Genomic DNA, 175,422 nt, shown 5'->3' on the forward strand with positions numbered 1-175,422 from the left:
GTTGAAAATGTATTTGGAGACTTATGGGATTGTGGCTTTTGGAGCGGAGTGAAACAGAAATAAAAAAGGAGGCTGGAGGCATGAACCCATGATGGGATCATTCCTCTAGCCTCTTCTTACAAATATATATTAAGCATTTAATTTATATTGCGCTGCCTTACCATACATGCCGTTTTCAGCTGTTACATCATTCAATTCAGCAATAATGACCTTAGGTCTGGAAGGACCGACTATTGTAGAAATATAGCTAACTTTAAATGTGTAAGTAGCTTTTTTGCGGAAGTTTCGATATTCAAGCGAATCTTCTGTAGTTGTCCAATAAAAAACATGGCCATCTCTATCTATTAAAGCGATTACTCGATATTCGTCGTTTTCAAAGCAAGAAACAAACTCAAGTTCCTTCGTATATTTCTTTCCTTTTTCAAATCCGTTCACTTCTTTGATTGCAAGCACCATCGAAATACACCTCATTCCATAGTGGTATGCATTTAATATAACAGAACTAACGTTCGATTTCTAGTCAAAAGATTAAAAATATTAGAATATTTAGTTCATTTAATAAATTTTGTTGGGACTTCGTTCTATACGCGATGAGTTTGAAGGTATGAAAGAATTAGGTATAGTTAATCCACGATTGAATAATGTCTATCTTGTTTATATGAGTCGGCGGAAACCTGATCTATGGTCCCAGATATACTGCTTATGGAAGTCTGAACAGCATTAAGTGCTTCATCGAAGTCAATTACTTCTTTGATCAACATACGAAAGCCGTATCTGTTAACCTTTGAGGCTGCGAGATACGGCTTATTCTTCATGCAGTTGTAGTTAAGTAACTCAATCCTTTTTGACACAGGGGCGCGTTTTTATTCACCTGCTGCCGTAATCTTATAAATCGCACCGCCATCAGTGCTTGCAATAAGCGCGCCATCCTCAGTTACAAGAATATCACGGAAACGTTCGCCTTTATCAGTTAATAGACGTTCTTCTCCAACGATGGTGTCACCTTCAATAACGACACGTGCAATATAGCTCGACACTAAACCACCGATGAACAAGTTGTTCTCCCATTCAGGAATGGCGTCGTTATCATAGAATGAACTACCACTTGGCGCACTTGTTGGATCCCAATAATATCTTGGTTCAATAAAGCCTTGCGCTTCGTGTTCTGAAATTCCATCATTGATTAATTCGCCCGTGTACTCGATACCATAAGAAACAATCGGCCATCCATAATTATTGCCTGGTTCAACAATATTCAGTTCATCCCCAGCTTGTGGACCGAATTCAACAATCCATAAGTCTCCTGTTTCAGGGTGGAAGTCTATACCTTGAATATTACGGTGACCGTAGCTGTAAATACCATCCAGTGCGTCTTCATCTTCGATAAATGGATTCGACTCTACTGGTTCTCCATCTTGTGTAATGTGAATGACTTTACCCAAGTAAGCATCTAAGTCTTGTGCACGTTCGCGAATTGGATCATCTGAACGTTCACCAGTTGTTAAGAACAGGTTGCCATCTTCATCAAAGATAATACGTCCACCATAGTGTAAGTCACCTTCATATGCTGGTGTTGCTTGGAAGATTACTTCAAAATCTTCAAGTGAGGCTTCATCTTCTGATAACACACCTTTACCGACAGCAGTTACAGTACCACCTTCAACATCTTGAGAAAACGTCAAAAATACTAATCTTGAATCGTCAAAATCAGGTGCAACGGCTACATCAAGTAAGCCACCCTGACCTGAGTTATTTACTTCTGGTGTCCCTTCGATTGGTTCTGAAACAGCAAACTCATTGAGGTTTACAATAAGAAGTTCTGCTGTATCTCTTTGCGTAACAAGTAAGCGGTTTGGTTCAAACTCTGCCATCCCCCATAACACGCCAAGACCGTCAACAACAATTTCTTCATTAAGTTCTGTTTCAGTCTCTACTGCAGGTGCTCTTGTTTGTTCTGGAAATGCTGGTTCAAACTCAGTAACTTTTGGTTCAGTTTCTGCAGGTTCTCCATCTGTACTTTCCCCAGCGCCCTCGTCAGCAGGTTCTTCTGTTTCAGCATCCTCTTCCACAGGTTCTTCTGTTGTAACATCCGGCTCATCCGTTACTTCTTCGTCTGAAGCTTCATCATTGCCACATGCTGCCAAAGCCAATACAAAGATCAGCATTATAAAGAACAGTAATCTTGACCACGAAACTTTTGTCATCGTTTTCTCTCCCCTTTCTAAAATAGTAATCTGAATGTATATTGAAGTTCATTTCCCCTGAAATCCAGTAAAAAAATGGTTAAGACTTTCACGTCCTAACTAAAAATATGAAACTCCTAAAATAATGCTATCACAATTTTCTGAAAAACAATAATAATATTACTTTTATATGACATTTACTAAATTCTTGTAATAATATCTTAATAAAAGGCAACAATCGGAGTTGCCGCCTTTTGTGAGGTATTCAGCCTGTCTTTGTCTCGCATCCCCTGCACGGCGTAATGCTTCACCGATGTTACGTACACATAGATCCTTAATGCTGCTGGCAGCCATCCCCACCATCTATGTTGCAGTGCCTGAGTCTGGGTCGCATAAGAAAGCAATGTTCCAAGAGACAGGTAGTCTTCAGGGAAACCGAAGCCGAGGAAAGATACCCCTGACTCTATGCCAATATTTGCAGCGAATGATCATGTTCCGTTTACGATGATGATATCCACCAGGTTCGGCATCATCTGTGAAAATATGATTTTGATTGGGTTACTCCCCAGGGTTCTTGAAGCATTGATATACTCAAGCTCTTTCTCCTGCAGCGCCAGCGAACGGATCAGCCTTGTCGTACCTAACCACAGGAATAAAGGCACAATTGCACTGAACTTCCAACTATCATTATTTCTAGCAGTCCTTAGATCATCCCTGTGTAAGACAAATTATGAATATTTACCTTTTGAGATAAAAATAAGAAAGCCGCATCCGTTAACCCTTAAGGTTTCTGGATACGGCTTATTCTTCATGTAATCGTAGTTAATAAACTGAATTGGATTTGACATAGAGGCGCAATTTTCATGTGTAGAGTATAAATTGTAGTGTATTGTTAAAATCGTTTGAAATTGTTTCTTTCGCAGGGTCTCTCTCTCAATTATATTTCAATAAAAATAGTTTCTAGGAATAAATCAAGTTTTAAAAATCATGTTACTATTAATTTACCGGAATTTCCAAGCACTTTCCAATAACAATATCTCCTAAGAAGCGAGTGAAGTTAATGCTACAAACTATTGAAATATATAATGTTAAATCATTAAAATCTGTAAGAATCGACTTTAACAAAGTCACCAACTTACTCGGAAGTAATGGGACTGGAAAGTCTAACATTATAAATGTACTAAAATATGTATACGATGCTCTTGACACTAATGAAACAGTAAATTTGCAAGATTCTCTAAACCCTTATATTCAGAACTCTGAAATCATTCTGAAATATGACATGAAACTAATAAAAACTATAGCCAGAAATGCCTTAAGTGACAAAGTAATAGATAGTAATGTACACCATTATTTTCGGAAACTATTAGAAATTTGTAAGGAATATGCCAATAATGAAAATATATTAGAACTTAAATTAAATCAAAGTAAAACTGGTGAAAAGAAGTTCAACATAGAGTCTTATGAAGTCCGAAAAATAATTAAAAATCTTTTTCCTTTGTATATAATTAAAACTAGAGAAATAAATTTAATTGATTGGGAAACTATTTGGGATGTAGTAGCCGACATTGGAAGATTCCCCCAAAAAAAGGATAAAGATATAAAAGAGGCGATTGAAAAATCATTTCCTCAAATTAATAAGAAAACTAATAAAACATATTTAGATGTTATAAGGGAAACAATAGCTGGTAACGGTATTGAAATTAAAACTAGTAATATAAACTCAGGACTATATCAATTTTTAATTGGTGGGAATAGTTTTACCTACGATAAAAAAGATTTAGAACATTATTCCGATGGTTTGAATTCATTTAATTACATTAAAATTTTTTTAAAATTAATTAATTTAATACCTGGTTTTAAAATTAAATATCCTATAATACTAATTGATGAACCAGAGATCGGTCTTCATCCCAAGTATATTGACCAACTAGCAGAACTCTTTATTGAAAGTAACTCTAAAATCAGAATAATATTAGCGACACACTCTTCAAGACTTTTAAAAACATTAATGTCAGAAAATAAAGATGTAAATTTATACCACTTGAAATTAGTTGACAATTATACTATTTGTAACAAAATGAATTATTTGTTAAATCTTAAAGGTAAAAATTTAATCACTGAGGAAGAAGCAAGTTATTTTTTTTCAGAAGCTATTGCCTTTGTAGAAGGTATTTCTGAGTTGGAACTATATCATCATAAAAGATTAAATGAATTATTTCCAACCTTAAAAAGAATTAGCTTCTATAGTTTTGATAGTAACAATCAGAAACTTAAAGTCATACATCCTAAAGAGAAAGACTTATCTATCCCATATTTAACAATAGTTGATTCTGATAAAATTTTTACATATGATTATTCAACGTCAAAAATCAATTTTTTGACAAAATCTAGTATTTACAATCCATTTGCAGATACTAATATGCAAAAAAAGGAGATTTTTCATTACGGACAAAAGCGTACTGATACTCTCCATGTTAGAAATCAAATACTGAGAGTTACTAAAAATGTTAATTTTTATTTTGATGACTATTGGGGAATTCTAAAAGGTAAGAATATTTATCATGAGGAGTTATTAAATTTAATTAATAGATATTGTTTAGAGTACAGTGTTTTTCCTGTAAAAACTACTCTTGAAGGATGCCTAATTAATCGACAAACTATTAAGATATATATTAGTTGGCTCGAATCTGAAAATCCTAAAAAATTGCTAGTTATTAGGGCCCTTTTTTCGACATATAAAAACAGAAATATAAACATAACTATTGCAAGACTTATACAAAAAGGAAAATTCGATAATATTTTAACTAGAAAACAAATGAATGAGCATTACAAAAAAAAGAACCTTTCAAATAGCATTATTAATCAATTATTTGCAGATATTGATAGTTTGAGCACAGATAAAACGCAGTGGATAACTTCTTTTTTAGACTACTGGTTTGAAGAACACGAAGATTTGACAATAACTCAAAGAAGAGATAAGTTTAATAATGATTTCCCTGAGTTATCAAGCATATTAAATAACCTCTTAAATTTAATTAAGTAGAAATTTTTCCATCATGAATTTTTAGGTGGAGACCTAAGTGATTTAAAAACCTTAGGAAATAAAATAACACCTTGTAACAACAATCTGGTTAGCATGTATAGTCGCCTTTAATCTGTCGCACAGCGAGGCGTTGAGAGGTACTAAAGGAGGGTTTATATTGTTTATATATCAGGGAGATTTCTTTTATAAATATATTCTAAGTACAACTAAAAATAATACTAAATTACTTAAACAAGAAGAAGTTTCGAATGCGTATTCTTTAATGCACAAACCGAAAAGAAACGGTGTTCGAAAAATCCAATGTCTAAAAAAAGATACTGAACTATACGTACTACAAAAAAAGCTTTTACACCGATTCTTAGAAAGCATTCCTTTATCTGAGAGTTGCTATGGCTTTGTAAAGGGTAGATCCTATTTTGATTTTTTAAACAAGCACACCTATCCTAAAGATGAAGTAAGACACTTTTTAAAAGTAGATATAAAAGATTTTTTTCATTCAATTTCTTCCGATAAAGTGGCTCAATCATTAAGCCATTATATTAAAACTGATTCTATCGAGGAGAATAGAGAAATACTTCGTACTATCAACCGTATAGTTACGCTTGATAGTTCTTTGCCTCAAGGGGCAGTTACTTCTCCCTGTCTATCAAATATCGTTTTTAGAAGGATTGATATTCGGCTATTAAAATATTGCGAAAGGTTTAATGTTAAGTACACCCGATATGCTGACGATTTATTATTTTCATCAGAATCAAATGTTGTACTTAAAGCCTTTTTTCTAAACACTTTAAAGAAAATATTAAAGGAAAATCATTTTGATATTAACTTTATGAAAGTAAGAAAAAGCTCACAAGAAATAAGGTTTAACGGATATGTAGTGGGAGATCAAATTAGACTAAGTAGAAAAAAAACTGCGTCATTGAATAGAGTATTATATATTTGTGATAATGAAACCACTGCGCCCAAAATATTAAGTAGTTTAAAAACCTCTGAAGGAAACAATGACCGTCATTTTTATACTATAGAAAGTTTAATTAGATATTTAAATGGACATAGGTCATTTTTAATCGGATTTAAAAGATTTCAGAAAGATAAAATTAGAAATTCTAAAGTTAATAATCAAATAAAAAATATTGAAAAGTCCGTTCTTCAATTAAGTCAACTCTAGTATTTGAAATTTTTTCAATAGCCCACTTATCTTAGATGACTTCAGTATTAAGCGGACCACTGAAAAAACCTCCCTTGAAAAATGAACTGACCAAGTAATATAAGACACAAGAAAAAAACCTAGACTGCCATTGTCCGATACTCAATCGGGGAATGGCAGTTTAATTTTTGGAACGGTGTAAACGTTAAACTAGATTGGTTCTTACGCTCTTTTGGTGAATGAAATTGCTCTCTCTAGTTTAGCGGTTACAAAGAGCCGATTTATTCTAGTGGTTACAAGCCCCTTGCAATCCATGCCGTATCTTCTGGTTACTTTTTTTCGACTGATGACCGGCTAGTATTCTTGGAGAGGTCTTACCTCAGTTTCAACAGTAAATTTCACCATAGAAAAACTGCACCTCCATTGTTAGTTGTATCTAACAATGGAGGTGCAGTTCAAACCGTTTATACGAGTGACTAAAATGAAAAATCCACATCCGAAATTTTGATAGTACAGATGTGGAGTGTATAGAATATTTGTAGTGTATTGTCAAAATCATTTAGAATAGTTTTTACAAAGCAGCGCGATACTGAGTTGAGTCAGTTGATTTTTTACAACATTTTTTTGAAGCTCCTGAATCAAAGTGCAATGGCATTTAATTCGCTGTAATTTTTTCTAATATTTACGTTTGAAATAATCCGTATTACCCTTAAGCCAACGAACATCTACTTCACGACCATTGATACCCATAACGTATTCTTTCTCTATCTCCATCAAATCCCCTATATAGACAACAACTTTTCCTTCTAATATTTCGAAATATTCGTGTTCATACATAATATCGCATCCAAACAAGCAAAGTGGCATAACTATATATGGATCAGTTCTCTCATCTTCTATGCAATTGGCTCTCTTCTTTTTATGAGCACAAACCATGTTACAAATACTATACAATTTCCCGCAAATTGCACAGTATTCTGAGGTCTTCCCGAAGAACAGCCATTCTCTTAGAATGGATTGTTCTCTACGAAGTTGGACTTCTGCCAAGATACTTGTTCCCCCTAATCTTTCAAGTCGTTTCTTAGTTTTCTCATACAAGTTCATTGATGCTAAAGCATCAATGATTATAAATTGATAATTACCTCTTCCATCACTTCGATCAATATAAAGTATAGGGGATTGAAATAAAGCTTTATCATAATTAGGCTTTAGATAACCAAGTGATTCAAGATAATTACTTAGTTCGCTATAAGGTAAATTTATCTCATCTCTCTCCCGATAAAATCGCAAGATATTTTGCTCAATGTTATTAAGAGCTTTTTCATCTACTAAAAGAGTTATCTCATCATTTTCGTAGATTGTTTTTGTGCTTTCTTCGAGGTAAATAGTGATTATTTTTTGACTTGGAGTTCCAAACTGCAAAGTGCGTCGATTAATATAGCGATGTACCACATCGGATAGGATTTCGATTGGAATTTTTTTTGTAACAAATGCAACTTTCTCAAGCACGTTTAATAAGACACTATCCCTAGCCTCCCAGAGGTACCATAAGCCCTCTTGATTTGCATGTGTCCAGTATTCTTTTGAATGAGTAAGAAGGCTTCTAAAAAAAGGAATGTTTCGTTTGTCGAGGTTCTCCTGATCGAACACCTTTTCCAAACATGCAATACCGTGCATCCCTAATACATCTCGTATAATCTGAAGCTCTTTATGAAGTATGTCCTTTTCATTTCTTCGCACCATAAATATAGAAACATTATCTTTAAAATCAGATCGGGTAGGTAAATCAAAGTCTGCTGTACATACTTCATACTCTGGGCACATTCCAAACACATCCACAAGATTATATAATCCATTATCATGAAGCCCCTTATCTGCAAACCCTCGTTGCTCCAATATGCCTTTCAAATCTTTAAACCATATTTTTGCAAACTCGCTTATTATACTTTCAATTTCATAGATAGCATCTTTGTCCTCTTCCTGCACCTTTTGGATAAACTTACCTTCAATGATTTGTCGAATCCTTTCCCGAGTCATTCCTCCATATTCATCAGCAAGAGACTGATAAGTAGTAGCTGGTTGAATCCCGAGTCCAAAATAACTTTGAACGATTTGAATATCTCGTAGAAGGTTATTGCCTCTTCGATTTCTTTTTCTTATAACTCTTTCAATACTATCTTTTGTTAACATAAGGTTTCTCCTTTAAAAAGCTAGTAGATGTTCATTTTTCATTTGTTGCCAGCACGGGAACGCTTTTGTAGTTTTAATACTTGCTAGAGGAATTAGTAAGGGATTCTGATTGTAGGCAACAGCCTATCACTAATGTCATCTATTCATTCTAGCTCTAATCTTTAAACGATAGGAGTACAGCCAATTTGATGAGTCAATTTATTTCACCTAGGTGTTAGATTATTCCAAGCTTAGCAAATTTACTGACCTCGATAATTTCATTTTTAGAAGTTCTCTATTTATTCTTTTAGTGTTACTCTCCGACTCATAATCTGCCCTAGCTGCACACTTTTTCTCTAATCAATAATCAATTTTCATAAATTTCTTTGTGAAAAGCTCAATTTAATAGTTGAAATCGCTGCCCTAATTGTTCCCTTCTAGTCAGTTGTACAAGATACTTTACTTTGCTGTTATAACTCTAAAAGCCGCTCCCTCAACTTCTCATCACTAGCATAAACATAAAGCCCCTTTATCCCCCTCTTCATCAACACATTAATCGAATTCAATATGATCTGCTCCTTCGCTCTTTCAACATCCTCAATGCCATCTTTTCCTCTGAAAGCTTCAGTGTCGCTATATCTTTCAGTAAGGATCTTCAAACAATTATTATGCTCATCATAAATAACTGATGGGCCCAATATCACGCCTACATAATTCAGATCGAAGCCTTGAATCGTGTAGATGGATCCCGCTTCTTTGATGGTCTCCGGCTTTTCTGCCCAGGTGTTTTTGGTATCGGTTGAATTCCAGGGGATTTCGAGACTGTCTTCTCTAATGTAGTACTGCTCGCCATCTTTCTTATGCTCATAATCGAATGTCGAAACCACTCTGGAGAGGCCGTGTTCTTTATTCTTTTCCACTATGGCATCATGCATTTCCTTAGCGGAATTGAATATTTTAAAGTCATACAGCTCGTCTTTAGGAAGTTTACCAATTCGCTTCTCTACAAAATTATCGATCCAGCCGATTACATCGTCTCCAGCATTCATGCGAAACTGTTCTTTTAAAATATAAGGTTCTTCCGTCTGATGGTCCGGCACTAAATTCTTCAGTCGCTCCTCGTCCCAAAAGCTTTTGAGTTTTAAGATCTGTTTTTCGTCGTAGACAACGATGACGACTTTACTGTGTTTAATGATTTCTTCCAATTGATTGTCTTCATTGAATCCATTGAAAGCATCAGCTCTGCTCAGCAATAAATGCGCTTCGTCGACCAAGACAATATCTGCTTTTTCTGCAGTTTTCTTTTGTTTGTTAATGAAGCTTGTGGGCTTATCGAAGTTATTCTTTTTAAGGAACTTCACATTGGCAGCGATGTTTTTATACGTTTTCAGCATCTCTGAATGATTGACGAGCAGATAATTCTTTGTTTGATGAAGATTGGAATTTTTGTCAGCCGTCAGCTCTTGGATGCTATTGAACACGGAACTTAGGACCACACTCTTCCCAACACCCGCTTCGCCCTTCACCATGAATACAAACGTTTCATCATCATGCATGTGCTCTTCGCATACTTCCAGAATTTTTGTTTTAAGCTCGAGCTGCGTCATTGTCAGCTCTTTAAAAGGTGAAAGTTTGAAGATGTCCCTGTTTTCAATTACATGAGCAGGGTTATTAACCATCTTCCTTTTCAATAATTCTTTCCATATATAATTGAAAATCACTTTGTCGTAGAATTCCTTGTTATGGTAGTTGTGCGTGACGCTCTGCGCAGTCTGGCTCTTGTTCTGCAGCTTGTAGCGATCATCGCCTAAGAAATAATTGATGAGTTTGGTTTCGATATTATATGTAGCCGAGCGGTGAAATTCTGCATGAATAATGAGAGTCATTTTTTCTAATTTCTTACGCTCGATATTATTCAAGTGAGCCTTCATCCGATTTTTAAAAGCTACCGTTTCTCCGATATATACGGTCGTATTGTTATTAAGAAAATAAACTACTGGATAGTCGAAGTAAGTATCCTTCTTGATACTTTCTAAGGTGGATTTATTAAAATCCCAGGTTTTCAGTTCGGTTATCCCCATAGATATTCAGCCTCTCTGGATGCAGCAGATTCAATGATTGTTATTAACTATGTATTTCAAGTGCTTATAGCTTTGTTTAAAATGTTGATTCAAAAATAACATGATAATACTAATGTCTTAATATTAGCATTATTTAACTATTAATTGTCTACTTTTGGAAAATTTATTAGCAGTTATTAAAGACTAATTTCAAACGAAACTTCCCAACTGTCGCAACGTTTCATTAGTAAGTGATCCAACGTCGGCAACACCTAAGGAGAGGACCACAAATGCTCAAAATTATAATTCTTTTGTTTTTCATCGCACTGCTTTTATTCGGCTGTCAGCCAGACGATCCTTATGGCGAGTCTGAAATTATTGGCGGCTTTTCCATTCAAGCAAATGCTTCTCCAAACCAGATGAATATTATCGAGCTCCAGGAAATGTATAAGGAAGACAATGTCGGATTGCATGCCACTGGAGAACCCATGTTTCACTCCTTACGACTTTACTATGGCGAATATGGAAATCTCTTGGAGGACTATGTGGTAATTGAAGAAATCCGGATGCCCTATATCGATTATTTCGAAGTAGTTTGGACAGATGATGACCATGTCACCATCAATGTCATGCCTCGAGATGATGTGGTGGAAAATGATGTGGTGCAAATTTTCGAGGTTGAATCGTATGAGTTTGATTTTGTTAGTGAGACATTGACCCGGTAGAATAATGGAGTGGGGTTTCTTATTGCTACTGATTTTGTCGACTTTCTTATTCAGTATTTTTCTGTCCTTGAATTGCGTTCGACGCAGGGAAGCAGTTTATTTAATGAGTATGGATATAACTGAATGAGAGAAAAAGCGGAAGTTTAGAGTCAGTTTTCAATCTGCTTTATTAAGTAACTTTATCTATTGTATGCCCGTCTACCTAACAAGAGGTGAACCATATGAAAAAAGTTAGTATTGGCATATTCCTTACATTCCTTCTCATCTTCAGCGGCTGCTCCAACGCTGATCCGGAGATTACAGAAGCAGAGGCAGAAGCGATTGTCGAGCAGCGACATACGAATTCGTTTGGGACAGTAGAAATCATTTCGATCAGCTATGAGCGCGGCCGGTATGTGGTTGAGTGGGAAAACGAAGGGAATTGCGAATGGGGCGTTGATTACTTGGATGGGCAGAGTGGTGAAATTGAGATGGGTGAGAGGACGATTTGCTGAGGTTGAATCATAGATTTTTGCCTTCAAGCTAAAGAAACCTCCAAGCATGAATACTGCTTGGAGGTTTCTTTAGCGTAAGACCTTATCCAGATTTAGAATAGCTTAGAGTGGGAATGTTTTTGATTTTTTTATAGCAGCGGCTGGATTTCAAAATCACTAATTCAAAGTATCGAAAAGACCGCTGACAACAATGTTAGCGGTCCCTTAAACTTATTTAAAATTAATTTTTAGCTGCTGATTAAACGGAGTAGCTGAAAAACAGCAGCTCCTTACTCCAAAGTCTTGCTCCTTTTTATCAAAGCCCTATCGTATCCACTGCATGAGTAGCATCCGCATTACTGTATCCTTCAAACTCCAATTGTTCAATCAATCCAGATCTTGAAAAGGAAGTATACTCGATATAATCTTCGGCTGCCAATACGGCTTGTTCGCTCCAGTCCACAGTTATTTCTCCTACCGCGTTAGTTGCATCCGCGTTACTATGACCTTCAAATTCCAATTGTTCGACTAATCCACTTTGTGAAAACGGCGTATACGAGATATAATCTTCAGCCGATTTCACTGCCTGTGCGCTCCAGTTTACATCGATTTGTTCTACAGCGTAAGATGCATCCGCGTTACTAAAACCTTCGAATTCCAATTGCTCGACGAGTCCGCTTTTCGAAAACGCAGTATACGCGATATAATCTTGGGCCATTCCGACCGCTTGTTGCTGTGAAGCTGACCCAGCATTTTCCGCTGCTTGACGCTCTGCTTCTTCAGCTTCGGCTTTCGCTTGTTCTTCTGCTTTTGCCTCTGCTTCTGCAAGTGCCTTCGCTTCTGCTTCCGCTTTTTCTACTGCTTCCGCTTCAGCCTTTGCGTCAGCTTCAGCTTTTGCTTGTGCTTCTTTCTCAGCTTTTGCTTCTGCCTCAGCTTTTTCTTTCTCTTCTACTTCAGCCTCTGCCTTTTCTTCTGTTGCAGCTTTTTCTGTCTCTGCAGCGTCGACTTCTGCCACTTCAAGCACAGGTTCGTCTGCCTCAAGCGTCTCCTGACTGCAACCGCTTAAAAGAATCATTAGTCCAGCAACCGATAAAATCTTTTTGTTTTTCCACATAAGTACCCGCTCCTTTCAGATAGTGAAGATATGATAATGATGATTTTATGAACCGTAAGTTAAACAAACCACTTACAGATGCAGATAGGTCTTTTTATTCACCTTAAGTAATCAATTAGAACTACTTAATTGATAATATACCACAATACTCGGGAGGTTTATATAGCACGTGGGTAGTTAATTTCCACCAAATTTGGTCGCCTTTATTTCTTCTCGTTCTCTCTACACAGATTTATGTTATTTCCAGAACACAAAAACGCCCTTGCCCCAAAACAGGTAAAGCCGAAATCATCGGTTTCATTTACAAGAACAGCAATCCAAGCCCTATCACAACCCCACTGACAAACAGCACAATAAGGCAAAAGCCCATGATGTCTTTGGATTTGAGGCCAGCAATTGCCAGTGCCGGCAATGCCCAGAAAGGCTAGATCATGTTCGTCCAAACGTCTCCCTAAGCAATAGCCATGGTTACTTTCGTGGTATCGGTGCCGAGCATAGTTAGAGCTTGATTTTTTCTTTATTCGTTCCGTAAGGATTCAGATGCCTGGTCACCTACCATATAATTTTCTCCATGACAAAAAAGCTTTTGAAGAGCCAGCCTGCTCTTCAAAAGCTTCCCGCTATTCATATGTAGGATAGGACTCAATCAGCTCGCATCTTGCTGCTTCCTGCGCTTTCTCCAGACGGTGCTGATGACTTTGAGAAGAAACACGGCCAGAAAGGCGAATGGAACAATCCGTACGATGTATTCCCAATAAGACATATCGCTATTTTGATAGATGGCCGTCCCGATGGTCGCACCCAAAAAAGCCAAGAAAAAAATTCAAGATTGGATCGGCTTTCTTTGAAATTATCGGCTCTTTCAGCCAGGATGCCAACTTACTTTTCCTCTTTTCCATATAAACCTCCTTTGTTGTGCTTATTTCTTTTTTCCATGGCGGGCAATATTAAGGCGTACAGCAGGAATCCAGCAATGGCTTGGCCGATAATGTGAGTCCATACCGGTGAACCATTTAATATAAAGGTCGCGACAAATCCAATGATTCCAAAGACCAAAGTTCCTAAAATCGTGTTTTTAACGCGCTTATTCATCAAATCCCACTTTCATCTGGTTGTCTGAAAAAAGCTCTCTTTACTGATACCCTTCTATAATTACTGGAAACCAATGGGTAATAAAAGCTGAATTCTCTTTGTTTTACTGATTGATTTCTTTGCGGAATTACTTCTAAAAGTAATGCCTACCTTTCCTCTACTTCCAATTTACGCCTATTAAAAACAGATTAGAGAAGAAGGCATTTTTTATGGCAGAGTTAAATGCAATGTTGGCATGGACGTTTACACAAGAAATCGATGTGCCGACGTCGGTTAATGAGTTGTTAGTTCCAGGTGAAGTGGCGCAAATCGCCTATAAGATGGTCCGCGATACAGCAGTCGTGACGGACAAGCGCTTCATCATTTCCGACAAGCAGGGATTGACGGGCAAGAAAGTCGAGGTCTACAGCATTCCTTTCAAATCGATCATCATGTACTCATCAGAAAACGCTGGCACGTTTGATTTTAATACGGAGCTGGAACTATGGACGAGTATCGGCAAGTTTAAATTGAATTTGGCGAAGAAAGTGGATATCCGTAAACTTGATAAGGTGATTGCGGAAGCGATTTTGTAAGAATGGACAAATGGCCATTTCCTTGAGGGAAATGGCTTTTTTAAATACCTTTTTAACTTCGACAGAAATTTTACCTTCCGGCGAAAGACACGTTTCCTTTAAGACTTATTAAAATGAATAAAATGGAAAAACACACCCGACATGCTGAAACATCGGGTGCTTCAACCTATGGAAAATAAATTGTCACATACTATCCAGAAATTTCTATAACCGTTTTTTACTTAAGGATGCGCTTTTTCACTTTCTGCACTTCATACTGTTCATTTACTAGTTGCAGAAGAACGCTTGAGCCAAGCACTAATCATTTGACGGTAATAGGGAGTCGAAACAGCTAAAGCCGGCAGCACCTCAAGTTCCAGAGCCGGAATAAACGATGGATTAATTTCCGAGATGTCATCTTTTTTTTCTGCAACCCACTGCTTGATCAATTGTTCGTTGACTTCGGGATGAAATTGAATGGCGTATATATTGTCTTTGATTCGGAACGCCTGATTCGGATAGAGCGCACTGGATGCCAACAATGTGGCCGAATCTGGTAAATCGAAGCGGTCTTCATGCCATTCCATGAAACGGAAATGCAGAGGCAACACATTGAAAACCGGATCATTCTCCGCTTCAGCGGTTTGGGTTAGTTCTGTGATTCCAAATTCAGTAGTCCCCATTTTTTCTACTTTTCCACCGAAGGCGGAGGCGATCAATTGAGCACCGAGACAGATTCCAAAAATCGGTTTATTTTGCTCATGAAATAGTCGAATTGTCTCTTTGATAGCTTTCAAAAAAGGAAATGCATCCTCATCATTTGCTCCCATTACCCCGCCCAGGATCACCATGGCCTCGAATTGTAGCGCCCTTTGCAAAAGGTCTGTCTCACTCTCCATTTCCATAAGCTCATAATCAATCCCTTGTTGTTCTAATGCTGCTATGGTTTCTCCCGGAGAAGCAACTTGGTCGGGCTGAACGATAAGTATTTTCATCAGCTTTCACTCTTTCTATCATTTAAATGCCTATTCTCTTTTTAATAAATAGTAGAATACAATTTGCGTTCCCATTCTTCTACTCGGTAAAAATGCAAATTCCATTCTTCTTGTTTAACTTTAATGAATTCCTGCCAGATATCACGTCCAATGGTTTCGGCCAAAATTGTATCTTCCTTCAAATGATCTAATGCCTCTTTAAGGTCACGGGGCACCCATTCGATGCCGAGCGCTTCCAGTTCTTGACCGGATAAGCTTCCCGCATCTTTTTCAAGCGGCATTCCCGGATTCATTTTTTGACGGACACCATGAAGGCCCGCAGCGATTAGGGAAGCAGACAGTAAATACGGGTTGCATGTTCCATCTGCGCCGCGATATTCAAAACGTCTTTCACGCCGAGGCTCGAGTACACGCACCAGGCTCGACCGGTTACCGGCACCGTAACAGATATGTGCAGGTGCCCATGAACCAGGCACCATCCGTTTATAGGAATTGACCGTCGGAGCTCCGATGGCCGACAAAGCTTTTCCGTGATGAAGAATACCGCCGATAAAGTGATAGGCGGTTTCAGACAGGTCCAACCCCCGGCTGTCATTGCTGTCTTTAAACAAGTTTTTTCCCTCATCAAACAAGCTGATATGAACATGCAGACCGCTGCCCGCCAAATCGTTGAACGGCTTCGGTGCCAAGGTCCCCACCATTCCCATTTCTCTCGCCAAATGTTTGAACAATTGCTTGAACGTCACCTGATCGTCGGTGGCCTTCAGGCAGTTATCGTATTTCAAATTGATTTCTACTTGTCCCGGGCCATATTCACTGGAGACCTGTTCGGTTTCCACGCCCATTTCCGACATGGTTTCGATGAATCTTTGGATGAATTCATCCTGGATATCCAGTCCGTCAGTCGAAAAACAAGGACTACTGTCCGCCGGCACCAATCGACCTTCTTCTTCTTTCAATAAATACGCTTCCTGTTCATAGACCATCTTGATTTGTCCGCCTAAAACGTCTTCTGCCTCTTTCAATAACTTTTTCAAGGCGCTGCGGGGACACCCTGCCCATGGATTGCCATTTTCATCAACCAGGTCACAAAACATCCGGGCAGTCTTCCGTCGATGTGGTAAGACGACGAATGTCCAAGGGTCCGGCATAGCGAAAAAGTCTCCAGCATCTGAGCCGTATAAGGGGTTTGGAATATACGTATCGAACATTGTGAAATCCATGATTGCTGCACTGAAGTTGACTCCTTTTTCCATGGCGTCTACAATCTGCTCACGTCGGATCGTCCGAGCCCGCGTGGATCCAGTGTAATCTAGGAATTCGATCCGGATGTAATCAATGTCCTCTTTTTCGATTCTACCGAGGACGTTGTTGATTTCCATCTGCTTTTCTGAAGTTTGTTGAGTCATTTTCAGGACCTCGCCTTCTGCAATAATTTCATTGCGTAATTTACGTACAAACTGACTCCTGTCAAAAGGACCGAGTCATCAAAATTGAATTTCGAATGATGCAAGTCATAAGTAATCGGGTCTTCTTTTTTAATCCCCAGCCGGAAATAGATGCTGGGTACCCGTTCAGAAAAATAACCGAAATCGTCCGCACCAAGAGAAGGCTCTGCCAATTCGTATACATGGCTAGACCCCAGCAAATCGCGAGCTGTTTCAATGAACAGCTCCGTCATGGCCGAATCGTTATCGATAGGAGGAGCGCCGAGCGTAAATTCCGCTTCCACTTTCGCGTTCCATTGAATTTCTGCAGCTTGGCAAACGCGTTCTATCTCTTTTTGTATTTGTTGCCGGATTCCTGCGTTCATAGAACGGTAAGTTCCCTCCATCACTAAGCTGGAAGCGATGATATTGCTCGCTTCTCCCCCATTGATCTTTCCGACATGAATGACCTTCGGATGAACGGGATCGATTTTTTTAGCGGCTACAAGCTGCAGGGAATGAAGAATTTGTGAAGACACGGTAATGGCGTCGACTGCTTGATGCGGTCTGGCGCTATGGCCGCCTTTTCCCATAACAGTTATTTTGAAGTCATCACAAGAAGCTGTCATGCTTCCTTTTTTGATGCCCACGGTTCCGTGCGGCAAGTATGGCCAGACATGCAAAGCGGTCACCGATTCAATTTTCGGGTTTTCCAGAATCCCTTGGTCGATCAATGCCAGTGCAGCGCCGTCGGCTTCTTCGCCAGGTTGAAAAATACAGCGGACAGTTCCTGTTAGTGTATCTTTGTTGCGATTTAATTCGTAAACAGCGCCCAGTAAAATTGCGGTATGGCCATCATGGCCGCATGCATGCATGACGTTCTCTTTTTTTGAACGGAAATCGACTTCCGCTTCTTCTTGGATTGGCAGCGCATCGATATCCGCCCGCAGGCCGATTGCTGGACCTTCGATGTCACCCGTGATGTCCACATAGACACCCGTCTCTCCGATGGTTTGATAAGGAATTTCCCATTCATTCAATACGGAGCAGATATAGTTGACCGTTTCGTATTCCTGAAAGGATAACTCCGGATATTGATGCAAATGCCTTCTAATTCCAATGACACGGTCAGCCATCTCTGAAGAGATTCTGTAAAGGGTATCAGTCATTTGTCATTTTCTCCACTTCCACTGGTCCTTCAGTCTGTCGGGAACCGGGTTTATTGAAAATCATAAATAAAATAAGTAGTACGGCAAGCCAAATTCCCCCGCGAACCAATGTCATGATGGAACTGACGAATGACCCGTATAAAATCACGGCGATGCCGATAAAGCTCAAAATTGGAAATAGCGGAAACAACGGCTGTCTCCAAGACAATTGCGCCACTTCTTCTTTATGCTTAATACGGAACAAAACACCAGCGATTAATGCAAGGCTCCAGGAGAACAACCACGCAATTACCAATTGGTTTGATAGTTCAACATAAAGGAAGTCAGGGTTTATCTGACCCACAAGGATCAATACAATGGTGATTGCCCAAATGACGATAATAGCGTTGACAGGTGTATACGTCTTCGTATGAATCGATCCTAAAAATTTTGGCAGCATGCCATCACGTGCCTGTTGATAAAAAATACGGGAAGCGGCGTACATAGTACCCATCAAAATACATGTAGCTGCAGCAATCCAAGCGGCGATGTTCATAATGAATGCACCTGCCACTCCAAACACTTGACCGGCAGCCACTGTGAACGGTGAACTGTCCATCGTTACTTCGTTCCATGGAATAATACCTTGCAGCACAAAATGTGCGAATGAATACAACACAATGAATGTCACACTTGCCCAGATTAACGCCCGGGGCATATCACGCTGTGGATTGATGGCTTCCGCTCCAGCTGTTACCAATGTCAATGCACCAAGATATGCGTAAGTTCCAAGCGGGATGGCACCGAAAAATCCTTCAAGACCATAAGGCATCATCGGTGAGAAGTTTGCTAAATCGACATCCTTCAACCCAATCACTGCAAACACCACCATCACTCCAACAAGCGCCACTACCATATACAATTGGAAGCGGGCGGTGAAAACCGTCCCTAGAATATTGACCAGTGCAAAAAGCGTAATGAAGAATATCGCGAAAAACGCTGGCCACCAGCTGCCTGTCAAGCCAGGGAAGAACCACATTGTAATGGTTCCGAGTGCTAAACCGACACTTCCTCCTGCAATGATCCAACCGATCGCAAAGGTGAAACCTGCTAAAAAGCCCCAGGATTTCCCCATCATTCTTTCCACCCATAGCGACATCCCACCGGCATTCGGCATGGCAATCGCCAATTCGATCAAAGCCATAATCAAAAACAATTGGGACAATCCAGCAACCAGATAGGAGATGATTGAGCTCGGGCCGGCTGTAGCAATTCCTTGCCCCATTAAAAGGAAAATACCATCTCCGACCACCGCACCTACTCCCAATGCCCAGATATGCCAAAACTTTAACGTTCTTTTTGGCTCTAAATCAAGACTTAAATGATGACTCATATCGCTTCCCCATTTCGTTTAAATTTTTGTCTGATAGATTTCTTCAAAATTGCGATATAAAATCATTTCCCCTATATAACGTGCTTTTTCCGCATTCATATAATCTTTTTCCACCCAGTCATTCAAGACCCGTTCAAAACAGTCAATGAAAATCTTCACCCCCATCCAATTCATTTCAGGTATAGTAAAAGCATCTGAGCCATACATCACTTTATTGAAAGGCGCTAATTCGAGTACTTGTGAAATGATGCGCTCGACGCCGTGGCCAGCAAATGGATTCTGCAAGGAGATATCCATGTAGACATTCGGCAAGATGCTGACAATGAACGCCGCCTCTTCCATCCATGGATAACCGCCGTGCACTAAATGGACTTTGGTGTCCTGGTACTTTTCTTTCCTCAAGGTATCTAGAAGAAAACTTGGACTTGCTTTGGTCATGACTACATCTCCGTCACCGATGCCGGTATGGATATGCATGAATTTGCCGCTCGCTGTGCATGCCTCCATCGCCAAATGGAAGCAATAATCACGGAATGCTTTCGCGGGCAGCCGGTCATTCCGGGTAAATTCGGCGTAAGCTTGGACCGCTGCATCCTCATCCATTTCCAAGACTTCCAAACCGCTTCGGTAAGCGATGATGGTCTTCAGTCCTACGATTCCTTCCTTAGACAAATCTTCTTCGAGCTGTTTTTTATAACGGGACACGAATTCATCGAAATTCAGTCCCTGTTTGCCCAGTTCAACCATAATCGGTTCGATGCGGCTGATTTCCCAGACGCGGGCTCCGCTCAACTCTTCAAATTCGCTTCGGTCAAGCGGCGGCTGCGGATAGCCAAAATCCATTATCAACCCTTTCAGTTGTACATCTTGGAACAATTCCTTTGTATATTCCCCATAATCTGCCGCTTTTTTATTGCGGGCTTTCACGATCTCTTCCAAGCTTTCCTCACATGAATAATATTGCGCCATGTTTCTCAGCAAAATCTGGATCCACATATTTGAATTGGGCACTGGCCGGTGTTTTTCAGTACTTTCTTCTTTGCTGAACATATTCGGATTGACGGACAACGATAACTTTTTCAAAAAACTGATAGCGTCTTCTTCCCCTTTTCCTGCTACAAAAGGATGTGCGTGGACATCCACGACCTTCACACCGTTTAAATTCACTTTTTGCATCTTCTGACATCCCCTTTAACATTTTTCATACGCAAAAATTCTTTCTTCCACTTAAAACCGATTAAAAAGATAAAAAATCCATCATAAAAATTCTAATCACTGTGTTAATATGTATTATATGTTTTTTAAAAATATTCTTACAATTAACCGAAAAATATTTTTACGGGGGTGATGTATTTTGAAACATAAACAAGAAGTGTCTTTGTTGGGAGAGATAGCGGATTATTTATTTGAGGGTCTTGTGTTAACTGATGAAGAAGGATATATCCGGTCGTTGAACCAGTCATTCAGCAACTTTTTTCCAAAACTTTTACGAAGCGATCTCCTCAACAAACGAATAGGTGACACGATTCTTTCGAAAGATTTGAATCATTTTTACCGACACAAACAAGACATGCGCAACATCCACTTGTCCATTGGTCTTTTTCAGTTATTGGCCAATTTCCATGTATTAAACAATGGATTATTTCTGTTGAATTTCAAGAACATCACTAAAATCCAGCAGTTGGGCGATGAGTTAAAGAGTACCCAACAACATATCCGTTCTTTTCAATACATACTCGATACGTTGGATGAAGGAATTTGTGCTATCGACAATAACCAGAAAATTATCTTCTATAATCGAAAGATGGGCGAATTGGATTCAAGAGAGCCTGCCGGCGTCATTGGGAAACTATATTCTTCCATTTTTGAAGACAGCAGTTACGCGGAAACACCGATACTGCATTCCTTGAGCGCCGAAAGGAAACTGACTCAGAACGAAGCTTTTTTCTCCAACACGGGAAAACGATATATTGTAAAGAGAAGCAGCGAGCCCCTTTATTTGGGAAGCTTGAAGACAGGTGCCCTGTCAACTGTCAAAGACTTTTCCGATACCGCCGCCATGGCGGAAACCATCTTCCAGTTTAAAAACAAGAAGCATACAACCGGCGCTCCAATCAAAAAAGCCGACATTCCACCACCAATCGTGCACGTGAGTAAAACCATGCAAAAAGTGCTGCAGCAAGCTCGGCTTGCAGCTGATTCTACTTCCAACCTGCTGATTTGCGGAGCTCATGGAGTCGGTAAACGGTTGATTTACAAACATATCGTTAATCAGTCCCAGCAACGCTTAGATGATGTACACGAAATTAATTGTGCGGCGGTTTCTGAGCTATTGTTGGAAGAAATATTATTTGGCAGTAACGGATCTGCCGGTTTGTTGGAGCAGCACAGTAAAGGCATTATTCTGCTCGGCAATATCGACCACATGTCCATTTCTTTGCAGAAAAAAGTCTTGGAGGTCATCAAGGAACAGAAACTCCGTGTTACAGCGAAGGGCAAAGAAGTCCCGGTGACTGTGCAATTTATCACCTTATTGTCTGACAAGCCACATCTGGCGCTGCAAAAAGGGGCACTCCTGGAAGACCTTTTTTATGCACTGAGTTCCATCACGCTGAATATACCGGCGCTCCATGAGAGAAAAGAAGATATTGCGCCTTTAATCGAACATTTGCTGAAGAATGAGGACGAATCCCAAAAGATGAAGAATTATACTGTTTCATCTGAAGCCATGAAAATTTTAACGAACTACCACTATCCAGGGAATGTGTTGCAATTGAAATACATTATCGAAGGAGCCCGAGCGTTGGTTAAAGAGGACAATGGCCTTATCACGCCTGATCATTTACCTACTTATCTTGTCCAGCACATCGAGCTCGAAAGTAATTTGCCATTTCTGAGTAGTTGCAACTCCCTAACTGAACAAGTAGAAACGTTTGAGAAAGAATTGATTTTAAGAATGTTGAATAAAACCAATATGCATATTACCCATACTGCTGAAAATCTGAGCATCTCCAGACAAAGCCTAAACTACAAAATTCGCAAATACGCCATTAAAATTACTAGAGAAGTTGATTGAATACGAAGTAAACACAGAGCCGGAGCTATGGACGAGTATCGGCAAGTTTAAATTGAATTTGGTGAAGAAAGTGGATATCCGTAAACTTGATAAGGTGATTGCGGAAGCGATTTTATAAGTACCAGTTAACAGCCCTATTACTACGAATAAGCCATTCAGGTTTGATTTATAAAATCGCAGTCAAAACAATAGATAGACCCCTAATCAGCAATACAATTAGAGGTCTATTTTTATTGATATATAAGTGTTGGAACTCCCATACTTTTACCATATGGTAAGGTATAGTAAGAAGTAAATTCAATACGGAGACAGTACAAGTTGAGGAGTGGAGACAATGAGAAAAGGGTGGATTTCAATCATCGGCGGATTCGTTTTAGGGATAGTCATTTCCTTCTTTACACTTGAATACAACGGTTGGCAAATTATAAGACACGGTAGAGATGGGATGGCTTACCAAAAAATTAACGACCTTGATATTGATCTTCTGCATAATTCTTTCTTAATTATCGTTGTATCTTGTATTGGAATTTATTTCGTTTTAACTTTGCTTGAAAAACGAAGAAATAGAGTCGATTAGAAAAACAAGGTGATACGACCCTATAAGAACCAGTCACCTTTTCTATCAATTTAAAAATCCTAAGATTTTTACAAAAAGAAATCTCCTCCACCTTAGTAGTTTAATATTGTCGTTATAGAATTCCTCGCCCTTCTGTCTCTTCCAGCATTCCTAATTTCATTGTCCCCTCCCGTAAAATTGATATAATGGCAAAAGAGAGTTTGAAATGAGGAGGCTGCCGGAATGAGGAAGATTCACATCGGGGTGATTTCACCATATGAGGCGATGTTACCGCTTATCGATGAATTAAAGAAAGAGCAGTCTGATTTACTGATTGTTGCGGAAGTTGGCGATTTGGAACGAGGCGTAGAGCTGGCACGCAGGATGGAACAGAATGGAGCCGATATTCTGATCAGCCGCGGCGGAACTTCCAAGATGATCAGAGAAGCCGTAGCATTGCCGGTTGTCGATATCCATATCTCCGGTTATGACCTGCTGCGCTCCATCATGTTGGCGACTGGTCATTCGGACGAGAAGAAAGCATTGGTCGGTTTTCCGAATATCACGTTAGGAGCCGCTTCCATTATCAGTCTGCTGGAAATTGACATGAAAGTCGTAACGATTCCTGGTGCATCTGAAGTGGAATCGATTTTACTTGAATTGAAGAACGAGGGATATTCCACAGTCCTGGGGGACGTTGTCACAAGCAACTCCGCAGCACAGCTCGGGATGAACGGCTTGCTGATCCAGTCCGGACAGGAGTCCATATTGGAGTCTTTAGAAGAGGCACGCCAATCGTTCAAATCCCAGCAAAAGAGCCAGCAAGTTCTCCGGGTTCTGCGGGAATTGCTGAATGACTCAAAACAGGATTTGCTTCTGTTAACTGACGATGGACAGATCCTATTTGAGAATTGGACTGCCTTTAAAAAGCTGCCTGTTACGGAAGAAGAGCTGGCAACCATAAAACAGCAGGTACTCGAAACAAACGAACAGACCATTAAGATCATCGAAGACGCGAAAATTCCGTTCCGGATCAACGCAAAAATCATAGAGGACAGGGATGGCAAGATTGTTTCATTCAATTTCAAGCGCCTTTCAAAGGCATCGGCCAAATCAACTGCCGTTAAGATTGAACAACTCAATCAGCTTCCTTCTCTTGTGGCAGCAAGCGCGGAAATGACAGGGATTAAGAATTTGATCGAAAAACCCGCCGTTGCCGGTGACACGCTTGTGTTAATCGGGCAACCTGGGACAGGCAAAACTTCGGTGGCACGCTATCTGCATACCTTCCACCAAAAGAATGGATTGTTTGTCCACGTGAAAATGGATGCTTCCCCTCTGTCTTTGGAAGACATCGAATTTTTACCGAACTCCACTTTGCTGCTGGAGTTCAGTAAATCACCGAACTTAACTCATACCCATAAAATCCAGGACTTGATGGAGCATCTTGGGAAAAATACGGTACAGCTTATTTATTCGCTGCCGGCTTTGCCGAGTTCCTTTGAAGAAGAACTGGAGTTGCAGGAGGCACTTAAAATCCAGCTCCCTTCTTTGGTTAACCGGCAGGAAGATATCGAATACCTGGTGCGCCAATTCCTGACTGAGTTTCACCAGACGCTTGGGACACGTCCGATCAAAGTCCGGGATGATGCGATGCAGGAATTGAAACGTTATAACTGGCCAGGAAATCTTAACGAATTGAAAGCGTATGTTAAGAAGTTGGCGATTTTGGAAAAAGACTACGTGATTGAAAAAGAGACCTTGGATCAAGTGCCGTTTACAGCTGATTTCCAACAAGGAAATCCGTTATCTCTGGACAAAAATGATACATTAAAAGAAATTGAGAAAAAGATTATCGAACAGGTGCTGAGAGAAGAAGATTTCAACCAAACAAAAGCAGCAAACCGATTAGGGATCAATAGAGCTACTCTTTGGCGCAAACTCAAAAACTGAGTTTGCGTTTTTATTTAGCTAAAATCGTTGCATTTTTAAACTACTTTTCATTTTTCAGATAAAAAAACTCTTATAAGTGTTGCATTTTATTCAATAAGTTTTATAGTGGGTAATGAAAGCGTTTACTGATGTCAGATTCTTGCAACTACAAAAAATAGAAAAGAGGGTTCAAAATGAAAATTAAAGCTACATTAGATCGTATTCCTGGAGGTATGATGGTTGTTCCGTTGTTATTGGCAGCTGTCATCAACACGGTGGCACCAGACTTATTGCGGATTGGCGGATTTACAGAAGCACTTTTCGTAGACAGTGCCAGTGCATTGATCGCTTTGTTCCTCCTCTGTACCGGAGCTCAGATTAACGTTCGAAATGTCGGTGTGTCTCTTGCCAAAGGCGCTACCTTACTGACGACCAAATGGATTGTCGGTGCTTTGTTCGGCTTGATTGCTTATATGTTTGCTGGTGACAACGGATTGTGGCTGGGGCTTGCACCGATTGCCATTATCGCTGCGATGACGAACAGCAACGGCGGACTTTTTGTCGCACTTGTTGGACAATACGGCAATAAAGAAGACCGCGCTGCCTATTCATTATTGGCATTGAATGACGGACCCTTTTTAACAATGGTGGCACTGGCAATTTTCGGAGCCATGGGCTTTGTTGATGGTCTCTTCTCTCCTATTTCGTTTATCGCCGTCTTGTTGCCGATCGTCATCGGGATGATTCTTGGGAATTTGGATGAAGATATGCGTTCATTCCTGGATAACGGCAGTTCGATGCTGATTCCATTCTTCGCCTTCGCACTTGGGATGGGGATTGACTTCAATGCCATCATCCAAGGTGGACTTGGCGGAATCATACTTGGCCTCATGACCGTATTCATCACAGGTACTGCTGGATACTTCATCTTTAAAGCATTGAAATGGAACCCGATTGTCGGAGCTGCCGAAGGTTCAACGGCCGGTAATGCCGTCGCTACCCCAGCTGCCATCGCAGCGGCCAGTGCCAGCTTTGCTTCCGTCGTTGATATTGCCACGGTGCAGGTGGCTGCTTCCACTGTGACAACGGCGATTTTGCTGCCATTGTATATCGGCTTCCTGGTGAAGCGTCTTGAACGTAAAGGATTTATATTCGAAAATGGAGAAATGCTGAAAAAACAAGCTTAGAGGAGTGACAGATAGTGGGAACTCGAATTGGCATCATTGCCGATGATTTTACAGGAGCAAATGATTCCGGAGTCAGGCTAGCTCAAAAAGGCTTGAAATCCCGAGTGATTTTAACCGATTCATATAAACAGACCGACCAGGACGACACAGCTATTGATGTTTGGATCGTCGATACCAACAGCCGTTCCATGAATGGCGAAGATGCTTACCGGGCCGTTTTCAAGGAAATTGAAGCCCTGAAAAAAAGAGGCGTCGATGCCTTCTATAAAAAAATCGACTCCACTTTGCGCGGCAGTGTTGCCGCCGAATTGAAAGCGATGCAGGATGCAACGGCTTTAGACGCTATTCTTGTGGCACCTGCCTTTCCAAGCATGGGCCGAACCGTTGAAGGCGGAAAACTTTACATCAACGGACTGCCTGTTACGGAAACGGAATTTTCACGTGATCCCAAGACACCGGTTTTGCACGATTTCCTTCCTGATTTATTGGCAATGGAAGGTGTTAAGATTACGGTTCTGGACCGCACTATTCTATACGGCGAGACGCCCGAAAAATGGGTAGCGGAACAAATCCAGGCCGGCGTCAACTGGATCGTCTGTGATGTCACGGAAGAAGCTGATTTTCCATTGCTTGCCGCTCTTGAAGCAAAATTGGACTTCAGCATCGGCTGGGCTGGATCTGCTGGCATGATCAATCATTTGTACGCGCCGAAGCAAAACACAGACCCGAAAAGATCTTTTGATGGCCCGATCGGGAAAATCCTGATTGTCTCCGGCAGTTTGTCCGGAAAAACACAGGATCAATTAGCCGCTTTGGAGAAGCGCTCTGCAACCCGGATGATTGAAATCGATCCACTGGAGTTATTGACGGCCCCAGCACGTACCTTGAGCAAAGTCGAAGAACTCGAGCAGCCGGCTGACTGGGACAGCGCAGCCCTTTATGTAGGCGGTTCACAGGAAAACCGTGATAAAGTTAGTGAATGGGCCGCTGCCAATGAGTTGACGGCTCATCAGACCAGCAAAGGCATATCGGAAGGATTGGGGCACCTTGTAGAGAAGGCTCTCGCGGTCTCAGACTTCGATGCCATTATCATGACTGGCGGAGATACGGCTAAAGACATTTGCGCTGTGCTCGGCATCCACGACATGGAGCTGTTATTTGAAGTCGAAGCTGGCCTTCCGCTCGGTATCGCCAAATGGAATAAAAAAGACATTGTTGTCATCACGAAAGCTGGCGGATTTGGAACACCCGAATCCATCAGCCATTCAGTAGATTATTTGAAGGGAGCAGGATTACATGCAAACGACTAGACCAATTATCGGAATCACCATGGGTGATGCAGCTGGAGTTGGACCGGAAATCATCTTAAAAAGCTTTGAACATGACGTGGTTCATGAAACCAGCCGCTCGTTTGTTATTGGAGATGCTTCGATTTTAGAACGCGCCAAGAAATTTACAAACAGCACAAAAACGATTCACCGCATTGAAAATCCTTCCCAGGCAAAGTTTGAGAAAGACACCATTGACATCTTGGATTTGGGCTTGTTGACGGATGACTTGCCAATCGGTGAAGTATCGCCGGAAGCCGGAAACGCGGCGTTTCAATATTTAGCGAAAGCCATCGAATTAGCGAACGAAAGCGAAATCGATGCCATCTGTACCGCTCCTTTGAACAAAGAAGCCCTGCAAAAAGGCGGTCATATGTATCCAGGCCATACAGAAATCCTGGCCGAACTGACAGGCACCAAGGACTATTCCATGATGCTGTCAGCGCCGAACCTGAAAGTCATTCATGTAACGACGCATGTAGGGATCATTGATGCCATTAACATGATTACGCCGGAACGTGTTTTGCACGTCATCCAGCTGGCTCACAATACGCTGACAAAAGCAGGCATTCAAAATCCAAAGATTGCTGTTTGCGGAATCAACCCGCATGCCGGCGAAAACGGCTTGTTCGGGTATGGCGAAGAAGAGGAAAAAGTGATACCTGCTATTGAAAAAGCCGTGGCAGAAGGAATCGATGTCCAAGGGCCACTCCCTGCTGATACGCTGTTCTTCAGAACCGTTCGAGGAGACTTTGATATTGTCGTTGCGATGTACCATGACCAGGGCCACGCACCGGTCAAAGTGCTCGGTCTAGAAGCAGGCGTCAACATTACCGTCGGTTTGCCGATCATCCGCACGAGCGTAGACCACGGAACGGCTTTCGACATTGCCGGCACAGGTATTGCGGATGAAAACAGTTTAATCGAAGCCTTGCGGCAAGCGGTGGAACTGGCACCTAAAAGAGAAGTGTCATAAGTTTTCAATTAAAGAGCTGATTCCTACCTACGTAAATTCAAAAAGATTTCTACTAAAAGAGTCAGGACCGATTTATACGGTTCTGACTCTTTTGGTTTGGTTTTTATTACGAGGCTAACAGGTTTATCCTATTCACCGTACCTCAACAATCTGCATTTTTTCATTTGTTAGAGGGCTTAATACAATTCCACCTACTCACATTACACTGCCCTTCCTCGTTTCGACCTGTTGCTGATATGGTTCCATCTGCTTTCAATCCAATTGTATGAGCACAGCCTGCCGCTATAGCTATAATATTGGACCAACCGCTCACTTCGCATTGCCCTTCCGTATTGCGACCGGTTGCGACTACATTACCGTCTTTTTTAAGGGAGACGGTGTGGTTGCTGCCAGCTGCTATCGCGACAATGTCCCTCCAATTTTCTACATCGCATTGGCCATATTTATTTAACCCAGTAGCCACTACAGTTCCGTTGGATTGAAGTCCAACACTGTGAAGATACCCCGCTCCTGCCTCAACGATGTCATGCCAGTCATTCACTTTGCACTGTCCATAACGGTTGTTTCCAGTAGCGACCACTGTACCATCGCTTTGGAGACCAAGCGTATGCCAGTCACCTGCTGAAACTGAGACAATATCGCGCCAATTGCTGACATTGCACTGACCTTCATTATTCCGACCAACTGCAATTGCGTTGCCGTCTGCCTTTAAACCAACCGTTCGACGCCATCCAGCCGTTATTGCCCCAATGCCTTTCCAGTCGTTTACCTCGCATTGATTGTACTTATTCCAGCCAACCGCGACTGCCTTACCGTCTCTTTGCAGTCCGACCGTATGAGAGCTTCCGGTATGAGAACTTCCCGCTGCCACTGCTACGATGTCCCGCCAATCGCTGACATCACATTGGCCATGTTTATTGTCCCCCACAGCTAAAACTTGGCCAGTTGATTGGAGTCCGACGGTATGGCGATATCCAGCTGCAATGGTCTTCTTCGGCCATCGTCTTATCTCTAAAGCCATATTGGCCCTCCTTAAAACAAGCTTACTTAGGAAAGATTTTTCACGGCTGATCTTCAATCAGCTCAATCAGCCGAATCACTTCTTCATCCTCCCCTGGCTCTATCTCGACCACCTCAGTATTTTCAATCATGTCGTTATAAAACTCTTCACCCGCAGGATACTCGCCATCCCAACGCAGCGGCACATTGTACACATTGATCGTCCCATCTCCATTGCTGCTGTAGGTCACGGAACCGTCCACCAAACGCGATCCGGCGAGCTGGATGACAGGTTCCGGATAAGCGGCGCTTGTGTCATCGTCCGGATTCAGCGGCGTGCCTTCCGGGATTTGCTGGACGTACAAGCCGTCTATCTCCTGGTTCGGCCCGAGCTGCCGCCACACTCTGGCGTACTCGATCTGCTCGCTGGAATACTCCGATAAGGCATCTTCGCCTGAACCGGAAGCAGCTTCATCTGTAATCGCTTCATCTGTTGCGTCTTCTTTTCCTCCCTCTTCCAATGGCATTTCCTCCGGTTCGCCCCGCGCTTTTGAAGCATCCATGATCGGTGCATCTTCTTCACCACAGCCAGCCAACAGCAATAAAGCAGCACTCACGTAAATGAGCTTCCCTACCTTCTTCATCTGTCCGCCTCTCCTTTCTTTTATTCCAAATAGATAAGTTAGCACTCTATTCGATAATTATGGTTGGTTTTCCTGCTCCAAACTTATGAATTCCTCGAAATCTATTCGTTAAAAAACCCATATGGACCGCTCCTCCACCGTCAGATTAGTCTCCAACAATTTCAGTACAGTCCACATGGGCTCTTCATCTATTCACTTATCTTACTTACACCTTCGCCAAAATCAAGACGCCTTTTTCTTTCAGGACCAGGTTGCCGCTCACTTGTTCATCCGTCAGCACTTCCTTATACGCGCTGTCCTGCAGCTCGATCGTGACTTCTTCGTTGGTGTGGTTCAACACGAATAGGTAACTCTGGCCGTCTTTCACACGTTCGGTTGTTTCGACGCCGTCCGGTACAGCAAGCAATGGCTCGACGCCTGCTTCTTCGCAGACTGTCTGCAGGAAGTCGACGAGGAATTCCGCGTCCGGACTTGACGCGACATACCACGCTTTCCCTTTTCCGAATTTATTGACGGTCAGTACCGGCATGCCTTTATAGAAGTCGGAGCCGTATTCCGCGACCGCTTCTGCGCCTTCTGTGTGGATCAAATCAAACAGCAGGTTGCATGAATACTTGCCGCTCATTTTCCCGCGGACTTCATTCATGACGATTTGGTTGGTTTCGTCCGGGTGAAGCGCATCGATTTCTTCCGCCCAAATGCCAAGGACGTTGCGCAGTTCACCAGGGTAGCCGCCAAGGGTGACGATATCGGTTTCGTTGACGATGCCGCTGAAGAAGGTCGTCAGGAAGGTTCCGCCGTTTTCGACGAACTTCTCGACTTTCGCGGCGTAGCCTTCTTTGACCATATACAGAACCGGTGCGATGACGACATCGTATTTGGTCAAATCTTCTTCAACGCCGATCATGTCGACTTGGACATTCAATTTATAGAGCGCGTCGTAGTATTTATGGACTTCATTGACATAATCGAGCGACACGGAAGGCCCGCTCGACAGTTCGGTCGCCCAGCGGTTTTCCCAGTCGAAGACGATCGCGACCTTGGCGTTGACCCGTGCATCGAGCAAGGTATCGGATAGTTGATTTAGTTCTTTCCCGAGTTGCGCAACTTCGTTGAAGACGCGCGTGTTCTCGTGCCCAACGTGTTCAATGACCGCTCCGTGGTATTTCTCGCAGGCACCGACAGATCGGCGCAGCTGGAAGTACAGGATCGTATCCGCTCCGCGGCCGATTGCCTGGTAGCTCCATAAACGCATGACGCCTGGACGCTTCAAGGAGTTGTACGGCTGCCAGTTTTGCTGGCTCGGCGTCTGCTCCATCAGCATGAACGGCTGACCGCCTTTCAAGCCGCGCATCAAATCATGCGTCATGGCCGTGTAGCTGTATGGCGTATCGATCGCCGGGTAGTTGTCCCACGACACGACGTCCATTTCTTTCGCCCATTTGAAATAATCCAGCATCGGATAGGTGCCCATTAAGTTGGTGGTGATCGGAACATTGGTCGACACGTGTTTGCGGATGGCGTTGTATTCCAGCTTGTAGCAATCCAACAGGCTGTCGGACTGGAACCGGCGGTAATCGAGTGAGATGCCTTGGAAATCGGAGACATTGTCTTCGCGTTCTTCGCTCAGCATATTCGGTGCGACGATTTCGTCCCACTCGTAGAACGTATGCCCCCAAAATCCGGTATTCCAGGCTTTGTTGAGCTTTTCGATTGTGCCGTATTTGTCGCTCAGCCAGCCGCGGAAAGCATCCTGGCAGTTGTCACAATAGCAGTAGCCGCCGTATTCGTTGGATACGTGCCAAATCAAAACGGCCGGATGGTCTTTGTAGCGCTCCGCTAATTTCTCAGCAATTTTCTCTGAATACTCGCGGTAAGTCGGGCTGTTCGGGCATGAGTTATGCCGGCTGCCGAATTTGCGTTTCCGGCCGTAGAAATCCACACGCAAAACGTCGGGATATTTTTTCGCCATCCATGCCGGATGGGCTGCCGTGCTTGTTGCGAGGCATGTGTAGATGCCGTTTTCGTATAGGCGATTGATTTTATCATCGAGCCAGTCAAAATTGTACGTGTCTTCATTCGGCTGATTCAATGCCCATGAAAAGACATTTAACGTGGCCACATCAATCCCTGCCAGTTTGAACATCCGGACATCTTCGTCCCAGATTTCTTTCGAATCCCATTGTTCAGGGTTATAATCCCCACCGTGCCAAATCTTCGGCAATTTATCGTTAATCATTCCATTCCATCCCTTCTCTTTTAAGCTCGGTCAGCTCAGTTTCGGCTGATCCAATAATTGGATTTGGTCGGTCGTGGAGTTCTCCAGTTCCAGCACGACGATTTCATTGTTTTCCTTTTTCAGCAACGGGCCTGGCAAGTAAAGCCGTTGTTGCGGTCCCGCTGCGTTCCAGTAGCGACCCAGATTAAAGCCGTTGATGAAGACATTGCCTTTCGTAAAACCGTGCGTATCGATATAAGTATCCAGTCCTTCCGCCGCATCGAAGAAACCACGGAAGAATTTCGGGAATCGCTCTTCCCCGCTCAGTTCGTAGGATTCGGGCAAGCGGTCCATCTCGATTTTGAACATTTCCCAGTGGAAGAAATACTGTTCGCCGAGCCACAGGTTTTTGATCAAGCCTTTCGCGTCGGTCAAATGTTCCCCGTAATTGGCCCGTCCCATGTTCTCCACCAGAATCTCCAGCGTATTTACGGTGTCCGGGAAATCCACTGTTACCATTTTTTCAGTATCATTGATATACGTCGTGGTGATGTAACGGCCGTTGACGTAAATAAACCCACGATCCCGGATATTGCGTGAATCGAACTTCATTTCGCCTTGGCGATTGACGGTTGTGCGATAAAGGGTGTAGCCGTATGCCTGGTCAATGTCTTCCATCGCCAGCGGCACAATGTGCTCGACTTTTCCGCTGATATCATCCAGGACATCGAACAAACTGACCACCTCTGAAAGTTCGACGTTTCCGTAAGTTTTCGACGATGGGCTCTCTTCAAAATCCGCAGGCACTTCTCTAAACTCGCTCAAGACTTTCTTGACCGCCTTGTATTTCCCGGTGATTGCGCCGCCTTCCGTCAGCAAGCTGTCGTAATCATAGCTGGTGATCGTCGGGTAGTAGATGTCGTAATGGTTGGCGCCGTTCATGAAGCCGAAGTTCGTGCCGCCGTGGAACATGTAGAAATTCACGGAAATGTTCTTGTCCATGATCTCCTTAAAGACCGCAGCCACATCGTCCCCGCTCCGCACCGTATGTTCTCCGGTCCAATAATCAAACCAGCCAATCCAGAACTCCGCCACCATTTTCGGTGAGCCCGGCTTGAAGGCTTCCAACGCAGCAAACGACTCGTCCACACGCGAACCGAAGTTCAGCGTCGTCGTAACGTCCGGCAACGAGCCTTGCTTGATGAAGTCCGGTCCGTCTGAAGTGAACAGGAAAGTATCGAGTTCGTGCATTTTGTATTGTTCTCGATAGAAGTCAAGGTAAGCCAAGTCGTTGCCGTACGCACCGTATTCATTTTCGATCTGCATGGCGATGACCGGACCGCCGTTTTGATACAGGTGCTTTTTGAACTTCGGCAGCAACTCCGCAAAATAATCTTCCACGTGCTTCAGGAAAGACCGGTGGCTGCTTCGCATGACCAGGCTTTTGTGTTTCAACAGCCAGGACGGCAAGCCGCCCATTTCCCATTCCGCACATATATACGGCGATGGACGCAGGATCACATAGAGTCCCACAGCATGCGCCAGCTCGATAAAGCGTTCGATATCCGCCATTCCGGAAAAGTGGAACTGGCCTTTTTTCGGCTCATGGAAATTCCATGGGATGTAGGTTTCGACCGTATTCAGCCCCAAAGCCTTCAACTTCAGCAAGCGGTCTTCCCAATGCTCCGGCACTGTACGGAAGTAATGCATCCCACCCGACAAAATCTGGAAAGGCTCGCCCTCAAAATAAAACGAATCGTTTTTAACAGTCAGCACGTCGACGCCTCCTATGTAAGTTGAGATGATGGATTTTCGCTACTGATATTCCGTAAACAGTTCCGCTTTCCTGCGGGCTTGCGCCGAACTAACTCGTGCTTGCGCCCGAGTGGATTTCGGCACTTCGCTATCCCGCTGGAGTCTCCACTGTTTACTCCATATCTTTAGGTAGAATCAACAGAAACAAAGTTGCTACTTATTTTTTACAGTTATCCAGCGCCGGCGCGTCCACGGGCTAAGCGAAGCAAGAAGACAGGTGGTTTTCCTGGCTTCTTGCGGAAGCTATGCCCAAAGCGTCCGGCGCGGCATTAGAACTCAACACCACTACACTCGCTTTAATTTATAAACAACAGAAGAAAAGTCAGCCGGATGTTCAGTTGTGCGATAACGGTTCAGCTGCAGGCCTGCCTCCATCAGTTCGTCGCCGTAGAAGGTGGCGTCGATTTCATCGATTCCGTATTCGAATTCCGGATTCAAGCCTTTGAAGAATATCCGGGTAAACCCTGGATTTGGCTTCGCCAGCACTTGGTAATGACCAAGTATCGCCTCGTTCTGGTCTTCTGAAACCACCATCCAACTGGTTTGATTGCCATCTTCCGCGAACGGGCTTTCGATTCGGTAAAATTGCCCTTGCTGAATCAGTGAGCGGTTTTCTTTGTAAAAAGCGATTTGCTCCTTCACGTCTTCTTTTTCTTCATTCGTCATCATCGTCACATCGAGTTCGTAGCCAAAAGCGCCAAAGTACGCGACGTTTGCCCGTGTTTCGAGGCTCGTGATCCGTCCCACTTGGTGGTTTGGTACGGCGGATACGTGCGCGCCCATCGAGCTGATGGGATACACCAGCGAAGTGCCGTATTGGATCTTCAGGCGTTCAACCGCATCGGTGTCATCGCTCGTCCACCCTTGCGGCGCATAATGCAGCAAGCCCGGATCGAACCGGCTGCCGCCTCCCGCACAGGACTCGAACAAGACATGCGGAAATTCCGTCGTCAGCCGTTCATATAAGGAATAAACACCCAGGATGTAACGGTGCGCCACTTCCCGCTGGCGGTTTGCCGGCAATTCCAAAGAGCCGATTTCCGTCATGTAGCGGTTCATGTCCCATTTCACATAGGAAATCGGTGCATCCCGCAACACGTCTGCCATTAAGCCGTGAATAAAATCCACAACCTCCTGTCTCGAGAAATCGAGAACAAACTGGTTTCGGCCGTGCGACATCTTGCGGTTTGGAACGTGGATCACCCAATCGGGATGGGTTTTGTACAGCTCACTTGCTTTTGAAACCATCTCCGGTTCAAACCATAAACCGAACTCCATCCCCAAACCGGTAATATCTTTTGCCAATTGGGTGATGCCGTTCGGAAGTTTGCGCTTGTCTTCAAACCAATCGCCTAAGGATGTGGTGTCATCATCGCGTTTGCCGAACCAGCCATCGTCCAGAACAAAAAGCTCTACACCGAGCTCTTTGGATGATTTGGCGAGCTCAAAAATTTTCGTCTCATCAAAATCGAAATACGTCGCTTCCCAGTTGTTGATCAGCACCGGACGTTCCTGATCGCGCCATTTTCCACGCGCCAAGCGGGTCCGATACAATTTGTGGAAAGTCTGGCTCATGTCATTCAGGCCATCCGCTGAATACACCATGACCACTTCCGGCGTTTGGAACGCCTCGCCGCTTTCCAATAGCCAATTAAAATCAAACGGGTTGATGCCGATCATCATGCGCGTTACGTCAAAATGATCCACTTCCACCTGCGCCAGGAAATTGCCGCTGTAGACCAAACTTACGCCGTACACTTCGCCTTGGTGTTCTGTCGTCGCTGGACGTTTCAGCGCAAGAAACGGATTGTGCTGGGCACTGCTCGTTCCTCTTGTACTGGCGATACTTTGGATGCCAGGAACCAGTTTGCGGTTTTTAACATGCCGCTCCCTTGCCCACGATCCCGACAGCTGCACCATCTCAAAATCCGAATCCGGCAAATCGATGCTGACGCTCATCACCCGCGTCAAATTCACATCCGCCTGCCCGTGATTGATAAACTGGACAGATCGGGCAATCGCATTCAATTCTTCAAAAATCGTATATGAAAGCCGGACTTCCACATCAATTTCTCGATCGTATAAAAAAATCTCCAAAGTGGTTGCCTCATTTTCATCCTCCACATAAGTGGCCGGCAACCCTTTCAGCTTCTTTTTCCCTTTAAAGATCTGGTGGTCCTGGTACACAAAATTGGTGATGCGGCTGCCGCCTTGCTGCAGCACCTGATACGCCGGCTCCCGGAAATCCGACGTACCATACGCCGGGTATTCCTGTTTGATCACATCCAGCGAAAAAACCAGATCGCCTTCATTGACGCAAGCGGTATTCGGAGTGGCCTCGACATGGAACAAGCGCTGGAACGACTCCCGGTAGCGCAGCTTCTTGCCATAATAAAGCTGGCCCAGTTGCCTGTTTTCCAAAACGCTGAAGATATAACTCGTTTTCTCAGTTTGCAGATGAAACTCACGTGTGGACTCGTTATATAAAATGGGCACAATTTACCTCCTACTTAAAATCAAATAGAGTGAACTTCTAAATCGCTTCGGCCGCTTTGGGCACAGCTCCCGCAAGAAGCCAGGAAGAGCACCTGTCTTCTTGCTTCGCTCAGCCCTGGGACGCGCCGGCGCTAAGTATCTCATTAACTGAAAGCAACTATATTTTTCCAGTAATTCAAATCTAGATATGCAGCAAACCAGCGGCAGCTGGTACCGCGACTTCCTGTCGCACCAACTGCATGACCCACATCCTGTGGGCCCGAAAGCGAAACGGTTTTGCGGAATATCGCTTATCAACCTTTAACCCTTAACCGACCCCATCATTCCCGCAACAAAATGCTTCTGCATGAGGAAGAATACAAGTGCAGTCGGCAATGTTGCGATGACGATCGCTGACATGATCACGCCGTAATCTGGTGAATAGCTCGACCCTAAATTTGAAATCAGCAACGGAATCGTTCTTTTTTCAGGTGATTGCAGAATGACCAACGGCCACAAATAGTTGTTCCAGCTGTTCATGAACGAAATGATCGCCGCTGCTGCATACGTCGTTTTCATCGTCGGCATATAAATGCGGAAGAAAACGCCGATCTCACTCAAGCCGTCAATCCGGCCCGCTTCCACTAAATCTTTCGGGAACATCTTCGTGTTCTGCCGGAAGAAAAAGATAAAGAACGCGGTGGTCGCGGTCGGCAAAATGACGGCACCGAGTGAGTCAATTCCAATGAACGGTGCGGTGTCGCTGATGCTGCCGAACATACGGTACAAGGGAACCATGATTGCCGCAAACGGAATCATCATCGACAACAGCAAGATGGTGAAGACGATGTCTTTTCCTCTGCTGCGGTGAATCTCAAAACCGTAGCCCGCAAGCGATGCCAACAACAGCGTCAAAATTGTCGTGATGATCGCAATGATGGCTGAGTTGATTAAAGCCGGAACAATATCCACGGTCGCAAATAAAGTCTTCATGTTTTCGATCAAATGCGTCCCCGGCAACAAGCGTCCTTGCGTCACATCGACCGATTTATTGGTGATGCTGACAAGCATCCAAAGGAAAGGGAAAATGGAAACAATGGCTGCGAGGCTTAGAAACGTGTAAATGAAGATTCGTTGTAGTTTTTTCATTTTTTCTCACCCGCCACTCTGAATTGAATAATCGAAAGAATTACCACTAAAATTACGATGACGTAGGAAACGGTTGACGCATAACCGAAGTCAGGCGTGTATTCGAAGGAAAGGTTGTAAATGTATTGCGAAATCGAAATTGTCGCATTTCCGGGTCCGCCGTTGGTGATATTGACGATTTCATCAAAGATCTGCAAGGTACCGATCGTGGATGTGATCGACGTGAACAAAATAATCGGCTTCAGCATCGGAACGGTGATTTGGAAAAACTGCTGGATGGAGTTGGCTCCGTCAATTCTAGCCGCTTCGTAAATCGACTTATCGACGTTCTGCAAAGCCGCCAGATAGAAAATCATGTTATACCCCGTCCATCTCCACGTAATCGCAAGGATGATGACGACTTTTGCCCAAAACGGATCAGCTAAAAAGTTGATCGTCTGCGAGATGAAACCGAAATTGAGCAGGAATTGGTTGATGATGCCATCGATGCCGAACAAGTACTTAAAGACGACCGAATAGGCGACCAATGAAGTGACACAGGGCAAGAAAATCGCGATTCTGAAAAACCCTTTGAATTTCAATTTCGGATCATTCAGCAATACGGAAAAAAACAACGCCAATACAATCATCAATGGCACTTGTATGAGCAGGTAAATGGATGTATTGGTCAGTGCTGCGATAAATGTCGGATCGCCGAACAACCGCTGCCAGTTATCAAAGCCCACATATTCCAGGTTCGCGCCCATCCCCGATTGAAAAGATAGGAGAAAGGCTTGAACCATCGGATAGAAGTTAAAAATGCTGATGGCGATGATTGAGATAATGACAAACAGCCAACCAACTTTCCTTCTGAAAAAGACACCGGTTTTCTGGCGTTTGGTCTCTTTATAGCGCAAGCTCACTGGAAGATCCAATTCACCTTTTTTCGTTGATTGCTCCCTCATGTTTCTCATTCCTCCTATAAAAAAACCTTGAGTTGTGCCGGGCTGGTGAGCGATAAAGCACTTCTACCAGTTATTCGGCGGCAACTCAAGGCTTCATTAATTTCCACTCAATTATTTGAGTTGTGCTTCAGCTTGTCCCTGGACATTTTCAAGTACTGTCGTAAGCTCTGCGCCGTTCAAATAATCTTGCATTCCCGTTACCAGGATGTCTTCAATTGCATAGGTGTGCAGGCCATAGTTAACGCCTGGAATTTCGTCTGTCCATGTAGAAAGGTCGGTGATGAGCTGCTGTCCGCCGAAGAATTCATCTTCTACTGCATAGGCATCCCCTTCAGCTGCTGGTGAGTATGTCCCAAGAGCACCGATGTCTTTTACAAGTGTTTGGTACAGGTCAGGATTTGAACCGAATGTGTTAAGCAAGAAGTCTGCCGCTTGTTCTTTGCCGTCCACGTTCAAGACGTACCATGAGCTGCCGCCCAAGTTGGAAGCATTGACTGCTCCGTCCATATCCAATCGTGGCATTGGCACTACTGCCCAGTTGCCGGATTGGTCTGCTGCCTGCTTGACGCTTGGCGTGATCCAGTTTCCTGTTGGGACACTGGCAACGTCTCCGCTGTTGAATGCGCCAACAAACTGGCTCCAGTCAGAAACGATTTTTGCGATGTCCGCATCCATCATCTCTTTGTACGTTTCAAATGCTTTCTCCAGTGTTTCGTTGCCTGCCAGGTTCGGTGTTGAACCGTCTTCATCCACATACCACGAACCGTTTGTTTGGATCATCATGCGGACCTGCGCCAAATCGTTCGGGTCCAATGTCAGCATGTTCTTACCTGTTGCTTCTTTTACGTCTTTACCGATTTCAATATATTCCTGCCATGTGATGTTCGTTACGTCTTCTACTGTGTAGCCCGCTTCTTCAAGGTAATCCGTACGCACATACAATGCCGCTACACCTGAATCGAACGGCAATCCGTATTGTTCACCGTCATAGCTTGTCGTCGCAATTTTGTAATCTGCAAAGTCATCTGAACTGATGACATCCGTCAGTGGATGGAATGCATCCGGGTAAGCTTGCAGGAAGCTTTGTGCACGGTAATCCTCGATCAGCACAATATTCGGCATTCCGTTTGTCGTACCAGAGCTAAGCCCCGTGTTCAGTTTTTGAATGATATCATCCTGTGCATTTTCAATGACATTCACTTCGTACTCGCCGTCACCGTCGTAAGCTTCTTTTGCTTTTTCAAGAGCTGCAATGTTGAATGCCGGGTCCCAAGCCCAAGCCGTTATCGTGTCCACGTCTGATGAACCTTCTGAACCGCTGCCTCCACTTGCTTCTTCATCCCCAGAAGAACAAGCTGCTAAAACGACCATGCCGACTACCAGCAATAACATAAGATAAAACTTCTTCATCAAAAATCCCCCTTTTTGTAAGCGCTTAACTTTTCGCCTTACATACAGTATAGCGACACAAAAAAAAAGATTGTTAGCACAATCTTTAGGTATTTTATTTGAAAATTATTAGATATTTCAAATTTCTCCGTCATTCAATTGGACTATTCTTAGATGCTGGTAATTTTATTGGAATTTACCGGAATATCCGTCTTTTGAAAAGGCAATTCCACTTTTACTTTGGTGCCTTTGCCTATTTCGCTGGTGATTTCCACACCGTATTGTTCCCCGTACAGCAATTGGATGCGTTCATGGACATTGCGGATGCCGATTCCGCTGAACAGATGGCGTTTCTCTTTGATATCTTCTTTCGTATGGTCGCCTTTCATCTCCATGCCGTCGCCCGTATCCACGATTTCACACAAGAGGTTATCGCCTTTTTGGGACAGCAGGATTTGGACAAAGCCTTCTTTTTTCTCATTGAACGCATGGAAAAAGGCGTTTTCGATAAACGGCTGAAGAATCAGCTTCGGCAGCTGGCAGTCCAGACAGTCCGGTGAAATGAAGAAATTCACTTTGATTCCATCGCCATACCGTGATTGGTTGATGAGGACATAGTTTTTCAAATCCGTAATTTCCTGTTCCACGGTGATGGTTTGCTCGACATTGCTGAGAGCATTTTGCAAAAGCGAAATGAGCGCGTGGATCATATCGGTCGCTTTTTCTTTCTTGCCTTGCTGGATCATGAACTTGATTGAAGCCAGTGTATTATAGATGAAATGCGGATTGATTTGATGCTGCAGCGCCATCAGTTCCGCACTGCGCTGCTTTTGCTGGGCCAGCACGACAAGGTCGACGTATTCCTGCAATTCGCTGAGCATGGAATTGAAGGCGTTGGCGATTTTCTTGGCTTCGTAGCCTCCGGTTTCGGCCACGGGCATGTTGAAATCGTGTTTAGCCATTGTTGAGATCTGCTTGACCAAGCGGCTGATGGAGTTGGTCATGCGGCGGGAAATGATGAACACCACGATGACGGCGAGCAAGACAATGCCGAGACTGATCAGCAGAATTTCTTTCGTATTGATCAAGTTATCCAGAACCGCGTCTTTATCCACCAAATTCACCAAATACATATTATAGGTCGGAAGGTATTGCGACATCAGCAAATAATCGGTATCAAAGACGTGCGCATCTTTGAATTCCAATTGCTCTTCGTCCACTTCTTTTGCCATTGCCAGGATCTCGTTCGCTTCCTCGCCGATCAGTTCCTGTTTATTGCTGGAAACGATTTTTCCTGTTGCATCGACCAGCAGCACTTCGTTTTCTACGCTCGTGTAGCCTTCGTAAAATTGTTTCAACTGCGCTTCCCGGATTGGGAAATACAGGACACCGTAGATTTCGCCGGTCGACCTTTCCATAAGTGCTTTCGTTGCGACAATCATCGGTTCATCTGTAAACGAAGTGGATGGCAAATATTGATAAAGCAGCGTGTTCGGGCGATTGACCGTGTATTCGGTAATCGGGTGGTTCCGCAGCACTTCCCACGAGACGGGCCAATTCGAATAATTCACATTGTACAGCCGTTCGTTGTTCCCGAGCACGATCATATTGGCATCATACGACTCGACTGTCCGGTAGATGCGTTCAATCTGCTGGCTGATGTCGTGATAGGATCTATACGTTTCCAGGGTGCTGGCATTGGTTTGGGTCAACACCCGTTTAACGGTGCCGTTGTTTTGCACCTCATGTGTTGCACCGACGATGGCATAGCTATAGTCTTCGAATTGGGTTTCGATCTGTTCCAAAGCTTTCGTGTTCGAAATGCTGAAGGTATCCATAAACAAGTTCGAGGACATCCGGATCGAGCTGAAGGTGATCAATAAAGAGACCGCCACGATGCTGATCACCATGATCAGGAACATTTTGATGAACAGACTGTTATTTCTTAAGATGAGAAACGCCTTTTTCTTCATTTTCATGGCGGGCTTGGAGCTCCTTTCGGTAATTGCCTGGAGACATCCCGGTTATGCGTTTGAACACTTTGCAGAAATAGCTGTGCTCCGAATAGCCGACCATTCCGCTGATGTTCGAAATGGAGACGTTGCTGCTTTCCAGCAGGTCCATCGACTTTTTGATCCGCACACGGTTCAAATATTCACTGAACCCTTCTTTATGGTGCGTACTGAAATAAGAAGACAGGTAGGAAGCATTGAAATGGAAATGGTCGGCGATTTCAGACAAGCGCAGCGGTTCCGTGTAATGCTGCTCGATATACGCCAGGATCTTTTCGAGATTATTGTCGGAGTCGCTGCCTTTGTCGCCCGAAAGAATGATCGCCTCCACTTCTGCGAGGAATCCGTTGAATAGATCCCGCGCTTCGTTGATATGGACAGCCTCATTGATACTCGAGAAATAGCTGTATTTTTTTTGCTCAAGTTCTTCGGTTTCATACTTCATGGCATCCACCAACACGATGATATTGAAGACGATATTGCCTAAAAACGATTTGAATTCGAAGCTGTCGTTATTGTATCGCCCCGCCAAATAATCGATGTGGTTTTCCAGATAGTCAAACGCCTTCTTAAACAGGCGGTCTTTGAATAACTCAATAAACCGGTTCAAATCGAAACTGTCTTGCTTTTCATTTTCCTCCGGCAGCTTGTCGTAGATGAACGAGCTCGTTTCCGGCAAATAAAACATATATTTTTTCATCTGGAGGCGGCCTTCATCGTGAACCTTTTTCAAGTCATCGATGGCATCAAACGGTTTAGACATCATCCAGCTTGTGTCCGGAGTGTCGCCTGCCAGGTGTTCGACGGTCTTTTTGATCGCTTCCAGATGAGACGGATTGAAATTGAGCAAAAGCATGGCTTCAGCTTCCCCGGAACCCAAGGAAAAAACCGGCAGCTCTTCAAGAATGGACTGTTTCAGCTTTGCTTTCAGTTGAACAGGCTCCAGCTGGTTTCCGTTTATATCCACCAACGCAAAATGACTGTTGGGAAACGCATCGGCTGAGACCGCTTGATCCATCGAAAGGTCAAAACCCGAAATCATATTTTCCAGCAGTTCTTCCGTGGAGCGTTCCGGTTTGACGGCCGAGGCACAATGCTGCAAATCCGGGATTCGGCTGACGACCCGGTTTAAGATTTTCAACAATTCGGGCCCATTCAACTTGGGCTTCAGTATATAATCGGCCACGCCGTTCTGGAACGTCGAGCGCACATAGTCGAAGTTTTCAAAACTGCTGAGTACGATGAATTCAATATCCGGGAATGCGTTCTTCCCTTCTCTGACCAGATCGATGCCGTCCATGATCGGCATGACGATATCCGTAATGACGATATGCGGAGAAAATTCCGCAATCATCCCCATCGCTTCTTTGCCGTTTGCAGCTTCCCCGACGATTTGAAATCCTTGCTGCTCCCAATCAATATAATTAATGATCCCTTGCCGAATCAACATTTCATCATCGACAATAAGGACTCTGCACACTTCTCCCATGAACTTCCCCCCTTAAAATACAACTCATAAGAAAAATTCCATTGCTTTCAGAAACTGGATTTCCATCGGAACCTTTTGTTCCGACTGTAGAGTTGGCAGCTCTCTAAAGTCTCTATCGTGCCATTCTACAGATATAGTACCATCTTTTTATTGGACCATGTCGATTAATCGGAACAATTGGACTTTCAGCTTTCTTAATTAATCCAGGATTTATGGCGATCAATTGCTGATTGGAAAGGGTGCAGACAAAAGAAAAACCCATCACCCACTCGCTGGTTGCAGCAAGGAGATGACGGGTTTTCTTTCGCTTTAGCGGTCTTCTTCGGTTTCAGTTGCATTAGTGAATTCTTCTTCTGTTGAAGAATCCTGCTCTTTTAGAACGGCTGGCAAGGTCGCGACAGCTGCTTGCTCGGCTGGCCGATTGTTGCGGTCCACATAGGATTTCAGCAATTCGCCGATGTCGATGCCGGTCATTTCCTTGAGCGGCTCCTGCATGTCGACCATCGTTTTGGTGACGCTTTTGCCGAAGGACGGAATGCCTTGGCCGTTGCCGGAATCAATGATTTTCACAGATTCGATATTGCTGAGCGGCAAGGCGACTTTCTCTGCGAAGACAGGCAGCATCTCGATCAATTTCTCAGTGATGATGACGTCGCCATGTTCTTCCATCGCTTCCGCCAACAGTTTGCGGGATTCAGCTTCCGCTTTTCCTCGCTCGCGGATGACTTCGGCTTCTGCAGCCCCTTCGTCCCGTTTGATCTTGGCTTTCGCTTCCCCGTCGATTACGGCACGGCGGGCATCGGCTTCAGCTGAACGGGTGGTTTCGTAATAGGTTGCATCGGCTTTGGTCTTACGCACTTTGCTTTCCTCTTCCTCGAGCTTCACGGCGCGTTCCCGCGCTGCAAACTGCATGCTTAACTCTTCTTCCTGGATTTCCATCGCCAGCTTGGCTTTTTCCAGTTCATAGGATTGCTCGGACTTGGCACGCGCACGCTCTGTTTCTTCTTTGAAGGCGGCGTCTTTCAAGTCTTTTTGTTTTTTTGATTCCGCTGTCGAAATTTGGCGCAGGTATTCTTCTTCTTTCGCTTCCTGGTCAGTCTGCGCGCGGTGAATCCGTGTTTCGCGCTCGGTGTTGGCTTCCGCGATTTCAGCCAGCTTGCGGACTTCCGCAATCCGCGGCCGCCCGAGGTTTTCCAGATAGCCATTGTCTTCGTCGGCATCGCGCAAATCGGTCAAGCCCAGTGACGTGATCTTGAAGCCCATCAAATCGAGCTGCTTCTGGGCCACTTCCTGGACGTCCGTGTTGAATTTTTCGCGGTCGCTGTTGATGTCTTCGACCGTCATTTTCGACAAAATGGCGCGCAGGTTACTGCCCAGCACCTCGATGATTTCCGTCTCGATTTCTTCCTGTTCCTTGCCCAGAAACTGCTCGGCGTAATTGGCGATGCCGTTCAGCGTGTCGGCGACTTTGACCATCGCTACGGCGTCGGCGACAATCGGCACACCGGCGTTCGTGTAGACGCGCGGCGTCGCCAGTTTCAATTGGAATGACGTCAGGCTGACAGGCGTCGAAGTCTGAAAGCGTCTCAACAAATACCCGCCGCCCCGGATGATTTTCATCGAACGCCCTTCGTCGTCCGTGAAGATGTTTGTATCTTTTGCCGGGTCCCCGAGTTTCGGTCCGGTGATGATCAGCGCCTCATTGGATTTGGCGGTGCGGTAACGGATCTTCATCCAGAAAAAATACGCGACCCCTGCGATTGCGGCGATGATCAGCAACGCAATAATAACTGTAATGATGCCTAATGATTCCATTTTGCTTCCACTCCTTCTGTTTAGATGATGGCCTATAGTAATAATACGGACGATTAATCAAAATGTTTCAAATAAAGGAAATTTATTTACAGACAAATAAAAATTGGCATCCCTTTCACGGCCGGTAGCCATAGCCGAAGTTGAAGATGAAATAAAAGAAAAACACCAGCAGCGCTGCAGGCAGCATGCTCAACGTGATCAGGATTCTTGCGGTTATGGTGGGGGCATTCAGAAGCCAATTGATATAGATATATACCAGAATGCCGATGAACGGCAGGAGCATCAGGTTCGATGCGGTCAATGCCCATTGCGAATTTTCATCCCAGTAGGCATCCGGAACCGGAATGACGCCGCTGTATTTTTCATTGATGCGGCGGGTCATACCGATAAACACAAACGACATGGCCCCGTAATAGAGGACGACCAGGCTTTTCCCCCACCAGTTGAAATAGGAGTTGGCCATGACGATAATGATGATGATTCCCACGACAATGAAAAACCAGGTGAAGGTATCCATGAAAGCCCTCCTTTATTGGTAAGTACGTTCTTCCCTATCCATACGTTTCGGCAGGTAATAAGTTCCAAGTCGGATGAAGGATTTAGGGTGCTTTTGAGGGAGGAATTCATCGATTTGCTGGCTGCTGCATCTTTTTGAAACATTTCCCAACTTGTGCCGTATTACAGGTACGAGGAGGTGTTCGTATGATGGGTGACTTTTTCTTCTTTATTCCCTTACTGACGATTCTGTTTTACTTGGTGGTGCTTGGCTTTGCAATTTATGCCGTTGTCACTGGCTTGAAGCTGGCGAAGGAACGCAATGCCCAGCTCAAGGCGATTGCCGAAGAGCTGCGCCGCAGACCGTAAGTTCAGAGAGGGGTTCGATGGTATGGGACTGATCCGTTGGCTATTTTTTGAAAAGAAGCATTTGGCTTACACCGCTTTTGGCGACGACATGTATTACAACGCGGCCGGCAAGTTCAGCGCGCATGGCGTCGCCTATGACGCGGTGCTGAAAATGAACGCCAATGTACACGGCACCGAGGGGCATACCGGCGCTCCTCAAATGCGCAACGCGATGGCGAACACGGCGCAATATGATTTCTATGTGGCGAAAAAAGATGCGCACCGCGCGCAGCAGGCGCTTCATGGGTAGGTGTATTGGGGAGTGAGTTCCCTTTTTTGCGTCCGACGGAAATATATTCTATTTTTATTTTATAAGGAGGGATATCTTTGGAGATTGGATTCTTCTTATTGATGGGCATTCTCGGCACCGGCTTCCTCCTGCTGATTGCTTTTGAAATGTACCGAAAATCACAGATCAAATTGGCTGAAATTCAATTGCAACGCGACAAAATTGCGTTGGAACAAAAACAATTGGAGCTGCGCGGAAAAAGTCTGTAGCAGCTCCCCTTCATTGAAAGGACCGACAAAAAAGCTTCAGGCATGGTGTTTGCCTGAAGCTTTTTTTATCCATTCATATGGGCTTTCGAACTTACCGCAAACAAATAGCTGTATACTGCAAACAAATCTGGCTATTCCGCAAATAAAGCCATTTATTCTGCAAACAACGTGCGGGATTGCGCAAACAAACCCCCGTATTCCGCAAACAACCCGATTATGCCGGCAGTTTTCTCGCTTTTATTAACCAAAAGATGCTGAAAATCACGAGAAGGATGCCGGTTCCGAAGAAAATCATCGAAAACAGCGCGAGTCCGGCGGTTGGTGAGGCCATTAATGCCGTGGCGAGGGCGAACAACGCGATTGCGCCTAGTAGGAGAACCACGCTTAATGCGATTTTCTTCCTTCTGAGTATCCAGAAAGACAGCTGGAGAAACAGGACCATTCCGGATATGAACATGATGAGCGGGAATAAGGGCTCAAATTTTGCTGCGTAAACGAGATAGTCGATGGTCAGGATATCATCCGCTGAAGTCACTTCTCCGCTCAGCCAATTGGTGAAGACGGCGGAATAGGGCCATTCCCAGGAGATGTCGTCGAGTCGGCTGCCTTCGTACAGACTGAAGAATGTGGCGATGGCGAAAAAGGTCAAGGCACCTAAGAAGAGGATGGGTTGCTTTGATTTACTCGCTGTTTCATGATGCATTTTACCGCTCCTACCTATAGATTCTTTTTTACCTACTATATCAATAATTTTCCAAATAACGCAAAAAAAGAGACCCCTAAGGTCTCTCTGATTCCAATCAGCTTGGTTTCACTTCATATGAATCGTCGCTGATTTCCCCGACGATTTCCTCGAGGATGTCTTCCATCGTCACTAGTCCGGAAACGGTGCCGTCTTTTGTTGTGACAACCGCCATATGCGTCCGGCTTTGCTGCATTTTTGTCAGGACTTTTTGTATCGGTGTGGTTTCAGTGAAGCTGGTCATTTCATGGATAAAGGATTCGGGCTCTGGAGTCCGGCCCGCCGCCATGCTCGTCAATAATTCTTTCGTATTGATGAAGCCGATCAATTTGTCTTTATTGCCGGCCTCGGTGACTGGGTAGCGAGTGTATTCGTGCGCCTCAATGACTTTGAACAGTTCATCACGGTTCAGGTTGTTATCGACGGTGACTATTTTTTCCCGTGGAATCATGATGTTCCGGACAATGCGATCGTCGAAAGCGAAAATATTTTTCAAGTAAGTCAATTCGGTTTGATTGATCTCACCGCTCTGGTAGCTTTCCGCCATGATCAGTTTTAGTTCTTCCTCCGAATGGGCTTCTTCGTGGCCAGATGGCTCTACTTTGAATAAACGCAGCAACAGGCGCGCCGAACCATTCATCAGCCAAATGAACGGGTTCATCAGTTTGCCGAACCAGTAAAGCGGCGGTGCCAGCAGCAGGGTCATTTTTTCTGCATATTGGATCGCCAATGTTTTCGGCGCCAATTCTCCAATGACCACGTGCAGGAACGTTACGATGCTCAAGGCAATCGCATAGGAAAGAACTGTCGATAAGGCTGCCGGAACTTCAAAGGCTACGAACAACGGGTGCAGCATACGTTCCACTGTCGGCTCTCCTAACGCACCAAGGGCCAAAGCGGTTACCGTAATTCCCAGCTGGCAGGCGGACAGGTAGTAGTCCAAATGATTGGCTACTTCTTTTGCCCGTGCAGCTTTCTTATTGCCTTCTGCTATCAATTGGTCGATCCGCGACATCCGCACTTTCAAAATGGCGAATTCGGCACCGACGAAAAATGCGGTTGCGATAATCAGCAACGCTACAAGTATTAAGTTAATCACTATTTGTCCATCCAAGTTGTATCCCTCAACTGAGGGATTCACCTCCATATATTTTTAGGGTGCACTGGATATTTTCCAATCCAGCTTATTGCATTAATTTTTTGGCTGTTTATGGAACATGACTTGCTTAACCTGCTGATTATCCATTTCTATTACGGTCCACAAAGTCTGGCCTTCCATGACTGTTTCGCCTGGCTTAACTTCCCCCACGCTCTTGAAATGAATCCAACCGCCGATGGTATCGATTTCTTCACTGTCATCAAATGACAAGCCAAAGCGATCCTCGAGATCCTTCAGCAGGACACGGCCATTGATCATGTATTGGTCTTCATTGATTTTGCTGATTTCCGGGACTTCATCGGCGTCAAATTCGTCTCGGATTTCGCCGACGATTTCTTCCAAAATATCTTCCATCGTAATCATCCCGGCGGTACCGCCGTATTCGTCCGCCACCAAAGCGATGTGGACGCGGGCATTCTGCATATGGAGCAGTGCATTTTGCAGCCCGGTCGCTTCAAAGACGGTCGGCAGTTCGATGATGAATTCTTCCAGTTGCCAGTCCCGCCCTGCGACGATATGCGGCAGCATTTTCTTCGCACTGACAAAACCGAGAACGCGGTCTTTGTCGCCGTCTTCCGTTACCGGATAGCGTGTATAATTGTTCTCATCCAAAATCTCGATGATTTCTTTCAACGGCATGTCTTTATCCAGCGTCACCAATTCGGTACGCGGCACCATGATGTCTTTGGCCACGCGTTCATCGAATGAAAAGACGTTTTCCATGTAGGAAAGCTCGGTTTCATTGATAGCTCCGCCTTGATAGCTTTGAGCCATGACGATTTTCAGCTCTTCTTCCGAATAAGCCTGTTCATGTCCTGCCGGCTGAACGCCGAAAAGCCTCAACAGAACGCGGGCCGCTCCGTTCAATGCCCAGATAAATGGCTTCATGATTTGTCCGAACCAATAAAGCGGCGGTGCCAAAAGCAAGGACATCTTTTCAGCGAATTGAATTGCCAAGGTCTTGGGCGCCATTTCGCCGATCACTACGTGAAGGTAGGTCACAAGCAGAAACGCAATCGCGTAGGAAGCAGCAGATGCTACAGCATCGGAAACTGCAAAAAATTCAAAGATCGGGTACATCAACCGTTCGACAGTCGGTTTCCCAAGTGCCCCGAGCCCGAGTGCCGTTACGGTGATGCCAAGCTGGCAGGCGGACAGGTAATAGTCCAAATCGCTGGCCACTTTTTTTGCCATCACTGCTTTTTTATTGCCTTCTGCAATCAATTGATCGAGCCGCGACATGCGAATTTTAACGACCGCAAATTCCGATCCGACGAAAAAGGCCGTCAAGGCAATCAATATCACTAATAACGCTAAATTCAATAAGGTAACTATATCCACGTGTTCTCCCTGTAAAAGGGATTCACCTCCAAAGTTGGTTAAAGCAAAGCGACCAAGGCGGCAATGGCTGCCACTTGATGCTCAAGCGCTTTGCTGATGTGCAGCTTCACGGAGCTTGGCGCATCTTTCAATTGCTCTTCCAAGCGCGTGATTTTTTGTTGCAGGTATTCGAATTCTTCGGTGACTTCATCCACCAGCTCACTTGTTTCCGGACTTTCCGGCGCGTCGAGGATTTCTTTGATTTCCAAAATCGACAACCGCTGTTTCTTCAGGAGCTGGATCCGTTCCAGCGTCTGCAGGACAGAAGCCGGATAAAGCCGGTAGTTGGCGTCAGACCGTTCACTCTGAAGCAATCCTGAGACCGTGTAGTAATCGATGGTTCTTGTTGAGACCCCACTCATTTTTGCAACTTCCCCAATTTTCATTAAGTCCTTCCCAATGCAGACGCCTCCTTTTTTTAATCCTTTCAGCCCCATCAACACCTTGGTGGCTGAAACCCGGTTTGATCCACTGCGGTAAAACAGTTTCTCTATGTAATAAAAAATAATAGCATAAGTCATCAAAAAGCATACAGTATCACGTGCTGCTTCTCGGTAAAAATAATGAGTCGCCCAACCTAATTGACAATATTTAGACATTTATTGTTTGGAAATGGTTTAAGCGAAAGAGTGTTGCAGGCACTCTTTCTTCTTTTTCCAATCAGGGTTTTGGATAGCGCCTTCCTGCAAACAAAGTGTGGGATTCCGCAAATAAACCCGGTTATTGCGCAAACAACGCGAGTTATTCCGCAAACAAACCTCCTGTCCCTCCGTTTTGATTGGCCCGACCCGCTATTCCCTGATCAAACTTCAAGCTGTTTTTTTGATTTCCCAGGACTGTCGGCCGGACAATCGGGTATAAGCCTAATACAGCAATTTTTCTGCTGGTTGACTGCTTTTAGCCACGGGGTTTATTTGCAAAATCGATTTTCATGTTCGGCAACTAGCTTGGAAAAGGAGATGGCGTTTTTGGAATATCAACTGACTTTGCGCTTAGCTAATGAAAATGAGGGATATGCCTGGCTGTTTGAAAGCCCGGAGGACACGATGCCGCTGTTTGATGAGGTAGTGGACACGTTTCAGCATTATGAGGCGGATGATATGGAGACGTTCATCCAGGAGAAGAAAAAGGAAATCGAGGAGACAGGATCCAGCCACACGGCACAAATCGACGTGACGAAAGTGGACAAGAAAGCGATTATCCGCTCGGCATCGTATAAAGAAATGTGGTACGAAGGAAAGTATTTTGATGACATTTTGGAGGTGCTGACCGATAAATTGGGGCCGCCGGAGAATCAGCGGTTTGAATAACGGGTGTTATATAGAAGCGAGTTGTCTTTGAGGCAGCTTGCTTTTTTTATGGGAGATTGTTGGAATACTCGGGTATAGATTGCGAACACCCGGGTTGCGCCGCTGAACACCCGGGTAGACTCCCCAAACGCCCGGGTTAAAACAACAAACACCCGAGTAGAGACACACCCCACTACACAAAAAAGCCAGGCGCTCCCATCCGCCTGGCTGCTTGTCTATTCACGCGCCTTGATCACCTGCTCCACCAACTCACCCACCTCTTCTTCCCCTTCGACCATCATCGCGACAATCATCTTGGGATTCACGAGGCTGTAGCCGACGAACCAGCCGTTCTGCTCACTTCTTTCGCGCGCGTTTCCGCTTTTGCCGGCAATTTCTACTCCGAGCTCTTTGCCGGCATTGGCCAATCCCGCCTGCAGCACCTCCGCATTCGGAGCGTCCAGCAGGTTTTCATTCCATAATTGCTCGTCCTGGTCATCCAGGAACAGGGTCGGCTTGTAAAGCTTGCCGCCGGTCAAAATGGGGCTGTACAGAGTCGCCATGTGCAGGATGTTGACCTGCATCTGCCCCTGCCCGGAAGCTGTGCCGGCAAGTTGGCCTTCGGAACCGAATGTGCCATTTTGTGAAATCCGGGACGGCGTCAACTCAATCGGAAAGGCGATTTCTTCGCCGAAACCGAAGTTTTCGAGGCCTGTCCGGAAATCATCGTTTTGTATGTTGAGTGCCTGCTGGGCAAAGTAGATATTGTCGGAATGGGCAAGCGCTTTGTCCAAATCGATCGGGTTCGGCACGTCATCGCGCGGCCGCGTAACCCGGTAATCGCCCCACGAACGGTAGCGCTGCCACGACTTGCCGGAAATTTCGAGGCCTTCCTCGGGATCTAACGTACCGCTTTCCAATCCGATGGCCGCAGTGACCGGCTGCATCACCGGACCTGGTGTATAAATGGCCGCAAAGCGGTTGAAGAACGGCTGCAGCGGATCATTGGCAAGCTCCTGGAAGCGGCTATTGGTGATGTTTGGAATAAATTCATTCGGGTCAAAACCCGGTGAACTGACCAGCGCCAGCGTTTCTCCCGTATACGGATCGATGGCGGCACTGGTTCCCGCCCGTTCTCTCATTGCACCATAAATTGCCTGCTGCAGCTCAGCGTCAATGGTCAGCGACACGGTTTCCCCTGGCACCGGTTCATTTTCAACTGACGTGATGACGGCGTTTTCCCGCTGTTTCTCCAGAATGATGCGGCCGCCCGCTTCCCCGCGTAGCCGCTCCTGCAGAATTTCCTCCAAGCCCTGCCGGCCGACCAAAGCTTCGGTCGAATAGCCCTGGCCGCTCCAGGCGTCCAGCTGCTCGGCAGTGATCGGCCCCATATAACCGCTGATATGCGACAGCGCCCGGCCATACGGGTAATTGCGCATCGCCACTTCGACGCGGGTCGTACCCGGAATCGTGAACAGCTCATCCAGCGTAGATTGGTCCGCCTTGATCTGCGCAATCGGCACGACGTAATGCGGCCGCACCCACGGCTGGTTGAGCTTGTCGTCGACTGCCTGCTCGCTCATCCCCAACAACTGCGCGAGCTGCGGCTTTTTGGAAGTGTCGAAGTTTTCCGGAATGACACTGACTTCATAGCCGCTGCTGTTGGAAGCGATCGCTTCGCCGTTGCGGTCGACGATTTCCCCGCGCGGCCCTTCGGTAATTTGCGTTGACACCTGATCGCCAGCTTCAAGATTCGGCAGAATAAAAGACGGATCCCATTCAACAAACCAGTCTTCCGCTTCCCCATGCGTCTCATACAGCAGCGTCAGCGTTTTTTCGAATTCCACCGGCCCGATGACCGTATCGAACGCAATTTGAATCGGGAAATCCACCGGTTGTTCTTTCGTCCATACGGCGCCTTCTACCGGCGTATAGGACACCTCCAAATTGTCGATGCCCAGCTGCTCATGAAGCTCCTGTTGCCAAGTTACAAAATTCGCCTCACCGTAAACCGTCTGCGTACCTTGGTTCAAATAATTTGTATGCATGCTTGGAAAGTCTCCGCTTTTCCATAGCTCAATAAACTCTGCGACCCGCGCTTCGGGCGAATCAACCGTTTCGACCGGCTCTTCCGGCGGCGGTTCGGGTGCCGGCTGCGCCTCTTCCTCCTGGCACGCCGTCAATAGTAGTATGAATAAAAAGAAGATGGCTGGTAAGATGGTCTTTCTCATCACATGACCTCCGCTCTTTTCCTTTCTTCTATTATCGCTTGAATCATGGAGAATATAAAGACTGAATTTTCTGTTTTAACAGGGTGTCGTGTAGGGAGTGCGGAATGTCATGTAGAAAGTCGAAGCGTTCAGGTAGGAATGCACCTAATGCGTGTAGAAGCATCGATTCTTCATGTAGCCTCGCACTATTCCGGTTGAATCGCTAAAACTTCATGTAGAAACCTCAAAACTTCATGTAGAGATCCACCTAATACGTGTAGAAGCATCGATTCTTCATGTAGCCCCTTACTATTCCGGTAGCACCGCGAAAACTTCATGTAGAAACCTCAATACTTCATGTAGAGATCCACCTAATGCGTGTAGAAACAGCAATTGTTCATGTAGCCTCGCCCTATTCCGGTAGCATCGTGTAAACTTCATGTAGCAACCTCAATACTTCACTTAGAAACCCAAACTGTGCGTGTAGAAACAGCAATTGTTCATGTAGCCCCACACTATTCCCGGCAGCCCACCTAAATTTCCGCAAAAAAATAGCCAGGCGACGTTCGCCTAACTAATCCATCGATTATTTCTTTGTTTTCTCTTTGATTTTATTGGCAACGTCGTCTTTCATGACCATCGCTTTGTCTTTGTAGGTGGTGGCTTTTTCTTTGTAGTCATCTTTGTTTTCTTCCCAATGTGCTTTGCCTTTTTCGATCGACTTGTCTTTCAATTGGTTCAGTTTGTCTAGAAATGCCATTCAGCTCATCCTTCCGTTCTGCCCGTTCCTGAAATGGTCGGGTAAACTGCTTTAAGCATAACTTGCCCCGCCCCCTTTTGTCTAAAGATAGGCGCAAATAAAATGAAACTTGCGGTGGGAATTGGCGTATACTCTATATACATAATTTGAACGGGTTCTCTTATGAACATAAAAGAAAGGCGGTGCTCCATGTTCGAGCAGATGAAGGCGCGTTATCTGATTTTGTTTTCCGGGTTGGGGATGATTGCCACCATGATTATCCTGATTGCCCTCGATGTCAGCGACACTGCTTTTGATGTGATCAGCCAATTGGTGCTGTACGTTTTGGTGCCTGGCATCTATTTCGGTTATTATTTCCGGAAGCACAATACCTCCGTCTGGAATGTGCTGTCTTTAAACGGCATCAAGAAATGGCTGCCGGCTTTGATTGCCTTGGTGCTCGTATCAATCGCCTTTTCGATCAGCATGTTCTGGTTTCAGCTATTTATGCTGGCGCCGATTGCGCCGTGGCTGGTCAACTTTATGCTGGAGACGCTGCCGATCCCGGATACGCCGTGGTATATCGTCTTCACGATTTTCAGCATCGCTATTTTGGCGCCGGTCGTCGAGGAGTTCATGTTCCGCGGCGTGCTGCTGAAGCGGCTCATCGGCAAAACCTCGGTATGGGGCGGAGTGTTGATCTCCAGCCTGCTGTTCGGCATTTTGCATCTCGATATCATCGGCGCGTTCTTGTTCGGCGTCGTTGCTTCTCTTTTGTACCTGCTGACCAACAACCTGCTGCTCCCGATCCTATTGCATATCATCAATAACTCATTGGCGGCGGCTGCGATGTTCCTGGCGCCGACCTGGCCGGAGTCGATCGCCATTTTCGATTTGGCGGATATCTACACGAAAGCGACACCCAACGCGGTCATTCTTGGCATCAGTGCCGTATTGATGCTCGGTGCCATTTTCTGGCTGGCACGCGCTTTGGAATCTCGCAAAAGGCCGGAAGAAAAATTCAACCATGAATAGCAAAAGGTCCACCGCGCAGTTTTTGCACGGTGGACCTTTTTCAGTTTATACAGCCACTTCCACTGAAAACTGGCTGTGGTACAGATCGGCATAAAAGCCGTCTTTGTCGAGAAGCTGTTGGTGCGTGCCCTGCTCGATGACTTTTCCTTGGTCCATGACCAGGATCAGGTCGGCGTCTTTGATGGTCGACAGGCGATGCGCGATGACAAAGCTTGTGCGCCCTTCCATCAACTGGTTCATGGCCTGTTGGATGAAGATTTCCGTCCGTGTATCGACGCTCGAAGTCGCTTCATCCAAAATCATGATCGGCGGATCAGCAAGAATCGCACGGGCGATGGTCAGCAATTGCTTCTGTCCTTGCGAAATATTCGAAACTTCCTGGTTCAGGATGGTATCGTAGCCGTCCGGCAATGTGCGGATGAAGTGATCGGCGTGTGCCGCTTCTGCCGCAGCGAGAATTTCCTCTTCACTGGCACCGGTTTTGCCGTAGGCGATGTTGTCACGGATCGTGCCATTGAAAAGCCACGTATCCTGCAGCACCATGCCGAAGTTCTGGCGCAGTTCGTTTCTGGACATCTCACGCGAATCAAAACCGTCGACGGTGATGCGCCCGCCATTCAATTCGTAGAAGCGCATCAACAGATTGATCAAGGTCGTTTTGCCGGCACCGGTCGGCCCGACAATCGCCACCGTCTGACCCGGCTGGACGTCGATATTCATTTTCTCGATCAACAGATTGTCCCCGTAGCCAAAGTCGACGTCTTCAAAAGCAACGGCGCCTTTCGCACGTGCCAGGACAGAAGTCGTCACTTCCTTGACTTCCTCTTCTTCGTCCAGCAGTTCAAAGACCCGTTCAGCGGCGGCAACCGTCGACTGGATGATGTTGGCGATGTTCGCCGTTTGGGTGATCGGCTGCGTGAACTGTTTGGAATAAGTGATGAACGCCTGGATATCCCCGATGGAGATGGCGCGCTGCGTCACCAGGATCCCGCCGACAACACTGATCACCACATAACTCAAGTTGCCGATCAACGTCATCATCGGCATGATGATTCCGGAGATGAACTGGGCTTTGCGCCCGGCATCGTACAGCTCTTCATTGACCGCATCGAATTGTTCGTTGGATTTGGCTTCATGGCCGAACGCTTTGACGACCTGATGGCCCGTGTACATTTCCTCCACATGGCCGTTCAGGCGGCCCAGATTTTTTTGTTGGCTGCTGAAGTATTTCTGGGATTTCTTCAGAATCGGTCCGATGACGAACAAGGACAGCGGCAAAGAGACGACCGCGATCAAAGTCAGCAACGGACTGATTGTCAGCATCATGACAAGAATCCCGACGATGGTGACGATGGAAGTGATGAATTGCGTCAAACTTTGTTGCAGCGTGCTGCCGATAGTATCAATGTCGTTGGTCATACGGCTCAAAGTTTCGCCGTTTGGCCGGCCATCAAAATACTTCAGCGGCAGTTTCTCCAGTTTTTTATTGACGTCCTGGCGAAGGTCATAGACCGTATCCTGCGCCACCGTTGACATCATGTATTGCTGAATATAGCTGAACAAACTGCTGAACAGGTACAGTCCGGCAAGAATGGCGAGAATCTGGCCGATGACACCAAAGTCGATGCCGCCGCCCGGGACTCCCTGCAGTTGTCCATAAGCGCCTTCAAACAGTTCGGTGATTGCCATTCCCATGATTTTCGGTCCGACGATGGCAAACACCGTACTTAGAATTGCGACCAGGAACACCGCCGCCAACTTTTTGCGGCGCGGTTTTAAATAAGAGACAAGGCGACGGAATGTACCTTTAAAATCCTTGGCTTTTTCTGCTGGCATATTTGCTCCGCCGTGAGGAGGTCCCATCTTGCTCATGCGATTTCCTCCTCTGACAGCTGGGATAGGGCAATTTCACGGTAGACCTCATTGGATTTCAAGAGTTCTTCGTGTGTGCCCATGCCCACTATTTTTCCTTTTTCCAAGACGATGATACGGTCCGCGTCCACAACGGTGCTGACGCGCTGTGCGACCAGCAGCACCGTGGCGTTTCTCGTTTCATCCTTCAAAGCTTTGCGCAGCTTGGCGTCTGTCTTGAAATCGAGCGCCGAAAAGCTATCGTCGAATATATACAAATCCGGTTTGCGGATCAACGCGCGCGCAATCGACAGGCGCTGCTTCTGGCCGCCTGACAGATTGGAGCCGCCCTGCTCGATTTCAGCCGCATAGCCGCCATCAATCTGATCAATAAACTCTGTGGCCTGCGCAATGCTTGCCGCGTGATCCATTTCCGCTTGCGTCGCATCCTGTTTGCCGAAACGGATATTGTCTGCAATTGTTCCCGTGAACAGGATCGATTTCTGCGGCACAAAGCCGATTTTCGAACGGATTTCCTGTTGCGAAGCTTCGCGGATATCGACGCCGTTGACACGGATCGTCCCGCTCTTGACGTCGTAAAAGCGCGGCACCAAGTTGACCAGTGTCGACTTGCCGGAGCCCGTCCCGCCGATCAAAGCGGTGATTTCCCCCGGTTTGGCCGTAAAGCTGATGTTCGACAGCGCCGGTTCTTCCGCTCCCGGATAATAGAAGGAAACGTCTTCGAACTCCAGCGTACCGCGTGTACGGTCCGCTTGAGCCGTGCCGTCGTCCGTGAAGGCCGGTTTCATTTCCAGCACTTCGTTGATGCGTTTCGCTGATACCGCGGCGCGCGGAACCATGACGAACATGAAGGAAGCCATCACCAATGCGAACATGATCATCATGACGTATTGGATAAAAGCCATCAAATCCCCGATCTGCATCGCACCATTGTTGATGCGGATGCCGCCGAACCAAATGACGGCGACAACCGTCATGTTCATGACCAGCATCATCACCGGCATCATGAAGGCCATGACTTTATTGACCTTGATGGAGACATCTGCGAGTTCACGGTTAGCTTTTTGAAGGCGCGCTTTTTCTTCCGGCTCGCGGTTGAACGCGCGGATGACACGGATGCCCGTCAGGTTTTCCCGCACCACCAGGTTGAGGCCATCGAGCCGCTTTTGGACTTCCTGGAATAAGGGCATACCGTACTTCAGAATCAGCAGGATCGCAATGGCCAATACCGGCATAGCACCGATGATAACGAGAGACAACTGGGCGTCTTTTGAGACCGCCATGATAACGCCGCCAACCAGCATGATTGGTGCGCTGATGACCATGCGCAGCATCATGATGACGACTTGCTGCACCTGGGTGATGTCATTCGTCGTACGCGTAATCAGCGAGGCAGTTCCCACTTCATCGAATTCCTGAAGCGAAAACTGGCCGACATGCTTAAAGACCTTGTGCCGCAAGTCACGGCCCATGCCCATTGCCGCTTTAGCCGAATAAAAGCTGGCAAAGACCGCTGCAGCGGCGCCGATTGCGGAAACCAGCAGCATCCAGCCGCCGATTTCCCAGATATAGGGGATGTTGCCTTTGACGACACCGTTATCGATGATGTCCGCCATCAAGGTCGGCAGGAACAGCTCCGCCATCGACTGGCCGAATACCAATACGACAACCGCCACCACCACCCACTTATAGGGGTTGAGGTTTTTCAGGATTTTGATCATTTTGCAGCCACCTCTAATTCTACATCCGCTAAATAAGCCGAAATTTTCCGGTGGGCATCGAGCAGCTCTTCTACCTGGACATCCGTAAACTGTTCACTAGCCGCTTTGAAGACCTGATGCAGGCCATCTTCCTGGAGATGCAGTTCATTCACCAAAGCTTGTCCTTTTGGACTGAGTTCCAGCAGGGTTTCACGGCGGTTGTCTTCTACTTGCCGACGATCGAGAAAGCCTTCTTTGACCAGCCCATCCACAGCCTGGCTCAAGGTGCTTTTCGGCAGAAAGGTCTTCTCCCCTATATTTTTCTGCGTCATTTCCCTGCAGTTGATGATCGTCATCAAAATCGAGTATTGCGGAATGGACAGGTCTTTTTCCGCAGCCGACTTTTGAATGAAGCGCACCATGTTTTTCTGCACATGGGCAAATGACAGCATCAATTGCATGGAAGGATCCATTTCTTTCTTATCCTTCATCTACTTCACCATCTTTCATTTTCGAACCGTTCCAAATGGAACAATCTGTTACACTGCCTTTAAGCTACTCCGATTAGCGGGGTCCGTCAACTTTGGCGTACTGCAATTTTCCTTTCCATAAAAAAACACCTCCTGCCAGTGTGCCGGCTGAGATGTGGAGCATTTTCACAAGCATATTTTTATCTGCGCATCCGTGTGGTGCGAACGGCAGCAGTCAATCAGCAGCGCCACTAATCGGCGGTTTTGCATGAAGTTCTGCGGCTCGGTCCAGACCGTGCGGAACACTTGGGCGACAAGTTGCTCACAGACGGAAGGACCTGAACCGGTTTGGCGCGCTATATTCCAGATGATGCGGTGATATCGGTCGTACAAATCCGCCAAGGCCTGTTGGTCCCGGTCCAGTATGCCACTCATCAATTTCTCGTCTATGGTCAATTTGACACCCCCTACCTTTGCCATTGCCTTATGGCAATCGTCCTAAACCTAACTATCTCGAATTTAAGATATTTTATTGAAATAAATTAAAAAACACCAGTAAAATTCGGCTTTTGCAGAATTTACTGGTGCTATCGGTCTATTCGAATTAGTCTTGAAGGATGTTTTTCAATGCCTTATCGAGCGTAGGGTAAGTGAACTTGAAGCCAGCCTGCTGCAGTCGCTCAGGCAGAATCCAGCGGCTTTTCAAAATCAGTTCCGGCTCGGTTCCGATAACCACCGCTCCCATATTCAGCATCCACTTCGTTGCGGGCAACCCAAGTTTCCGGTCCATCACCAGACGCAACTGCTTCATCAATTCACGGTTGGTAACCGGTTCAGGCGAGGTCGTATTGAGGACGCCGCTGATGGTTTCATGGTCGCGGATAAACAGGATGATGCGGTAAACATCTTCCAGATGGATCCAACTGAACATTTGGCGCCCATTTCCTTGTTTTCCGCCGAGTCCAAAACGCACCATATTTTCATACGGCGTCATGACACCGCCATCTTTTCCGAGAACAATCGACAAGCGCAGCGCGGCTTGTCGTGTATTCGGAAGCTTGAACGAGAAAAACGCCTGTTCCCATGCCTTGCCAACCTCCACTGAAAAGCCGCTGCCGAATTCGCCATTCGCTTCCGTCATCGGCCGGTCTTCCGCATGGCGGTAAATGGTCGATGTACTCGAGTTGATCCACAGCGGCGGCGGATTGTCGCAGGCCAAAATCGCCGTACCGAGCGCTTCCGTCGTCTCCATCCGCGAATCGAAAATTTCGCGCTTATTGGCTTCTGTATACCGGCAATTCACCGACTTCCCAGCCAGGTTGACCACCATTTCGGCGCCTTCCAATGCTTTGACGATTCCTGTATGGTTGGTCCAGTTCAACTGGTCCGGCTGCCGTGAAATGATGATGACCCGGTAGCCCTGGTCTGTAAATTTCCGTTCCAAATACTGCCCGACAAAGCCGGTGCCTCCAGCCAATACGATTTTCTTCATCCCATCACCTATTTTCTGTAAGTTGTTCTTATGGTATGTGACGACTCTTGCCAATAAAAGATGCGGCTCAGCCAAATTCTTTTTGATGTTTCTTTTTGCGCTTCAAGTAATCTTCGTCTTCCCGGATTTCGTCCCAGCGCTTTTTGAAGATGGCCGCTGACTCCGCTTTTACCGGATCGATTTCGCGCTCCTTGATGCTGCCGTCTTCATTGTACTTGCGGCCGCCTTTGTAATTCGTATAGCGGCGTGCCCGCGTATAGCCCATCTGAATGAATTTGCGCGCCATGTCCATGCCGACAAAATCATCCTGCTTGCGGTATTCCTCGAACATCTCGGAAATCTTATCGCACGACTCCTGCGCAATCTCCGGCGTCTTGAAGCGCCAATGCGGCAGAATCTCACTTTTGTACGGCTCCACCAGCAGCACGCCCTGCTCTCCCTTGCCCACACGGTACAGCTCCGGATGCTTGCGCAAGTCCAGGGTCTTGTAATCCAACTCATAATCAAACGCCATGAAGATCGACTCCTTTTGTGCTTTTTGCTTTGTTAAAGCTATACCCTCCATTGGGGTGGGTGAATCCAGGATTTCAAAGGAATCAAGCAATTAGGGAGATGCTCGAATTTTCCATAAAAAAACACTGCCGGGTTTTCGGGCAGTGTCGGGACGCGTTCCGGTTTCTCGGAGCGCGGATGGCTATGAATGCTAGGCTTTTGCTGCAACGTACAAATCCGAAACGACCAAATCATCCTCAACCAAAATATATGGATGCGCTTCGAGCAGCATCTGTTTGATGTCTTTCGGCATCGATTTGTTTGCATAGGCACAGATCAATGGAAATTCTAATTCGTCCACCGCCACGTCGATGATTTTTTCGAAATCCTTTACCAGATGGATTGGATCTTCCATAGTCGCCCATTCCACATGTGCCCAAGAACGGAAAGTTGCCCCTCTTACCAGGTAAGGTTCAACCGTTTTTTCGAAATAGGCCTGGATGGCAGGCGGGTGGTAACTGCCGCTTGAGTAATAAAAATCAAAGCTTTTTACAAAATGGATATATCCCATCTGCTCTTTTGTAAGCTGGCTCTTCAATTCTGCGCAGATCTTTGGAGTCAATCGAGGATTTTCAATCAGGATCACGTAATCCCCTACTTCAACTCCGTGCTTGGCATAAGCCACAACTTGTTCAATGTATTTTTCGGTTTCCTCATATGAATAAAGCACATGGAGATTTCGCTGGTTTTCGAATAAATGCATCATATTTTTGTTCAATTTATCATCCCTTTAATCAGTTAGTATGTATTTTCTAGGTTCAGTATACAGAAAACAGGAACATTTGTCCCCCAATTCGATACCCTTTTATTGGGTAAGAAGAGATTCAACTGCAGCTCCAACCTTCAACATGCGTTGTGAGCGGTATGGACTTGATGACGTTCTCTGAACAAGTTTCTCTTTCATAGAACGATCCGTTCTTATCGAAGTCACATCCGACCAGTTTAACAGCAAACTTCCCAACAAAAAAGCCATCCGCAAGTAAGCGGACAGCTTCCTGTCAAAAATTCTTAATTCCGTCGATGATCTGCTTCAAGGCATCAATGGATTTGAGTGGATCGTTTTCACAATCCAATCGGTGGTTGATGTCGGGCAATAAGGTCGATTCCAGGTTCGGATTGGTTTTCAGCAATTCGAATGCACCTGGCGAATAGTAGCGATCTTTGTCGCCGATGTAGCATTGCGCCGGATTTTTGCTGTTGACCATTGTATTGAGGACTTCTTGCTGATTCAATAACGGCGTCACCCAAATGGCTTTGGCTTCGCTGAATTCAGAACGCCTCATTTCGGCGCTCATCGCAATGGTGCCAAGCGATTTTCCAATCAAGTAAAATTCCTGATAGTTTCTGCCTTTCAGCACTTCACTGATCACCAAGCGCACATCATGGACAATCGCTTCGGACAATTCCTTCATGGTGAATTCGTTGTACGCTTTGTCCGTGTACTGGTAATTGACCCGCAGGACATCGTAGTTTTTATTTAAAAATATCTCTTCTGCAAAATGGAACAACGGACTCTTTGCGGTATATCCGGCACCCGGCAAAAAGATGGCTAATTTTTTTGTGTAATCTTCCGTCAACACGACCGTATAAGGAACCTCGATTCCTTTGTAGCCTGTGACTTTGTTGTCAATCGCTTTCATAATTCCCACTCCTGTCTCTCTATTATAAAGAATATTCCATAAGTTTACTAAATATTTTACGAATTAGCTATGATACAATCGATTTACCATTATTTTTGCAGGAGGTTGACGAATGAAAACGGAAAAAGAAAAGATGCAGGCGGGTGAAATGTACGACCCGCAGGATTCCGAATTGCGCCAAAACCGCATGAACGCCCGGCGGCTCAGTCGGTTGTTCAACGAAACCACTGAAATGGATGGCCAGGACCGAACCACCCTGCTGAAAAAACTATTCGGCTCGACCGGCGAACTCCTCCATGCTGAACCGACCATCCGCTGCGATTACGGGTTCAACATCCATGTCGGTGAAAATTTCTATGCCAATTTCGATTGTGTATTTCTGGATGTCTGCGAAATCCGGATCGGCGACAACTGTATGATTGCACCGGGTGTCCACATCTACACGGCGACCCACCCGCTCCATCCAGCGGTCCGCAATTCCGGCAGAGAATTCGGCAAGCCGGTCACCATCGGCCACAATGTCTGGATCGGCGGCCGCGCTGTCATCAATCCCGGTATCACCATCGGCGACAATGCGGTCATCGCTTCGGGTGCTGTCGTCACTAAAGATGTGCCTGCCAATTCCATCGTCGGCGGCAATCCTGCAAAAGCCATCGGCCATATCGAAGAATAAAAGCAATGCGCTTCGGCGTGTTGCTTTTTCGTTAAAACTCTTCAATAACAGAGATGATTTCTTTCAGCATTTCAATAGAATCGACTGGTTTGTCCCCGTACTCCAAACTGTGATTCAGTCCCGGATATAAGTTGGAACTCATTTTCGGATTAGCTGCCAGTTTTCGGAAGTTTTCTTCGGAATAATAACGATCCTGATCGCCAATAAAACATAAAGCTTCCTGATGACTTTGAACCATTGCTTCCAATACCGGCTGCTGATCAATCAACGGAGTCAGCCAAATCAGTTTCGCCTTTTCAAACCGCGCCTTCTTCAGTTCCAAGCTCATCGCAATCGTTCCCAGTGATTTGCCTACTATATAATACTCATCATATCGTGCATCCGAAAAGAATTTATCCAAAACAGCTGCAGCATCCACTTTCACCGCTCTGTCCAATTCTTCGTTCGTAAAATCATCGTATTCCTTGTCTACGTATCGGTAGTCCACGCATAACACATCATAGCCCCTGTTCAAATAGACTTCTTCTGTGAAATGAAACAAAGGGGACGTTGTCTTATACCCGGCACCTGGAAGAAAGATCGCCAAGGTTTTTGCCTTCCCTTTATTTCGGATAAAGTTAAACGGTACTATCAATTCTTTGTACCCGATGACGCTTCCCCTGATCAGCTTCACTTCTTCCACCCCTTCCCATCATTATACAAAAAAACCCATGATTCGCGTGAGTTTTTTATGTAAATTTTGTCTATTTATTCGTAAACGGCAGCCTCTTGTAGATGGATTTTACATTTTACGAACTCAAGTTAAATTGCGGTATGGGTAACCTGCGAACAACAGCGAACGGCTTCCTTTGACGGGCTTGAACTTAGATTGTGGGAACTGGGAGTAGCAGACGTTCCATAGAGGGGGAAAAGTTCATGTAGAAGCTGCTAATTTTTTTGTAGAAACCCATATTCTTCATGTAGCCACACGAAATTCATGTAAGACCTCCAAAACTTCATGTAGAAGCTGCTGAATCTCATGTAGAAAGCCATATTCTTCATGTAGCCACACGAAATTCATGTAAGAACTCCAAAACTTCATGTAGAAGCTGCTAAATCTCTTGTAGAAACCCATATTCTTCATGTAGCCACATCAAATTCATGTAAGAACTCCAAAACTTCACATAAAATCCAGAATCCCTATCTAAAAAATCCCGCAAGCGCAAATTGCCGCTTACGGGATGCTCCTGAAACTCAATTTTACAACTCGACTTCTGTTCCCGCTCCGCTCGCTTGAACTTTACTGTAGACGCCTTTGGCGACGGCCAAATCAAAATAGGCGGCGCCGACGCATTTGAAGAAAGTGATTTCGGATTCGGCTTCACGTCCGGCAACGTCCCCGACAACCAACTGGCCAAGTTCAGCATACAGTTGATCGAATGACCAGGCACCGCTGTTCACGCTGTGAATCAGCTCGCCTGCTTCGTCTTTGACGCCAGCGATGTCATCTGCAACGATTTTATTCGCCCGCAGGATGGTCGTTTCGTCCATTTCGCGCATGCTCGGCAAATAGGAACCGACGCCGTTGATGTGTGTGCCCGGCTTCAAGTCTTCTCCATTAAAGACCGGCTCGTTCGACCGCGTTGCGCAGCAGATGATGTCTGCTTGCTGAACCGCTGACGAAACGATGGTTTCGACCGTATACGGAATTTCGACACCGAATGCCACGAGGCGCTCACCGAAGCGTTCCGCTTTTTCCGGTGTCCGGTTGACCAGGATGATTTTTTCGATCGGTCGTACAGCGAGTACACCCAGCACTTGCTCGAATGCCATCGCGCCTGTACCAATAACCGTCAGCACACGGCTTTCCTTGCGTGCCAACAGATCGGTCGCGATGCCACTGAGCGCTCCTGTGCGCAAACGGGTTAAATACGAAGCCGTCATCATTGCGACATGCTCTCCGTTATCGCCGTCCGATAGCAGGATGACGCCCTGGGTAGTCGGCTTGCCTTGCGCCGGATTTTCCGGGAAGATGGTGACGATTTTGACGCCTGAGATTTTATTCGCCATATCCGCACTTGGCATGTACAGCGCTGATGCCTGCCGTTCCGGAAAATCAAGGACGGTGCGATGTGGGCTGTTGATCCCCCCCTGCTGCTTGGCGCGCAGCATTTCCGTCACGTCACGGATGGCATCGGCCATATGGTATTGCTGCTGAATCTGCTGTTCGTTGATGATAAGCATGTAAAGCCTCCTAAAAAATAAGCCGCTTACACGCGGCTTTCTTTTGTTACTAATGTTGGTTGTGGTTGAGCCTGGTTGCCGCTCAAATCCTTTACTGCCCAGATAGACAATAACGAAATGACCGCTGTCAGGATGATGTAAAGCGCTACCGGTACGTAAGAATTATCGAATGTGGCCAGCAGGAATGTGGCGACTAAAGGCGCCGTTCCTCCTGCCAAAGCTGCACCAATCTGGTAGCCTAACGTCACTCCCGTGTATCGTACTTTGGCGTCAAAAATTTCTGAGAACATGGTGCCAAGAACTGCGGTGATCGGCGCCCAGATAATACCAAGTCCGATAATCGTTGCAACGATCAATAAGGTTACAGATCCTTGTTGCAACATCCAAAAGTAAGGGAATGCGAAGAGAGCCATCGCCACTGATCCCGTGACGTACATCTTTTTGCGGCCGACACGATCGGACAATGAACCCATGATTGGAATCAAAATCGTCGTGATGACCGTCGCGATCATCACGGCCGCCAAAGTAGCTGTTCTCGAGAATTCGAGGTTTGTGGTCGCATAGGATACCACGAAAGTTCCGAAAATATAGAACGGTGCTGTTTCAACAACTTTTGCACCAATGGCAATCAACACTTCACGCCAATGGTATTTCAAAGTATCCACGATCGGCAACTTCGGAATTTCCCCCGATGCCTGAACCGCCTTGAACTCAGGTGTCTCATCGATGCCTTTTCGGATCCACAGACCAAAGACTACAAGGAACGCACTCAAGATGAATGGAACGCGCCAGCCCCAGCTCATAAACGCCGCTTCCGGCAATAAAGTCATGATGTATAATGCTAAAGTTCCCATGACCATTCCGATGGTGACGCCCATCTGCGGGATACTGCCAAAAAAACCGCGTCTTTCAGGAGGGGCATATTCAGTCGCAAGCAACAATGCGCCTCCCCACTCGCCACCGATGCCAAGACCCTGAATCAGGCGAAGCGTAATCAGCAGGATCGGTGCCGCGACGCCGATTGCCTGATAGGTCGGCAGGAGCCCCATGGCAAATGTGGCAAAGCCCATTAAACTTAAAGTGATGACCAAGGTCTTTTTGCGGCCGATGCGGTCGCCGATATGGCTGAAGATGATGCCGCCGAATGGACGGATAAAGAATGATAGCGCGAAAGAAGCGTAAGCGAGCATCAGCCCGACCGTTGGATCTTCATTGACGAAAAACAATTGGTTGAACACCAATGCCGCCATTGTTCCATATAAGAAATAATCAAACCACTCAATTGAACTCCCCACGAGACTTGCCGTTAAAACTTTGCGTGTTTGCTTTTTATCCATCTTATTTCCCCCTTACGAATAATTGAAGTGACACTTTAATTCTCCCTTTCAACAGTTTAGTCAGTTAGCAATATTCTGTCAATATCCTGCCACAATTTTATTTCTCCCCTATCTACGGTATGATGAAGGCAGAACATTTAGCAAAGAGGGGTTTCTCCATGTCTGACGGAACGATTGGGATTACATTAAAAAGCCTTCGCAAGGAGCGGAAGATGACCTTGAAGGAGCTGGCGGAGAAGACCGATGTCTCCATCAGCTTCCTGTCGCAGGTCGAGCGTGGCAAGTCGAGCGTGACGTTGGAGTCGCTGCGTAAAATAGCAGATGCCTTAAACGTAGATCCCAGTTTGTTTTTTACGAATGAAACCGACGAAATCGATTGGGCCACACGCCTCGAACGGTTTTATTACAAAGATTTGTCGCAAGGCATTAACGAAGCAAACTTCGTGCCGATGCTGGTGACCTTGAAACCGGGCGATTCAGAAGGCAACCCCTTCGCTCACAGCGGTTATGAATTTCTATTCGTTGTGGATGGGGTGTTGACTGTCGAAGTCGAAGGCGAACGCACCGAGCTCGCCCCGCAGCAGTCAACCCTGTTCGATGCACGCAAAAAGCATTATTGGTTCAACTTAACAGAACAAGATGTACGGTTTTTACTGGTATCATCCAAAACGAATTAAGGGGAGTCCGTCTATGCATCCAATCAAAGATCCGCAAGTAGATGAATTTATCGAAGGCCTGGAAAGTCCGACACAGGAAATCGTAGCGCAGCTGCGCACATTGGTATTTGAGGCTTATCCGGAGATGGACGAAGGCTTCAAATGGTCCAAGCCGAGCTATGCTAAAGAAGGGCTTGTGTGCTATATGCAAACCGCCAAAAGCCACGTCAACTTCGGCTTTTACCGCGGTGCGGAACTTCGCGACGAATCCAACCTGCTGGAAGGCGACGGCAAGAAGATGCGCCATGTCCGGCTGAACCGAACCGACGACATCCGGACCGACGAACTGAAGCTGCTGATCTGGGATGCCGTGGAATTGAATAGGAAATAGAGAAAAGCGGAGGCGCCTGTTCAGCTCTGACAGGGGTAAGACGATCTGGCGAAGCGGCATGTTTTCAGCCGCACAGCCAGAGTGGCTTACATCCTGAAGAGCTAGGCGCCGGAGTCTGGACAATACGAAAAGCGGAGGCAGCCGTTTAGCCTCGACAAGCGCTGGAAGCCTTGCCGGTAATGGCGTTCTTCAGCCATTGCGGGAAAGGCTGAAGCGACTCGAGGGGCTGGCTGCTGGAGTCTGGACAATAGAGAAAAGCGGAAACGGCCGTTCAGCGCCGAAAGGCATAAGACGATCTGACGAAGCGGCGTTCTTTGCCGCATAGTCAGAGTGGCTTATGACCCGAGGAGCTGGCCGTTGAAGCTGGACAAAGAAAAGCGGAGGCGCCCATGTAGCTCTGCCGGGCTGGCTTATGACCCAAAGAGCTGGGCGCCAGAGCTGGACACCAAGAAAAGCGAAGGCGCCTGTCAGAGCTAGGCGCCGGAGAATAAAGAATTAAAAACCACATATTTACCCACGAAAAAAACGAGGCGAATTCCGCCTCGTTTTTTTTTATTTTACCGCTTCAAAAGTAATAATGGAGTCTGCATTTTTTGGGTACTCACCAAATTGGTAACCTGTTGAAACGCTGATCTCGTTGAAACCGATTCCTTCAAGTATGGTTTTGAATTCCTCGACGCCATACCAGCGCATCGGATAACGCTCGAGTTCCGTCTCGACCAACCGGCCATCGCGCCAACGTTCATAACGTCCTTGCGATACGAAATACTGCTGGATCCAGTCAACTTCGATTTTCTTGCTTTCCACAGTCAGCGTGTCGCCGTTAGCAGCCTGCCACGTCCGAGTCGAAGTTTTCTCGATCTCGATGTTTGAAGGCACATGCAAATCGACAATCAGACGGCCGCCTGTCTCCAGATGGCTGTAGAAATTCTGCAATGCCTGCAGCGATTTTTCACGTTCGTGGAGCAGCAGGAATGTCCCTGTCGGAATGACGATTGCTGCGTACTTTGCATCAATCGAGAACGACTCCATTTTTGCGTTGAACAATTTGGGTGCCAGTCCCCGCTCTTTGCAGTTGCTGCGGCATACTTCAATCATTTCCTCCGATAAATCAAAACCGTCGACTTGATATCCTTTTTCCAGTAACGGAACAAGCAGCCGCCCGGTTCCTGATGCCGGCTCCAGGATTCGCCCTTTGCACGAAGCCAACCGCTCCAAGTAATATTCGATGTCGCCAAATGAACTGCCGATCGGCTTATCGAGGTCATAGACTTCTGATGATAACCTGCTGTAATACCCTAACAACTCCTCACCCCATTTGCTTTATGAAATCATAGCCAAGTTCACGATGACGGCGATGATATTCGGCACAGCTAATAATACCCAATTTTTCATTTTCGTCACACGTTGTTGCTTTTCCCGGCGTTTTTCTGAACTTGTCGTTCTTGTTGACTTGTTCTTGCCAGTTCCCAATGCCAACACGCCCCAAATCAATGCGACGCCGGCAACGATGCCACTAATGATATAAACCAACGACCAGTCGTTCATCAAATACGCAATCAATACGCCGATTAAAGCGATGACTGTTCCAATTAGAAAATGTTTCATGCTATTTTCTCTCCTTTAGATACTGTGAATTTTTTAAATTTCTCCAACACATCAATTTTATCAAATGTAGCCTGCCAGAGGTAGCTGTTGGCGCTTATTTTTGAATTCCATTTGATGGTTTGGAATTCTAGATGATGATTGATGATTTCAAAGTGAAGTTTTTCAGTTTCTACATGAACTTTTAGAGTTCTTACATGAATCTGGTATGGCTACTTGAAGAATACGGGTTGCTAGATGACGATTGTTCGTTTCAAAGTGAAGTTTTCAGTTTCTACATGAACTTTTAGAGTTCTTACACGGATTTAGTCTGGCTACATGAAAGTTTTCATTCTATACATGAACTTCCCGCTCTTCTACAGCAACTTCGCCTCTCTCTACCTTCCACACCTCAGTTCAAAACCGCAAGAGGAAACAGTTCGCCTGCGCGAACTGCTTTTTACTACCTGGAATCGCTGATTTCATTATGCTTCCTGCTTTTGCATAAAAAATCGTCAAAAGCTGTCCGCTATAGCGAACAGCCCTGTTTTATTTCATAGCTTGCGGTAACGCTTCAAAGCGATGATGTTCAGGAAGATGAAAGCCGCTGCAAACGTGGCGAGCGCCAGCAGGTTGCCGGTTACATCCGCCAACCCTTCCCCTCTGTACATGATGGCTTTCAGGGCATCGGCCGCGTAGTACAGCGGCATGATGCGGCTGATGTTCTGCAGCCAATCGGCCATACCTTCGAGCGGAATGATGCCAGCGAAGAAGATTTGCGGGACCACGACAACCGGGATGAACTGGACCATCTGGAATTCTGAAGATGCGAAAGTCGACAGCAGTATCCCAAGCGACAAGGCCACTAAAGCCAGCATGAGGTTAACAACGATCACGTGCCAAACCTGTCCGACCATGACCATATCCAATACCTGAATCGAGTAGAACACGACGATGACGGTTTGGATGATGGCGAAAATGCCAAAGCCGATCAGATAAGCCAAAACGATTTCCCAGCGTCGGATCGGTGTTGCCAGCAACCGCTCCAAGGTTCCGGAGACCCGCTCTTTCAGCAAACCGATTCCAGAAATCAAAAACACGAAAAAGAAGACGAAAAAGCCGACCAGTATCGGACCAAGAACGTCAAAGAACTCGGTTTCTGCATCTCCATAGATGTATTCCGCATCGATGCTGGCAGGCGCCGCAGTTCCGCTTTGCATGGCTGCTGCCTGCGTGATCTGCATCAATAAAACCCTCGATGTGCTTGGGTCATTATTTTCCAGCGTGATTTGGAATCCCCCTTCATCCACTTCCAGTAAACCGTCGAGTTCATCTGTGATGACGGTTTGCTGGTCAGCCTCGTTGTAGGAAATGACATCGATCGACGCATTTTCCAAAGCGGCCACAAGTTGACTATTACCTCCGACAACGCCGAGCTGCGGGTTTTCATTGTCACCGTTGAAAAAGAAGTACATTAAGGTCAAAACGATGAGCGGCGCGAAAAACAGCAGCGCCATTGTCCGTTTGTCACGCAGCAGTTGCAGCATGATCCGTTTGATTAAAACTGGAATTCTCATGGCGCACCTCTCCCCGCCTGCAAAAAGACACCTTCCAAATCAGCTGCACCGTATACCTTCTTCAATTCAGCCGGTGTGCCGGAAGCCAGAATTCCGCCTTCACGCACAAGGGCGATGCGGTCGCATTTTTCCGCTTCGTCCATGACATGGGTCGTTACGATGATGGTCTTGCCCTGCTCTCTTTTTAAGAGCATCAACTCACTCCAGATCGACAGCCGGAGTTCCGGATCGATGCCGACGGTCGGTTCATCGAGAATCAGGATTTTCGGATCATGGACCAACGCAATTGCCAGCGATAATCGCCGCTTCATACCGCCTGAGTAGGCAGAGACCTTCTTGCCCAGTTCATCGGTCAACTGGACCAAATCCGCCGCATAGGCGATTCGTTCTTTCAAACGGGGTTTTTTCATTTTATAGAGTGAGGCGAAAAAACTTAAATTCTCTTTGCCGGTCAGTTCCGGATACAGCGCGTCCGATTGCGCCATATAGCCGAGGTCCTGCAGCAACAAAAGATTGGGCACCCGCTTGCCGAGAACCTCAACCGTCCCGCTGCTCGGTGAATCGATGCCGACAATCATCTTCACCAGCGTGGTTTTCCCCGATCCCGACGGTCCGATCAACCCAAAAATCTCACCGCCCGCAATTTGCAGATCCACCTGATTGAGGATCTCCGTTTTGCCATAAGCTTTGCTGAGCTTGTTGATGGAGATGCTGCTGTTCATGTGCATTCCCTCCAGTCGAAATAAAAGCTTGCTATTACTTCGTATTCTACGCTCATTTCAAAAAAAGCAAAGCAGCGGGTTTGCTGCTTTGCTTTTTTTATTGGGAGTGTCGGGGCTTAGCGGCTGCCTATGCTTTTCTCATCCCCATTCAGATGCCAGCATGCCATAGACGACATGGTCGACGTAACGGTCGTACAGCCATTCGGCCTGGCGGATGGTGCCTTCTTCTGTGTAGCCGAGCCGCTCGGGGATGCTGCGGCTTTTGTGGTTGCCGACCGCTGCACGGATTTCGACTTTATTGAGTTTAAGGTCCGTTAATGCATAATCGGTCAGCGCTTTGGCGACACGGGTCATGATGCCTTTTCCTTGGTATTCATGGCCAAGCCAATAGCCGATATAAGCGGTTTTGTTGGCTTGGTTGATACTGTTGAATCCAGCGATTCCAACGATTTCACCTTTATAGAGAATGACGGCACCCAGGCTCTTGCCTTCAACAAAATTGCTGCTGCCGGACTTGATGAATTCTTGGGTGTCTTTCAATTCAGTAGTGAAATCCAGCCACGGCAGCCATTCTTTCAGATAGTCACGGGATGCATCAGTCAGCTCAAAAATCCGTTCGGCATCGCGCATTTCCTGTACCTTAAGCGACAACTCTTCGTCAATTTTATGTACGAACATAGGAATTCCTCCTTTTATATGTAAATATATCGTAGCATAACTATCAGAATTTTCCATTCGTATTTTTTCCTTTATCAATTCTTCATTTGTTTTCATATTCACTGGGGTAAACGTGTAAAATGAACTTATAACGAAGCGTGACTTTATTTCAAAGAGGAGCGTGATAACGTGGAATCTATCGATGTGAATTCTCTGGATCCGGGGATTCCATTATACTTGTGGATGCTGTTGTTCCTGGTTTTTCTGGTGATAGCGTTTATTGGATTGGTGGTCTACACCAGCCGTAAAGGTATGCCCCGAGATATTTTGCCTCCTCAGAACAAACAATCAAAGCTGCTGAAAGAGCAGTATGACAGAGGCGAAATTAGTGAAGAAGAGTTTCAAAAGCGCATGAAAAAATTGGAGACCCCGCCGAAAAAAAGATAACGTTCAGTAAAGAAAGGAAGTTGAAGGCAATGGGAGAATTTTTCACCCCTGGAAACCAGGCACTTGGCGTGACGATTGCTGTTACATTTATCGTGCTGTTGATTGCGATTGGGACCGCTCTTTGGTTCACATTGATCAAAGCACGCAATAAGTCAGCACAAACCGAGCCCAGCGAAACGAATAAAGCGGCTGAAACATTGCGTCAAAGCTACGTCAATGGCGAAATCAGTAAAGAAGAATACGAAGAACAGCTGAGCACTTTAAAAGGACCACCAGAAAACTGATTTGTGCAGATTTTGCGGAGTTTCTTAATTTTCGTTTAATTGACAATTTAAAGGGAAACCAGAAAGGGACAAAACAAAATCTGAAACTGGAGGTTTTACTGATGGCACATGAACAACATGCAGAACTGATTAAAACCTTGCACGATTGCGCAGCAGCGTGCAACCACTGTTTTGATGCGTGCTTACAGGAAGATGACGTGAAGATGATGGCACAATGTATTCGTCTGGACCGTGAATGCGCAGATATTTGTGCATATCTGGAACATGCGATTACACGCAACTCACCGTTTGTAGCTGAATTGGCGCAGGCATGTGCGGCCATATGCGATGCATGCGGTGACGAATGCGCCAAACATGACCATGACCACTGCCAGAAATGTGCAGAAGCTTGTAAGAAATGCGCAGAAGCTTGCCGCAACGTGGCATAATTTCCATACCGAAAGCCCGGCTGTTGGGAAATCCCCGGCAGCCGGGCTTTTGTGTTGGCAGAGTTAACACTCTTTCTCCATAATGATAGAAAAGCAGAGGCGCCCATGTAGCTCTGCCGAGCATAAGACAGATCGGCGAAGCGGCGTGTTTTCAGCCGCATAGTCGAGTTGGCTTATGCCCCAAAGAGCTGGGCACATAGAAAAGCAGAACCGCCCATTAAGCCCTTCCACAAAACTAAAAAGTTGAGACTTAGATTTTTTTCAGCAACCAAAGGAGTGGATTCGGATGACACGAACAGTATTGGTGATAGGCGCCGGCATCGGTGGATTGACCGCGGGTTCATTGCTCGCAAAAGCAGGATGGCCGGTGACGCTGCTGGAAGCTTCTTCGGAACTCGGAGGCTGCGCTGGTAAATTCAAACGCAACAAGTATTTATTTCCCGCTGGTGCTACGCTCGGAATGGGCCTTGAAGCTGGCGGGATCCATGAACGTGTCTTCCGTTACCTCGGCAAACCGATGGCCATCGCCCCCCTCGAGCGCGTGATGGAAATGGTCCATCCGGAAGCGACCTTCGTGTTCCATAAAGACCGTACACGCCATGTCGACGGCATCGCAGCGCATTTCCCCCAGCATGGCGACGCCATCCGTGCGTTCTACAAGGAAATCCACCACACCGCGGCCATTGTCCGGACCTTGATGGATCCGCTCCCTTCCCTGCCTCCCGCAACGGCACATGAATGGGCGTTCCTCACAAAATCCATGCGGCCCAAGCACACTAAGCTCCTGCCGTTCTTCAATCAAACCCTTGGCCAGCGGCTGAAAAAGCATGGACTTGGTGATTTGCAGGAATTCCGCCACATGCTCGATGGCCTTTTGATCGACAGCATGCAGACCGGCAGTGAAGATGTGGCATATTTATTGGCGGCGGTGGCGCTTGATATTTATCACGAAGGCGCCTATTACGTCCCTGGCGGCTTGTACCGCTTTTCCGAATTGATGGGCGACAGCCTGAAGGAAAACGGCGGCCTGCTGAAAAAACGGCGCACGCTTGAAAAGCTGGAACGGCGGGGCAAGCTATGGATGGCGACCGATCATCGCGGCAATGTGTATGAAGCAACGGATGTCATCCTGAACGTCCCCATCCAGCAGCTGCCGAAGATTTTGGCACCGGAACTGGTGTCGAAGCTGAAGGTTTCTTTGCGTGACGGCATTGCCGGGGAAACCTGGACGACGCTCACCCTGTATCTTGCAGTCGATTCGAGAAAGCTAAACGAACCGCTGCCTCCTTTCCGCCAGATTTCAACAGGGGACGGGCTTGCTGAAGGCGGACATTTCTTCATGTCTTCGTCTGTTCCTGGTGATGAGCTGCGTGCTCCTGTAGGCTTCCAGACCGTGACGATTTCGACACATTCCCGTGTTGAAGAATGGGACACCCAGGAACAATACGAAGAAACGCGGGAGGTTTTAACGGAGCACATGCTCCAGGCCATCCAAGCGCTTGTCCCTGAATTTCGCGAAGCAATTGTCCATATGGAAAGCGGCGCACCCAAAGCGTGGGAACGTTTCGCCGGCCGTCCGAACGGCTTTGTTGGCGGCTTTCCTCAAACCTTGGATGCCGCTTTGTTCAATTCCATTTCGCATCATTCCGGTTTGCCGAACCTCTATGTCTGCGGCGACCACATTTTCCCAGGCGGCGGAACAATCGGGGCTGCTGCCAGCGGAATCCATGCGGCACGGTCGGTGTCGGGCAAACGATTGGTGTAGGTTTTGGTTTTTGGAGGACAGATCAAGCGCATCAAAAACTTCACGGATTGCCTGCATTCCTAACTCTGAATACCTAAAAAAAGCCTGGCAGAAGAAATTTGCCAGGCAAAAAACCGCTGCAGAATTTTTCTGCAGCGTTTTTCCTAATTGACCCATTTGTAGCCGATGCCCCACACCGTCAGGAAATGTTCGTCGACCGGAAAGCCGGCTTGCCGGATTTTCTCGCGGATGTTGCGGACATGCGAATCAACCGTGCGCCCTTCCGTCTCCGAGTCGAAGCCCCAGATCAATTCCAGCAGACGGTCGCGCTCGAAGACTTTATTGGGATTTTTCATCAGGAGACCGAGCATTGAAAATTCTTTTGGTGTCAGATGGATGGGCCTCCCACGGTAATTCAATTCGAACCGGTCTTCTTCCCAGACCAAGCCAGCCAATTCGATGCGCTTTGCAGGAGTGCTGCGGCGCAGCAAAGCTTCCATCCGCGCAAGCAGCTCCTCTTCGCCAAAAGGTTTGGTCATGTAATCGTCCGCTCCAAGACGCAGGCCTTTGACGATGTCTTCCTGCTGCTCACGGGCCGTCAGCATGATGATCGGTATATTGGAGGATTTACGGATTTCCCGACACACTTCCCAACCATCCATATCCGGCATCATGATATCCAACAGCACCAGATCGAACACTTCATTATTCAACAAATCCAGTGCCTGTTTGCCGCTATCAGCTTTTGTACAGGCATAATCATGCGGCCGCAAATAAAGCGCCACCAGATCGAGCATCCGTTTTTCATCGTCCACCAGCAGCACTTTATGAATGGTCTTCACCCCTCTTCAATCGGATAGTAACAGCGGTTCCTTTACCGAACTGGCTGTCGATGCGAATCCGTCCGCCATGCGATTCGACGATTTCCTTAGCAATCGCCAGGCCGAGTCCAGAACCGCCCCGTTCGCGCGATCTCGATTTTTCCACACGGTACAACCGGTCAAAGACAAAAGGCAGCTCTTCCTCAGGAATCCCCTGCCCTTCATCGCTGATGCGGATGGCGATGCCGTTCACTTCCTGACAGCATTCAACCGTCACGCGATCGCCTGCTGAAGAATGCTTACGGGCATTATCAAGAATGTTCAGCAGCACCTGCTGAATACGCTCAGGATCGATAAAAGCCTGCACTTCATCCCCGCAGCTGATGGACAGTTCAATTTTCTCCTCATCAAATGCGGGCTTGACCAATACCGCTACCGACGTCAATAATTCTGCAATCGAAACATCTTTTTGTTCAATCGTAAATTGATTGCGGTCCAGCTTCGCCAAGTCGAATAAATTCCCCACCAGCAGCGTTAAGTGAGCCGCCTCTTCACGGATGATGCCCATATACTCCTCGCGTTCCCGCTCAGTGGTGTCCGGCCGATCCAGAATGTCGGCATAACCTTTGATATAGGTAAGCGGCGTCCGCAATTCATGCGAAATACTGGATAGGAATTCATTGCGGGCATTTTTCAACCGGTCGAGATCCGTCGATAATTTGGTGATGGCATTCGCCAACTCCCCCAGTTCGTCGTTTCGGCCAGTCGTCAGATCCACTTGGTTATTGCCTTGGCTCAATTGCTCGGTCGCTTCCTTCATGCGAATCAACGGCAAGGTGATCAGACGAGACAGCAAAAGAATCGTGATGATGGTCAAAATGACCGTAATGATGCCGACGAGGAGAAATTGGTTTTTCAGATGGCCGATGATGCGCTCGATATTGTCGGTCGGCGCAAACATGAAGACATGTCCCGCGTGCACTCCATCAATCGTAATCGGACTGTCTGTCGCGATATAACGCTTGTCCTGCCAATCTTCTTCGATGATCTCTCCGTCAATCGACGTGTCTTCAAAATCAGTATGCCCCAGAATTTCCAACATTTCAGGTTCCAAGGCATCCGAATTGACTACGACCTCCCCTGCTTCGTCTGTAATCACCACAATAAAATCAGAAGCCGATTCCATCATGCCGACATGGGCAAGCGTCATATCCTCAAAACTGTCTTCCAGCACATCACTGTGCGTCTCACCCCGTGCCAATAAATTCTCCATCACTTCGTCGACGCGTTCATTGACCAGGGTGAAGTAAAGCGTTGCAAACAAAAACGCTTCAATGATTAAGATAAAGATAAAAAACAATAAGCCAATTTTCAAGGATAATTTATTGAACATACGAACCTCCGCCGTTACAAAACATTTTTCACCATTATTCTACTTGTCCGGCATTCAGGATTTGGTTCCAACTGCCTCCCCCGTCTTCGGAAATGAAAGCATGGCCAGCCGCTGTATAAATGGCGATTTCATCCGTGTTGGATGGATTTTGTGCAATATACAGGATGCCATCTTCCGGCAGATCGGGCAGTTCGAGTGCCTGTTGTTCGCCGTTTTCCCAAGTATACGTGATAAGCTCAGCTTGTGTACCGTATGTTGCATAATACAATGCGCTCTCCCCGAAGAACACAGCGGTTCCGTAAATTCCCTCTTCCGTCACTGGCGTGAAACTGTCACCGCCGTCTTCAGACAGAAAAATCCCTTCTGTCGTAGCCGCAGCAATCAATTGTGAATCATCCGGATGCATCGCGAAAGAAGAAACTTCGCCATCGAGTCCTGCTCCTTCCACCTCTTGCCACTCTTTCCCTTCATCTTCACTGCGGAAATAGCCCGGCCCCATCTGTGAATTTTCCTGCGGATTCATGACAAAGAGGTGATGGCTGCGATAGCCGACCGCCATGCCATGGAAATCGGTTTCCCCTTCAAAACCCATGTGGTCGAGTGAGCGGCCGCCGTCTTTGCTTCGCTGTATGCCGATCGGATTCTGCATCATCGATCCAGGACCTGGGTGGCCGGATGTGAAAAAGCCGTCATCGACTGCGTTGAAGCCCATGTAATCATGAAAATGTTCACTGGTTTCCAGCCATTCCCCGTCGCGGTAAATCTTCAAGCCGTGATGCGATGCAAAATACAGCCCTTCCTCATTTTCGATAAAGCCCATACCGTGGACATGGTCCATGCGGCCATCGAACGCGACTTCAAAATCCTCTGAAGTCTCGGCAGTTCCATCTGTTTCATTCGTTTCAGCGGCTCCATTATCCACAGCGGTTTCTGCTTCTGGCGGCTCCGGCCCATCTTTCTCTGTGCATCCTGCAAGCAGCACACCCGTCATAAGAGGCGCCAATATCCATTTTCTGTTCATTAAAATCGCCCTCCTGTCATTCAATTTTAATTTATTGTACTAGAAAAGTTTTGATTTTTTGTGCAGATTCTGCACAGTATTTGCACACTATGTGGGTACAGTGTACAGACTATAGTGAAGAAAGAGGGATTTCAATGACAAAGAATAAATTTTTGTTGATGACGATGTCAACTTTAACCGCGATTACGTTAGCGGCATGTGGAGATACGGAAGAAGACGCGGTAAACCCAGCCGATCCGGACAATCAGGTCGAGATGACTGAAGAAATGGATGAAAATATGGATGAGGAAGATATGGGGCATGGAGGCATGGAACATTCCAGCGATGGAGAAGTGCCGGAAGGGCTGGCCGAAGCTGAAAATCCAACATTTGAAGTTGGCAGCCAGGCAATCATGAGTGCAAATCATATGCCCGGCATGGATGGGGCTGAAGCGACTATCGCCGGTGCCTACGACACGACCGTTTACGCCTTGAGCTTTACACCGACTACCGGCGGCGAGCCGGTCGAAAACCATAAATGGGTCATCCACGAAGAGTTGGAGGATGCTGGCGATACGCCCCTTTCAGCCGGTGATGAGGCCGTCATTGCCACAGACCATATGGAAGGCATGGAGGGCGCCACTGCCATCATCGATTCTGCCGAAGAAACCACTGTCTACATGGTCGACTTTACAACGACCGATACTGATGAAGCCGTCACCAACCACAAATGGGTGACCGAAAGTGAATTATCTGCACAATAAATGAGACATCTTCTGCGTTTTTGCGCGGGGGATGTTTTTTTGTCTTTGGATGAACAGATTTCCTAAGCATAGCTGTGTTTTTCGTGTCTTCATCCGGTTTGTGGGCGTTCCGATGGATTTATGGGCGGTCAGCGAAATTTATGGGCGTTCAGGAGATTTTATGGGCGCTCGGCCGAATTTGCAGTCGTAAGAGACGATTCCACTCCCATCAACCATGCTGAACAAGCTTAGTCCTTTAAAAGAGCGATATCTCCGCAGGAAGCCTCAATCCCCGTTCTCTCACCTATGGTATTATTACAAAAAAGCACATACGCTTGAAGGAGCTCTGCACCATGATCCAATTTCACAAAGCCGATATCCAGAAGCGGCCCTTTCAGCCAACTAAAGCAGTGAACCTGAAGATGATGATGATCGGTTTGATCGGCTTTCTGATTTTGGCGATTGTCCTGGTCATCGGTATTTTTCTTGATTATTTCATCACCGATGCCTTGGAAACGCAGCTTGGTGAGCAGGCGTTGAGTGTGGCAGAGAGTGTGGCCCTCAATCCCGATATTGCACTCGCCTTTGAAACAGCAGATCCGGCGGCAATTATCCAGCCGCTTGTTTCCCCGATCCAGCAGTCCACCAATGCCGAGTTTATCGTCATCGGCAATACGGATGAAATCCGCTATTCCCACCCCAATCCCGAGCAGATCGGCAAGAGAATGGTCGGTGAAGACAATGAACGCGCATTGCTCTACGGCGATTCCTACGTTTCCAAGGCTACCGGTTCTCTCGGCAATTCGCTGCGCGCCAAGGTACCGGTTTACTCAGGAAATGACATTATCGGTGTGGTCTCGGTCGGCTTTCTTGCAAATGATATCCAAACGCTGATCGGCGGTTATAACCATGAATTATGGTTTATGCTGGTGATCATCGGCGCTGCCGCAATTGTCATGGCTATCGCAATTGCCACCTATATCAAGCGGAAGTTGCATGGACTCGAGCCTGAGGAAATTTCCCGCCTGCTGTTTCAGAAAGAGACCATCCTGCAGTCGACCCATGAAGGCATTATCGCAGTCGACGATACTGGGAGAATCACCCTGCTCAATCAGATGGCACAGCAATTGCTCTTCGGCAACGGCCAGGATGTAGACAAACTCATTGGCCGACCGATCCGGGAAGTCCTCCCCACTTCTGATTTGCCGGATATTCTGAAAATCCGTACGAGTCACTTTGATCAGGAAGAGGTCTATGGCAGCTATGCGGTCTATGTAAATTCAGGTCCGATTTATTATGAGGATACGCTGGTTGGCGCCGTTTCCACTTTCCGCAATAAAACCGAAATCGACAGGCTGACGAAGGAGCTGTCGCATGTAAAGCAGTATGCCAATGCATTGCGTGCCCAGACGCATGAGTTTTCCAATAAACTTTATACCATTTCAGGGCTGGTCCATTTGAATAAAAAACAGGAAGTGCTTGATTTTATTCGACTGGAGCATGATATTCAGCAGGAATGGATTCAGCAGGTCATCGACAAAGTGGCCGATCCGCTGATCAGCGGCATTTTGATCGGCAAGCTCAATCAAGCAAGCGAGCAACAGGTCCAACTGGTGATTGATCCCGATAGCCGGCTGAAGACCACTTTATCGGAGCCGCAAAGCCGCGCTTTACTGACGGCGATTGGCAACTTGATCGACAATGCGCTGGACGCTGTGAAAGACTGTGCGCCTGACAAAAAGCAGATTGCGTTGTACTTCACGGATGTCGGAGATGATATTTTGCTTGAAATCGACGATTCAGGCCCGGGAATTCCAAACGGACAAGCGCCGATTTTATTTGATAAAGGTTTTTCATCGAAACCGGGCAGGGACCGCGGCTATGGCTTGAGTACCACCAGACACCTGATCGCCCTTGCCGGCGGCGAACTGCATACAGAAGAAAGTGAACTCGGCGGAGCCTGCTTTGTCGTTTCATTACCGAAAAAGGAGAATAACTTATGAAACAGGAGCTCCATGTTTTGATAATTGAAGATGATTTTCGGGTAGCCGAGATCAACCGGCAACTGGTGGAACAGGTCACGGGCTACCAAGTGGCCGGCGTCGCGAAGACAGGCGATGAAGCGATGGACTTCCTCACCAACAGCCAGGAATTGCCGGATCTGATTTTGCTGGATGTTTTTATTCCTGACCGTAGGGGTCTTGAAATGCTTCGGGAAATCCGCAGCAACTTCCACCCGATCGACGTGATCATGCTGTCGGCTGCGAAGGAAGCGGGAACAATTGAAGAAGCATTGCGCTGCGGCATCTTTGATTACCTCATCAAACCGGTGGATTTTTCCCGCCTCGAACAATCCCTTCTGCGGTACAGCGAACAAAAAGCATTTCTCGCTTCCCGCCAGGAGCTGGAACAAACGGACATCGACAGGCTGATCGGCATCGAGCCCATTGCCATTCTTTCGGAAACAGTTGATGGCGAACTGCCTAAAGGCATCGATCAGCTGACTTTGGTCGGTGTTATGGAAATTTTGCAATCTTCAACTCCAGCAGGCATCAACGCCATGGAAACAGGAAAAGCGGTCGGCGTCAGCCGCTCCACTGCCCGGCGCTATCTGGAACATCTCGTATCCATCGGCGAAGCCAAAGCACAATTGAATTACGGAGAGATCGGCCGTCCCGAACGGCGCTACATTCCGTGGACAAAATGATCAAAACCATCAAAAAGCTCATTAGTTCCCTTAATTGAATAATCTTATTTTTCAAATCCTTCTGTGCTAAGTTTAGACCCATAACTTAGAAGCAGAAGGATTTTGTATTGAATACATATTTTGTATGCGGTTACAATTCTTCCTTCATTTTAAACTTTTAGCCCCGAGGAGGAATTTTCATGTTAAGTATTATTGGATTATTGACTATTGTGGTCATTGTCGCATTGCTCATCAGCAATAAAATCACACCCATCGTTGCGCTCGTCCTAGTACCGATTGTCGCTGCCTTTGTTGCGGGATTCAGCTTTGCAGAAATCGGTGATTTTTTCAATAGCGGCATCGAGTCCGTGATGAGCGTCGTCATCATGTTCATCTTCGCTATCCTATTTTTCGGCATCATGCAGGATGTCGGCTTGTTTGACCCATTGATCAATAAGATGATTGCCGTATCACGAGGCAATGTTATTGCAGTGGCAATCGGAACCGTGTTGATTGCAGCCGTGGCACAGCTTGACGGATCAGGCGCTTCCACTTTCCTGATCAGTATCCCGGCTTTATTGCCATTATACAAACGCTTGAAAATGAACCCTTACTTACTGCTGTTGCTGGTCGGGATGTCCGCCAGCATCATGAACATGCTGCCATGGGGCGGTCCCCTTGGCCGCACCGCCGCTGTTCTGGGCGTCGATGTCACAGAACTTTGGCGGCCATTGATCAAAGTCCAGGTGATCGGCTTAGTGCTGCTGATCGGACTTGCGGTTTTATTGGCCATCCGTGAAAAACGCCTGATCGCCAAACGCGGAGATTTCAATCAAGAAATTTACGAAGAAGCGCAGCCGCTTGTCGAAGGGGCACAAGATGAAGCGTCTTTGAAAGCCGCTTCCTTGCGCCGTCCCAAACTTTTGTGGGCCAATACCATCCTTGCAGTAGCCGTCATCGGTGTTCTCGTGTGGGGTATCATTCCTGCGGGATTCGCCTTCATGATCGGCGTCAGTTTGGCATTGCCGCTCAACTATCCGAACATGAAAGATCAGATGGAGCGCATCAAAGATCATGCACCGAACGCATTGTTGATGGCAGCCATCATTTTGGCGGCCGGTTCGTTCCTCGGCATTCTGAACGGCACCTTGATGCTCGATTCGATCGCCAATGACTTGGTGAAAGTTTTGCCTGCTTTCGTCATTCCGTATCTCCACATCATCATCGGATTTTTCGGCGTTCCATTCGATTTATTGCTCAGTACCGACGCTTATTACTTTGCATTGTTCCCGATTGTAGAACAGGTGGTTACGGCGTTTGGCGTGTCGTCGCTATCCGCTGCCTACGCTATGATCATCGGCAACATCATCGGCACGTTCGTCAGCCCGTTCTCGCCGGCGCTTTGGCTGGCACTCGGATTGGCCGGGCTCGAAATGGGCCGCCATATCCGCTACTCCCTCCCAATCATGTGGGGATTCAGCATTGTATTGCTTGGAATTTCGATTTTGATCGGTGTTGTGTAAGAAAATAGTATAGGAGCCAGACACAGTTGACCTGTGGCTGGTTTTTTTGTGGAGATTTGTTGAATTTTCAAACGTCCTGAGGAAGTATTTTATACAATATGCACGCTTACCAAAAAATACGCACGCACAAACTAACTTATGCACGCTCAGCCCTGAATGCACAAAAAAGCACGGCAGAAAAATCGCTGCCGTGCGCTAAAGAATTCAAGACAGCAGCGGAATCCGCTCACTGTATTGGTTGATCAGCTGCGTGTTGTGTGCATCTGCCCCGTCGATATTGCCGCTGAGGAAAATGGGTGGTGGAAAGCCGGCATCTGCCATTTTCTTGATGGCTTCCGCAAAAACGGCATTCAGGATTGTTGCGCCAACGACGGTCGATGTCGGGCCAAACGGAACGTCGACACCTTCGTACGACAGGATTGCGTCTCCTGCCACTGAATGGTTGTCGATGACCAGGTCCACCGAGTCGAACAAGTACTTGCCGCTTTTGTGGCGCGAAGGCTGACTGCCCGAATACGCAAGCGACGTGATGCCGATGACGAATGCCCCATTTTCACGTGCGGATGCTGCGACGTCCACCGGCACCGGATTGCGGCCGGAAGTGGAGATCACAAAGACCACATCATCCGGACCGAAATCCTGTTCCTTCAGGAAACCTGCCGCATACTCATTCTGTCGCTCCAGCTGGGATGATTGGACCGCTCCTTCATGGAGCATCAGCGGCTCCACGAAAACCGGCTTGATCGGCACCAATCCGCCGGCGCGGTAAAACACTTCTTCCGTCAAAATATGCGAATGCCCGCAGCCGAATAATTGGATGATGCCGCCCGCCTGAATCGCGGCCGCCACTTTTCCTGCCGCTTCCAGCATCGCCTGTTTTTCATTTTTCTCGACAAGCTCCAGCCGTTCCTGTGCCTGCTTGAAGTAATTGCTTAGCATTGTATCAGCTCCATACGGTTGTAAGTTTCTATTTCCCTAAAGATCGTTTTGCTTCTTCAATCAGTTTCACCATGTTGGCCAAAGCGACTTCAATAATAGCTTTTCCTTTTTCCTTAGTCGCCAATGTCGCATCTCCCAAAACTGCAGTAGCCGTAAACTCTTCCCAAGGAGTCGGTGTCACGTCTGCACTCATTGGGATGTCCGGTATGTCGGAGACGGCTTTGGTCATGTCCACATACTGCTCTGCCAAATATAACATATAGGAAGTTTCAATTTCACAGGCATGGAAGTAGCTCTCATGGGCCGATGGGGTTTCCCTCAGCTCATCTGTGATTTTTTTGACGCCCGGATAGAATAGGTACAGCACTCTCAGATTTGGCACCGTCTCGTATAGTTGGCGAGCTGCTTCCTTGATTGCCACAGCATTTCCGAGATGGCCATTGAGCATGACGAAGACTTGGAAACCTTGATGATGAAGGCTCACACCGATGTCACAGAGCAAACTGATCAGGGATTGATTGCTGACAGTGATGCTGCCAGGAAAGTTTTTCAAGCTCCATACTTGGCCATACGGCAAGGTCGGCAATACCAAAGCACCCGTTTTCCCGGCCACTCTTTCCGCCAGCTGTTCCGCTAAATAATTGTCCGTCCCGAGCGGCAAATGCGGACCATGCGCTTCAACCGCTCCAAGCGGCAGGATCGCCACTTGGCTTTGTTCGATTTTTTCTTTTATTTCATAAGAATTCTCATTTTGAAAAATCAAAGCTGTTCGCCTCCTACTTATTGAACGTGAAACACCGCTTTGGGTTTTCGACGAAGAATTTATGGATCAGTGCTTCTCCCTCAAAACCCTGGCGGCTGGCGTCGTCAATAAACCGCGGCACCCATTTCGCTATGATGTATTCAAGCCCAAGCCCGTAATCGTAATGCTTGTAATAAGACTTCCTGGCCGTGTCTCCGCTGACCAGGATTTGGTTTTCATAACCTTTTTTCACCAGTTCCAGTATGCACTGGATGCGTGTGCTTTCAGGTGCGTATTTGATTTTTGCGATTCCGTCAAAGCTCAGGTATGCACCGGTTTTCGCAATCTGTTCGTGGTAATAGGGATCCGGGTTGCGGTCCATATGTCCGAAGCTCATATAGGACAGGTCAACGCCTTCCGACTGAAGCAGTTCGATCTGCTCAAGTCCCATCGTTCCGGCTTCTGTATGCGAGTGAAGCGGAGCTTTCGTTTCCAGGTGAGCCTGCGCCACAGCCCGCAACGTCTTTTCTTCGAGGGGCGAAATCCGGTTGTAGCCTGTGCCGAACTTCACTTGTCCTGCCTTGTAGGACGTGCCTTCAAGCCCCTCTTCCACTTCCCGTATGACAAAATCAGTCAGTCTGTTGACGCTTGCTGCGTCGATCCATTCACTGTAGGTCCGGTAATCGCCGAGGACCGGTTTTAACCGCTCACTGATTCCGGCATCCCATAAAAAGCTTTTATTGAAACCCGCTGTCCCAACAATATGGATGTCTAATTCCTCTGAAATCTCTTTGACCGCCTGGACATCCCGGCCATAGTCGACCGCTGTTGCATCGACGATCGACTTGCCGCCATAGCGTTTAAAGTCTGCGACATCCAGTTTGGATTTTTCCTTGTCATCGAGCAACAGGTCATCCGCTTGTTTTTCAATCCAATAGGCCGGACGGCAGACAATGTGCTCGTGGGAATAAGTAAACCCAAGGTCTTCCGGCCGAATGTCCCCGCGTAATGTCCGAACAAAAGCCATTTTTCTCCCTCCTTCATTAAAGACTACAGCAGCAATTGAGCCAGCAAACGAACAATCGGTCCCAAAATGAACATATCCGAATCCGCTGCCCACATTGCGGTGTCCGGAACTGTATCAGACAGCAGAAAGCGGACCGTGATGAATTGGCCCCATGCGACAATCGTCGCCGTGACAAATCCACCCATCACCGCTCCCCGCACACCGCCTGTTAAGTTGCCGAAGACACCGGCCGAAGCAGAGTGGAAGAACAAGACGATCATCGTCGGTACAAAGATATAGCCTACCGCATTGCCCAGAACCACCAGCCACAACAAGGCCCCAACAAATGAACCGAGAAACCCGAGAATGACGGCATTCGGTGCATATGGAAAGAGAATCGGATTATCAAGTGCCGGCCTAGCGCCAGGAACTATTTTTGTCGCGATTCCTTTAAAAGCTGGAACTATTTCACCGATAAACATCCGAACACCTGTCAGCACCACTGCAATCCCTGCCGTAAACGTAAATGACTGGATGATGGCGTAGACGATGAAGCTCTGGTTGCCCGAACTTGCTACCAATTCTGCCGCGCCCGGAGTATCTTTGAAAGATACGATGATGGCTCCGGTCAGGAACAACAAACCCATCGTCAATGCCGTGATAACATTGGAATCTCTCAAGAATTCCAGGCCTTTCGGCAAATTGATCTTCTCTGAATCATTTTCTTTATTGCCCCAAAGCATTCCGCCAAACGCCGCCAGCAATGCGACGGAGGCTGATGTATGTCCTAGGGCAATATTGTCATTCCCCACGATTCTCCGCATGAATGGTTGTGTCAATGCCGGCTGTACGGTCCAATAAATCCCCATAATGATTGACAGGAAAATCACTAGTCTCCAAAACGATACATCAGGAGAGGTATGAACTGCGATCCCTGCAAAAATCGTTGTTGTCCAAAACATCATATGTCCGGTCAGATAGATGTATTTCAGCTTGGTAAAACGGGCAAGCAAAACGTTCAATAGGAACCCTAAAGTCATCGCCAATGTGACTGCGCTGCCGTAATCGTTATTGAACATTTCCTGGCCCATGTATTCACCCAATGTTTCCCCTGACAGATTGAACACTTCTTTCCAAAGTGGTTCAAAGACCGTCAACGCACCAACGATGATGCCGGCACCGGCACTGATGATCAGGAAGCCGATAACCGCTTTAAAGGTTCCACTTACCCTTTGGCTGGCCGTCTTTTTTTGAAGCAATAAACCGATTAGGACAATGATCCCCAATAAGATGGCCGGAGTTCCGAACACGTTATTCGCTAACCAGAAAATAATATCCATAGCCGTTCTCCCCCGCTTAGTAATTTATTTGCTGTTTGTTTGCCTATCTTCATTGCGCAATATTGGCGTCTATCGCCGATTTGATTTCTTCTACATCGAAATAGTTGTTTACCACAATTACTTTTGCCGGCTGATCCTGGAGGCTTTCAGCCAACTCATTGCTGGTGATGATATAATCAGCTGACATGCTCGTCGCTGAGGACAAATCGATATGTTCGACATCCGCCATGATATTCTTTTCATTCAATGCTTCTTCCACATTCATTTTTAAAATTAAGCTTGTTCCTTGTCCCAGACCGCATACACATAAAATCTTCATTGTTAATTCCTCCCTATAATTTGTTGTAGTTCTTCATAGCTGGACAGCTCTTTCAACTTCTCTACATTTTCAGGTTTGCTTAAAAGAGCTACAATTTTCTTCATGACCAGCAGATGCTCTTCGCTTGAAGATGCTCCTAAAGCAAAAATGAAACGGACCGGATCATTGGTTTCACTTCCAAATTCAATTGAGTCCTTTAACCGGACAAATGAGACGGATGCTTCTTTAACACCATCTTCTGGCCGGGCATGCGGCATTGCTATTTGAGGTGCCAATACAAAATATGGGCCGTTTTTCTGATAGGACTCCACCATGGCATCGACATATCTCGGTTCAATTAAATTTTCATCCACCAGCAAAGCTCCTGCCGCACGGATTCCTTCTTCCGGAGTGGCTGCCGGCAGGTCAAGTGCCACCAAATTCTGTTCCAAAAATTTCATAGCAAAATTCCTTTCTCTATTGGGGATCGCCAAAACCAGTTATTCCGAATGGGAGGCAACCACGCTGTAAATCTCTTCAGGAGATTCCGCATCCATCAGTTGATTTTTTGTTTTGTTATTGTTCAGAAGTTTGGTCAGCTGGCGCAATGCCTTCAAGTGGCTGTCTCCATCGATTGCCGCCAACACAATGACCAGTGCCACCGGATGGGTGCCGTTCTGTGAAAATGGTACATGTTCCTTCAACTGCAACAAACTCATCGCCAGTTTTCCCACTCCTTCGTGGGGACGGGCGTGTGGAATGGCTACATAAGGCGAAATTACTACGTAAGGCCCCATTTCAAGTAAGGGATCTATCATCGCCTGGATGTAGTCTTTAGTTATCGACTTTTCCTGCAGTAACGGCTGAGCAGCTTTTCGGATGGCCTCCTGCCAATCTCTCACTGTGGGAAGGCATTGAATGTGGGCGATCGGCAGGAGATCTTTCAAGTCAGGTTTATTCACTTCTTTCATCTTCAGCGGCTGCTGTTGAAGGTAATACTGCAATTCATTCTTTAAGGCCGCTTCATCTTTTACATCGGCATGCTGCCGGATGATGTCCATCACCACCGTTAACGAATTGGGCTGCGGAGCCTTTACACCGAGATGGACATTTACCTTTTTCAGCAGCCGTTCTTTTTCTGCTTCAGTCAATATGGGACTGACAACAAACACCGGTTTTTCTTTTTCAGCAAGTGGTATGGTTGAAATGATAAAGTCTGCTTGATGCTCCATTTCTTCATAATCCCTCAACGACACACAACCAATGATGTCGACCGTCGAAAATAGCCCTTCTAATTGATGTTGCAGCAGACGTGAAGTTCCAACTCCCGTATTGCAGACGACTAGCGCATTTTTTCGAGTGGCCGGTTTTATGCCCATCTTTTCCATCCAGCCTCCAAAATGGACTGCAATCAAGGTAAGTTCTCCATCATTGATCGATTTTCCAGTGGCTTTCTCTAAATGCTTGGATACTTTTTTCGTAAGCAGGAATACATCCGGATACTTTTCCTTAATCGAGGCTTCTAGGCTGATATCAGCCTCTAACCCATATAACACCCGATAATATGCTGTTTTGACATGCAACAATAAATTTCGTTCGACCTCTATCCGATCTTCGAAAAGGAGGCAGGCATACTTTTGAAAATCGGTAACCATTTTGGTCACTACATCCAATAGAACTTTGTCGCTTTGATTAATATCGTTTTCGAAAATCATTGGCGAAAATTGGACTCTTGAACTCAGGAGATGTTTGGTAATATAGAAAACCTCTTCTTCGGGAAATGCAATTTGAAACAAAGCAGTCAATTTTTCAGCTATTTTTTGAGCAGCTTCGTATTCCTTTGACTCTGACAATACTTGACGTTCGATGGGGTCAACTTCAATTTTTTTGCCTTGCTCAAGTCTGCGGACAAATAGGAGGAACATGAAAGACAAACTATGAAGAAAATCATCTGTATATCGGATGCCTAATTCTTTTTCACTGTCAGCAATGATTTTCTTAACCTCTTCTGCTGTTTCAACTGCCAAAGAATCAGTTTTTCCGTTCTGTCCATTGAAAATGATCGGCAATCGCCTAAGCAGCCCCTGCCAAGTTTGCTTGAATATAAACTGCTGCAAATAAAAGACGGCTGCCCTGCGTTTGTTTTCTTCCATCCCACTGATGACATATCCGGATTTCCTGTCGAACTCCAGCTGCAGTCCATAGTTTCCTAATTCACTCTTTAACCCTTTCACGTCTTCAATTGTGGTATTTCGGCTGACCCTTACCTTCTCCGTTAAATGCTCCAGATACAAAGGCTTATTTCTAGCTAATAAATAAAGAACCAGGCAAGCTCTCCGTTCTTTTACCGAGTATTCATACTGCCAGTTCTCCATCGCACCTAATTTCTCTGGAATTTCAATTGCTATTTTTTGATCCAATTGAAATCCGGCTGAACGTACATGTTGCACGGCCGGAAGTTCCTGTGCTTCCAGCCAATCATTGATTTTCCCGATGTCGTAATAGATGGTGCGTCTGGAAATCTTGAAAGTTTCCATGATTTCGTTAACGGTCACATAACTTTGGGCCCGGGATAAATGCGATAGTATAGCTTGGCTGCGTTGATCCAGAACCATCTTTCACCCCTTCTTTCTTTTAAAGTGTTAAACAGAATTAATTAATCTGAATATTTAGTTAACTAAACTATATACCCAATTCAAGAAAAAGTGGAGACCAAATGCTTCCTCTTGTTTTGTGCAAAACTGGACTGTGCAAAAAAAAAAAGCAGTCAAAATCCTAGGATTTTGACTGCTTTATCAGGTTACTTCATCGTGTCCACAACAGCTGCTTACGCTTTTCCAAGCCCTTCAGCCACAATCAATTCGTCGACTTTGGCCATCAGGGATTCTTCGTCGCTGCCGTCAGCTGTGATGGTGATGCTGTTGCCTTTTGAAACGCCGAGTGACATGACGCCCATGATGGATTTCAAGTTAACTTCTTTTTCTTTATAAAGCATTTTTACATCTGCGGAAAACGGTGATACCGCTCCCACTAATTTTGATGCCGGGCGTGCATGAAGACCTTCTTCGCTTGTGATCGTATAGCTTTTTTCAATCATACTTTTCTCTCCTCTAGTGTTGGTTTCTTTTCTTCAGAACTTCATTGGTTCGAAAGCCTGTGCGTCTAACGCTTGATGTCAGTCGTAAATTTGTAGCGGTCTGCACGGTACGTGCTGCGGACCACTTCGAATGGCTGTTCACCGGCCAAATAACTGATGCGTTCAATCATCAGAATGGCTGCGGGTGCTTTGATCTGCAGCAGCTCCGCGTCTTCTTTTTTCACAAGCCCCGCTTCCATGCGCTGGATGGCGCGGCTGATTGTCAGCTGGTGATCTTTTTCGATCATCGCATACAATGAGCCCTGGAAGGAATCCTGGTCCAGCTCAGGAAAGCGTTCGACCGGCAGATAGGTGCGTTCGATGGCCATCGGTTTATCGTCCGCAAAACGGATGCGTTCCACAAAATAGACTTTGTCTCCTTGCGCCAGCTGCAAGTCAGCCGCAATGTCCGATTCCGGCTCCAGGATTTCAAAGCCGATCAGCTTGCTGCTCGGCACCATCCCACGCGCCACCATATCCTCCGTAAAGCTCGTCAAGCCATTTAATGGCTGCTCCACTTTCGGGGAAGCCACAAATGTGCCGCGCCCTTTTTCCCGGTACAGCAGTCCATCATTAACCAGATTGGTGATGGATTGGCGGACGGTCATCCGGCTGACGCCAAAGCGCTCGGTCAGTTCGCGTTCAGAGGGAATCGCTGTGCCGATCGGAAAGTCGCCTTGCTCGATCTTCTGCTTCAGCTGCTCTTCTATTTGAATATAAATCGGAATCGGCGATTGTTTGTCCAGCACAGCGTTCACTCCTCTTCTGCCTCTGCCAGCGCGTAGGCATCCCGGTCTACAATCAGTGTAACATTATTGTGTTTCCATAAAAATGAAGCGGGAAAATCTTTGCTGACGCGGCCGTCCAAAAAGCGCTTCACCGCTTGCGCTTTCTTTTTGCCGGAAGCCAGCAGGAGAATCCTTTCACTTTTCAGGATCGACTGGATCCCCATCGTAATGGCGTGGGTCGGCACTCTGTCGCGGTCGCTGAAAAAACGTGCATTGTTGTTTCGTGTAGATGCTTCAAGCTGCACGCAATGGGTCAGGCTTGTCTCCGGCGTTCCTGGCTCGTTAAAGCCGATATGGCCATTCGTTCCCATACCCAGTATCTGCAGATGAGGCGGTCCGACTTCATCGATCAACTCTTCGTAACGCTTGCATTCCGCTTCCACCGGCAATGCTTTGCCATTTGGAATATGGGTGTTTTCCAGCGCAATATCGATGTGCCGGAATAGTTTTTCATTCATGAAATGGCGATAGCTGTTCGGATGGTCACCAGACAGCCCACGGTATTCGTCCAAATTGATGGTTTGGACATGCCGGTAGGAAATTCCTCGCTCCCGAACGCCTTCAATCAGTTTTTCGTAGAGGCCGAGCGGTGTCGATCCGGTTGCGAGCCCCAGCACCGAGTGATTATTGTCCAGGATTTGCTGTTCCACCAATTGTGCCGCCCTGCTGCTCATCTCTTCGTAGTTTTCGACTCGTATCAGTTTCATCACAGTCACTCCTTCGTATAAGCGATCGTTCCTCTGCATATGGTCATCTGGACATTGAAATTGTCATCAAGAATCGTCACATCGGCATCCGCACCAGCCTGCAATCTGCCTTTATTCGCAAAGCCCAGCTCTTTCGCCGCATTGGCGGAAGTCATGGCGACCAGCTCGTTCAGGCTGCAGCCGGTGATCGACTGGATGTTTTTGGCCGCTGTCTCCATCGTCAGGATACTGCCGGCCAATGTGCCATCGGCAAGCCGCGCATCCTTTTGGGTGACCTGCACATCCTGTCCGCCTAAATCGTATACCCCAGGCGCCAGTCCTTTTGCACGCATGGCATCGGTGATGAGGATCAATCGCTCTGCACCTTTTTGGCGGAAAGCCAATTCAACAGAAGTCGGATGGCTGTGGATGAAGTCTGCGATCACTTCCACCGATAAGCCGTCCTCTGTCAAAGCAGCACCCACCACTCCCGGATTGCGGTGATGGAATGGGCTCATCTGATTGTACAGATGAGTGACATGGCTCGCGCCCGAACGGACAGCGGCCTGTACTTCCTCGAGTGTTCCGTCTGAATGGCCAATCGACGCAACCACCCCTTCGTCTGCCAGGCTTTTAATGAACGACAGTCCGTTTGCCGTTTCCGGAGCCAGCGTCACCAGCCGAATTTGGTCACCGCTGAGCTTTTGCCATTTCCGGAATAATGGATAGGACGGTTCGGCGATATGCTCAATCGGCTGTGCGCCTGCGCGCTTGTCGGAAATGAACGGCCCTTCCAGATGGACGCCCAGCATTTCAGCCTGCCCTTCCTGAGCCTGGAATTCACGAATGTTTTCCAATGCTGCCGAAATGGCCTTGTCCGTTTGAGTCATCGTCGTCGCCAAAAAACTCGTTGTGCCTTCTTTCGGCAGCGCACCAGCCAGGCCATTCAACGCTTCCGGTGTAGCATCCATGGCATCGTGTCCCGCAGCACCGTGGATATGGACATCAATAAACCCAGGAAACGCCATCCAATTTTTGCCGGTTGCATCCACATGGAGATCAGCATGCGCTTCAATTGTTTCTGCGGCACGGCTTATTTTTCCGCCTTCCACGAGGATATCCCCTGTAAAACTCTCTTCAACAGCATCCGCAATCGTGATGCCGGAAATCAATATGCTTTTAGTCATCTGGACCACTCCTTGCGAAAAACCAGGAAAATCGCTGTGGATATCCCTGGTTTTTCGTCTCTTATTAGTCGACTCTCAGGATGGAATCAGTTCCCTGTTCCTGGAAGCCCTCTTTCATGACAGTAACTTTTTGTTCGGTTAGGTTGGTGAAAATAACCGGTGTTGCAACAGAAGGCGCGTTGGCGTTCAGGAATTCCAAGTCAAGCTTCAGCAAGGCGTCTCCGCGCTGTACCAGCTGCCCCTGCTCCACTAATGTCTCAAAACCTTCGCCTTTCAGTTTGACCGTATCGAGTCCGACATGGATCAAAATTTCAATTCCGGTATCCGTTTCAATGCCGATTGCATGTTTGGTCGGGAAAACGCTGACCACACGCCCGTCTACTGGTGAGTGAAGGACGTTGCCCGTTGGAAGAATGGCAAAACCAGGTCCCATCATGCCTTTTGCGAATACTTCGTCCGGCACTTCCGATAACGGAATCATTTTGCCTTGGATCGGCATTTCAAAATCAGCGGCGATGATTTCTTTCATAGCCGGTTCATCACTGACGGTTTCTTCAATGGCTGCGGCTTCCGAAACATCTTCTGGAGCCGGATTGCCGTTTTCCAAACGCGGCTTCATGGCATCTGCCAAAAACTCGACAGCTGTTCCGATAACCACTTGGACATTGGTTTTGTTGATTTTCATGACACCCATAGCCCCGTGGCGCTTGAGGTCTTTTTCGTTCACTAAATCGGAATCTTTGACTGTCATGCGCAGGCGTGTCGTGCAATAATCCACAGCCGTAATATTAGCGGCACCACCCAATGCTTCAATCGTATTGTAGGCTCTGACATCCACAGCTTTATTGCCGGAACCGGCATTTTCTGCACCTTCCTCGTCCTCATCTTCACGGCCAGGTGTTTTCAGGTCCAGCTTGATGATCAGGAAGTAGAAGATAACAAAGTATACCGCTCCGACGACGAGCCCCATCACGAGCAGGATCAATGGATTGGTGGCCAGTCCATAATTCAGCACATAGTCAATCGCTCCGGCAGAAAAGCCGAAACCGTGATGAACATCCAAGGCATAAGCGACCATCATCGAGACGCCCGTCAATAAGGCATGGACAACATAGAGGATAGGCGACAGGAACATGAATGAGAACTCAATCGGTTCTGTGATCCCTGTCAAAAATGATGTAAAGGCGATACTGAAAAGCATACCGCCGACAAGGGCTTTCCGCTCTTTCTTAGCTGCTACGTACATGGCAAGACAGGCTGCCGGAAGACCGAACATCATGATCGGGAAGAAGCCGGACAGGAATGGCCCTGCCGTGGGATCCCCTTTCAGGAAACGGTTGATTTCTCCGCGCACCACTTCTCCCGTGGCATCTGTAAAGGTCCCGAAATCAAACCAGACCACAGTGTTGATGACATGGTGCAAACCAGTCGGCAGCAACAGGCGGTTCAGGAAACCGTAAGCGCCGACGCCGAACATGCCGGCATTTAAAATCCAGTCACCCGCATTATCGATGCCTGCCTGAACCGGCGGCCATGCATAGCCCAGCACACCGGCCAGGACGGTCATGGTCGCCGCAGTGATGATCGGCACAAACCGCCTGCCGCCGAAGAAAGCGAGCCATTGCGGGAATTTCACATTATAGAATTTATTGTATAAAAGACCTCCGACGATACCGGATAAAATACCGGCGAAAACACCCATATTGATCGACTCGTTGATTGTGACGATTGCCGAAGTCAATACGAGATAAGCGATGGCACCGGCCAAAGCCGCTCCCCCGTTGCCGTCATGGGCAAGTCCCATCGCGATTCCGATGGCGAAGATGATTGCCAGGTTGTCGATAATCCCTGCACCAGCAGCCGATAAGAACGGAATGCCGAGCAAATCATCCTGACCAAAGCGCAGCAGCAAAGCCGCAGCCGGCAAGGTAGCGATCGGGAACATCAAGGATTTTCCTATTTTCTGCAGAAAACTGAACATAAAATTTCCACCCCTTTATGTATTCTTAATTTTCACTATATCCATTATCGGTATAGTTGTCTATACCAATTTTAACTTTAGCGGAAATAAAGTAAGCGGTTACTTTAAAGGAACTACAAATTTTTATATTATTTTTTTATAAGGGAAGCTTGGTCCTCACTTCTTCCATCAACCGGTTTTAAACGGAAATTTTAAAACTCCATAGTAAAAAGCAGAAAGAAGATGATTCCCTCCTCTCTGCTTCTCTATCCCATTACGGGGACACTTCTTCATTTCTTAGTACAGTAGGTATTCTCTTCTGACTTCCTTGAACTCTTTCAGTTCACCTTGCCAGCGTTCTTTCATTTCTTCTACTGTCATGCCTTCCTTTATGCCTTGGCTGATCCAGTCGTTGCCGATCAGATTATTGAAGAAAGCAGTCAGTTGCACCTGTTCGGGATACAGGTCGTAAATGGTTTTGACGATATGCAATCCGGTTTCTATCGGCAAGTAAGATTCGCGGTCCGTCACATGGACCTGGATGCCATGCGATAGCTGGCTGGCATGTTTGGAAAATGCCGGGGTGAACGATGCTGCGCGGAAACTGACGCCTGGCAACTCCAGCGCATTCAACGCTTCAGCAAGTTCCGTGCTGTTGATGAAAGGAGCTCCGATAAATTCGAAAGGCTTCGTCGTGCCCCGCCCTTCTGATACATTTGTTCCTTCTATCAAAGCCGTGCCCGGATACACTAGCGCAGTATCAAGTGTCGGCATATTCGGTGAAGGCGGTACAAACTGCAGACCGGTTTCATCATAGAAGGAATTACGTTTCCATCCCATCATTTCCACCACTGTCAGATCTCCGCCGATTCCGATTTCGGCATTAAAGAATTCGGCAAGTTCGCCGACGGTCATGCCGTGGCGAAGTGGAATGGCGTATTGTCCGACAAATGAAGCGAATGCGGGATCAAGCACAGGTCCTTCCACTTTTGTGCCGCCAAGCGGATTGGGGCGATCCAATACGATAAATGGAATGCCTTGCTCCTCTGCAGCTTCCATAGCTAAAGCCATGGTATAGATGTAGGTATAGAAACGTGCACCCACGTCCTGAATATCGAAAATCAGTACGTCAATACCTTCCAGCATTTCAGGTGTCGGCTTGCGCGTTTTGCCATACAGGCTATAGACCGGCACACCTGTCACTTCATCGATATAATAATCGACGTATTGCCCTGCCTGCGCGTCTCCCCGAACACCATGTTCCGGTCCATAAAGTGCGGTCAGGTTGACTTCCGGATCCTTGTCCAGAAGATCGACAATGCTGTTCAATTCCTGATCGACACCTGTCGGATTGGTGATCAATCCGACGTTCTTTCCACTTATCAATTCTTTTTGCTCTTCCATCAGCACTTCAATTCCAAGTTCAAATTCCTTATGGTCTTTCCGCTTATCCTTGGATTTTCCATTGCCCCGATCATGGTCGGCAAATGCGATGGACAATGAAGTCAATACCAGCAAAATAGTCGTCAGTAAGGCAATCCACTTTTTCAAAGTTATTCCCCCTTTTAGTGTCAGTAGCTTAAGCCGTGGCCATATTCATAAAACGTTTCACCCGCAAGGTTCGGAATGGTCACCGGCAATTTACCGGTCGGAGCCAATTCGCCCATGATTGCTGAAGCCATCGCCTCGTAACTTGCTGTCCGGAAGCTGTATTGCGTCAAATAGGCATCAATTTCAGGATATGCCATAATGTCATAAGGATTGCGGACTGCGACGCCGATCACTGGCGCTTCCACTTCTGCAACCAACTGATTGACCAGTTTCATTTGGGCGCTCTCTGGTGAGCGCTGTGACAGTGATGATGTGGCAGTACCGACGATAACCGCCTTTGCCGATTTGGCTGTCTCCAGCTGCTGCGCGGTTAACGGTGCACCTGTTTCAATCCACATCGTATTGTCATGGCGTGCTTTTAATCCAGCGTACAATTCATCTGAATAGATGTTGCCGACAACCACCAGCATATCTTCAGCCGCTGGTGCCAACGGCAGCACGCCTTCATTTTTTACAAGAGTGATGGATTTTTCAGCCGCTTCTCTTTCTACTTGCTTGTGAGCTTCAGAGCCGACAACCTGCAAGGCATTTGCCGTTTTTTCCTCCAATGAAACCGGCGATTCCTCTTTCAGGATACCGCGCTTCATTTTCAGGCTGAGAATGCGCGTTGCCGATGCGTTGATGCGCTCTTCCGCTATTTCACCGGAACGAACCGCTTCGTAAAGGCCATTTGCCACACTTTCAAGTCCGACCGGCATAAGTACGATATCGGTCCCTGCGTTGACTGCACGAATGACAGCATCCACCGGCCCGAAATGGTCAGCGATGGCCTGCATGTTCAGCGCATCCGTGAAAATAACCCCTTTATATCCCATTTCCTCCCGCATCAATTCTGTCAGTACTTTGTAGGAAAGCGTCGCTGGCAGGTTGATTTCAGTGCCATCTTTCTGTGAAATGACTTTTGTACCGTCAATTTTCGGGAAGGTGACATGTGCTGTCATAATGGCATCAATATCCGCCTCCATTGCTTTTTGGAACGGATACAATTCAACAGCTTTCAAGCGTTCTAAATCATAAGGAACTTCCGGTAGGCCGAGATGCGAATCAACCGCTGTATCCCCGTGTCCCGGGAAATGTTTTGCAGTCGCAGCGGTTCCTGTTTCCTGAAGTCCTTTTGTATAAGCGACTCCCAATTCAGCGACAAGTTCCGGCTTCTCACCGAACGACCGTACACCAATCACCGGGTTATCCGGATTGTTATTGATGTCAAACGATGGTGCAAAGTTCATATTGATGCCCAGTGCCGACAATTCTTCACCAATGGCTTTTCCAATGTTCTGGGTAAGTTCAGCTGAACGTGTTGCCCCAAGCGCCATATTTCCCGGCATATCGGTTCCTGACTGCAGACGCGTGACGATGCCACCTTCCTGATCGATGGTCATCAGCAAGCTATGCTTTTGGGCTGCCGCCTGATAATCTGTAACCAGTTTGGTTGTCTGTTCAGTCGTCACCACATTCTCACGAAACAGGATCACTCCGCCAAGATGATATTCTTTGACCAATTGCTCGATTTCAGGCAGCATTTCCGTTACATTCTGCCCCTTCCAGTTGCGGAAATCCGGCATCAGCATCTGCCCGACTTTTTCTTCCATGGTCATCTGTCCTACCGCCCTATTGACCAAATCATAGCGATCGCCGCTTTCCTTGATCACCGAAGTGCTAAGCGGCGGCTTGCCTTTTAAGCCTTTTACTTTGGCATCCGGTTTTACTTGGATCGAAATTCTATCTGTAAATGATCCATCTGAAACGGTGATGAACGTTTTGCCTGGTTTCCCTGACACTTCAACGTTTCCCTGTGAATCTACAGATGCCACCGTCTTATTGACAGACTCCCATGTCAGGTTTTCCGAAACCAGCATGTACTGCCCGTCCTCATAGAGATGCACTGCTTGGAGTTGGAGGCCTTTCCCCACTCCACCTACTGCGACTTCAGGTACATTCTGCAGAATCACCAAATCTGTAACCGGACTAGCTGCGGCGGCCTGTCCGCTTCCTGTAAATAATGATGAAATGACTAGTGCCGCGAGTAACGCCGGCACCAAAAGAATTTTCTTCAGCTTGTGCATTTCCCATCCCCCTTTGATCAATAATTGCGTAATGTCCAGTCGTTCTGTTCATCTAACGGTTCTATTTCCTTGCCATCTGCTTTAAGGTTTCTGATATACAAGCCGCGGCCGTTGACTGAACCGTCCGTGACATAGCGGAAACGGAGAAATTGCGTTTCTTTCGGCAGCCTAATTTCATGCTTCTTCCACCCTTCACTGTCTCCTGTCAATTGAAGAACAGCCTCGCTCCAGCTTGTGCCATCCATGGATGTTTCCACATAGCCATAATCGGAATCCTGTTCAATGCGGTTCCATCCATCGAAGGTCAGGCTCGAAGCTCCGTTTGTCGCGACAGTCATCTGATGATTAAGGTGATCCCCATATCCCGTAAACCATGCTGCATCTTTTTTGTTCAGTGGAGCTGAAATTGAATCGGCTACTGCCCGAGCGAAATCACGTCTGATAAAATTAGTTGATACTGTCGTCCGCGATGGATGCACACGGTTAGTCAGCAGAATGGCCGTAGTGTGATTGTCGCGGTTGATGACGATGCTCGTCCCTGTGTAGCCCGTGTGCCCGAAAGTCGAGGAATCCGATAAAGCATCCATATACCAACCTTGGTTCAACTCCCAACCAAGGCCGTGATCATTTCCGGGAAATTCAGGAATCTGATTGGTTTCCAGCAAACGAACCGTTTCTTTTTCCAAAATCCGCTGACCGCCGTATTTCCCATCATTCAGGAACATATGGGCAAGCTTCCCTAAATCCAAAGCAGTTGAAAATACACCGGCGTGCCCAGCTACTCCATCGAGTGACCATGCATTCTCATCATGTACTTCCCCCCATACCATCCCCCTGCCGATTGCCGGCTGAAATTCCGTTGCCGCAATTCGTTGCTTCAGCGATGCTGGCGGATTATACATGGTGTCTTCCATCCCAAGCGGACCAGTAAGCTCCTTATCGATAAATTCATCGAGGCCCATGCCTGAGAACTTTTCAATCAATGCACCCAAAGTGATTAAATTGAGGTCGCTGTATGTATAATTCTCTCCTGGGTGATTGGCTAACGGATATTGTAGGGCGTATTCAATCCGTTCTTCACGCCCGCCTTCCTGCTGATAAAGCGGCACCCACGAGGTGAATCCCGATGTATGCGTCATCAGCTGCCGTATGGTCACCTCTTCTTTCCCGTTAGCTGCAAACTCCGGCAAATGGAGTGCAACCGGATCATCCAGATTGAAAAGGCCCTCTTCAAACAGAATCATTGCTGCTGTAGTCGTAAAGATTTTACTGATCGATGCGACGTCAAAAATTGTATCCGCTTTCATCTCCACCGGATTGGCCATCTTCGTCTGTTGGTCATCTGTGTAGAGGGCTGAATAGCCATAAGCTTCGTGTTTCACGATATGCCCGCTCTTTGCGGCAAATGCGACAACTCCAGGTGCTGTACCGTTTTTCACTGCTGTTTCCATCATTGCGTCAATCTGTTCCAGTGGCTCTTCCATCAATCCCGCACTTTTTGCTGAGCCTTTATGCAGCACGGAAGACAGCGGAGCCGGTGAATCCCATTGCCTGGCCGATGAAGCTGAAGCTGGATTGGCCGATGGCAAGACCAATGAAACTGCCATGACTGCTGTTAAAGCTGTAAAACATAACCCTTTCTTCATGTTATCCCTCCAGATCAAATCAATTTATAATTCGAAACCCGTTATTCTTTAAGCCTACAGAAAGCTCCATTGGCTGCCTATCCACCAATGGAGCTGTATTTACAATATATTCCGAATATTTTATTTTTAACTCTATTTCCAATTACTTACTTCGATGAAGTTTAGCTAATCATAAAGTATCATATAACATGAAATTAAGTTTCAAAAAAAGAAAGAAAGATCAGCTCGTTAAAAGCTGCTCTTTCTTTGTTCAAATCCACTTTATCCGAAATTTCGTGCCGCCCTTGATATACTGCAACAACGAAAGATCTTCATTGATGACTTTTCCGATGACGTTGACCTTGTCATCGGCGGGTAAATCTCTTTTGGTAATTTGCAATTCGCCCTGGTAGCGGCTATAACGCTCATTATCCACCGTAATACTGCCTTTATTCCGTGCAATGGTATTGTTCGGCTCCAATAGGTGAGTGCCGATTAAGCCGTATTGGCGCGATTCCATGGAACGGATGCAGTCCCGCGCTGCATCCCAGCGATTGGTTTGGACATCCATCTCTTCCATCTCCACCAAAGCTTTTGCCCTCAATAGAATTTCGCCTTCATGGAACGCGCCAAATTGTTCCAGGGTGTCATCACTGAGTGTAATGTCGCCGACCAGCACCCTATCCACCGCGCCCTCATCCTTCAGATGCAGGTAGGCTTCAAAAGGATCCGCGTCCCGGTGTTCCTCTAAAGTGGGTAATCCCTTATGCACTGGTCCCCGCAAAATCCCATCTCCGGGAATGAAGGCCATCACGGTCAGTCCTTCACTTTTCAGCCATAGATTGGTTTTCACAAACTCTACGGAATCCAAACCGGTCTCCGGACGCGGATAAAAATTATGCCACATCTCAACAGCATCCCGCTTCAAACCAGCGGAATTCAATGCAGCCAATCCACTTCTCGTCAACGTACTGGCATTCAACGCAATTTTCATCCGGTGGGACAACTCCGCAATTACGTTGTCGTCCATCCCATAGTCAATCCGCAGCCCGGTCAGTCCCCACTCCAACAGACCTTCCGCACTCTCCCAACTAAAACCGAGATGAGCCAATGACTGCGGCGCGATGTCCGCCATCAGTTCCATATCAAACTTTAGAGCCCATTGCCCCAATTGCTGTAGCCGTTCCTTATAGAGCAATGGATCGTCCTCTGGAATATGCAGTGAAGTAAAAATTGATGTGAATCCGAGCTTGCTGAGCTTTTCAATATAAGGTTCTAATTCCTGAAACGAATCGTCCCCCAAATAAACCGAAATTCCACGCATTGTGCCAACTCCTTTTCAATAGCTCAAATACTTTTAAACTAATAGAAAAAAAAGGGAGATTTCTCTCCCTTTCCTTAAATCCCTTCTGCCATCTCTTCTTTGAATCCAAATAGATAGGTGAAGATAAATCCAAAAATATACGAAACGACCAAACCGACGAAGTACCAGACATACTTGCTTTCAGCAATAAGCGGAATCAATGATATGCCTGACACCCCTATTCCGAGTGCTGCCGTATGCATCACTGCCTGGAAAGCACCGCCAAATGCAGCACCCATACAAGCCGTTATGAACGGACGGCCAAGTGGCAAAGTTACACCGTAAAGAAGCGGTTCCCCGATGCCGAGGAATCCAACAGGCAGAGCCCCTTTAATGATGTTCTTAAGACGCTGATTTCTAGTTTTTATATATACTGCAATGGTGGCACCAACCTGCCCAGCTCCAGCCATTGCCAGAATCGGCAGTAAAGCTGTCGCGCCAACAGTGTTCATCAACTCGAGGTGAATCGGAGTCAAACCATGGTGCAGGCCGAGCATAACAAGTGGAAGGAAGAAACCGGCTAGAACGCCTCCTGCTAATACCCCACCGACATCAAGAACCGAAGTTAACACAGTCATAATTCCATCTGATAAAAGCCCAGCGACTGGGACAACTGCATAAAGTGAGAAGAAACCAACAACCAATAATGTAATCAGAGGTGTAAATAAAATATCGACAGAGCTGTGCATCACTTTACGTACATTCTTCTCAACAAATGTCATCAGCCAAGCTGCAAATATTACGCCGAATAATCCACCTCTTCCGACGACCAGCGGTTCTCCATAAATAACGATATCCGCCAGCATCGGGTTGAACAAGATTCCTCCTGCAATAGCGCCCAGTACCGGTGTTCCACCAAACTCTTTGGCTGTATTCCAGCCGACCAAAATAGCCAAGTAAGCGAATACAGTACTTCCGAGCAGCAATAAAATCTGCATCCAGGTTTCAGTAGCATCCACACCAGCGTTTTTAGCGAAGTTGGCTGCACCGTTGATGATTCCTGAAGCGACCAGACCTGGAATCAGCGGAATGAAGATATTACCGACCCGGCGAAGAAAGAGCTTGAAAGGCGTCTTGTTCTTTTCCTTCAGTTTAGCTTTATTCAAAGCAGCTTTTTCCGTGAAATTCATATCATTTTCGTCAACATCCGCCATTTCACCGATGGCCAATCCCGTTTCACTGCTCATTTCAGCAGCAACCTTATTGACGGTCCCAGGACCTACGACGATCTGAAGTGTATCATCTTCGATGACACCCATTACACCATCCACACGCTTCAATTCGTTCAATTCTACTTTACTGTCATCTTTAATCGACAAACGCAACCGCGTCATACAATGTGCTACTTGATTGATATTCTCTTTTCCCCCGATTTTCGCGAGAATGTCATGCGCCATTTGCTGTTCTTTTTTCATACTTCCCCTCCGCTCCCCTAAATGTTATATAGCTTTTCGAACAAAACCGCCAGCTGCCTCCAGTTTTTCGATAGCTTGTTCTTTCGTGCAATCCAGCAGACTCATGACAATCGCTGTTTTTACATGGCCGTCCGCTTTTTCGTAATAACGCTGTGCTGTGGCATAATCGACTTGGGCGGCATCCATAATAATCCGTTTGGAGCGCTCAATCAACTTTTCATTGGTGGCTTGTACATCCACCATCAGGTTGCCGTAAACCTTGCCTATCCCGATCATTGCAGCTGTCGAAATCATATTCAAAACCAGCTTCTGTGCAGTTCCAGCCTTTAGACGGGTTGAACCGGTCAATACTTCAGCTCCTGTTTCGATTTCAATCGCCGTATCGGCATAGCCGCTGATTTCCGCTCCTTTATTGCATGACATTGCAACCGTTTCTGCCCCAATCTGTTTGGCATATTGAAGTGCACCAATCACGTAAGGTGTGCGGCCGCTAGCCGCGATTCCGACAACCGTATCATCAGCTGTTAAAGAAACCGCTTTCAAATCGTCCATTCCCAGCTCAGGATTGTCTTCTACGCCTTCTATCGCTATTTTGATCGCTTCTGTTCCTCCAGCTATGATTCCGACAACCTGTTCAGGTGAAACACCGAATGTCGGAACGCATTCGACTGCATCCAAAATTCCCAAACGACCACTGGTTCCGGCACCGATATAAATCAATCTGCCTCCTGCTTTAAAAGAACGTATGGCTTTTTGTACCGACTCTTCAATGTTGGCGAATTCCATTTCAATGGCCTTTGGAACAAGACGATCTTCCTGGTTCATGGTCTGCAATATTTCCAGCACTGACATTTCATCCATCTTCATGGTGTTGTTATTGCGTTTTTCTGTGGATAGATTTTCCAGCATCAGATCACCCTTTTACTTTTATTTCTTGTTTTCATTTTATCTCCAAGAAATTTAATGTCAATATAAATTATCTAAATAGTGAATTTAAATTTCATAACAGCAAAAAAAAGAGAACCGGGTCTACGGCTCTTCATCTTCTTAAATTTTCCATTTCACTTCGGGCATCATAGTATTGCTGCAAAACCTTCTCGCCGACATGATGGAAAATGCTCATATACAAGGTATCGATGACCGTCAATTGCGTCATCCGCGAGGGAATGCTGCCAATACGGAAGTCCTGTTCAACATTTGGTGTGCATAGCCGGATGTCAGCCTCTTTGTACAATGGTGATTTACTGAGTGTCGTGATGGCGATGGCGGTCGCCCCTTTTCTTTGTGCAAAACGGGTGAGCTCTAAAACATCCTTGGTTTTTCCGGAAGTGCTGATCGCCACGAAAACATCGTTTTCCGTCAAATGAGGAATAATCGACAGCATATAATGAAAATCAAGGGAAGTGATCGAGTGATAGCCCAGTTTGGTGAATTTATACTGAGCATCAACTGCGGCCGTAGATGAGCCCCCAACACCGAAAAAGACAATTTTGTTAGCATACTGAATCGCTTCCACTGCTTTGGCCAGTTCTTTCCGGTCCATGGAATCCGCGCACGATTCAATCGCTGATTTATTGACATGGATGACTTTATGAAAAAGATCATATGGCGAATCCTTTTTGTTCAGCACCGAAAAATCGGTGAGGCTGGTATCTGTTAAAGTCAAATCTTTCATGAGTGCCAGTTTGAAGGATTTAAAGCTGCCGATGCCGATCGATTTGCAGAAACGGATGATGGTCGCTTCGCTAACACCTGATTTTTGCGCCAGTTCTTTCGTCGTCATATGGGGGACAGCTTCCGGATTTTCAAGAACATAGTCGCCGATCCGCCCTTCTGCCTCTGATAGTTGCGGCAGTACGTCTTTTATTTTTTGCATCAAAGAAGTCATCTTTGAACCCCCTGTACTTCTGTTTCTGTCATCTATCAATTACACGGCCCCATTTTAAAGGCGGTGCGTAAAACATCTTAGTTCACTCGACTTATCAAGCATACATGAAAGTCGGATAGATGTTGAGTCCATTATCTCAATGAAGGGGGAGGCAGCGTGATAACTTTTGTGTTTGCCGGAAAGCTTCCGTCTTCAGCGATTTTTCCTCTGCGGCCCCTTATCCCCCACTCAACCGCTCAATCACATTCGCCAGCAGCAAGGTCCGTTCAGTCAGTGAGGACACTACCAAATATTCGGTTTCCTGATGGGCATTGCCTCCGACTGGACCCAAACCATCAATTGATGGAATGCCGATATGAGCCGTCAGGTTGGCGTCTGATCCGCCGCCGCTCTTCTCATGCTTCAGTGACATACCCAGTTTAGCTCCTTCTTCGGCAATGATGTCGATTAAGCGGCGCGATTCCTCCGTCAACACCCAGGCTGGCCGTGTGATGTGGCCGGTCAATTCCACTGTCGTTCCCGGTGTTTCAGTGTAGCTGCAGATTTCTTTGATGGCTCTGTCCAGCCGTTCACCGTCTTCGGGTGTTTGGATCCGCAAATCGATTCCCGCTTCGGCAAAAGGTGCGATGGTATTGACTGATGTTCCACCCTTGATCAGGCCGACATTGATTGTGATGCCTTTTTCCGGTTCGCTCAACGCATGCAGTTTGAGAATTTTCCGCGCCAGTTCTTCAATGGCACTTGCCCCGTTTTCCGGTTCGATGCCTGCATGTGCCGACTTGCCGAATACGTTCAGGAAGTATTTCCCGCCTCCTTTGCGTTCACTGACGAGCTGGCCGTTTTGTGCCGGTTCCAATATCAATGCGTACTTCTTATCTGCGGCAATTCTTTCAATTAAGCTGCGGGATGCAACAGAACCGATTTCCTCATCCGTATTCAGCACCAACACCACATTTTTATAAGCTTCACTGCCGCTGTTCATCAAAGCTTTGATGGCGAATAAAGCAGTGGCGTGGCTTGCTTTCATATCGATGACACCCGGTCCGTGCGCCAAATCGTCTGCCACATGGAACGGCCGTTTTTCTGCGGTTCCTTCTGGAAATACGGTATCCAGATGAGCGATCATGACAATTTTAGGTGTTTTTGCTTCTGGATGATGAATGACCAGATTATTGCCGAAACGCTCCTGCTCATGTACTTCTGTATCAAACCCGATCATCTTGTATTCCTCTGCAAGAACCTCACCCACGCGGTCGATTCCGCTTTTCAGGTAGGAGCCGCTGTCGATGTTGACCAGGCTTTCTATCAATTCCAGCATCGGCTGGTGGTTTGCCTCAATGAATTCTTTCATGTTCGCCGATCCTCCCATTTTCCCTTTATTCTATCAAAAAAAGCCGGACGGCAGAAAATCTGCGGTCCGGCCGATATACCTATTGTTTACGAAGCAGCAGCTGCCGTATTTTCTTTTTTGCTCTTCAGGAAATTGATGACGAAAATTCCCAATACAATCGTCAGGCCGATGATATCCGTCAAGGTTTCCGGAACGATCAGCATCAGCGCTCCTGCTCCGAGAACGACGCGGAACAGGACATTGAGCTTTGTCTGGAAATACCCTTCCGCTGCTGCACTCAACCCGATAATGCCAATGATGGCGGTGATGGTGATCAGCAGGATTTCCCATATCGGCGGCAAGGCAAATTCGGTGGCATTGACCGCGATATCTGTCGTGTCGATCATCAGCATCGCTGGATTATAGACAAACAGATACGGGATGATGAAACCGGCGATCGACAGGCGCAATGCGTTCAAGCCGGTCCTCATCGGATCGCCTCCGGATATCCCCGCACCGGCAAATGCGGCAAGGGCGACCGGTGGTGTGATATTGGCGAAAATACCAAAATAGAAGACAAACAAATGTGCCACCAGAACCGGAATGCCGAATTCAGCAAGTGCCGGCGCTGTCATGGTCGCTGTGATGATATAAGCCGGAATGGACGGCAAGCCCATCCCCAGAACAATCGAAGCAAGCATCGTCAGGAACAGCGTCCAGAAAAGCGATCCTGCACCAAAGCTTGTAATTGCTGAAGTCATGACGGTACCGAAGCTCGTCAGGCTGACCACACCGATGATGATGCCGACGACCGCACAGGCGATCATGACGGACAGCGATTGGCGTGCCCCGTTTTCCATCGCTTCGAGAATATCCTTGAAACCCATGCGCGTCGATTTTCTGAGCCCCGCAATGATGACTGTCAGGACGATGGTATAGAATGCTGCGTAAGCGATTGGCATGCCTGTATAAAGCATGAAAATCAAACCGACAATCGGCAGCAGCAAATGCCCTTTTTCCTTCAGCACTTCTTTGGTTCTCGGCAGATCCGCTTTCGGAATGCCTTTCAGGTTTTCTTTGCCGGCACGGAAATGGACCTGCATGATGACCCCGAGGAAATACAACACTGCCGGCAGTAAAGCCGCAAGGGCAATTGTACCATAGGCTATCCCTGTCGTTTCCGCCATGATGAAGGCACTCGCCCCCATGATCGGCGGCAAAATCTGCCCACCCACGGAGGCACTCGCTTCTACGGCGCCGGAAAAGTTTTTATTGTAGCCGATTTTTTTCATCAATGGAATGGTGAAAGCACCGGTACCGACCACATTGGCTATCGCCGAACCGTTGATGCTGCCCATGAATCCACTGGAAATGACCGCTACTTTGGCTGGTCCCCCTTGCTTGCTGCCCGCTAAGGCCATGGCAAGGTCATTGAACAATTGGCCCATTCCCGATTTGGCGAGGAATGCACCGAATAGGATGAACAGGAAAATGAATTGCAAGGAAGCGGAGATGGCCGTCGAATAGAGACCTTCCGTCTTCAAGTACAGCTGGCCGAAAATATCGCCAAGGTCGAACGGCCGCGTCATCAGCATATTCGGCATCCAGACAAAATGGCTGATGAACGGATAAGCCAAAAACACCAATGCGAGAATCGGCAGGATGATGCCGGTTACGCGCCGTGCTGCCTCAAGAACCAGCACAACGGTCAGGATGGCAAAAACGATATCCAATGTATTCGGAATCCCGCCGCGCGTCGTCATGATGTCGTTGTATTCATACATCAAGTAGCCGGCGGTGCCCAGACTGAAGATAAACAAAATCCAATCATAGAATGGAATCTTCGTGCGATCCTGCTTTTTGAATGTCGGATAGACCAGGAAAATCAGCCCCATACCGACGGCGACGTGGATGGAACGCGCTTGGAGGGCAGGAAGCGGATTGAAGGTCACGTATAGATGGTAAAGCGTGTAGGCGATGGCAATCGCCGCAATCAACAAGACCAGTTTGCGGTTTTTCAGTTTGCGGACTTTGGCATCCGTATCGTATTTCTCCAGCACTTCCTGGCTGATGTTTTTGTCTTCTTCATGGGCTGAAACGCTTTCGACGTCCAAATCCCGGTTGTCTTTTGTCATAGCTTGTTCCCCCTTGCATAATTCCAAAGATGAATAAATTCAATCGTAATTGCAACAAGCTCATAGTCTTCCGTATAGTCATACAACGGAATTTCCTGATCGGCTGTGATGATCGTCGTTTGTGCATTTCGGGAAACCGTCAAATTCATTTCATTGAAAAGGCGGCCGATCTTCATATGGACATATCCATCTTCTGAAGATATGATTTCGCCATCAGAAGGAACACCCGCGCCGTAAGTTTTGAACTTCGTTTCCGCCAGCAGCAGACTATCTCCGTCCCGTTCATAAAATTCCAGCCATTCTTCCTTTTCGACTGAATGGATCCACTGCAGCGTAAAGTCCGTTTCCTTTAAATAATAACGTTCTTCTCCAAAGTCGAACTGTACGACAGGAATCCGCCAAAACAGGAAAAAAAGGAGCACAATCAAACATGCTCCTCCCGCCAAAACTTTATTGCTCATCGTAGTAACGCTGTGCCCCTGGATGCAGCGGCGCTACCAAGCCTTCCTGTGCAGCTTCTAAAGTGATGTCGGCAGCTGCCTGGTGGGAATTCTCCAGCGTATCCAGATTTTCAAAGAAGGTTTTAGTCAATTCGTAGACGTCGTCTTCACTCATATCCGAGTGGACCACTAAAGCGTTCATGATTGCTGCAGTTGGAATGGCTTCTTCATTGCCATAAGTTCCTGCTGGAATTTCAAGCGCGATAAAGTAGGACTGATCCTCCGCCACACGCTCAACGTCTTCTGGCGCAATGGAAACCATGCGGATGTCCAGTGTTTCAGACAGCTCCAGCAAGGATGCGTTCGGCAGGCCGCTTGTCAGGAAAGCCGCGTCGATTTGTCCTGCACGCAGGCCGTCAGCCGCTTCTGCGTAGCCCAGGTAATCCACATCGATGTCATCGTATGTGATGCCGTAGCCTTCCAACAGCGTACGCGCATTCACTTCCACTCCGGAATTCTGGTCGCCTACCGCGATCCGCTTGCCGCGCAGGTCTTCAAACGTTTCAATGCCTGAATCCGCAGTGGTGACGATTTGGACGTAGTTTGGATACAAGGCAGCGATTTGGCTGATTTTGTCTGTCGGCTCTGTAAAGCCTTCCGTTCCTTCAACCGCCTGGCTGACCACATCGCTCATGGTGAATGCCATTTCAATCTTGTCTTCCTTGATCAAGTTGACGTTCTCAACCGAAGCACCGGTCGTCTGTGTTCTTGAATTGACGCCATATTGCGAACTGTACGTTTCAGCCAGTGTCGAGCCGATGATGTTATAAGGACCGGACGCTCCACCCGTAGCGATGGTGACAATATTCGTCTCTAGTCCAGCGGCTTCCTCGCCCCCGCCTTCTTCTGGGTCCGTAGTGACATTGTCATCTCCACACGCTGCTAGAACAATGCTTCCGGCAACAATCAAAGAGAAAGCGCTTACCTTTATATTTTTCATCTCTCTACCCCCTAGGTTTTTTCTCATTATACCGAAATTAAGAAGTGATTAATAGGAAATATTCTTTTTTTTCTGATTAAATAAGCATTTGTGCTTCGTTATAGAGAAATGACTTTTCCGTAACCTGCTGAAAAACTGTCCTTCTCACCGTGCATAATTTTGTTGACAGGCTGCCGAAACAGGAATAGAGTAGGCTCATAATTTCAGTTCAATGGATAAGGAAGTGCCCTGATGCGCTCTTGGAAAAAAAAGCGGATAACCATTTCGCCGCCGTTGGTTATTTCCGGTAGTTTTCTATTTTTGATTTTGGTCGGCACCTTATTGTTGAAGCTGCCGTTCGCAACCGCACGTCCGATTTCCTGGACCGACGCCTTGTTCACCGCCACTTCCGCAACCACAGTGACGGGGCTCAGCGTCTTTGATCCCGGCACTGTCCTCACCGGATTTGGTGAAGTGGTCCTGCTGGTGCTGATTCAATGCGGGGGCATCGGGTTGATGACGTTCGCTGTCGCGATCCTCATCTTGTTCCGCAAGAAGGTCGGCCTTCAAAACCGGATTTACCTGCAGGAATCGCTGACCCAAAATACGATCGGCGGCATCGTCAGACTCGTCAAATTGATTTTGACATTCGCTTTAACAGTGGAAGCGGTGGCAGCTGTTCTATTGACCATCTACTGGATCCCGGAGTTCGGCTTTAAGGATGCACTCAACTACAGTGTCTTTCACGTCATTTCTGCTTTCAACAACGCAGGGTTTTCTTTGTTTCCCGATAACCTGATGAGCTTTGCCGGAGATCCGTTGGTTAATGTGCTGATTTCCTCCTTGTTCATCATCGGAGGTATCGGGTTCACCGTCGTCATGGATATCACACAGAAAAAATCGTTTCACCGGTGGGCTTTGCACACCAAGCTGATGATCAGCGGCACATTGATTTTGAATGTTGTAGCCATGCTCGTGATTTTCGCTTTGGAATACGGCAATCCCGGAACTCTCGGCAATCTGTCTCTGCACGATAAATTGCTGGCTTCCTATTTCAGTGCTGTAACGCCGCGGACTGCGGGATTCAATACGCTGAACTACGGGGAGTTCGAAGATCCGACATTGCTGTTCACGATGCTGTTGATGTTCATCGGAGGCGGCAGCGCTTCGACCGCATCCGGCATCAAGTTGACGACTTTTATCGTCGTCATCCTTGCAACGATTTCTTTTTTGCGGTCACGGCGCGAACCTGAAATTTTCGGGCGTTCCATTCGGATCGAAACAGTGATTCGCTCCCTTGCCATCACAACCATCAGCGTTCTGCTGGTTGTCTTCTTTCTGTTCCTATTGACCGTAACCGAAAAAATCCCGTTTCTGCCACTGGCATTCGAAGTGGTGTCAGCGTTCGGGACCGTCGGCTTGTCCATGGGCATTACTGCCGACTTGAGCGATCTTGGCGAAATTCTGCTGAGCCTGGTGATGTTCACCGGCCGCATTGGGCCACTGACTTTGTTCTTTATCTTAATGAAGCCGCGCAAGGAAAATTACCGTTACCCGTATGATGCAGTGTTTACGGGTTAAATCTAAAAAATGCAGCTTCCGAAAATCCGGAACTGCATTTTTTCATTTCTTTACTCTTTGCTTTTCTGCATGTACTGTTGGCTGAGCTCGACCGCTGCATCGAAACCGCCTGCTGCATAGGCCTTGTTCAAGTCGCTGCCGATTCCGACAGCCACTGCACCGGCGGCCAACCAGTCCTGGATATTGTTCAAGTTGATGCCGCCAGTCGGCATGATGCGAACATGCGGCAGCGGACCGTTGACCGATTTGATAAAGGAAGGTTCGAAATTATTCGCCGGGAACAATTTAAGGATGTCGCTGCCTGATTCCAATGCTTTGACCATTTCCCGGATTGTCATGCAGCCGGGCAAATACGGGATGCCATAGCGGTTGCAGACGGGCGCAATTTCTTCGTTGAAATGTGGGCTGACAATGAATTTCGCTCCCGCCAAAATGGCATGGCGCGCTGTTTCCGGGTCCAGTACTGAACCTGCGCCGAGCAGGACATCTTCGCCTGCAAGCGCTTCGAATATCCGCTGGACGTGCGGCGTCGTATACGTCAGTTCAATTGCACGAATACCGCCCTGTACTGCCGCTTTCGATAGTTCAACCGCTTCTTCTGCACTGTTGCCGCGGATGACCGCGACCACTTTCGTCTCAGACAATCGGGATAGAATAGCGTGCTTTAACATCAATTGATTTCCTCCTTTGGATTAACGTTCGATGATCGTTTCCTTGCTGATCAATGCCTGCACTTCCTTCAGGTAAGGGAGCCCTTCGTTGTCTCCGGACACGGTCGTCACCAATGCACCGACGCCATTGGCGAATTCCAATGACGCTTCCGGAGAATAGCCATGCAATACCGAATAGATATAGCCGGCATCAAAACCGTCGCCGGCTCCTACAGTGTCGATCGGATTGACCTTGAACGCTTCCTTGTGGTGCCATTCACTGCCTGTAAAGACGCGTGCTCCGTTGGCCCCATCTTTGATGACCAATTGGCCGATCGAGAAATCCGCCGCGCATTTTTCCAGCGCTTCGATTGAAGCATCACCGATGATCAATTCAATTTCATCCAAACCAGTCAACAGGATATCCACTGATGGCAGGATTTCCATATAAGCGGCTCTCGCCTGTTCGATGGTCCATAGCTTGAGGCGGATATTGGGATCAAATGAAATCCGGATTTCCAGCTGTTTTGCAATTTCCAGCACTCGCTTGGTGATAGCCAGATTTTTTGGATCAATGGCCAGAAACACGCCCGTTAAATGAATGATGTCGATGCCTTCAAACATTTCCGCAGTGATGTCAGCCGGCTCCATCGTCAGGATCGGCGACTGGTACCGATAATAGAACGTCTTGCCTGAGCCATCTTCCCGGATCTCCTTGAAGTTCAATGAAGTCGGATAGCCCTCCACAAACTCGACATCCGCCATGTCGACGCCTTCGCCACGCGCAAAATTATAAATGACACGGCCGAATTCGTCACCGCCAAGACGGCTTGCCCATTTGGAATGCAGACCCAAACGTGCACAACCGATCGCAAAATTCAATTCTGCCCCGCCGACTTTCCGTGTAAAAGCAGGGACGTAACGCAATGGACCCGTTTCCGACGGATTAAACGTGATCAACGCATCTCCCAATGTAAAAACACTATAACTTTTAGTCAAAATGGTCACTCCTTCTTTTTTATGATCAAAATCTATAGGTAGATCCTCTAAGATGAAATTGCTTCAAACTATTTACTAAACCGGTTTAGTAAATTATAGATGACAGGGCTTACAAAATCAACCTTCTAGAAAGAAGTAGTCGGATAAATGAAACTTAAGCATCACCATTTCACTCCTTCTTCGACCGCTTAGCGCAGGGTTCCCATTAAAAAAAGCGTTCAACTTTGGTTGAACGCTCAGCGGGTAAAATATTAATTGTCTGCTACTTTGACCATGCCGTATGAGGTGATCAGGTGCCACATATTTTGCGGGATGTCTAAGTTGCCGACCATTTTTTGTGTGATGACAGGATGGATTTCCTGTTCCTTGCCTTGCTTCACTTTTTCAGTCCATTCCGGATCAATCAGCGCCTGGCGTCCGATTACGACGATGTCCGCGCCTTCTTCCAATGCCATCAATGCATCTTCCGGTGTTTTCACGCTGCCGACTGCCACAAAAGCAACACGGCCATTGATATGATCCGCTAAGATGCGGACAATGCTGTCGCCTTGTTCCGCGCCTTTTGGCGTTTTCTTTACTTCCATCAATGATACATGGATGTAGTGGATGCCACGCTGGATCAATTCTTCCACCAATACTTTGGTTTCTTCTATTGTATAACCGGCTCCTGTTTCGTTGTTTTCTTCCGGTGACAGGCGGTAGCCGACGATAAACTGCTCATCTGCATATTTTGCGACGGTGTCCTGAACTTTTTTCTGGACAGCCAGTGGAAACTTCAAGCGGTTTTCAAGGCTTCCTCCCCACTGGTCCTGGCGCAGGTTCGTAGCCGAAGAAACGAATTGCTGAAGCAAGTAGGTATTGGCACCGTGGATTTCCACGCCGTCAAATCCTGCCTCAATCGCTCTTCTTGTCGTTTCACCGAAGTCTTCGATGATCGCTTCGATTTCCTTCCCGGTCAATTCACGCGGTGCCGGCTTACCTGCTGCATTCGGTACAGCGCTTGGTGCAACGGTTTCATTGGCTTTGATCAACGCAGCCTGTCCTTGGCGGCCGCCATGCTGAATCTGCAGGATGGCTTTGCTGCCTTTTGATTTCATTTCTTTTGCCATTTGCGTCAGGCGCGGAATAGCATTGTCGTCAAAACCGATAAACTGGTTCGGGAAAGCGATGCCGTTTTCAGACACTGCAATGCATGCCGAGATGAACAAGTCGCCAAGACCTGCCCGGCGGTTGTAGTACGTCAATTCTTCGTCCGAAACGGTGCCGTCTTCATTTCCTGAATACGTCGTCATCGGTGCAACACCCAAGCGATCGTTCAAGACGACGCCGTTCGGCAATGTAATTTCGTTAAATAGATCTTTATAATGTGGATTCATGGAACTTCCTCTTTTCTGAAATAGGTTCTCTTCCGAAAGGCTTCGGTATTTCAAAATAGCATAGGTATTTTAAGGAATCAAGAATACACGCTCGCCGCCGTTTTCCGGTGCATTATTTTTGACCACCCTCATTTCGAGTGGTACGCTTTTCATCGAATTCGTATATAGTAGGAGGAATTTTCCATGACAAACCAAACACATAGAGAAATCCATTTGGTCAATCGCCCTGAAGGCATGCCAAGCAACGATGATTTTAAATTTGTTGAGAAAGAAATTCCGACACCTGGCGATAACGAAGTCTTATTGAAGACACTTTACTTGTCGGTCGATCCATATATGCGTGGACGGATGAGAGATGTAGAATCGTATATCCCCCCATTCGAATTGAATAAAGTACTGGTCGGCGGCGTTCTTGCCGAAGTGGTCGAGTCCAATTCGGATTTATTGAAAAAAGGCGATATCGTCAACGGCAACCTCAGCTGGGCGGAGTACAATGTAGCGGACCCAAAAAAACTGCAACAAGTGGATCCAACTGTTGCTCCGATCACTACACGGCTTAGCGTCCTCGGCTTGACCGGGCTTACTGCTTATTTCGGATTGCTGGACATCGGCAAACCGCAGGCAGGCGAAACGGTTGTTGTTTCAGGCGCAGCGGGCGCTGTCGGTTCGATTGTCGGCCAAATCGCCAAAATCAAAGGAGCGCGTGCAGTCGGCATTGCAGGCTCTGATGAAAAAGTTGATTACCTGATCAATGAACTCGGCTTTGACGCAGCGGTCAACTACAAGAAAGACAGCTTCGAGGAAGATCTGATTGCAGCGTTGCCCGATGGCGTCGATGTTTATTTCGACAACGTCGGTGGAGACGTTTCTGATGCAGTCATCAACCAGCTGAACCGCAATGCCCGCGTTTCGTTATGCGGCTCGATTTCTTCCTACAACTCACCAGGCGAAGATGTCGGCCCGCGCATGCAATGGAAATTCATCAAAACCAGCTCGATGATGAAAGGTTTCACGCTCGGCGATTACGCGAAAGACCTGCCGACAGGCGCCGCAGCCCTTACCCAATGGTTCCAGGAAGGCAAATTGAAATACGACGAAACGATTGTCGAAGGCTTTGAAAACACGCCGGAAGCATTCTTCGGACTCTTCAAAGGCACTAACCTCGGCAAGCAATTGGTGAAAGTCGCTGACCCTGAGTTCGCGAAGCTATAAACCTGTGAAAAGCCGCCTGTCTGGGCGGCTTTTTTCTATTTAATCGGCGATACTGTCCAAACTCGTTGAAATACTGTCCAATGCAAAAAACAGCCGCAACGAGCATGCGGCTGTTTCCATTTATTTGGATATACTTTCTGTTTGGGCTGGAATACTTTCCGTTTCCATGCAAATACTTTCTGAATGCCATCGAATACTTTCCAAGTCCCCCGAAATACTTTCTTTCCTTTACAATTCCTTAAGAAAACGGAAAACCATACGCGGAAGATAAAATAAAATCTCGAAGATGCCGACAAAAAAGTCGATTACATCAAAAATCCACCAGCGGTCTTTCTTCTCTTTTGTTTTCGTTTTGATTGCCATCTGCCATCTCCGCCTCTTCTGCTTTTTTACTGTATACGCAGCAACAGCGGAAATGGTTTCATTTCCCAGAAAGATTAAATGCCGATGCCAATAAATGCAGCTCGTTCATGCGGTGATCCGCTCCGGAAATATTGGGGATGATGGTGATTTCATCTGTATTGTAGCGTTCTGCAAGAGATTCAATCTGAACTTTCACTTGCTCGGCGGTACCAATCAGCATGCGCTGCCGGTTGCGCACTACTTTTTCCTGTTCATTGGCGCTGAACCCCCGTCGTTTCGCCGTGTCGATAGATGGATAGTAAGGCGGCTGTGAATCGGACTCGACAAACAGCAGCCACAGGTCGAACGCAGTCGCCAGCTCCTCGGCTTTTTCCGCCGTTTCAGCAACGACTGCAAAGACGGCGATCATCACCTTCGGATCTTTCAAGAATGCCGACGGCTGGAATTTTGAGCGATACGCCTCAACCACTTCTACTCCTTGCTGCGATGGCTTGGCAAAATGTGCAAAAGCATACCCCATCCCTTTTTCAGCCGCGAGCCGCGCACTGCCCGGACCTGTGCCCAGCAGCCACAATTCCGGCGCTGTCTCGATGATTGGCATGGCAAGCAGCGGCTTGAAGCGATGTTCGCTTTCTGTGTCATCAGCGAAGTATTTCTGCAGGTCGGTCAATTGCTGATCGTAAGGAAGCCGTTTCGTTTTGCTTTCATTCAATGCTTCATTGACGATCCGATAGCTGCGCGAACGGCCGATGCCAAGATCGATGCGGCCGGGATAGAGCGCTTCGAGCATGCGGAAGTTTTCCGCTACTTTATAGGCGCTGTAATGCGGCAGCATGACACCTCCCGAACCGATGCGGATGGTTTTGGTAGAGGCGGCCAAATGCATCATCAGCATTTCAGGCGTGGTGCCGGCAACCGACTCGACCTGATGATGCTCGGCTACCCAAAAACGCTTAAAGCCGAGCCCTTCTGCCAGCTGCGCAAGTTCCGTCGTCTGCTTCAGGGCAGATGCTGCCGTTTCGCCTTCATCAATCGGGGAATAATCCAGAATGTTCAATGAAATCATTTGCCTGCCTCCTTTGCTGGTCTTTGAATAGTAGCATGCCAGCCCAAATGCATTCCACTAATGATAGCTGGTGATACCTGATAACCATTTTACTCAAAAAATCCTGGTCAGCGGCATGCGCTGACCAGGATTCCCTTTACTTATTTTTCTACGTTGAAACGATCGGCATTCATCACTTTGTTCCATGCTTTGATGAAATCGCGAACAAATTTTTCTTGGTTGTCGTCTTGTGCGTAAACTTCGGCAACTGCACGAAGAATCGCATTCGAGCCGAATACTAAGTCAAAACGTGTTGCTGTGTGGACAACTTCGCCTGTCACACGATCTTTGCCTTCGTATTTATTGAACTCCACTGGTGTCCATTCGATGTTCATATCCAATAAGTTAACGAAGAAATCGTTTGTCAGTACACCGACTTTGTCAGTGAAGATTCCCTCTGTCGCCCCTTGGTGATTTGCACCGAATGCGCGCATACCGCCGACTAACACAGTCATTTCTGGTGCAGTCAGGCCTAGCAGATTCGCTTTATCGAGCAGCATTTCTTCTGGGCTTGTAGCATATTCTTTCTTCTGGTAATTTCTGAAACCGTCTGAAATCGGCTCCAATACCTTAAAGCTTTCTGCATCGGTTTGTGCTTCAAGTGCATCTCCGCGGCCTTGAGTGAATGGTACCGGAATATCAAATCCAGCTGCTTTTATCGCTTGTTCAATAGCTGCATTTCCTCCCAGCACAATCAAGTCGGCGATGCTGATTTGATTGTCAGTGCTGGCTTTCAAGTGCTCGTAGAAATAAAGAACTTTTTCCAGTTCTTCCGGCTCATTTGCTTCCCACTCACGTTGAGGAGCGAATCGGATGCGTGCTCCGTTTGCGCCGCCGCGCTTGTCTGAATCACGGTATGTGCTGGCAGATGCCCAAGCTGTTTTCACCAGCTGCTGAGGATTCAATCCGCTTTCCAAAATTTTCGCTTTTAGCTCTTCCAATTCTTTGTCTTTCAATGTGCCTGGTGCTTCAGGTACCGGATCTTGCCAGATCAATATTTCTTCTGGAACTTCTGGTCCCCAGTAGCGCTCTATTGGTCCCATATCACGGTGCAGAAGTTTGAACCATGCACGGGCAAAAGCATCTTGAAACTCGTCCATGTTCTCATAATAGCGACGGGAAATCTTTTCATATGCCGGATCCATGCGAAGTGCCATGTCGGCTGTTGTCATCATCGTTTTCACTTTGATCGACGGATCTTCTGCATCTGGTGCCATCTGGTGTTCCGACAGATTTTTTGCCGTCCACTGGTATGCACCGGCAGGAGATTTCGTTAACTCCCACTCGTATCCAAACAATTGCTCGTAATAGCCATTATCCCATTTTGTCGGGTTGGCAGTCCAAGCGCCTTCGATACCACTTGAAATCGTATCGCGGCCTTTTCCGGAACCGTACGAGCTCTTCCAGCCAAGTCCAAGGTTCTCCATTACAGCCGCTTCCGGGTCGTCCCCTACATTGGAAGCATCTCCAGCTCCGTGAGCTTTACCGAAAGTATGTCCGCCTGCAATCAACGCAACGGTCTCCTCATCGTTCATTCCCATACGGCCAAAGGTTTCACGAATATCAAAAGCACTTGCAAGAGGATCAGGTTTGCCATTTGGTCCTTGTGGATCCACATAAATCAAGCCCATTACAACTGCAGCCAGAGGTTCTTCTAATTCGCGGTCTCCTGAATAACGGTTATCCGCTAACCATTCTTTTTCATTGCCCCAATAAACATCTTCTTCCGGTGCCCAAATGTCTTCGCGGCCTGCGCCGAATCCAAAAGTTTTGAAGCCCATCGACTCAAGTGCCACGTTGCCCGTTAATACCAGCAAATCGGCCCAGGAAATTTTGTTCCCGTATTTTTTCTTGATCGGCCACAGCAAACGGCGGGCCTTGTCCAAGTTGACGTTATCCGGCCAGCTGTTAAGCGGCGCAAATCGCTGGTTTCCAGTAGATCCGCCTCCGCGGCCATCTGTCGCCCGGTAAGTCCCTGCAGCATGCCATGACATACGGATGAATAATCCACCGTAATGGCCATAGTCAGCCGGCCACCATTCCTGGCTGTTGGTCATCAATTCGTGAAGATCCTGCTTTAATGCAGCATAATCCAACTTCTCAAACTCTGCTTTGTAATCAAACTCTTCCCCGAGAGGATTCGATTTCTTATCGTGCTGATGGAGAATATTCACATTCAGCATATTCGGCCACCAGTCTTTATTTTGCGTTTTCCCCGGTTTGTTCGATGTCGTAATCGCGCTGTCCTTGTGCCCACCTGTTTGGCTGCCGCCTGTTACTGGACATTGTGAATCCCCTGTCGCCGCCGTGTGGCGCTTTTTATCATTGTTGTCATGTACATTGTTTTCCATTTTCTAAATCCTCCTAATTAATAATGAAATTTTTTTTTAACCATTATCGATGAGCGTCGCCTCTGAAGGACTATAATTCTTACATTAGAATTGTACTAAAGAAGAAGCAGATTGAACAGCGAAATGCGAGATGGCACGAGAAACGAAAAATCCTTGCAAAGTTTATCTTATATATCGATATGCTCCCTTTAAGGTCATCATCAGTGTGGTGAAGAACAAATTTACCAATGATATGTTTTGGCGAATCATAAATCCATTTTGTGACAACTGAGTTGAAATAGCCCTTCATTCCAAATCGCTTCAGTTCCTCTTTTTCAGCCATTCGATTAAACTGTAGATATAAATGGAAAGACAACGCTTCCACCGAATGTTTTTCTGCAAACCTATACACCAACTTCGCGCAAAACTTAAGCTGCCCTTGCCGCCGATAGATCAGACCCACCAGCATTGCGAACCTACTCAATGACGAAAGGCAGGAGCTCTCCTATGAAAAGAATTTCGTTTTTAAGTTTTGTGATTTTATTGCTGCTGGTGCTTGCAGCCTGTTCATCCGGCAACGGGTATAATTCAGGCAGTGCCGCCACCGGCGAAGCAGCAGATACAAGCACGTCCAAGTTCCCGGATAATCCGAACACCGACCTCGAGTTCGATACCGACCAACTGGAGGATATCTGGTTGGCGGGCGGCTGTTTCTGGGGAGTCGAAGCCTATATGGCCCGGGTCTTCGGTGTCTATGATGTGACATCCGGCTACGCCAATGGCAATACCGAAAATCCGACCTACGAAGAAGTCATCCGTGAAAATACCGGACACGCCGAAACCGTCCATGTCCGCTACGATCCGGAACGCGTAGAGCTGGAGAAGCTGCTCGGCCATTACTTCATGATCATCGATCCGACGCTCCTGAACCAACAGGGCAATGACCGCGGCGAACAATACCGCACCGGCATCTATTATGAAAATGAAGCCGACCGGGCTGTCATCGACAACGTCGTGGCCGCTGAAAAAGAGCGTTACGACGATCCGATCGTCACTGAAGTCGAAGCGCTGGAGCATTATTACCTGGCAGAAGAATATCACCAGGATTACCTCGAAAAAAATCCGGACGGCTACTGCCATGTGGAGTTTGACACGCTGGAAGGCCAAGATATAGAGGAAGGCGCCCAACTGATCGACCCGGCACTTTATCCGAAACCGAGCGACGAAGAACTGAAAGCAAAGTTGACGGACATTCAATATGAAGTGACCCAGGAAGATGCGACCGAACCCGCTTTCTCCAATGAATACGACGGCTTTTACGAGCCGGGCATCTACGTGGACATCACAACCGGAGAACCGCTTTTCTCTTCTGCGGATAAATATGATTCCGAAACAGGATGGCCAAGCTTCACCAAGCCGATCGATCCAGCTGTCGTGACCGAGCACGATGACGGACTGCTGTTCATGAAACGGACTGAAATCCGCAGCCGTGCCGGCGACAGCCACCTCGGACATGTCTTCAACGACGGTCCCGCGGATAAAGGCGGACTGCGCTATTGCATGAACAGTGCAGCCCTGCTGTTTATCACGGAAGCGGAAATGGAAGCAGAAGGTTATGGCTTTTTGCTGGATAAAGTGAATTGATTTATCATGCCGAAAAGGCAGTCAGCTGACTGCCTTTTTTTCATACGATTAAAAGCAAAAGCGGGAAATCAATGATTTCCCGCTGTTTTTGTTGTTGAGCAGCTAGTGACGCACCGGTTTTTCGAGGTGCTTTGGATAAAATTGCATAAAAGAGCTCTTTGTCGGGTCGGCAGATGCATTTTTTCTGCTGCAGATACCCGGATTTTTTATTTATGGGCGTTCAGATGGATTTGTGGTCGTTCGTAGAGATTTGTGGTCGTTCAAACGGATTTACAGTCGCTCAGACGGATTTACAGTCGTTCAAATGAATTTGCAGTCGTTCAGCCTAAACTCTCATGAAAAAACATGCACATGAACATGAATCCAAAAGCGAGCGGCGAGCTTCTCGAAATCAATGCTTGGGAGAAGTTTCTTCACAATAAGCAAAGGCGGGAAATCAACGATTTCCCGCTTTTGCTTATTTTTTTGTTTTCTTATTATCGGGGCTAAACGGCTGCCTTCGCTTTTCGCTATTGTCCAGCTACAGCGCCCAGCTCTTTGGGTCATAAGCCAACCCAGCGCCGTGGCAAAGAGCGCCACTCTGCTTGTCTGTCTTATGCCTGTCGGAGCTCAGCGGCCGCTTCCGCTTTTCTTGTTGTCCAGCTCCAACGGCCAACTCCTCGGGTCATAAGCCACTCTGGCTGTGCGGCTGAAAACACGCCGCTTCGCCAGATCGTCTTATGCCTGTCGGAGCTCAGCGGCTGCTTCCGCTTTTCTTGTTGTCCAGACTCCGGCAGCCAGCCCCTCGGGTCGCTTCAGCCTTTCCTGCAATGGCAAAGAACGCCATTACCGGCAAGGCTTCCAGCGCTTGTCCGGGCTTAGCGGCTGCCTCCGCTTTTCCTCATTAATCCACAATAAAATATCGCGCATCCGGGTGGGCGAAAACCATTGCCGATACTGATGCTTCCGGATCCATCATGTATTCTTCTGTCAGATGGACGCCGATGTCTTCCGGCTTGATGAGATTGAATAGTTTTGCCTGATCCTCGAGGTTCGGACAAGCCGGGTAGCCGAAGGAGAAGCGCTGCCCTTGGTATTTCGCTGCAAAACGATCGCGCATCGAGAAATCCGTTGCGTCCGGGAAGCCCCATTGGTCGCGGATTTCCTGGTGGATGCGTTCGGCAAAGCCTTCAGCCAATTCCAACGCTGTCGCTTGGAGGGCATGGCTTTCCAGGAATTTTCCTTGTTCTTTTAAACGCGTCGCTTCGTCGCGGACACCGAATCCTGCAGTCACCTGCATAAAGGCTACGTAATCCATTTCTCCGCTGTTCACCGATTTCAGGTAATCGGACAGGCACAAGAATGGCGGAGCCGATTGGCGTGGGAACGTGAAGCGCTCGATTTCCGTTTTGGCATCTTTTGGATCATAGATGACGACATCGTCGCCGTCGCTTTGAGCCGGGAAAAACTGATAAAGGCCGGATGGCTTCAACAACCCGGAACTCAGGAAGTTGGTGGCCATTTCATGCAGCTGCACAGCACGCGGATCGCCCTGCGCCAAGGTTTTATCGCTATAGCCTTTCAGCCCAAGGTGATGGCCGATCAAGGTGCGCATATTGACATATGGATACAGATGCGCCACCGAATAATCCTTCAGCACATGGCGCCGTAAGTCATTTGGTACAAAGACAGGTACATCTTCGCGAACCGTCTTGACCGGCTTCTCGGCAACTGCCACAGCCGGTTTGGCTGCGCGCACCGCTTCAGAAGCCTGGCGTTTTTCCTGTTGGGCATCCAATTCCAGCAAGAGCTCGGCTTTGCCTGCACCGCTTTGCAGGCGGTTGGCCAGGTCCAGCCCTTGCATGGCGTCTTTAGCGTAAATAACCGGTCCGTCGTATTCCGCTGAAATCTTGGTTTCCGTAAAGCGTCGTGACAACGCCGCGCCTCCTACCAGAATCGGCACATCAATGCCCGCTTCCTTGAAATCCTGCGCGGTGATGACCATCTGCTTCGCTGACTTGACCAGCAAGCCTGACAAGCCAATCATATCCGGCTTTTCTTTCCGGATGACTTCGATCAATGTCGCCGGCGACACTTTTATGCCGACATCGATTACTTTAAAGCCGTTATTGCTCAAGATGATCTCAACCAGGTTTTTGCCGATGTCATGGACATCGCCTTTCACCGTAGCCAGTACGATCTTCCCTTTTCCGGAGTCGTCTTCTTTCTTCTCCATGAATTGTTCGAGGAATGAAACCGCCGCTTTCATGACGCCGGCACTTTGCAGCACTTCGGCGACAATCAATTGGTTGTCGTTGAACAACCGGCCAACTTCGGCCATTCCTTTCATCAAGGGTCCATTGATGACATCCAGCGGTTCATCATACATTTCCAGCGCCTTTTCCAAATCCGGAATCAGGCCTTCTTTTGTTCCTTCTATAATATAATAAGCCAAACGGTCAGGTACCGTTTTCGGGATGTCGTCTTCAGTCTTCTCTTTTTTCTTGTCGCGGTAGAAAGCCGTAAAATCAGCCAAAGTTTGGTCTGTCGTCGTAAACAGCAATTCATTGGCCATATCGATCTCCTGTTTTGGAATCGATGCATAGCGCTCCAGTTTTTCCGTGTTGACGATGGCGTAATCCAAGCCTGCCTGCGTGCAATGGTATAGATAGACCGCATTCAACACTTCACGACCCACCGGCGGCAAACCGAATGATACGTTGCTGACACCCAGGATGGTTAAAGCGCGCGGCATTTTTTCTTTGATTAGGCGGATTCCTTCGATGGTTTCCACAGCCGATCCGATATACTGCTGATCTCCTGTACCGACCGGGAATACCAGCGGATCGAAAATGATATCTTCCGGTGCCAGCCCCCATTTATTGACCAATAAATCATACGAACGTTGGGCAATTTCCAGTTTCCGCTCACGCGTAACCGCCATGCCCGGCTCATCGATTGTTCCGACGACAACTGCTGCGCCGTATTTTTTCACAAGCGGCATCACCGCATCAAAACGCTCTTCCCCATCTTCGAGGTTGATCGAGTTGATGATGGCTTTCCCTTGCGAATATTTCAGCGCCACTTCGATGACTTCTTCATCAGTGGAGTCGATGACCAGCGGCACTTTGACTTTTTTGACGACTTCTTTCATGAAGTTGGTCATGTCTTCCACTTCGTCGCGGTCCGGGTTTGCCAGACAGATATCGATGACGTGCGCACCATTCTTCACTTGTGCACGGGCGATTTCAGATGCCTCTTCAAACTGGCCATCAATGATCAGCCGTTTAAATTTGCGGGAACCGATGACGTTCGTCCGCTCTCCGATGAAAAGGGGACGCATGGTCTCATCGTATTGCAAGGCTTCAATGCCCGACACGACATGGCCATGATCGACAGGATCCGGTTTTCTTGGTGCCAGGCCTTCCATGGCTTCACGGACTGCCTTGATATGTGCAGGCGTTGTTCCGCAACAGCCGCCCACTACATTCAACCAGCCTTTATCGGCAAAGCCCCGCAGTTTTTTCGCAAGGGATTCCGGCGTTTCGTGGTAATGCCCGTCTTCGTCCGGCAGACCCGCGTTCGGGTAACAACTGACGTAGCCGTCCGACAGCTCGGACAGCGAACGGATATGGTCCGTCATGAATTCCGGTCCGGTGGCACAATTCAAGCCGACCGATAACGGTTTAACGTGTTCAATCGAGATATAAAACGCTTCGATGCTTTGGCCCGCAAGTGTCGTGCCCATCGGTTCGATGGTTCCCGACACCATGATCGGCAATTCGATTCCGGTTTCTTCAAAGGCTTGTTTGATGCCGATCGTCGCTGCTTTGACATTCAGCATGTCCTGGCTCGTCTCTAAAAGGATCAAGTCCGCTCCGCCTTCAATCAATGCCTTGGCTTGCACATAAAAGTTTTCCAGCATTTCATCGAATGTGGCACCGCCAGTCACCGACAATGTTTTCGTCGTCGGCCCAATAGCACCGGCCACAAAACGCGGCCATTCCGGCGTTGAAAAAGCAGCAGCCGCTTTTTTGGCAATTTCCACTCCGAGCCGGTTGATTTCTGCTGCCTGGTTGCCGATCCCATACTCATCCAACACGATCGGCGTTCCACCGAACGTATTGGTGCAAAGAATATCAGCTCCCGCTTCCAGATAAGCTGTATGAATTTCTTCAATAACTTCCGGACGGACAATATTCAAATATTCGTTGCAGCCGTCGAATTCATCGCCACCAAAATCTTCAGCGGAAAGATCCGCGTTTTGGATCATCGTTCCCATAGCTCCGTCGATGATCAATATTCTTTTTTCCAGTTGTTGTTCAATAAGATGTTTGGACATGGCTGGCATCGCTCTCTTTCTGTTGATCTAGTTGTCTGATATAACGAATCAATTCCACGGTCATGTCGTAACGGACAAACGGCGTGATCAGGTAGATGCCATGGAATAGCTCCGCCGCCGTATCGATCAATTCTTTCGCAATCTGGATGCCTTCCGCAGTAGCGCGGTCTTTATCTTCCCCGCAGGCGCGCATGCGTTCCAGTGCATCATCCGATAGTTTGATGCCCGGCACTTCATTGTGCAGGAATTCGGCACTGCGGATGCTGGTCAACGGCATCACCCCGATAAAGATCGGAGTCTCCAGATGTTTGGTCGCTTCGTGGATTTCTACGATTTTCTCTTTTGTATAGACTGGCTGCGAAATGAAATAATCCGCACCGCTTTCAATTTTCTTATCAAGTCTTGCCACTGCCCGGTCCAGTACGCGGACATTCGGATTGAATGCCGCCGCTACCGAAAAGTTGGCTTTTTTCCGCAACGGCTTACCGGAAAATGAAATGCCTTCATTGAGCTTTTTGATCAGCTGGATCAATTCCATGCTCGACACGTCATAGACGCTGGTCGCTCCCGGAAAATCACCGACTTTGGTCGGATCTCCCGTCACGGCGAGTATATCATGGATTCCGAGCGCATCGAGCCCCATCAAATGCGATTGCAGACCGATCAGGTTGCGGTCGCGGCAGGTGATGTGGGCAAGTGCCCGAATATCCTGCTTATGCTTGAGGATCGATCCCATCGCCATATTGCTGATGCGCGGCGATGCCAGTGAATTGTCCGCCATCGTTATGGCGTCCACTCCGGCATCGTTCAAAGCGGCAGAGCCCTCCAGGAATTTGGTGGTATCCAAATGGCGCGGTGTATCCAATTCCACGATGATGGTCCGTTCCGTTTTGGCTTTTTCATGGAGTGGTTTAACTTCCAGTGCTTCCGCTTCACGGATGACAATCGGTTTTCTTTCAGTGACTTCCTTATGGACGATCGGCGGCAAATTACCAAGATGCTTTTTCACCGCTTCGATATGCTTCGGCGTCGTGCCGCAGCAGCCGCCGATCAATCGGACACCTTCTTCTCTCAATAACAAAGCAGCGCGTCCGAAATAATCCGCTTCCGATTCATAGACGATCCGTCCATCTTCCACATCCAGCAGGCTGGCATTCGGATAAGCAGACAGGAACGCTTTTTCAGGCAAGGTGACTTCATCAAAAGCCTGAATGGTATGGTGCGGCCCAAGACGGCAGTTGACGCCGACAATATCGGCTCCGAGCGTCTCCAATTGATGCAGTGCGTCATTCAAGGACATGCCGTTTTGCAGAATTCCCGGATCGTGCATGGAAACTTGTGCAATCAGCGGTGTATCAGTGATTCCTTTCAGGTGCTTGACCGTTTCCGCGAGTTCTTCGAAATCGTAATAAGTTTCCAGCAATAAGCCATCAGGATTTCCGGCAAGCAAATGGCTTGCCTGTTGATCGACCATCGCAATGATTTCCTGCAATGTGGCATCGCTTTTGCGGATTCCGCGGATGCCCCCGATAGTCCCGAATACAAATTGGCCGCCGGGTGCTGCCGCACGTTTGGCGATGTCGATTGCCGCTCTATTGATATCCGCGACCTGTTCTTCCAGACCGTAGCGCGCAAGCTTGGCTGCGTTCGCTCCGTACGTGTTGGTCTGGATGATGTCCGCTCCGGCTTTAATGTAATCCTGGTGAATCTTCTCGATCACTTCCGGCCGCTGCAAATTCAATTCCTCGTTGCAATACTCGATGCCGTACGAATACAGCAAGGTTCCCATGGCTCCATCAGCCGTCAAAATCCTGGTCTTTAATTCGTCTAATAACCCCATCCTCTTCAACCTCCTATATATACAAAAAAAGCCTTCATGAAAAAGAAGGCTTTACGATATCAAACTCGTTCCTTTTCATCTGCCAGACAATGACTTGCCTGCTGGATTTAGCACCTGACCTTTCGGCTGGTTGCTGAAGTTTCATCGGGCCAGTCCCTCAACTTCTCTTGATAAGAATTCACTATTCTGTTTTAAGTATTCTAGATATGGTACCTGTATCTGATGGGCAGGTCAAGGCGATCTGTCAAAAAACAATGAAATTTCTGTGATTTTTTTCACAATCCTTAAATAAATCGAAAAAAACAGCTTCCCGCACCTTTTTCTCCTAAAAAAAGGCTTCAAAATTCCGGGCTGGATCTGTATAAAAAAGGAAAATTTCCACGTTCTTTGCGTTCACCTAGAATATGTTTTCATATTCATTTCGAATTTCTCACTGATGGATTCAAGGATTGAACTGGAAATCGTGCGCCTGAAATTTATACCAGGTGAACGTTCCTTCTGCCAGCTCCCAGCTGATCTCCATGTCCACCGGCACCTTCAATGCACCCACCTGTTTGTGTTCGTTGATGGTCCCTGTGCACAGCAACGGACGCGCATCTTCTCCATTTTCTTTATAGCGCCAGGCCTCCACTTTCAGCAGCTCGTAATGCTCATCGAAGAAGTAAGTGGCGGAACCGGTCAGACCGCCATAATTCATGGTTGCCGTTGCGCAATACGCATCCACTTCCTGCCAGGAAATGAACGGACTGAGCGCAGCGGACGGATACCAAGACAGCTCCATCAAGTAGCGCTGCAAAGCCGATTCATTCGTCTTTTCGTTGTCGACTGATCTGGAAATTGGCAGAATCCCGGCAAGTTTGATGCGCATATCCGCCTTGCCTTCCTGAAAGCTGTCTTTGCCCGTCACGACCAGGCCTTTCCCCATTTTCATCTTCACGGACCAACGAAAAGCAGGTGGATCCGTGAAGCTGATTTGTTCCGCTTTGGAGGCGGTCCATTTTTTCTGTTCGGGTTTCAATTTCATCATTCCCGATTGTTTGAGCTTTACGGAATCGATTTTTTCATGGCCGACCGCCCCAATTGCTGTAAGCCAATTCTGCACGGCCAATGGAAGTGATCCAGTCATTTCCGCTGTAAGTTTGTCCCGAGCCGCAAAGCCGGCTTCTATTTTCTGCGTTCCTTTTCCCTTCATTACGACCACCCCTTTTACTTGCTATACCTGTTCTTTTAACAAATAAATCTTATTGATGATAATTTATAGACAAACAAACGAAAAAAGAGTATTTTTATATCAATTAGATATGTATCAAAAAGATAGTTGGAGGTGGGTGGATGCCAAAAGAAAACCATACTCAATATGCCATACTGGGACTCTTGACCACGGAATGCCGCACGGGTTATTCGATTAAACAAATGATTGATACCAGCTTGACTCACTTTTGGAAAATCAGTTATGGACAAATTTATCCCACGTTGAAATTGTTGGTGGAAAAAGGTTATGCGTCCGTCGAAGATCAGGCCCAGGATGGCAAGCCCGATAAAAAGGAATACACAATCACCGCTGAAGGCGAATACGTTCTTAAAGAATGGATTCAACAGCCTATTCAGCAGCTCCCGACTGAAAAGAATGAATTGCTGCTGAAGCTTTTTTTCAGCCGGAATCTGGATGTTCAAGACACACTCGACCATTTGGATGCTTATCGCGATAAGCTTACTGACCGCTACAACACTTATCTCGGGATCCAAGAAATGATCAGCACACAGATGACCGGTCAGCCCGATGCTCCTTTTTGGCTGATCACTTTGGACTATGGATTGCGGACGACACAAGCTGCTATTGACTGGTGCGAAGAAACAAAAAGAACATTACGTTCTTGAGGAGGAAAAATAGTGAGCGCAAACGTTTTTCCCGGAAGATTCACTGCTGAAAGCCACGAGGGAATCGTTGTCTTTGTCATCGGAATGCGAATCAACAAATGGAGAGCTGTGCATAAATGGCTTCCCGTTATGGCAGCCATGCCCCCAATGATCAAAGAGCTGGCCATCCACAAAGAACTGGGCTGCCTGTCTTCTGAAAGTTTTTTCAAACCGCCGCTCACTTTTATGGTTCAATATTGGCAGTCAGAAGAAGAGTTGAATGCCTATTCAAAAGGACAAAAACATCTGTCTGCCTGGAAAACTTTCAACCAAAAAGCAAGAAACAATGATGCTGTCGGCATCTATCATGAAACCTATCTCATCTCCCCTGGCCAATCAGAATCGATTTACGTCAATATGCCTGAATTCGGTTTAGCGAAAGCCCTTGGCAAAAAAGACATCACTCCAGCCAATTCCTCCGCCCGTAAACGGCTGAACAAGCAAGAATAACCATCGTTATTTCCTGTACTCACTACCAGCAAAAGATGGAGCTTGCGGCTTCAATCAAAAAGAGAAGCTCGCTAATTAGATTTTAAAAAAAGTAGTCTTTACAAACCTTGTAAACCCTTCAATTAAGGATCCGGAGCGCAAGGCGGCGACTCCTGCGGGAACAGCGAAGTGCCGAAATCCACTCGGGCGCTAGTCCGAGTTAGTTCGGCGCGAGCCCGCGGAAAGCGTCCGCCTGGAGCGCAGGATCCAGTAGATGAGTATTCATTCTTTAATTGACCTAAGTATTCTTTCATCTAAAAAAACCTGTCAGGAAGGATTCTTCCTGACAGGTTTTCAACTTAAATATACCAGCCCAACTTCAAATTTCATGAAGCTCCTTCACATCAAAAAAGACCCTGCAATTCCTTTACTGGGCGCACATCAGGCTGGCCATTGTAGCTGACGAATTCGATTTCCCCGATGCGCATGCCTGCATTGTATTCTCCGATGATGGTATCCAGCAGAATAAAAGAGGCAGAGATGAACTCATCTTCGTTTTCTTCTGTAAAGCCTTTTATGTACAGGATTAAGTTAACTTCATCGCTATTGCTTTCTTTTTCGAATGTACAGAAGATATCATCCCATGCCAGTTCAATATCGCCATATTCAATGGAAACCTCTTCGTCCTGTTTTTGCCGAAAGGCGATGATGTCAAAAGAATCGAGCTCAGGTGCCTGTCCGACTAAATCGATGACATCGTCAAAGGCCTCCACCATGCCATCCGCACTGATGACGAATTCCCGCTTCCCATCCACCAGAATCTCACTGAGTTCAAAAGCCAAATGCCGGTTAACCTTCTGCAACTTCTTTTCCAATTGGCTGAAAAGTTTCCCTCGTCCAGAATCACCCAATTCAAAGAAGGCTTCTTTATTGTCTGCAAACCATTCCCAGAAAGCTGCTACCTTATTTTTTCTCTTCGGCAACCAATTCATTCCGCTATCCCCTTTGCATCCAGCAATTATATTAGTTCTATCATAATCATAATTATCAAAAAATGATAGTACTTTTTATCCACAAAAACCTACTTTTCGCTTCTTCCCGCTGTTTCATATAGGCTGAATTTCACCATGGAGACTATGCCTAATGCAGGACCAATACTCAGCAAAATAAATACCCATTCCCACCCGATCAAGCTTTGCACAACAGGAATCAAGTTGATCGAAAAAATTGTAATCAAAAATCCGATGCACATCTGGAACGTCAAAGCTGTCCCCAGGTAAGGCGTCTCCGCAAATTCCGTCACCGCTGCTGAAAACTGAGCCGAATCGGAAATCACGAACATTCCCCAAATGACTGCCACGAGAAGGGTCAACCAGAAGGCCTGCCCGAACGTAAAGCCGATGATGATGGAGCAGCTGCCACTGATCAGTAAAGAAAGAATGGTCAGACGCGACCTTCCTAAACTGTCTGCGGCCATCCCGCCCAAAACACAGCCGACTGCTCCGGCAATTCCAATTGACACAAACGAGGCTAACGAAATAATTTCCGGGCTGACCTGGGAAGAGCTGCTGGCGAAACTGGCCGCAAGAAATACAGGGAGCCACGTCCACATCGCATACAATTCCCACATATGGCCGAAATACCCGTAATTCGCCAGCATGACCGGTTTATTGAGCAGCACTTGTTTTATTAGTTTAAAAGAAAAAATTGTCTTTTGCGATGAAGTTGGTGCGTCTTTTACCACCCAGTTCATAATGCCTGCTGCAGCCAGCGCCAGCAGAGAGCTGACGACGATGACCAGCTTCCAGTCCACAGAAGAAAAAAGAAGACTGATGAAATGGGGCAAGGACGAGCCCAAAGTCAGTGCTGCGATCAAAATCCCAAGCGCCAGTCCTCTTTTTGAGGGGAACCATTGAGAAAGCAATTTGACAGCTGTCGGATAAACGCCAGCAAGCGTCACTCCGGTCATTATCCTCAAGGCAATTCCGATCATGGCACTGTCTGCAACGATCAACAGGCCATTGATCAGCGCACCCGCTAATGCGGAAAGCGCAAACACTCTTCGGGCATTAAAGCGATCTGCTATCCCGAAAGAAACACTGATCAATGTACCGATGATAAAGCCGGCCGGAACCGATGCCGATAACCACGCCTCTGTCAGTACGGTGAGATTCCAAAGCTCCCTCAACTCCGCCCCTGTGACGCTCGCACTGAACCATAGACTCAATGCGAAAAGTTCTGCTATGGCAATCCACATTAAAGCCGTCCATTTCCCCTTGCCCATCATCATTCTCCTTCCGCAAACTAAAACAGTCCTTCTTTTCTCCTAATCATAGAATAGTAAAAGAAAATATGATAGCTGTTAAAGAAAACAGCATCCCACCTACGAAAATCGCCTTCTGCAAAAAAAAACCTTTCATCAGTTGAATGTTCTGATGAAAGGCTTGGAAATTATGATTTTCGCTCTATTGTATGCTATACCGATTAATCCTCAGCTTTTAGCTATCGCCTCTTTTGTAATCGATTCTCCTATTTCCAAAGTCGGCACATCAATGTTCACTGTATCCGGGTATTTGATGCCTGCTCCGGTATTCAACGCGACAACCGTTTCGCCGTCTTTGATCCAGCTCTGTTTTCGCAACTCACGGATTGCCACAAAAACCGCCGCACCTTCCGGACAAATGAAGGACCCTTCCAGGCGAGCAATTTTTGCCTGTTCGGCAAGCATGGCTTGATCATCTACTGCAATGGCACAGCCTTTTGTCTTATAGATGGCATCCAATACCAGAAAATCGCCCAGCGCTTTTGGCACGTTGATTCCAAAAGCCTGCGTGCTGGAATTTGTCCAGAATTCGGACTCGTTCTTCTTTTCTTCCCAGGCTTTCACAATCGGCGCACAACCTGTTGCTTGAACGGCTACAAGGCGCGGCAAATCACCTTTGACCCCCCCTAATTTCTTAAGTTCATTGAGGGCTTTATAGATGCCGATCAAGCCGACACCGCCGCCTGTCGGATAAAGGATGACGTCCGGCATTTCCCAGTCCATCTGCTCAGCGATTTCCAATCCCATCGTTTTCTTGCCTTCAATCCGGTAAGGTTCCTTTAAAGTCGAGGCATCGTAAAAGCCAAAATCCTTTACAGCCTGCCCGACGATTTTCCCGGCATCGCTGATCAAGCCGTTAACCAGGTAGAGATTAGCACCCGACAATGCCACTTCGTTGCGGGTGATTTTCGGTGCATCCTGCGGCATGACGATGGTCGATCGGATGCCGGCTTTCGCGCCGTAAAGCGCCCAGGCAGCACCCGCGTTGCCGTTTGTCGGCATCGCGAACTCCTTGACGCCGACTTCTTTAGCTTTCGAAATTCCCACTGCCGCTCCCCTGGCTTTGAATGTGCCGGTTGGAATCAGCCCTTCATCTTTCATATAGAGGCTTTCTACATCCATATCCTTGCCAAGGGTCGGCATCGCGATCAAAGGCGTCATGCCTTCGCCTTGTGATACGACGTTCGCTTCGTCTTCCACTGGCAGCATTTCATGATATCTCCATAAGGTCGGTTTCCTTTTCAACAACTCTTCCGGACTCAAAGCGGCTTTCAATTCATCCCAATGGTAATCCACCAGTAACGGCGAACCGCATGTACATAATTGATGCTGCTGTTCTGTATCGTATGTAGCCTCGCATTTTGGGCAGTAAAGATGGGAAACGTAACTGTACTTCAAATTGAACACTCCTCTCCCGTTGATTTTCCTGACAACAATAGCCCGGAAATCACCCCCGGGCTATTGAATGGATCTTATTTGATTTTAGCTATGGAAATTGAGGCCAGATGTAACCGGCGCCACATAACCGGCACGGATGACGAAATCACCGAAATGTTCGTTTTCCGCGCGCTCTTTGGCGAATTGGAAGAAAATCGGCTTGAGTGTCGCTAAAATCTCTTCTTCTCCGATATTCTCGCGGTACATTTTGTTCAGGCGGTCGCCTGCAAAGCCCGCACCCAAATACATATTGTATTTGCCAGGTGCTTTGCCGATAAAACCGATTTCCCCAAGTGCAGGGCGTGAACAGCTATTCGGGCAGCCCGACATGCGGATGATGATTTCCTCATCACGCAGACCAGCTTCGTCCAGCGTATCTTCGATTTTGCTGATCAGCACCGGCAAGTACCGCTCCGCCTCGGCCATTGCCAAACCACAAGTCGGCAACGCCACACATGCCATCGAGTTCTGGCGCAGCGCTGAATTTTCTTTGCCGTCGGTCAAGCCATATTTCTCAACCAAGGCATCGATTTTCTCTTTATTTGTTGCCGTAACATTGCTGATGATCAAGTTCTGGTTGGCAGTCAGGCGGAATTCCCCCGTGTGGACATGGGCAATTTCGCGAAGTCCTGTCATCAATGGGTAGCCATCAAAATCTTTGACACGGCCGTTCTCGATGAATAACGTCAAATGCCATTTCCCGTCGCTTTCAATCCAGCCATAGCGGTCGCCGTTGCGGTCGAATTGGAACGGTCGCTCTTGTTCAATCTCCCAGCCCAGACGCGTGTTCAGTTCATTTCTGATCCAATCAAGGCCCAGTCTGTCGACAGTGTATTTGAAACGGGCATTTTTCCGGTCCGTCCGGTTGCCGTAGTCACGCTGAATCGTAAGAATTTTTTCACCGACTTCATTGACTTTGTCCGGCGGGCAGAATCCAATGACACGCGCCAATTGCGGATACGTATTCGTGTCGCCATGTGTCATACCCATGCCACCACCGACTGTCACGTTGAAGCCCTGCAGCTTGCCGTCTTTCAAGATGGCAATAAATCCAAGATCCTGCGAATAGATATCGACATCATTGGCAGGCGGAATCGCGAAACCGATTTTGAATTTCCGCGGCAAATAATAGCGCCCGTACATCGGTTCCACTTCTTCTGCTTCATTGCTGTCGACAACTTTTTCTTCGTCCAGCCAAATTTCATGATAAGCTCTTGTTTTTGGTAACAGGTGTTCACTTAACTCACGGGAAATGTCATAAACTTCTCCGTGGACATCCGACTGATATGGATTGGATGTCGACATGACATTCCGGTTAACGTCTCCGCAGGCGGCAATCGTGTCCATCAAAGCATGATTCATTTCCTGGATGGTACTCTTCATATTCCATTTCAGGATGCCATGCATTTGGAACGTCTGGCGTGTCGTCAGCTTCAACGTGCCGTTGCCGTGCGTGTTGGCCAGATTGTCCATCGTCAGCCATTGATGCGGCGTTGCCACACCTGCCGGCAACCGGACGCGGATCATGAATTGGTAAGCAGGTTCAAGCTTCTGCTGCGCACGTTCGTTGCGGATATCCCGGTCATCCTGCATATAGCTGCCGTGGAATTTCAACAGCTTGGTGTCTTCATCCGGAATCGAAGCCGTCAGGCGCTCCGCAAAGCTTTCTTCAATATTGCCCCGTAAATAATTGGTTCTATCTTTAATGACCTCCATTTCACTTGGAGTGCCTTCTATGTCAGTCAACTCTTTAATTTTCATGATAAGCCCCTTTCAATGTTGAGCGGTTCTGCTTAATAAACATCGCGCAAATAACGTTTGTCGCTGCGCATCGAAGTCAGATATTCTTCCGCTTGTTCCGCGCTCATATTGCCTTCCTGCTCCAAAATGGCCGCTAGCGTAGCATGGACATCTTTGGCCATGTATTTTTCATCGCCGCAGATATAGACATTCGCGCCGGCTTCCAGCCATTGATACACTTCCTGGCTTTTTTCCATCAAACGGTGCTGCACATAAATCTTTTCAGCCGTATCACGGGAAAAGGCAACATCCATTTTTGTCAGAACGCCATCCTTCAGCCATCTTTGCCATTCGGTCTGGTAAAGGAAATCGGTGACGAAATGCTGTTCACCGAAGAACAGCCATGCGTCTCCCTGAGCATCCGTTTCTTCGCGTTCTTCCATAAAGGCACGATAAGGGGCGACTCCTGTTCCGGCACCGATCATGATGATCGGCGTTTCCGGATTTTCAGGCAAGCGGAAATTGTTATTGCTTTGGATGAAGACAGGCAAGCTTGCGCCGGCTTCTGAGCGTTCTGCGCATTGTGTCGAGCAGACGCCTGTCCGTTTCCGCCCATTCGCTTCATAACGCAAAGCCCCTACAGTCAGATGCACTTCATCCGGATTTGCTTTGGAACTACTGGCAATCGAATACAGGCGAACCGGTATTTTGCGCAGTATTTTAATGAATTCAGCAGCAGGCGTTTGCCACGGACCGAAATCTTCCGTTAAGTCGATCAGGTCTCTTCCATAGATATAAGCCTGCAGCTGTTCTTTGTTTTCGGGCTCCAATAGATCGGCCAAAGCATTGCCTTCTGCAAAAGCTGCAGCTTTTTCAAGCAAAGGCTTCGATAGGCTCGTGATTTCAAAAGTATTAATCAAAGCGTCGCGTAGAGAGCTTGTATCGCCCTGCTTATTGATGGTGACCGTGTCTTTCGGATTCCATCCTGCTGCAGCGATCAATTGGTCAACCAGTTGATCTTCGTTTTCAGGAACGATCCCCAAACTGTCGCCCGGCTCATATTGCAGGCCCGAGCCTTCCAGATCCAGTTCCAGGTGGCGCGTTTCCTTATTCGAACCACGGCCATTCAAGTTGATATTCTCCAAAACTTCCGCGTTGAACGGATTGCTGCGGGAATAAGCCGGCTGTTCAGCCGGTGCAGTTTGCTGCGTACCCGAAGCAGCCGTTGGAGCGCCCGGACGATCTGTTTCTCTGTCTTTATTCAGGACACTGAAAACACCGTCAAACCATTCTTCTGCCGGTTCTTCAAAGTCCAGATCGGCATCCACGCGTGCGTGGATCCGGTTGGCACCCAATTCCTCCAGGCGCTTATCAAAATCTTTGCCTGTCTGGCAGAAAAACTCATAAGAGCTGTCGCCAAGAGCCAGCACCGAGAAACGGACATCTTCGAGCTTAGGCGCCCGCTTGCTATATAGGAAATCATAGAGGGCAAGGGCATTATCGGGCGGGTGGCCATCCCCATGCGTACTGGTGATGATCAGCAAATCTTCGACTTTCTTCAAGTCTTTCGGTTTAAACTCATCCATTGGCGTAAGCTTCACCTGGTAATCTTTGTCCTGCAATTTTTTCGAAACCTCTTTAGCGACCGATTCACAGTTGCCTGTGTGGGATCCGACCAAGATGGTGATTTCACGGGTAGCGGCAGGTGCGCCGCCTTGCTGGGCGTACCATTCCAATCCCGGTTGTTCCTGTACCGCCACTGTAGCAGCTGACTGGGACCCAGCCAGATAGCCGTTCAGCCAAATTTTCTGATTGTCGGTCAGCATCGGCAATAAGCGATTGATAAGCTCTACCTGTTCCTGATCGAATGGACTGTTCATTGTCTGCAATTGCAAATTGTTTCACCTCGAAATTCGTTTATTTTTTGTAATTAATTCACAATAAGAAGCGTTGTGTTGAAGAAATCGCTACGGGTGTATGCTTTCCGGGGGGCTTGCGCCGAACTAACTCGGGCTGCTGCCCGAGTGGATTTCGGAGCTTCGCTGCTCCCCCAGGAGTCAACCCCCTTCGCTCTTTCTTCTAAGAGTTGTGCAGTTAGAAACAAATATAAGATAAATTGCTGTTTACTTAATTAAGATATGAAGCAAACACTCATCAATCTATGGTGTCTATCTTCACACATGCTGCTGGCGGTAATGATGGTCAATCGCTACAATCATCGCCCCCATCTTTTGGTGTTCAGGCTGCAGCACTTGTTTGATGCCATTGCTTTCGAGTTCCTTGGCGGTGACTTTGCCGACAGCTACTGCCAGCACCTGGTCATTGAAAGCCTTGATCAGCTGCGTGCTTTGAGCTGGGTCAGCGAATATATTCCTGACTTGCGTTTTACTGGTGAAGACAATGGCATCCAGGGACTGTTCGATAATGGATTGCTTCAACTGGTCCACTACGAGAGCGTCTGGTTTTTCGTAGGAATAAGGGCGGGATAAGTAGACGGTATGGCCATTTTCTTCCAATATGCTTTTCAGCTTATCATCGTCCTGGTCATAGGCCTGCAAGAAGATCCGCTGTGGGCTTTTGCCTTTATACTCTTCATCTAACGCTGCTAATAGATTGTCCATTGTTCCATCTTCTGAAACATGGATCGGCTCCAGACCATGTTCTTTGATCCATTTCATCGTTTTGCTGCCGCGAACGGCCAGTTTTGTTTCTTTCAGCTTATCGAGATAACGTGATTGCAGACCGATGTTTTCAGCTGAATCCGTTAATGTTCGTGCTCCGATGCCGGTTGTGAAGATGGTCCAGTCAAAAGATTCGGCTAAAAAATCCGTGATGTTCTGTGCGCTGATGTCTTCGTTTAGCCTCTGCCTTCCCTGAATCGGGAGAATGACAGGAGTGCCGGACTGCTTTTCAATGAGCAGGCTGATTTCTTTTGCGGCACGTACGGCTGCCACACCTATTTTCTTTCCGGCCAATCCATTCATATCCAATCTCTCCTTCCGTCGTTCACCATGCCGGCTGCTGCTCGTTTTGCAGCGCTTCAAGCACACGTTCTGCGAGGGCATCCACCATAGATGGATGATCGCCTAAATATCCACATAAGATAATCTGCTGTTCGTATGACGACAATCCGCTGATTTTCTTCTGCATTGATTTCACCAGAAGTCCGGTGAACCATAAATAAGGGACTACGAAAATCTGTTTGCTGCCCGAATTGATGGAAGCTTGCAATCCTTCATCAAATGACGGGGCAGCTGCGGCCAAATAACAGACGTCTACGTTCGGTACATTTGCTTTCACTGCCAGTTTCGCAGCAATTTCTTCAACCGAACGAGTGATTTCCGAACTTTTCCCGCCTCTTCCGACCAGTAGAATCTTCGCTTCAGGCAAGCGGTGCACGCCCGTTTCCTGTAGACGTTCGGCTAAAATCTCTACGAGCCGGTCCTGCACGCCCAGCGGTTTTCCATACGTAAAGCGGATGTCGGGATAGCGCAATACTGATTTTTTGACTTCATCCGGAATATCTTCGTAATAATGTCCGGCACTCAACAGCAGAACTGGAACGACGGCAATCGCTGTAGCGCCCTGTTCGACTAGACTGTCGATCCCTTCGCCAATATCCGGACTAGCCAACTCCAAAAAGCAGGTTTCATGTAGAGCCACATCAACTTTTAAATGAACCTGCTCCATAAACGCCATCGCTTCCTGGCGCGTTTCCTTTACACGGCTTCCGTGGCTTACATATAATACAGCCTGCATGTCACCATCTCCTTATCCAACATGGGCGGCAAGCTGGAATTGCTGTTCGTCCTGCAGCTGCTCATACCATTGCAATTTGTCTCTCAGGCGGACCACTTCTCCCACAACGATCATCGATGGGTTCTCGAAATCCTTGGCGTTTCGGACAATGTCCTCAAGCGTTCCAGTAACGGTCCGCTGCCGTTCTGTCGTCCCCCATTCAATCAAGGCGATCGGTGTCGTCGGTTTCAATCCATGGCGCATCAAACGGCCGCAGATTTCCGGAAGCTTGCTGACGCCCATATAGATGCACAATGTATCCATACTTTTAACGACATGTTCCCAGTATTCATCCTGATCGACGCCGACTTTGCTGACCCCTGAAATAAAAGCTACGGACGAACTGTAATCGCGGTGGGTGACCGGGATTCCTGCATAGGCTGGCGCCGCGATCCCCGCTGTGATTCCCGGAACAATTTCAAACGGAATATTATGGTCCACCAGTGCTTCCGCTTCTTCTCCACCTCTCCCAAAAACAAAAGGGTCGCCGCCTTTCAGGCGTGTTACGATTTTTCCTTGCAGCGCAAACCGGCACAGCAGCTCGTTGATTTCTTCCTGTTTCAATGAATGGTTATCGGGTTTTTTGCCGCAATAGATCAATTGGGCATGTTCTTTCGCTTCGTCCAGCAATTCCTGGTTTATCAAGCGATCATAAAGGATGACATCGGCCTTCTGAATGGCCTTCAACCCTTTCACTGTAATCAAATCAAGGTCGCCTGGACCTGCACCAACTAAATAAACTTTTTTCATAAGCTTCCTAGACTCCTTTTTTTAACCAGAGAAACGAAGATTCCGCCATTTTCTGATCGTTGATTTCCATCATCCTGCTGGCCACATTATGTATGCAGGCCACATTCAGTTTTCGCAAAACCTTTCCATCTTCCGTCGCGGCTGTCTCCATCCGTTGTCACGGCAAACGAACAGTGCTTGCAGCCGATGCTTGGATAACCTTCGTCGTGCAAAATATTATATTCAAGGCCGTTCAATTGGATATACTGCCAAACATCGTCCCATGTCCAGTGGATCAGCGGGCAAACCTTAACGGATTTGAAGCGGTTGTCTTTATTGATGAAATCCGTTTTGCTGCGGCTTGCCGACTGCTCTCTTCTGAGGCCGGAAATCCAGGCCTGTGCGCCGGAAAGGGTCTGTTCAAGCGGTTTGACTTTGCGGATATCGCAGCATTTATCCGGCTGGCTGTTCCACAGTTCATCGCCGAACTGGCTGGCTTGCTCCTCCAGCGTCAATTCCGGTTTTTTCATGCGGATGTTCAATTTCGGGTAGCGTTTCTTGACCCGCTCAATCAATTCATAGGTTTGGTCGAAGTGGACGTCGGTGTCCAGGAACACCACTTCCGCATCGCTTTTCACCTTGGAAATAAGATCGATCAATACCATGCCCTCCGCTCCGAAGCTGCAGGCATAGACAATATTCTCTCCATAGGAATCATAGGCCCATTCCAGAATATCAGCGGCACCTTTCAGCGTATCGGTCGGTGCCAGGTCCTTAAATGGATCTCCAGTAAATTGCTCGTACGAAACAGCATGGCTCATCCTAACTTCCTCCTTCAAACTTTCATAAAATAAATTAAGCATTCTCAATAAATATTATTGTACTTGGATATTCCGCAAATCAGCTCCGCTTTCCTACGGGCTTGCGCCGAACTAACTCGGGCTAAACGCCCGAGTGGATTTCGACACTTCGCTATCCCGCGGGAGTCTCCACTGTTTTGCTCCATATCTTAATTAGAGATGATAATTTCGACTCTTTATTTTTATGCATATCGCCTAGAAGAAAGAGAGAAAGGCGGCGACTCCTGCGGGAGCAGTGACGGAGCAAAGCGACAGAGCGACACGGGCTGGAGCCACTGGACTGAGCAACGCGAGGGAAGCGGCAGAAGACGTGCCCGCGGAAAGCGTCCGCCTGAAGCGATTTCTTCGAAAGCAAGACAATGAATTTCCCACCAAAAAATATAAATAAAAACCCTCTCTTCCAATAGAACAAGAAGAGAGGGAGCCAATGCGCAATTGCAGCAAGCCTGTCTTCTTATCTTCCAGATCCGTTCGGGACCTGCTGGAATTGGCACATTATCCCCAGTCAAAGACTAAAGCTGTTGCCGAGGCTTCAAAGGGCCAGTCCCTCCACCTCTCATGATAAGAAATACCTTATAAGTTTACTAGGTTTTATGATTTGTCTAAATACTAAAGCAATAAAAGATAACTGTCAATAAAACTCTGAAAATATCATTTATTTACTCGGGTTATTTTTCTTTCTTCATTTCTCGGCTCTTCGAAATCATGAGTTCTTCCCTGCTGCCAAAAACCAGCCATTTGTGAGGCTTTCCTGGTTATAGGAAAACCGGCTTTGATCTTTGGCGCATTGCACGAGGCCGCCTGCCGCTTCGACAATCGCTTGTCCGGCAGCCGTATCCCATTCCATCGTCGGCGCAAAGCGCGGGTAATAATCCGCCTGCCCTTCGGCCACTAGACAAAATTTCAGAGAGCTACCAGCCGATACACGCTCAATCGATTGCCCTTCATTATTCAGCCGTTCAATAAATTCATGTGTTTCAGCCGACATATGGGAGCGGCTCGTGACGATCCGGGTTATATCCCCCGTTTTTTCAGCAGATAAGGAAATGCTTTTTTCGCGCAGTACATCAACGTTTTCAAACCTTTCAGCAGAAGCATCTTCCAATTTATAGGCGCCCTCATTGTCTTCACCAAAATAGAATACATCGGTCGCCGGCACATAAATAACGCCGAGAACAGGATAGTTTCCTTCTATTAATGCGATGTTGACTGTAAACTCGCCGTTCTGTTTGATGAATTCCTTGGTGCCGTCGAGTGGATCCACAAGCCAAAACCGCTTCCAGTTTTTCCGTTCTTCATAAGGAATTTCACTGCCCTCTTCGCTCAGCACCGGTATTTCCGGATAGGCGCTCTTCAGTCCTGCATCAATTACGCGGTGAGACCGCTGATCTGCAATCGTCAGCGGCGAATCGTCCGATTTTGCCTCAACAGTCAGTTCCTGTCCATAAACCGCCATGATTTCCCGGCCTGCGGAGAGGCTGATTTCGAGCAGTCGATTCAGGTCAATGCCACTTGCCATTAGCCCAAGTAGCCTGTTTTCTTCAAATAATCGATAATCACTTGAACCGATTCTTCCAGTGACTGCTTATCGGTTTCAATGACGATTTCAGGTTTCACCGGTTCTTCATAGGGTGCATCGATGCCGGTAAACCCTTTGATTTCTCCGGCTCTGGCTTTTTTATAAAGGCCTTTCGGATCGCGTGCTTCACAAGCGTCCACACTGCACTTCACATAAATTTCGATAAACTCATCTTCTTCAAGCAGCGCACGGACTTGATCGCGGTCTTCCTGATACGGAGAAATGAATGCGGTCAAAGTCAATACCCCGGCATCGCTCATCAGCTTTCCGACTTCACCGATCCGCCGGATATTTTCAGTGCGGTCTTCGGGACTGAATCCCAGGTTTTTATTCAACCCGTGGCGGACATTATCCCCATCCAATAGGTAGGTACGGATTCCAAGTGCGTGGATTTCTTTTTCCAAGGCAACGGATACCGTCGATTTCCCTGAGCCCGATAACCCCGTAAACCACAGGACCCCGCTTTTGTGATTATTCAATTTCTGTCTATCTTCTTTTGTAACACTCGATTCATGCCAAACGATATTCGTTGATTTGCTCATTTTTTCTCCTCCTAAAACCAGTAATAGTAGACGATTCCAATGGTAACCGACATGACTAGAATACTAAGGGGTGTCCCTACTTTGACGTAATCTGTGAATTTATAGCCACCCGGTCCATAGACGATCAAATTGGTCTGATAACCGATTGGCGTGATGAAACTGGCGGATGCGGAAATGGCGATAATGACGGCAAAGCCCATTGGGTCAAGCTGCAGATTGCTGGCCATTTCGATGCCGATTGGAATCATCAGGACCGCCGCCGCACTATTGGTGATCAATTCTGTAAAGATGCTGGTCAGCAGATACACTAAAATCAGAATGGCCAGCAGGCCGAATGGCTGGCCGATTGCCAACAGCCCGTCTGCCGCCCATTGTGCCAAACCCGTTTTGGTCATAGCTGCCCCAACTCCGAATGCACTGGCAATCAGCAGCAGTACATTAAACTGCACATCGTTTTTAGCGTCTTCCATTGAAATTGATTTGGTCACCAGCAAAATCAGCACTGCCAATGCCATGGCTTTGAACATGCTCAGCCAACCGACAACAACCAGGATAATGGCGCCCAGTAGCACCAGCAATGAAAACCAACCCACGAACCGGCTTTCCTGCAGGGATTTTGGGGTTTTCATGGAAGAGACGACATAAAAGTCATTGGACTGCTGGTATTTTTCCACAAAACCCGTTCCGGCGAGCAGCAGCAGCGTATCGCCCGGCCGCAGAATGATATCGCCGACTTTGCTTTTGATGCGCTCATTATTGCGATGAACGGCCATAACACCGGCATCATAGCGTGAACGGAATTGGGATTGCTTGATGGTCTTCGACAGCAGCGAAGATTCATGGGAAACCACAGCTTCCGCGAGCTGTGTATTGCCGTTTTTCAGGTCTTCCAATTGAAGATCGGTTCCCGTCTTCAATGTCAGCCCTTTTCTTTTTTGCAAATCGGCAATGGTGGAAATAAGTCCTGTAAAAATCAGGCGATCTCCAGCTTGGATAACGGTTTTGGAACTGACCGATGAAATCCGGGCATGATCCCGAATGATTTCAATCAGGTACAGCCCCTTCAAATCACGAAGCTTCGCTTCTTCAACCGTTTGACCGGTATATGGAAACGCCTCTTCCACTCTCATTTCAGCGATGTATTTCCGGGAATCTTCAGCAACCTGCTTGCTGAACCCCTTATTTTCAGGCAACAGCATATTGCCGACGGTAAATAAATAGATTAATCCGACAATGGTGATGGGAATGCCGACAATCGCCAATTGGAACAGCGAAAATCCTGGAAGCCCATAATCGATGAGCATGCCGTGAATAACTAGGTTCGTCGAGGTTCCCATCAAGGTGATGGTGCCTCCTAAAATCGTTACATACGATAAAGGAATCAGCACCTTGGATGGTGCAATATTCCTTTCTTCACACCATTTCTTCAATAAGGGCGTCAATGTCACAACGATCGGCGTATTATTCAAGAAAGCCGAAAATAGCGGGAGCGGAAGAAAAATACGGAACAATGATCCTTTCAGGCTCTTGCCCTTGTTCAGCCAGCCAATCATCATCTGGTCAATCAGGCCATGCTTTTGTACGGTACCGACAACGATGAACAATAAGGCAATGGTCAGCATTCCCGGATTGGAAAAGCCGCGCAATGCTTCTTCTGTCGTTAAAATTCCTGACAGCAGCAAAACCACCAATGCAGAGAACACGATCATATCCGGACGGGCAACTTCAAACAGTAAGGCACTGACCATAGCAACGATGACAATTAGCACAAAAATCATTTCGACTGACATGGGCAACCATCCTTCAACTTAGTTACTTACTACGGTCTCCCGCAAGCCTTTGATAAGGACATCCGCCACTTCCGGACGGGAAAATTGTTTCGGGGGCTTCTCCCCGTTGCGAAGCAATTCACGTACTTTCGTACCGCTCAAATGAACATGATTTTCTGCCGTATGTGGGCAGGTTTTGGCTGTTGCCATGTTTTCGCATGCATTGCAGTAGAATGAATGCTCGAATTTGAAGATTTGAATGCCCAGTTCGTCTTCGAACTGGCTGATGAATTCCTGCGCTTCGTATGTGCCGTAATAATCGCCGACACCGGCATGGTCGCGCCCGACGATAAAATGTGTGCAGCCATAGTTCTTGCGGACGATGGCGTGAAGAACCGCTTCTTTCGGTCCCGCATAGCGCATTGCTGCAGGATAGATGGCTAGGCGCGCACGATCTGCAGGATAGTAATGCTTCAAGATGACCTGGTAGCTTTCCATCCGCACCGCCGCTGAAATGTCGTCGGATTTCGTTTCGCCCACAAGTGGATTCAACAACAATCCGTCAACCACTTCCAATGCCGCTTTCTGGATGTACTCATGTGCCCGGTGCACCGGGTTGCGCGTCTGGAAACCGACAATCGTCTTCCAGCCAAGATCCTGGAACAACTGGCGCGTTTCAACCGGATCCAAATGGAATTCCTCGAATTCGCTGTGATCCGGGCGATTCAATAAGGTGATCGGTCCGGCCAGGTACACATCGCCGCGTTCGTATAATTTCTTAACGCCTGCATGTGCTTCTTCCGTCGTTCCGTAGATTTTTTCCGCTTCCAACCGTTTGTCGTAAGCGTATTTCTCCTTCAGTGCGAGCGTTCCGTAAATCACACCGTCTTCGCCTTTCAGCGCAATTTCGTCGCCGACTTGGTAGCTATCCGCTTCTTCTTTGGTGACCGACAGTGTAATTGGCACGCTCCAAACCGTGCCATTGCTGAGGCGCGATGTATGTACCACACTTTCATAATCTTTTTGTCCAAGGAAACCGGTCAATGGGCTGAAGCCTCCGATGCCGATCAGTTCCAGATCTGAGATCGCCCAATCCGAAACGAATAATGAGGAAAGCGATTCTGCATTTTTCAAGGCCTTTTCTCTTTCCGTGCCTGTCACCTGTCTGTTTACCAAATCTCCACCGTGTGCTTTACTAGTCATTTCATTACCTCCAAGGTTAGTTTTGAATTGCGCTGTTCATTTCGAACCATTCTGAAACCAAACTTCCAAAGCGTTCGAACAAAAAGAAAAGGACCCTCTTCGACAAGAAGAAGGTCCGGAAAAACAAAACAATCTTCTTATCTTCTAGGCTGATGAAGCCTATTGGAGTTAGCACCGTTTCCTTATAGGAGGGTTGCTGAGACATCAAAGGGCCAATCCCTCCGTCTCTCTTGATAAGAACGCCTATTCAATTTTAATGAGAATTGTTTGAAATGTTTGATTTCACAAAGTATATAATAGACTATTCCGAGTGTCAAACTATGTTTTAAATTTTTTTAGACTTTTTTCCAGGAAAGCTGCCCTGCCAATGGCTAGCGCAAGTAAAATTATTTTGATTAGCTGATGAATGGTTTCTGTTCGACGCAGAGAGGAATATTTTTGATAGTATTAGGAGAGTTAAGGAGGCGGAGAAGATGACGGTAATTCCCATCATGATTGAGTTGGCAGAAAAAAAAGTGATTGTAGTGGGCGGCGGACGCATCGCCAAACGGAAGCTGAACACTTTACTGGACAGTGGAGCTGTGCTGACCGTAATCAGTCCCGCCGTGGCACCGGAAATAAAGCAGTGGGCTGAAGAAGGGAAAATCCAATGGAAACAAAAAAACTTCGACTCAAAAGAGGCCGAAGAGGCTTTCATGATGATCATCGCCACCGATGATCCAGTTGTCAACGCGGCCGCCAAAGAAGCTGCACCTCCGCACTGCCTGATCAATGCTTCCACTGAAGCCGAGTCTGGAAATATCCATTTTCCGGCTCATTTGAAAAGAGGCAAATTGAGCATCGCGGTTTCAACGAATGGCGCCAGCCCTATGCTTGCGAAAAAAATCAAGCAGGATCTGCAGACTCAGTTTGACGAAAGCTACGAACACTATCTTGAATTTCTTTTTGAAGCCAGACAACTCCTGAAACAAACACAGCTTTCTAAAAGCCGGAAAGAAGAATACTTGCGCAGCTTTCTTGCTGAATCGTTTATGCAGGAAGAGACTCAGCAAGAGACTCTCCATGAATTGCAGCTGCTCGCAACTGAAAAAAAGGATTCGGAATAACTCTTCCCGAACCCTTTCAATCCTACCGCTTATAGATCTGTTAACCAGATTATTTTCTATACTTGATCGCCAAGCCCTTAAGGAAGTTCCGTGCGTAGCGATCGCCGCATTCTTTATAGTTTTTGTGGCCTACTTTCCGGAGCAATGCACCCAGCTCGCCTCTTGATACGGTCACACCCGCCAAATCCCAAATCTCCAGCATATCTTCACTGGTGAGCTGCAAGGCGATTTTCACTTTCTTCAGCAATAGGTTGTTGGAGCGCTCGTTCGTCAACGCTGGAACTTCTGGCTGACCCGGTTTCGGCTCCTGACGCCCTCGTTTGAAAATGATGAAGCCATTCAAGAACGACTCAAACAGATGATCGTCCGCTTTGATGTAATCGTCGGTTTCCTGTTCGGCCCAGATGCTGTCATTGTCCTCCTCATCGCTTTCAGGCGTTTTCGTCAGCACTTTCAGCACTTCTTCCTTGCTCAGTTCAACGCCGCCCAATTTGAAGATTTCGACCATGTCATTGTTTTTTATATCCAGCGCATAGCGCAGTCTGATCAATAAATCATTATTATCCATTGTATTTGCCTCCTGTTAAGTTCCGGTGATAGTCCATATCCACGATAAATCCACTACTAATAATAGCACATTATCGCGCATCAATCAGACTTACCTGAAGACAGCAAAAAAGACAGTTTCAGGTGACTGTCTCATGGCTTTCTTTATTTTTCACTGCTTTTAATTGCTTCACTTTATCCTGCAGATCCATGATGATTTTAAGGGACTCTTCATCGTCTATTGACTCTTCGTAGAAAAACTGTAAATCCCGCTCCATGTCAGCCAAGCGCTCATTATAATGCTTCAGTTTTTCGGCGATGATCAAACGCTTTGCTTCTTCTATCGTCTTCATTGTTCTTATACCTCCACTTTGGCAGCCCGTAAGTCGCCTCGTATTATAATTCCCTGCTTCTGCCTGTTCTAACCCAGTTTTTCATGACATTTGTATGTCTTTTCAAAAGCGTTCCACTTAATTGTCAACTAAGTTTACAATTAAGTGAACTTGTGTTATAATAAAGGAAGTTGAGATATATTTTAGGAGGAAAAAAATGTTCACTATTGGAGACCACATCATTTATTCCGCCCATGGCCTATGTAGAATTGACGATATTCGTGACGAAACAGTTTCAGGGGTCACGAAAAAATATTATAAATTGCATCCTTTGGAGAATACCTTAGTGACCATCAGCACACCTGTCGATAACGAGAAGGTGGTCATGCTGAAGCTCCTCCAGAAAGAAGAAGCCCTTGCTATCGTCGAAAGCTTTAAACAGGATGGGGCCGAATGGGAAACACAGCCAAACTCACGGCTGAAGCAATATTCCGAGCTCATCAATTCAGGAGATCGCCTGCAGATCGCAAAAGTCGTCAACACCTTGATGCGCAAAAAATTCGATGCCCAGCTTGAGAAGACGACACTTTACGAACGCGACTACAAACTGCTGAATAACACGCAGATCATTCTCTTCAAAGAACTTGCCCGCGCTTTGGACACCAGCTTTGAAGAAATCAATAAGCAGATCAATGACCTGATCAAGAATGATCAACCGCTTCCCACCTCATAAAAAGTCCATATTGGACATTCCTTATAAAAAAGAACGCCCTGCTTCATCAATGGATTGATGAAGCAGGGCGTTCTTCAGTTCGGGTTAGATTCCCCAATCGGCTCTTAACAGATCTTTGAGGGCTTTCATCTGGTCCTTGCCGATTTTTTCTGCAATTTTATTTTCCAGCTGAATTTTCAGCGCTTCGTGTTTCTCGTAGTATTCTTCTCCTAAAGCCGTTAAGCGAATGCATTTTTCTTTTCTATTGTTCTCCACATTCTGCACTTCCACCAAACCTTTGGCTGCCAGGTTTTTAATGAATTTATGAATCGCTTGGCGGGAAATGTCCACATTTTTAGTGACAGATGCAATGGTGGGCTGTTTTTTATAGATTTTGGCCATGATATACCATTCAGAGTTTGAAATATGGATTTCGCTTGCGTCATTCCATGCGCTTTCCGAAATTCTCCGTGTTGCGATATGGCGCTCGCTCAATAAATCAATCAAATCCAAGTTCTGTAATTCCACGTCCGGGGTCAAACGGTTCACTCCTATCATCTTCTTCGCCATTTAATATACCCATTCCGTTAAGCGAAGTCAATTTGTAGAAATACTTATGCACGGTGGAAAGAATTGCTTCAAGTTCCTCCACACGCCTTTATTTCTCGCTCTCTGCTCTCTATTGCTATAATTCAATTAACAAATGCAGATGGAGGGCTTTTACTATGAAAAATGACGATATTCCACTGAAGTTTCCACATGACTTTTTATTCGGCGCAGCTTCCGCTTCCTATCAAGTGGAAGGCGCCGCCAGTGAAGACGGCAAAGGGCCGACCAACTGGGACGTCTTTTCCAAGATTCCCGGCAAAACATTTGAAGGAACAAACGGCGATATCGCCGTCGACCATTACCACCGGTATAAAGAAGACATCCGCTTAATGGCGGAGATGGGCCTGGAATCGTATCGCTTTTCCGTCTCCTGGGCGCGTATTTTTCCTACAGGTGATGGGGAAATGAATGAAAGAGGCCTGGAATTCTACAACAACCTGATTGATGAATGCCTGAAATACGGCATCGTCCCCTTCGTGACGCTATATCATTGGGATTTGCCGCTGACGCTTGAAGAAGATGGCGGCTGGACCAATAAACGGACAGCCAGAGCGTTCGTCAACTATGCAGAAACCTGTTTCCGTTCCTTCGGCGATCGAGTCAAACATTGGATCACCTTCAACGAAACCGTCATGTTCTGCGGATTAGGCTATTTGAAAGGCGCCCATCCGCCAGGCATCCAAAACGACGAAAAGAACTATTTCCAGGCGACCCATAACGTCTTCTACGCCCATGCCATGGCAGTGGAATCCTATAAAAAGCTGAGGCAATACGGCGAAATCGGCATTACCCACGTATTCCTTCCAGCCTATAGCATCAACAATCGCGAAGACAACATGAAAGCTGCACAGCACGCCAATGAATACGAGACGAACTGGTATTACGATCCCATCTTAAAAGGCGAGTATCCTCCCTATGTGGTCAAGCAACTGGAGGAAAAAGGATGGACCCCCGACTGGACACAAGAAGAACTGGACACCTTGCGGAGAAATGCCGACAATAACGATTTCATCGGACTCAATTATTACCAGCCCATCCGAGTGGAGAAAATCCATGAAGCGGTTTCTTCGATAGAACACTCAAGAGAAACCTCCACCTTGGTTCCCGGCAGCCCTTCTTTCGATGGCTATTACCGGACAGTCAAGATGGATGATAAAACCTACACTAAATGGGGTTGGGAAATTTCACCGCAAGGATTTTTGGACGGGCTCCATATGCTGAAAGCGCGCTACGGCGACGTCAAAATGTATGTTACAGAAAACGGGCTGGGCGATGAAGACCCGATCATCGAAGGCGAAATCGTCGATGTCCCGCGCATCAAATACATTGAAGAGCATTTGAAGGTCATCAAGACTGCCATTCGTCAGGGCATCAACTTGAAAGGCTATTACGCCTGGTCGGCCATCGATCTGCTGAGCTGGCTGAACGGCTTCAAAAAACAATACGGTTTCATCTACGTCGATCATAAAGACGGACTGAACCGTAAGAAAAAGCTTTCGTTCCATTGGTATAAGCATGTGATTGAGACGCGTGGGGAAGAGCTCTAAATCCTCTAACCCCAAAATAAAACCATCCCGTTGTGAAATGAATCGATTTCGCAACGGGATGTTTTTTCTTTCGAGCAGTATGCATTACTCGCGCTTGATCTCAGCCAATACTTTATCGTACATGCTATCGACGCCGATGCCGGTCAACAGCGGCACCCCATCGATCACTTTGTCTTTTATCTTATCCGGCACTAAGGTAGTCGACAGCACGACATCGTATTCATCAATCCGCCCAATTTCATCGCTGACTTTCGACTGATAAATCTTCACTTCCTGGCTCAAGTCATTGTCCTTCAGCCATTGCTCCACTTTTCCTTTCACGACGGTCGAAGTCGCGATTCCTGTTCCGCACATGATCAATAACTTTTTCATTTAAGTTCCTCTCCCTCTCCTGTTGCTTCTGTTTGTTTCTGTCGTCTTGGTTTGATTTTGTTTTGATAAATCAGTCCGAACAAAATCAACAGCCCCAATCCGATCATGCCATACCAGCTGAGGATTCTCGGAATCCAGACGAATATGAATGTTGTCCAAACCGCTCCATCGATCAATGACGAAATACTGGTGTTCTCGCCCATCTCAAAGTTCGAAGCAATCGCAGCTTCTGTAAACAGCGGCGCAATCCACGTGGCAATGTAAAAACCAATTCCGATGTATATCGATCCACCGATTACGGTTCGGATGATGTTCCCTCTGAAAATCGGAACCATCAAACAGATCAGGAATGGAATGGAAGCCAGATCCGCAAACGGCAGAACGGAATTTCCCGGCAGCAAGACGGCCATGAAAATGGTGATCGGCACAATCAGCAAAGCCGAGGACAGTACTGCTGGATGCCCGATTGCCAAGGCACTGTCCATCCCGATGTAGAGATCTCTTCCCGGGAAACGTTTTTTCACAAATTCGCCTGCTGCCTCCGATACCGGTATCAAGCCTTCCATCAATAAAGCGACCATTCTCGGAAGCAGGACCATGACGGCCCCAGTCTGAATAGACAATTGCAGGATGCCAGGAACATCATACCCAGCCAATATTCCGATCAGAATCCCGATCAATACACCGATGATGGTGGAATCTCCGAGGATCCCGAGTCTTTTTTGAATCGATTCCGGATCGGCCTCCAGCTTGTTGAAGCCGGGGATCCGGTCAAAAACCCAGTTCATCGGCATCGCGACAAAAGCGGACGGCGCTGAGGTTCCATGCGGGAACGTGATGTTCTGAAAACCGTAAAATTTCTCGATGTGCTTCGCCAGGACGTCTGCCATCAAATACAGAAGCATCAAGTGAACGACAATGGTCAAAAGCCCCAGCCAAAAATCCCCGGTCAAAGCATAGACCAACGAGCCGGTGAACGCCACATGCCAGAAATTCCAAATATCGACGTTCAGCGTTTTGGTCAAACCAAAAGTCAGGAGGAGAATATTGACGCCAACCCCCAATGGAATGGCGAGACTCCCTAAAGACGTACCATAGGAAATAGCAGAAGCTGCCGGCCATCCTACATCGATGGTGTTTAATTGAAATCCAAAATTATCGACCATTGATTGCGCGGCCGGCCCGAGACTCGAAACAAGCAATCCGATGACCAGGTTGATGCCCACAAACCCGATCCCGACGATGATGCCGGCACGCAGCGCTTTACCGGGCTTGGTTCCCAGCACTAATGCAAAGATAAAAATCAAAATCGGCAGTAAGACAGAAGCACCCAGATCTACGAACCATTGTAAAAATCCCATCAACTTCACTCCTCGACTTGTATTTTAATCTATCGAAAGAAAAAGCATATCTAAGGGAAAATGCCGTAATTTTTATACCTTGTCTCCTACTAATCCATTGAGTTCGTCTACGCTTTTGATCTGGACCAGCTTTGAGACCATTTCCGGGTCTTGTATCAATTCCATCAACTTCTGCAGCATTTCCAATTGGTCATCCGGACTTTTTAAAGCGAGCATAAAAATCAGCTTCACCTCGACCAGTTTATCGTCTGTTCCCATCATCAGGAACTTGACCGGGTTCTTCAAACTGGCAAAGGCGATTGTTGATGTATGGATCATATCGCCGTCTGTATGGGGAATCGCTACGCCAAAAGGCTCTGTCGGCAACCCTGTTGGATAGTTTTTCTCTCTTTCGAGTATGCTTTCGATGAAATTTTCTTTAACATAGCCTTGTTCGATCAGCTTGCTGCCCAATAACTGCAATGCCTCTTCTTTTGAAGTCGCCTCCAATTCAATAATCGCCAGCTCTTTTTCTACTTTCATCATCCACGCTCCTTCTCCGATTTTCGCATCAACAGAAAACGATAACTCACTATATGTATAAACAGGATGTATGGATCATGCTTTTCTTCAATAAAAACTCTTTTACAAATGTTCTTTCTCAGCACATTTGATATCACCCTTATTATAAAAGCGCTTTCAAAATAAATCAATACGGAATACAGAATAATCAGTTATTTAAATCAAGAACTGACTTCTTTCTTTTTAAAAAAGACCGTTTAAAAGTTCTCCTCGAACTTCCAAACGGTCATCTCCATTATTCCTCTGCATTTCTTACATGAAACTTATTCACTGCATATCCGAAGAAAGTTGTCATAAACAGCATGCCGATAACCAGCATGGTGATGCTGCCTGCCAGAAAAGCTGAATCCATTGAAAACAGTACTTCGTTTCTAAACCCGGATTGGAACGGAAGGCCAAACCCTAGCAGTACAGCGAAGAATAATACCTTCACTTTCCAATCCTTGTCTTTCATCTTCTTGATCGAGCTGTTCACAAATAGGCGCAATAAGGCCAGACCTAATCCAATCGAAAAAAAGATCAGTAAAAACAGTTTGATGTTTCATTTAATATAAAGGTCTTCCCCAGCATGCCAGCCAATTAGCTGCATAACTGAAATTCTAACTTTAAGGGGTCACTACCATGGGAAGCAGTCTTTTTTACTTGCTGGCAAGGTTGATATCCGATTCTCCAGCTATTTCAATCCCGGTCTCTTCTTTTACAAGGAAGAAGGATTTAAAAACTATGGCTGCAAAGGTAGCTCCGATAAGAGGAGCTACAATGAATATCCATTTTCAACTTCCCAATTCAATAATTACGCCGTTCCATCAAGTTGATCCCAATTCCCATACAAACCACTCCGTATAGCAATAAAATTGAAATAGGTTTGCTGAGTTCCTGCCAGCTGCGGTCGTATATTGCGACGCCTTTTAACGCATCAAGACCATAAGTGATCGGTAGGATTTTGGATATTGCCAGCAGCATACTGCTATTGACCAGTTCAATCGGCCAGAAAGCGCCGCCGATCATCGCCATCCCAGTTGCAATAATCGGGACGACTGCCTGAAGCTGCTGCGGCCGGCTAACCAGGCTCATTACGAGCATGCTGAGCGCAACAATCGCAAACGTGTAGCATGCGATGATCAATAAAATAGCTCCAAAACGATCACCGACGTCAAAATTAAACACGTATTTGAATAGTACGAAAATCAACACAATCTGGAAATAGCCGATGGTAAAGCTATACGCTAGATGCCCCAGATAAATTTCCCATTTTCCCACCGGAGACAGGATTAAGCGATCCCAGGTGCCGTATTTCTTTTCTTCAACAATTTTCATCAAACTGAACATGATAGTGTAAACCGAGAAAAACAGCGTCATCCCGAATAAGAGCTGCAATTGATTGTCATATCGGAATTCTTCTTTGCCATCCAGAGTAGCAGTGACTATTTGAAGCGGCGGCTCTTCCATCAAAGCCGCAACTTCGGTCCGTATATCGCTTCCGACTGTTTGCTGCTCTACTTGTTGGAAACGCAGTTCCTCACGATATTTCCGGTTTAAAAAAGCTTCCAGGACAAAGCGGCTCATATCATCCGCCGCCAGCACAATCCGGTAATTCCCTTCCATAAGGCGCAGCGCTAAGGGCGCGTCTCCGGCTGCCACTGCTTCGCGCACCTCATTTTCATCCATTAATTGAAACTTGAATTCTTCCGCTTCATTAAGTGAAGCGACCCAGTCTTCCGCCTCGGCTGCCGATAGCGAAGCGTCTGCATAAGTCAGGATTGCCGACCTTTCAGCAGGATTATTTCCGGCCAGTAAAGCGACAAATATAATAGTCATCACTAAAAATGACAGCATCATTACGGGAGCCCGGCGAAATCTTTGCCACTGTAATAAAAAGACAGATTTCATGCTTATGCCTCCCCCTTTTTCGGAAATATCAGCAAACTTAAAATTAATAGAAGAAATGTAATCAGGAAAACCCGGCTAAGCGGTTCCCACAGCATGCTGATGTCCAAGTTTTGAACCCAAATAAGAAAAGCATTCAAAGACGCGCCATTTGGTGTCCAGCCCCCAAGCTGTTGGACAAAAGCCGGCATGCCTTCCGTCGGTGTAAAACTGCCGCCAAGAAAAGCAAAGACCGTCACGACACCGCCGGCAAAAACCGTCGTAATGGTGTCGTTGTTATAGCGCATCGTCAAAGCGATTAAAAAGGCAGCCAGTGAACCGACACAGATTGCCAAGCTGGAGGCAATCAACAACATGCCTGGCCAAAACGACAGATCCGTCAAATCAAATGCACCAAATATCAAGGAAGAAAAGAAAAACAATATGCAGAGTTGTAGAAATGTGACAAGCGCCGCTGCTATCGCTTTTGCTCCTAGATAGACATAGGGGTGATGGTCCGACAAAAGAATACGGTGAAAAACAAACTGCTGCTTTTCGACATAGGCCATTCCTGATATCGTGGCGCCAACAAATAATGCAAACATCACTGCCATGCCAATCGTATAATATTGGAACGAACTGATCGGCTCCACGGCTGAAACGCTTTCCACACCTCCAAGCTGTGGTTGCGCTTCTTCTGGCACTGCTCCCTCCCCATCCACCGCTCTGGCAATTGCACTTTCAAAATTCAGCGACCAAACGAATTCCTCCAAAATATCGTGAAAAACTTCTGACTGGGTTGCTGCATAATCCGAAATCAGCAATTCCAACTCGCTTCCGCCGCCTGCCCCTAACGTCATTTTTTGCAGCGCATTAAAGGTGAAATTTTCTGGAATGGTGAGGATTGCCACCACTTCTTCTTCTTCCAAAGCGTGCGTTGCCGCTGCACCATCCATTTCCTTTGCAGTCACCAAACTGCTTAAACTTTCATCGCTTAAAATCTCCTGCAGCATGGAAAAGGGGCTGGTTTCTTCAGCAGCCGCCATTATTCCATTTTGCGCGTCTGCAGGCAGGCCTGATTTTCCAATCTCTTCCGCAAATCGCTGGATTCCCTGTTCTTCATCGTCTTCTTGGACAATGGCCACTTCCATCGATAAGACTTCCGAGTTTCCGCTAAGCAATCCACTCAATGCAAACCCCAGAATGGCTATCAAAATGAATGGCATCGCCAAGAGCACAACCAATTCAGTTCGATCGCGAAATAAAACCAGTATGTCTTTTTTAAAAAACGCATACATGGGACTGCCTCCTTAATCTCTCAGTTTTCTGCCTGTCAGATGCAGGAACACATCTTCCAAACTAGGCGTCTGGACATTGACATTGATGATTTGAACCTGATGACGTTCGGAAGCCTGAAAAACTTTCCCCAGCACCCGGCTGCCTTTTGGAAGAATCAGTTTGATGCCTTTTTCGGTCTCAGTTGCCTGTTTAATCATTTCAAAAGATTGAAGCTCCTTGAAAAACTCAGGATATGGGCGGTCCAGTTCAATCCATACGGTTTCTTCACTCGAAAGAATGCTTTTCAACTCTTCTTTCGTACCGCTGGCAATGATTTTCCCGTGGTCCATAATATAGACGCGATCGCAAAGGCGCTCCACTTCCTCCATGTAATGGCTCGTGTATAAAACCGTCAATCCTTTTTCTTGATTGAGCTGGCGCACCATCTCCAGAATGTGGCTGCGTGATTGCGGATCGATTCCGACAGTCGGTTCATCCATGATAATCACTTCGGGTTCGTGCATCATAGCCGCAGCAATGTTGACGCGGCGCTTCATTCCACCGGAATAAGTTTTGACAATCTCTTTCTGGCGCTCCACCAATCCGACCAATTCCAACGAGCGCTGGATAGCCGTTTCTAAAGCTTTTCCTGAAAGTCCATAAATCCGTCCAAAGAATTTCAGATTTTCATACGCTGTCAGTTCTCCGTAAAGAGCAATTTCCTGCGGCACCACGCCAAGAACCCGCCTCATCTCACTCGGATTTTTAATGACGCTTTTGCCATTCAGCCGAACATCTCCAGACGTCGGTTGCAACAGGGTCGAAATCATGGAAATCGTCGTGGATTTTCCCGCTCCATTCGGCCCAAGCAAACCGACCGACTCGCCCTTATCCAAATACAGGCTGGCCCCTTCCACTGCCGTCTTGCCTTTAAACACTTTCTTCAACTCTTCGGTTTCCAGCAAAGTTTCCCTCTCCTTTCAATCTCCGATCCGTTAAGCTCAGTGTATGTAAAAAAAGACAGTGTCTCCACTGTCTTGCGTCATCTCTTTCATCTAAAACCATGACCTCCGTCACATTCACTTACACCAGTCCATGCCGGATGGCGTAAATGGCGATTTGAGTGCGGTCCCGCAGCTCTAGTTTATCCAAAATAATGCTGATATGGTTTTTCACGGTTCCGACCGACAGCGCCAGTTCATCCGAAATTTCACGATTGCTGTGCCCTTCTCCGATGCGGCAGATGATATCCAGTTCTCTCGGCGTCAAAGATTCATCCACTTTTTGCTTTGCAGGCTGTTTCATCAGTTTAGGAAGAATATTGGCAGCCACATGGTCTTCCAGCACAAGTCCGCCATCCAAGCAGCTTCGAATAGAACGGATCAGCTCTGACGTATCCGCATCTTTCAATAAGTAACCTCTCGCACCGCTTTTCAATGCTTCAAGTGCATACTCATCATCATTAAATGTCGTCAGCATCAGCACTTTCTGTTTCGGCCAGCGCGATAGGATGATGCGAGTCGCTTCAAGCCCGTCCATTACCGGCATCCGGATGTCCATAATGATCAAGTCGAACGAATGCGTTTCACATAACTCCATCGCTTCTTTGCCATTTACTGCTTCTCCCGTCACTTGAATAGCTTCATCTGTTTCAATCATCATTTTCAAGCCTTGCCGCACCATTCCTTGATCTTCAGCTAACAACACACGAATCATTCCAAACCACTCTCCTTAACGATTAACGGCAATGATCCTTTGACGATGAATAAACCGTTTTCCGGTCCCGCTCTAAATTCGCCGCCTGCCTGTTCAATCCGCTCTCGCATCGAAGCTAATCCGAATCCTTCACGAAACGCAGATGCCTGCACAGTTTTATTGCTTACGGTAAAGCGAAAAATACTGGACGCAGGCGCTTCAAAGACAATCTCCGCTTCACGCGCATGGCTATGCCGCATAACATTCGTCAACGCTTCCTGCACTGCCCGGTAAACAATCACCATTTGGTCATTTCCGAGCGGGGCTGACAAAGCCCCATGCTTTACAGAAAACTGAATGCGAAGAAAACTTTCGGCCTCCAGTTTCCGAATCAACCCAATTATGGCAGTGACCCCTCCAGCCTCATCATGCTTCAATGTCTTTACGGCACTGCGCGTTTCCTCCAGGCTTTCTTTTGCCAATGATTTCAAATCCTGCAGCTGGACTGCCGCATCCCCTTCTGCTTGCAGCCGAAAGACTTCCAATTGCATCAACAGTGCCGTCAGTTTATGGCCCACAGAATCATGGATGTCTCTGGCAATTTGCGTCCGCTCTTCCTGTCGTGCAGCTTGTTCATCTGTCAGCAAACGCCGCTTCATCTTGCGGTATTCGCTCAACAGGGCTTCGTTTCGCTCCTGCAGTTCTTCTTCCAGTACATAGCTTTTCTTGAAAAATATCAATGCCCCGCTCACCACCAAACCGTAAAGCAAAAGAAACAGCGATGGCCATCCTGCATTTTCAGCTGCACTATGCAGTAAAGCACCGGCCAATGCAACAACACTTATTACGGCAGCGGCTTTTCCCGGAAGGCGGTATACCGCTTTCCCGGCGATAATCGTAAAGATCAGAAGAGTATAAGGATTCAATGCCGATTCTGATTGGGGCCAGAATATCAAAATTGTTAAGATCGCCATCACTAATAAATTCAAAAACGCGATAAACAGATTTTTTCTCACTAAAGGCATCAGGAAAAACAAGCCAAAAAATAGCGCACTGCCCAGAATACGCAGCGACAACTCATTGATGCCAATAGATAATTGGATCAGACCCATCGTCCAGGAGGCTCCCAATATCACTAGCCAAAACCAATACGACCGCATGCTCCATTCCCCCACTATTTTAGTTTCTTTCATTGCCTCTATACTACTGGATTTAAAACCTGGCATCACCCAGTTATTTATTGTAGCCTGCAAAAGATGCTATGTACCACTTCGGCTTTTCACCGAACTTCTCCTCTTTCCTGAATGGCCGAGTTTTTGGACACACAAAAGCCCGCCTGGATATTCCACTTTCTTCGGAATACACAGGCGAGCTTTTATTGTAAAAACTTGATCGTTTAGGTTTGATGTCGCTATTTAAAGTTCACCTATTTTTCTACAGCTTCCGCCAAACGCTCTGATTCTATCGCAGCCTCGAAGTCATTGAGCAAGGTACGCACTTCACCGGTTGTTTCCGTATACATCAATTGGTTTCTCAACTCACCAACTCCACGGACGCCGCGGACATAAATCTTAAAGAAACGGCGGAGCGGCTTAAAGGCGATCGGCTCGATATCTGTGGAATATTTATCATGCAGATCCAGGTGCAGCCTCAACAGATCAAATAATTCTTTGCTGTCATGTTCTCTCGGCTCTTTTTCGAAAGCAAATGGGTTATGGAAAATCCCCCGTCCGATCATGACGCCATCGATGCCGTATTTATCAGCGAGCTCCTGGCCAGCCTGGCGATCTGGAATATCTCCGTTGATCGTAAGAAGTGTCTCCGGCGCTATTTCATCGCGGAGTTTCTTGATTTCAGGAATGAGTTCCCAATGCGCTGGTACAGCACTCATCTCTTTTTTCGTCCGCAAATGGATGGATAGATTGGCGATGTCCTGCTCCAATACATGGGTCAACCAGCCTTTCCATTCCTCCACATCGGTATAGCCGAGACGCGTCTTGACGCTGACAGGCAGTCCGCCGGCTTTGGCCGCCTCGATGATTTCAGCGGCGTTATCCGGGTAATTGATCAGTCCGCTGCCTTTTCCTTTGGCTGCTACGTTCGGAACCGGACAGCCCATATTGATATCGACGCCTTTAAAGCCCTGCTTCGCCATGCCGATGCTCATCTCCCGGAAATGCTCGGGTTTATTGCCCCATATGTGGGCCACCATCGGCTGTTCGTCTTCCGTGAACGTCAAACGTCCCCGCACACTGAAAACCGCTTCCGGGTGGCAGTAACTTTCCGTATTCGTAAACTCCGTAAAATACACATCAGGCCGTGCTGCTTCAGCTACTACATGGCGAAACACAACATTTGTTACATCTTCCATCGGCGCCAACACAAAAAACGGTTTCGGCAAATCACGCCAAAAATTTTCTTTCATATTCCATTTTCAATCCTTTCATTACGGGATGGAAAGTCAGGCTTCCATCCGAAAATTCTTCTTAGTTTTATCGTGAAAATCAATAATCATCATCTATATCTATACTATCATCTCATTTTTTCTTAACCTTATACAGTTTACATGAATCGTGCGTTTCTGGAAAGTGGCGGGCTTTGAACAGAGGTTCATATGTATAATTGGTACTTGTTTATTTCCCGGGACAATTTAGGAAATAAGAATACCGAACCGGCAGTAAAAAACCTCTCCACAATTCCCTGAATTGTGGAGAGGTTTTTACTATTGACAGCTGTTCGACACCAGCTTTTAGTCTTTAAAATGATGTTTCATGCTTTTATCAAGTTGGTCAAATACCTTTTTGACAAGCTCTTTCGGCACCTGTGAATACTGATCTCCCATGCTCACTTCAAACGAACACGACTGTTCGCCGTTCGCTTTTAAATAAGTGGTTATCCCTACTCCCATTTCTTGTTCCAACTCTAACAACATTGGTTCTATTTGCTCCTTAGCTTGCTGGAAGTGGACATGGAACATATTTGAAACAGGGACAGCGGGCAATGTGGAAATGCCATAACAAGAATTAAACGCTTCTGCAAGTTCCTTTGACTCTTCGAAATACTGCTCCATTTTGCGTGAATGCAGATCAAAGTAATAATCTGCTGCGATGATGTAAGGGTACAAACTAATTAAATCACCGCCATGCCGTCTTTTCCAAACTTTTGACTGCTCCGTAAAATCTCGATCCCCCGCTAATATCGCACCAGCAATTCCGCCTATCCCTTTGTATAAAGATAAATAGACACTATCAAATAATGCACATACTTCGGCCGCAGTCTTTTGGTAATAAGGCAGAACTTCGAGTAGCCGAGCTCCATCGAGATGCAGCTTGATTTGCTTATCACGGCAATACTGTGAAATTTGCTCGAGGGTTTCGAAGCTCGGCAATTGCCCTCCGATTTCACGTTGAGGCAATTCTAACAACACGGCCGCAACGCCGGCAGCCATTTTCATTACATCATCCAGGTTGATTAACTGGCCACGATCCGCAAGTAACACCGATTCAATATTATGTAATTCTTTTAAACCGTCTTCTTCGTGAATCTCCAGATGGCTAAGCGGGTGATAGGCTACTTTTTTCAGCCCTTTTTCATCACACCATATACGCAAAGCAATTTGTTGGGCCATGGTGCCGCTCGGGAAAAAGACAGCGCTCTCTTTTCCTAATAAGGCAGCCATTTTCTCTTGAAAATCTTCAATCACTTTGCCTTTTCCATACAAATCACTCAGCAACTCATCATCTACACGGTGAAAAGCTTCTTTCAACACTTGAACATTCCGCGCGCCATGGCCCGTCAACTTGTAGGTGGATTGGTTGTATACGTTTTGCAATTGACTTAGTTCTCCCATCTTATAAGCTCCCCTCAAGTTCTGCTGCCTTACCCAACATTACTTATAAATTTTAATTTTTTTGAACCCGTGTACGTGTTTGGAAGAACTGCCTAGAAAAAGTTATATGTGTTTTTCCCTGAAGTTTTTGCACGATACAATGCCTGGTCTGCATTTTTCAAAAGCGTCTGTAAATCATCTGTGCCATTGACCGGGTACGTGACAATCCCGATGCTTGCAGAAAGTTGATAGTCGGCATCCCATGTACTTAAGCTTTTAAGCACATATTCTGCCTGCTTGCCCATTTCTTCTTGGCTGGATAGGTCGGTTAAATGAATGAGGAATTCATCTCCCCCTAATCTGACCGCAAAAGCTTTAGGATGTTCAGCCACATACTGTTGAAGCCTCGAAGCGACTTCCTTTAACACCAAATCCCCCGTATCGTGGCCATGGATATCATTTACTTTTTTAAAGCCATCCAAATCCAGAAAGAATAGCACTCCTGCTGACTTAGAGCCATCTTCAAAAAACTTTGTTAGATAATGTCTGTTGTATAGTTCAGTCAACGAATCTCTATAGGCAAAGCGTTCCAAATACAAATAATACGAGAACATCCTAACGATTCTTTGCAACAATTCGACACTCTTTTTGTCAAACTGACTTTCCTGGTCATGTACCGCACATAATGTTCCAAACCTTTCGCCATTCATCAGAGAAATAGGAATTCCCAAATAAGATCGGACGTTAGCTTCTTCAAGTGCATTTCTTAAATCATCCAAACTGCTTTCTTTCCTAGTATCCTCATAAATCAATGGTTGTTTGTTATCAAAATCGACTCGATTGCAAATCGTTTCGTTCAGATTTATAATCAGTCCTTCGGTAATAAGAATATTTGTATCATTATTTGATAGCTTTAGAATCATTTGCTGTGTATCGCTGAAGGAACTTAAATAAAGTAATTGGTCAGGCAATATTTCTTTTGCCAAATCAAGTACATCGCTACTCAACTCATCAAAGTTTTTATACATCTGTAATTCTTGAAATGTCGTTACCATAAAGCAAACACCTCGCTTATTATCATATTTTTCTTTTATTCATCGACCAGATGTCATGTAAAAGGCAACAGACTTAAATCTGTTCCGCCATTTTTAGAAAGTTCCATATCTTACTGTATTTCTTAAAGTTTAACATATAAAAAGAAGAATATAGCAAAAAGAAAGTAAGAGACAAAGCCACTTTGGCTTCGCCTCTTACTTTCTACACTTCTTAAATTTCGCTGCGTCAAATCAATAAGCAACCCAGCTTAACCCAGTAGTTCCTTCACCGGCGTGAACTGCCACACAAACACTCAGTGAAACAACCGGCACTTTTAAATCTGGAAACTCCTGCAACAGCTCACTCTTCCAGATTTCTGCATCCGGTGCGTTATTGCAGTGAATCACAGCAACTTCAGATACAGTGCCCCGGTCCATATCCACGCGAAGCGACAGCACTACCTTTTCTTTTGCCCGCTTGTTTAAACGGACTTTTTCTTTCATGACCGGTTTGCCGTCCTCAAAACTGATGACCACTTTAATATTCAGCAAATTGCTGACGAATGCTTGCGTTCCTGAAACACGTCCGCTTTTATGCAATTGCTTTAAACTCGAAGGAATAAAAGACAACTTCGATTTAGTAGTCATTTCAGTAATAGCTGCAACTACTTCATCTATGCTCTTGCCATTTTCCAACAGCTCATCACCAGTTTCAATCATTTTCACCATGGGGAAAGAACCAATCTTGGAATCGATTGGATAGACTTTTAAATCGGACATTTTTGCAGCTGCCTGTGCGCTTTCAAACGTTCCTGAAAGCCCACTTGACAAGTGCAGCGCAATCGCAAAATCATATCCTTCTAACTGCAGCTTTTCGTATAAAGAAATCATTTCTCCAATTGCAGGCTGCGAAGTTTTCGGTGAGGCTTTTGCTAAACGTAATTTATCGTAAAACTCTACTTGTGTAAGGTCAATCGATTCACGAAACGATCCATCAGAAAAAACCACACTAAGAGGCAGGATGTGTACATTGTGTTTTTGGATAAAAGCCTCATCCAGTTGCGCAGCAGTATCTGTAATCCAAGCGATTTTCTTCATTCAAAACTTCTCCTCTAAATGCAAATTTACTATCAAAGTATGCGGTCTACAGCTAACTTACAGGACAGCCACAAAGACTACTAGTGACAGTCGTCACATACGGAAAAAGTTGTGAATCAGCCGACATGATTTGAACATATATAGGTTTTTCCTTTCATTTGTAGGGAGATGAAGAAAGGAGTTTTAAGAAAAAAGCCTCTCACCAATTCAATGAATTGGTGAGAGGCTTTCAGGATTTAGATTGATTATGGTTTGGTGAAGCATTCTTTAGTCTTTAAAAAATCGAAGACTAAAAGAATTTGTTACATCATGCCGCCCATGCCGCCCATATCAGGCATTCCGCCCATTGGTGCTGCTGGTTCAGGGATGTCTGCGACTACTGCTTCCGTCGTCAGGAACATAGCTGCAACAGATGCTGCGTTCTGTAATGCTGAACGGGTAACTTTAGTTGGATCGACGATTCCTTCATCCACCATGTTGACCCATTGGCCGTTAGCGGCGTTGAAGCCGATACCGACTTCTTCGGATTTCAGGCGGTGAACGACGATTGATCCTTCAAGGCCTGCGTTTGTTGCGATTTGGCGAACTGGCTCTTCCAGTGCACGAAGTACAATGTTGACGCCTGTTGCTGTGTCGCCTTCCTCTGTTTCAAGAAGTTCAGCCACTTTGTTATAGACGTTGACTAGAGCTGTACCACCACCGGCAACAATTCCTTCTTCTACAGCTGCACGAGTTGAGTTCAATGCATCTTCAATGCGAAGTTTACGTTCCTTCAACTCAGTTTCAGTAGCCGCTCCGACTTTGATGACTGCAACGCCGCCAGCCAATTTCGCTAAGCGCTCCTGCAATTTCTCTTTGTCGAATTCAGAAGTTGTTTCTTCCAGCTGATTGCGGATCTGTGTAACGCGTGCGACGATTTGTTCCTGGTCGCCGGCGCCTTCCACGATGGTTGTGTTTTCTTTCGAAACAACCACTTTTGATGCGCGCCCAAGCTGAGCGATGTTCGTTGTTTTCAATTCAAGTCCAAGGTCCTCTGTAATCACTTCTGCGCCAGTCAAGGCAGCGATGTCTTCAAGCATTGCTTTACGGCGGTCACCGAATCCTGGAGCTTTAACAGCAACAGCATTGAACGTGCCGCGTAATTTATTGACGACCAATGTCGCCAACGCTTCGCCTTCAACATCTTCAGCTACGATCAACAATGGCTTGCTTTGTTGAACGACTTGCTCAAGGATCGGAAGGATTTCCTGGATGTTGCCGATTTTCTTGTCGGTAACCAAGATGAACGGGTTATCCAGAACCGCTTCCATTTTATCTGAATCCGTCACCATGTATGGAGACTGGTATCCACGGTCGAACTGCATACCTTCTACAACATCAAGTTCTGTCGTGAAGCCGCGTGACTCTTCCAATGTAATGACGCCGTCGTTGCCAACGCGCTCCATTGCTTCAGCGATCAGTTTGCCGACCTCTTCATCCCCCGATGAAATAGCTGCAACTTGTGCAATCGATTCTTTGCCTTCGATTGGCTTGGAAATAGCTTTCAATTCCGCAAGTGCATTTTCAACGGCCAATTCGATTCCGCGGCGGATGCCAACAGGATTCGCGCCCGCTGTAACGTTCTTCAACCCTTCACGGATCATTGCCTGTGCAAGAACCGTTGCTGTTGTTGTTCCGTCACCAGCGATGTCGTTTGTTTTAGAAGCAACTTCCGCAACAAGTTTCGCTCCCATGTTTTCAAAAGCATTTTCAAGTTCAATTTCTTTCGCAATCGTTACACCATCATTGGTGATCAACGGCGAACCGAATTTTTTCTCAAGTACTACGTTGCGCCCTTTTGGCCCAAGTGTCACTTTTACTGCATCTGCTAATTTATCTACGCCTTTCAGCATTAAACTGCGTGCGTCTTCACTGAACTTAATATCTTTTGCCATGTTTAGCTTCCTCCTGTGTCGTTGGTTTATTTTAGCCTAAAACTGCTAATATGTCGTTTTCACGTAAAATCAAGTATTCTTTGCCTTCATATTTCAATTCAGATCCTGCGTATTTCGAGAAGATGACGCGGTCGCCAGCTTGCACGTCCAATTCTGTGCGCTGCCCATTTTCACGGATAAGTCCATTTCCTACAGCGATCACATGGCCCTCCTGCGGTTTTTCCTGTGCTGATCCCGGCAAGACGATACCGCTTGACGTTTTTTCTTCCGCTTCGATGAGCTCAATAATTACACGATCTCCTAGTGGTCTTAACAATTGAAACACCCTCCTCAAATTATCTAAATGTTCTCGCTTAGCACTCTCAACCTCTGAGTGCTAACCCACTACCAAGTTTAATAAAATCTTCTGTCTTTTGCAAGCAGGAACCATCATGATTTTGATTTCTTTGCGGTTGTTCTTTGAAAGCTCTACAATAGAAAGAGCATCCATCAGTGAAAGGAATTACATCATGCCCACCAAAAGAAAAACTTTTATAGACAATTTTTTAAAAAATGACCATACGTCACGGCCAAAAACCAAAAACAACAACGGCGGCTCCCGCCCGAAATCCCAGGGCAAAAAGACTCCGTTGTATGTATTATTGATTTTCATCGCTGCACAGCTTTCCCCGATTCTGTTTATCGCTCCTACCCTAAGTTACTTTCAGGGACAGGGAATGGACCAAGAAGCCGCGGCTGCCGCTACATCAGGCTGGCTGATTTTCCTGACGATGGGCATCGGCTTCCTTCTTACCTTGTTCGTCATTTTCCGGGACAAGCGCTTTTTTGATATTTGGCGAGGCACGAAATCCACTGTCTTCATGTCAGTCGTCTGGGGTCTTCTGGGTTTCCTGCTGCTGCTGATCGGACAGTCGATCGCCGCTTTAATTGAAATGCAGCTTCTTGGCATTGAACCAGGTTCTGAGAATACCGCTTCACTGGTCAACATCGCTGAAGCGGTGCCGTTCGCAATCATATCGATCGTATTGTTTGGACCGATTCTCGAAGAACTGGTTTTCCGCCGCGTCCTGTTCGGTTCGCTTAATCAAACGACCAATTTCTTTTTCGCAACAGCCATCAGTGCGTTGGTGTTTGCTTTGATCCATTTTGATTTCACACATTTGCTGCTGTACTTTACTACCGGATTGATCTTGGCATTTCTGTACCAGAAAACCAAGCGCATCATCACCCCCATCATCGCCCATATCTGTTTGAACGGATACGTCATGTTGATTCAACTTAATATGGATAAGATCCTTGAGTTCCAAAAACAGATGGAAGAGCTTCAAACTGCAGGTTTCTTCTTCTTTCAATACCTAATAAAATAGCATTAAAAATGAACGAGCTATGCAGCGTATATGCTGCATAGCCCGTTTTTCTTCAATAAGAAAAAACCTTCCCCGATTCAATTCGGTGGAAGGCTTTGTTGTTTGATGGCTTCTTGCTGTTCTTCGATGATTTGCTGCTGCTCGGCTTTCAAAAACTTGCGGTAGCCGATTTTGGCGATGATGACACTGAACTCATACAGAATGATCAGCGGCAAGGTCACGATCATATGGGAGACGATGTCCGGCGGGGTGATGAAAGCCGCGATAATCACCAATCCAAGATAGGAATACTTGCGGTATTTCGTCATCAGCATCGGTGTGATGATACCGAGCCTCGTCAGAAACAGCATCAGTACAGGCAGCTGGAAGATCAAGCCGAAGGGCAAAGTGATCTGGAACAGAAATTGGAAGTACTCATTGATGCCGATGGTTTCCTGTATGTCCATATTGTCAGAGATATTCAACATAAATCCGATGACGTAAGGAAACAGGATCAAATAGGCAAACGCGATCCCGCCCAAAAACAACAGCAGGGAAAACGGAATATAACTTAACGTCGCTCTCCGCTCTTTATCGAGAAGTCCTGGACTGATAAATGCCCAAAACTGATACATGATCAAAGGAGACGTGATGATCAACGCTAAAATCATCGTTACCTGCATGAAGATCTTCAACGGATCTGTAATTTTGAACGCATTCAGGGTAAGGTCTTTCGCTTCTTCCGTATACTGCAGATACTGGATCAGCGGCTGCGCAAGAAAAAAGCTGACAATAATCGCTAATACAAAGAAAACGACTACAATGGTCAGCCGTTTTCTGAGTTCAACTATATGTTCAACTAACGTCATATCTTTTTCTGTCATCAGACAAACATCCTATCGTATTTCCTTTTGCTCGTCTTTCTTTTTCAAATCTACTTTATCGTCGTCATCGTCTACAAGTCCTTTTGTAGCGTTTTTGAATTCACGCAAAGACGAACCGAATGCTTTTCCAAGTTCCGGAAGCTTTTTGGGACCGAAAACTAGCAAGGCAACAACACCGATAATAATGATACTCATTGGACCTGGCATACGTGGCACCTCCTGTATTATGGCTCTATTTTACATCATTAGAGCCGTTTTGGCTATTTGCAAAGCGCTAGTAAATGTGAAGGTTTTAAGTCATTGCTGCTTGATCTGGTAAATCAATGACTGCAGTTCAACTGACAGATCGATGGTCTGTACACGGATATGGTCGGGCACCGAAATTCGCACCGGCGTAAAATTTAAAATCCCTTTGATATCAGTCTTCGCCAAACGGTCTGTCACTTCCTGTGCTGATCGTGACGGCACCGTCAAAATAACCAGTTCTACCCCGTATTCTTTGATTTTCTCTTCAATTTTATCGGGATGGTAGGTATCGATATCGCTGATCTTTTCGCCTTCTTGCGGGCTGTTCGAATCGAATGCGACAATGATTTTCGTATTGTGGTTGCGATGGAAATTATACTTTAAAAATGCACTGCCGAGTCCCCCGACTCCAATTAATGCTACATTGGTGGCTTCGTCCTGATCCAGTGTTTTACGGAAAAAGAGCAGCAGCTCCTGAACGTCATAGCCATAGCCCTTTTTGCCAAGCGCACCCAGATGTGAAAAATCACGTCGGATGGTAGCAGAGTCGATTTTCATCGCTTCGCTCAATTCCTGTGAAGAAATCCTTTTTTGTCCTGCATTCGCGAAGTTTTGAAGGAAACGGTAGTATAGCGGCAGCCTTTTGGTCGTGGCTTGCGGAATTTTAGATGTCTCATGTAACATACGCTTTCGCATCCTCCTGAGGTGTTGTCAAATCGCTTTCATCTTACATTAGGAACCTTGATATGTAAAGACTTGTGCAATTGCGAACAAACGCCCCATCAGCTACACTTAAGAAGAATAGAGGTGACCTATATGATTGTTTTGCAAGTAAATCAAGTCCATAAATCATTTGGCGCGGAGGAGATTCTTTCCGGCGTCAAATTAGAAGTACAGCATCGGGACCGCGTAGCATTGGTAGGCCGCAACGGTGCGGGAAAATCCACATTACTGAAAATCATCGCCGGTGAACTCTCCCACGACAGCGGCGATATCAGCATGCCGAAAGATTTGACGATCGGCTATTTGGAACAACAGACGAATCTTGAATCGGATGCTACCGTCTGGAATGAAATGATGACGATTTTCCACCATTTCCGTGAACAGGAAGCAAAACTTCGCCGACTGGAAGCACAGATGGCCAAGCCTGACATATACAATAACCCGGAAGAAAACGACAAGGTCATGAAGGAATATGACCTGCTTCAAACGAATTTCAAAGATGCAGGCGGCTATCAATACGAATCGGACACACGGGCTATTCTGCATGGCATGAAATTCTATCCGGAGGACTACGACAAGAAAGTGGTGTCGCTATCCGGGGGCCAGAAAACACGCCTGATGTTGGCGAAACATCTGCTCAGCAAGCCCCAACTGCTTATTCTTGATGAACCGACCAACCATTTGGACATTGAGACGCTGAGCTGGCTGGAGAACTACCTGAAGAATTACCCGGGCGCTTTGCTGATTGTTTCCCACGACCGGTATTTCCTCGATCAGGTGGTGACGCTGGTCTATGAAGTTTCCCGCCACCGCGTCAAAAAGTATACTGGCAACTACAGCCGGTACCTGGACGAAAAAGCGAAGCAATACGAACTGGACCAAAAGCAATTCGAGAAACAGCAAGGCGAAAAAGCCAAGCTGGAGGACTATGTCCAGCGCAACCTGGCCAGGGCTTCAACCACCAAAATGGCGCAAAGCCGCAGGAAAACCCTGCAGAAAACCGAATGGATGGATGCACCCGACGGCAATGAAAAATCAGCCCGCTTCGGCTTCACCATCGACAAGCAAAGCGGCAACGATGTACTGAATGTCCAGTCGCTGAAAATCGGCTACAGCAGCAAGCCGGTGTCCGAAAATATCTCACTGAAGCTTTACCGGCAGGAAAGCCTGGCGCTGGTCGGTCCAAACGGTGTCGGCAAATCGACTTTACTGAAAACCATCATGAAAGAACTGAAGCCGCTCGATGGGGACATCCATTACGGCACCGGCATTCAATTTGGGTATTATGATCAGGAGCAGGCCAATTTAAAGGGCAATAAATTAGTCTTGAATGAATTATGGGATGATTATCCCCTCATCAACGAAAAAGACATACGCGGCATCCTGGGACGTTTCCTATTTACAGGCGACGATGTACTGAAACCGGTCTCCACCCTATCTGGCGGCGAGAAGGCGCGAGTGGCCCTTGCCAAACTGATGATGCAAAAAGCCAATGTCCTGTTGCTCGATGAGCCGACCAACCATTTAGACCTCGACAGCAAAGAAGTGCTTGAAAATGCGTTATTGGATTATCCGGGCACTTTGCTTTTTGTATCGCATGACCGCTACTTCATGAACCGGATCGCCACAAAAGTCATCGAACTCACACAGGACGGAACAACCGAATACTTGGGTGATTACGATTATTATGTGGAGAAAAAACTGGAAGTTGCCGAATTGAAGGCTCTTGATGAAGCCGGTTCAGTAACCGAAGTAAAAGTTGCGGCTCCCGCTTCCACTTCACAAATCGATAAGGAAGCGAAAAAACTGGAACGCCAGCTGGTCCGCCAATCCGAAGAAGTCGAACAGGTTATGGAAAAATTGGATCTGCAAATCACAGACATCGAAGAACAATTGTGTGAACCTGAAATCTTCCAGGACCATGAACGGGTTTTGCCCCTTCAAAATCAATTGGAAGAGCTGAAAGCAGCTCACGAAGAAACGATGACCCAATGGCTTGAACTTCAGGAAAAAATTGAAAATATTTAATTTAAACCGGCTATTAAATTAGCCGGTTTTTTTGTTACTATATATAGGTCAATAGGATATCGTGAAATATTTATTTCCACAGATTTCTCCACAATACTTCGCTTGTCTAATCAACTGTCAACAGGCTTTTCCACATTATCCACAGGTTACGTAAATGTTATACACATAGTTTTCCACTCTAAAGTACACAATATATAGGATAACCACCTTTTACCCCCTAGTTAGTAACAGTTTATTCACAAATTGTGCATAAGTACAAATGTTCTCTATTGACAGAACAATTATGATTTGCAATGTGAAAGTCTGAATTTTATGGTAAAAAAAAGCAAGTAATTTCACACATTTCAGATCGACTGAAATGGTGAAATTACTTGCTTTTACTAAATCCATGACATTAAAGGCATACCTGGACGGCCGTTCATAGCCATCGTGCCATAAAGCCCTTTTTCATACATGATGGTTCCTGCTGCTGCAATCATTGCTGCATTGTCTGTGCATAGAGGTAAAGAAGGAATATAAAAAGGAATTCCTTTTGCTTTGAATGCTGCTTCCAGTGAGTGCCGCAACCCTTTGTTCGCTGCAACTCCACCTGCCGCAATCACTTGACGAACCTCATATTCCTCAGCTGCACGCATAGTTTTTCCAGTTACTACTTCCACTACACTGTTCTGGAATCCAGCTGCCACATGTGCTGGAGCAACCTCTTCCCCGCGCTGCGCTGCATTGTGCATATAATTCAATACGGATGATTTCAATCCACTGAAGCTGAAGTCATAAGAGCCTTCCTCCAGCCAAATTCGCGGAAATGTAACCGCCTTATCAGCCGCATGTGCCAAACGGTCAATATGCGGACCGCCTGGATAGGGCAAATTCAAGGTCCGGGCGACTTTGTCGTAGGCTTCCCCCGCTGCATCATCCCGAGTTTCACCGATTACGGTAAAATCTCCATGCTCTTTCATGTAGATCAATTCAGTATGTCCGCCTGAAATGACCAGTGCAAGAAGTGGAAATTCCATTTCCTGCTCTAACCGGTTTGCGTAAATGTGGCCAGCAATGTGATGGACTCCTACAAGAGGCAACTGGTGAGCAAAAGCAAAAGCTTTCGCAGCATTGACGCCAATCAGTAAAGCCCCAACCAGTCCTGGCCCTTCTGTTACTGCTACTGCATCCAGTTGATGCGGTTCCATGTTCGCCAACTGCAATGCTTCTTCAATAACCAAAGTGATTTGCTCCACATGATGCCTCGAAGCGATTTCCGGCACTACACCACCAAAACGTTTATGACTCTCAATTTGTGAAGCCACAACATTGGAGATGATTTCCGTACCATTTTTCACAACAGAAGCTGCCGTTTCATCACAGCTCGTTTCAATTCCCAATATATAAATGTCTTTATTCATCAAAATTCACCCACATCACTATGGCATCTTCGTAATTGTCCGTATAGTACCGCTTACGGATGCCACCATTTTTAAAGCCTAATTTCCGGTAAAGATTTTGTGCTATTGTATTGCTGACCCGGGCTTCCAGTGTCATGAGGACAGCTCCATGCGCTTTCGCTGCATCAATGGCCGCCTGCATCAAGCCTTCGCCCAGCTTTTTACCACGCTGATCGGGATGAATAGCGATGTTCGTGACATGCGCTTCATCCATTACCAGCCACATTCCACAGTATCCAACAATGCCTTCATCGGTTTCAGCAATTACGTAATAGGCATGCTCATTGCCGATCATTTCATGATAGAAAGCATCTTTGGTCCAAGGCAAAGTAAAAGACAGCGTTTCTATCTCATAGACCTGTTCGATGTCCGCAATCGTCATTTTTCTGAATCTAACTGAGTCGTTCATAGTGCTTGTCCTTCTTGTGCTTTGTTATAATTCGCTTCCGCTTCCGTGATACGGCGATATTCAGGAACAGCGTGATGGACGTCGATTTCCACAGATTCCTGCGCCAGCATAATCAGATTTGATGCCCGCGGCAAACGGTTTTGAACGCTACTAAACTGAGCTGTTTCACCAAGCATTTCACTGATCACTGCTTTATGGAGCACCACATCAACCCCAGTGAACAGCACAGGACGGCCCAATTCTTTGACCTTCGCCAGGAATTCCTTTACATCACTATGCTGGTCGGCCAATACCTGCTCCAAACCAACACCTTCATACAAGCCAATAAAGGCCGTCCCGCGACGAGCATCCATTATCGGGCAAACAAGCCCATCAAATCCGAGCCCGTTTGCAGCAAGCACCTTCAAGCTGGAAACAGTAAGCAGCGGTATTTTCAAAGACCATGCCAAGGTTTTCGCAATGGTCAATCCAATACGGACACCCGTGTATGAACCAGGTCCTTCGGCTACTGCAATATGAGTCAGATCGGCAGGCAGCACCTTGGCTTTTTTCATCATTTCCTCAATTGCGGGCATTGCCGTCAACGAATGATTGATTTTTAAATTTGATGTTTCTTCTATTAAGACCGTTCCATCCTCAATTAGCGCGATCGCCAATGGAGAGTTCGAGGTATCGATTCCAAGATAGATCATAGGTTTAGCTCCCTGCAAATTTTTTCATACCGTCTGCCAATCGGATGCAGGGTTAGCTTGCGCCCTTGCTCTGACTGTCGATTAATGGTTATTTCCAGACGTTCTTTTGGTAAATAGTCTTCTATAAATCTTGCCCATTCAACCACAGATACCGCTTCACTGCTGAAAAACTCATCAAACCCGATGTCTTCATCACTGTTCTCAAGACGATAAACATCGAAATGATTCAGTTCCAATCGGCCAGAATATTGCTTAAGGATGGTGAAAGTCGGACTGTTGACCATCCGTTGAATCTCAAGTCCCTTTGCCAATCCTTTAGTGAATGTAGTTTTTCCGGCGCCTAAGTCGCCTTCCAGCGTCAGCAGATCTCCCGGCTCCAATAAATCAGCCAAAGTGGCTGCAAGTGCCTCGGTTTCTTCGGGCGAATTCAATATAATTGTATACGTCATTTATCATGTCACCTCTATTGAGTCTTTACATAGTTTAGCGAAATTACTGCGGTAAATCAAAATATATTGTTTTGCCGGTATTTTTTAATGAAAACAAAAAAAATAAACACAGCAGGATCGCTGTGTTCATCATTAAAATTACGGTCCCGACCGGGATCGAACCGGCGATCTCCTGCGTGACAGGCAGGCATGTTAACCGCTACACCACGGGACCAAAAAACAAAAAAAAACAGACCAGCGACGTCTTACTCTCACAGGGGGAGACCCCCAACTACCATCAGCGCAAAAGAGCTTAACTGCCGTGTTCGGGATGGGAACGGGTGTGGCCTCTTTGCCATCATCACTGGACTGTTTTTTTGAGCTTGTTCGCTCAAAACTGGATACACGACACCGGAACATGCAAGGATTCCGTACAAATTTGGTTAAGTCCTCGATCGATTAGTATTCGTCAGCTGCACGTGTCGCCACGCTTCCACCTCGAACCTATCTACCTCATCGTCTTTGAGGGATCTTACTTGCTTGCGCAATGGGAAATCTCATCTTGA

At 46.8% G+C, this 175,422-nt stretch carries 157 protein-coding genes, 1 tRNA gene, 2 rRNA genes, 2 pseudogenes and 3 riboswitches (1 of these 165 cut by a window edge); of the genes and pseudogenes, 39 read left to right on the forward strand and 123 right to left on the reverse strand.

The window, feature by feature from the left end:
- Positions 1-52 carry the 3' end of an FAD-dependent monooxygenase gene (locus ACRC6Q_RS12610; RefSeq protein WP_431466695.1) on the forward strand. It extends 1,478 nt beyond the left edge of the window, so 52 of the gene's 1,530 nt are visible here — the last part of the coding sequence; the start codon falls outside the window, past its left edge; its stop codon occupies positions 50-52.
- A gap of 77 nt (positions 53-129) precedes the next feature.
- Here the strand turns inward: ACRC6Q_RS12610 and ACRC6Q_RS12615 are convergent, their stop codons facing one another.
- The 3 genes and pseudogenes from ACRC6Q_RS12615 to ACRC6Q_RS12625 form a co-directional block, all read right to left on the reverse strand.
- Positions 130-456 (reverse strand): hypothetical protein, encoded by a 327-nt coding sequence (locus ACRC6Q_RS12615; protein WP_431466696.1) that lies wholly within the window; start codon positions 454-456, stop codon positions 130-132.
- A gap of 407 nt (positions 457-863) precedes the next feature.
- Positions 864-2,204, reverse strand: a complete 1,341-nt coding sequence (locus tag ACRC6Q_RS12620; protein ID WP_431466697.1) for a PQQ-dependent sugar dehydrogenase — start codon at positions 2,202-2,204, stop codon at positions 864-866.
- 249 nt (positions 2,205-2,453) lie between these two features.
- Positions 2,454-2,857, reverse strand: a pseudogene (locus tag ACRC6Q_RS12625) (ABC transporter permease subunit); the annotation flags it as partial.
- A gap of 386 nt (positions 2,858-3,243) precedes the next feature.
- Here ACRC6Q_RS12625 and ACRC6Q_RS12630 point away from each other — a divergent pair.
- Together ACRC6Q_RS12630 and ACRC6Q_RS12635 are read left to right on the forward strand one after the other, a co-directional pair.
- Positions 3,244-5,229 carry a retron Eco8 family effector endonuclease gene (locus ACRC6Q_RS12630; RefSeq protein WP_431466698.1) on the forward strand — a complete coding sequence of 662 codons (1,986 nt, stop codon included), beginning with the start codon at positions 3,244-3,246 and terminating at the stop codon, positions 5,227-5,229.
- 157 nt (positions 5,230-5,386) lie between these two features.
- Complete coding sequence (locus ACRC6Q_RS12635) at positions 5,387-6,397, forward strand: reverse transcriptase family protein (protein ID WP_431466699.1); 1,011 nt, start codon at positions 5,387-5,389, stop codon at positions 6,395-6,397.
- 654 nt (positions 6,398-7,051) lie between these two features.
- Here ACRC6Q_RS12635 and ACRC6Q_RS12640 read toward each other — a convergent pair.
- Together ACRC6Q_RS12640 and ACRC6Q_RS12645 are read right to left on the reverse strand one after the other, a co-directional pair.
- The gene (locus ACRC6Q_RS12640) at positions 7,052-8,566 is read right to left on the reverse strand and encodes a hypothetical protein (RefSeq protein WP_431466700.1); all 1,515 of its coding nucleotides are present in this window, start codon (positions 8,564-8,566) and stop codon (positions 7,052-7,054) included.
- Positions 8,567-9,015: 449 nt separating this feature from the next.
- The gene (locus ACRC6Q_RS12645) at positions 9,016-10,626 is read right to left on the reverse strand and encodes a DUF2075 domain-containing protein (protein ID WP_431466701.1); all 1,611 of its coding nucleotides are present in this window, start codon (positions 10,624-10,626) and stop codon (positions 9,016-9,018) included.
- 269 nt (positions 10,627-10,895) lie between these two features.
- Here ACRC6Q_RS12645 and ACRC6Q_RS12650 point away from each other — a divergent pair, with 269 nt between their 5' ends.
- Together ACRC6Q_RS12650 and ACRC6Q_RS12655 are read left to right on the forward strand one after the other, a co-directional pair.
- Complete coding sequence (locus ACRC6Q_RS12650; protein WP_431466702.1) at positions 10,896-11,330, forward strand: hypothetical protein; 435 nt, start codon at positions 10,896-10,898, stop codon at positions 11,328-11,330.
- A gap of 221 nt (positions 11,331-11,551) precedes the next feature.
- Entirely contained in the window at positions 11,552-11,824 is a 273-nt protein-coding gene (locus ACRC6Q_RS12655; RefSeq protein WP_431466703.1) for a hypothetical protein, read from the forward strand.
- A gap of 295 nt (positions 11,825-12,119) precedes the next feature.
- On the opposite strand, the gene ACRC6Q_RS12660 is transcribed toward ACRC6Q_RS12655, so the two are convergent.
- From ACRC6Q_RS12660 to ACRC6Q_RS12670, 3 genes and pseudogenes are all read right to left on the reverse strand, one after another.
- Positions 12,120-12,917 (reverse strand): Ltp family lipoprotein, encoded by a 798-nt coding sequence (locus ACRC6Q_RS12660; RefSeq protein WP_431466704.1) that lies wholly within the window; start codon positions 12,915-12,917, stop codon positions 12,120-12,122.
- Positions 12,918-13,218: 301 nt separating this feature from the next.
- Positions 13,219-13,425, reverse strand: a pseudogene (locus tag ACRC6Q_RS12665) (TIGR00366 family protein); the annotation flags it as partial.
- A 371-nt stretch (positions 13,426-13,796) separates the two neighbouring features.
- Positions 13,797-14,009 (reverse strand): hypothetical protein, encoded by a 213-nt coding sequence (locus ACRC6Q_RS12670; protein ID WP_431466705.1) that lies wholly within the window; start codon positions 14,007-14,009, stop codon positions 13,797-13,799.
- 209 nt (positions 14,010-14,218) lie between these two features.
- On the opposite strand from ACRC6Q_RS12670, the gene ACRC6Q_RS12675 reads away from it, so the two are divergent.
- Entirely contained in the window at positions 14,219-14,584 is a 366-nt protein-coding gene (locus ACRC6Q_RS12675; protein WP_431466706.1) for a PH domain-containing protein, read from the forward strand.
- 260 nt (positions 14,585-14,844) lie between these two features.
- Here ACRC6Q_RS12675 and ACRC6Q_RS12680 read toward each other — a convergent pair whose 3' ends face one another.
- The 5 genes from ACRC6Q_RS12680 to ACRC6Q_RS12700 are packed head-to-tail and all read right to left on the reverse strand — an operon-like array spanning position 14,845 to position 20,702.
- A complete protein-coding gene (locus ACRC6Q_RS12680) occupies positions 14,845-15,558 on the reverse strand; it encodes a type 1 glutamine amidotransferase (RefSeq protein WP_431466707.1) in 714 nt (237 codons plus the stop codon).
- 41 nt (positions 15,559-15,599) lie between these two features.
- Positions 15,600-16,967 (reverse strand): glutamine synthetase family protein, encoded by a 1,368-nt coding sequence (locus tag ACRC6Q_RS12685; protein ID WP_431466708.1) that lies wholly within the window; start codon positions 16,965-16,967, stop codon positions 15,600-15,602.
- A 2-nt stretch (positions 16,968-16,969) separates the two neighbouring features.
- A complete protein-coding gene (locus tag ACRC6Q_RS12690; RefSeq protein WP_431466709.1) occupies positions 16,970-18,154 on the reverse strand; it encodes a M20 metallopeptidase family protein in 1,185 nt (394 codons plus the stop codon).
- Positions 18,147-19,526, reverse strand: coding sequence for an APC family permease (locus ACRC6Q_RS12695; RefSeq protein WP_223635264.1), 1,380 nt, complete (start codon positions 19,524-19,526; stop codon positions 18,147-18,149). Before ACRC6Q_RS12695 ends, ACRC6Q_RS12690 begins: the two co-directional genes overlap by 8 nt.
- Positions 19,527-19,544: 18 nt before the next feature.
- Positions 19,545-20,702, reverse strand: a complete 1,158-nt coding sequence (locus ACRC6Q_RS12700) for an amidohydrolase family protein (protein ID WP_431466710.1) — start codon at positions 20,700-20,702, stop codon at positions 19,545-19,547.
- A gap of 178 nt (positions 20,703-20,880) precedes the next feature.
- Between ACRC6Q_RS12700 and ACRC6Q_RS12705 the strand changes: the two genes are divergently transcribed.
- The 7 genes from ACRC6Q_RS12705 (at position 20,881) to pdxA (ending at position 28,581) form a co-directional block, all read left to right on the forward strand.
- Positions 20,881-22,602, forward strand: a complete 1,722-nt coding sequence (locus tag ACRC6Q_RS12705) for a sigma 54-interacting transcriptional regulator (protein WP_431466711.1) — start codon at positions 20,881-20,883, stop codon at positions 22,600-22,602.
- Entirely contained in the window at positions 22,595-22,720 is a 126-nt protein-coding gene (locus tag ACRC6Q_RS12710) for a hypothetical protein (protein ID WP_317851906.1), read from the forward strand. Before ACRC6Q_RS12705 ends, ACRC6Q_RS12710 begins: the two co-directional genes overlap by 8 nt.
- A 216-nt stretch (positions 22,721-22,936) precedes the next feature.
- Positions 22,937-23,179 carry a hypothetical protein gene (locus tag ACRC6Q_RS12715; RefSeq protein WP_223635255.1) on the forward strand — a complete coding sequence of 81 codons (243 nt, stop codon included), beginning with the start codon at positions 22,937-22,939 and terminating at the stop codon, positions 23,177-23,179.
- 222 nt (positions 23,180-23,401) lie between these two features.
- Positions 23,402-25,111 carry a PrpR N-terminal domain-containing protein gene (locus ACRC6Q_RS12720; RefSeq protein ID WP_431466712.1) on the forward strand — a complete coding sequence of 570 codons (1,710 nt, stop codon included), beginning with the start codon at positions 23,402-23,404 and terminating at the stop codon, positions 25,109-25,111.
- Between the two features lie 173 nt (positions 25,112-25,284).
- Positions 25,285-26,277: a 2-keto-3-deoxygluconate permease gene (locus tag ACRC6Q_RS12725; RefSeq protein WP_223635249.1), complete on the forward strand. Its 993-nt coding sequence runs from the start codon at positions 25,285-25,287 to the stop codon at positions 26,275-26,277.
- 14 nt (positions 26,278-26,291) lie between these two features.
- Complete coding sequence (locus ACRC6Q_RS12730; RefSeq protein WP_431466713.1) at positions 26,292-27,587, forward strand: four-carbon acid sugar kinase family protein; 1,296 nt, start codon at positions 26,292-26,294, stop codon at positions 27,585-27,587.
- Complete coding sequence (gene pdxA / locus ACRC6Q_RS12735; RefSeq protein WP_431466714.1) at positions 27,574-28,581, forward strand: 4-hydroxythreonine-4-phosphate dehydrogenase PdxA; 1,008 nt, start codon at positions 27,574-27,576, stop codon at positions 28,579-28,581. Before ACRC6Q_RS12730 ends, pdxA begins: the two co-directional genes overlap by 14 nt.
- 160 nt (positions 28,582-28,741) lie before the next feature.
- Here the strand turns inward: pdxA and ACRC6Q_RS12740 are convergent, their stop codons facing one another.
- The 12 genes from ACRC6Q_RS12740 to ACRC6Q_RS12795 all read right to left on the reverse strand — a co-directional run bounded on the left by ACRC6Q_RS12740 (position 28,742) and on the right by ACRC6Q_RS12795 (position 46,047).
- The gene (locus tag ACRC6Q_RS12740; RefSeq protein ID WP_431466715.1) at positions 28,742-29,602 is read right to left on the reverse strand and encodes an RCC1 domain-containing protein; all 861 of its coding nucleotides are present in this window, start codon (positions 29,600-29,602) and stop codon (positions 28,742-28,744) included.
- Between the two features lie 40 nt (positions 29,603-29,642).
- The gene (locus tag ACRC6Q_RS12745; RefSeq protein WP_431466716.1) at positions 29,643-30,224 is read right to left on the reverse strand and encodes a hypothetical protein; all 582 of its coding nucleotides are present in this window, start codon (positions 30,222-30,224) and stop codon (positions 29,643-29,645) included.
- Positions 30,225-30,429: 205 nt separating this feature from the next.
- A complete protein-coding gene (locus tag ACRC6Q_RS12750; protein WP_431466717.1) occupies positions 30,430-32,463 on the reverse strand; it encodes a beta-galactosidase in 2,034 nt (677 codons plus the stop codon).
- Between the two features lie 30 nt (positions 32,464-32,493).
- Positions 32,494-34,218, reverse strand: a complete 1,725-nt coding sequence (locus ACRC6Q_RS12755; RefSeq protein WP_431466718.1) for a glycoside hydrolase family 35 protein — start codon at positions 34,216-34,218, stop codon at positions 32,494-32,496.
- A 324-nt stretch (positions 34,219-34,542) separates the two neighbouring features.
- Positions 34,543-36,753 carry an alpha-galactosidase gene (locus tag ACRC6Q_RS12760; RefSeq protein WP_431466719.1) on the reverse strand — a complete coding sequence of 737 codons (2,211 nt, stop codon included), beginning with the start codon at positions 36,751-36,753 and terminating at the stop codon, positions 34,543-34,545.
- Positions 36,754-37,053: 300 nt separating this feature from the next.
- On the reverse strand, positions 37,054-37,881 hold the full coding sequence (locus tag ACRC6Q_RS12765) for a carbohydrate ABC transporter permease (protein WP_223635230.1): 828 nt from the start codon (positions 37,879-37,881) through the stop codon (positions 37,054-37,056).
- Positions 37,878-38,825: a carbohydrate ABC transporter permease gene (locus ACRC6Q_RS12770; RefSeq protein WP_223635228.1), complete on the reverse strand. Its 948-nt coding sequence runs from the start codon at positions 38,823-38,825 to the stop codon at positions 37,878-37,880. The genes ACRC6Q_RS12765 and ACRC6Q_RS12770 overlap by 4 nt, the downstream gene beginning before the upstream one ends.
- Before the next feature lie 111 nt (positions 38,826-38,936).
- Positions 38,937-40,235, reverse strand: a complete 1,299-nt coding sequence (locus tag ACRC6Q_RS12775) for an ABC transporter substrate-binding protein (protein WP_431466720.1) — start codon at positions 40,233-40,235, stop codon at positions 38,937-38,939.
- A gap of 149 nt (positions 40,236-40,384) precedes the next feature.
- Entirely contained in the window at positions 40,385-42,193 is a 1,809-nt protein-coding gene (locus tag ACRC6Q_RS12780; protein ID WP_431466721.1) for a sensor histidine kinase, read from the reverse strand.
- On the reverse strand, positions 42,153-43,715 hold the full coding sequence (locus ACRC6Q_RS12785) for a response regulator transcription factor (RefSeq protein ID WP_431466722.1): 1,563 nt from the start codon (positions 43,713-43,715) through the stop codon (positions 42,153-42,155). The genes ACRC6Q_RS12780 and ACRC6Q_RS12785 overlap by 41 nt, the downstream gene beginning before the upstream one ends.
- A gap of 309 nt (positions 43,716-44,024) precedes the next feature.
- Entirely contained in the window at positions 44,025-45,530 is a 1,506-nt protein-coding gene (locus ACRC6Q_RS12790) for a flotillin family protein (RefSeq protein ID WP_223635218.1), read from the reverse strand.
- A 115-nt stretch (positions 45,531-45,645) separates the two neighbouring features.
- Positions 45,646-46,047 carry a hypothetical protein gene (locus ACRC6Q_RS12795; RefSeq protein ID WP_431466723.1) on the reverse strand — a complete coding sequence of 134 codons (402 nt, stop codon included), beginning with the start codon at positions 46,045-46,047 and terminating at the stop codon, positions 45,646-45,648.
- Positions 46,048-46,232: 185 nt separating this feature from the next.
- Here ACRC6Q_RS12795 and ACRC6Q_RS12800 point away from each other — a divergent pair, with 185 nt between their 5' ends.
- From ACRC6Q_RS12800 to ACRC6Q_RS12810, 3 genes are all read left to right on the forward strand, one after another.
- Positions 46,233-46,394 carry a hypothetical protein gene (locus ACRC6Q_RS12800; protein ID WP_223635212.1) on the forward strand — a complete coding sequence of 54 codons (162 nt, stop codon included), beginning with the start codon at positions 46,233-46,235 and terminating at the stop codon, positions 46,392-46,394.
- A 22-nt stretch (positions 46,395-46,416) separates the two neighbouring features.
- Positions 46,417-46,683: a hypothetical protein gene (locus ACRC6Q_RS12805; RefSeq protein WP_223635208.1), complete on the forward strand. Its 267-nt coding sequence runs from the start codon at positions 46,417-46,419 to the stop codon at positions 46,681-46,683.
- Positions 46,684-46,760: 77 nt separating this feature from the next.
- Positions 46,761-46,931 carry a hypothetical protein gene (locus ACRC6Q_RS12810; protein ID WP_431466724.1) on the forward strand — a complete coding sequence of 57 codons (171 nt, stop codon included), beginning with the start codon at positions 46,761-46,763 and terminating at the stop codon, positions 46,929-46,931.
- 214 nt (positions 46,932-47,145) lie between these two features.
- Here the strand turns inward: ACRC6Q_RS12810 and ACRC6Q_RS12815 are convergent, their stop codons facing one another.
- The 4 genes from ACRC6Q_RS12815 to ACRC6Q_RS12830 all read right to left on the reverse strand — a co-directional run bounded on the left by ACRC6Q_RS12815 (position 47,146) and on the right by ACRC6Q_RS12830 (position 50,598).
- Positions 47,146-47,634, reverse strand: coding sequence for a DUF4306 domain-containing protein (locus tag ACRC6Q_RS12815; RefSeq protein ID WP_431466725.1), 489 nt, complete (start codon positions 47,632-47,634; stop codon positions 47,146-47,148).
- 97 nt (positions 47,635-47,731) lie between these two features.
- The gene (locus ACRC6Q_RS12820; RefSeq protein ID WP_431466726.1) at positions 47,732-48,787 is read right to left on the reverse strand and encodes a hemolysin family protein; all 1,056 of its coding nucleotides are present in this window, start codon (positions 48,785-48,787) and stop codon (positions 47,732-47,734) included.
- A gap of 78 nt (positions 48,788-48,865) precedes the next feature.
- Entirely contained in the window at positions 48,866-50,173 is a 1,308-nt protein-coding gene (locus ACRC6Q_RS12825; RefSeq protein ID WP_223635195.1) for a hemolysin family protein, read from the reverse strand.
- 38 nt (positions 50,174-50,211) lie between these two features.
- Positions 50,212-50,598, reverse strand: a complete 387-nt coding sequence (locus ACRC6Q_RS12830) for a MerR family transcriptional regulator (RefSeq protein WP_431466727.1) — start codon at positions 50,596-50,598, stop codon at positions 50,212-50,214.
- Positions 50,599-51,180: 582 nt separating this feature from the next.
- On the opposite strand from ACRC6Q_RS12830, the gene ACRC6Q_RS12835 reads away from it, so the two are divergent.
- A complete protein-coding gene (locus ACRC6Q_RS12835) occupies positions 51,181-51,522 on the forward strand; it encodes a hypothetical protein (protein ID WP_223635189.1) in 342 nt (113 codons plus the stop codon).
- Between the two features lie 215 nt (positions 51,523-51,737).
- Here ACRC6Q_RS12835 and ACRC6Q_RS12840 read toward each other — a convergent pair whose 3' ends face one another.
- Complete coding sequence (locus ACRC6Q_RS12840; RefSeq protein ID WP_431466728.1) at positions 51,738-53,732, reverse strand: penicillin-binding transpeptidase domain-containing protein; 1,995 nt, start codon at positions 53,730-53,732, stop codon at positions 51,738-51,740.
- Positions 53,733-54,297: 565 nt separating this feature from the next.
- Positions 54,298-54,471, reverse strand: coding sequence for a hypothetical protein (locus ACRC6Q_RS12845; RefSeq protein WP_185960097.1), 174 nt, complete (start codon positions 54,469-54,471; stop codon positions 54,298-54,300).
- Between the two features lie 189 nt (positions 54,472-54,660).
- On the opposite strand from ACRC6Q_RS12845, the gene ACRC6Q_RS12850 reads away from it, so the two are divergent.
- A complete protein-coding gene (locus ACRC6Q_RS12850; RefSeq protein WP_431466729.1) occupies positions 54,661-55,485 on the forward strand; it encodes a CPBP family intramembrane glutamic endopeptidase in 825 nt (274 codons plus the stop codon).
- A gap of 45 nt (positions 55,486-55,530) precedes the next feature.
- Here ACRC6Q_RS12850 and ACRC6Q_RS12855 read toward each other — a convergent pair whose 3' ends face one another.
- From ACRC6Q_RS12855 to ACRC6Q_RS12890, 8 genes are all read right to left on the reverse strand, one after another.
- Complete coding sequence (locus ACRC6Q_RS12855) at positions 55,531-57,357, reverse strand: ABC transporter ATP-binding protein (RefSeq protein WP_431466730.1); 1,827 nt, start codon at positions 57,355-57,357, stop codon at positions 55,531-55,533.
- Positions 57,354-59,078 (reverse strand): ABC transporter ATP-binding protein, encoded by a 1,725-nt coding sequence (locus ACRC6Q_RS12860; RefSeq protein WP_431466731.1) that lies wholly within the window; start codon positions 59,076-59,078, stop codon positions 57,354-57,356. The genes ACRC6Q_RS12855 and ACRC6Q_RS12860 overlap by 4 nt, the downstream gene beginning before the upstream one ends.
- Positions 59,075-59,548 carry a MarR family winged helix-turn-helix transcriptional regulator gene (locus ACRC6Q_RS12865; RefSeq protein WP_223635174.1) on the reverse strand — a complete coding sequence of 158 codons (474 nt, stop codon included), beginning with the start codon at positions 59,546-59,548 and terminating at the stop codon, positions 59,075-59,077. The genes ACRC6Q_RS12860 and ACRC6Q_RS12865 overlap by 4 nt, the downstream gene beginning before the upstream one ends.
- 165 nt (positions 59,549-59,713) lie before the next feature.
- The gene (locus tag ACRC6Q_RS12870; RefSeq protein ID WP_431466732.1) at positions 59,714-59,983 is read right to left on the reverse strand and encodes an RNA polymerase sigma factor; all 270 of its coding nucleotides are present in this window, start codon (positions 59,981-59,983) and stop codon (positions 59,714-59,716) included.
- Positions 59,984-60,131: 148 nt separating this feature from the next.
- Positions 60,132-61,019, reverse strand: a complete 888-nt coding sequence (locus tag ACRC6Q_RS12875) for a TIGR01777 family oxidoreductase (protein ID WP_431466733.1) — start codon at positions 61,017-61,019, stop codon at positions 60,132-60,134.
- A 67-nt stretch (positions 61,020-61,086) separates the two neighbouring features.
- Positions 61,087-61,533 (reverse strand): DUF4385 domain-containing protein, encoded by a 447-nt coding sequence (locus ACRC6Q_RS12880; protein WP_431466734.1) that lies wholly within the window; start codon positions 61,531-61,533, stop codon positions 61,087-61,089.
- A gap of 189 nt (positions 61,534-61,722) precedes the next feature.
- Positions 61,723-62,289, reverse strand: a complete 567-nt coding sequence (locus ACRC6Q_RS12885) for an MEDS domain-containing protein (RefSeq protein WP_431466735.1) — start codon at positions 62,287-62,289, stop codon at positions 61,723-61,725.
- A 280-nt stretch (positions 62,290-62,569) separates the two neighbouring features.
- Complete coding sequence (locus tag ACRC6Q_RS12890; protein WP_431466736.1) at positions 62,570-63,211, reverse strand: alpha/beta family hydrolase; 642 nt, start codon at positions 63,209-63,211, stop codon at positions 62,570-62,572.
- 112 nt (positions 63,212-63,323) lie between these two features.
- On the opposite strand from ACRC6Q_RS12890, the gene ACRC6Q_RS12895 reads away from it, so the two are divergent.
- The gene (locus ACRC6Q_RS12895) at positions 63,324-63,884 is read left to right on the forward strand and encodes a maltose acetyltransferase domain-containing protein (protein ID WP_223635147.1); all 561 of its coding nucleotides are present in this window, start codon (positions 63,324-63,326) and stop codon (positions 63,882-63,884) included.
- Between the two features lie 31 nt (positions 63,885-63,915).
- Here the strand turns inward: ACRC6Q_RS12895 and ACRC6Q_RS12900 are convergent, their stop codons facing one another.
- The 3 genes from ACRC6Q_RS12900 to ACRC6Q_RS12910 all read right to left on the reverse strand — a co-directional run bounded on the left by ACRC6Q_RS12900 (position 63,916) and on the right by ACRC6Q_RS12910 (position 67,444).
- A complete protein-coding gene (locus tag ACRC6Q_RS12900) occupies positions 63,916-64,557 on the reverse strand; it encodes an alpha/beta family hydrolase (RefSeq protein ID WP_431466737.1) in 642 nt (213 codons plus the stop codon).
- Between the two features lie 566 nt (positions 64,558-65,123).
- On the reverse strand, positions 65,124-66,107 hold the full coding sequence (locus ACRC6Q_RS12905) for an ornithine cyclodeaminase family protein (RefSeq protein WP_431466738.1): 984 nt from the start codon (positions 66,105-66,107) through the stop codon (positions 65,124-65,126).
- 26 nt (positions 66,108-66,133) lie between these two features.
- On the reverse strand, positions 66,134-67,444 hold the full coding sequence (locus ACRC6Q_RS12910) for an MFS transporter (RefSeq protein ID WP_431466739.1): 1,311 nt from the start codon (positions 67,442-67,444) through the stop codon (positions 66,134-66,136).
- Positions 67,445-67,602: 158 nt separating this feature from the next.
- Between ACRC6Q_RS12910 and ACRC6Q_RS12915 the strand changes: the two genes are divergently transcribed.
- Together ACRC6Q_RS12915 and ACRC6Q_RS12920 are read left to right on the forward strand one after the other, a co-directional pair.
- A complete protein-coding gene (locus tag ACRC6Q_RS12915) occupies positions 67,603-68,121 on the forward strand; it encodes a helix-turn-helix domain-containing protein (RefSeq protein WP_431466740.1) in 519 nt (172 codons plus the stop codon).
- Positions 68,122-68,134: 13 nt separating this feature from the next.
- Positions 68,135-68,491 (forward strand): DUF1801 domain-containing protein, encoded by a 357-nt coding sequence (locus ACRC6Q_RS12920; protein ID WP_431466741.1) that lies wholly within the window; start codon positions 68,135-68,137, stop codon positions 68,489-68,491.
- A gap of 552 nt (positions 68,492-69,043) precedes the next feature.
- Here ACRC6Q_RS12920 and ACRC6Q_RS12925 read toward each other — a convergent pair.
- The 5 genes from ACRC6Q_RS12925 to ACRC6Q_RS12945 all read right to left on the reverse strand — a co-directional run bounded on the left by ACRC6Q_RS12925 (position 69,044) and on the right by ACRC6Q_RS12945 (position 73,052).
- Positions 69,044-69,796, reverse strand: a complete 753-nt coding sequence (locus ACRC6Q_RS12925; RefSeq protein WP_431466742.1) for a class I SAM-dependent methyltransferase — start codon at positions 69,794-69,796, stop codon at positions 69,044-69,046.
- Between the two features lie 18 nt (positions 69,797-69,814).
- The gene (locus tag ACRC6Q_RS12930) at positions 69,815-70,099 is read right to left on the reverse strand and encodes a DUF5316 domain-containing protein (protein ID WP_394120390.1); all 285 of its coding nucleotides are present in this window, start codon (positions 70,097-70,099) and stop codon (positions 69,815-69,817) included.
- Positions 70,100-70,629: 530 nt separating this feature from the next.
- On the reverse strand, positions 70,630-71,652 hold the full coding sequence (locus tag ACRC6Q_RS12935) for an ABC transporter permease (RefSeq protein WP_431466743.1): 1,023 nt from the start codon (positions 71,650-71,652) through the stop codon (positions 70,630-70,632).
- Entirely contained in the window at positions 71,649-72,374 is a 726-nt protein-coding gene (locus tag ACRC6Q_RS12940; RefSeq protein WP_431466744.1) for an ABC transporter ATP-binding protein, read from the reverse strand. The genes ACRC6Q_RS12935 and ACRC6Q_RS12940 overlap by 4 nt, the downstream gene beginning before the upstream one ends.
- 138 nt (positions 72,375-72,512) lie before the next feature.
- Complete coding sequence (locus tag ACRC6Q_RS12945; RefSeq protein ID WP_223635121.1) at positions 72,513-73,052, reverse strand: GNAT family N-acetyltransferase; 540 nt, start codon at positions 73,050-73,052, stop codon at positions 72,513-72,515.
- A 168-nt stretch (positions 73,053-73,220) separates the two neighbouring features.
- Between ACRC6Q_RS12945 and ACRC6Q_RS12950 the strand changes: the two genes are divergently transcribed.
- From ACRC6Q_RS12950 to ACRC6Q_RS12965, 4 genes are all read left to right on the forward strand, one after another.
- Complete coding sequence (locus tag ACRC6Q_RS12950) at positions 73,221-73,478, forward strand: SHOCT domain-containing protein (protein WP_431466745.1); 258 nt, start codon at positions 73,221-73,223, stop codon at positions 73,476-73,478.
- A 29-nt stretch (positions 73,479-73,507) separates the two neighbouring features.
- Positions 73,508-73,762 carry an SHOCT domain-containing protein gene (locus ACRC6Q_RS12955; RefSeq protein ID WP_431466746.1) on the forward strand — a complete coding sequence of 85 codons (255 nt, stop codon included), beginning with the start codon at positions 73,508-73,510 and terminating at the stop codon, positions 73,760-73,762.
- Positions 73,763-73,863: 101 nt separating this feature from the next.
- On the forward strand, positions 73,864-74,190 hold the full coding sequence (locus ACRC6Q_RS12960; RefSeq protein ID WP_431466747.1) for a four-helix bundle copper-binding protein: 327 nt from the start codon (positions 73,864-73,866) through the stop codon (positions 74,188-74,190).
- A 286-nt stretch (positions 74,191-74,476) separates the two neighbouring features.
- On the forward strand, positions 74,477-75,955 hold the full coding sequence (locus ACRC6Q_RS12965; protein ID WP_431466748.1) for a phytoene desaturase family protein: 1,479 nt from the start codon (positions 74,477-74,479) through the stop codon (positions 75,953-75,955).
- Positions 75,956-76,098: 143 nt separating this feature from the next.
- Here ACRC6Q_RS12965 and ACRC6Q_RS12970 read toward each other — a convergent pair whose 3' ends face one another.
- Genes ACRC6Q_RS12970 through ACRC6Q_RS12980 form a run of 3 tightly spaced genes read right to left on the reverse strand, consistent with a single transcriptional unit; the run spans position 76,099 to position 79,169 of the window.
- Complete coding sequence (locus ACRC6Q_RS12970; protein WP_431466801.1) at positions 76,099-76,767, reverse strand: response regulator transcription factor; 669 nt, start codon at positions 76,765-76,767, stop codon at positions 76,099-76,101.
- Positions 76,760-78,148, reverse strand: coding sequence for an ATP-binding protein (locus ACRC6Q_RS12975; protein ID WP_431466749.1), 1,389 nt, complete (start codon positions 78,146-78,148; stop codon positions 76,760-76,762). The genes ACRC6Q_RS12970 and ACRC6Q_RS12975 overlap by 8 nt, the downstream gene beginning before the upstream one ends.
- A 34-nt stretch (positions 78,149-78,182) precedes the next feature.
- Positions 78,183-79,169, reverse strand: coding sequence for a F510_1955 family glycosylhydrolase (locus ACRC6Q_RS12980; RefSeq protein WP_431466750.1), 987 nt, complete (start codon positions 79,167-79,169; stop codon positions 78,183-78,185).
- A 134-nt stretch (positions 79,170-79,303) separates the two neighbouring features.
- On the opposite strand from ACRC6Q_RS12980, the gene ACRC6Q_RS12985 reads away from it, so the two are divergent.
- The 4 genes from ACRC6Q_RS12985 to ACRC6Q_RS13000 all read left to right on the forward strand — a co-directional run bounded on the left by ACRC6Q_RS12985 (position 79,304) and on the right by ACRC6Q_RS13000 (position 84,100).
- Positions 79,304-79,912: a YdhK family protein gene (locus ACRC6Q_RS12985; RefSeq protein ID WP_431466751.1), complete on the forward strand. Its 609-nt coding sequence runs from the start codon at positions 79,304-79,306 to the stop codon at positions 79,910-79,912.
- A gap of 332 nt (positions 79,913-80,244) precedes the next feature.
- The gene (locus tag ACRC6Q_RS12990) at positions 80,245-81,894 is read left to right on the forward strand and encodes an ATP-binding protein (protein ID WP_431466752.1); all 1,650 of its coding nucleotides are present in this window, start codon (positions 80,245-80,247) and stop codon (positions 81,892-81,894) included.
- Complete coding sequence (locus tag ACRC6Q_RS12995; RefSeq protein WP_223635100.1) at positions 81,891-82,598, forward strand: response regulator; 708 nt, start codon at positions 81,891-81,893, stop codon at positions 82,596-82,598. Before ACRC6Q_RS12990 ends, ACRC6Q_RS12995 begins: the two co-directional genes overlap by 4 nt.
- Positions 82,599-82,777: 179 nt before the next feature.
- Positions 82,778-84,100: a CitMHS family transporter gene (locus ACRC6Q_RS13000; RefSeq protein ID WP_223635098.1), complete on the forward strand. Its 1,323-nt coding sequence runs from the start codon at positions 82,778-82,780 to the stop codon at positions 84,098-84,100.
- A 204-nt stretch (positions 84,101-84,304) separates the two neighbouring features.
- Here ACRC6Q_RS13000 and ACRC6Q_RS13005 read toward each other — a convergent pair whose 3' ends face one another.
- From ACRC6Q_RS13005 to ACRC6Q_RS13115, 23 genes are all read right to left on the reverse strand, one after another.
- Positions 84,305-85,039 carry an SIS domain-containing protein gene (locus ACRC6Q_RS13005; RefSeq protein WP_223635096.1) on the reverse strand — a complete coding sequence of 245 codons (735 nt, stop codon included), beginning with the start codon at positions 85,037-85,039 and terminating at the stop codon, positions 84,305-84,307.
- A gap of 28 nt (positions 85,040-85,067) precedes the next feature.
- Positions 85,068-85,802 (reverse strand): creatininase family protein, encoded by a 735-nt coding sequence (locus ACRC6Q_RS13010; protein WP_298825066.1) that lies wholly within the window; start codon positions 85,800-85,802, stop codon positions 85,068-85,070.
- Positions 85,803-85,815: 13 nt separating this feature from the next.
- Positions 85,816-86,808, reverse strand: a complete 993-nt coding sequence (locus tag ACRC6Q_RS13015) for a phosphotriesterase family protein (protein ID WP_223635090.1) — start codon at positions 86,806-86,808, stop codon at positions 85,816-85,818.
- A gap of 23 nt (positions 86,809-86,831) precedes the next feature.
- On the reverse strand, positions 86,832-88,127 hold the full coding sequence (locus ACRC6Q_RS13020) for a PTS ascorbate transporter subunit IIC (protein ID WP_223635087.1): 1,296 nt from the start codon (positions 88,125-88,127) through the stop codon (positions 86,832-86,834).
- 49 nt (positions 88,128-88,176) lie between these two features.
- Positions 88,177-88,446, reverse strand: a complete 270-nt coding sequence (locus ACRC6Q_RS13025) for a PTS sugar transporter subunit IIB (RefSeq protein ID WP_223635084.1) — start codon at positions 88,444-88,446, stop codon at positions 88,177-88,179.
- A 2-nt stretch (positions 88,447-88,448) separates the two neighbouring features.
- Positions 88,449-88,886, reverse strand: a complete 438-nt coding sequence (locus tag ACRC6Q_RS13030) for a PTS sugar transporter subunit IIA (RefSeq protein WP_223635081.1) — start codon at positions 88,884-88,886, stop codon at positions 88,449-88,451.
- Positions 88,887-88,925: 39 nt separating this feature from the next.
- Positions 88,926-91,040: a BglG family transcription antiterminator gene (locus ACRC6Q_RS13035; RefSeq protein ID WP_223635078.1), complete on the reverse strand. Its 2,115-nt coding sequence runs from the start codon at positions 91,038-91,040 to the stop codon at positions 88,926-88,928.
- Between the two features lie 212 nt (positions 91,041-91,252).
- Positions 91,253-91,522: a phosphocarrier protein HPr gene (locus ACRC6Q_RS13040; RefSeq protein WP_298825044.1), complete on the reverse strand. Its 270-nt coding sequence runs from the start codon at positions 91,520-91,522 to the stop codon at positions 91,253-91,255.
- 65 nt (positions 91,523-91,587) lie between these two features.
- A complete protein-coding gene (locus ACRC6Q_RS13045; RefSeq protein ID WP_298825041.1) occupies positions 91,588-92,310 on the reverse strand; it encodes a GntR family transcriptional regulator in 723 nt (240 codons plus the stop codon).
- Positions 92,311-92,315: 5 nt separating this feature from the next.
- Positions 92,316-93,056 carry a glucosamine-6-phosphate deaminase gene (gene nagB / locus ACRC6Q_RS13050; protein ID WP_298825038.1) on the reverse strand — a complete coding sequence of 247 codons (741 nt, stop codon included), beginning with the start codon at positions 93,054-93,056 and terminating at the stop codon, positions 92,316-92,318.
- Positions 93,057-93,061: 5 nt separating this feature from the next.
- The gene (gene nagA / locus ACRC6Q_RS13055) at positions 93,062-94,222 is read right to left on the reverse strand and encodes an N-acetylglucosamine-6-phosphate deacetylase (protein ID WP_298825035.1); all 1,161 of its coding nucleotides are present in this window, start codon (positions 94,220-94,222) and stop codon (positions 93,062-93,064) included.
- Between the two features lie 64 nt (positions 94,223-94,286).
- The gene (gene nagE, locus ACRC6Q_RS13060; protein ID WP_298825032.1) at positions 94,287-96,203 is read right to left on the reverse strand and encodes an N-acetylglucosamine-specific PTS transporter subunit IIBC; all 1,917 of its coding nucleotides are present in this window, start codon (positions 96,201-96,203) and stop codon (positions 94,287-94,289) included.
- 276 nt (positions 96,204-96,479) lie between these two features.
- The gene (locus ACRC6Q_RS13065; RefSeq protein ID WP_431466753.1) at positions 96,480-97,733 is read right to left on the reverse strand and encodes an exo-beta-N-acetylmuramidase NamZ family protein; all 1,254 of its coding nucleotides are present in this window, start codon (positions 97,731-97,733) and stop codon (positions 96,480-96,482) included.
- A gap of 20 nt (positions 97,734-97,753) precedes the next feature.
- On the reverse strand, positions 97,754-99,859 hold the full coding sequence (locus ACRC6Q_RS13070) for a glycoside hydrolase family 3 protein (protein ID WP_298825028.1): 2,106 nt from the start codon (positions 99,857-99,859) through the stop codon (positions 97,754-97,756).
- 17 nt (positions 99,860-99,876) lie between these two features.
- Entirely contained in the window at positions 99,877-101,505 is a 1,629-nt protein-coding gene (locus ACRC6Q_RS13075) for a serine hydrolase (RefSeq protein WP_223635054.1), read from the reverse strand.
- A 250-nt stretch (positions 101,506-101,755) separates the two neighbouring features.
- Positions 101,756-102,808: a DUF871 domain-containing protein gene (locus ACRC6Q_RS13080; protein WP_298825024.1), complete on the reverse strand. Its 1,053-nt coding sequence runs from the start codon at positions 102,806-102,808 to the stop codon at positions 101,756-101,758.
- A gap of 74 nt (positions 102,809-102,882) precedes the next feature.
- The gene (locus tag ACRC6Q_RS13085) at positions 102,883-104,262 is read right to left on the reverse strand and encodes a PTS transporter subunit EIIC (RefSeq protein ID WP_298825020.1); all 1,380 of its coding nucleotides are present in this window, start codon (positions 104,260-104,262) and stop codon (positions 102,883-102,885) included.
- Between the two features lie 24 nt (positions 104,263-104,286).
- On the reverse strand, positions 104,287-105,171 hold the full coding sequence (gene murQ / locus ACRC6Q_RS13090) for an N-acetylmuramic acid 6-phosphate etherase (RefSeq protein ID WP_223635043.1): 885 nt from the start codon (positions 105,169-105,171) through the stop codon (positions 104,287-104,289).
- 130 nt (positions 105,172-105,301) lie between these two features.
- Positions 105,302-106,150 carry a MurR/RpiR family transcriptional regulator gene (locus tag ACRC6Q_RS13095; protein WP_223635040.1) on the reverse strand — a complete coding sequence of 283 codons (849 nt, stop codon included), beginning with the start codon at positions 106,148-106,150 and terminating at the stop codon, positions 105,302-105,304.
- A 217-nt stretch (positions 106,151-106,367) separates the two neighbouring features.
- The gene (locus tag ACRC6Q_RS13100; RefSeq protein ID WP_298825010.1) at positions 106,368-107,501 is read right to left on the reverse strand and encodes a M20 family metallopeptidase; all 1,134 of its coding nucleotides are present in this window, start codon (positions 107,499-107,501) and stop codon (positions 106,368-106,370) included.
- Positions 107,502-107,587: 86 nt separating this feature from the next.
- Positions 107,588-109,615, reverse strand: coding sequence for a TRAP transporter permease (locus ACRC6Q_RS13105; RefSeq protein WP_298825007.1), 2,028 nt, complete (start codon positions 109,613-109,615; stop codon positions 107,588-107,590).
- The gene (locus tag ACRC6Q_RS13110; protein WP_223636004.1) at positions 109,612-110,037 is read right to left on the reverse strand and encodes a DUF1850 domain-containing protein; all 426 of its coding nucleotides are present in this window, start codon (positions 110,035-110,037) and stop codon (positions 109,612-109,614) included. Before ACRC6Q_RS13110 ends, ACRC6Q_RS13105 begins: the two co-directional genes overlap by 4 nt.
- A 28-nt stretch (positions 110,038-110,065) precedes the next feature.
- Positions 110,066-111,055 carry a TAXI family TRAP transporter solute-binding subunit gene (locus ACRC6Q_RS13115; protein WP_431466754.1) on the reverse strand — a complete coding sequence of 330 codons (990 nt, stop codon included), beginning with the start codon at positions 111,053-111,055 and terminating at the stop codon, positions 110,066-110,068.
- A 231-nt stretch (positions 111,056-111,286) separates the two neighbouring features.
- Between ACRC6Q_RS13115 and ACRC6Q_RS13120 the strand changes: the two genes are divergently transcribed.
- Entirely contained in the window at positions 111,287-112,615 is a 1,329-nt protein-coding gene (locus tag ACRC6Q_RS13120) for a TrkH family potassium uptake protein (protein WP_431466755.1), read from the forward strand.
- 50 nt (positions 112,616-112,665) lie between these two features.
- Here ACRC6Q_RS13120 and ACRC6Q_RS13125 read toward each other — a convergent pair whose 3' ends face one another.
- The 3 genes from ACRC6Q_RS13125 to ACRC6Q_RS13135 all read right to left on the reverse strand — a co-directional run bounded on the left by ACRC6Q_RS13125 (position 112,666) and on the right by ACRC6Q_RS13135 (position 115,640).
- On the reverse strand, positions 112,666-113,286 hold the full coding sequence (locus ACRC6Q_RS13125) for a bifunctional 2-keto-4-hydroxyglutarate aldolase/2-keto-3-deoxy-6-phosphogluconate aldolase (RefSeq protein ID WP_431466802.1): 621 nt from the start codon (positions 113,284-113,286) through the stop codon (positions 112,666-112,668).
- A 21-nt stretch (positions 113,287-113,307) separates the two neighbouring features.
- Positions 113,308-114,264 (reverse strand): sugar kinase, encoded by a 957-nt coding sequence (locus ACRC6Q_RS13130; RefSeq protein ID WP_431466756.1) that lies wholly within the window; start codon positions 114,262-114,264, stop codon positions 113,308-113,310.
- 251 nt (positions 114,265-114,515) lie between these two features.
- Positions 114,516-115,640: an NADH-dependent flavin oxidoreductase gene (locus tag ACRC6Q_RS13135; RefSeq protein ID WP_223635022.1), complete on the reverse strand. Its 1,125-nt coding sequence runs from the start codon at positions 115,638-115,640 to the stop codon at positions 114,516-114,518.
- Positions 115,641-115,823: 183 nt separating this feature from the next.
- Here ACRC6Q_RS13135 and ACRC6Q_RS13140 point away from each other — a divergent pair, with 183 nt between their 5' ends.
- On the forward strand, positions 115,824-116,852 hold the full coding sequence (locus tag ACRC6Q_RS13140; RefSeq protein WP_431466757.1) for an NADP-dependent oxidoreductase: 1,029 nt from the start codon (positions 115,824-115,826) through the stop codon (positions 116,850-116,852).
- 228 nt (positions 116,853-117,080) lie between these two features.
- Here ACRC6Q_RS13140 and ACRC6Q_RS13145 read toward each other — a convergent pair whose 3' ends face one another.
- The 3 genes from ACRC6Q_RS13145 to katG form a co-directional block, all read right to left on the reverse strand.
- Positions 117,081-117,215: a hypothetical protein gene (locus ACRC6Q_RS13145; RefSeq protein ID WP_431466758.1), complete on the reverse strand. Its 135-nt coding sequence runs from the start codon at positions 117,213-117,215 to the stop codon at positions 117,081-117,083.
- A gap of 58 nt (positions 117,216-117,273) precedes the next feature.
- Positions 117,274-118,281 (reverse strand): LLM class flavin-dependent oxidoreductase, encoded by a 1,008-nt coding sequence (locus ACRC6Q_RS13150; RefSeq protein WP_431466759.1) that lies wholly within the window; start codon positions 118,279-118,281, stop codon positions 117,274-117,276.
- A 140-nt stretch (positions 118,282-118,421) separates the two neighbouring features.
- Positions 118,422-120,671: a catalase/peroxidase HPI gene (gene katG, locus ACRC6Q_RS13155; protein WP_431466760.1), complete on the reverse strand. Its 2,250-nt coding sequence runs from the start codon at positions 120,669-120,671 to the stop codon at positions 118,422-118,424.
- Between the two features lie 486 nt (positions 120,672-121,157).
- Between katG and msrB the strand changes: the two genes are divergently transcribed.
- Complete coding sequence (gene msrB / locus ACRC6Q_RS13160; protein ID WP_431466761.1) at positions 121,158-122,294, forward strand: peptide-methionine (R)-S-oxide reductase MsrB; 1,137 nt, start codon at positions 121,158-121,160, stop codon at positions 122,292-122,294.
- An 883-nt stretch (positions 122,295-123,177) separates the two neighbouring features.
- On the opposite strand, the gene metH is transcribed toward msrB, so the two are convergent.
- The 3 genes from metH to ACRC6Q_RS13175 all read right to left on the reverse strand — a co-directional run bounded on the left by metH (position 123,178) and on the right by ACRC6Q_RS13175 (position 129,647).
- Positions 123,178-126,615, reverse strand: coding sequence for a methionine synthase (metH, locus tag ACRC6Q_RS13165; RefSeq protein WP_431466762.1), 3,438 nt, complete (start codon positions 126,613-126,615; stop codon positions 123,178-123,180).
- Positions 126,596-128,455, reverse strand: coding sequence for a bifunctional homocysteine S-methyltransferase/methylenetetrahydrofolate reductase (locus ACRC6Q_RS13170; RefSeq protein WP_431466763.1), 1,860 nt, complete (start codon positions 128,453-128,455; stop codon positions 126,596-126,598). Before ACRC6Q_RS13170 ends, metH begins: the two co-directional genes overlap by 20 nt.
- Before the next feature lie 72 nt (positions 128,456-128,527).
- Positions 128,528-128,632: riboswitch (SAM riboswitch) on the reverse strand.
- A gap of 265 nt (positions 128,633-128,897) precedes the next feature.
- On the reverse strand, positions 128,898-129,647 hold the full coding sequence (locus ACRC6Q_RS13175; protein ID WP_431466764.1) for a DUF6920 family protein: 750 nt from the start codon (positions 129,645-129,647) through the stop codon (positions 128,898-128,900).
- A 140-nt stretch (positions 129,648-129,787) separates the two neighbouring features.
- On the opposite strand from ACRC6Q_RS13175, the gene ACRC6Q_RS13180 reads away from it, so the two are divergent.
- Together ACRC6Q_RS13180 and ACRC6Q_RS13185 are read left to right on the forward strand one after the other, a co-directional pair.
- A complete protein-coding gene (locus ACRC6Q_RS13180) occupies positions 129,788-130,333 on the forward strand; it encodes a PadR family transcriptional regulator (RefSeq protein ID WP_431466765.1) in 546 nt (181 codons plus the stop codon).
- A 12-nt stretch (positions 130,334-130,345) separates the two neighbouring features.
- Entirely contained in the window at positions 130,346-130,822 is a 477-nt protein-coding gene (locus tag ACRC6Q_RS13185; RefSeq protein ID WP_431466766.1) for a DUF4188 domain-containing protein, read from the forward strand.
- Positions 130,823-131,205: 383 nt separating this feature from the next.
- On the opposite strand, the gene ACRC6Q_RS13190 is transcribed toward ACRC6Q_RS13185, so the two are convergent.
- The 13 genes from ACRC6Q_RS13190 to sat form a co-directional block, all read right to left on the reverse strand.
- On the reverse strand, positions 131,206-131,793 hold the full coding sequence (locus tag ACRC6Q_RS13190) for a hypothetical protein (RefSeq protein ID WP_431466767.1): 588 nt from the start codon (positions 131,791-131,793) through the stop codon (positions 131,206-131,208).
- 89 nt (positions 131,794-131,882) lie between these two features.
- Positions 131,883-133,085: an MFS transporter gene (locus tag ACRC6Q_RS13195; RefSeq protein ID WP_431466768.1), complete on the reverse strand. Its 1,203-nt coding sequence runs from the start codon at positions 133,083-133,085 to the stop codon at positions 131,883-131,885.
- A gap of 207 nt (positions 133,086-133,292) precedes the next feature.
- Positions 133,293-134,522 (reverse strand): threonine synthase, encoded by a 1,230-nt coding sequence (locus ACRC6Q_RS13200; RefSeq protein ID WP_431466769.1) that lies wholly within the window; start codon positions 134,520-134,522, stop codon positions 133,293-133,295.
- Between the two features lie 84 nt (positions 134,523-134,606).
- The gene (gene cysI, locus ACRC6Q_RS13205) at positions 134,607-136,322 is read right to left on the reverse strand and encodes an assimilatory sulfite reductase (NADPH) hemoprotein subunit (RefSeq protein ID WP_223634992.1); all 1,716 of its coding nucleotides are present in this window, start codon (positions 136,320-136,322) and stop codon (positions 134,607-134,609) included.
- 32 nt (positions 136,323-136,354) lie between these two features.
- Complete coding sequence (locus ACRC6Q_RS13210; protein WP_431466770.1) at positions 136,355-138,196, reverse strand: assimilatory sulfite reductase (NADPH) flavoprotein subunit; 1,842 nt, start codon at positions 138,194-138,196, stop codon at positions 136,355-136,357.
- A gap of 279 nt (positions 138,197-138,475) precedes the next feature.
- Complete coding sequence (locus ACRC6Q_RS13215; RefSeq protein ID WP_431466771.1) at positions 138,476-139,285, reverse strand: uroporphyrinogen-III synthase; 810 nt, start codon at positions 139,283-139,285, stop codon at positions 138,476-138,478.
- Between the two features lie 22 nt (positions 139,286-139,307).
- A complete protein-coding gene (locus ACRC6Q_RS13220; protein WP_431466772.1) occupies positions 139,308-140,060 on the reverse strand; it encodes a sirohydrochlorin chelatase in 753 nt (250 codons plus the stop codon).
- Positions 140,061-140,072: 12 nt separating this feature from the next.
- Positions 140,073-140,849, reverse strand: coding sequence for a uroporphyrinogen-III C-methyltransferase (gene cobA / locus ACRC6Q_RS13225; RefSeq protein WP_223634980.1), 777 nt, complete (start codon positions 140,847-140,849; stop codon positions 140,073-140,075).
- Between the two features lie 86 nt (positions 140,850-140,935).
- Positions 140,936-141,649 carry a phosphoadenylyl-sulfate reductase gene (locus tag ACRC6Q_RS13230; RefSeq protein ID WP_223634978.1) on the reverse strand — a complete coding sequence of 238 codons (714 nt, stop codon included), beginning with the start codon at positions 141,647-141,649 and terminating at the stop codon, positions 140,936-140,938.
- 490 nt (positions 141,650-142,139) lie between these two features.
- A riboswitch (SAM riboswitch) is annotated at positions 142,140-142,256 on the reverse strand.
- A 135-nt stretch (positions 142,257-142,391) separates the two neighbouring features.
- On the reverse strand, positions 142,392-143,207 hold the full coding sequence (gene cysQ / locus ACRC6Q_RS13235) for a 3'(2'),5'-bisphosphate nucleotidase CysQ (RefSeq protein ID WP_431466773.1): 816 nt from the start codon (positions 143,205-143,207) through the stop codon (positions 142,392-142,394).
- Positions 143,207-143,809 (reverse strand): adenylyl-sulfate kinase, encoded by a 603-nt coding sequence (gene cysC, locus ACRC6Q_RS13240; RefSeq protein ID WP_431466774.1) that lies wholly within the window; start codon positions 143,807-143,809, stop codon positions 143,207-143,209. Before cysC ends, cysQ begins: the two co-directional genes overlap by 1 nt.
- A gap of 11 nt (positions 143,810-143,820) precedes the next feature.
- The gene (locus ACRC6Q_RS13245) at positions 143,821-145,599 is read right to left on the reverse strand and encodes an SLC13 family permease (RefSeq protein WP_223634972.1); all 1,779 of its coding nucleotides are present in this window, start codon (positions 145,597-145,599) and stop codon (positions 143,821-143,823) included.
- A gap of 18 nt (positions 145,600-145,617) precedes the next feature.
- Complete coding sequence (gene sat, locus ACRC6Q_RS13250) at positions 145,618-146,781, reverse strand: sulfate adenylyltransferase (RefSeq protein WP_223634970.1); 1,164 nt, start codon at positions 146,779-146,781, stop codon at positions 145,618-145,620.
- A gap of 134 nt (positions 146,782-146,915) precedes the next feature.
- Positions 146,916-147,021, reverse strand: a riboswitch (SAM riboswitch).
- Positions 147,022-147,254: 233 nt separating this feature from the next.
- Between sat and ACRC6Q_RS13255 the strand changes: the two genes are divergently transcribed.
- Positions 147,255-147,887 carry an NAD(P)-binding protein gene (locus ACRC6Q_RS13255; RefSeq protein WP_431466775.1) on the forward strand — a complete coding sequence of 211 codons (633 nt, stop codon included), beginning with the start codon at positions 147,255-147,257 and terminating at the stop codon, positions 147,885-147,887.
- A 49-nt stretch (positions 147,888-147,936) separates the two neighbouring features.
- Here the strand turns inward: ACRC6Q_RS13255 and ACRC6Q_RS13260 are convergent, their stop codons facing one another.
- Both ACRC6Q_RS13260 and ACRC6Q_RS13265 read right to left on the reverse strand, forming a co-directional pair.
- The gene (locus ACRC6Q_RS13260) at positions 147,937-148,455 is read right to left on the reverse strand and encodes a DUF1456 family protein (protein WP_431466776.1); all 519 of its coding nucleotides are present in this window, start codon (positions 148,453-148,455) and stop codon (positions 147,937-147,939) included.
- 118 nt (positions 148,456-148,573) lie between these two features.
- The gene (locus ACRC6Q_RS13265) at positions 148,574-148,786 is read right to left on the reverse strand and encodes a hypothetical protein (RefSeq protein ID WP_223634960.1); all 213 of its coding nucleotides are present in this window, start codon (positions 148,784-148,786) and stop codon (positions 148,574-148,576) included.
- A 196-nt stretch (positions 148,787-148,982) separates the two neighbouring features.
- Here ACRC6Q_RS13265 and ACRC6Q_RS13270 point away from each other — a divergent pair, with 196 nt between their 5' ends.
- The gene (locus tag ACRC6Q_RS13270; protein ID WP_223634957.1) at positions 148,983-149,498 is read left to right on the forward strand and encodes a CarD family transcriptional regulator; all 516 of its coding nucleotides are present in this window, start codon (positions 148,983-148,985) and stop codon (positions 149,496-149,498) included.
- A gap of 84 nt (positions 149,499-149,582) precedes the next feature.
- Here the strand turns inward: ACRC6Q_RS13270 and ACRC6Q_RS13275 are convergent, their stop codons facing one another.
- Positions 149,583-150,047, reverse strand: coding sequence for a MarR family winged helix-turn-helix transcriptional regulator (locus tag ACRC6Q_RS13275; protein ID WP_223634954.1), 465 nt, complete (start codon positions 150,045-150,047; stop codon positions 149,583-149,585).
- Between the two features lie 176 nt (positions 150,048-150,223).
- On the opposite strand from ACRC6Q_RS13275, the gene ACRC6Q_RS13280 reads away from it, so the two are divergent.
- Entirely contained in the window at positions 150,224-151,633 is a 1,410-nt protein-coding gene (locus tag ACRC6Q_RS13280) for a GH1 family beta-glucosidase (RefSeq protein ID WP_431466803.1), read from the forward strand.
- Between the two features lie 84 nt (positions 151,634-151,717).
- Here ACRC6Q_RS13280 and ACRC6Q_RS13285 read toward each other — a convergent pair whose 3' ends face one another.
- The 15 genes from ACRC6Q_RS13285 to groES all read right to left on the reverse strand — a co-directional run bounded on the left by ACRC6Q_RS13285 (position 151,718) and on the right by groES (position 166,977).
- Positions 151,718-152,005, reverse strand: a complete 288-nt coding sequence (locus tag ACRC6Q_RS13285; protein WP_223634953.1) for a PTS sugar transporter subunit IIB — start codon at positions 152,003-152,005, stop codon at positions 151,718-151,720.
- Complete coding sequence (locus ACRC6Q_RS13290; RefSeq protein ID WP_431466777.1) at positions 152,002-153,366, reverse strand: PTS galactitol transporter subunit IIC; 1,365 nt, start codon at positions 153,364-153,366, stop codon at positions 152,002-152,004. The genes ACRC6Q_RS13285 and ACRC6Q_RS13290 overlap by 4 nt, the downstream gene beginning before the upstream one ends.
- Before the next feature lie 72 nt (positions 153,367-153,438).
- Positions 153,439-153,891 carry a PTS sugar transporter subunit IIA gene (locus ACRC6Q_RS13295; protein ID WP_431466778.1) on the reverse strand — a complete coding sequence of 151 codons (453 nt, stop codon included), beginning with the start codon at positions 153,889-153,891 and terminating at the stop codon, positions 153,439-153,441.
- A 271-nt stretch (positions 153,892-154,162) separates the two neighbouring features.
- Positions 154,163-154,360, reverse strand: a complete 198-nt coding sequence (locus ACRC6Q_RS13300) for a hypothetical protein (protein ID WP_431466779.1) — start codon at positions 154,358-154,360, stop codon at positions 154,163-154,165.
- Between the two features lie 353 nt (positions 154,361-154,713).
- Complete coding sequence (locus ACRC6Q_RS13305) at positions 154,714-155,817, reverse strand: ABC transporter permease (RefSeq protein WP_431466780.1); 1,104 nt, start codon at positions 155,815-155,817, stop codon at positions 154,714-154,716.
- Positions 155,818-155,819: 2 nt separating this feature from the next.
- The gene (locus ACRC6Q_RS13310) at positions 155,820-157,091 is read right to left on the reverse strand and encodes an ABC transporter permease (RefSeq protein WP_431466781.1); all 1,272 of its coding nucleotides are present in this window, start codon (positions 157,089-157,091) and stop codon (positions 155,820-155,822) included.
- Between the two features lie 12 nt (positions 157,092-157,103).
- Complete coding sequence (locus ACRC6Q_RS13315; protein ID WP_431466782.1) at positions 157,104-158,036, reverse strand: ABC transporter ATP-binding protein; 933 nt, start codon at positions 158,034-158,036, stop codon at positions 157,104-157,106.
- A gap of 118 nt (positions 158,037-158,154) precedes the next feature.
- On the reverse strand, positions 158,155-158,787 hold the full coding sequence (locus ACRC6Q_RS13320) for a response regulator (protein ID WP_431466783.1): 633 nt from the start codon (positions 158,785-158,787) through the stop codon (positions 158,155-158,157).
- Positions 158,784-159,959 (reverse strand): histidine kinase, encoded by a 1,176-nt coding sequence (locus ACRC6Q_RS13325; RefSeq protein WP_431466784.1) that lies wholly within the window; start codon positions 159,957-159,959, stop codon positions 158,784-158,786. The genes ACRC6Q_RS13320 and ACRC6Q_RS13325 overlap by 4 nt, the downstream gene beginning before the upstream one ends.
- A gap of 233 nt (positions 159,960-160,192) precedes the next feature.
- Positions 160,193-161,191 (reverse strand): tRNA dihydrouridine synthase, encoded by a 999-nt coding sequence (locus ACRC6Q_RS13330; RefSeq protein WP_431466785.1) that lies wholly within the window; start codon positions 161,189-161,191, stop codon positions 160,193-160,195.
- A gap of 324 nt (positions 161,192-161,515) precedes the next feature.
- Positions 161,516-162,616, reverse strand: a complete 1,101-nt coding sequence (locus ACRC6Q_RS13335; RefSeq protein WP_431466804.1) for a threonine aldolase family protein — start codon at positions 162,614-162,616, stop codon at positions 161,516-161,518.
- Between the two features lie 92 nt (positions 162,617-162,708).
- Positions 162,709-163,650: a diguanylate cyclase domain-containing protein gene (locus ACRC6Q_RS13340; protein WP_431466786.1), complete on the reverse strand. Its 942-nt coding sequence runs from the start codon at positions 163,648-163,650 to the stop codon at positions 162,709-162,711.
- A 231-nt stretch (positions 163,651-163,881) separates the two neighbouring features.
- Positions 163,882-164,727, reverse strand: a complete 846-nt coding sequence (locus tag ACRC6Q_RS13345) for a DegV family protein (protein ID WP_431466787.1) — start codon at positions 164,725-164,727, stop codon at positions 163,882-163,884.
- Between the two features lie 302 nt (positions 164,728-165,029).
- Positions 165,030-166,661 carry a chaperonin GroEL gene (gene groL, locus ACRC6Q_RS13350; RefSeq protein WP_223634932.1) on the reverse strand — a complete coding sequence of 544 codons (1,632 nt, stop codon included), beginning with the start codon at positions 166,659-166,661 and terminating at the stop codon, positions 165,030-165,032.
- A 31-nt stretch (positions 166,662-166,692) separates the two neighbouring features.
- On the reverse strand, positions 166,693-166,977 hold the full coding sequence (gene groES, locus ACRC6Q_RS13355) for a co-chaperone GroES (RefSeq protein ID WP_006831533.1): 285 nt from the start codon (positions 166,975-166,977) through the stop codon (positions 166,693-166,695).
- A gap of 115 nt (positions 166,978-167,092) precedes the next feature.
- Here groES and ACRC6Q_RS13360 point away from each other — a divergent pair, with 115 nt between their 5' ends.
- Positions 167,093-168,028, forward strand: coding sequence for a CPBP family intramembrane glutamic endopeptidase (locus tag ACRC6Q_RS13360; RefSeq protein ID WP_431466788.1), 936 nt, complete (start codon positions 167,093-167,095; stop codon positions 168,026-168,028).
- A 77-nt stretch (positions 168,029-168,105) separates the two neighbouring features.
- On the opposite strand, the gene tatC is transcribed toward ACRC6Q_RS13360, so the two are convergent.
- From tatC to ACRC6Q_RS13375, 3 genes are all read right to left on the reverse strand, one after another.
- Positions 168,106-168,891, reverse strand: coding sequence for a twin-arginine translocase subunit TatC (gene tatC / locus ACRC6Q_RS13365; RefSeq protein ID WP_431466789.1), 786 nt, complete (start codon positions 168,889-168,891; stop codon positions 168,106-168,108).
- Between the two features lie 12 nt (positions 168,892-168,903).
- A complete protein-coding gene (locus ACRC6Q_RS13370) occupies positions 168,904-169,098 on the reverse strand; it encodes a twin-arginine translocase TatA/TatE family subunit (protein WP_146558198.1) in 195 nt (64 codons plus the stop codon).
- 90 nt (positions 169,099-169,188) lie between these two features.
- Entirely contained in the window at positions 169,189-169,821 is a 633-nt protein-coding gene (locus ACRC6Q_RS13375) for a redox-sensing transcriptional repressor Rex (protein WP_223634926.1), read from the reverse strand.
- A gap of 132 nt (positions 169,822-169,953) precedes the next feature.
- Between ACRC6Q_RS13375 and ACRC6Q_RS13380 the strand changes: the two genes are divergently transcribed.
- A complete protein-coding gene (locus tag ACRC6Q_RS13380) occupies positions 169,954-171,888 on the forward strand; it encodes an ABC-F family ATP-binding cassette domain-containing protein (RefSeq protein WP_431466790.1) in 1,935 nt (644 codons plus the stop codon).
- Between the two features lie 380 nt (positions 171,889-172,268).
- Here the strand turns inward: ACRC6Q_RS13380 and tsaD are convergent, their stop codons facing one another.
- From tsaD to ACRC6Q_RS13415, 7 genes are all read right to left on the reverse strand, one after another.
- Positions 172,269-173,288, reverse strand: a complete 1,020-nt coding sequence (gene tsaD / locus ACRC6Q_RS13385) for a tRNA (adenosine(37)-N6)-threonylcarbamoyltransferase complex transferase subunit TsaD (protein WP_431466791.1) — start codon at positions 173,286-173,288, stop codon at positions 172,269-172,271.
- Entirely contained in the window at positions 173,281-173,736 is a 456-nt protein-coding gene (gene rimI / locus ACRC6Q_RS13390) for a ribosomal protein S18-alanine N-acetyltransferase (RefSeq protein WP_223634920.1), read from the reverse strand. Before rimI ends, tsaD begins: the two co-directional genes overlap by 8 nt.
- Entirely contained in the window at positions 173,733-174,428 is a 696-nt protein-coding gene (gene tsaB / locus ACRC6Q_RS13395; RefSeq protein WP_223634918.1) for a tRNA (adenosine(37)-N6)-threonylcarbamoyltransferase complex dimerization subunit type 1 TsaB, read from the reverse strand. Before tsaB ends, rimI begins: the two co-directional genes overlap by 4 nt.
- Positions 174,425-174,877: a tRNA (adenosine(37)-N6)-threonylcarbamoyltransferase complex ATPase subunit type 1 TsaE gene (gene tsaE / locus ACRC6Q_RS13400; RefSeq protein WP_431466792.1), complete on the reverse strand. Its 453-nt coding sequence runs from the start codon at positions 174,875-174,877 to the stop codon at positions 174,425-174,427. The genes tsaB and tsaE overlap by 4 nt, the downstream gene beginning before the upstream one ends.
- Before the next feature lie 141 nt (positions 174,878-175,018).
- Positions 175,019-175,091, reverse strand: a tRNA-Asp gene (locus ACRC6Q_RS13405).
- A gap of 18 nt (positions 175,092-175,109) precedes the next feature.
- Positions 175,110-175,225: ribosomal RNA gene (gene rrf / locus ACRC6Q_RS13410) — 5S ribosomal RNA — on the reverse strand.
- A 70-nt stretch (positions 175,226-175,295) separates the two neighbouring features.
- Positions 175,296-175,422 (reverse strand): 23S ribosomal RNA (locus tag ACRC6Q_RS13415); the annotation flags it as partial.

Source organism: Planococcus sp. SE5232, from assembly GCF_050686535.1.
Taxonomy (GTDB): Bacteria; Bacillota; Bacilli; order Bacillales_A; family Planococcaceae; genus Planococcus.

Bases quoted from the DNA above. Each gene is read 5' to 3' on its own strand.
- pdxA (WP_431466714.1), top strand. From the start codon at position 27,574: ATGCAAACGACTAGACCAATTATCGGAATCACCATGGGTGATGCAGCT.
- ACRC6Q_RS12770 (WP_223635228.1), bottom strand. From the start codon at position 38,825: ATGAGGGAGCAATCAACGAAAAAAGGTGAATTGGATCTTCCAGTGAGC.
- ACRC6Q_RS13170 (WP_431466763.1), bottom strand. From the start codon at position 128,455: ATGGGGTTATTAGACGAATTAAAGACCAGGATTTTGACGGCTGATGGA.
- ACRC6Q_RS13075 (WP_223635054.1), bottom strand. From the start codon at position 101,505: ATGAAGAAAGGGTTATGTTTTACAGCTTTAACAGCAGTCATGGCAGTT.
- ACRC6Q_RS12745 (WP_431466716.1), bottom strand. From the start codon at position 30,224: ATGAAGAAGGTAGGGAAGCTCATTTACGTGAGTGCTGCTTTATTGCTG.
- nagA (WP_298825035.1), bottom strand. From the start codon at position 94,222: ATGACTAAAAGCATATTGATTTCCGGCATCACGATTGCGGATGCTGTT.
- ACRC6Q_RS12960 (WP_431466747.1), top strand. From the start codon at position 73,864: ATGGCACATGAACAACATGCAGAACTGATTAAAACCTTGCACGATTGC.
- ACRC6Q_RS12815 (WP_431466725.1), bottom strand. From the start codon at position 47,634: ATGCATCATGAAACAGCGAGTAAATCAAAGCAACCCATCCTCTTCTTA.
- ACRC6Q_RS12890 (WP_431466736.1), bottom strand. From the start codon at position 63,211: ATGAAAGCGATTGACAACAAAGTCACAGGCTACAAAGGAATCGAGGTT.
- ACRC6Q_RS13230 (WP_223634978.1), bottom strand. From the start codon at position 141,649: ATGAGCCATGCTGTTTCGTACGAGCAATTTACTGGAGATCCATTTAAG.
- ACRC6Q_RS13265 (WP_223634960.1), bottom strand. From the start codon at position 148,786: ATGAAGACGATAGAAGAAGCAAAGCGTTTGATCATCGCCGAAAAACTG.
- ACRC6Q_RS12935 (WP_431466743.1), bottom strand. From the start codon at position 71,652: ATGAGAATTCCAGTTTTAATCAAACGGATCATGCTGCAACTGCTGCGT.
- ACRC6Q_RS12785 (WP_431466722.1), bottom strand. From the start codon at position 43,715: ATGGGAGAAGTGTGCAGAGTCCTTATTGTCGATGATGAAATGTTGATT.
- cysQ (WP_431466773.1), bottom strand. From the start codon at position 143,207: ATGGCAAGTGGCATTGACCTGAATCGACTGCTCGAAATCAGCCTCTCC.
- ACRC6Q_RS13030 (WP_223635081.1), bottom strand. From the start codon at position 88,886: ATGAAATTTTTGGAACAGAATTTGGTGGCACTTGACCTGCCGGCAGCC.
- ACRC6Q_RS13115 (WP_431466754.1), bottom strand. From the start codon at position 111,055: ATGAAAAATATAAAGGTAAGCGCTTTCTCTTTGATTGTTGCCGGAAGC.
- ACRC6Q_RS13085 (WP_298825020.1), bottom strand. From the start codon at position 104,262: ATGAAAAAAGAACAGCAAATGGCGCATGACATTCTCGCGAAAATCGGG.
- ACRC6Q_RS13005 (WP_223635096.1), bottom strand. From the start codon at position 85,039: ATGCTAAGCAATTACTTCAAGCAGGCACAGGAACGGCTGGAGCTTGTC.
- ACRC6Q_RS12955 (WP_431466746.1), top strand. From the start codon at position 73,508: ATGGGAGAATTTTTCACCCCTGGAAACCAGGCACTTGGCGTGACGATT.
- ACRC6Q_RS13275 (WP_223634954.1), bottom strand. From the start codon at position 150,047: ATGGCGAAGAAGATGATAGGAGTGAACCGTTTGACCCCGGACGTGGAA.
- nagE (WP_298825032.1), bottom strand. From the start codon at position 96,203: ATGTTCAGTTTTCTGCAGAAAATAGGAAAATCCTTGATGTTCCCGATC.
- cysI (WP_223634992.1), bottom strand. From the start codon at position 136,322: ATGAAAATTAAAGAGTTGACTGACATAGAAGGCACTCCAAGTGAAATG.
- ACRC6Q_RS13120 (WP_431466755.1), top strand. From the start codon at position 111,287: ATGCGCTCTTGGAAAAAAAAGCGGATAACCATTTCGCCGCCGTTGGTT.
- ACRC6Q_RS13125 (WP_431466802.1), bottom strand. From the start codon at position 113,286: ATGTTAAAGCACGCTATTCTATCCCGATTGTCTGAGACGAAAGTGGTC.
- ACRC6Q_RS12945 (WP_223635121.1), bottom strand. From the start codon at position 73,052: ATGTTCGTACATAAAATTGACGAAGAGTTGTCGCTTAAGGTACAGGAA.
- tatC (WP_431466789.1), bottom strand. From the start codon at position 168,891: ATGACAGAAAAAGATATGACGTTAGTTGAACATATAGTTGAACTCAGA.
- ACRC6Q_RS13255 (WP_431466775.1), top strand. From the start codon at position 147,255: ATGACGGTAATTCCCATCATGATTGAGTTGGCAGAAAAAAAAGTGATT.
- ACRC6Q_RS12720 (WP_431466712.1), top strand. From the start codon at position 23,402: ATGAGGAAGATTCACATCGGGGTGATTTCACCATATGAGGCGATGTTA.
- ACRC6Q_RS12920 (WP_431466741.1), top strand. From the start codon at position 68,135: ATGCATCCAATCAAAGATCCGCAAGTAGATGAATTTATCGAAGGCCTG.
- ACRC6Q_RS12940 (WP_431466744.1), bottom strand. From the start codon at position 72,374: ATGAACAGCAGCATCTCCATCAACAAGCTCAGCAAAGCTTATGGCAAA.
- ACRC6Q_RS12975 (WP_431466749.1), bottom strand. From the start codon at position 78,148: ATGTTCAATAAATTATCCTTGAAAATTGGCTTATTGTTTTTTATCTTT.
- ACRC6Q_RS13340 (WP_431466786.1), bottom strand. From the start codon at position 163,650: ATGGTAACGACATTTCAAGAATTACAGATGTATAAAAACTTTGATGAG.
- ACRC6Q_RS13320 (WP_431466783.1), bottom strand. From the start codon at position 158,787: ATGATTCGTGTGTTGTTAGCTGAAGATCAAGGAATGGTGCGGCAAGGC.
- ACRC6Q_RS13305 (WP_431466780.1), bottom strand. From the start codon at position 155,817: ATGAAATCTGTCTTTTTATTACAGTGGCAAAGATTTCGCCGGGCTCCC.
- ACRC6Q_RS13375 (WP_223634926.1), bottom strand. From the start codon at position 169,821: ATGTTACATGAGACATCTAAAATTCCGCAAGCCACGACCAAAAGGCTG.
- ACRC6Q_RS12850 (WP_431466729.1), top strand. From the start codon at position 54,661: ATGTTCGAGCAGATGAAGGCGCGTTATCTGATTTTGTTTTCCGGGTTG.
- sat (WP_223634970.1), bottom strand. From the start codon at position 146,781: ATGACTAGTAAAGCACACGGTGGAGATTTGGTAAACAGACAGGTGACA.
- ACRC6Q_RS12615 (WP_431466696.1), bottom strand. From the start codon at position 456: ATGGTGCTTGCAATCAAAGAAGTGAACGGATTTGAAAAAGGAAAGAAA.
- tsaB (WP_223634918.1), bottom strand. From the start codon at position 174,428: ATGATCTATCTTGGAATCGATACCTCGAACTCTCCATTGGCGATCGCG.
- metH (WP_431466762.1), bottom strand. From the start codon at position 126,615: ATGTCCAAACATCTTATTGAACAACAACTGGAAAAAAGAATATTGATC.
- ACRC6Q_RS12990 (WP_431466752.1), top strand. From the start codon at position 80,245: ATGATCCAATTTCACAAAGCCGATATCCAGAAGCGGCCCTTTCAGCCA.
- ACRC6Q_RS13290 (WP_431466777.1), bottom strand. From the start codon at position 153,366: ATGGGATTTTTACAATGGTTCGTAGATCTGGGTGCTTCTGTCTTACTG.
- ACRC6Q_RS12670 (WP_431466705.1), bottom strand. From the start codon at position 14,009: ATGAATAAGCGCGTTAAAAACACGATTTTAGGAACTTTGGTCTTTGGA.
- ACRC6Q_RS12875 (WP_431466733.1), bottom strand. From the start codon at position 61,019: ATGAAGAAAATCGTATTGGCTGGAGGCACCGGCTTTGTCGGGCAGTAT.
- ACRC6Q_RS13020 (WP_223635087.1), bottom strand. From the start codon at position 88,127: ATGGATATTATTTTCTGGTTAGCGAATAACGTGTTCGGAACTCCGGCC.
- ACRC6Q_RS13325 (WP_431466784.1), bottom strand. From the start codon at position 159,959: ATGAAAGAAACTAAAATAGTGGGGGAATGGAGCATGCGGTCGTATTGG.
- ACRC6Q_RS13270 (WP_223634957.1), top strand. From the start codon at position 148,983: ATGTTCACTATTGGAGACCACATCATTTATTCCGCCCATGGCCTATGT.
- ACRC6Q_RS13345 (WP_431466787.1), bottom strand. From the start codon at position 164,727: ATGAAGAAAATCGCTTGGATTACAGATACTGCTGCGCAACTGGATGAG.
- ACRC6Q_RS13080 (WP_298825024.1), bottom strand. From the start codon at position 102,808: ATGCGTGGAATTTCGGTTTATTTGGGGGACGATTCGTTTCAGGAATTA.
- ACRC6Q_RS13310 (WP_431466781.1), bottom strand. From the start codon at position 157,091: ATGTATGCGTTTTTTAAAAAAGACATACTGGTTTTATTTCGCGATCGA.
- ACRC6Q_RS12860 (WP_431466731.1), bottom strand. From the start codon at position 59,078: ATGATCAAAATCCTGAAAAACCTCAACCCCTATAAGTGGGTGGTGGTG.
- ACRC6Q_RS12855 (WP_431466730.1), bottom strand. From the start codon at position 57,357: ATGAGCAAGATGGGACCTCCTCACGGCGGAGCAAATATGCCAGCAGAA.
- ACRC6Q_RS13015 (WP_223635090.1), bottom strand. From the start codon at position 86,808: ATGGCTTTTGTTCGGACATTACGCGGGGACATTCGGCCGGAAGACCTT.
- ACRC6Q_RS13105 (WP_298825007.1), bottom strand. From the start codon at position 109,615: ATGACAAAAGACAACCGGGATTTGGACGTCGAAAGCGTTTCAGCCCAT.
- ACRC6Q_RS12740 (WP_431466715.1), bottom strand. From the start codon at position 29,602: ATGGCTTTAGAGATAAGACGATGGCCGAAGAAGACCATTGCAGCTGGA.
- ACRC6Q_RS12905 (WP_431466738.1), bottom strand. From the start codon at position 66,107: ATGCTTATCATCAACGAACAGCAGATTCAGCAGCAATACCATATGGCC.
- ACRC6Q_RS13145 (WP_431466758.1), bottom strand. From the start codon at position 117,215: ATGGCAATCAAAACGAAAACAAAAGAGAAGAAAGACCGCTGGTGGATT.
- ACRC6Q_RS13195 (WP_431466768.1), bottom strand. From the start codon at position 133,085: ATGGGCAAGGGGAAATGGACGGCTTTAATGTGGATTGCCATAGCAGAA.
- cysC (WP_431466774.1), bottom strand. From the start codon at position 143,809: ATGAGCAAATCAACGAATATCGTTTGGCATGAATCGAGTGTTACAAAA.
- ACRC6Q_RS12700 (WP_431466710.1), bottom strand. From the start codon at position 20,702: ATGCAAAAAGTGAATTTAAACGGTGTGAAGGTCGTGGATGTCCACGCA.
- ACRC6Q_RS13000 (WP_223635098.1), top strand. From the start codon at position 82,778: ATGTTAAGTATTATTGGATTATTGACTATTGTGGTCATTGTCGCATTG.
- ACRC6Q_RS13190 (WP_431466767.1), bottom strand. From the start codon at position 131,793: ATGAATTGGTTGCCGAAGAGAAAAAATAAGGTAGCAGCTTTCTGGGAA.
- ACRC6Q_RS12725 (WP_223635249.1), top strand. From the start codon at position 25,285: ATGAAAATTAAAGCTACATTAGATCGTATTCCTGGAGGTATGATGGTT.
- ACRC6Q_RS12985 (WP_431466751.1), top strand. From the start codon at position 79,304: ATGACAAAGAATAAATTTTTGTTGATGACGATGTCAACTTTAACCGCG.
- ACRC6Q_RS12830 (WP_431466727.1), bottom strand. From the start codon at position 50,598: ATGAAAATTGGGGAAGTTGCAAAAATGAGTGGGGTCTCAACAAGAACC.
- ACRC6Q_RS13360 (WP_431466788.1), top strand. From the start codon at position 167,093: ATGATTTTGATTTCTTTGCGGTTGTTCTTTGAAAGCTCTACAATAGAA.
- ACRC6Q_RS12800 (WP_223635212.1), top strand. From the start codon at position 46,233: ATGATGGGTGACTTTTTCTTCTTTATTCCCTTACTGACGATTCTGTTT.
- ACRC6Q_RS12895 (WP_223635147.1), top strand. From the start codon at position 63,324: ATGAAAACGGAAAAAGAAAAGATGCAGGCGGGTGAAATGTACGACCCG.
- ACRC6Q_RS12845 (WP_185960097.1), bottom strand. From the start codon at position 54,471: ATGGCATTTCTAGACAAACTGAACCAATTGAAAGACAAGTCGATCGAA.
- ACRC6Q_RS13330 (WP_431466785.1), bottom strand. From the start codon at position 161,191: ATGAAAGAAAATTTTTGGCGTGATTTGCCGAAACCGTTTTTTGTGTTG.
- ACRC6Q_RS12650 (WP_431466702.1), top strand. From the start codon at position 10,896: ATGCTCAAAATTATAATTCTTTTGTTTTTCATCGCACTGCTTTTATTC.
- ACRC6Q_RS13175 (WP_431466764.1), bottom strand. From the start codon at position 129,647: ATGAAGGGAAAAGGAACGCAGAAAATAGAAGCCGGCTTTGCGGCTCGG.
- ACRC6Q_RS13260 (WP_431466776.1), bottom strand. From the start codon at position 148,455: ATGGATAATAATGATTTATTGATCAGACTGCGCTATGCGCTGGATATA.
- ACRC6Q_RS12865 (WP_223635174.1), bottom strand. From the start codon at position 59,548: ATGAAGGATAAGAAAGAAATGGATCCTTCCATGCAATTGATGCTGTCA.
- tsaD (WP_431466791.1), bottom strand. From the start codon at position 173,288: ATGAATAAAGACATTTATATATTGGGAATTGAAACGAGCTGTGATGAA.
- cobA (WP_223634980.1), bottom strand. From the start codon at position 140,849: ATGAAAAAAGTTTATTTAGTTGGTGCAGGTCCAGGCGACCTTGATTTG.
- ACRC6Q_RS12645 (WP_431466701.1), bottom strand. From the start codon at position 10,626: ATGGGGATAACCGAACTGAAAACCTGGGATTTTAATAAATCCACCTTA.
- ACRC6Q_RS12995 (WP_223635100.1), top strand. From the start codon at position 81,891: ATGAAACAGGAGCTCCATGTTTTGATAATTGAAGATGATTTTCGGGTA.
- ACRC6Q_RS12775 (WP_431466720.1), bottom strand. From the start codon at position 40,235: ATGAAGAAGTTTTATCTTATGTTATTGCTGGTAGTCGGCATGGTCGTT.
- ACRC6Q_RS12620 (WP_431466697.1), bottom strand. From the start codon at position 2,204: ATGACAAAAGTTTCGTGGTCAAGATTACTGTTCTTTATAATGCTGATC.
- ACRC6Q_RS13295 (WP_431466778.1), bottom strand. From the start codon at position 153,891: ATGATGAAAGTAGAAAAAGAGCTGGCGATTATTGAATTGGAGGCGACT.
- ACRC6Q_RS12795 (WP_431466723.1), bottom strand. From the start codon at position 46,047: ATGGATACCTTCACCTGGTTTTTCATTGTCGTGGGAATCATCATCATT.
- ACRC6Q_RS13180 (WP_431466765.1), top strand. From the start codon at position 129,788: ATGCCAAAAGAAAACCATACTCAATATGCCATACTGGGACTCTTGACC.
- rimI (WP_223634920.1), bottom strand. From the start codon at position 173,736: ATGAACGACTCAGTTAGATTCAGAAAAATGACGATTGCGGACATCGAA.
- ACRC6Q_RS13035 (WP_223635078.1), bottom strand. From the start codon at position 91,040: ATGGTTCTGGATCAACGCAGCCAAGCTATACTATCGCATTTATCCCGG.
- ACRC6Q_RS12690 (WP_431466709.1), bottom strand. From the start codon at position 18,154: ATGACTGATACCCTTTACAGAATCTCTTCAGAGATGGCTGACCGTGTC.
- ACRC6Q_RS12675 (WP_431466706.1), top strand. From the start codon at position 14,219: ATGGCAGAGTTAAATGCAATGTTGGCATGGACGTTTACACAAGAAATC.
- ACRC6Q_RS12910 (WP_431466739.1), bottom strand. From the start codon at position 67,444: ATGGATAAAAAGCAAACACGCAAAGTTTTAACGGCAAGTCTCGTGGGG.
- ACRC6Q_RS13245 (WP_223634972.1), bottom strand. From the start codon at position 145,599: ATGTCAGTCGAAATGATTTTTGTGCTAATTGTCATCGTTGCTATGGTC.
- ACRC6Q_RS13040 (WP_298825044.1), bottom strand. From the start codon at position 91,522: ATGATTGAAAAAAGCTATACGATCACAAGCGAAGAAGGTCTTCATGCA.
- ACRC6Q_RS13100 (WP_298825010.1), bottom strand. From the start codon at position 107,501: ATGAAAGAATTCATTGAGGCAAACCACCAGCCGATGCTGGAATTGATA.
- ACRC6Q_RS13135 (WP_223635022.1), bottom strand. From the start codon at position 115,640: ATGAATCCACATTATAAAGATCTATTTAACGAAATTACATTGCCGAAC.
- ACRC6Q_RS13335 (WP_431466804.1), bottom strand. From the start codon at position 162,616: ATGGGAGAACTAAGTCAATTGCAAAACGTATACAACCAATCCACCTAC.
- tsaE (WP_431466792.1), bottom strand. From the start codon at position 174,877: ATGACGTATACAATTATATTGAATTCGCCCGAAGAAACCGAGGCACTT.
- ACRC6Q_RS13095 (WP_223635040.1), bottom strand. From the start codon at position 106,150: ATGACTTCTTTGATGCAAAAAATAAAAGACGTACTGCCGCAACTATCA.
- ACRC6Q_RS12680 (WP_431466707.1), bottom strand. From the start codon at position 15,558: ATGAAAATACTTATCGTTCAGCCCGACCAAGTTGCTTCTCCGGGAGAA.
- ACRC6Q_RS12715 (WP_223635255.1), top strand. From the start codon at position 22,937: ATGAGAAAAGGGTGGATTTCAATCATCGGCGGATTCGTTTTAGGGATA.
- ACRC6Q_RS12655 (WP_431466703.1), top strand. From the start codon at position 11,552: ATGAAAAAAGTTAGTATTGGCATATTCCTTACATTCCTTCTCATCTTC.
- ACRC6Q_RS13215 (WP_431466771.1), bottom strand. From the start codon at position 139,285: ATGAATGGATTGGCCGGAAAGAAAATAGGTGTGGCAGCCGTACGTGCC.
- ACRC6Q_RS13285 (WP_223634953.1), bottom strand. From the start codon at position 152,005: ATGAAAAAGTTATTGATCATGTGCGGAACAGGAATCGCGACTTCGACC.
- ACRC6Q_RS12695 (WP_223635264.1), bottom strand. From the start codon at position 19,526: ATGAGTCATCATTTAAGTCTTGATTTAGAGCCAAAAAGAACGTTAAAG.
- ACRC6Q_RS13220 (WP_431466772.1), bottom strand. From the start codon at position 140,060: ATGCAGGCTGTATTATATGTAAGCCACGGAAGCCGTGTAAAGGAAACG.
- nagB (WP_298825038.1), bottom strand. From the start codon at position 93,056: ATGAAACTGATACGAGTCGAAAACTACGAAGAGATGAGCAGCAGGGCG.
- ACRC6Q_RS12805 (WP_223635208.1), top strand. From the start codon at position 46,417: ATGGGACTGATCCGTTGGCTATTTTTTGAAAAGAAGCATTTGGCTTAC.
- ACRC6Q_RS12965 (WP_431466748.1), top strand. From the start codon at position 74,477: ATGACACGAACAGTATTGGTGATAGGCGCCGGCATCGGTGGATTGACC.
- ACRC6Q_RS13070 (WP_298825028.1), bottom strand. From the start codon at position 99,859: ATGCACAAGCTGAAGAAAATTCTTTTGGTGCCGGCGTTACTCGCGGCA.
- ACRC6Q_RS12980 (WP_431466750.1), bottom strand. From the start codon at position 79,169: ATGAACAGAAAATGGATATTGGCGCCTCTTATGACGGGTGTGCTGCTT.
- ACRC6Q_RS12660 (WP_431466704.1), bottom strand. From the start codon at position 12,917: ATGTGGAAAAACAAAAAGATTTTATCGGTTGCTGGACTAATGATTCTT.
- ACRC6Q_RS12930 (WP_394120390.1), bottom strand. From the start codon at position 70,099: ATGAAACATTTTCTAATTGGAACAGTCATCGCTTTAATCGGCGTATTG.
- ACRC6Q_RS13150 (WP_431466759.1), bottom strand. From the start codon at position 118,281: ATGATTTCATTGAACATTCTGGATTATTCCCCGATTGATGAAGGCGAA.
- ACRC6Q_RS13140 (WP_431466757.1), top strand. From the start codon at position 115,824: ATGACAAACCAAACACATAGAGAAATCCATTTGGTCAATCGCCCTGAA.
- ACRC6Q_RS12765 (WP_223635230.1), bottom strand. From the start codon at position 37,881: ATGAAAAAACTACAACGAATCTTCATTTACACGTTTCTAAGCCTCGCA.
- ACRC6Q_RS12840 (WP_431466728.1), bottom strand. From the start codon at position 53,732: ATGAGAAAGACCATCTTACCAGCCATCTTCTTTTTATTCATACTACTA.
- ACRC6Q_RS12880 (WP_431466734.1), bottom strand. From the start codon at position 61,533: ATGGCGTTTGATTATGAGTTGGATTACAAGACCCTGGACTTGCGCAAG.
- ACRC6Q_RS12630 (WP_431466698.1), top strand. From the start codon at position 3,244: ATGCTACAAACTATTGAAATATATAATGTTAAATCATTAAAATCTGTA.
- ACRC6Q_RS13025 (WP_223635084.1), bottom strand. From the start codon at position 88,446: ATGAAGATTTTATGTGTATGCGGTCTGGGACAAGGAACAAGCTTAATT.
- groL (WP_223634932.1), bottom strand. From the start codon at position 166,661: ATGGCAAAAGATATTAAGTTCAGTGAAGACGCACGCAGTTTAATGCTG.
- ACRC6Q_RS13370 (WP_146558198.1), bottom strand. From the start codon at position 169,098: ATGCCAGGTCCAATGAGTATCATTATTATCGGTGTTGTTGCCTTGCTA.
- ACRC6Q_RS12915 (WP_431466740.1), top strand. From the start codon at position 67,603: ATGTCTGACGGAACGATTGGGATTACATTAAAAAGCCTTCGCAAGGAG.
- ACRC6Q_RS12750 (WP_431466717.1), bottom strand. From the start codon at position 32,463: ATGATTAACGATAAATTGCCGAAGATTTGGCACGGTGGGGATTATAAC.
- msrB (WP_431466761.1), top strand. From the start codon at position 121,158: ATGAAAAGAATTTCGTTTTTAAGTTTTGTGATTTTATTGCTGCTGGTG.
- ACRC6Q_RS12640 (WP_431466700.1), bottom strand. From the start codon at position 8,566: ATGTTAACAAAAGATAGTATTGAAAGAGTTATAAGAAAAAGAAATCGA.
- ACRC6Q_RS13380 (WP_431466790.1), top strand. From the start codon at position 169,954: ATGATTGTTTTGCAAGTAAATCAAGTCCATAAATCATTTGGCGCGGAG.
- ACRC6Q_RS12790 (WP_223635218.1), bottom strand. From the start codon at position 45,530: ATGGAATCATTAGGCATCATTACAGTTATTATTGCGTTGCTGATCATC.
- katG (WP_431466760.1), bottom strand. From the start codon at position 120,671: ATGGAAAACAATGTACATGACAACAATGATAAAAAGCGCCACACGGCG.
- ACRC6Q_RS12780 (WP_431466721.1), bottom strand. From the start codon at position 42,193: ATGAAAATGAAGAAAAAGGCGTTTCTCATCTTAAGAAATAACAGTCTG.
- murQ (WP_223635043.1), bottom strand. From the start codon at position 105,171: ATGCTGGAAAATCTATCCACAGAAAAACGCAATAACAACACCATGAAG.
- ACRC6Q_RS12685 (WP_431466708.1), bottom strand. From the start codon at position 16,967: ATGACTCAACAAACTTCAGAAAAGCAGATGGAAATCAACAACGTCCTC.